The sequence below is a fragment of the Rhodanobacter hydrolyticus genome (assembly GCF_044904645.1).
On sequence record NZ_JADIKK010000008.1, the window covers coordinates 3,833,156 to 4,063,841 of the forward strand.

The following is a 230,686-nucleotide window of genomic DNA, read 5'->3' on the forward strand; positions in this document are numbered from 1 at the left end:
CAATCTGACTCCGTTTCAGAAGGCGAGGTGCTCGAAGCGCGCTTGCCGTGATCACCTAAGCGGCGGAAATCCGAGCAAGGCATAGATCACGTAAATCCATGACAGGAAGAAATCGATGATCGCCCAGAAGATCGAGTGGTTGTGCGACCAGCTGATCAGCACGGCCAGCAGGCTGCCCAGGGTGATGCCGGTGCCGCTGTAGCTGTAGCGATTCATGGTGATGTCCTGTTCCTTGAAGAGGAGGCACTTGGACGTTTACGAAGGAGCGCACTGGCCGATGCGGTGAGCGTCAGTTCCGCATCGACGTGATGCTGCCGAACGCCATGTTCGGGCGATCATGGCTGTACGTCCATAGCCCGCGGGTGGCCATGCATGCCGTAAAAAGGGAAGGTTCATTTTTCCACTCCGTCCGGTGGCAGGAAAATGAACCTGATCCCTTTCAAACCGGGGGCAGAGCGCATTTTTATCCTCAAAAAGCGCACTCTGCCGCCGGATTTTTCGGTCGCTCGACCGTGGGCGCCTACCGGGTCGCGGTAAAGAATTGCCGCCCGCCCGCCAGCTGCCGCAGCACGACATCTTGCCGATCGACTGCGGCATGGCTTTGGCTCAATACTCCTTTGGGGCTGTACTGCCGTTTCGTGACTACGGATCGTCGAAAGGATTCCCATGGCTTACTCAATGAATCAGGTTGCCCTGTATCTCAACCTTGCTGCCGCACGGGTCAAGGCGGATGGCGATCTCCGATATCTGATGGGGCCAGGGGCGCCAACGCTCAGTGGCGGGGGCAATCTGCAAGAGACGCAGATACTCTTCGTGCGCGACGCATTGTGGGTCGCCAACAACGACGATGCCGACACCGCGTTGCAGAAAGACATACTCGATAAGCTGAAGATCGGTACGCCCGAGGCACTGATTGAGCATGTCGAGGCTTTCCAGACACGCGTCTTCAAGCGCATGAAACTTAGTGCGAAGGAGATTTTCGTGCCGCCCGGTTCGCCCGCAGAAATCCTGCTTGCCGAACTCGCTGGCCTCGACGATGCCGGGGGCAAGCGTGACCTGACTTATCCACCCGCCCTCGGCGCCTTGCCCATCGCCGGCAAAAAGCCCGTCGGCTACGCGCTGAAGTCGCCGGGAACGGGTGAAGGGCCGGCGGTCTCGGGCATCGTTTTTGTCACCGGCAACTACGAAGGTGTGGCCGGCTCGGGGGACAATGAGCACGCCGAGCAGAAGCTGCTCGCGGCCTTGAGCCGGGTGCCCGACAATGTTCGCGGCACGCTGGCGCTGTATGGCTGCAAGCAGCAATGCAGCATTTGCAAAGGCGTGTTCGACAAGGCGATCCCGAAAGTGGCGTCGTCCTATCGCTACCTCAATTGCCGCGCCCACGACGATCCCGCGATCAAGAGTTACCAGGCGCAGGCGCATCCCTCGGGGATCAAGGCGCTGGATGTCGATCGGTACTTTCCGGTGTAGGTTTTCGAGCCCTGCATGCGCAGATCGTGTCGACGCTGGCGGAGGCCATCTTCAACGTGGCGCTCACCATGCGGAAGATCCTCGATCAGGTCGACGGGCAGAAGCTTTCGCCGAAAGCGGCGGCTGGCATCGGAGTCCGCATCGTCCCAGTGCCGGCAACGCACTCTGCGAGCGGGGCAGGTTTGCCTGTCGGACGCGAAAGTGGGCTGCGCGGGCTGGATGCCGGCAAAGCGTCTACCAGCTAGCGGAGAAGGCTCACCTGGCGCGCGGTGCTGGATGGAGTCATCGGCTGGCGTGCTCCATACATGCAGGTGCGCCATAACCACTCGACGGGTCCGAATCGGTATCGGCGGAGCCAGACGGCGCTGAGGCCGATTTGGCACATGTAGACGACCACGCCAAGGACGAGTGCTTCGACCAGCCCCATTCGCCCGAAATACCCCAGCCCATAGCCAAAAAATACCCAGGTAAAGATCACGGACTGCATCAGGTAGTTGGTGAAGGCCATGCGGCCAAGCGGCGCAAAGACCCTGAGCACGCGCGAAGCGCGGGTGAACTCAACGAGTACGATGACCGCCGCAGTGTATCCCAGGCCCATGAAGATGTTGGCTGCGTTTGCGAGACAGGCGCTTGCCGCGGCGGACGTGAGCCAGGGCGCCACTGTTCGCAGCACATCCGGCATGCCCATCAACGTGCCAAGTATCAGCCCGAAGCCCGCCACCGCCGACAACAATCGCCGGTGTCGTTGCGGATCGCGCAGCACACCGGTACGCCACGCCACCATGCCGAGCAGGAAAAGCCCCAAGGTGCGCGGAAACACGTATACGTGCAGCGACAGGATGTAGGGCAGCTCGGCCCAGCTGAAGCACACGATCCTTCCGTATGTGCCCGTCGCATAGACGTGGTTTGCCGCAACGACGTGATGCTGCAGCCACGCCACGGAAGGCCAGGCGATCGGTAGCGAAAGGGCTGGCATGGCCGCATAAAAAGTCAGCAGTCCGGCGGCGGCGAGCGCGGCGGCTCTCGCCGGAACCCACAAAAACGGCAGCACCACGAATCCCGCCAACGCGTACTCGGTGAGGATGTCGCCGTTCCAGAGCAGCAGCAGGTGCGCCAGGCCGATGGCCAGCAATATCAGCAGGCGACGGATGAGCAGACGCCGCCGCGGACCGCGACGAGCCAGACGCTCGAACTGGATCGCCAGGCCGACGCCGAACAGAATGGAAAAGAGTGCGAATGCCTTCATCTCGAGGAACATGGAGATGAAGCGTGCAATGGCACCTTCAAGCGGAAGCGGCGATGGTTGATAGGGCAGGAACTGCTGGAACAGTGATACCCGGAACTCATCGACCAGGTTGACTACGAGCACGCCGAACAAGGCGATGCCACGAAGTATGTCGATGGAGCGGATGCGGTTCTTGTCCGCGACGGGTTGTGCCGCTGCATCGATGGAGGAAGGCAACGCATCCGCTCTTCCACGTGTCATGAATGATCCTTGGGCAAGGTTCTCATTGTTGCTTTTGCATGCCGCATAAGTGCCCTGCGCGGATGGGCGGTCATACATGAGGTCGCCCACACGAACCCTCGTCGCTGACCAGTGCCGGCGGCAACCCGCTTCGGCCGCCACGCTTGAGTTGGTTTGAGCCGATCGGCGGAAGCAGGCGGCTGATCATACTGCCGGCAGGGTGACGGGCGACGGTCGACCGAACGGTGCATTCGCTGCGAGGTAGACGTTTATTCGCGCCGGAATACTCCGTGGTTGTTCCCCGCGAGCTGCAAATTTCCGACGATTCACCAACTGGGGCGCTTGCGTAACTTTGGGCAGTTTGACTACACGTGTAGCCATGGGTTAGCGTGACTACACGAGTAGTCAAGGAGTGCAAGATGCCAACCATCAGCAGGGCGTGTGCAGCGGTCATCCTGGGCATGGCCTTCATGCATACGGCTTCAGGGGCCACAGCTTGCTCGGCGGCCGCTTCGACCTTCCAGGCGGAAAGTGCCGGCCACCACCGACAATTTGTTTCAGTGACGGATGGCGTGCGGCTGGAAGTACTCGATTGGGGCGGGACCGGGCGACCTCTCGTGCTCTTGCCGGGCCTGGGCAACACGGCGCATGTGTTTGATTCGATCGCTCCGGCATTGGCGCGCCATTTTCACGTCTACGGCATTACCGGACGGGGCTTCGGCGCTTCGTCGATCCCCAAGAGCGGCTATGGCGCGGATCGGTTGGCCGACGACGTCATGGCCGTCGTCAAGGCGCTCGACATCCGCCGGCCCATCCTTGCCGGCCATTCGATCGCCGGCGAGGAGTTGAGCGCGATAGGAACCCGCTATCAAAGCAAGATCGCAGGCTTGATCTACCTCGATGCCGCACACGGTTATGCGATCTATGATCCGGGTCGCGGGGCTTATCTTCCGGACCTCGGTCACCTGGCTGCGCAGATATCGCGCATGCACGACGGCCCTTCGGACAAGTCACAGATGACTGCACTGTTGGACGAAGTCTCCGTGCTGCAACGCAGCCTTCGAGCCGAGCTCGCGGGGATCGCCGCCGATGACGCAAGCACGACCGGCGCCGCGCCTTCCGACCCAACGCCCGCGGATCTGGCCAGCTTCCCGGCGTTTCGCTGCTTCGTTTCCGCGCAACTCGGCGGAGTCATACCCGAAGACGAGATACGCCAGACGTTTGCGGCCGCCATCACGGGTGGCGTCGGGGAGCAGAAAGCGCCGGCGTTCGTCTACAACGCCATCCTTGAAGGCGAAGAGCGCTTCCACGCACCCGACGTGCCCATACTCACCATTGTCCCCGTCCCGCGCGCGTCGGATCTCCCTGTCGGCAGCGATAAGGCGAAACGCCAGGCGGCCGAAGAGCTGCACACCCGCATGCAGGAGGAGGAGATCGCCACGCTCCAGCGTCAGCGGCCGTTGGCAACGGTCGTGCGAATACCCTACGGCCGCCACTTCATCTTCCTGTCGAACCCTGCCGAGGTGGTGAGTGCCATGACCCAGTTCGGGGCGCAATTACCGTAGGCCTGCGCTTGGCCAAGGCCGGCCGGTCGGCTCCTGTTGCTGACTGAAGAACGGGGTCAGGAAGAACGAGGTCCGTCCCCCTTTGCTGCACCTTCAGCCATTCTCAGTGCTTGCATGACCACCTTGACCACCGCCCCCGGCTGATCGACCTGGATGTCATGCGAGGTATCCGCCACGTGCACCAGCGTGCCGCGGGGGGAGGTGGCGACGATCTGCGCCTGCGTGTGGGCGCGCGCTGCTTCCAGCCCTTGGCGGTCGCGCGGCAGCGCATCGGCATAGGTGTTGGCGGCGGACAGCACGATCAGGGGCGCCGCGCCGTGCGTCTACTGCATTGACACCGGCGGCTTGAACACCGCGGGGTTGTTCTGGAGCATCGACAGCACGGTGTGCCAGTACGCAGGCTTCGACATCAGGGCCACGTTCACCGCGTTGAGCTTGGCGCTGGCGTGCGGGTCGGGCTCGCCGAGGCACTGGCTCAGTTCAGGAGAAGCTGGGGGCGAGAAACCGGGGTCAGAGTGCATTTTTATCCTCAGCACCCGCCGTCTAGAAAAGTGTTCTGACCCATTTGCTTTGTTCTCGGCGTGTACCCTCAAAGCGGGTTGATGAGCTAATCAGGTCAATCTGAGTCCGCTGATCCCTGCGTTTGCTTGTACTCCGCCACGACCTCATGGAGCGTGGGATTGGACTTGCCCATGCCGTTGATGAAAACCGAAGGTGCTCCGCGGCTCATAACCAGGTTCGCGCGCTTGAACGAGTCCAACTGATCCATGCGAATCGCCGTAGGGACGGGGAGGTGATCGTCGCGCTTGGCGGGAATACCCATGCCACGGAGCCGTTCCACCATGTCATCACCGCGTTGGGAGGCATCTTTGGGGCAGTTGAGTGCGGCCAGGACGAGCACGACACCGTGCTCCACCCCGGTCGGCACGTCAGTTGGAATAAAGCCCTGTGCGTCAGCGTCGGCTTGAACTGGAGCGTCAATCCGGGCTTGAGCCTGCTCTATTTGCTCAAACGGGCTCAAAGGCCGTCGCGGGCCCCACATGTGATACGCAAATCCGACTGCGGCGAGCAGCAGTAATAACCGCAAAAGATTCATGGCGCCCCTCTGGCTTTGGTCCTTGTTGCTCGTCGATAAAATGAAACGGTACTGAAACAGTATCTAGCCGATGCCGTATCGGACGCCCACGAAGGCGATGACGCCAAGCACCAGCGGAACAGGCCAGGGCATCGATGCGAATAGCTCGAAGCCACCACTCGTGCGCTTTGCCATGCTTCTCTCCTTCCGTTGGAATGCTGAAGTCAAACGAGACCGTGTAGCGTCGGGTTCCTTGCTCTGAACTCCGATTGGCCGGGAAGTGAACCTGACCTCATTGGGCTGCCCTAATATAGCTACTCCTCACTTCGTACTTGATTGGCCAAGGCAGGGGGATGCGTGGACGTCTTGTCTGACACGGTGCATTCGCTGGAAAGCGTTCCGGCACGACTCGACCGGCTCTATCGCACGATGCCGGCGTCCTACTGGGACTGGAAACCGGCTTCGTGGGAGGCCTGCCCAGGGGAGGAATTTTCCTTTCGCGAACATGCTTGCCACATGCTCGACTTCGACACCTTGGTCTATCACGTTCGCATACAGCGAACACGCGACGAGAGTCACCCCAGGTTCGAGCGTGTCTTCGGCAACGAACTCGCTGCAAAGCGCCGCTACTCGGAAATCCATCCGCTCGAGGCCATCGCGGATTTCGTGGCCGCCCGCAAGGCGACGGTGGCCACGATCAAGGCGCTGGACGACCTGCAACTTCAGCGCAAGGCGGACTTGGCGCAATACGGCGAGATCACTCTCGCTGGCCTGGTTCACCTGCTGTGCGATCACGATTCGCGCCATTTGGCGTGCATGCATTGGTTGCTTGCCAAGCTGGCATGCAGCGGCCGTCCCATTTGATTTGCGAAGGTCAAGCCGATGGCTCCGACCATCGCGTCAGTTCAGGGGGCGGGTCATCGCCGTGCTATCGCCTGCATCTGCAACACCCACATTTGCTTCTGCGGATCACTGCCGAATCGCGCGACAAATTCACGGACAGTCTGGTCCAGGCCGTCGCGTGGCTGTTGCTTCTGGATATTGGCACGCAGGAACCAACCGCGCGGATCATCGGGTGTCAATTGCATCAGGCGGTTCGCGACGATCCAGCCTTTATCCCAATCATGGGTTACGTTGACATAGATGTCGCCAAGGGCGGAGAGCGTCCACGTGTCGGAAGGATTCAGCCGCAGAGCCTGTTCGAAGTCGTCCGCAGCGTGGGTGGCATCCCCCAGTGCGCGGTAAGCCTGGCCGCGCACGTCGTAAGCGGTTTCGTCTTGTGGCGCCTGTTTGATCAGGGCGTTGCCTTCGGCCAACCCCCAGCGCGGTTGACCTAGCTGGATCAGGTCGAACGCACGACTCTCGCGATGATCCTGGCTGCTGGGATTGAAGCGCAGCAACTCCGAACGGTAAACCACGGACAGTGCCAGGTTGTTGCGGTTACGCGCTGCCCAACCGGCGCTCATCAGCATGCGCACAGGAGCGGCCTCGGCAAAGAGGTGACGGTAAAGGTCCTCCTCGGCGGCGGGATCACAGGCGCAGTCTTCCACATACGCCTCGCCACCCGTGCGCTCAGAGAGCAACAGCCGCAATAGCGGATTCTGTCCAGCGTGTCGTTGGGCATCATCGATGATGCGTTGCATCCGGGCTACGTTACCGCCCCATTTCGGCTGACTCATCCATACCAGCCGCGCATAGATGGGATAGCTGGCCGGGTCCGCGGCCAGCCCGCGCTTGGCCGCGCTCAGTGCGTAGGCGTCATCACCCTCCAGCGCGGCCGCAAAGATCATGGCGTTGTAGGTCGGCGTCAGCTGCGGGTCCAGCACTGCGGCCCGATCGAGATCAGTACGCCCCAATTGCAGCAGGTGATGCATCGCATCGAACGCGTCACTGGATGTTTTCGAGACATATTCGCTACCGCGCTGATGTTGTGCCATTGCCACATAAGCCGCACCGCTGGCCGCTAGTGCGTAGGGGCTGTCGGGCGACTGCCTTTTCCAGGCGTCCATCAAAGCGCGTGTATCGTCGGAGCCTTCGGCAAAGACGATGTTATAGGTGCGATCCAACATGCTCTGCGCATCCGGCCGGGTAAGCTGAGCCTGCTTGGCCTCGGCCAAACGGCGTTCCAGCTCGGCTGCATGGCCGTTCTCGATCAGCTCGCGTGCTGCCGCTGCCGTGACGACGGGGTCCAGCATGTAATGGCAGTACGCCGTCGTCACGGTCTTCGACCATTGCACTCCGGGCGGCTCCGGATAGGCCAGGCAACGCTGCAAAGGGTCGTCGATCCCGTCTGCCCGACGCGCGTCACTGAGGAAGTGCTCGAACTGCGCCGTAGTGAAGGCCTGCACCGTAGTCAAGGCCGGTAGTATCGGTTGCGTCCTGATCAACCGCAGCGGGGGTGCTACTACCACTGTCGGCGTCAAACGCGCCAAGTACACAGACCATCCTAGTGCACCGCCGATCGCGACCAAGCCAGCCGCCAGCAACCAACGCATCCGTGACGTCATGTCTCTCCCCCTTTGTTGTTGGCCTAACGGCCATCCCAAAGGTGGAGCATAGCGCGACGACTTGACAGGAACGTACGCTCAAAATGGGTACAGGGCTAGGTACTTCCGCCACAGTGGTGCCGCTCTCGGCCTGGTGCAGGACGAACGCAATTTGCTCTCCGGTGAGTTGGCGCAATACGGCGAGATCACTTTCGGTGGCCTGGTTCACCTGCTGTGCGATCACGATTCGCGCCATTTGGCGTGCATGCATTGGTTGCTTGCCAAGCTGGCATGCAGCGGCCATCCCATTTGATTTGCGAAGATCAAAGCGAACCTGGCCCAGTTCGTGTGTTGCTGCCTGCAACGATCCCGACTAACGCTGCGAATCGGGCTTGCACCAACTCGAACTCTCGGCCAGTCCAGTGCGAAATCTGCGCTGTGTCACAGGGACGGGCTGTCCCGTCGAACCGGAGGCGAGCACTTCGTCTACGGCAAGGTAGCAACGCTGGATGCCGTCTTCCGTTACCGCGTGCGCAACGTAGCGTTTGCCGCGCTCCGGAATGAAGGTGCCGATGGCCGGGCAGGTGCCCCAGCTATTTCCGACGTCGACGGAAATGGTGATGGGTTGGCCGCCCTTCACGTTGATCCACTTCGGCGGGCCGGCCACCCCGCCGGAAACCCATTGCCGGCCCGCGCAGGTCTCCACATCACGATAGACGTGGGTGGCGAGTGTGTACTCCGGCTTTCCAATCATCAGCAGCTGGGCGGTGTCGCTGCTTGCGGGCGGCGATGCATATTGCGGCACGCAGGATGTCAGAAGCACGGTCGCACAAAGCATCCCAGCTATCGGCGTCAGTTTCATGAAGTACCCCCTGATATCGACGCTACATTAAGAGAGTCGGTGCGCTTTGGCCAAGCGGCGTTTCCGGCTGATCCCTGAGATATCTGGAGGCGTACCGGCTAGTTTCCGCGCGTTGGTCATTGACGATCGGTGCTATCGGTCATCGCGAAGCGGGGCAGGCCAAGGGCGCGGAGATGGATGCAGAGAACCATCTCTCGACGCCCTCTCTGAAGTGGTTTGCAGCTCATTCGCCTCCGCGGAAATGGAACGACACCACGTCCCAATGCTGCACGTCGCTGGATGCGAAGGTCATCTTGGCTACCGTCTGCGCCGCATTCGCGCTGAAAGCCGGGTATTTGCTGGGCTTGAGGCTATCGATTGCAACAATGCGCCCTGACGTATCCACCAAGACTTTCTCCCAGGCGTCAACAGTGACCGGCCTACCATTCGCGTCTGTAGGCCACGGCTGGTCGACTCCCGGTACCTCCCTTGCTTGCGTGGGTGAAATCGTGAACTGCTTGCCTGACACCAGCGCCAGCTCCGCAGGGGAAACGCCGGGTACCGGCTGTGGCTGGCACTCCCTGTGGGGCGGCACAGGCGGCAATGCCACTGATGGGGTTCCTTCTGGTACGAAATTCACGGGAACTCGAGCATAGGCGGAGGCAAAAAATCCATTCTTTATCTCCGGGTTGTACTGTGACGTAGTCGTACGCCTTAGCGCGGAAGCATCCAACGCATCGTTGCCGCTGCTTTTCTCGATGCAGGCTTCTACCGCGACTCCGTGATAATCGACGAGTATCAGCAATACGGTTTCCCCGGTAACGATGTTTCCATCGGCGTCCAGCGGCCATGGCGCACCATCAAGCATGGCCCGATGCCGTGACGGCGGAACACATCCCGCCAAGCCAGCCAAAAGCGCCAAAACGATCCATCCCTTGCGCATCACAGCGTCCCCTTTCTTTGTTGGATAACAGCGCGACAACGAGTGAGGCTAACCTATCAGGATGCTGCTTTGGTGGCTTCTGGGTAGCCATATGAGGCACCCCTCGATCAGGTCGACGAGGAGGCCTCACAACCATTGCGCTTGCTCTCGTCGATCGGTGGCTGCACGCCTGCCAGGGCCGAAGCGATAGCTATCACCAAAGAGTTCGCCGCCCATGACAGCGTGACTCAAACCCAATCGCCTGCGGCAACGCCAAGCCGGGCCGGTTCATAATGGGCCCAGCTCAATCAGGGCGGCGGCTCGTCGCATGAAACAGGATCTGCTTCCGAGTGAGGATCGAGGCGCACTCACTCCTGGCGCGTATCCGCGGAGCTATCGCACCCCAGTTTCTTTTCGCCTGTGGCGATTGGGCCTGGCGATGGCCTTTCTTTACATCCTCCACGTCATCACCCAGGTGGTGCTTCCTGTGCACCAGACCAGTGACCGTCTGGCATACGCATTGATCCTCTTGATCCTGATCGGTTGCGTGACGGCCTGCCTAAGGTCGGTCGTCGTCATGAAAAAGGTCGAGCTGACCGTTACGTCGCTTATCGTCACCCAGACGTTCTCCAGGACGGTACGCATGCTGCGCAAGGATATCGCTGCGTGCTATCTGACCCGTACGCGATGGATGTGCGTCGTCGTCAAGCACCGGAATCCAAGGGTGGCGTCCATCCGGCTGTTCTACCTGAATTACGATGACGCGTTCTGGGATTGGTTTGCCGACATTCCCGGCGAACGCGATGCACGCGGCCAGAGTTGGTGGTCCAGGCCGCAATGGTGGGCGCACGCCTGCGGCTTCAAACGAAGTAGCGATGACCGGCCAAATTCACTTGTCTGGTGCGCTCTGCTTGCGGATACACCGGTTGCTTCCCAATGCCCCCGTTTTCGATGGACGCCACGGCCACGGGAGCGGCCGTCATCGCCCTCACACCACGAACCGGAACGCTGCGCCATCGCGAACAACGTGGCCAGCAGTTGGTGCGGCAAAGTGGGTGCCGATGACCAGCAGGGGCTGGTCGGCCCATTCGGCAAAGAGGCGCGAACGGGTGAGCACGGCGGCTTCCGGGTCGTCGTCACCGAATACCCAGTCGGGGTGCGCCAGTTGGCAAGGGTGGTGGGTCATGTCGCCGGTGATCACCGCGCGCGCGCCCTCGGATTCGATCAGCACGCTGACGTGTCCCGGTGTGTGGCCGATGGAAGGCGTGAGCCGGACTTCCGGCGATATCACGTGGTCCAGCTCCACCAATTGCATGAGCCCGGCATCGAAGACCGGTTGGATGCTGTCGCCGAGCATCGCCTGTTGCTCGGCGTCGTCATGGTGGCGCCAGAAGTCGTATTCCTGCCGGCCGATGAGGTAGCGCGCCTTCGGGAAGGTCGGCACCCACTGACCGTTTTCGAGCATGGTGTTCCAGCCGACATGGTCGACATGCAGATGCGTGCATACCACGGCGTCGACACCCTCGCGCGACCAGCCGACTTCGCCCAGCTGCTCCAGAAACGGCGTCGACAAGGGTTGGTCGCCGGTGATCTCGCGTGGCCGGTCGTTGCCGATGCAGGTGTCGACGACCAGCTTCAACCCTGGCGCTTCGACCAGCAGCGCATGGATGCTGAGCTTCAGCGTGCTGTCGTCCTCGCTGACGAAGTGCGGATACAGCCATGGCGACTTGCGCAGCTCAGCCGTCGTGGCCTGTCGCAGGCAGGCAATCGGCACCGGCAAATCCATCTCGACAACGCGGGTGATCTTCACTCGACCGACTTGCCAGCTCAGCATTGCGTTCGCCTCATCGCAAGGGTCAACTCCAAAATGGAGTCAGGTTTATTTCTTGGCTGGGCACTCACGGCGGGGAGTGTCAGAGCTGAAGAAACTGGGGTTATTGAACCGGCGTTCTGGCGAACCACGCCTTCCGGGACTCGCAGGTCTCCATGGCGCGCTGGTAGCCTGCGCGTGCGCTGGTGCGGGCGAGATAGGCTTTCTCTGTTTCGCCGAGGGCGATGCCTGCGCCATGTTGCGCCAACTCCAGCGCGTACGTCACCGAGATGTCGGCGGCCGTGAACCTGTCACCGGCGAGGTAGGGCGTGCGCGCCAGCTGCCGCGTCACCAGACCCAGTCGTGTTTGGAAAACGTCCAGCGCCTGACCGGCGCTCCAGTTCTCCCGCTCGGACTCCGGCGCGAAACTGCGCGCGCCGACGACGAAGTAGACGGAGGCCGCGAGGCCGGCTTCGCCAAGGTGGAGGAACTGCTGGTAAGCAGGGAACGCCGGATCGTGCGGGGCGGGTGCCAGCGGCGTGGGCCCGTAGCGGGCCATCAGGTACTCCATGATCGCGATGGACTCGACCATGGTGACGTCGCCGTCCCGGATCGCCGGGATGAAGCCGGCGGGGTTGATGGCCAGGAACTCCGGGTCGTTCTCAACGCCGGCCAGAAGATCCACCGGTCGCAGCCGGTGCGCGAGTCCCATCTCTTCCAGCAGCCAGACGACCCGGAAGCCTCTTCCCTCGCCAAAGACCGTAATCATCGTTCGTCATCCTCCTGAGTTCGGCCTTGTCGGCCCTACGACAGGATGACGAACGGGGTCTCCAGAAATCGACATTGGCTACTCGCGGTCGCGTCGTCGAACGCCCAAGGGCCGACGGCTCTAGCTCGAAAGTCAGCGGGTCACCTTCGGGGAGGGGCGGGAGCACGTGAATTCCAAAACGGGGTCAGGTGCGTTTGTTGCTTCCGAATTGGGGGCGTTGGCGGCACACCAGTGGTTACGCCGATCGGTGGGCCATGAATGTCATCCGTCGACCGTTACAGGTGCTCGGCCCTGGAAACGGATCGGCGCTGGAACGCACTTGTGAGCGAATTTGCCCATTGTTAGATTGCCGCCTCCCCGTGTGGGGCGAGCCGAACGACAACAAGGATGCGGTGTATGAAGCCAGTGGTGCGCGTGTCGATTCTGCGGTGTGCTCCGGAGCACTTCGCCGAGCTCCGGCAAATGGCGGCGGAGGCCGATTCCGTCCTGCGTCCCGGCATAGAGGCCATGGACGGATTGCTGTCCTTCTATTTCGGGGCGGATGAGGCGACATCTTCGTTGACGAATGTCAGCCTTTGGACCAGCCTCGAAGCCGCCAAGCAGCTGGACACGTTCCAGCCGATGCTTGATCTGGGGAAACCCTTCATCGCAAAGGGGGCGACGTTCGAGCGCCCCATCATGAACTATGCGACGTTGTGGCAGCTGAAGGGCTCCGCCTCGTCCGGCGAAGCGGCGGCGTAACGATTCGTCACCATCGGGTTTACCGGGAGTCTCAGCGCTCAACCCGAACGGTCGAATCAGACGTCGCCGATCAGAATCCAGGCGGCCGCTCCCCGGCCACAGCCACCTTCGCCTCCAGCGCACGGCCGACGCGGCCCAGCGTGCCTTCCTCGAACAGCCGGCCGATCAGGGTGATGCCGTAGGGCACGCGGTGCGGCTTGGCCAGCTTCGGCAGCGGGTGGCTCGGGTCGGGCGCCCAGTCGCTGCGCACCTGGTCCACTTCGACGAAGCCGGTGCACAGGGTGAGCGAGGGCTGGCCGGTCATGTTGGAGATCACCATCATCTCGTCGCGCAGCGAAGGCACCAGTAGCAGGTCCACTTCGCCCATCACGCGTTCCATCTCCTTCGCCACTTTGCGGCGCAGGCGGTCGGCTTGCACGAAGTCTACGGCGGAGAGGAAGCGCGATTCGCGGAACAGGTTGGGCCAGCCGTCCGGGGTCTGCACGCGCATCTGGTCGGCGGCGCCGGAGAGCGTGAGTTCTTCGAAGGCGGCGGCGGCCTCGGCGAACAGCAGCACGTTGAGGTCGTCGTAGGGCCAGTCGGGCAGGGACACTTCGGTGGGCACCAGGCCAAGCGCGCGCAGTTGATCGAGTGCGGCGCGGTCCAGGTCGGTGGCCGGCGCTTCCTTCATCCAGCCAGGGAAGTAACCGACCTTGAGGCCCTTGATCGGGGTGGCCGCGTCGTAGTCCAGGTGCGCTGGCACGCTGGCGCTGTCGCCTGGGTCGGTGCCGCGGATGGCGTTGAGCACCAGCAGGGTGTCTTCCACCGAGCGGGCGATGGGGCCAAGCTTGTCCATCGTCCAGCACAGCGTCATGGCGCCGGTGCGCGGCACGCGGCCGTAGGTGGGGCGCAGGCCGGTGGTGCCGCAGCGCATGCATGGGCTGATGATGCTGCCCTGGGTTTCGCTGCCGATGGCGAACGCCACCAGGCCGGCCGCTGTGGCCGAGGCAGGGCCGGCGCTGGAGCCGGAGGCGCCTTCCTTGAGCAGCCACGGGTTCATGGTCTGGCCGCCGAACCAGATGTCGTTGAGCGCCAGTGCGCCCAGGCTGAGTTTGGCCACCAGCACTGCGCCTGCCTCGTTGAGCTTGCGGGTGACCGCGCCGTCGTCTTTCGGCATGCGGTGGCGGAACGGCTCGGCGCCGTAGGTGGTGGCGATGCCGGCGGTGTCGAGCAGGTCCTTCGCACCCCACGGGATGCCGTGCAGCGGGCCGCGGTAATGGCCGGCGGCGATCTCCTTGTCCGCCTGCGCGGCCTGCGCCAGCGCGTGGTCCTCGCACAGGGTGATGACGCAGCGCAGTTGCGGGTCGAAGTGCTTCAGGCGTGCGAGATAGATCTTGGTCAGCCGGGTGGAAGTGAGCTTGCGTGCGTGGATCCACGCGCCAAGCTGGGCGACGGAGGCGAAGGCGATGTCCTCGTCCTCCGCCGGCAGCGCCGAGGCCGCCACGGTGGACGGCGCGAAGCGGTCGTGCGCAGGTCCGACATGCGCACGGCCCATCGCAGGGAACCAGGTAGTGGCGGGGGCCAGCCCTTCTTCCAGCGCCACCTTGCGCGGGCCGGTGCGGCGCTCCAGCAGCGCGGCCATGGAGGTGGGCCAGTTGGCCACGGCCATCGCGCGCTGCGCTTCGGTCATGCTCACCTGCGCCAGCTTTTCCGCCTCGACGAAGGTAGCCGTGGTGAGCTTCGGCCCCGCCGGCGGCGCGGTGTTGAAGGCGCCGGGCGAGCCGGGCGGTGGCGTGCCCGGAGCGGGGTTCTCGCCGGTCTGCGCCAACGCGCCGCCAGCCACCATGGCACCCAGCAGGCCCAGCGGTGCCTGGGTGAGGAAATCGCGACGAGTTTTCATGGTTCTCCCCGATGCGCCACCAGCGGAAGCGCGTTGCAGTCGAATCCGGCGAGGATGCAGCTTGGAAAAGATGTCGGAGCCTCTTACTTCGCCGCCGGAAGAGGCTCTGGACCGTCTTGATCCTTTATGTCGCGGCCGGAGGCGTCGATGCCGACGTCGTCGCGGCCGGCGACGACGTGGTGGTCGCACCTGCGGGTTGCGTGGGCTGCGCGCCCCCAGCCTCGAATTGCCCGACCTGCAGGGCGAACGGCGCCCGTTGTCCAGCCGGCATCGCCGCCGGATCGGCATACACCTCAATCATGTAGGTCGTCGCCGTCGTCTTCGCCACTGAGTCGGACCAGGTATTCGTCGCGGTCGTGCTGGTGTCGGCCAGCTTTTGGTGGGTCTGGTCCTCCACCTTGAAATGCACCTGGGGATTGCTCGAGACGAGATTGACGGCGACCGTCATGCCTGCCGCGATGGAAACGGTGAAGTCGTGTGCGGTAGCGCCAGAAGCCAGGCTGCCGTCTTCTTCCGCCCAGGGCTTGTTGGGCTGGAACGTCACGGCGGTCGTCGGGGGACGCAGGTCTTCGGCACCGTATTGCCCGATCTGCAAGGCGTATTTCGCGGTTTCGTCGCGATCTACCGCGGCAGGGTCCATGTAGACCTGGATCGTGTACGTGGTGGCCGTCGCGTTTGGAGTCGACCAGGTGGAGACGCCCGTTTTATGGGAGTCGAGCACTTGTTGGTCGTGGCCCTGGTCGTTCACCTTGAAATACACGTTCGCATTGCTGCTGATGAGGTTGACCTGCAAGGTCTTGCCTGCCGCGACCGCTACCGTGTAGTCCTGCGAGCCGTCGGCATGGTCGAGATGACCGATTTCCTGCGCCCAGACACTGTTTGCCTCGAAGGTCACCGTGACCGGCGTGGCGGCAAAGGCGGGCAGCGCCATGCAGGCAGCGGCCACGCCGAGGCTCACTCCCATGGCGGTGCTGCGGAGAAAATGGAAACGTGGCATGTATGGAATCCTCGCGTTGTTTGGAATTCGGTTGTCAAAGAGGGGAGAAGGTATCAGGGATACCCTGACGATGGTTGCGGGCTTGGGATGAAGCTGCCAATGAGTCTGTATAGATGGTCGCGGCAAGGCCGGGAAGGGACGCTGCTAGGCGTAGCCCGGCTTCCGTGTTTCGAACGTTCCGACAATTAAGTTTCCCCGATACTTTTTTGCTTTGCCCGGGTGCCTGGAATTTCGCCAGGCCTCCTACGCCAGCGCCTTGCCGAGCAACATCTCATAAAGCTGCAACCGTAGCCTGACGTTGATCTGCAGCACGCTCAGACAGTAGCCAAAAACCAGCGCAAAGATCAGGACGATCTCCAGCCAGTTGGGATGAGGTGGCCATTGCATGTCCTTGAACTGCAGGTAGAGCGCGATGACGACGGGCAGGGCGCCAAGCTTCTCGATGCTGCCGGTGAGCATGGGAAGTTTCTCTTTCATGCGCGCGTGCCGGTAGACGACGAACTCGCTCAGCTCTTCGCGTTGGTCAAGCGGGAAGGTGCGTAGCCAGCCGACAAGCTCCAGATGACTGGGTAAATCGAAATCCAGTTGTGCTGCGAACTCGCGTCGTACGTTGGCGAATGCCGGCCACTTCTTGGGCATATCGGAGAGGAGGGCGATAACGACGCCCACGATCTCTACGGCTACGCCGATAGAGCCGAGGATGACCGTGTAGATTGCGTTACTCGGAAGCAGCTTGACGCTGAAGAGGCCAAGCAGCGCACCCGCAATGGCAGCTGCGAATCCCCACCTAGCTTTCAGCGGCAGTATCGTCGGAGCTTCAGGAAATTGGGGCAGTGCGTCGATCTTTGCGTTCAATGCAGCAAACGTGAGCCTGGGTGATTCCAACACGTCTGGTTGCATCTTCGCGGTCGCGTCGATGCTTCCTTCCATGTGCATAGCCATGTCTCCCCCCATGTCGATGCCGGACCGGCCGGTGTGACGAAGTCAGTTATTCCAGATAGCCCGCCCGTTTGCGAGCCACGGGATGCTGCGATAGGTGTCGGCGACCAGCCAGACGCCGGCGGTGATCAGGAAGGAAATGATGAGGGCGGTGGTTGCCGTACGACCGGTGTAAAGATCGGGCCCCCAATAGGTGACGGTAATGATGCCCAGCATGGCGGCTTCCGCCGTCGCCGCGAGCCGCGGCCAGACACCGAACAGCAAAGCCAGGCAGGTCGCGATGCTGCCGACACCGGTCAGGCAGGCCCAGGCCATGGGCCAGGGCAACCATTGCAGCCAGGGTTGCATGACGTGGTCGCCGAATTTCACCGCATCCACGATGACCTCGACGCCGATCATGGGCAATGCGACGACAAGCAGCCAGCGCGCCGCGCGAAGGCCACGGGGCCCGACAGCGAATCCAAGACGCCGCGCGTTGCCGACGCCGGCCTGCTCGACGAACAGGCACCACGCACCTGCCGTGATGATGGCGATCTCGCCGAAACTGCCCCAATTGCCGACTTCCTGCGGCGCCTGCACCACGCCGGGAATTTCCAGCAGCGCCAGCCACAGCATCATGTATGGAAACAGCGCTCTGCAGGTTGGCGGCAGCGTGCGTTTCAGCAGGAGACCGATGCCTAGCGCCAGTTCGACAAAGGCGCAGGCATAGGCGACGGCGGTGCGCGTCGGCGGGTGATGGATGGGAACCTGTTGCCACGCAAGGGCGAAGTCACCGTTGACGAGGCCCGTCACACCCAAGGCGATCATGGCGGCGGCGAACAATAGACGACTGTGTTGCAGCGTCGTGTTCATGTGGTCATCTTCCAGTCGATGGCTCGCGGCTGCGTGGCTAGCAGCCGCGATTCGGTACGGTATTGGCGTTCCCCCGGCAACTCCGGAATAGACGGAGCCACAACAGCATACGCTTCGGATCGGGGCCGGCGGGAATCAAATCTTTCCCGGCTGAATGTCGGATTGCGTCATGGCCCATCGCGCCAGCGCCATTGGCAGCGCCACAAAAAGCGACCCCGTTGTCCGACACACTTTTGATTGCGCCGATCGGATCAAACCGCACGAATCAGGACACCGCCGGACGCTCATCGGCTGCCGCTTCTTAGCCTTCCATGCTTGGCCGGCACGGCTCGACGTGCCTTCCTGGAACGGCCGGCCGAGCGGTCGCTGCGTACCGGGGTACTCCCACGAATCCGTTGCGCACGACCGGCGGTGATGCAGCACGAACCACGTTCGCAGCGTTCGCGTCGCGACGTGCAGCTTCACGCATCATCAGCTTCCGATTCACCGGGAGAGTTCCGCTAGCCAGATAGGTGGGGCCGAAGACGGCGCGGCCAACTTGGGAACGATCTCGATTCAAATCGTCCTGGCGCCTGTTGCACGCTACGGCGCCGGTATGGCGTGTTGTTGCCGGCTGTCGAACACGACGGATGTTTCCACGCGCAGCACGACGTCGTGACGATTGAAATGCTCGGAGATGATCGCTTTCAAATGCTGCATGTCGCGTACGGCAACGGCGACAATCAGATCGGAGCGACCCGACACCAGGAATACGCTGCGCACCTCTGGAAGGGTGGCGGTGGTACTGACGAAGTCGTCGACCACGCCGATTTCCAGTTTGCCGAGCTGCACGAACAGCACGGCCTCCAATGCGAGCCCGATCGCCTCGAGATTTACCTCGGCGTGAGCGCCCAGCAAGACTCCGCGCGCCCTGAGGGATTTGATCCGCTCATGGCAGCTTGACGCTGCCAGACCTACCGATGCCGCGATCTGCTTGTTGGATAGCCAGGCGTCCTTCGCCAAAAGGTGCAGGATGGCGAAATCTGTTCGGTCGAGGTCAGTCGCGGCGGCCATGGTTACGAAATCAATTCGATTGACGGTTTATTGATCCTAATGACATTCTGAAGTCATGACAAATATCCGAATATTTTTTGCCTTTGTGGCCATCATCTGCCTGCCATGGGCCGTCCACGCCACTCCGCTGGCCGTGTGCAGTGCTGCCTCCAACCCTCTTCCTGCCGCCGCAGCGACGAACGACGCCGTTGCCCAGCGCCTGATCGCGGAAGAACGGGCCAGCTGGAACTTGGCGATCCAGCGCAACGCCAGTGCTTACCAGGCCTTTCATGCCCCGGACTTCATCACGCTTACCGAGAGTGGCGTGGTGGGAAGGGGCGCCAGCGAGGAATCTGCCATGGATGCGCAGGTGCGCTTCGATCAATGTGCGCTCTCGGGATTCGAGGTTCGCTTCGTCGCGCAGAATGCCGCGCTCGTCACCTATCGCGTGGTGGCGGCGGGCCTCGATCACGGGAAAGCCTTCCGGCTCGACAGCTACGCCTCGTCTTTGTGGATGAAGCGGAAGGGTGCCTGGTTGAATGTGTTCTACCAGGCGACACCCGCGTCAAAGCAGTAAGCGCGCAATGCAATACGTACCACCCTGCGGTTCTGCAAGTCGACCTTGCCACTTGCTTCTCGATGCTCGGGGTGCCCGTAGCGACACTCAGAATGGATGCTGCCGGTAAAACTGCTCGAGTTGCCGATAGACGTCCGGCAGCTGCTGACGCAAGACTGCCGGGCTCTCGAAAAACTGCTCGCTAGCTACCGCAAAGAATTCGGCCGGGCTCTCCAGGGCATACGGGTCGAGCGGCAACTCGGTGCCGTTGCGTTGCTGCTCCTGCAGGTGATCCCACGCGCTGGAGAAAACCCGTGTCCACACGCGGCGGTCCATGCGACGGTGCAGGGGCGGAAAGCCGTTGGCGTCCCCGTTGAGCAGATCGAGCTTGTGCGCCATTTCGTGGATCACCACGTTGTGCCCCGGCTTCTTCCCGGCATTCAGCACATCCGCCCACGACAGGATCACCGGCCCGCGCCCCCACGCCTCGCCGGCCAGCGCGGTGGCGGTCTGGTGAACCACGCCTGCGGCATCGGTTTTTGTACGGTGCGGTACGAAGGCGTCCGGGTAGACGATGACGCTGTGCCAACCGTCGTACCAGTCCAGGCCCAGTTTCAGTATGGGTACGCAGGCGTGCGCCGCGAGCAGGACACGGTCGGCGTCGTCGAGCTGCAAGCCCTTGGTCGGTTCCAGCGACTTGCTGTCCAGGAACAGCGTTGCCAGCACGCGCAGCGCGGCCTGGTCGGAAGCCCCCAGCGCACGTGCCACGGCGCATCGTCGGAGCGCGTCCTGCCATAGCGGTTCGGCGATCGGGTGCCGGGCGACGAGGCGGCGTACGCGCCAGTTTCTGATTTTGTCGAGCATGGCCACGTGGACAGGGCAGATGGCCAAGAGCATCAGGGCGGAGTGCGCTTTCTCAAGGAAGAGGCAGGGCGGGGCGCGCTTCCTTCGGTACAGGTCCGGGTTCGCAAGATTTTGCATGCCGATCATTCCTGGTCGGTCCGTTGGTACGACGGGCCAGCTGCATCGGGCCGGCATAGCCAGGGCGATCGAAGAAAATGCGGCTCGGAGGGGCGCGTTTGGCCGGTACGCGGCTGGGAATGGGCCTGGCCCCGTTGGCCCGCTTCCGGGCCTGCATGATGCCGCGGCACGGTGCGGCACGAACCCGGGCGACCACGCTCCGCCACTCGGCGGCAGTTCTGGTATGTTGCCGCGATAGCCAGGCTTGCATGGCTACTGTTGCGGTGCGGCTTCGTCGCGTATCGCTGCCGGACTGTCCACGATCGCGCACGCGCGCGTTCGCGCCCGGTCCAACGAGGGGGAGCCATGGGCCACGAGAAGTCACGCTCTAGCGTTTCAATCGGCGCGGTCGACTGGAGCGATCCGCTTCTGAGTTCGCTGCTGGAGAAAGCCGACAGCTGGCGGCTGGAGAATCGCAGCAACCTGCCGCCGCAGGAAGTGCGGATCCACATCAACACGGACTGGGTGAAGGCCAGCACGATCAGCAAGCCAGCGCTGATGGTCGCCCGGAACGAGACCACCATGGTGCTGGTGACGCGCTTCCCCGTCCCGCTGGGAGAGCGCCTGAGGGTCGACAGCCAGCAGGACGATGGCGCCGCCCATATGGGTTGGGGACAGGTGGTCGAAGTGCGCGAGGGGTATCGGGCTGAAGACCATGAGCATGGCCTGTTCCTGAACTGGTTGCGCATCGATTGAAGTGTTGATGCGCGGCGTGGCCGTCATGGTGCGGCGTGCTCGCGGCGCCATCGCCCGCTGAGAGTTTGCCGCTACTTTGTCTGACTTGGAAAAGCGGACTGGGATCCACTTGCCGTAAGGACTCCGTCGGCATGACCGGTGCGACACGGCGGTCAGAGCGCGCTTATGGCGGCAGACGAGTCGGAACCCATCAATCTGAAAGGAAGGTGCCGGATGTGCAGGAGGCTCGTTGTCGCCGCGTTCCTTATGTTCAGCGGTGTGCTTTACGCCGCCGATTCCAGCAGTGGCAGCAACGCAAACGAACTCATGCCGCCGCATTGGCTGAGCATCGAGTATGGCGGCGATTACTACGCAAGCAAGCTGGGCGATTTTCCGTTTTCCGTGCAGGCTCCTTATCTGGACGAACCGGCAGCAGGTGTGCAACCCGATGATCTGCCGGACCACGGTGCGAAGTTGCGCAGCATCCGCCAGGCGTTCGCCGACGGTTTTCGCGAAGGTCTGGCGAAGGAGCAGGGAAGCACCGCATGCGGGAGGAACGGTCACTCGCGCCTGTTCTACTGGGTGTTGTTCAAAGACGGCACGTACATACAGGGAATAGCGAAAGACGTAGTCACCCTGAAACACGTTCCCGCCGCGTGGCACTGGGCGCCGACTTTCCCTGAAACGGGCACCACGGCCTACAACGTGGCAAACATGCGGATCGCCGGGCTGGTTCTCGGTTCGATGTATCGCCAACCTTGCGCCGACGATGCGCAATTTCTCGCCATGGGGCATGGCCAGTTGTATCTGGCGCATCACTCGCTCACAGGTGAGCCGCCGGCTCCACCCGCGCCGCCGCCACCGCCGCCATCGATGGTTCGTTAAGGGAAAAGGTGTCGGGACAATGCCTGGCGGGTGTCGGCCGGCGCGTACGACGTGCGGGTGCGGCGTGCAGTGACATCGAACAGTTGGAGGGCGATGCCATGGGGCATCGCCCTCGTTGTCCTTGTCGCTTTTTGTCGGATTGGCGTGGGCGATACGTGCGCGCTTCGATCTACGATTTTCGCCCTGTGACCTTGGCCTGCTTCTCGTAGGCCTGCAGCACTTCCGCTGCCAGCATCGGGGGCATGCACCCCTGGAGATTGGTCAGCACGATGGCCGTGAGATGGCTCCTGGGAATCGTGGTGATCCACACGGCAGCGCCACCGCCCGAGGACACGCTGGACTCTCCCGTCGCAGGCAGCGGATAGGGCATCAACTCCAAGCCGAAGTCGCCCGCAGACCCGTCGTGGAGTTTGTAGGGCGTGCCCATCATGGCCAGGGTTTCCGGCTTGATGACCTTTCCGCTCCAGAGCGCGGATTCCCATTTCGCTATCGCGCCGATGTTCGCGTTGAGCCCCGCTGCGGGCGACAGGAACTCGGGAATGCCTTTCGATCCGAAGGCGTGGATGCCGGACGTGGACTCCACGGGCCGGCCCTTGGCATCCAGTTGCAGCTTCGAGCGATCGGACGTCGGCTCCAGCGTGGTGTAGAGCGACGCGCGTCCCGGGATCACCTCCCAGGAATCGCCCCAGTGCATATCGGTGATGCCGAGAGGCTTGAGGAGACGATCATCGATGTAAGTCCTGAAGGGCTTGCCAGTGACGCGCTCGATCACTTCCGCCAACAGCATGTATTCGGTCTGGTTGTAGACCGTTTTTGCACCGGGTTCGCCCACCGGGCGGGTGACCAGCAGCTTCATCAACTCGGCCTGCGTGCCCGCCAGCGGCGTGACGTTGACGTCGTCGGCGGCAACCGCATCGGGCAGGCCTGATGTGTGCGAGAGGCAATGCCGCAGGGTCACCGCACCCCAGCTGGCCGGAAGCTCCGGCAAGTAGCTGCGGACGGGTTTGTCCAGCGACAGTTTGCCCTCTTGCACCAGGGTCATGATCGCGACCGCGGTGAACTCCTTGGTGGTGGAAGCGAGTGTGTACTGCGTGTCGTTGGTTACCGGCACGCCAAGCTCGACGCTGGCCAGGCCGTAGTTGGACTCCTTCACCACCTTGCCGTCTTCGATGATGGCAACGGAGGCGCCGGGGATCTTGTGAGCCTGCATGTACTGCTTGACGGCCTGATCGACTTCATCGCCGGACGTCATCGGAGTGGCGACAGCCGCATTTGCGTGGAGCGCCGCGATGGAGAGAACAATCGCCACAGCCAATGTGACTTTAGACATGGACTCAATTCCTTTGGGTTGGCCGAGCGCAGAGTCGCCGGCGGTGCCCATGGAAGTTCATCGGGGCGCGGGCGCACATGTGCCAGAAGGAGCCGTGCCAAAAGTCGTGTGCACTTGACTAGAGGGTCGTTCTTTTTCGTTCGAATCGTTTGGACGTCCATTTCAAGCGAAGAAGCTTGCGCAGCGGAAAGGCGCTGGAAGATCGTGTTTCTGCGTCCAGGGGCGAGGGAGAGTGTCGGACTCGACCAGGTGTGCATGGGGCGAAGAGGGGGGGCGAGTGGGTTCGCCGCGGCGTCCGCATGGTCCTCGCGATCTTTTGCCCGACGCCGCGGAAATCGGGAAGGTTTGCAGCCGGTGCCGCAGATACATGGTTGCTGCCCGCACACCCGATCTGTGGCTGCCCGGCTGCAAGCCTTCCCGATCTCACGCCACGGTCTATGACTGTCGTCGCGCGCGGTGGTTCCCGGAAGGAAAGCGCCGGGATTCGCGCATCAGTGCAAGCCCGTGCTCGCGGAAGCCGCCGGCGTGGACGACTCGGCGGCAGCACGCCTGGCCGTATCGGCCGGGCACCAGGTCTTGAGGCGCTTGCCTGCACGGAACAGATCGATGCACTCCCGCATCTCGGCCTTGAAGGCCAGGTCGGGCGTGTCTATCGGACAGCCGTCCGACAGCGGCTTGGTGTCGTTGTACTCGGCGATGCAGGTGGACAACGGCGGAAGCTTGGCTGGATGCGGATCGGCAGCCAGCGGTGGCGGCGGCAGATTGAGGCGCTCGTCGCCATCCTTGGGCGAGGGTGGCGGGGGCGACACGCCGCAAAGCAGGTTGGAAGCGGTGCTGCGCTTGCTGGGGTCGCACACGCTTTTGGCGATCGCCTGGATGGCATCGCCGATATGGCGACCTACCGCACCGCCGGCCGTCTCGTTAGGCGGCGGGAAGTATTTTTCGAAACGGGTTGCCTTGTAGTGCATGTGGTTGCTGTCGTGCTGCATGATCCGGCGATCGTCCGCCGGTTTGGCCGGCTTGGTCTCGGCGCTTGCTGCGGTCGAGGTGTCCGTCAGCGAGGACGGCAGCCGTATCGATCCGTCCTTGGCGAACAGGCTGCTGGTGTCCGGCGTAGCTGCGGAGGCCGCCGGCACAGGCGCCGCTGAATGATCCTGCACGACCATCGCGTCACGACGCGATTTCTCGTGCGACACGGGGCGAGCGGGTGGGGCTGCAATCTGTTGTTGCGGTACTGGCTTTGGCAGTGCGAGTGGCGCAGGCGCCGATACGGCGCGTGGCGTGCTGGAACGGTCCAGCAGGCGCACGATCAGCACTTGATCGCCATCGGCAGATACTGCCGCCGGATGTTGCGGCGCGAGCTGCATCGCGTACCACATCATCCATGCGAACACTGCGTGCAGTGCCAATACCGAGGCCAGCACGAGCACCCGCGTCTGACGCGTCAGCCCTGGTTGTCGCCAGCGCCGCTGACTCAAGTTCGCACGTGTTTCGCCGTCGAGCCAGGCCAGGCCGCGCGTACGATCCCCCTCGCGTTGATGTAGGCCCTGCCCGGAACGTTCGATGACAAAGCCTCATTCAAGCCGATTGCCCGCGCAAACTTACGCATGTCGTCAGCGCGTGTCGCGACCGACACCGGTAGACAAATTTTTTCACCAAGGGTTCCGTGCGGATTGGCGTGGTGCCTCGTTGGCGCTTTGTACATCTACGTGCCGGTCACCATGCTAGCCTTCTGACCACCTCACCCACTGTACCGGTGACGCGCCATGCTAACCGTCCACCACCTCAACAACTCGCGCTCCCAGCGCGTGCTCTGGCTGTTGCAGGAACTGGACGTCCCCTACGAGATCCGCAAGTACCAGCGCGATCCGAAGACGATGCTGGCGCCGTCGGAGCTGCGGGCGGTCCATCCGCTGGGCAAGTCACCGTTGATCGAGGATGGCGGCCAAGTGATCGCGGAGTCGGGAGCGATCGTCGACTACCTCGTCGACCGCTACGACACGGGCCGCCTGGCACCGCCGCGCGGCACGCCGGAAAGGCTGCGCTTCAACTATTGGCTGCATTACGCCGAGGGTTCGGCCATGCCGCCGCTGCTGCTCAAGCTGGTGGCGATGCGCATCGCCACGGCGCCCATGTCGTTCTTCGCCAGGCCGATCGCGCAGCGGATCGCCGGCAAGTTGCAGTCGGCCTTCGTCGATCCGCAACTGGCGTTGCACCTGGATTACGTCAACAACGAGCTGGCGCAGACTGGCTGGTTCGTGGGTGACGAATTCAGTGCGGCCGACATCCAGATGAGCTTTCCGATGGAAGTGGCCATGGCGCGCAGCGGATTGGGCGGCAGGCTGCCGCATGTCGCCGCTTTCGTGAACCGCGTGCAGCAACGGCCGGCCTATCGCCGCGCGCTGGAGCGCGGCGGCCCTTACGCGCTGAGCTGACTGCGTCGACCCGGATGTAATCGGACAGAGCCCTCTTGGGTTGCCGGGCGTACGTGTGCCGCGATCGAGCAGGGCCCGGTGCCCGGTATGTCGATTTCCTGCTTCCTCGTTCGTCATAGGCGAGGATCGCCCGCTGGTGCCAGCAGCCGTGGATGCCAGCGGGAAGCGATCCGGATCGAGCCAGTTCCGAATCCACCACACCTACGCGATCAGACGGGAGAACTGCAATGAAGCAAGTTACCGGCCGCTGGAAGATCGGCAAGACACTTGGCGTGTTCCTGGCCATGGTCGTGGCCGCTGCACAAGGTTCGCCAGCCCAGAATCCGCCGCATGCCTATCCGGTCATGGCACCGCTGTCGCAATACCTGATGGCAGATCGCGATGCGGAAATCGCCCTGGCACGCAGCGCGGCGCCCAAGTCCATTTCCGGGGACGCAACGGTCCTGGTGCTCGGGCCCCACGGTTACGTCACGGCGGTCAAGGGCAAGAACGGCTTTGTGTGCCTGGTCGACCGAGCCTGGACGGCGCAGTTCGATTTTCCGGAATTCTGGAATCCCAGATTGCGCGGACCGATGTGCCTGAATCCGCCGGCAGCGCGATCGATCCTGCCGATGACCTTCAAGCGGACGGAGCTGGCGCTCGCTGGACGATCCAAGGACCAGATCATGGGCGACATCAAGGCTGCGCTGGCGAGCAAGGCGTTCCCGCCGCTGGAACCCGGCGCGATGTGCTACATGATGTCGAAGCAGGGCTATCTGAACGACGAGGCGGGACACTGGGTCCCGCACCTGATGTTCTATACCCCGCTTGGCACGAATTGGGGCGCCGACTTGCCGGGTTCGCCGGTGATGCTGAACCCGCAGTTTCACGGTCTCCCCGAACCGATCGACGAGTTCATGATACCGACCGACAAATGGTCGGACGGAACGCCTGCGCCGTCGATGTAGGAGCGGTGAGGGCACGGCGTTGCCTGGCGATGATGCGCAGCGCTTTCCGGCTGTGCTTGCCGGTCGATGCGCGGTGACCGATGCTTCGTCTCGGCGTCGGCGCCACGCACCGACGTCTTTCCATTCACTGACGGAGTTCTCCCGCATGATCCACCGCATCGACGCCGGCCCGCGCATGTCCGAGGCCACGGTCCACAACGGCATCGCCTATCTCGCCGGCCAGGTCGCCGAGGACGACAGCGCGGATGTCGCGGGGCAGACGCGTCAGGTCTTGGCGGCCATCGATGCGCTGCTGGCGCAGGCGAGCAGCGATAAGACACGCATCCTCCGCGCACAGATCTTCCTTGCCGACATCGCCGACTTCGCCGACATGAACCGGGTGTGGGACGAATGGGTGGTGCCTGGCCAAGGGCCGGCGCGTGCCACGGTGGAGGCGAGGCTGGCCAGGCCGGAGTGGAAGGTGGAAATCGTGGTAACCGCGGCGATCTGAAGTCCAGGGGCGTGATCCGTCACGGCACGCCCCTTTCCGCCGCCGCCCTGGCTTGCGCGCGAATCAGGCGATCAGCGGCGGAGGCATGGCGATCGCCGTGTCGCCACCGCACACGTCGCGCCACAAGTGGTACATGACCCCGAACATTGCGCTGAACATAAACAACAGCAGCCCGACATACAGCGGGATCAGCACCACGAACGTCAGCCAGGGGCTGATCAGCCTCGCGACCAAGGCAAGCACCATCGCCACGATGACAAAGACGACGACCGCGGCGAGCCAGAGAAGAACGGAAACCAAGGCAAACACGAAGAGCGGCAATGCGTTCTTGAATGCGCCGATGGCGCCGTCGCCGATGGCGCCGAACACGCTGCGCTTGTTCAGGGCCACCTGGCCGAGGCTGATTGCGTAGTAGCCCATCATCCAGAGGCCAAACACCATGAACAAGGCGATGGCGCTCCAGAAGCCATCGGGGAGCGCCGGCGGCAACTGGTGGGCGGCCTGTCCCGCCAACACCTGCATGTACCAGCGGGCGATGCCGCCTCCGGTGGCCAGAACGATGATCGCGACCCCGGCGATGTAGACCACGAAATTCGCCACGCCGAGCCCGATCAACCGCCACGCCTCGCCTTGCCGGTAGGGATTGAAAATGCCGGATACGCGTGCTTCCCGCTCTCGTTCGGCTGCATCCACCAGCTGCAGGTAGCCCGCGTAGAGCGGAATGATCAGTAGCCCGAACAGCGCGGAGAGCGCCATGAGCATGAACGAAAGGGTTGCGCTCGGCGGCCGGCCGGCGCTCATTTCGTGGAATTGCACCGGCAGCGTGATCAGCGATGGCAGCAGGCACACCCCCACCAGTACCGCGGCGCCTCCGAACAATGGCTTCGGGTGACTGAAACCCACACGGATGCCGTCGGACAGCCAGCGAAAGCCGATCCCCGCTCCCATCGATCGCGTCGCCATGGCGCCCCTCTCCCCTGATGATCGGCGCCCCAGCGCCGTATCGGTGGAGCATAGCGTTTGGTGGTCGAAGTCATCCAGGATGCGCGGATTCCGCGGGTGGGCCCTCAACGGGCCGGAGAACCTGTTCAGGAACTCCAGGAACGTGGCTCCAGGCACGAAAATCTTGATCGGGCTCCTACGACGGGAGCGGGGAATACCGGCACAATGGCGCCGTGATTTTCCCTTGCGGCTGCAGCCGTAAGGAGTGGTGAAGCGACGCTTTCGCGATGAGGGGGGCTGCTGTGAGCATTTCGATTTCTGAAACAGGCGTCGCCCCCGACTCGATCGACAAGATCGCCGAATCGCTGGCGCATGCCGGCACGCTGGAAGAGCTGGTGCGACCCTTGCTGGAATTGCTGGAGAAGGTGACCGGGCTGGAGTCCACCTACCTCACCAGCATCGACATCGAAGCGGGTCTGCAGCATGTGCTGTATGCGCGCAATACGCGACGCCTGCAGATTGCCGAAGGCCTCGTCGTGCCGTGGGGCGACACGCTGTGCCGCCGTGCGCTGGACGAGCGGCAACCGTATGCCGACGACGTGGGCACGCGCTGGGGCGATTCCGGAGCGGCGCGCGAACTGGGCATCGCCACCTATGTGAGCACGCCGGTGCATACCGACGACGGCAAATTGTACGGCACGTTGTGCGCGGCCAGCGACGAGCGCAAGCCGCAGGTCGCGGGCGCGTCACAGGTGCTGGAAATGTTTTCCCGGTTGATTGCGCAGCAGATCGATCGCGAGCGCACGATTCGTTCGCTGCGCCAGGCCAACGATGCGTTGGCGGTGACCGCACACACCGATGCCACCACGCGGCTGCCCAATCGTCGAGCACTGCTGGACGAGATGCGCCGTCGACTCCTGGGCGTGCCGGACAACGAGGTGCTGCTGGTGGCTTTCATCGATCTCGACGGCTTCAAGGCGATCAACGACAACCATGGACACGATGCCGGCGACCGTTTCCTGATCGCCATCGGCAAGCGCTTGCACGCTGCCCTGCGCGATGGCGATTTCGTCGCGCGGGTAGGCGGCGACGAGTTCGTCGTGCTGTCCGCGGCGCGTCGCGACGTGGCTGCGGAGGTGTCCGACGCGGTCGGCGTGCAGCTGCGGGAAGCGACCAGCGGCCACTATGTGCTGGACGACGGCCTGGAGTTCGACTACGGCGGTCCCAGCATCGGCGTGGTGACGGCGGAGCGGCACGAATCCGACATCGACGCCGTGCTGGCTCGCGCCGACGTGGCGATGTACGCTGTGAAGCGCCAGCGCAAGGGCAAGCCCGGGCGCTGATCCATGCGTCCCTTCTGAGCACGAAGCGCTTAAGCCTTGGCGGGCGCTCCGATCGATGATGCCCCGGTTCCTTTCCGACGGCGGAGCACCTCGGAGCCTGGCCCGCAGGAACGTCCTTTTTCTTCCGCCTTAGCCATCGGTAATGCCAAGGGTCTGTTCCCGATCCGCGCGGCCCTCGTCGAGGCGAATTGGAAACCCGTCGGTTCCCGGATGCGGCGCGATGCGGGCTCGCCGCCCATCACCTAGGCGAGCAATGATTCGAACGCGGCCAGCGGCAGTGGCCGCGAGATCAGGAACCCCTGGAACGCATCGCAACCCTGGGCCAGCAGGAACTGTCGCTGCGCATCCGTTTCCACGCCCTCGGCGATCACTTCCATGCCCAGCCCGTGGCCCATTGCGATGATGGTCTGCGCCACCATTGCATCGTTGGGGTCGGCCGGCAGGCGCGCCACGAAGGACTGGTCGATCTTGAGCTGGTCCAGCGGCAGGCGCGACAGATAGGCCAGTGAGGAATAGCCGGTGCCGAAGTCGTCCAGCGCGGCATGGATTCCCAGCGCGCGCAACTGCGCAAGCTTGGCGGCGGAGTCGTCGAGGTCGTCCAGGATCGCCGTCTCGGTGACTTCCAGCTTGAGCCGCGTGGGGTCGGCGCCGGTGATGGCCAGCGCGGTGCGCACGTCGTCCACGAAATCGGCCTGGGCGAACTGGCGTGCGCTCACGTTGACGGCGAGCGACAGTCCGTTGCGGCGCGTATCGCCCGCCCAGGCGACCAGTTGCGCGCAGGCTTGCCGCAGCACCCAGCTTCCCAGGGGCAGGATCAGCCCGTTTTCCTCGGCGATGGGAATGAACACGGCGGGCGCGATGCGGGTGCCGTCGGGGCGCGTCCATCTCAGCAGCGCCTCGGCGCCCATGATGTCGCCGAGTCGGTTCACCTGCGGCTGGTAATGCAGCTCCAGCGCGCCGACGGCGACGGCCTGGCGCAGGTCCACGACCAGCGCCTCGTATTGCGCCAGTTCATCCTGCATTGCCGGTTCGTAGCAGCACACCTGGTCGCGGCCGGCTGCCTTGGCGTGGTACATCGCCAGCTCGGCCTCTTTCAGTACCGATTCGGAGGTGCCTTGATGCGGCACCAGCACGGTCCAGCCGATGCTGAGGGTGACCACTACCGGCGTGCCGTCGAGCAGGAACGGCTCATGCAGGGCTTGGCGCAGGTTCTCGGCGCATTCGGCGGCCCGCGCCGGCGACATCGCCGCGCCGTCCGCGCAGGTTTCCAGCAGCGCGAAGGTGCCGCCACTGAAACGGCTGAGTGCGCGGTGTTCGTCCAGTCCATGGCGCAGGCGCTGCGCAATCATGATCAGCAGGCGGTCGCCGGCGGCGTGGCCGCGCAGATCGTTGATCCGCTTGAAATGGTCGAGGTCGGCCAGCAAAAGCACGCCGCCGCTACCGGCGGACTCCAGCAGGTGCTGCAGGCGTGCGTGCAGGAAGTAGCGGTTGGGCAGGTCGGTCAGCGGATCGAAGTACGTCATGTGATCGACGCTGGCGTACGCCTCGCGCTCGCGCGTCAGGTCGACGATGGAGCAGACGTAATGGCTGACGTTGCCGTCGGTATCGATCACATGCGACACCGTCATGCGCGCGGCCTTGGGCTCGCCCTGCGCGGCTTGCAGCCACAGCTCGCCGTGCCAGGCGCCGCTATGCCCCACCTGCGCCCACAACTGGTCGTAGAACGCGGCGTCGTGATAGCGCGAGCGCAGCAGGTTCACCGGTCGGCCGATCAGCGCTTCGGGGGCATGGCCGGTGAGCGCGGTAAATGCGCGGTTGATGCGCTGGATGATGTGGTCGACGTCCATCACCAGCAGCGCGTCCTGGGACTCGAAGGCCACTGCGGCGAGCCGCAGCTCGGCCTCCGCGCGTTTGCGTTCGGTGACGTCGCGTGCCACGCCAAGCGTGGCGTAGGCGGTGCCGTCGGTGTCGCACAACGGGACGTTGATGACCTCGAGCTGCAGCCGCTCGCCGTCGCCGCCCTCGGTGGACAACACGTAGGTGTCCTGGGTGCCGCGACGTATCGCGCGAACGTCCATTTCGCGCACTTCGGCGGCCTTGGCCGGCGGGAACAGCCCGGCATCGGTGTGGCCGACCAGTTCCTTGCGTTCCATGTGCAGCAGCTCGAACACGCGGTCGTTGCACACGCGGTAGACGCCTTGCAGGTCCTTCATCCACATCGCGTCGGGATTGGCGTCGAACAGCGCGCGCAGCTTGGCTTCGCCCGCCTGCAGTTCGCGCGTGCGCGTGGCCACGCTGCGTCGCAATGCCCAGATCCACGCCAGCATCAACATGCCGAGAGTAAGCGCCACAGCCAACGCAACGGCCGCAATGCGCCCGTAGGGCGACAGCGGCGGCGACTTCTGCAGCCAGCGCTCGTCCAGTGCACTGTTCTCTGCGGGCGTGATGCTGGCCATGCCGCGTTCGATCACTTGCAGCATCGCGGTATTGCCCTTGCGCACCGCCACGTGGAAATGGCCGGTATCGAGCACGAATGCACGACTGAAGAACCTTTGCGCTCCAACCTTGCTGAGGTAGTAGTAGGCGCGGTATTCGTCCATGCAGAAGATGTGCGGTTCCGTGCGTATGGCCGCCGTCACCGCGTCCTGGTATTCATCGAACTGCCGCAGGTCGGCGAAGCCGAGTCCGGCCAGCGTCTTTGCGCAGGCGCTGCCGCGGCCCACGTTCACCGTGAGGCCGCGCAGCGAAGCCGTGTCGTGCAAAGTGGTATCGGACGAGCCTACGTAGATGCCCAGCGGCAGGGTGACGTAGGGTGCGGAAAAGTCGAACTGGGCCTCGCGCGCGTCGGTGTGGTAGATCATGTCGATCGCGTCGGCGCTTCCGGTCAGCACATCCTGCTTGGCGGCGTTCCAGTCGATCAGGTCGAGTTCGACGTGGATGCCGGTGTGCTTCTCGAACAGCCGCCAGCGATCCGCCACGTAGCCGCTCACCTGGCCGTCGGTGTTGCGGAACAGATAGGGCGAGTAGCTTCCCGGGGCGACCACGCGGATGCGCGTGGGTGAGACGGGCGTGGGCGCAGCCGCGAGCGGCGCCACGAGCGCAACGCAGCGCAGCCACGCGAAGCACACGAATCGACCTTTCACGGTTACCCCGGTATCCAGGCGGTCTCGGTCTGCCGACAACGTCGGCCCCATGCCGGTGAGCGCGCAAGCCACGTCCGTGGCGGTCGGTTCCACCGTCCGCCGCGGATATGGCCATGCACTCATCTGCGTATCGACCATGGTGGCCGCTTCTGAAGCTGGTGCTGCAGCCGGCCGGAGCCTGTCCGTCACTGTCACGGCGTGGCTTGTGTGACAGTCAGTGCTTTTTGTGCACGTGCCGAAATCCGGATCAGCGGTCGGCCGATCCGTCAGCCACCACCGGCAACAGCACGGCGCTGCGCCCGTCTGCGCCGTGCTCGATGGTCACCGTCGCTTTCCTGTAGTCGTCCGGCTTGGCGAACAGGATGTTGGGCACGAACGTCTGCGGGTTGCGGTCGTACAGCGGGAACAGGCTGGACTGGATCTGCACCATGATGCGGTGGCCGGGCTTGAACTCGTAGTTCACGGTGGGCAGGCGGAACTTGTATTCCTGCACCGTGTTCGCCGGGATGGCCTCCGGGTTCGCGAAGCTCTTGCGGTAGCGGCCGCGGAAGATGTCCAGCGACACCGGCAGCTCGTAGCCGCTCATGTCGGGGTCGGTGGCGTCGGTGCCCGGGTAGACGTCGATCAGCTTGACCACGAAGTCGCCGTCGGTGCCAGTGGTGCTGGCGAACAGGTCGGCGATCGGCGCACCCTGCACGGTCACGGTCTGGGTCAGCACGGGCGTGGTGTAGGAGAGCACGTCGGCGCGGTCCACCGCGAAGCGCTGGTCGTGCACCAGCCAGGTGCGCCAGCGGTCTTCGTTGTTGGCCTTGATCGGGCGGGGCAGGTAGGGCACGGGCTTGGCCGGGTCGGAAACGTAGCTGTCGCCGCCGCTTTCCGGCTGTCCGAAGCCCAGCCCCATGTTCGCCTGCAGGTAGATCGGGGTGAGTTGCTGGGCGCTGGCCGGCTTCCAGTGGGTGAAGCTGTCCCAGCGCTTCTCGACCGGGTTGTAGATCATCGCCTCGGGCAGTGGCGTGGCCAGCGGTGTGCCGCGCAGGTAGTGGTCGAACCACGGGATCATGACCTGCTGGCGGAACTGTGCGGTGGTGTCGCCGGGCCACTTGAGCGGCCCCAGGTTCCAGCCCGCGCGGTTGATCTGGCTGTGCCACCACGGGCCCATCACGAGATGGTTGTTGCCGCCGTGGCCGGCCTTGTCCAGCGCTTCCCAGGCATGCACGGCGCCATAGATGTCCTCCTGGTCCCACAGGCCCTGCAGCCACATCGTGGGTACGTCGGAGGGATGCGCGGGCAGCAGCTTGTCCAGCGCCTGCAGCTGCCAGAAGGTGTCGTAGGCGGGGTGGGCCGAGAAACGGTTCCACCACGGCAGCTGCTTGAAGCCGTTGGCGACGGCGTAGTCGCCGGCCGAACCGGCGGCGAGGAAGTTGGTGTAGTCGTCGCTGTTCTCGCGCGGCACCGGTTCGCCCGAGCCCTTGGCGCTCATCTGTTCGGTGAAGTAGTCGAGGTTGATCTGGCGCAAGGCGCCGTAGTGGTACCAGTCGTCGCCCATCCAGCCGTCGACCATCGGGCTTTCCGGCGCGGCGACCTTGAGTGCGGGATGCGGGTGGAGCAGGGCCATGGCGACGGTCCAACCGTCGTAGGACGAACCGATCATGCCGACCTTGCCGTCCGACTCCTTGATGTTCTTCACCAGCCAGTCGACAGTGTCCCACGCGTCGGTGGTGTCGTCGGTGGTAGTCGGGTTGAGCGGCCCGATCGGCGGCCGCGTCATGATGTATTTGCCCTCCGAGCCGTATTTGCCGCGCACGTCCTGCCACACCAGGATGTAGCCGGCGTTGGCCCAGTCCTTGTCGCCCGACCACACCGCGTCGGCCATGTGCAGGCTGTTGCCATCCAGGAAGCCGCTGGCGTTGTACGGCGTGCGCTCCAGCAGCATCGGCCGGTCGTGCGCGTTCTTCGGGATCACGATCACCGTGTGCAGCTTCACGCCGTCGCGCATCGGGATCATCACGTCGCGCTTGACGTAGTCGAAACCGCCCTGCGGTGTCTGCCAGCTGGCCGGGATGTCCGACGCGGTCTGGATCATGTCGGGCGTCACTTTCGACGAGTCCTGGCCTGTCGCGGGTGTCGTGAACGCGGCGGCTGACAGCAGGCAGGCGAGCGGAAGGAGCGCCGGGCGCAGGGCTGCAGTCTTCATGGGGGTGGGGTCCTCTTGGTCATGATCGCGTGGGGGAAGCTACCACGGTCGTGCATTGTGGTCTTGGGACGTCCAGTCTTGGAACTGGCTCACGATGTCCTGTCTCGCGCCCTTGCGTCTTGTGGGAGACGTTGATTTCGCTGTCGCAAGTTTCAACGCGGTTGCGGTCACCTGCCGGCGTCCGAGTCCCTTCTCTTTGCTGGCCCATGCCATCGCAGCTGCGGTGGCGAACCGCGAAGCCGGCCCGAAAGGCGAGAGGCCTAATGCTCGGAGTCAGAAATGGAACCCAGAGAAATGAGCTAGTTGGATTCGCCGGGACTACGAGCAGGCTGTGTCGAAGGGATTGGATCAACGCCCGGCGACACGACCTGCCATGAGGCCGCATCGCGCCGTATCTGGAAACTGAAGGCCTACACGAAACGGAGGGTCCTCACGTCCGTCATCCCAGCGAAGGCTGGGGTCCAGTGACTGCATGCCCGGGATGAGCGGTCATCGCTACAGAGTGACTTGCTGCGCTCACCCTTTGGGTGCGCCCTACGAGCGTTCTCTGCGCTGCGCAGTTCCCGGCACAGGGTAATGTTGAGATCGCAAGCAGGCGCTTAGTTCAGGCTGGTGAGCTGGTATCCCACGTACAGCACCAGGAACAGCGCCAGTCCGACCAGCAGCGCCGTCAGCCCGCGTTCGACCGTGGTGCCGTGGTACGGGGTTTCGGCTTCGGCCTGGATCAACCGGCAATTGCGGTAGAAGGTGCGGGTGGCCAGCAGGATCAGCACGGCGCCCAGCAAAATCATGCCCAGGCCCAGCCATTCGGAGGCGCGCATGTGCAGGCCATTGTTCAACACCGCGCCGCGTGTCGTGTAGACGAGGAACACGTCGAAGCGTTCGATCAGGAAACCGAAGCCCATCAGCGACACTGCAGTGCGGATCCAGGCCAGGTAGGTGCGTTCGTTGGCGGAGAGGTCGCTGAAGTAGGGGATCATGGACGCTGCCCTTGCAGGAGGTGGAGCCAGTCTAGCCCGCGGGGCCTCGGCGAAGTGCGCTTGCCGGATTGGTGCTTCAATGGCGTTTGCCAAGGCATGTTCAGTCGCCGGACGCGCCTCGCGCGTACGATGGAAAACCGTTAGGTCGTAAGGAGACCAGTCATGCGGAATTCGTTGAAGTGTTGCGCCTTGATCGCTGCGGCGTTTGCCGGCGCAGCACATGCCCAAGAGCTGCCCAAGACTGCCGCCTTCGAAGCGTTCGGCAAGGGCGTGCAGATCTATGCGTGCAAGGTTTCCGGCAACACCTATGCATGGGCGTTGAAGGCGCCTGACGCCACATTGTCGGATGCCAAGGGGAAGGTGATCGGTAGGCACTTCGCCGGGCCGAGCTGGCAGGCCAACGACGGCAGCACGGTGGTGGGTGCATCCTTGAACGCCTCGCCTTCGCCCGATGCCGGCGCCATACCGTGGCTGGTGCTGCGGGCCAAATCGCACAAGGGCAGCGGGGTGATGGCATCGGTGCAATACATCGTGCGCGCGCACACCGAAGGTGGCGCAGCGCCTGCTTCGGGTTGCGACGCGGGTCACGCGGGCGCCGAGGCGCGCGTGCCCTACAACGCGGTGTATCTGTTCTTCCGGGGATGATTCCTTGACGCCCGCAATGCCGACCGTCGTCGTGATGGGTGTTTCCGGCAGTGGCAAGAGTCACGTCGGTGCTGCCCTGGCGCGCGCCTGCGGCGTGGACTTCGTGGAAGGCGACGACCTGCACCCGCCCGCGAACATCGCCAAGATGAGCGCCGGTATTCCGCTGGACGACGCGGATCGCCGACCCTGGCTCGAGGCGATTGCCGCGGCGATCGCGGTGCATCGCGGGCAGGGCGTGGTGGTGGCCTGTTCGGCCCTGCGTCGTATCTATCGAGACCATTTGCGCCAGGCCGATCCGGCGCTGCGCCTGCTCTACCTGCGCGTGCCGCGCGACGAGCTTGCACGCCGCATGGGACGGCGCCGGCATTTCATGCCGCCTGCGTTGCTCGACAGCCAGCTGGCGACATTGGAAGAACCAGCGGCGGACGAGCGTGCCATCGTACTGGAGGCTGGCGCCGACCTGGCGGTTACGGTTGCATCAGCCACGCAGGCGCTGCGGTCGTCGCTGCGACCGGCCTGAGAGCCTGCTCACGATCATCCCGATGACTCGCGCGCTTCATCGTGGCTGTCAGTGGTGGTGCGTGGCGCAGTGCCTGCGTGGCTGACAGGTCAAGCCGCGCGTTGCCGCATGGTGACCATGACAACGCAGCCCACAGGGCCAGATCAGTTTGTCTGCATGCCTGCGTCATCACTCAGTCGTGTATGGACGTCCACCCCCTCGCTCTTCCTTCGCCTGCGCGCAAGCGTTCCAGGGGCGGGTCACGGGAGATCGCGCGCAGGCTCCGAGGGCATTTCCCTACCCGAAGCCGCGATCCGGATCGGGACGATTGCATGTGGACGCTCGCCACGGTCAGGCGTTCCAAGGCTTTCCGGTCATGTCGATTTCGGATCCCGTCGTTCGTCGGGATGATGAAGGCCGGCAAATTGGCTTGCCCGCCGATTGATCTGGCCCGTTCCGGATTCCCTGATGCTAGGAGCAAGCGATGAGAAAGTTGATCCTGACCATGGCCACGTCGCTCGACGGTTTTGTCAGCGGCCCCGAGGGCGAAGTCCAATGGATGCTCAACGGCGACCAGGAGGCCATAGCCTGGAAGGTGGAGAACCTGTGGAAGGCCGGACTGATCATCATGGGTAGCCATTCCTTCCGGGATATGGCGCCGTTCTGGCCGACTTCCACCCTGGTGTTCGCGCCGGCGATGAACCGGATCCCCAAGGCGGTCTTTTCGAAACAGGGCCCGGCGGTGTTGGAGCCGGCGATCAAGGCAATCAGGGATGCCCGGGCCCAAGTCGACGATGCCAGGCAACTTCAGCCCGGTGCTGAAAGCTGGACCGAGGCCTACGTGGCCAGCGGCGATCTTGCCCAGGAAGTCGCCAGGCTGAAGGCCCAGGATGGCAAACCGATCGTCGCCCTCGGAGGAGCCGCCTTCGCGCGCAGCCTTATCGCCCACAAGCTGGTCGACGAATTGGCCCTGATGGTTCATCCGATCGCATTGGGCAAAGGCAGGCCGATCTTCTCCGACTTGCCTGCGCCGCTGCCGCTTGGGCTGGTCAGCTCGAAGGCCTTTCCGCTCGGCGCGATGCTGCAGGTCTATCGGCCGGTCTGAATACGTCCCAGACATCAATCCGCCTGCATACGCCTTGGTGTCCGCACGGGGTCTCTCATGGCGAAGTTTGTAACCGAAATGAACCAGTCGCTGGATGGCTATATCGACCACCAAGCGTTCGGGCCGCCCGATGCGGCGCTCTTTCGCCACTTCACGGAACGAGTGCGCAACCTGACGGGCATGCTGTACGGCAGCAGGATGTACGAAGTCATGCGTTATTGGGACGAGGACTCGCCCGATTGGGACGCGGACGAACGCGACTATGCGGCGGCATGGCAGCGCAAGCCGAAATGGGTCGTGTCGCGCTCGTTGGAGTCGGTCGGATCCAATGCCTCCCTCATTTCCGCTGACGTCGAGACGGCGGTGCGGCGACTGAAGGCCGAGCTTGCCGGCGAAGTCGAGGTCGCCGGCTCGGAACTGGCGCGGAGCCTGGCCGAGCTTGGTCTCATCGATGAATATCGAATCTATCTGCACCCCATCGTGGTTGGCCATGGCAAGCCGTTCTTCGCCGGTCGGCGCTCGCGTTTGCGTCTGGTGGCCAGCGATTTGATCGTCGGTGACGTGATCCGGTTGACGTACGCTCCTGCCTGATCGCGCGCGGGCGAGGCCGGTGCAGCTGATCAGGATCGGGGCGAAGGCGAGGGTCGCCAGCGCCTCGGGTCATCTCGTGGCGCAGATTTAATAGTTGACTAAAAATAATTGTTGAAAAACAATAGTTGAATGAATACAACTATTGCTGCCGGCCATCGGGCCGAAACCCACCCGAACTTCATCCTCGGCATCTGCTGCCTGAGCCTTTTGATGGTGGCCATGGACGCCACCATCGTGAACGTCGCGCTGCCTTCGATCCGGCACGATCTGGCTGCCTCGATCTCCGGGCTGCAATGGGTGATCGATGCCTACACCCTGGTGGTAGCGAGCCTGCTCATGCTGGCCGGGTCGATGGCCGATCGCTTCGGGCGGCGCCGCGTGTTCCTCTCGGGCATGGCGCTGTTCATGCTCGGCTCGCTGCTGTGCAGCGTCGCACCGAACATCCACGGACTGGTCGCGTTCCGCATCGTCCAGGCACTGGGTGCCACGATGCTCAACCCGGTGGCCATGTCGATCATCGCCAACACGTTCCACGAGCCCAAGGCCAGGGCGCGCGCCATCGGCATCTGGGGCGCGGTGGCCGGCGTGTCGATGGCAATCGGTCCCGTGATCGGTGGCGCACTGACCGAAAGCGTCGGCTGGCGTTCGATTTTCTGCGTGAACCTGCCTGTGGGCGCCGCGGCGATGGTGCTGGCGATGCGCTACATCCCGGAATCGAAGGCGCCGCGTCCGCGCCGCGTCGATCCGGTCGGGCAACTGCTCGTGTTCGCTTTGCTGGCGAGCGTGACCTATGCGGTCATCGAAGGTCACCAGGCGGGGTGGGGCTCGACGACGATCATCGGCTTCTTCACCGCGGCCGCGCTTTCGCTGGTCGCCTTGCTCGTCTACGAGCCGCGCCGTCGCGAACCGCTGATCGATGTGCGCTTTTTCAGGAGCGCACCTTTCAGCGGCGCGACCCTGATCGCGGTGTGCAGCTTCTCCGCGTTCTCCGGCTTCCTCTTCCTCAACGCGCTTTATCTGCAGGAAGTGCGGGGGCTATCGGCCTTCCACACCGGCCTGTGCACGCTGCCGCTCGCCCTGGCAACCATTCTCTGCTCGCCATTTTCCGGGAGACTCATTGGCACGTACGGGACGCGACCGTCCTTGCTCGTTTCCGGCATGGCCACCATTGCCAGCGCGCTGCTGATGACACAGCTGACGGCAACGACGCCGTTGCCGCTGCTCTTGCTGACCTACGCTATCTTCGGCGTCGGCTTCGGCATGGTGAATGCACCCATCACCAATACGGCGGTATCCGGCATGCCCAAGGCGCAGGCCGGTCTCGCCGCGGCCGTGGCATCCACCAGCCGGCAGATCGGCGCGTCGCTCGGCGTGGCGCTCGCCGGCACCATCCTTGGCGCGCATATCCATGAAGGTTTCGCCGAGGCGTCGCATCCCTTCTGGTGGCTCATCACCGGCGGCGGGATCATCGTGTTGCTGCTCGGTTGGCTGTCCAGCACGCGCTGGGCGCACGAGACGACGCGCCACGCGGCACACTTGCTGGAAGAAACGCCGGCTGGAGCGACCGCATGATCCGACACACCAACGGTGGCAGCGAGGCCGATGCCCTCTGGCAGTTGATGGTCGATCTGGTGTGGGAAACGCGCCGTGAATGGCGGCGCAAAGTGGGCGAGGCCACCGGACTGCCTTTCAGCCGCGTGCGCATCCTGTGGCGGCTGGAAGAGGCGCCCATGACCCTTAAGCAGATCGCCGATGACACCGGCAGCGATGCGCCGGCCACCACGGTGGCGGTGAACGACCTGGAGGGCCGCGGCCTCGTCGAGCGGCAGCCGCACCCGGAAAGCCGGCGCGCGAAACTGGTGTCACTCACACGTACGGGACGACAGATCGTCGACCGGATCCACAGCACCGTGCGCGACGACGCTCCGGCGGCCTTCCAGGCGCTCTCCAAGACCGACCTCGCACATCTTCGCCGCATCCTGGAGCGGATTGATCGCAGCGAACGCTGAAGTCGGCGACACCGATTTCGAGAGATGACACGTGGTGAGTTGTTTCGCCACTCAAGCGTGGGCGCTGCATGCCCGGACGCAAACCGTCTTTCACCTGGCTTTATGTAGGCCCCGGGGCGACAGCGGATGTCTCAAGGGCTGCAGAAAGATCGCCAGTGCCTTCGATAGGGACTCGATGTGCTTACCTGACAGGCAAGAAACCTAATCCCAGCGATTGGCGTTCTTGGGAAATCCCGGGCGTTGCACACGCACCACGCAGAATCGTTGCCCGGTGGGAGCCTGCATCACCACCCAACGTTCAAGGCGACTGACGACCGTGGCGCCCAGCTTTTCCAGACGAAGCACCTCTGCAGGAATGTCATCCGTCTCAATGTCGACGTGCACCCTGCTCTCGTGGGTGACGCGTTGAATTTGCACGATGGGCTCGTCGGGTGGCGTCTCCAGCATGCGGTAGTTGCCGCGCGTACCCGGATGATCAGGATCCACGGCGCGTCCCAATGCCTCGGCCCAGAAACTCGCGGCCTTATCTACATCGGGAACATTGCAATCGATGAGCACGGCACAGAGTCTGGAATGGTGCATATGCTTGGTTGCCTCTTGGTGAGAAACACAATCCTTGCCATATCGATCATGTCTGGCTGTGGCGCTTCGAGCACATGCAATCCAAGTCTGGCCAATATCATCACTATCTCTGCCAGTCCCTGATTCACCCGATCAAGGGGCAAGCTATCGGTCTCCAAGAAATTCACGAAGCGACCGGCGACATTCCGCGGATTTTCCGGAGCGGAGGCGTCCTGTCGCCAACTCAATGATTCGAAGATGTACGTTAGTATTTTAGTAACGACGAGGCCGAGATAGCCCCATCGCAAACATGACCCACGCCAATATTCCACACACAAAAACGCCAAATATCATGCGCGCGACGCGTGGAGATGCGTCCTCCAGACTACGTTCTCCACTCATGTTCGCAAGTGCAAGTGTGATTGTTGATAAAAATATCCCTGCCAAAAACCACTGCCGCTATTCCTTGTCGTTAGACGAAACGTTTCCCAAGCTATACGCGATAACACCGGCGAGGTTTAAGAGAAAAGTCAACCGAAGCATTTTCGTAGATCGTGGCATCTTCAAACCTTCCGTTGTTGGGTGGAGCTATCCGAGTCGAGTCTTGGATTCAATCGGTTGACGCAGCAGCTCAAAGCGTAACCACTACCGCTGCATAGCGGCCAATCTGCCCTAAGCGTGGGCTTGATCTAAGGTAATCAACTTCATCGGTTCTCATACGCCACCCAGACCGGCTTCCCAGCACAGTCGCCTGGAAACGAGCAGCTTGTCGCCAAGAGCCTGCAGCGAGTGTCACTGCTGTGGCTTTGTAGGCTCCGATGAAACCAGTACTCGTCTGATTGCGTCAATCACTGCATCAGGTCTGTCATAGCTTACGAGATGGCTCGATTGCGGCACAAACTCATAGACGCCGCGGGTCGACATGGTTGCAAGCTCATGATGTAGCTCCTGCTTCATAGCGTTTCGTTTATCGAACTGCTCTTTGGTGAACTTCTTCCAGCGAGGGTAAGTGGTGCTGAGCACGATGATCGGCATGTCACCAAAGTGCCGCCGGGTTGCGCGGGTCTGGTCGGCGCTCGCACCACCGAAACTCTGCCTCTCCGACGCAACCGCCTCCTGATATTTGCGCTTGGCGGCATATACCAGCATCGCATCATTGATTGCCTGGCTGTAGCGGGGGTCAGGTTCGCCCACGCATTGCGTGTAGACGGGTGAGGTTTTAGGAATCTCATCTCCAACCAATGCATTCAGACAAGTCCGGTCAACCTGGCCATTGTGCTTCGGTGCCCGACCTTCGGTCGCCTTAATTGCATCTATGCGTTTCGTCTGGTCCTCGTGTGAGGGATCTACGAGAACCATGCCGACGACTTCATCGCGGTAACGATCCGCGAAAACACGTACTGCCATGCCACCAGCGGAATGCCCCACCAAAACGTAAGGTGGCCTTATGCCGATCACCTTGAGCGCCCGGTGAATGTCATCGACATCGTTGCTAGCAGTGCTTGGTCGTGTAGCGGCGTCACTGAACCCAAGGCCCGCACGATCGTATGAACAGGTCACGTTCTTCTTGCTGATTGCCGGTTGCACCAATGCCCACGCGATGCTTGTATCGCTCAAGCCGGAATCGAAAATGACGGCGGGAGAACCTGTGCCACGGCAGTAGATATTGAGGCGACGATCACCGCCGACGTCGACGAGCTGGACTGCTTTTGTATAGGCTGGGTTGGTAATGATCGGCTCTGCTGGGCTGGCTTGCGAGGTTGACAGCATGAAAAATGCTAGACAGCTGAATCCAGCCGTCACAGCTCCCGTCCTTACGCCCATCTGCTTTCCCCTGTGGTTGCAAATTCGGCATGACCGATACCGCCGACATTTTACCTCAGCAAAGCTTGGCAGCACGTTTCGATTCTTGCCGGCATGTGGGCGCTTATGCCTATGCCAGTAACAGTTTGACCCATCGGGTGTATCTGATCACGCTTTACCAGCCCAACGGAAAGACGTCCACCGTGATCACTGGCAGTGCCTTCACAGGATGGCGAGCGCCCTGCAGACGACATGGCGTCGCATCGCTCGCTCCGATCATGCTCAGTGCAATCTTGGCGGCGCCGGCGTTGGCACAGGCGACGGTGGCTCTTTGCCGCGGGGAATGATTCGCTCAAAGGTAGCCGTCTGCACGCTGTCCAGATCGAAGAAACGCAACGTGGCGCCACTCGGGCGGAGTGTCGCGAAGACGCGATCCTTGTCGGCGGCGGACCCCATGAACATGAGCGTGGCGCCTTTGGCCCAGTTTGGCGGTGCGTGCTTGAAGCTATTGATCATTGTGTCCGCGGTGACGCGTGAGCTTGGTCCGCCCAAGGCCAGGATGGCGCCAGGCTGCAGCCGTCGGCCGGCAATCCAGTCTTTGAAGACGTTGTTTGCGCGCTCGCGCAAACCCACACTCATTTCGCTGCGGCCGACCAGCACGGGCCACGCGCCCGGCCATGCCGTCGGCGATACGTGGCGCTGGAAAACCGCCCGGACGAAGTCGAACCATTGGTCGTCGGCGTCGTCGTTCGTCGGCCGCGACACTGTGATCAATAGCTTGTACGGAGCCTCATTCGTGTAAGTGACGTTAGGCCCTGGGTAATAGGTGTTCGCTACGCCATCTGTGCCTTGCGACGCGGCAGTCGACGCCAACAGGGCGCTCGCGACCACGACGCCCATCCATGCCCATTGCCGTCGCCGCGAATGCGTCAGCGTACCCACGTCCGTTCTTTTCATGAGGCGTTTCCCTTCGGTCGCGCATCGATGATGCGCCCAACGCTCATCAGCGACAGGCGCATCTCTGTTCCGAACTTTACTTTAACGTCCGACAGACAAAGTCCGCCTTGAACCATAGGCAGACCTGAGGAGCTCGCTAGCAACTTGAAAGTTGCCAGAAGCGTTGAAGATACGCGTCAGGGCGCGCCGCTTGCCACGCAAGGCTGCGCCGTCCCGGCCGGCGATGCATCCGCAGCCCAGCTCGCCGCTGGCAACGCCACCTTGCCATCGCCCTGGAACGACGTCGCCGAATGCCCCAGCTGCAGCTGGTAATCGCCTGCGGGCTGTTGCCAGTGCTGGCTCTTGCGGTCGAAGTCCACCAGCAGGCGCGGATCGGCGGTCACCGTCAGGTGTGCGGACTGGCCGGGTTTGAGGTCGACGCGGCACCAGCCGGCCAATCGACGCACTTCGTTCGGGCCGGGCAAGGTGACGTAGAGCTGCGGCACGTCCACGCCCGCGCGCTTGCCATGGTTGGTCACGGTGAACGAAGCGTTGACCTTGCCGTTCGCCACGCGCGGTGCGAAGCCGCTGTAATCGAAGTGCGTGTAGGCGAGGCCGTAGCCGAACGGGAACAGTGGCTCAAGATGCTTGCGCTGGTACCAGCGGTAGCCCACGTCGGCGCCTTCGACGTTGTAGTCCACGTCCTGTGCCGGTTGGCCTTGCGGCGGCTGGCCCATGGAGGTGAGCACGGCGCCGGGGATTTCCGGGCGTGGCAGTTGCGATTCGTCGCGCGGCCAGGTCAGCGGCAGACGACCGGACGGATCGACTTCGCCGTAGAGCAGGCGCGCGATGGCCTCGCCGCCGGCTGCGCCTGGGTACCACGCTTCCAGCACCGCGCCGACCTTGGCCAGCCAGGGCATGGCCACCGGGCCGTTGTTCTCCAGCACCACGATGGTGTGCGGGTTGGCCTTGGCCACGGCTTCGACCAGCGCGTCCTGGTTGCCGGGCAGGGTCAGGTGCGGCGTGTCGACACTTTCCGCCGCCCACTGCTCCACGAATACCACCGCGACCTTGGCTTGCGCAGCCAGCTTTGCGGCGGCGGCAATATCGTCGCCGCTGGCGTAGCTCACCGTGCCGCGTGCACGCTGCTTGATCGCCGCCAACGGCGCGGAGGGCTGGTAGATGCGCGGACCCGGCCAGTCGGCGGGCGCAAGGCCCGGCACCGCATTGCCCTGCGGCGATTGCACCGCCGAGGAACCGCCGCCGGTCAGCACGCCCTTGTCGGCGTGACCGCCGATCACCGCCACGGACTGCGTGGCGGACAGCGGCAGCAGTGCGTCCTGGTTGCGCAGCAGTACCGCGCCGGCTTCCTCGGCGCGTTGCGCCACCTTGCGGTCGGCGCCGAAATCGATGGCTGCCTGCTTGGCCGGATGGTCGATGGCGCCAGTCGCGAACAGGCTGCGCAGGATGCGCCGCGCCATGTCGTCGATGCGCGACTGCGGCACCTCGCCGGAAGTCACTGCGGCGCGCAGCGGTTTGTCGAAATACACCTCCTTGTCGAAGGTCTCGCCGGCCGATTCCTGGTCCAGGCCGGCCAGCGCGGATTTAGCGGCGCTGTGTACGGCGCCCCAGTCCGACATCACGAAGCCGGGGTAGTGCCAATCGCGCTTCAGCACGTCGTTGAGCAGCCAGTCGTTCTCGCAGGCGTAGACCGCATTGACGCGGTTGTAGGAGCACATCACCGAGCCCGGATGGCCGGCCGCAATGGCGATCTCGAAGGCGAGCAGGTCGGACTCGCGGGCGGAGGCCTTGTCGATGTTCGCGCTTACCGCGTTGCGGTTGGTCTCGAGGTCGTTGAACGCGTAGTGCTTGATGGTGGAAACGAGGTGCTGGCTCTGGATGCCGGCGATGGCATTGCCGGCGATCTGGCCAGCCAGCAGCGGATCCTCGCCCGCGTATTCGAAATTGCGGCCGTTGCGCGGATCGCGCACCAGGTCCACACCGCCTGCCAGCATGACGTTGAAGCCGCGGCGATGTGCCTCGCTGCCGATCATCGCGCCCCCGGCATAGGCCACGGTCGGGTCGAAGCTGGCGGCCGTCGCCAGGCCGGAAGGCAGCGCGGTGGCACCGAGCTTCAACGGCTTGGCCACGCCGAGTCCGGCATCGCTTTCCTGGATGTCGGGGAGGCCCAGACGCGCGATCGCCGGGCCGTAGCCGGCGGACCCCAATGCGCCCGGAGCCATGACGTGGCCGTTCTCGGTGTCGCCGAAATCGACGCGGATCAGGCGGAACTTCTCGTCCTGCGTCATCGCCTTCAGCACCAGCTCGACCCGCTGGTCGGGCGACAGGCGGGGATTCATCCACGGGCGCGCGTCGCTGCCTGCGGTCGCCGCCGTGCAGGTGCCGCCGAATGCCAGCAGCGCCATGCCGATGAAGGAGGCTATGCGAGTCTTGTGAAGTGCCATGACGTTCCCTTCGGGTTGCAAAAAAATCAGGTTGGAAGCATGCGCATCGCAGGTGCGGGACGACAGGCATGGTGCACGATTTCCGGCGCGCCCGCCCATGGACGGCAAGCTCATGGTTTTGGCAGATACGGATTGCGATTGGACGCGGCGATCACGGCCCATGCCGTCGCGGCGAGGCACGGCCGGTGGTAGTAGTAGGAATACAGCGCGGTGATGCGCGGCTTTGGCGTGGCGTACAAGAAGCCGCCCGATGAGGTTTGTCGCGCGACCAACGCAAGCAGCACGTCCGCCTTGGCTTCGTCGCCGGTCCAGCGGTAGGTGAGCGCGGCCTGCGCGGTGCCTTCCGTCCATATCCCGTCGCGGACGTCGGTGAAATCGAAGCCGCCTTCGACGGCATGCATGCGCTCGACCCAGGCCAGCGCGCGCCGCCACGTCTTCGGCGCTTCCGGCAGCAGTTGCGCCCAGAGTTGCACGTCGAGGGCGGAGGGTGAGCGCAGCGGCGTCGCGCCATCGCCCTCGGTGCCCGTCCAGAAATGTCCGCTCGCGGCATCCCACTGTGCAGCCACAAAATCGCGGGCGTTGCGTGCCTGCGCGTTCCAGTCGTTTCCCGGTGCGGAGATCCGCTGCAGCCATTCGAACATCGCGGCAAGATCGATGTTGTGCTCGGTCGATTTCCACGCCGCCTGCCGCGGCACCAGCAGGAAGGACTCGACGCCGCCATAGAATCCAGCCGCGCCGTGCGGGTCCGCAGCGTGGACGACAACCCAGTCGGCAAGATGCACGGCGGCATCGCGCCAGCGCACTTCGCCGGTGGCGTCATGCAGTGCCAGAAGTGCCAACGCAGTCCATGCGATGTTTCCGCACGATGTGCCATCCTGATACGCGCCGGCGTATTGGTGCGCAGCGTCGACCCAGTGCTTCTGCCGGGCGTCCCACCATCCATTCGGCAAGGGCTTGTCGCCTTCGACGGGACCGGCGCGATACGCATCGCGCAGGCGCGTGTCGTTCACTGCGGCGAGGCGCAATGCCTCGCCGATGCGTTCCGCCTCCGGCTGCCTGTGGCATGCGAGCAGGGCGACGACGGCAAGCGCGTTGTCATAGGTGAACGCCGCCGTGCGGATGGGCGAAAGGGCCGGGGCACCTTGCCCGCGCCGGCTGTCGTAACTGCGCAGCAGTACCGGGGTGTTGCCCGGCAGCGCATCCACGCGCGCAGCGATGGCATCGCAACCGGCGCGCGCGAGAGACTCGATCCGTGCGGCCGGAGAACCTGCGCCCGCGGCTGGCGTCGGCGCCGCAGCTTCCGCGCGGGCGGGCGATATCGAAGACATGGCAAGCGTCAGGCAGGCGGCGCTCCCGGCCAGCCAGCGTCGCCGTGCCTGGTCGGATCCGGTTGCAACGAATTCGATGATCGCCATGTTGACCCAAGCGGAGGGGCGCAGCCGCGCTGCTGTTTGATCCCGTCGTCATGGCGCATGCCTGGGCGTGCGCCATGACGGGGCTTGCCGGGCGCGCTTCGTCAGAAGCTTGCGCGCAAGCTGAGGTTGTAGCGGGTGTCGTCGCGGAAGAAGCCCTTGGGTACTTCCAGGCCGTCCGTATTTACGATTTCGCTGGTCTTGAACGTGGAGTTCAGGATGTTGGCCGCCTGCAGCGAGATCTTGACGTGGTCGTTGAGCGCATAGATCAGCGAAGCGTCCAGCTGGCCCTGCGAATCGGCCATCACCGGCAGGAACGGATAGTCCGCCTCCTGGCCCGTGATCAGGAAGGCCGAGCGCCAGTTGTAGGCGAGACGTGCGGACAGCGGGCCCTTCTCGTAATACACGGTGAAATTGTAGGTGTCGCGGGACAGTTCGGACGGCGGCAGCTTGAGCTGATTGACGCACTGCGTGGGTGCCACGTAGCCGGAGGGGCAGTAGTCGACCACGCCGAAACCCAGCCCGTGCGGCTTGATGTAGGTGTAGTTCATCTGCGTGCCGAAACCGGACAGCCAGCCGGGCAGGAAGTCATATTTCTGCTGGTAGGCCAGTTCCAGGCCGCCCACGCTGCCCTTCTGGTCGAGGTTGGCGAGGCCCGCCGTGTACTGCTCCGGGAAGCTCACGCCATTGTTCGTCACCGTGGTGTCGACCACGTTGGTGATGTACTGGATGGTGTTGTTCAACTGCTTCCAGAACAGCGTGCCGGACAGCGAGCCGACGTTGCCGAAATACCACTCCTGGGTCAGGTCGAAGTTGTGCGCCGTGATGGGCGTGAGGTAGGGGTTCGCGCCGGTATAGCCATTCGACAGGGTCGGTGCCGTGCTGCCGTTGGTGCCGTAGGGCAACAGCCCGCTGATCGTCTGCCCGGCCTGCAACTGGTTGAGCGTCGGCCGGTAGATCGACTCGGAGAACGCGAAGCGGGTGACGAGGTCACTGGTCCAGCCGATCGCCAGGTTGAAGCTGGGCAGCCAGTTGCCGTAGGAATGGCTGGCGGTGATCGGCGTGTACGCGCCGTTGGCGAAGCTCACGTACTGCTGTTGCTGCGCGGGTGTCAGCGCGCAGAACGTGCCCGGCTGCGGCGCCGGGCCGCTCGCGCTCTGCTGGCAATACTCCGCGATGGTCTTGCCATTGAGCGTCTGATTCATGTTCGGCAACAGCAGGAAGCCCGAGGCCTCGTCCTGCGTATGCACGTAGCGCAGGCCGATGTTGCCGCTGATCTGGATGCTGCTGAGGAAATCGGTGTTGTCGTTGCCGAAGTTCAGGCGCAGGTAGGCGGCGTTGGTCTTTTCCTCGTTGGAGGCGATTTCCTGCGGCAGGTAATACGTGCCCGGCACGAAGACGTCGCCTGCCACGTACTGCTCGCGCTGGAAGTTGGTGTAGTACGGGCCGCCGGCCATGCCGGGATTCATCGCGAACCATTGCTGGTTGATCTGCTGCATCACGCTGGCCGCTTGCTGGAACTGCGTGAGCGGATTCAGGTTGAAGTAGGGCGCGACGATGCCGAAGTTGCCGCCGCTGAAGGCCGGCAGGTTGACGTTGTATGGGGCGACGTCGCCGGGCGTGTTGGCCGCGGTCACCACACTGATCCCCGGGCTCGGCGAGCTGACGGCCTCGTAGTTGTAATCCGAGTTCTGCACCACCTCGCTCTGGTCGGAGTGGCGGACGCCGAACTGGAGGTTGTCCAGGAAACCCTTGTCGATGTCGAAGGTGCCGTCCAGGCGGAAGGTGCGCTGGTTGCCCCAGGAATGCTCCTCGTGGTCCTGCGCCGCCGCCCAGTAGGTGTTGTTGGGATTGCCGAAGTACTGCGCCGTCGTTTCGTTGGGGTCCGGCGAGAGAATGCTGATGCTGGGCACGTTGTTGCCGTGCAAGGCAATGTCCCAGTTCGCCATGGTCAACTGGCGGATGTAGTAATAGAAGTTGTCGTAGGTGGAATTGGTGTCCTGCGCATCGGCGCTCAGGTGCAACCGGTCGGTGACGTTCCACTTCAGGTTGAAGCTGTAGTCGTTGGTGACGTAGCGGTTGCGGTATGCCGTGCTGTCGAGCTGCGTCGGCAGGCCGCCGTACGTAGACGGGTAGTTGTACGCACTGGGCAACGCCGTGACGATGCCCGACTGGAACACGCCCTGCGAATTGAACGTGGGGTAGGTGCCTGCCAGCGGGATGTCGCACTGGTTGGGATCCGACCAGGCGCAACCGTCCGTGGAAGCCTGCAGGGTGTGCTCGTAGGCGGTTTCCGTGTCCGAAGCGCGATCCCATTCCAGCGTGGCCTGCAAGGCCTTGTCCGGGCTTTCCCACTGCGCCGCGAACACGCTGCCGAAGCGCGTGCTGGTTTCGTCCTGGGTACGCAGGTCGCCGCCGATCGGCACGTAGGCGTATTGGCCGGGCGCCAGGCCGGGGAAGTCGTCGTTGCGCGAGCCCGGCAGCGTGCAGCCGTTGCAGCGTCGCTGGAAATCGACCAGCGAGATCGCGTTGTCGGCCTGGTCGATGCGGTCGTAGGCGATGTTGCCCAGCACGCCGAAACGGCCGATGTCGGTGTCCCAGTTGTGGCTGAGCAGGCCGGAGATCTGCGGCGTGCCCTTCTTGTCGAGGCTGCCCCAGTAATTGCCGACCGTGATGGAGGCCTGCGTGTCCTTGCTGCTGTCGAAGGGTTTGCGCGTATTGAGATCGATCGAGCCGGCGATGCCGCCTTCGAGCATGTCCGCCGTCTGGTTCTTGCTCACCACCACCGAACCGATCAGCTCCGGCGACACCGTGGAGAAGTTCAGCCCCTGGCCGCCGCCGGCGGAAAACACCGAGCGGCCGTTGAACAGCGTGCTGGTGTAGGGCAGGCCTTGCAGGCTGATGTCGGAACCCTGGATGGAGAAGTGATCCGGGTCGGCCGCGACGCCGAAGGCGCTCACGGCCACGCCCGGTACGCGCTGCAACGCCTCGGTGACCGAGGTGTCGGGCAGGGAGCCGGCGTCCTGCGCCGAGATCGCATCGACCACCGTGTCGGCATAACGCTTAATTTCCTGTGCGCGGTTCAAGCTGCCCGAGTAACCGTTGACGGTCATGCCGGTGAGTTGCTTCGCTTCCTTTTCGCTGGCCGTCGTGGTGGCGTCCTTCTTCTTGTCCGCAGTCTTGGCGTCCTTCGCCGCGGCAGGGGCGGTGGGCGCGGTCTGGTCGGTGGTCTGCGGCGCGGGCTGTGTGGCTTGCGCGTGCGATGGGCCAGCCGCAAACAAGGTCGCCGCGATCGCGAAAGGCAGCAGGCGCAGTTGGTTGACGTTGCCTGCATGCGAATGCATGGACTGCTTCTTCACTTCGATATCTCCCCAATGTTCAGTGAATGTCCGGCCGGCGCGTGTTCGTCCCCTCGCTGCCCGGCGTGTTCCGCCTGCGGCCCGGAATTCAGGCCGCTTCGCCTTCGGCCGCTGGTCGGCAAACCGGATCAAGCCTGCATGCCACGGCGGCCGTTGCGGCCAAGCGGGGAGCGGTCGCATTCGCGAATGCGTGCGACAGCGCAATTGCTGCGGCACGTCGCGGCGATCGCCGGCTGAACACCTTCCCCTTTCCCTCTTGCACTTACGTTCCGTGGCGCACGGGCTCTAGCGCGTTTCGCAAGCTAGTCAAAAGTACCAGCGCTGTCAATAGAAAATACCAGCGCTGGTACTTTTGGACGAAATGGGCGGAATCCGGATGACTGCGGGCCGTCGGCTTGGGGTAGCATGGAGCGCTGCAAGCCACACAGGGGCGGTATCTGCACATGCCTGCGAGAATCGAAGACGTCGCTGCGCATGCCGGCGTATCCACCAAGACGGTATCCCGCGTGCTCAACGGCCAACCGAGCGTGCGTGCCACGCTGCGCACGCGGATCGAGGCTTCGATCCGCGCGCTCAACTACGTGCCCAACGCGTCCGCGCGCAGCCTTGCGGGGAATCGTTCGCATCTGGTCGCACTGCTGTACGACAACCCGATGGCCGGTTCCAGCTATACCATGGAATTGATCGTGGGCGTGCTGCAGGCGTGCAAGGGAACGCCGTACAACGCCGTGCTGCATCCCTTCGACGCGGGCGACGATCTGGCCGCACGGATCGACGGCTTCGTGGCGCAGCACCGGCCGGACGCGCTGGTGCTGGTGCCGCCGCATGCAAACAACGCCAAGCTGCTGCAGCGCCTCGACGAGCTGGACATTCCCTATTCGACGATTTCCTCCAAATTGCGCCAGTCGCGCATTGATGTCGGTTTCGACGAGCGCAGGGCGGCCGCCGAGATCGTCGAACACCTGATCTCGCTGGGGCACCGGCGGATAGGGCATATCGCCGGGCTGCCGGGGCACGGTGCGCGTACCTGGCGGCTTAGCGGCTATCGCGACGCGCTGCGCAAGGCCGGCATTGCGTACGACGAGTCGCTGGTGGCGGAAGGGGATTTCGCCTTCGCTTCGGGTGTGGCCGGCGCCAAATGGCTGCTCGACCGCCGGCGTCCGCCCACGGCGATCTTTGCGGCGAACGACGACATGGCCTGCGGCGTGATGCGCGAAGCCTACGATCGCGGACTGGCCATTCCCGCCGACCTGTCGGTCTGCGGATTCGACGGCACGCCGGTATCGCAGCTGATCTCGCCCAGCCTGACGACGGTGCACCAGCCGTGTCGCGAGCTTGGCTGCCTCGCTGTCGAGAGCGTATTGCAATCGATCCGCGACCCCGCTGCTCGCCAGCAGGCGCGCGTGCCCTACCAGATGGAATTGCGCGGATCCACCGCGTCGCCCGGGAAACCGTAGTATTCGTTCGTTGCCGGCGTCGGGTTCGACTACGCCTGGCACGCGGATCCATGGGGCGACGAAGGTGACCGACGACAAGGCTGAAGCCGCAATGCGTTGGCTTCCCCCGCAAGCGCGCGCGCATGCGGTTGCGGCGCCGTACGCACGCCGTGCCGGCTGGCCGTTCATCCTGATCTATGGCCTGGCGTACATGGGGCTGTGGATGGCCCTGCTTCCGCCCATCCTGGTGGGTCTGGCGATGCGCGTGCGCGAGATCGCGCCAGCGCACGCGACCGGCAGCCTGTCGCTGGTGGTGGGCGTGGGCGCCTTGATGGCGCTGTTCGGCAATCCGTTTTTCGGCCGCCTGTCGGATCGCACGACCTCGCGCTTCGGCATGCGCCGGCCGTGGCTGGTTGCCGGCGCGCTGGGGGGAATGGCGGGATTGGCGATCATCGCGACGGCCGCGTCGGTCCCGCAGCTGCTGCTGGGCTGGTGCGTCGCGCAGCTCGCTTACAACGCGCAGCTGGCCGCGCTGGCGGCGATCCTTTCGGACCAGATCCCGGCGTCGCAGCGGGGCACGGTGTCGGGCATCGTGAACATCAGCTTGCCGCTGGGCATGGCGGGCGGCACCTTCCTGGTCGAGGCGCTCGCCGATTCCACGCTCGCGACTTTCCTGGTGCCGGCTGCGGTCGCCCTGGCCGGCGCGCTCATCCTGGCTTGGGCATTGCCTGACCACCGCTTGGCCGAGGCGCAACGGCCACGCTACGGATGGCGCGAATTCCTCGGCAGCTTCTGGATCAATCCGCTGCGCTTCCCCGATTTCGCCTGGACCTGGAACAGCCGCTTCCTGCTCTACGCCGGGGTCGCACTGTTGATGACCTACCAGGAGTTCTACCTGATCCGTCAACTGGGTTGCGCGCCGGCCGATGTGCCGCGCTGGATCTTCCTGTCCACCCTGGTGCAGTCCTGCACGGTTGCTGTCTTCAGCATTCTGGGAGGCGGCCTGTCCGACGCCCTCGGGCGGCGCAAGGTTTTCGTGTGCGGCGGGGCGCTCGCCTATGCGCTGGCTCTGTTGGTGATCGCCTTCGCCGCGTCGTATCCCTGGTTCCTTGCGGGCATGGCCGTGGCCGGCATCGCGCAGGGCGTATATCTGGCCGCCGATCTCGCGCTGGTGAACGATGTGTTGCCGGAGCGCGAAACCCATGCGGCCAGGAATCTGGGCATCTTCAACATCGCCAGTGTCCTGCCGCAGTCGCTGATGCCGGCAATTGCCCCGGGCATCTTGTCCCTGAGCGGCGGGAGCTATGCGACGCTGTTCGTCGCGGCGGCGGTCTTCGTGGCGCTGGGTGCGTGGGCCATCCTGCCGGTACGCGGAGTACGTTAAGCGAGAGCCAGATCCAGGTCCCTCGCTTGTCCATGACCGGGTTGGCGTTGAAAAGCCGGGTCGATCGCCTCAATGGCGATACGTGGTTTCCGCGGCCGCATCGCGGGTGCGATGGGCGTCGGGACGGGCGACAACAAGCTGGCGTGGACTTTGGAGTTCCCGCATCCGGATATCAGAAGAACGTCGGCATTGCTTCCAGCACGCGCAGTTCGTCGTCGACACGCAGGATCTGCCGCCACTTGTCGAACGTCAGACAGGGATGCGAGGCGCCGAACGAGACGACGTCGCCGATACGCAGGTCGGACTGGGCCGGGATCGCCAGCATGGTGTGCTGGTCCATCACCTTGCGGGTCGCGCAATCCTGCAGCGGGCGCGCTGGTTCGCCAGGGCGGTGGCGTTGCAGCGGGATCGGCAGATCGGGGTCGCAGGAGATGTCGCGCTTGCCCATGGCGATCACCGCCAGGCCGGGTTCGGGCAGCGACTGCACGTGGGCGAACACGGCCAGGGCCGGCTGCAGTCCGCCTTCGAGTTCAGGATGGCGTTCCTTCACTTCGGCCAGTGCGTCGCGGTACGAGCGATGGTCGTGGACGACATAACAGCCCGGCCGCAGGATGCTCGTGCAGTGCTCGCGCAGATCCGCCTGGTCGAACGCTTCGGCGATCAGGTCGAACCACTGCGAACCGGCCGCGGTGACGATCGGCTTGCGGCCGCCAAACGCACCCGCATCCATGAGTCCGCGCAAGGTGGCGACGAGCTGACCGGCGTAGGTGCGGACGCGTTCCACGGCATGCTCGCCGCCGATCAGTCCCTCGTAGCCTTCGATGCCGCAGAGCGTGATTGCCGGCGCGGCCGCGATGGCATCGACCAGCGCCGCCAGTGCGGATGCGTCGCGTACCCCGCAACGGCCGCCGGGTACGCCGAGTTCGACCAACACCTGCAGGGTCAGGCCGCGTTCCGCGAAAAAGCGGTTCAAGGCTTCGACATTCGCCGCGCTGTCGACCAGGCAGCAGTAGTCCGCGCCGCGTTCGACAAGGCTGGCGATGATTGCCATGTTGGGCGAGCCAACCAGCTGGTTGGCCATCAGCAGGCGCGTGATGCCATGTTCAAAGGCCGCTGCGCACTGCACGGCGTTGGCCAGCGTGATACCCCAGGCGCCGGCATCGAGCTGGCGTCGGAACAGCGCCGGCGTCATCGTGGTCTTGCCGTGCGGCGCGAGTTGCGCGCCATGGTCGTCGGCGAAGCGCTGCATCCACGCGATGTTGTTGGCCAGCGCCGATTCGAGGATGGCCGCAGCCGGCAGGCTTGTGTCTTCAAGCAACGACTGGCCGGTGATGGGGCTGCCTTTCTCGAGTTGCGACATATAGGGAGCCATGGAGTCGTTCTGGTCATCTCTGGGAGTGCGCCAGTTTTGCCGCATGCGGAATGGCGCGCAATGGCTGTGCCTGGCCCTGCCCAAGGGTTTTTGTCCGGAGATCTTTCTTCGGTCGCCGCCGATGGCAAGCAGTGCTGCCCGTGGGCGTCGTTGCTTTCGCGGGCTTTCAGACAACGGTGTCACGAAAGTCCTTTTATGGACCGCATGGACGTCCATACGTCTAAATCGATCTAGTTGCATCGCACCATCGATGCCGCACGCGAATAGCTATATCGGCGTCATCTTTGGCGCTGCATTGCGATAATTAACTGGCTTTTTTTGAAAGCGGCAATGTTCATTGCCTGCGTTGCGTTTCCACGATTGCCGTCACGGTTTGCGTCACCTGATTTAGACAACGTTGTCATTACAAGACATCCAGGCGCCACCGTTTCGGTCTTGGCAGGCCGTGGTGGGCCGGATGTCCAAACAGGGGAACACCGCCAAGGATCGCAAGCCGTTCGCCACGGAGAAGACCTTCCGCCTCTAGATAACGCAACTCAACCAGGGAGACGCTTTCATGCATATGAAGAAGTCGGTTGTTTGGCTACACACGGCACTCAACGCAGTCGGCACCACCGCAGGTGGCGCGATGGCGATGAGCTTGATGACGGTGGCACCGGTGCAGGTGGTACACGCGCAAACCGCAACGGCCTGCGCGGCGGCGTGGAATTCGGGCACGGCCTACAGCGGGGGGGCCGTCGCCAGCGAGAACGGCACCAACTACGTCGCCAACTGGTGGACGCAAGGCAACGATCCGGCCACCAGCAGCGGCGCAAGCGGTTCGGGCGAGCCCTGGACTTCGCAAGGGGCGTGCGGTGGTTCGGGTTCCGGTTCGAGTGGAAGTGGCGGTTCCAGCGGCAGTGGCGGCTCCACTGGCTCCAGCGGCAGCAGCGGCTCGGGGAATGCCTGCGCGGCGGCGTGGAGCGCGACCACGGCTTATAACGGCGGCGCCGTTGCTAGCGAGAACAGCATCAATTACGTCGCCAACTGGTGGACGCAGGGCAACGACCCGGCCACGAACAGCGGCGCGACCGGTTCGGGCGAACCCTGGACCTCGCAAGGCGCGTGCAGCGGCAGCGGTTCCTCCGGTGGCGGAACGAGTGGCGGGGGCAGCAGCGGCGGTGGCTCCAGTGGCGGCGGTAGCGGTCCGGCGAATCCGCCGGGCACCGGTGCCAAACTGCTGTTCAGTCCGTACAAGGACGTGACGATCAACATGAACTGGAACACCGACACCATGCAGACCGCCGCGGCGACGGGTTCGGCGATTCCGGTGGTCGGCACGGGCAGCCTCTATTCGAACTACGTATCCGATCTCAGTGCGATCACGCTGGCGTTCGCCACCGGCGAATGCGGCAGCGAGAACTGGGGCGGCGTGCCGGGCGCAAGCTTCGCCACGGCCAATATCCCGGCGCTGTCCAGCGCGGGCCTGCCCTATGTGGTTTCCACCGGTGGCCAGGCGGGCACCTTCACCTGCGGCAGCACGGCGAACTTCGCCGCTTTCCTGTCACGCTACATGTCGCCGCAGATGGTGGGCGTGGACTTCGACATCGAAGGCGGCCAGTCTCAGGCCGACATCAACAATCTGGTGGCTGCCGCGGTGTACGGCCAGTCGCTGTATCCCAATCTGCGCTTCTCGTTCACGGTGGCCACGCTGGGCGCGTCGGATGGGAGCTACGGTGGCGTCAACAGCCTGGGCGACATGGTGGTACGGGCCGTGCAGGCCTCCACGCTCAGCAACTACACCATCAACCTGATGACGATGGATTACGGCGCCGCCAGCTCCAGCGTCTGCGTGGTGTCGAATGGTTCGTGCGACATGGCGCAGACGGCGATCCAGGCCGCGGTGAACCTAGAACACACCTATGGCATCTCGCCTAACAGGATCGAGCTGACTCCGATGATCGGCGTCAACGACGTGTCCAGCGAGAACTTCACCATCGCCAACGCCAGCACGTTGACGAGCTATGCCGTTTCCAATGGCCTGGCGGGCATCCACTTCTGGTCGCTCGATCGCGACACCCCGTGCAGCCAGAGCACCGCTTCGCCCACCTGCAACTCGGTGTCCACCAGCACGCCGCTGCAGTACACCAAGAGCTTCCTGAGCGATCTGGGAAGGTAGGCGGTTTCGCCTCCGGTCAACGCCGGAGCGAGCGCTTCACGGCAAGCGCCGCAGCGACGCGGCGCTTGCTTTCATGATCAGATTTGCGCGGACGGCAAGGGATGGCCTGATTAACTGCCATCGGTGATGGCAGCATGTATCCGTCGGTTTGCCATGCGCCCATTGCATGATGCCTGCCGCCTGCATCACGACGGATCGGTGCGCAATTTTTCGGCCGGCCTTGAACAACGTGGGGTGAGGGCAGCGAGCCGCCCATCGCGTGGCCTCGTGGTCGTGAGGATGATTGTGGCCAGGGATATCGGATCGTGCTGTCCGGATCAGCGCGGTGGCACTAACTTGACCTGACCCGTTCCCGCTCGGCCCGATGAAGGTGCCGTTTATCCCGTGATGCATCGCTCTTGTCCCAGTCCTCTGGGTTCGGGCCAATGGTTTGATTCAATGTGCCCGGCTCCGGATCATGGGTGAAGCATGAATACTGTGACTCGCACTTTGTTCGCATGCTGTCTATTCGCATGCTGCCTGGTGATTACATGCGTTGCCAGGGAAGCGCGGCCGCAGGCTCCCGGATCCCTGGAGCTGCGTGTGCTAGACGTGCCGCAGGCGGTGAGCACGAGTGCTGGCATGCAGGTATTCCAGGAGCTGCACCTGACCAATTTCTCGGCGACGCCACTGCGTCTGTCCCGTGTCATGGTGGTGGACGCGCAGGATGGACACCTGCTGGCGGCTTGGATCGGCGACGCGCTGCGGCAGCGGTTTGCGCTGATCGGCGCAGCTGCCACGACGCCAGATCTTCTCGTTCCGCCGGGACGGCGCGGCGTGGTCTACATCGAATGGCCCACACACGGTCAAGCGCCGCGGGCGGTCGAGCATGTGGTGGAGTACACGGCGCAGCCGGATGCGTCAACGGTTGTCGTGCGTGGTGCACGCGCCACGGTGTCGTATCCCACAGGAGCGGCGCTTGGGCCGCCGTTGCGCGGCGGCCCTTGGGTTGCGATCCACGGCGCCGGATGGGCAACTGGCCATCGCCGTGTCTTCAATGTGGTCGACGGGACGGCCCGCATTCCGGGGCGCTTTGCCATCGATTGGGTGCGCGTCGATGCTGCCGGACACCTGGCGCGGGGAGACCGGGATGTGCCGAGCAACTGGCTGGGGTACGGTGTCGACGTGCTGGCTGTCGCGGATGCCACCGTGGTGGCTGTGCGCGACAGCATGGCCGAGTCCTCCAGCGTATCCGGCAATCCGAAGCATGTGCTGGCTGAGGACGCAGGCAATTTCGTGACGATCCGCCTCGGTGATGGCCGGTACGCGTTCTACGAGCACCTGCGTCCCGGCAGCATCGTGGTCGGTCCCGGCCAACGCGTGCATCGTGGCGATGTGTTGGGCGGGCTCGGTTTTACCGGTGCATCCACTGGGCCGCACCTGCATTTCCACGTGGCCGACGGGCCGTCCCCGATCGGCGCTGAAGGGCGGCCTTTCGCGCTGGACGCGTTCGACCTGCTGGGCAGTTACGACGATCTGGGCCAACTTGGCAAAGCGGCCTGGAAACCGCGTCGCGAGGACGAAGCCGAACAGCGGCGTGGCGAGTGGCCGGCAGAGAATGCGGTCGTGCGTTTTCCGGATTGAGGTCGCGCGTGCGCTAGGCGGCGATCGACCAGGCCACGGACTGCCCCGCGCGGAACGGCACGCACTGACTTTCGCCGAAGGGTATCGCGTCGGGCACCGTCCAGGGCTTGCGCTCCAGCACGATGGTGTCGGCGTTGCGCGGTAGGCCATAGAAGTCCGGGCCATGGAAGCTGGCGAAGGCTTCGAGCCTGTCCAGCTTGCCGCCCTGCTCGAAGGCTTCGGCATACAGCTCGATGGCTGCGTGTGCGGTGTAGATGCCCGCGCAGCCGCAGGCCGCTTCCTTGGCTTCCTGTGCGTGCGGCGCGCTGTCGGTGCCGAGGAAGAAGTGCGTGTCGCCGCTGGTGGCGGCCTCCACCAGAGCGGTGCGATGCGTTTCGCGCTTCAGCACCGGCAGGCAGTAATGGTGCGGGCGGATGCCGCCTTCGAAGATCGCGTTGCGGTTGAGCAACAGGTGGTGCGCGGTGATGGTGGCGCCCACGTGCGCGGGCGCTTCACGCACAAATTCCACCGCGGCGCGCGTGGTGATGTGTTCCAGCACCATGCGCAGCTCGGGAAAGCGTTCGCGCAGCGGAATCAGGTGGCGTTCGATGAACACCTGCTCGCGGTCGAAGATGTCCACGCTCGAGTCGGTGACTTCGCCGTGCATCAGCAGCGGCAGGCCGTACTGCTCCATGGCCTCGAGCGCGGCCTGCACGTTCGCCAGGTCGCGCACGCCGGCCTGCGAGTTAGTGGTGGCGCCGGCCGGGTAGTACTTCACGGCATGCACGATGCCGCTGGCCTTGGCGCGCGCGATTTCGTCCGGCGTGGTGGCCTCGGTGAGGTACAGCGTCATCAGCGGCTGGAAGCGCGTGTCCGCCGGCAGGCATGCGATGATGCGGCGACGGTAGTCCTCGGCTTGGGCCACCGTGGTCACCGGCGGCTTGAGGTTGGGCATCACGATGGCGCGCCCGAACTGCCGCGCAGTGTCGGCCACCACCGAGCCGAGAGCGGCGCCGTCGCGCAGGTGCAAATGCCAGTCGTCGGGACGGGTGATTTCGAGGCGCGCGGACGACATGGCGATAAAGCTCCGGGGACGGGAGAGGGCAGGCGGCAGCCTCGAGACGTGTTAGTGGGCGCGCACCGCCGGGCGGTTGCATATGGTATCGGAACGACACCATGGCGTCGCCGCCGGCCGTGTTGCGTCACGGCGCGTGCCAATGCGAAAGCAGCCCATGGACGATCTCTTTTCCGCATCGCCGGGGCCGGACTCCGACGGTTTCGACGCCCTTCCTCACCTGGTGCCGGTGTTCTTCGCGATCTGTCCCGCTGCGGAAGACTTGCAACGAGTCGCCGCCTGGCGCCAGCGCATCTGCGGACGGATCGATGTCGTGCCCCGGCCGCAGTGGGTTGCTGCATGCCAGCGTCGTGCTCTGCGGTACCCCGCGCCGACGGTGGCAACCTCTCCGTGAGGTTTTGCGCGTCGCCGCCGAACAGTTCACCTAATCAGCCTTCGAGCTCACGCTGGATGCGATGACGGGCGGTTTCGGTGCGGATGGGCGCACCTTCGTCGCGCTGGCGGATGCGGTCGGCACGCGCGCCGTGCAAGGCTTGCGCGTGGCCTTGGCCGAAGTGCAGCAGCACGTCGGGCTCGTGGCGACGCGCGGCATGAGCGAGGCGCTCCTCACGCTGGGCTATCGTGACGGTTTGCCGGTCGAGCGCCGGTCGGTCGAACCGCTGAGCTTCCGTGTCGAGGCGGTCGATCTGGTGGCCAGCCTCGTGGGCCATTCGGAACACAGACACCTCGAACGCTGGCCGTTGAAGTGAGGCGCGTCCGCCACCCCGCATCTGTGGCGCGCTCCTTGTCGCTTGAGGGTCGTCGACCGAAGTGGGACGATTCCAGCGATGAGCGACAAGCCTGCTCCGTCCCAACATCTGCGTGACCTTGCCCGATTGCGCCGCGTGCGCGACCGCATCGATCGCGAATACGCCCAGCCGCTGGACGTCGAGTCCCTGGCGAACACCATCGGCATGTCGGCCGGGCATCTCAGCCGCCAGTTCAAGCTCGCCTTCGGCGAATCGCCCTACAGCTATCTGATGACGCGGCGCATCGAGCGCGCGATGGCCTTGCTGCGGCGCGGCGACCTCAGCGTCACCGAGGTCTGCTTCACCGTGGGCTGCGCCTCGCTGGGCACCTTCAGCACCCGCTTCAACGAACTGGTCGGGATGTCGCCCGGCGTGTACCGGCGCGAAGCGGCGCTCGCGACGGCAGGGCTGCCGTCCTGCATCGCGCGACAGGTGACGCGACCGATCAGGAATCGGACGCGACCGATCAGGAATCGAGAAGCGCCGGCCACCGAGCCGGACCTAGCATGACGGCTCCTTCCACACCCGACAGGACATTCATGGACATCAGCATCCACGCCAGCTTCCTCCCGCACAGCGACCCGGATGCCTCGCTGGCGTTCTATCGCGACACCCTCGGCTTCGAGGTACGCAACGACGTCGGCTACAACGGCATGCGTTGGATCACGGTCGGTCCGGCCGGCCAGCCGGGCACCGCCATCGTGCTGTATCCGCCGGTCGCCAGCTCTGGCGTCACCGACGACGAGAAGCGCACCATCGCCGAGATGATGGCCAAGGGCACCTTCGCAACCATGCTGCTGGCCACCAAGGATCTCGACGCGGCGTTCGAGAAAATCCAGGCCAGCGGTACCGAGATCGTCGAAGAGCCGACCATGCAGCCCTACGGCGTACGCGACTGCGCCATCCGCGACCCCGCCGGCAACCTGCTGCGCGTGCAGGAACGGTGCTGAGCCTCTCGATATCGACCATTGCAAGGAGTTTCCGATGAGTCCCGCTGCAAAGAAAGTTGCGCAGAAAGCGCCATCCAAGACCGGCGCGGCGCCTGGCAAGAAGGCCGCCTTCAGCGTCGAGGAGAAGGCCGCGATGAAGGCCTATGCCCAAGAACAGAAAGCGCAGGCACGCGCCGACAGGAGTCGGGAGGACGGCGAACGCGAGGTGCTGGCGGCGATCGCCAAGATGGCGGAAGCCGACCGCGCCCTGGCCTCGCGGGTCCATGCCCTCGTCAAGGCGCATGCCCCGACGCTGGTGCCGAAGACCTGGTACGGCATGCCGGCGTATGCCCTGGACGACAAGGTTGTCTGTTTCTTCAAGGACGCGCAGAAGTTCAAGGACAGATACGCCACCCTCGGTTTCAACGACAAGGCCAAGCTCGACGACGGCGCCATGTGGCCGACCACCTTCGCACTCAAGGCCATGAACGCCGAGGTGGAGAAGCGCATCGCTACGCTGTTGAAGAAGGCGCTGGGCTGAGCGGTTCGTTCCCGGCCGACGTGCGGGCGGCGGGATGTTTTCCCGTTCGCCCGCCGATCTAAGATGGAACTTTGCCCACCGATCAAGGCAGCTCACCATGCGCAAGGCTCTTCCGTGTTCGTGCCGCGTCCTGCTGGGGCTGGTGCTCGCATCGCCCGCCCCTTGGGCCATGGCCGCCGATGCGGCGCCCATGGCGCATGTCGACTCCGGCAGCCTGTCGGGCCTTCACGATGCCGGGAAAGGGCTGGACGAGTTCAAGGGCATTCCCTATGCCGCGCCGCCGATGGGGGCGCTGCGCTGGAAGCCGCCGCAAGCGGTGGTTGCTTGGAGCGGCGTGCGCGCTGCCGATCGCTTCGGGCCGCGCTGCATGCAGCGGCCGCTTTACGGCGACATGGTGTTTCGCTCCAACGGCATGAGCGAGGACTGTCTCTACCTCAATGTATGGACGCCCGCGCAGCGGGAGAAAGGCAAGCTGCCGGTGCTGGTGTATTTCTACGGCGGTAGCCTGCTCGCGGGCGATGGTTCGGAGCTGCGCTACGACGGCGCGAGCCTCGCGCAGCGCGGCATCGTGACCGTCACGGTGAACTACCGGCTGGACGTGTTCGGACTGCTCGCCTTGCCTGCGCTGACCGCCGAGTCGCCGCAGCATGCCGCCGGCAACTACAGCCTGATGGACATGACGGCGGCATTGCATTGGGTGCATGACAACATCGCCGCGTTCGGCGGCGACCCGGCACAGATCACCATCGGCGGCGAGTCGTCGGGTTCGATGGCGGTGTCGGCGCTGATGGCCTCGCCGCTGTCGAAAGAGCTGATGCAGCGCGCGATCGGCGAGAGCGGCGCGGTGCTCGGCAACCTCAAGCCGATGCCCTTCGCCGAAGCCGAGCAGAAAGGCACGGACTTCATGCGCAAGGTCGGCGCCCGTTCGCTGGCGGAATTGCGCGCGATGCCGGCGGACACGCTGATGAAGGCGCTCGGCACCTCGGACAGCGGCGGCTTCGACATGACCATCGATGGAGCCGTGCTGCCGCGTTCGCCCGAGGCTATCTATGCCGCCGGCGAGCAGGCGCACATTCCGCTGCTGGTCGGTTCGAACTCGCAGGAAGGCTATTACGCGGGCTTGCTCGACCAGAGGGCGCCCACGCCGGGCAATTACCGCGACGCGGTGCAAAAGCTGCTGGGCGAGGCGCATGTGGACGAAGCGCTCAGGCTTTACCCAGGCAACAACGAGGCCCAGGTGAAAGCCTCCGGCACGGCGCTTTCGGCGGACCAGTTCATCGCGTTCTCCACCTGGCGCTGGATGGATGCGCAGTACCGTACCGGCAACGCGCCGGTCTATTACTACTACTTTGAGCAGCCACGACCGGCGAAACGGGACGGCAGCGCCGGTGCGGGCACCGGCGCGGTGCACAGCGGCGAGATCGAATACGCACTGGGCAACCTGGACGGCAATGCCGTCTACGCGTGGACGCCGACCGACCGCCGCGTCTCGGCCACGATGGAAGGCTACTGGGCCAACTTCATCAAGACCGGCAACCCCAACGGCGCAGGATTGCCGCATTGGCCTGCGGTGGCCGAAAAGGATGGGGGCCTGCTGCGCCAGGCGATAGGCGCGGATACGCACGGCTTCGTCGATCGGAACGCATCGCGCTACGAATTCCTGCAACGTGTGGAACCCGACGCGCATCTCTGAGGAGAGCGTGCAGCCGACATCGGCTTCGTTCCGCCATGCGGCCGCGCCGGAGCAAGCGATCCGGTGTGCTCGCCCGGCCGGTTCCGTCGTGAAGTCGGATCTGTCGCGTCACGATCGCGTGGGTTCGTTCGAATCGATCGTCCCGCCGTCGTCAGTACGGCCGCGAGCGCTTGTTGCCAGTACTGGCGGCCTGCATCTCGACGCTCAGGGCAAAGGTGCGTTCTTCGTCCGGCTGCATCGCGCCGACGCCCACCAACTTGCGCGCGATCTCTTCGCCGCGCTCGTTGCGAATGGTCAGCACCATCGCATACTCCCACGCGCCGCTGTCGGGGTTGCGGAAGCTGCCTTCCACGCGCAGCGGCACGGACACTGGCGCAGACGCTGCTGTGCCCGGCTCGCTGAAACGCAGCTTGTGGCGGCAGGCGGGGCACACGCTCGCGCTTTCGAGGATGGTCTCCCGGCAGTGAGGGCAGATGCGTGTTGCCCCGGGCGTGCCCGAGGGTGCGGCGGTCACGAAGTCGCGCCGCCGCGGCCGCCGTCCGTACGTGTGCCGTTGTCGTCCCAGCCGAACTCGACCTGGCCACGCATGCGCGAGCCGGCCGCCACGCTGAGCGATCCGGCCTTCAGGTCGCCGCTGAGCGCGCCGCTCTGCAGCAGGTCCACGTGCATGGCGGATTCAATATTGCCCACCAGTTCGCCTGCGATGGTGACCTTCTCGGCACGCACGCTGCCGGTCACCTTGGCACCGGTTTCGATGGTGAGATCCCCGCGCACGTTGACGTCGCCCTTGAAGCTGCCGGCGATGCGCACGTGACCCGCGCCTTCGATCTTTCCCTCGATGGTGATGTCGGGCGCGATCAACGATTCGGCCTTGGGCTTGCCTGGCGCAGCCGCGGCCATGGGGGTTGAACGCGGTGCCAGTTGCACCGGCGGTGCCGCTTCAGGCCTGGTTTCCGGGATGTCGAGACGCGCCTGGTCCGTGGCTTCGGGTGCCGCGTTGGAGGGGGACTTCACGGGCTCTTTCCACAAGGCCATGACGGGACTCCGGTTCACTTGGGGAAATCGAGCGTACCCCCGAAACGGCGATGATGGAAACCTCGGCAGGCTGCCTGGTTGACGAGATGAGAGCCGACGAGCCGCCCATGGGCGCGATGGCACAGTTCGTTGAGGCTGGTCTCAGCGCCGTGTCGCCAGCACGCCATCCAGCATCAGTTGGGCCTGGAAACCGGCCTCCTGCAGCCGCTGCGCCACTTCGCGCGGCACGTCGCGGCCGCTGGTGAGTTTGTTCGGGCTGCCGGTGTAGTGGAACAGGCGGCCGCCCTTGCGCAGCACGCGGGCGAGTTGCCGGTAGAACGCAAGCGAGTACAGCTCGCCTGCGATGCCGAAACGCGGCGGGTCGTGCAACAAGGCATCCACCGAGGCATCGGCGAGACCTGCGATGGCCTGCGACACGTCGGCGTGGACAAGCTGCAGGCGGCCGCCGGCTGCAGGCGCATCCGGGTCGGGCGACCAGGGGTTCAGCGTGCGCAGCCACAGCACGTCGGGGTTCTTCTCGAACGAGTGGATGCGCGACGCACCTGCCGCCAAGCAGCAGGCGGCGAAATAACCCATGCCGCCACAGGTATCCAGCACGATCTTGCCGTGCGGCTCGACCAGCGCCACCTTGCGGCGGGCGTCTTCCAGCGGCGATTCCTTCGAGGTGGGCAGCATCTTGATGCCGTCGATCTCGAAGGTGGGTACGTTCCACTCGGTGGGCACCAGCTTGATGAGCGAGCCGGAGAAACGCGCTGCCGCATCGAATGCTTCGCCGTCCCAGTAATGGATGGTGCGATCCTTCAGCGCGGAAGGCCAAGGGTAGCTTTCGCCGCGCCATTGCCAACGGTCCGCCTGCAGCGATGCGACGCCGGTGCTGCGCCCCAGGTCCAGCGAGCCGTGCCACTCGACCTCGCCGGCATCCCGTGCGGCAAGCAGCAGGTCGGCAGCGGCGCGGGTCAGCAAGGGGCCGGTGTAATGCGGCACGACGGGCAATCCAGGGTGGATGGTCGCGCATCGTAACGCAGGCAGGGTGCCTATCGGCGCCTGGCTTTTTCCGCTTTCCTCACAATGGCCGCGCCATAGTGGTCAGACTGCGGCCGCCTGCCGCCACGTTCAGGAGTCGTGCCATGACGAAATGTTTCAAGCATGCGTTGCCAGTCCTGCTGCTGGCGCTGGCCCTGCCGATCGCTGTGCAGGCGGCCGATGCGAACGGTGCGGAGTCGAAACAGGTTGCGACGGCCACCGCCCATGCCGGTATGGCGATGGGGGCGGCGGATCTGGCGACGGCGCATGCGCATCTGCATCACGTGGTGAATTGCCTGGTTGGCACGTCGGGCAAGGGGTTCGATGCCAAGGCGGAAGATCCCTGCAAAGGCATGGGCAACGGAGCCATCCCGGATGCCAAGGGCGACGTCGCGGCCGTGGACCGTCTGAATGCGGCGCTGGGCCAGGCCGAGCATGGCCTCAAGGCGGGCACGCTGGATGCCGCGCATGCCGACGCGAAGCAGGTCATGGAGACCTTGCAGGCGAAGTAACCGGCCCTGCGGAGGTCGCGCGTGCATTGATCCGCGCATCGTGCAGACTTGATCGCGCCATGCGCCATGGCCCCGATGCGCCGCGCACCAACGTACTTTCCCGATGGAGTAGTCGAGCATGAGCACGATCAAGGTGGCGGTGCTGGTGGGAAGCCTGCGCAGGGCGTCGATCAACCTGCGGCTGGCGAAGGCGGTGGGGCGGTTGGCGCCGAAGGAATTCGTCTTCGAGCACATCCGCATCGACAACCTGCCGTTGTACAACCAGGATTTCGATGCCGACTACCCGGCCGAGGCCAGGCGCCTGAAGCAGGAGATCGAAGGTGCCGACGCCCTGTTGTTCGTCACGCCTGAATACAACCGCGGCATCCCCGGCGTGCTGAAGAACGCACTCGATATCGCCTCGCGCCCCTGGGGTACGAACTCCTTCGCCGGCAAGCCGGGGGCGGTGATCGGTGCCTCGATCGGCTCCACCGGAAGTGCGCTGGCGCAGCAGCACCTGCGCAACGTGCTCGCCTATCTCGACGTGGCGATGCTGGCGCAGCCGGAGGTGTACGTGCAATTCAAGGACGACGGCCTGATCGACGCCGAAGGCCATGTCGCGAACGAGGGCACGCAGAAATTCCTGCAAACGTTCATGGATCGCTACGTGGCATGGGTGAAGCGGCACACCTGAGCGAGTTTCTTCGGGGCGCTCCCGGCGCAGGCGACCGTGAGCCGGAAGCGACCGAATGGGCCGCGCGCGTCGTCAGGCCTTGCCGTGGAACAGCTCGCGGCCGATCAGCATGCGGCGGATCTCGTTGGTGCCGGCGCCGATCTCGTACAGCTTGGCATCGCGCAGCAGGCGCCCGGCGGGGAACTCGTTGATGTAGCCGTTGCCGCCCAGCGACTGGATCGCCTCCAGCGCCACTTTCACCGCATTGGTCGAGGCATTGAGCAGGCAGGCAGCAGGGTCGACGCGCGACTTCACGCCGGTGTCGAACTGCTGCGCCACCATGTAGGCGAAGCCGCGCGAGGACTGCAGCGCGGTGTACATGTCGGCCACCTTGGCCTGCATCATGCCGAAGGTGCCGATCGGCGCATTGAACTGCTTGCGTTCCCGCACGTAGGGCAGGGTGAGGTCCAGCGCCGCCTGCATCAGGCCGATCGGGCCGCCGGAGAGCACCAGGCGTTCGGTGTCTAGGCCGCTCATCAGCACGCGCACGCCTTCGTTCACCTCGCCCACGATGTTCTCTACGGGGATCGCGCAATCCTCGAACACGAGTTCGCAGGTGTTGGAGCCGCGCATGCCGAGCTTGTCCAGCTTTTGCGCGGTGCTGAAACCCTTCATGCCCTTCTCGACGATGAAGGCGGTCATGCAACGGCTGCCGGCCGCACGCGGCGCGGTGCGCATGTAGACCAGCAACACGTCGGCGTCGGGGCCGTTGGTGATCCACATCTTCGAACCGTTGGCGACCCACACGCCGTCCTTCAGTTCGGCCTTGCAGCTCATCGAGCCCACCACGTCGGAGCCGGCGCCCGGTTCGCTCATTGCCAGCGCGCCCACGTACTCGCCCGAGCACAGCTTGGGGATGTACTTCCTGCGCTGCGCCTCGTTGCCGTTGTGGAAGATGTTGTTGACGCACAGGTTCGAGTGCGCGCCGTAGGACAAACCCACCGAGCCCGACGCGCGAGAGATCTCCTCCATCGCCACCATGTGCGCGAGGTAGCCCATGCCGGTGCCGCCGTACTCGGTCGGGATGGTCACGCCGAGCAGGCCCAGCTCGCCGAACTTGCGCCACAGGTCGGCGGGGAACAGGTTGTCGTGGTCGATCTGCGTGGCGCGCGGCGCGATTTCCTTCTCCGCGAAGGCGTGCACGGTGTCGCGCAGCAGATCGATTTCTTCACCGAGCGGGAAGGGGCGCATGGACGGCATTCCAGGGGGATCGGGATGTGAATGATAACGTGGCGGCGACGCTGCAGGCTTGGTGGCGAAGACAGCCGGGGCGCGAAACGGAAACGCCGGCGCATGGCCGGCGTTTCCGTTCATCGGGTTTTGGGCAGCGCGACGCTCAGGGCAGCTTGACGAGCTTGGCTTTCAGCGCGACGCCGGACATCAGGAAGCCCCGGTGGCATTCATAGTTCTGGCCGTCGCGGTATTCGGTGTCGTTGTAGTTGCTGACGATGTCCGTCACGGCATTGGCGCCCGCCTGCTTGGCCAGGTTGTGCAGGTAGATGAGGTCGGTGGCGAGCACGTGGTTGCAGGTTTCCTCGTCGCTCTTGCCGAAGGCATTGGTCTTGCGGTTGATCGTGACATTGTCGTTGACCACGGTGCCATGCGGGCCGGTGCCGGCCAGGTAGAACTTCACGCTGTCGTCGATCAGGCCGGCCTTCTGGGCTGCCGCGACGCCGCTTTCGAACGACAGGTGGACCACCTTGTCGCTGGCCATGGCGGCAGCCGGAGCGGCCAGGAGCAATGCGGCAAGACCGAGGGTGAGTGCTTTCATGCGTTTCTGTCTCCTTGGGATGGACGGGCTGGATGGACTCGCTGGATCAATCCGGGTGGACAACGGCCATGCCGGGGCTTTGAACAATGCACGGGCCCGGCATGCAGCCATGGGCCGCCGCGTCAGCACAGGCCGCCATTGACGGCGAGTACCTGACGGGTGATGTAGCCGGCTTCCGGACTCACCAGGAAGGCCACCGCGGCGGCGACCTCCTCCGGCGTGCCGGCGCGTTGCGCTGGGATGGCCTTGAGGATTTCCTCCACCGGCACGTCGGCGTCGAGCATGTCGGTGTCGATCAGGCCCGGCGCCACGCAATTCACGGTGATCTTCCGCTTGGCCAGTTCCACGGCCAGCGCCTTGGCTGCGCCGATCACGCCGGCCTTGGACGCGCTGTAGTTGACCTGGCCACGGTTGCCGATCAGGCCAGACACCGAGGTGATACAGACGATGCGGCCCGGCGCGCGGCGGCGGATCATCGGCATCACCAGCGGGTGCAATACGTTGTAGAAGCCGTCGAGGTTGGTGCGCAGCACGCGGTCCCAGTCTTCGTCGGTGAGCGCGGGGAACGCGCCGTCGCGGGTGAGTCCGGCGTTGCACACCACGCCGTAGGGCGCCCCGTGCCGTTCCGCGTCCGCTTCCAGGGCGGCACGGCAGCCCGCGCGATCAGCGATGTCGAACTGCAGCACGCGCGCGGAGCGCCCCATGCGTTCGATTTCCGCGCGCACCGCTTCTGCCTCGTCGCGCTTTGCGCGGCAATGCAGGACGAGGTCGTGGCCGGCCTGCGCCAGCCGCAGCGCGATCGCACGGCCGATGCCGCGGCTGGAGCCGGTGACCAGGATGCTGTCAGCCATGGCTTGGTTCCGATGCAGGGGATGGGGACTTGCCGTCTTGAAATGTGCCGTCCTGGAACAGGGCGCTGGCGTCGGGCGGGCTGAACACGGTGAGCCGTGCCTCGGCCAGCACGCCGGGCGCTTCGATGCGGCAGGCGAACACGCCCATGCCGCCGTCGTCATGGAAGTCGCGGCGCGCCTCGATGCGCAGCTCGCTGTCCGGCTCGAACGCGACGACGTTGCAGGTGTAGTGGCGGGTCCCGAGCAGGAAGCCCAGGCGCACCGGTTCGCCCGCTGCCTTGGCCTGGCAGCCGGCCCAGGCGGCGATGGCCTGCGCCATCAGCTCCACGCCCATCCACGCCGGCAGCTTGCCGTCGGCGTCGTGGAACAGGCCGCCCGTGGGCACCCGGCGGATGCACAGCGCGTGCTCGGGGCCATGCTCCAGCACCGCGTCGAGCAGGATCATCTCGCCCGCGTGCGGCAGCAGTTCGGCGATGGGCCACGCTGTCATGCGGCGTCTCCCAGGATCAGGCAGGCATTATTGCCGCCGAAGGCGAAGGAGCTGCTCATCAGGCGGCGAGGCTTGTCGTCCGGCAGTCGCGCTCCGGTCTCGACGAAGCGCAGCGCGGGCAGCGCGGGATCGGACATGCCGTCCCACAACTGCGGCGGCAACCGGCCGTCGCGCAGGCTGAGCCAGCAGAACGCGGCTTCCAGCGCACCGGCGGCGGCCAGCGTGTGGCCGGTGAGCGGCTTGGTCGACGAGCAGGGCACGCCGTGCGGAAACAGTGCAGCTACCGCCTGCGCCTCCATCGCGTCGTTATGCATGGTAGCGGTGCCGTGCAGGTTGAGGTAATCGATGTGCGCCGGTTCCAGCCCGGCCTGCGCCAATGCAGCGCCCATCGCCTGTCGGGCGCCCAGGCCATCGGGGTCGGGTGAGGACATGTGGTACGCATCCGAGCTCGCCCCCGCACCGAGCAACTGCACGGGGCCATGTTCGCGCGTCATCAGGAACAGCGCCGCGCCCTCGCCGATATGGATGCCGCGACGCTCGCGCGAGAACGGATTGCAGCGCGCGGAATCCATCGCGCCCAGCGCATGGAAGCCGTTCAAGGGCAGCCGCGCCAGGGTGTCCACGCCGCCGCAGATCACCGCATCGCAGAGATCGGCCCGCAGCAGCCGCTGCGCACTGATGAGGGCACGTGCCCCGGCGGTGCAGGCGGTGGAGATCGCATAGCAGGGGCCGGCCAGATCCAGCCATTCGGCGAGGAACTCGGCGGGGCCGGCCAGCTCCTGGTGCGCGTAGCGGTAGTCCGCTGGCCACGTGCCGTGCTGCCGACACGCGGCCAGGCCGTGCGTGGCTTCCTCGATGCCGCCGGTGCTGGTGCCCAGCACCACGCCGACGCGCGCGCTGCCGTGGGCCGCGACAGCCGCGCGGATCTCCGTTTCGATTTCCCGGGCCGCGGCCAGCAGCAGGCGATTGCAGCGATTGTCGCGCGTGGCCGTCAGCGGTTCGGGGATGGCGGGCAACGGTGCGCGCACCGCACCCAGCGGCGGCACATGGCCGGGAATCCAGCCGTCCTCCCTGTGCAGGCCGTGCTCCGCGCCGGCGAACAGCGCCTCGGCCACCGCAGGCTTGCCCGTGCCCAGGGAGCAGACCACGCCCAGCGCGTTCAGGAAGCTCGCGTTCATGCCTGCGCCGGCTTGCGGGCAGCCACGTTCACCAGGGTTTCCTCGCGCTGGCCCGGCGGTGGCGGGGCGCGCAGGCCCCAGCGTTCGAGCAGGCCGAAGTCCTTGGCGCGGCTCCACCACAGGTAGGGCAGGGAGACGTTTGCGTCGTCGAACACGAAGCCCTGCGCGCGCAGCATCGCAAGGTAGCCGTCCGCGCTCTTCTGCACGTGCATCGGGTGGCGGAAGAACCAGCGGATCACCCAGCTGTCGATGTAGGCCTTGGTGGACTCGGCGAATAACAACCAGCCGCCGGGTTTCAGCACGCGCCAGAATTCGCCTAGGGCGCATTCCTGCTCGACCAGGTGGTGGAAGGTCTGGTGGCAGAAGAGCACGTCCACACTGGCGTCCGGCAGGTCGATGCGCGCGCAGTCGGAGGCGATCAGCTCCGCGGCTATGTCTTCGCGCTCCGCCTCGGCGCGCGACAGCGTGAGGCTGTGCGGATCGGCATCCAGTCCGATCATCCGGTCCGGCGCGAAGGCCGCCTGCAGCAGCCGGAACGACTTGCCTTGGCCGCAGCCGGCGTCGAGCAGCACGCCGCCGCGCGGCAGCGGCTCGCCGAGCAGGCGTTTCAGGTCGTTGATCGCCACGCGCAGCACGTGGTGCTGCCAGGTATGGGTGGCGAGAAAGCGGAAACCCAGGCGGGTCTCTTCGACGTAGGTAGGACTGGCGTAGGTCATAAGCTTCATTGATCTTCGCGATCACGGATGATCGATGGAATTGGAACAGTGCAGCCCACGATGGCCGTCCGTTTGATCCCTGCGATCATGGAACACCCGAAATACACTGCTCGACTGCGTCGACGAAGACGGACGGCGAGACCAACTGCATCGCGCCGTCGGCAAGCCGCACCGCCACCTGCACGGTGCTGGCGCGGGTGAGGCACTCGCCGCTGGCGGCGTCGCTGAGTAGGTAATGGATCTTCAGGCGGTTCTGCCATTCGACCAGGTCGGCGCGCAGCACGAGGCGCTGACCGAAGCGCGCGGCGCGGGCGTAGCGCAGCTGCAGGTCGATCACCGGCCACACATAGCCGGATGCCTTCATCTGCGCGTAGTTGTGGCCGATGCGGTCGAGCAGGGCGCAGCGGGCGACTTCCAGGTATTTCACGTAGTGGCCGTGCCACACCACGTCCATCGAGTCGACGTCGAAGAACGGCACGGTGATCTCGGTGTCCACATGCAGCGCGCCGCGGCTACGCATCGGTACTTTCCCAGTACGGATAAAAATTGAACCACTGCTGCGGCGCCAGCAGGCACCACTGTGCGAGGCGGTCGGCGTAGCGCTGTGCCCAGCCGGCGATGGTGGCGTCGCGCTGGCCGCGCTGCCAGGCCGGTGTGTCGAGGAAGCGCTCCAGCCGGATCTCGTAGCGGCCGTCGATCTTCAGGCAGCACATCAGGTTCACCGGGCAGCCGAGCAGGCCGGCCAGCAGCCACGGTCCCTGTGCGAACGCAGCGGATCGGCCGAGGAAGTCCACCGTGACGCGGCGGCCGTCGTGCAGCGGCACGCGGTCGCCGGCCATCGCCAGCCACTCGCCGCGTTCGAGGCGCTGCGACAGGTCGAGCATCAGCGCAGCGTCCAGCTCGCTCACCTGGATCAGCCGCATGCGCTGCTCGCCCGCCTCGCCGAGCAGGCGATTGAGGTGCGCCACATGGTGCGTGTGCACCAGCACGTTCAGCGGCACCTGTTCGCCGAGTTCGGCCAGTGCGCGGCAAACGTCGAGGTTGCCCAGGTGCGTGCCGACCAGCAACTGGCCGCGGCCGCCGTGGCGGGTCGCCAGCAGCTGCGCGCGCAGTCCGTCGGAATCGAGCAGGCGCACCTGCTCCAGCCGCAGCGCGCCGCGCCACACGTCGAGGCGGTCCAGCAGGCAGTCGGCGAAGGCCATGAACTGTGCGAACACGCGGCGCGGGGTGGGTTGCAGATCGGAGCGGCCGCTCCACGCGGCGAGTCGCTCCAGGTACTCGCGGATGCTGTGCCGTGCGCGGCGTCCGGTGAGGAAGAAGTACAGCACGATCAGGTGCAGCAGCGGCGACAGCAGGCGCCGGCCGCAGTTGCGGGCCACGAAGGCGGTGAAGCGCATCAGCAGCAGGTTGCCGCGCTCGCGCTGGGCGGACCAGTGTCGCCGCGTGGCCAGTTGCGCCTCGCTCATACGCGCGGTTCCAGCACGAGGCGGCCGGAGGAGTATGTCACTTCGCCCTCGCGGTAGGCGAAGTGCAGCTTGCCGCGTACGCGGTCGTGGCGCAGCGTGAGCGTCGCCCGGTCGCCCGGCCGCAGCAGGCGCTGGAACTTCAGCGCTTCCATCTCGCGGCATTGCGGCGAGGTGCCCAGATGCGACGCGGCCAGCTGCAGCGCCCAAGCGACTTGCGCTGCACCGGGCAGCACCGGCGCCTGCGGGAAGTGGCCGGGGAAGTAATCGAGATCCACGGGTACCACGAGCTGGAGCGTGCATCCGTCGTCGTCGCGACGCTCGTCGAGGATCATCGGGGCGGTGCGTGTGTTCACGCGTTCACCCGCAGCCGTTTGCGCAACAACCATTCGCCCACGAACAATGGACCCATGATGAAGTACACCAGCAGACCGTTGTACAGCGTCCACCACTTCAGCGGTGCCCACAACGTGAGCGCGGCCGACACCGCGGCGTTGAACACGAAGAAACCCACCCACACCCAGGTGACCTTGCGCGTGTAGGGAATCGCCGCGTCAGGCAGCTCCGGTTCGCGCACGCGGGCGATGCGCTCCACCACCGGCGGCCCATAGACCAGGCTCAAGCCGAAGGTGAGCAGCAGGAACAGGCTGATGAGCGTGGGATACCAGCGCAGCAGCGAGGATTCGCCGCTGACGCCCAGCAGGGCGCAATAGGCCAGCGCCACGATCAGCATCCAGCGGCCGCCGGGCTCGCGCAGCAGGAACGGTGCGCGCAGCAGCCACGCCGCCGCCAGCACCAGCGCGAACACGTGAGGCGGTATCGTTTCCATGCCGAAGTAGACAAGAAACGGATACAGCACGCCGATCAGCGGCAGCAGGATCTTGATCAGTCTGCGCATACGGCCCGCTGGCTGGCGACGAAGGCGGCAAGGCTGGCCACGCTGGCGAAGTGGTGGCGGGCGTCCTTGTCGTCCGAGGCGATGCGGATGTCGTAGTGCTTCTGCAGCGCCAGCGCCAGTTCCAGTGCGTCCACCGAATCCAGCCCCAGCCCGTCGCCGAACAACGGCTGCGACGGCGGGATGTCCGCGGCGGCGAGGTCTTCCAGATTCAATGTGTCGATGACGAGCTGGGCGATCTCCAGCTCCAGTGCGCTGTGGGCAGGTGCATTCACGAGGCGGCGAGCTCCCTGAGGAAGAGGTGGTGCAGATGGTCGTTGAGCTGGCGTGAGGCGATGGGTGCGGGGGCGTCGGTGCCGAACAGGGCAGGGTCGATGTCGGCGCCCACGCGCAGGCGCGCGCGGAAGCGGCAAACCGGGATGTGGTACCAGGGCGTGCCCTTGGTCAGCGTGGGCGGGTCAACCGTGATGAATACCGGCGTCACCGTGCGTGCGCCGCGCAGTGCGATGGCCGCCGCGCCGCGGTGGAACCGTGGTGGCCGCCCCGGCACGGTGCGTGTGCCTTCGGGAAACACGATCAGGCACTGTCCCTCGCGCAGTACGTCGGCGGCGCGCTCGAGCATGTCCATGCTGCCGTCGTTGCCGATGTACTGCGCGGTACGCACCGGGCCGCGCGTGCAGGGGTTGCCGAACAGGCTCTGCTTCACCACGCAGTTCGCGTCGCGGATCTGCGAGACCAGGAACACCACGTCGATCAGCGAGGGATGGTTCGCCACCACCAATTGGCCGGGGCGGCCCAGCCGTTCGGCGCCCTCGATCTCGAAATCCAGCACGCGGGTGCGGTACATGAACTGCACATGCAGGTGGAAGGCACGGCTGATCGCAGCCCGTGCACGCCGCCGCCGCGTGATGACGTCGCCGGGCAGGCAGGCCAGCAGCGGCAGGATCAGCACGCGCAGCAGCAGACCGCCGAGGCCGAACAGCACGAAGCTGGCCCCGGTGGCGACCAGACGCCAGGCCCAGGCGTCGCGGCGTTGGTTCAGCGGATACGTTGCCAGTTCCATCGGCGTGTCTTCCAGGTGTGTTGAAACGTGTTTTCGCCAGCAAGCAGAGCGCGCACGAAATCCAGCGCATGCGGCCAGGCGCAGGGTGTCGCGCCGTCGCCGCGTGCCTGTTCCAGCCGCCAGTCGCTGCCTGCGGATGTTGTCGCGTCGGTTTTCCCCAGTCGCAGTGCCACAGCATAGGAGAACGGCACATCCGCAATCCACTGCGCGTAGGCAGGCGGCGGCAGCTCCTCGGCCACCACCACCAGTGCCGACGGCGCGCCGGCGGCCAGCTGCAGCACACCTTCCAGCAGCGCGTGTTCGAAGGTGTCGGCCTCGCCGGCGATCGCCGCGGACTCGCCGCGCTGGCCGCGCAGGATCGACCACTGGCCCGCGATCGCGTTGTGTACCGAGAGGCCGAACTGGGTGGGTGAGAGCGGCTGCCCGTCGACGATGTCGGAGAGCAGGGTCAGCGTCTGTGGTGTTTCGCCGTGGCGCGAGCCGAACACGAAGGGCAACTGTTCGCCCTCGCCACAGAGCGGCCACGCGGTCTCCAGCGTCATCCGCGCCAGCCGGCCCAGCCGGCGTCGCTGCAGGGCGGGCAGGAAGCCGCAGGCCGGCTGCGCCTGTGCATCGTCGGGCATGGCGTGCGGCGCACGCGCCCAGTCCTGCCAGTCCGCCGTGCTTTCCAGCCCCGGCGCCCAGGCACGCCAGTCTTCGACTCGAAAAGCGATCATGCGGCGACCTCCGCGTGGCGGCGGAACAATAGCGTCGCGCAACTGCCGCCGAAGCCGAAGTTGTTGCTGAGCGCAGCATTGATGCGCTGCACGCGGTTCGCGGCGAGCAGCGGCGCGTCGGCGAAGACAGGATCAGGATCGTCCAGTGGCGCGCCGGCGGCGAGGAAGTCGTGCTCCAGCATCAGCAGGCAGGCGATGGCGTCCAGCGCACCCGCGGCGCTGGGCGCGTGGCCGAGCAGACCCTTGATCGAGGAGAGCGGCGGCACCGCCGCACCGCGTTCGGCGAACACGCCGGCAATGGCCTGCCATTCGGCAAGGTCGCCCTGCGTGCCGCAGGCGTGCGCATTGATGTAGTCGGGCAGTGTGCCGGCCCGCTCCAGCGCCTGGCGCAGCGCGCGGGCGATGCCGTCGGCGCCGGTGACGACCATGTTGGCTGCATCGGTGCTGCTGCCGTAGCCGGCCAGTTCCGCGAGCACGCGTGCGCCGCGTGCGTGCGCATGCTCCAGCGATTCCAGCACCAGCAGGCCGGCCCCTGCTGCGAGCGCGAAGCCGTCGCGCCCGCGATGGAACGGGCGCAGGGCGCGCATCGGCTCGGCCTGTGGCGACAGCGCGCCCATCGCATCGAACCACATCGCGGTGCTGGGGTGCAGTTCCTCGGCGCCGCCGGCGATCACCACGCTCTGGCGCCCGAGCTGGATCAACTCCATCGCATGGCCAATCGCATGGGCCGAACTGGTGCAGGCCGAGCTGATCGTGTAACTGCTGCCGCCGACGCCGAAGGCCTGGGCGAGGCCGGCCGACAACGCGCTGCTCATACCGCGGGGCACGAGGAAGGGCGACAGTTTCGCGATGCCATGGACGCGATGGTTCTGCAGCGCCTCCTCATGTTCGCTGAGCGCCGCACCGCCGCCCAGCACCAGGCCGCAATCGGCCTCGGCGAGGCGCGCGACTGGCAGGCGGGCCTGCGCCAGCGCTTCGTTCGCCGCGTGCCAGGCATACAGCGCCGGGGATGGAAGGAAGCGGCGCAGCTTGCGCGGCGGCTCCGGTGGTAGTGCCGCCTCGTCCACCGGGCCGCCCACGCTGCCGCGCATGCCGAGCGCGGTGAAGGTTTCCATGCGACGCAGGCCGTGGCGGCGCGTGCGCAGCGCATCGAGCAGGGCGGAAGTGCCGGCACCCACGCAGCTCACCGCACCCATGCCGGTGACCGCCACGCGTGGCAGGCCATTGGCGTCGCGCCACCGCATCAAGCAACCGCCTTGAAGATCAGCGAGGTGTTGATGCCGCCGAAGGCGAAGTTGTTGTTCATCACCACGTCGGTGGCGATGCTGCGGCCGGTGCCGGTGAGATAGTCCAGCTCGGCGCAGTCGGATGCGCGTTCATCGAGGTTGAGCGTGGGCGCGAACCAGCCATCGCGCATCATCGCGATCGCCCACCACGATTCCAGCGCCCCGCAGGCGCCCAGGGTATGACCCACGTAGCTTTTCATCGCACCGACCGGTACGCGCGTGCCCAGTACCTCGGCGGTGGCGTGGCTTTCGGCGACGTCGCCGCGATCGGTGGCGGTGCCGTGGGCGCTGACGTAGCCGATGGCGCCGGCCGGCAGCTGCGCGTCGTCCAGCGCCAGGCGCATCGCCACCGCCATCGTTTCGGTGGTGGGCTGGGTGATGTGGGCACCGTCGGAGTTGCAGCCGAAGCCGACCACCTCCGCGTAGATCGTGGCGCCGCGCGCCTTGGCGTGTTCGTATTCCTCCAGCACCAGGGTGGTGGCGCCTTCGCCGACGACGAGGCCGTCGCGCTTCGCGTCGAACGGGCGCGGCGTGAGCTGCGGCTCGTCGTTGCGCGTGCTGGTGGCGAACAGCGTGTCGAACACCGCAGCGCCGGGGCCGGAGAGTTCCTCGGCGCCGCCGCACAGCATCAGCTGCTGCTTGCCGTAGCGGATCGCCTCGTAGCCGTAGCCGATCGCCTGGCTGCCCGAGGTGCAGGCGCTGGATGTGGGAATGACGCGGCCCCGCAGGCCGAAGAACACGCCCACGTTCACCGCCGTGGTATGCGCCATGGTCTGGATGTAGCTGGTAGCGGTGATGCCCTGCATCGAGCCGGTCTCCAGCATGCGTCCCACCACGCGCACCGGTTCCACGCTGCCGCCGGAGGAGCCGTAGGCCACGCCCATGCGGCCGTCCCGGACCGACGCGTCGTCGAGCAGGCCGGCGTCACGCAGTGCGTGTTCGCTGGCGGCCACCGCGAGCTGCGAGACGCGGCCCATCGAACGGGTCTTCTGACGCGGCCACGGCGGCGGCACGAAATCGTCCACCGGGCAGCCGAGGCGGCCGTTCAGCGCATCGAAATAATCCCATTCGTGCATGCGCCGCACCGCGTTGCGGCGTTGGCGCAGGCGTTCTGAAATCGTGGTCCAGTCGTGGCCCAGCGGCGTGATGCCGCCCATGCCGGTGACGACGACGCGTTTCATGCGTGCGACATCCTTGTGGTGGAACGTGTGGTCGTGGCGGCTGCCCGGCTCGCCGGCACCAGCAGCGCGGTGAAGCCGATGCCCAGGAGCAGGGTGAGACCGAAGTCGCGCAGCGCGGGCAACGAGCTCAACGACAGCAAGCCGAAGGAGAGCAGGGCGGTGAGCGCGGAAAGCAGCACGCTGGCGTACATCGCGCCGGGCCGGTCGGCGCTGTGCGGTTCGCCCTCGTGCAGGAACACTGCATAGTTCGCGCCCACGCCCAGCACCAGCATCAATGCCATCCAGTGGAACAAGGTCAGCGGCTGCCCGAGGTAGCCGAGCGCGGCCAGCGTGAGTGCGATGCCCAGCACCGGTGGCGCCAGCACGCGCGGCGCGCGCGTCCAGCCGTAGCGCCAGCCGAACACCGGCACGATCAGCAGCACTGCTGCGAGCAGCCACACGCTGGCATAGCCGCGATAGCGGCCGAACAGGGCGGATACGCTGGCCGGCTTGTCCACCAGTTGCACGCCGGGCAGGCCGTCGGCGACATGCGCGAGCAACGCATCGTTGTCGCTGCCCTGCGGCAGCACGAGCGAGGCGCAGCCCTGCGGGTTGCAGCCCATCCACAACTGGCGGAACGGGCTGGACAATGGGGTCTGCATCCACTTGTCCAATTGCAGCGGCGCACCGGGCCACGCGGCGAGATAGGCATCGATGGCGGCCGGGCGGAAGCCGGCATCGGCCAGGGCGTGACGCAGGCGTGCGGGATCGTCGAACAGGCGGCCGAGCAGGGCGTGATCCCGCGCCTGCCGTGCCTGCGAAGGCACCATGCCGGCCAGTCCCAGCCAGCCTTCCAGCTTGCCGTCGTCGACCAGTTTCTGCAGGCGCGTCTCCAGCGCTTCCTCGCGCTGCAGGGTCTGCTCGCCGTCCTTGCCCTGCACCAGATAGAACTGGCTGCCGTTGCCCAGCCCGGTGATCTCGCGGATCTGCGTTTCCTGTGCGATGAGCGCGGGCGGCTGGGCGATCAGGCGATGCACGTCGTCGTCGTGGCGCAGCCGCATCCAGCCGGGCAGCGCGACCAGCAGCAACAGCAGCGCCATCAATGCGCCCCGCCAGCCGTGCGACGGTTTGGCCAGCATTTGTTGCAAGGCCCGTGCGCCACGCACCAGCACGCCCGTCATCGGTTTCGAGGGACGTTGCAGCAGGGCAGGCAGCAGCCAGAACACGCTCAGGCAGGCGGCGCTCATGCCGCTGATCGCGAATACCGCCATCTGCCGCAGCGCGGGGAACGGCACCAGCCCCAGCAGCGCATAGCCCAGCAGCGAGGTGGCCAGTGCCAGCAGCAGGGCAGGGCGTACCTGGCGCAGGCCGGTGCCGGCCTGCCAACGCGTGCCGGCGTTGGCCCGCGCACTCAGGTACTGGATCGAATAGTCCACCGCTTCGCCCAGCAGCGCTGCGCCGAACACCAGGGTGAGCAGGTAGATCTTGCCGAACACCAGCAACGCGACGGTGGTGGCAGCCGTCACGCCCACCGCGGTGGAAAGGAAGGCGAGCAGCAGCGGCCCGGGCGAACGGAACACGCCGAGCAGGAGCAGGGCGATGCCTAGCGAGGAGATCCAGCCCACCATGTGCACGTCGTGTTCGGCGCCGCTGCGTGCGGCGGCGGCGTAGAACACCGCGCCGGTATGCAGCATCCGGGTGCCGGGATAGTCGCGTTCGATCTGCGTTTCCGCCTGATGCAAGGCGCCCAAGGCGCGGTGCTGCACGCCGTCGTCGTAGGACGAACCGTCCAGCGTGGCGGTGACCAGCACATACGTGGCCTTGTCGCGATGGGCCACCAGCAGGTCGTCTTCCGGCAGCAATGGCGAGCGGCTCCACGGCTGCTGCGCCAGCCAGTGCTGCAGCCAGCCGAAGGGATCGTCGGCGAGCGGCACGCCCACGCCGGTGAGGAAGGGCTCGTTGAGCCGTTGTGCCAGCGCCTGGTCGGGGGCGTATCCCGGCTGCGCGAGTGCGTCGCGGTCGGCGTCAGCGAGCAGCCACGCGCGATGCGCCAGGTAAGGCGCGAGCATCTGCTGCAGATCGAACGGCGGCAGTTCGGTGGTCACCGAGCCGAACACCTTGTGCGCGGCCAACGCCTTGCCCAGCGCACGGGCGGCATCCTTGGCACGTACGTCGTCGTCGTTTTCGAGCAGCAGCACCATGCGATCGCCGTTGGCGTGGGCCAGACGCTCCACCGCGGCCTCGGCCAGCGGGTTCTGCTCGGTGGTCGGCAGCATCGCCAGCAGGTCGGTCTGGATCGGCAGCGGACCACGACCGAACAGCAGGTAGGCCCCCAGTGCGGCGAACAGCAGGGTGGCGACGGCGAACAGGCCGGCGCGCAGCTTGAGCGTTCGCGGCGTCATGGCAGGCCAAGCGCGCGCTTTTCCAGCGCGTCGGTCGCGCCGGCATCGCGGGTATGGGCGAAACGGATCTCGGTGCGGGAGCCGTCCTGCATGGCGATGGTGATGCCTTGCAGATAGTCGTTGCCTTCCAGACTGATGCTGTCCAGCACGTGCGCCACGCGCTCCTGTTTGGGCACGAAGCGCAATGTCCACTGCGCGGGCGTGCCGTTGGCCTCGACGCGGAACTGGCGCAGCGCTTCGTCCATCTTGCCGCCCAGCATGCCTTGCAGCATCTGCGAGACCTGGCTGACGCCGCGTTCGCTGCGCATGGGTTGGGCCGTGCCGTCCGCGTCGATGCGCGCCGTGCGGCTGCCGGTGAGCGCCAGGGTTTCCTGGTAGGGCGAAACGGTCTGCCACAGCATGCCGTGGCCCAGCACGAACAGCAGGCGCCCTTCGCTCACCTGCGGCTTGTCCAGCGCGGGATTGCTGCGAGTCTGGGTGAAATCGGCGCGTACCGCGGCGTGCCGGCCCAGCTCGGTCAGCACGTCCTGCAGCAGAGGGGCGTCCGCCTGGGCATGGGCGAACGGTGCGAGGCAGCAAAGCAGCAACAGGGCGATCAGTCGACGCATGCGTTTTCTCTGCGGAAACGGCGCCACAACAATTGCGGTGCCCGGGGTAGCATGCCAAGCAAGAGCCGGGTATGCATCGCCGAGATGCGCAGGTTGTCGCGAAACATCCGGAAGTGGGACAACCCGTTGGTCGGATAGATCACCCGGGTCGGCACGTTGACGACCGGCATGCCGCGCCAGACCAGACGCACCGCGGTCTCGGTGTCGAAATCCATGCGTGCGGGCAGCGGCTTGCGCGCTATCTCGGCGCAGGTGGCTGCGAGCGGGTACAGGCGGTAGCCGCACATCGAATCGCGGATCGCCAGCGACAGGGTTTCCAGCCACACGCAAACATGGGTGACATAACGTCCGTACAGCCGTGCCCGCGGCACGCTGGCGTCATAGACCGGCGCGCCGCAGACCAGGGCCCGCGGTCGGGCACGGCCGGCGTCGAGGAAGCGCGGCACGTCGGCGGTGTCGTGCTGGCCGTCGGCGTCGATCTGCAGCGCGTGGGTATGACCGGCCTCGCGCGCGGCGAGCAGCCCCGTGCTGAGCGCGCGACCTTTGCCCTGGTTGTGCGGCAGCCGCAGCAGGCGCACGCCGTCGGTGTCCTGCGCCAGCGCATCGAGCGCCCTGCGCGTGGCGTCGTCGCTGCCGTCGTCGACGATCAGCACGGGCAGGCCGTGCGCGCGCAACGCCTGCACGGTACCCGCGATGGTGCTGCCGTGGTTGTAGATGGGGATCAGCGCACAGGGGGCGAAGCGGTCGTGGGCGTTGTCCGGCATGGCCGGACTCAGCGTTCGAGCAGGCAGCGCACGGTACCTACCACGTCGCCCACGGTACGCACGCTCTTGAAATCCTCCGGCTTGATGCGCATGCCGGTCATTTCCTGCACCTGGATCGCCAGATCCACCGCGTCGATGCTGTCCAGGCCGAGGTCGGTGAACAGGTGGGCGGACGGCGTGACGCGCGCCGGATCGATCTCGAAGGTGCCGTGCAGCACGTCGCGCAGACGCTCGAGGATGTCCGTATCGCTAATGTCGGCTGCCAGGATGGTGCTCATATCGCGTTCTGCTCTTGTTGTTCCGTATGTGTCGTGACGCCTTCCGGGGCGGTCGTTCCGCGTGAGATGGTCGTGCGTCGGTGCAATGCTCGGCTGGCCGGCATCGTAGATGCCAGTCTTCCCTACGAGGCGGTTCCCCTGTTGCGCATGCCGCAGGACCGGCACGCCACTGTCGCAAGATAGTGTAGCAAACCCCTGCGGCGGGCCGGATATGAAGGAAGGCAGGGCGGCAGCAAAGAGGCCGCCTTTCGGCGGCCTCTCGCGGGAACCGGAACCGGCCCGGAATCCGTGCAGGTTTACTGGCCGCGCATGCGACCCTGGAAGCGGGTGCCGCCGTTGCCCATGTGCGGCAGCTTGATCTTGCCGATCGAGTTGATGCGCTCCTCGGCGAGACGATCGGCAGCCTTGTAGGTGGGCACGCCCTGGGTCTTGCTGATCTCGAAGATGCGGCCCAGGTTGTAGTAGATCGTGCGCATCATGCGCATGGCGCGCTCGCGGTTGTAGCCGTCGATTTCCAGCGACACGTTCATCACGCCGCCGGCGTTGACCGCGTAATCCGGCGCATACAGCACGCCGCGGCGCTGCAGCTCGTCGCCGATGGCGTCGGTGGCCAGCTGGTTGTTGGCCGCGCCGCAGATGATCTTGGCCTTGATGCGGTCGATGGTCTGCTCGTTGACGGTGCCGCCCAGCGCGCAGGGCGAGTAGACGTCGGCGTCCACGTCGTAGATCTCGTCCAGGCCCACGGCCTCGCAGCCCAATTCGTCGACGCAGCGCTGTACGGCTTCCTTGTTGATGTCGGTGACGAACACCTTGGCGCCCTGCTCGCGCAGCAGCTTGATGAACTCGCTGCCGACGTGGCCGCAGCCCTGCACGGCGAAGCTGTACTTGCCCACGTCCTCGTTGCCGTGCTTGAAGTTCAGCGCGGCCATCAGGCCCTGCAGCGTGCCGAAGGCGGTGAACGGCGACGGGTCACCCGAGCCGCCGTGCACCTGATGCACGCCGGTCACGTATTCGGTCTCGCGGAAAACGTATTCCATGTCGTTGACGTCGATGCCCACGTCCTCGGCCGTGATGTAGCGGCCGTTGAGCGAGTTGACGAAGCGGCCGAACGCGCGGAACAGCGCCTCGGACTTGTCCTTGCTGGGATCGCCGATGATGACGGCCTTGCCGCCGCCCAGGTTCAGGCCAGCCACGGCGTTCTTGAAGGTCATGCCGCGCGACAGGCGCAGCACGTCATTCACCGCTTCCTGCTCGGTCTTGTACGGCCACATGCGCAGGCCGCCGAGCGCGGGGCCCAGCACCGTGTTGTGGATCGCGATGATGGCCTTCAGGCCGGCGTCCTTGTTGTGGCAGAAGACGACTTCTTCGTGACCCGTGTTGGCGATGGTTTCGAAAATCATTGGTACGGCGACTCCATGGAGAGGTGCCCGGAGGCATCCAGGAATGGCGGCATCTGGCGATGGCCGCCGGGGGACTGCAACGACACGGCCTCATCGCCCCGAACGAATCGGCGCGACGAACCAAGTCGAACATTCTAATACGCCGATCCGCACGCGCCGTGCGGCGACGCAGCACGACAGGTCTGCAGCTGCGCGCAAATTCTGAATGCCAAATGAATGATTCCGGTCGGGATGAATGTCTTTCAGGCGCGGTTGCGCATTGGACCAGTGAGGGGAATTCCCGGCGGCGCCATTCCGGCCGCGCAGGGGGCCAGGCTCGACCGGAATCCGGGTGCATGCGAGGCCATCGCGCGCGTCCGTCTTCCCGCGGCAATCGCGTGCAGGGAAAGCCGACACCTCAGCATCCAGGCAGTACCTACGGTCCCGGGAGACTACGCATGGCCAAGCAGAGCAGTCAGAAGTTCATTGCGCGCAACCGCGCGCCGCGTGTGCAGATCGAGTACGACGTCGAGGTTTACGGTGCGCAGAAGAAGGTGCAGGTGCCGTTCGTGATGGGCGTGATGTCCGACCTGTCCGGGACGAACAACGCGGAGTTGCCGCCGATCGAAGATCGCAAGGCGCTTGAGATCGATGTGGACAACTTCGACAACCGCCTGCAGTCGATGAAGCCGCGCGTTTCCTTCGCCGTGCCGAACACGCTCACCGGCGAAGGCAACCTCAACGTCGACATCAGCTTCGAAAGCATGGACGACTTTTCGCCCGCCGCGGTGGCCCGCAAGGTGGGCGCGGTAGCCAAGCTGCTGGAAGCGCGTACCCAGCTCGCCAACCTTGGCACCTACATGGACGGTAAGGCCGGCGCGGAGAAGCTGATCGCGCAGGCCATCAACGACCCGGCGCTGCTGCAGTCGCTGGTGTCCGCAGCCAAACCCGGCGACGCCGGCAAGGACGGGGAATAAACCATGGCAACCGAGAAACTGGCCGAACAGGGCGGCGAAGTCCAGACCCTGGTACCCGACGATTTTGCAGCGCTGCTCAGCAAGGAATTCAAGCCGAAAAGCGATCGCGCCAAGGAAGAGGTGGAGTCGGCCGTCCGCACGCTTGCGGAGCAGGTGCTGAACAAGGCTGACATCGTCTCCGACGACGTCACCCAGACCATCAACGCCTATGTGGCCGAGCTGGATCGCAAGATCAGCGAGCAGCTGAACCTCATCATGCACCATGCGGATTTCCAGAAGCTGGAAAGCGCCTGGCGTGGCCTGCACTACCTGGTCAATAACACCGAGACCGATACGCAGCTCAAGATCCGCGTGATGAACATCTCCAAGAAGGAGCTGGGCAAGACGCTGAAGCGCTACAAGGGCACGGCGTGGGACCAGAGCCCGATCTTCAAGAAGATGTACGAGGAAGAGTACGGCCAGCTCGGCGGCGAGCCCTATGGCTGCCTGATCGGCGACTACTACTTCGACCACAGCCCGCCGGACGTGGAGCTGCTGGGCGGTATCGCGCAGGTGGCAGCGGCCGCGCACGCGCCCTTTATCGCCTCGGCCAACCACACCCTGATGGGCATGGACAGCTGGAGCGAGCTGGCGAACCCGCGTGACCTGGCCAAGATCTTCTCCACGCCCGAGTACGCCGCGTGGCGCTCGCTGCGTGAATCGGACGACGCCAAGTACCTTGGGCTGGCCATGCCGCGCACGCTGGCGCGCCTGCCCTATGGCGCCGCCACCGACCCGGTGGAGGAATTCGATTTCGAGGAAGACACTTCGGGTGCCGACTCGTCCAAGTACACTTGGCAGAACGCCGCCTATGCGATGGCGGTGAACATCAACCGCTCGTTCAAGGAATACGGCTGGTGCTCGCGCATCCGCGGTATCGAATCGGGCGGCGCGGTGGAAGGCCTGCCGGTGCATACCTTCCCCAGCGACGACGGCGGCGTGGACATGAAGTGCCCCACCGAGATCGCCATCACCGACCGTCGTTCGGCCGAGCTGGACAAGATGGGCATGATGCCGCTGGTGCATCGCAAGAACTCGGACATGGCTGCCTTCATCAGCGCGCAGTCGCTGGCCAAGCCGGAGGAGTACGACGATCCGGATGCCACCGCCAATGCGGCGTTGAGCTGCCGTCTGCCGTACATGTTCGCTTGCTGCCGCTTCGCGCATTACCTGAAGTGCATCGTGCGCGACAAGATCGGTTCGTTTGCCAGCCGCGAGTCGATGCAGAGCTGGCTGACCAACTGGGTCATGCAGTACGTCGACGGCGATCCGACCAACTCCAGCGAAGAAACCAAGGCGCGCAAGCCTTTGTCGGCGGCTGAAGTGGTGGTGGAGGAAGTGGAGGGTGCTCCGGGTTACTACACCTCGAAGTTCTTCCTCAAGCCGCATTACCAGTTGGAAGGCCTCACTGTGTCGTTGCGGCTGGTGTCGCGCCTGCCGTCGGCGGCTAAGGCCTGACGGCCCTCCGCATGGCGCGACCGTTCATGCGGTCGCGCCCATCGGGTTCGAGAGGGGGAAGGCCGATGCCACCGGGTATCGGCAACGCACTGTGCATCGTCTGCGCGACATCGCGATGAAGACGGCGACGGGCGTGTGGTAACCGGCGGGACTGGCCCGGCCGGTCGGATCAATTCATCAACAGGCGATCGAGGAGAAGGTTCATGGCATTCGACATGCATATTAAGTTCGAAGGCGGCAGCGTCGCCGTCAAGGGCGCGTCCAACCACAAGAAGCACAAGGGCGAAGTGCCGATCCTGGCTTGGTCGTGGGGCGTGAGCAACAGCGGCGACCTGCATTCCGGCGCAGGTTCGGCCAGCGGCGGCAAGGCCCACGTGCAGGATATTTCCATCACCAAGTATGTGGACGGCTGCTCCAACGCGCTGTTGCAGTGCTGCGCCACCGGCGCGCGCGTTGAAAAGGCCACGCTGTACGTGACCAACGCCACCGGCGAGCAGACCGACTTCCTCACCATCGAGCTGAGCGAAGGTGTGCTGGTGACCTCCGTGTCCACCGGCGGCAGCGGCGGCGAAGACCGCCTCACCGAGAACGTCACACTGCACTTCGGCAAGTTCAAGTACTCGTTCCAGCCGCAGGACGACAAGGGCGGCAAGGACGGCGGCACGAAGGACTTCACCTACGACATGCAGCAGGTCGCGAAGGGCTGAGCCTGAAGCGGTCCCTTGCAGTGCCTTCGTTCCTTCCATCCCCTACAGGCTTCGGTGTGCAGATGATTCCGGAAAACATGCTGAAAGAAGGCCGGTTGGACGAGGCGCTGCAAGGCTTGACCGCGCAGGTGCGTGGCAACCCCGCGGACGCGAAGGCGCGGGTGTTCCTGTTTCAACTGCTGGCCCTGCTGGGCCAGTGGGAGCGGGCGCAGAACCAGTTGAAGGTGAGTGGCGAGCTCGATCCGCTCAACACCATCATGGTGGAAGCCTACGGACGTGCGCTGGCTGGCGAGCTGGATCGTCAGCAGGTGATCGCCGGTACGCGTTCGCCCGTGGTGATCGGCGAACCCGCGCAATGGCTGGCGCTGTTGCTGCAGTCGCTGAAGCTGCAGGCCGAAGGTCGGCACATGCAGGCGCAACCCTTGCGCGAACAGGCTTTTGAACAGGCCGAGGCCGTAGGCGGTGAGATCGACGGCGCGCCGTTCGAGTGGATCGCGGACGCCGACTCGCGCTTCGGGCCATGCCTGGAAATGATCGTCAACGGCGGCTATGCCTGGGTGCCGTTCACGCGCCTCAAAAAGCTGGAATTCGAGGCCCCCACCGACTTGCGCGACAAGGTGTGGGCGCCGGTACAGATAACCTGGAGCAACGGCGGCCAGGCGATTGGCTTCGTGCCGAGCCGTTACCCCGGCACCGAGCGCGCGCAAGACAGCGAGCTGGTGTTGGCACGCCGCACCGACTGGGCCGACCTCGGCGACGAATGCTTCGCCGGCTCGGGTCAGCGCATGCTGGCCACCGATGCCGGCGATTATCCGCTGTTGGACATCCGTCGCATCACGTTCAACGCGGCCTGAAGCCATGGCCGAGCTCACCACGCAGGAACGTCTGCAGCCGTCGCTGCTCGACCGGCTCACCGACGACGAGCCGGGCAAGGCCGACGAGAGCCGCGAGAAGCGGGTGATTTCGGCCACGCGCCTGCGCGACTGTGTCACGCGCGACATGTCCTGGTTGCTCAACTGCGTGAACCTGCGTGCCGACGCCGAGCTGGCGGACTACCCGGAAGTGGCGAGTTCGGTGCTCAATTTCGGCATTCCGGACCTTACGGGTGCAGCGCTGTCCGGCATCAAGGCCGAAGTGCTGCAGCGCCAGGTGCGCGAAGCCATCCTCGCGTTTGAGCCGCGACTGACGCCCAGCACGCTGCACGTCACCGTGCAGTCGGACGACAAACATATGGATCGCCAATCGCTGGTGTTCAACATCGCCTCGGAGATGTGGGCGCAGCCGATTCCGCTGAATCTCTATCTCAAGACCGCAGTGGATCTGGAGACGGGCCGCTTCAACGTGTCGGAGAGCTTCGGCTAAGAGCCTGCCCATGGATCCGCGCCTGCTCCGCTATTACAACCGCGAGTTGCAGCACGTCCGCGAGATGGGCGGCGAGTTCGCGCGCGAATACCCGAAGATCGCCGGCCGCCTCGGCCTGGAGGGCTTCGAATGCGCGGATCCCTACGTCGAGCGGCTGCTGGAAGGTTTTGCCTTCCTCGCGGCCCGCATCCAGCTCAAGCTTGACGCACAGCATCCGGTGTTCACCCAGCACTTGCTGGAGATGATCTATCCGCATTACCTCGCGCCGGTGCCTTCGATGGCGGTGGTGCAGCTGAATCCGGACACCAAGGAGAGCGCGCTGGCGGCTGGTCCGGTGGTGGCGCGGCAGACCGCCTTGCGTGGACTCACTGGCCACGACGAGCGCACCGCTTGCGAATACCGCACCGCGCATGACGTCACGCTCTGGCCGCTGGAACTGGCGGAAGCCAAGTATTTCGAAACGCCTGCGGCGCTGGCCGCTGCCGGCATACCGCTGCCGTCGGATCGCGTCGTGCGCGCCGGCTTGCGCCTGAAGTTCACCGTCACCGCCGGCGCGCAAGCGAACATGCTGGCGTTGGACGAATTGCCGCTGTTCATCGCCGGTACCGACGAATTGCCCAAACGCCTGTACGAGCAACTGCTTGGCAACGGGGTGGGCTACCTGGTGCGTACGCCGGGTGCCAGCGGTCTGGTCAGCGAGTTTTTCGACGCCCGCGGCATCCGCGACAAGGGATTCGCCGACGACGAGGCCCTGCTGCCGTATACCGACCGCTCGTTCAGCGGCTATCGCCTGCTGCAGGAATACTTCGCCTGCCCGGAGCGCTTCCTGTTCGCAGTGTTCACCGGGTTGCGCTCGGTGCTGGCGCGTTCGCAAGCCTGCGAATTCGAGATCATCACACTGTTCGACCGCAGCGTGAGCCGGCTGCACAACGCGGTGGACGCGAGCAACTTCCGGCTGTTCTGCACGCCGGCGATCAACCTGTTCCCGCGCCGGGCCGATCGCATCCACTTGCAGCAGGGCAAGACCGAGTACCACATCGTCGCCGACCGCACCCGGCCGATGGATTTCGAGATCCACAGCGTCGCCGACGTCGAGGGCTTCGGTGACAGCCAGGAGCCGGAACAACGTTTCCAGCCGTTCTACGGCAGCGACGAGCGCACCTGGCACAACCGCACGGCGGCGTTCTACACCACCCGGCGCGAGCCGCGCCTGCTGTCCGCCCGCCAGCGCCTGCGCGGTGCGCGCTCGAGCTACGTGGGCAACGAGGTTTTCATCTCGCTGGTCGACGCCAACGACGCGCCGTATGCGTCGCAGCTGCGACAGCTCGGCATGCGCCTGCTGTGCACCAACCGCGATCTGCCGCTGCAGATGCCGGTGGGCAAGTCGCACACCGATTTCACGCTGGATACCGGCGCACCGGTGGCGTCGGTTCGCTGCGTGGCGGGCCCCACCAAGCCTCGCGCGTCGACCGCCACCGGCGAAACCGCATGGCGGCTGATCAGCCACCTGCAGTTGAATTACGTTTCGCTGCTCGGCGACAGCGGCGAGGACGGTGCGGCGGCACTGCGCGAAATGCTCACGCTGTACTGCGACGAGTTCGACGCCGGAGCGCGCCGGCAGATCGAGGGCGTCAAGGCCGTGGCTGCGCAACCGGTGGTGCGGCGCATACCGATACCGGGGCCGATCAGCTTCGGTCGCGGACTGGAAATCACGCTGACCTGCGACGACGGCGCCTTCGAAGGCACTGGCGCCTTCCTGCTTGGCGCCGTGATGCAGCATTTCTTCGCGCGGCACGTTTCGGTGAATTCCTTCACCGAGACCGTGCTGCGCACCCTGGAACGCAACGAGGTGGCCCGATGGCCGGCACGGCTCGGCAAGCGCCAGATCCTGTAGCGCTGGAGCGCGCGCTGCGGGAACAGCCGGAGGGCTTCGAATTCTTCGAGGCGCTGCGCCGGCTCGAATGCGCGCATCCCGACAGGCCGCGGCTGGGCGAGTCGGCCAAGCCGTCGGAAGACGCCGTGCGCCTGTGCCACACGCCTTCGCTGGAGTTTTCGCCGCGCGCGGTGGATCGCTACGAACCCGCGGCCGGCGGTCGGCCGCCCCGCCTGCACGGCCTGTTCCTCGGCTTGTTCGGGCCGAACGGGCCGTTGCCGCTGCACCTCACCGAATATGCGATCGATCGCCGGCGCAATGCGAAGGATCCGACCCTCGTTGCGTTCGCCGACATCTTCCATCACCGCATGCTCAGCTTGTTCTACCGCGCCTGGGCCAGCGCGCAGCCCACCGTGCAGCTCGATCGCCCGGGCGAGGACCGCTTCAGCCTGTACATGGGCGCGCTGGTGGGGCTTTCCACGCGCGGGCTGGAAGGGCGCGACGCGATGCCCGACCAGTACAAGCGCTTCTTCGCGGGCCGCCTGCAGGCGCAGGCGCGCAATGCCGAGGGACTGGGCAGCCTGCTGGTGCATTTTTTCGGCATCCCGGTGCGCGTGGTCGAGTTTGTGGCGAGCTGGATGCGCCTGCCGCGCGAAGCCCACCTGCGGCTGGGGAGCTCACCCGAAGTGGCCGGCCTGGGCCGCACCGCGGTGATCGGCGAATACGTGTGGGGGTCGCAGCAACGCTTCCGTCTGCGCCTTGGGCCGCTCACCCGCGCGCAGTTCAACAACTTCCTGCCTGGCGGTGAAGCGTTGCGTCAGTTGGTGGCAGCGGTGAAGACCTACGTGGGCGAGGAAAAGGCCTGGGACGTGCAGCTGGTGCTCAAACGTGCCGAGGTGCCGAGCACCAAGTTGGGGCTGGGTGGACGCATGGGGCTTACCACCTGGATCGGCGAGCCGCGCAGAGATGCGGATGCGGACCATGTGATTTTGCGGCCGGTCGGGTAGGGCGGCCATCGATGTCGTTTTCTTGAAATTCCATTACCCCGACGTCGCCGCAGCGCGTCCATCGGGACCACCATAGGGGCAGGTTCATGGCAGAAATCAGTCGCAGCGCGCTGTTCGGCAAGCTCAACAAGCTGGCGTACCGGGGTATCGAGAGCGCCACCGTGTTCTGCAAGTTGCGCGGCAACCCGTATGTGGAGCTGGTGCACTGGATCCACCAGATCCTGCAATTGCAGGACTCGGATCTGCACCGCATCGTCAAGCAGTTCAACCTCAACCCGTCGAACCTGGCGCGCGACGTCACCGACGCGCTGGATCGCCTGCCGCGCGGTTCCACCACCATCTCCGACCTCTCCGGCGACGTGGAGGAAGCGGTCGAGCGCGGCTGGGTGTTCGCCACCCTGATGTTCGGCGAGGCGCAGGTGCGCACCGGTTACCTGATGGTGGGCGTGCTGCGCATGCGCCACCTGCGCAATGCGCTGCTCAACGTCTCCAAGGAATTCGAAAAGATCAAGCCCGAAACCTTGATGGAGAAGTTTGCCGAGGTGGTGGCCGGCTCGCCCGAGGACGGCCAGAACGCCAGTGACGGCTTCAGGCTGGGCGGGGCCGGTGCTCCGGGCGAAGCCAGCGGTGCGATGAGCCCGGCGCAGATGGGCAAGCAGGAGGCGCTCAGGCAGTTCACGGTCGACCTCACCGAGCAGGCGCGCAGCGGCAAGCTCGATCCCATCGTCGGCCGCGACGACGAGATCCGCCAGGTGGTGGACATCCTGATGCGGCGCCGGCAGAACAACCCGATCCTGGTCGGCGAGGCCGGCGTGGGCAAGACCGCGGTGGTGGAAGGCTTCGCCCAGCGCATCGTGCGCGGCGACGTGCCGCCATCGCTCAAGGACGTCGAACTGCGCGTGCTGGACGTGGGCCTGCTGCAGGCCGGCGCCAGCATGAAGGGCGAGTTCGAGCAACGGCTGCGTTCGGTGATCGAGGAAGTGCAGGCCAGCCCGAAGCCGATCATCCTGTTCGTGGACGAAACCCATACCCTTGTCGGCGCCGGCGGCGCGGCCGGTACCGGCGACGCGGCCAACCTGCTCAAGCCCGCGCTGGCGCGCGGCACCCTGCGCACCATTGGTGCCACCACATTCGCCGAATACAAGAAGCATATCGAGAAGGATCCGGCGCTCACCCGTCGCTTCCAGACCATACAGGTCGACGAGCCCAGCGAGGAAAAGGGCATCCTGATGATGCGCGGCGTCGCCAGCACGATGGAAAAGCACCATCGCGTGCAGATCCTCGACGAGGCGCTGGAGGCGGCGGTGAAGCTGTCGCACCGCTACATCCCCGCACGCCAACTGCCCGACAAGGCGGTGAGCCTGCTCGACACCGCCTGCGCTCGCGTGGCGGTGAGCCAGCACGCGGTGCCGCCGGAAGTGGACGACACGCGCAAGCGCATCGAGGCGCTGGAAACCGAGTTGGCGATCATCCACCGCGAGAAGACCGTGGGCGTGAACGTGGCCGAGCGCGAGGCCTCCGCCAACGAGAAGCTGGCCACGCAGAAGGTTCGCTTGGAGAAGCTGGAAGCCGACTGGCAGGCCGAGAAGGTGCTGGTCGAGCAGATCCTTGCCCTGCGCGCCAAGCTGCGCGGCGACGTCGCGCCGGTGGAAGGCACCGGCAGCAAGTTGGAAGAAGCCGCCAATGCCAAGGCCGAAGCCGAGGTCGCTCCTGAGGTACCCGCAGGCCTCAGCGACGACGAGCGTGCCAGCGCGCTGGAGCAGCTCAAGGGCCTGCAGACGCAACTGGCCGAACTGCAGGGCGAGAGCCCGCTGATCCTGCCCACCGTGGACTACGTGGCGGTGGGAGCGGTGGTATCCGACTGGACCGGTATCCCGGTCGGCCGCATGGTCAAGAGCGAGCTTGAGACCGTCATGAACCTGGCCAGGCTGATGGGGCAGCGCGTGATCGGCCAGGACCACGCGATGGAGATGATCGCCAAGCGCATCCAGACCAGCCGTGCTGGGCTGGACAACCCCAACAAGCCGATCGGCGTGTTCATGCTGGCCGGCACCTCCGGCGTGGGCAAGACCGAAACCGCGCTGGCGCTGGCCGAGGCGCTGTACGGCGGCGAGCAGAACGTGATCACCATCAACATGAGCGAGTTCCAGGAGGCGCACACCGTCTCCACGCTCAAGGGCGCGCCTCCCGGTTACGTGGGTTACGGCGAAGGCGGCGTGCTCACGGAGGCGGTGCGCCGCAAGCCGTATTCGGTGGTGCTGCTGGACGAGGTGGAGAAGGCCCATCCCGACGTGCACGAGATATTCTTCCAGGTGTTCGACAAGGGCGTGATGGAAGACGGCGAGGGCCGCCGGATCGACTTCAAGAACACCCTGATCCTGCTCACCACCAACGCCGGCACCGACATGATCGCCGGCCTGTGCAAGGACCCGGAGCTGATGCCCGAGCCTGAGGGCATCGCCAAAGCGCTGCGCGAACCCCTGCTCAAGGTGTTCCCGCCGGCGCTGCTCGGCCGTCTGGTCACCATCCCGTACTACCCGCTCAGCGAAACAATGCTGGGCGAGATCGTGAAGCTGCAGCTCAATCGCATCAAGAAGCGCATCGAAGCCCGCTACAAGATCCCGTTCGAGTACGGCGAGGACGTGGTGAAGCTGGTGGTCAGCCGCTGCACGGAGAGCGAGTCGGGCGGTCGCATGATCGACGCCATTCTCACCAACTCCATGTTGCCGGACATCAGCCGCGAGTTCCTCAACCGGATGATCGAGGGCAGGGCCATCACGGGCGTGCGCGTTGGCATGGAGGAAGGGGACTTCCATTACGCCTTCGCCTGAGCCTGACGCAGGCCGCAACCAGAGAATCTCAGTCAGCTTTCCTTGAGGCACCAAACCATGGCAACCAGAAATTTCCTGCAGGATTATCAAAACGTTCTGCTGCGCCACGTCATCATGCCGGGCAGCCACGATGCCGGCCTGGCCAGGGAGTCCTATGGCTCTCTGGGCATGATAGGAAGCGGAGAGAGCATGACGGTGACGCAGACCGTCGGCGTTGGCGACCAGGCGATTCGCGGATCGCGCTTCTTCGATGTACGCATCATTTCGTCAGGCGGCCAGTTGAAGGCCTATCACAGCCCCAAGGACACGCGCCTCGTCGGTGGCGTCGGTCAGGCCTTCGAAACCATTCTGGATGAATTGCAGGGTTTCGTCCGCTCGAACCCCTCCGAATTCGTGATCATCCGACTCTCGCACATCAAGAACTCGACTGAAGTCTTCGCTGCCTTGATGGGCTGGATGGAGAAATCGGCGCTGTACGGGAAGAAGAACGGCGACTACGTCTACAAGGGAGCCGGCAACCTGGCGCAGAAGTTCGTGCATGAGCTGGCCGGGAAAATGATCTTCGTGGTCGACGGCGCCAAGCTGACTTCGGCCAAGTTCCCCGGTCGTGTGGCCCCTCCGGGGCAGGCCGACGGTTTTCACAAGCTGTACCAGAACAAGAAGTCGAAACCGCTGCCGACAGTGAACGACGGCCTGTGCATGTGCGGCGAATTCGCCAACTCCAACAAGCTGGAGAAAATCGTGGCTGGCCAGACGGCGAGCTACACCCAGCACGCCAAGCACCGGACGCACGGCGACGACAAGTCGCACCTGTACTGCCTGTACTGGACATCGACGGGTGGCAATATCGAGAAAAACACCCGCGAGCAATTGTCGAAGAATTTCCAGATAGTGCGGAACATGGTGGCCGAGAGCAACGCCAACACCGCCAAGTATTGCCTGGACAACAACGTACCTCTGGTCAACACCAAGGCCTGGTCGAACGCAATTGCCATCGAGGACCGGGCTCGTCAGCGGTACGCGGTGTATTCGTGCTCGCTGCCGAACATCATCCTCTACGATTTCGTCAATACGGAGACGAGCGAGGAAATCATCGGGTTGAACGGTCTGGTGCTTTGCCAAACCTGATCGCAGCTGCGGTTTAAGAGCATGCGGTCTTTAAAGTTGCCACACATGCGCCATCGTGAAAACAGGGGTAGTTGAAAACAGGGGTCAGAATACACTTTCATTGTTGTTTGCCATGACTTTGATCGAAAGTTTGCTCTGACCCCATTTTCGCGCCTAATGATGGCTAACAAGAATATGTCAGGCCATCTGCCGATCATGGTGGTGTTGCCTTAGGGGTGGGAGTACTCAGGCGAAGGAGTGTTTCATCATGCCCAATGCATATACGGTTGTATGGTGTAGCGCGGCGGGGAACCGTCATGTTCTTTTGGCGACAAAGAGGTTCCTTGGACAACGTTTCGGTGGAGGTCCGTCACCGGTAACCCTGCTTAATGGAGCAGGACAGGCGTGTTTCCCGGGAGGGGGAATAAATGTGGGGGAGAGTGGCCGTCAGGCTGCACGCCGAGAGTTTTTGGAGGAGACTGGCGTTGACATTCTGTCACCTCCGTCAATCGCCTTGTATAACGTGACGGACAATAACGTGGCAAATATTGGCGGAGCGTTACATCAATATTCCACGCTGTACGTCAAAGTTGCGACGTTGCTTGATCTGCAAAATCTTTCCAATGCAATCAATGTAAATATTTTGGCCAATACACCATTGGATGATGAGCTGCAGACGACTCAAGTGGTAGCCGAGGCTGCCGTGGCGGGGATGCTGGGTCCTGTTCCTGGAGCTGCTGCGTGGTACGGGCCGCCTCGAATGGCAGCATTGGCGGGCGCCTTTCGTGTTAGAAATGCAGGAGCTTGGCATCAGATTCCAGCGGGCTTCGTGTTGCCCATTCGTCGCCCATTTGTCACAGCAAAATTGAATTCGCCCCACGGTTGGTTTCAGGACATGGTGAACAGGTTGGCAGGCGTAGCTGCTGCCGTTGCAGTGGCGCATGCGCCGTTGCCCCTCGGACCGGTCATGGGACTAGCCCCCGTCATGCCTCCGCCAGTGGGGGGAGGGCCTCCCCCAGTAGCCCCACCCGGCGGATTGGGTACGGCACTTAAGAGGGCCTGCGTGCTTGCTACCGTCGCGGCCGTCGGAGTGGCAGTCGCATTGAATTACGTCATTCCGTACCTGTATCCGTCTGACAAGCCTTCTTGATGTGACGTTGGCCTGCCGGTTTGGATGGACCGGGCGGAGGCGATGAAGAAGAAGCAGATGGACCCACTGCTCAAGATCGCCAGCAAGAACATCAACAGCTCGCGGTTGCAGTTGGAAGGGCTGGCGTCCGACAAGGGCACGCACGTCAAGAAGGGTTTCTTTGCCGGCGTCAAAAGCAAGGCGATCAAGCAGTTGGGCCTGTCCTGAGGGCCGCTTCCACCGGCTGGCCCCACCGGCAACGCAGGGCCGTGACACGAATCGCCGCGCGATTGCGCATTGGCCTTGTGGAGAGGAGGAATCCCCGATGCCACCAGCCGCCCGTCTTACCGACATGCATGTGTGCCCCATGACCACCGGTCCCGTACCGCACGTTGGTGGCCCGATTTCCGGCCCTGGCGCGCCCACGGTGCTGATCGGCGGCCTGCCGGCGGCGCGGATGGGTGACATGGCCGTCTGCGTGGGGCCACCGGACAGCATCATCGTGGGCTCGCCCACGGTGTTGATCGGTGGCCAGCCGGCTGCGCGGCTGGGCGACTCCTGTGCGCATGGCGGCACCATCGTGCTGGGGTGCTTCACGGTATTGATTTCGTGAACAGACGGGCGAGCAGGAAGCCGACCAATGGCTTCGTCCGTCCTTCCGTCGCGACGGCGGCGGTGCCGGCTTGGCGCACCGCATTGCAGCAGGCGATGAAGGCGCACCAGGCCGACGATCTCGCCACGGCCGAGCGGCTGTACCGCGAGGTGCTGGAACTGCGCGTGGCGCAGCCCGACGCGCTGCATTACCTCGGCGTGCTGTGCCACCAAAACGGACGCAGCGACGAGGGCGTGGAGTTGATCCGCACGGCGCTGCAGGTGACACCCAGACATCCGGACGCGCACAACAACCTCGGCAACATCCACAAGGAATGCGGTCGCCTGCGCGAGGCGGAGGCCTGCTACCGCAAGTCGCTGGAGTGCAGCCCGCAGCACCACCATGCCCTGAGCAACCTGGCCGTGGTGCTGGAAGCGCAGCAGCGGCCGCTGGAGGCCTTCGACGCCTTCGAGAAATTGTTGAAGGCGGCGCCGCGCTTCGCGCAGGGCTACTACCTGCTGGGCCTGTTCCTGCGCAACAACGCGCAGGGCATCGAGCACATCGAACAGTCGGTGGGCTGTTTCCGCGAGGCCTATGCGCTGGAGCCCCGCTTCGTGCAGGCGCTGGAGGCGCTGAGCGTGTCGCTCTACACCCTGGATCGCCGTGATGAAGCCGCGCAGGTATACCGCGACTGGCTGGAACGCGATCCCGACAACCCGGTGCCTCGCCACATGCTGGCGGCCTGCGGCGGCACCGATGCCCCCGAGCGCGCGCCCGACGACTATGTGCGCGACACGTTCGACAATTTCGCCGAGAGTTTCGACGAGCAGCTGCTGAAGAACCTGGATTACCGCGCGCCGGAGGTGCTCGCTGCCGCGCTGGCCACGGTGTTGCCCGTGCCAGGGGCGTCGCTGGATATCCTCGATGCCGGTTGCGGCACCGGTCTGTGCGCACCCTTGTTGCGCCCGCACGCACGGCGGCTGGTCGGGGTGGATCTGTCGGGCGGCATGGTGAAGAAGGCGCGCCTGCGCGGCGGCTACGATGACCTGGAAGTGGCCGAACTCACCGCCTACCTGCAACAGCATCGGCAGGCATGGGATGTGGTGCTGTCGGCCGACACTCTGGTGTATTTCGGCGACCTGGGTCCGATGGCCGCGGCGGCGCATGATGCCCTGCGACCAGACGGCTGGCTGGCTTTCTCGCTGGAAGTGGAAGAGGGCGATGGCGACCAAGCCGTGCTCTCCTCCAGCGGACGCTATCGCCATACGCGAGGCCATGCGTTGCATGCGCTTCAGCGAGCCGGCTTCGGCGACATCCGCATCAGCGAAGACAGCTTGCGCAAGGAATTCGGCCAACCAGTACGCAGCTGGGTGGTGCTGGCGCGGCGCGGCGGTACGGAAGCGCCATGAAGCCTGCGCCCGAATCCGCCGTCGAAACGGCATCGAAGAAGGAGTGGCCCCGCTGGAAAAACGACTGCAGCGGATTTGCCCATGCGGTGGCCGACGATCTCGGCCTTGAACTGTCGGGCACCGCCAACGCGATGGTCGACACGATGGGAGTCAAGGCCAATGGCTGGGTCGATCTCGGGAGCGATCCCAAGCTGGCGATCAGCTACGCCAATCGAGGCTTCTTCGTGGTGGCAGGTCTCAAGGCAGCAGGGCACGGGCACGTCGCGGTGATCATCCCGACCGATCCGGGCAGCCCCTATCCCGTGGGCTATTGGGGGCGTTTCGGTGGTGTGGGGAAGGAGAAGACCGGCATAAACTGGTCATGGAACCACCGCGATCTGCCCAAGGTCGTCTACTACGCGAAACCCGTGCCCGAGAGCCACTGATGCGAGCTTCCCGCTGCCTGCTGGCCACTGTCCTGGCTTGGCTCCCGGTCGTTGCCTGGGCTTGCGACCTGGCGCCCCTGCCCATCGTCGGCGGCATCGGCAAGCTGCACGGCGTATCGGTGTCGTTCGGCGAGGCCGATGATACCTTGCATCCAACGGCATGGCAGGGTCCCTTGCGGATTGCACAAGGGAGCGCGCCGGCCTGCGTGGTCGACGACGAGGTGGCCATCGTCGAGCAGCCCGTGATGCTCGGCGACGGCATCCTGTACGTGCCCACTTATTCGGGCAGCAACAACCGCCTGTATGCCGTGGATACGGGGACCTGCCGCGTGCTGTGGCACAGCGGCGACTTCAACGGACCGACCCGCTTCGTGCATGGCCGCTTCGTGATCGGCCGCGAGCAGGTGCAACTGGATCGGCGGTGCCGTCCAGTGGGTATGGCGAAAGGCATGGATTGAGAGCGGGGCTGCCTGGGGGCGCATGCGCCGCCACCACGCCGGAAGTCAAAGAAAATCAAATGCATGGATCGAGTCGCAAGGAATGGTCGCGACGCATGACCTGAAATGTCGCCTGATTGCGCATTACAGGGGAAGGAGAGCCCATGCCACCCGTAGCCCGTTCAGCCATCCACCTGCTTGCCTGCGACTCGCCGCACCGAGCCGGTAGCGCGATTTCGCCGCCTGGCGTCCGGGCGATGCCTGATCCGTGGGCGAAGCGTGCGCGATGCAGGCTGGGTCGACCATCACCATCCTGCGGGAGCGCAGTCGCATGACCGAGCCCATCACACTCACTTCCAGCAAGTGCCAGGACCTGCAGTTCGTCGGCATGAGCGCAAACGAGGAACTGGGTGAGCTGTTCCGGTTCGATGTGCAGTTCGAGAGCCAGGACACCGGCATCGACCTGACCGCGCTGCTGGGCTCGCCGATGACCGTGACGCTGGCGTTGGGCAACGGCTTCAAACGCTATTTCAACGGCATCGTCTGCGAGGCGTCGCAGATAGGCGTCGCCAAGGTGCAGTCGCTGGTGTACGCGCAGTACGCAGTGACCCTGGTGCCCACGCCCTGGCTGCTGGGGCAGATCGTGGATTGCCGCATCTTCACCGACATGGCCGTGCCGGACATCGTGAAGCAGCTGGCGCAGGAGTCCGGCTACTCCGACATCAAGCTCAGCCTCACCGGCAACTACGCCAAGCGCGACTATTGCGTGCAGTACCGCGAGGATTGCCTGAGCTTCATCCAGCGCCTGATGGAGCAAGAGGGCATCTACTATTACTTCACCCACGAGGAGGACAAGCACACCATGGTGCTTGCCGACGGCGTGGGCGCGCATTCCGCAGCGAGCACCTTCAAGAAGGTGCCGTTTGCCCCCGGTGCCGACGACGTATTGAGCAGCGAGGCGACCATCACCGAGTTCGGCGCCGTGCGCGGCGTGGACTCCGCCACCGTCAAGCTGACCGACTACAATCCGTTGACGCCCAAGGCTTCGCTGCTCTCCACGCAGACCAGCTCGGGCAACAACCCCTCGCCCACCCACAGTGCGTTCGACTTTCCCGGTACACACGGGGATGCAAGCCTGGGCCAGCATTACGCCAGCATGCGTGCCGAGGCGCTCACCGCCGCGCGCTCGCGCTATCACGGTTCGACCTCGTCCTGCGCCGCGTGCATCGGCAACCTGTTCACGCTGAGCGGCAATCCGCGCAACGACTTCGACCAGGAATACCTGCTGGTAAGCACGCACAGCTATTTGCGCGGCGGTGGGTATGCCTCGGGCAGCGGAAGCCACCTCGAATTCAGCTGCCAGTTCCAGGCGCTGCCGAGCAGCGTGCCGTTTCGCACGGAGCACCGCACGCCCAAGCCGAGGATCGACGGCCTGCAAACCGCGATTGTCGCCGGCAGCGACACGGACGAGGACATCGCCGTCGACAAATACGGGCGCGTGCAGGTGAATTTCCACTGGAACATGCCGGACAAGCCGAAAGCGCAGGTTTCGTGCCCGGTACGCGTGGCGTCTCCCTGGGCCGGCAAGGGCTGGGGAGCAGTGAGCCTGCCGCGCGTGGGCCAGGAAGTGGTGGTGAGCTTCCTGGAAGGCGATCCGGATCGCCCGCTGATCATCGGCAGCGTCTACAACGCTGCCAACACCGTGCCTTACGGCCTGCCTGACAACAAGACCCAGAGCGGCATCAAGAGCCGCAGCCTGCTCGGCGGCGCCGACGACGCCAACGAACTGCGCTTCGAGGACAAGAAGGGCAGCGAAGACTTCTTCATGCATGCGCAGAAGGACATGCACGAAGAGGTGGAGAACGACCACGTGGTCACCATCGACCACGACGAGACGATCACCATCAAGAACGACCAGACCACCGAGGTCAAGAACAACCAGACGCTCACGGTCGACAACGACCAGACCGAGACGGTCAAGCACAACCGCAGCGTCACGGTGCAGAACGACGACAGCCTTAGCGTCACCGGCAACGGTACCTCCAACATCGGCAAGAAGTTCTCGCTCACCGCGGGTACCGAGATCGACCTCGTCTGCGGCGCTTCCAGCATCACGTTGAAAAGCTCGGGCGACGTCGAGATCAAGGGCGTCAACATCACGATCACCGGCAATGCCACGGTGAAGATGGCGGGACAGGCCTCGGTGGACATCGGCTCCGGCGCCAGCGTGAAGGTGCACTCGGACGCGATGATGGACGTGGAGGGAAGTGCGATGACCACGGTGAAGGGGGCGATGCTGCAGCTGACCGCCGATGCCATGGCGAAGCTGGGTGGTGCCATCACGATGATCGGCTAAGGGGGAGCCATGTCAGCGATCATGCAAGCGTCGATGCAGATGGGTCTGTCGCCTGAGGCCATGGTGCATTTGCGCCCGGAAATGACGCCGCAGGCGGCGGTGCAGTCCCTGTTGGACGTTGGTGCGATGCCGGATGCGCTGAAGCTGCTGGCGCGGCTGCTGCCCAAGCGCTATGCGGTGGCGTGGCTGTGCCAGTGCGCACGCGACCAGCCGCTGGAACTGGAGGACAAGGCGGGCGCCTCGCTGGCGGAAAAATGGGTGCGCGAGCCCACCGAAAGCAACCGCCGCGCCGCGTTCGAGTTCGCCAACTCCGGCGGCTACAAGTCGCTGGGCGCATGGCTGGCCGCGGCCGCCGGCTGGTCGGGCGGCAGCCTCGCGCCGGCGGCGCAGGAAACGCCGGTGCCGCCCCCGGAACACATCACCGCCTGCGCCACGGTGGCCGCGATCAATCTGATGGCAGCGTTGGTGGTCGAACATTTCGCGGCCCGTCGCACGGAATTCATCGCACGCGCCCTCGGCCTGCTCGGCACCGGCGAAGCGGCCGGTGCGAATACCAAGGGAGCTTGAGTTGTCGATGCAGACATTGACCTTGACGGTACTCGGCAAGCACGCCGCTCAGTTCGGCAGCCGCAGCCAGAAATCCTTCCAGGGCAGCGGCGGCAGCGTCGGCCGTTCCGAGGATTGCGACTGGGTGCTTGGCGCGCCCGGCGTGTCACGCATCCACGCGATGGTGCGTTGCTTGAACGGCGTCTACTTCATCGAGGACCGCAGCACCAACGGCATGTTGCTCAACGGTGCGCCGCTGCCCAAGGGCGAACCGGCCGCGCTGAAGGAAGGCGACCGCCTGCAGATCGACACCTTCGAGATTTCGGTGCAGATGCAGGCACCCGCTGCGCCTGCGCCGGAGCCGGCTGCCGCGCCGGTGGCTGCGCCCATGTCCGGCGATCCGCTGCTGGATTTCGGTTTGTCCGATCTGCTCGCGCCCGCCAGTGCGCCGGTGGCCGCTGCAGGCCCCAGCCTGATACCCAATGCTGCCGGCGCGATCAGCGGCGACCTCGACCCGTTGAGCTTCCTCGACGCGCCGTATGCGTCACCGGTCGCGGAACCTGCGCCGCCGCAGCCCGAACCCGTGCCCAGTTGGAATCACACCGCGGGCATGGCCGACCACTTCCGGCCGCCGATCACCGACGTGCAGCGCCAGGCGCAGATGCTGCCGGAAGACTGGGACGCGATCATGGGCGACTTCGAGCCCATGTCGGAGCCGGCGGCTCCCGTCGCACCGCCGATCCCGACACCTGTCGCGCCAACGCCGGCAGCACCGCCGGCAGCATCGTTCGCCGCACCTGCTGCCGTGCCCATGGCGGCCACCGGGCTGCCGCCCGAGCTGGAGCAGATCCTGCACATCGTCGCCGACGGCGTGATGGACGTGCTGCGCGCGCGCGCCGAGATCAAGAACACCTTCCGCTTGCCGGTGACCATCATTCAGCGTTCGGAAAACAACCCGCTGAAATTCGCGCCCACGCCGGATGAGGCGGTACAGCGCATCCTCGCACCCACCGGACCGGCCTTCCTTTCAGGCGGCGCCGCGTTCCAGGACGCGTTCGAAGACATCCGCTGCCACCAGATGGCGATGCTGGCCGGCGTACGCGCGGCGTTCGAATCGCTGCTGGTGCACTTCAACCCGGATCGCTTCGAGCACGAAGCCGACGGCGGCGCCAAGCGCGCGGCCTTCGGCGGCAAGGGCCGCTACTGGGACCGTTATCGGGAACATTTCGAGGAACTGATGGGCAACCCTGACGAATGCTTTCGCCGGTTGTTCGGCGACGAATTCGCACGCGCCTACGAGGAGCAACTGGCGCGGTTGAAATCGGCGCTGCGGACAGGACAGGCGCGGCGCCCGTAGCCCGGGCCGACGAGAACCACGAGAAGCGAGCGAACGCATGACGCAGAACAACAAGGTGGTATGGAGCGAAGGCCTTTTCCTCCGGCCGCAGCACCTGCAGCAGCAGGAGCGCTACCTGGAGCGCTTCGTGGAGTTGCGCGCCGGCAACTTGCGCCCGCATGCCTGGGGTTTCCACGAGCTGGAACTGGAATTCGACCTGCTGGCCATCGGCAAGCTCGGCATCAAGCAGGCGCGCGGCGTGTTCCCCGACGGCACGCCGTTCGCGATGCCCGGCGACGACCCGCTGCCGCCGCCGCTGGACGTGGACGCAAACTGGCGCGACCAGACCGTATACCTCACCCTGCCGTTGCGCTCGCCCACCCAGCCCGACAGCGGGCGGCCGGAAGCGCCGGCGGAGAAGCTCTTCCGCTTCCGCGTGCGCGAGGCCGAGGTGCGCGACGCCTCCGGCAGCACCGATGGCACCACGCCGCTGGAAGTGGGCGGCATGAGCGGCCGCCTGCTGCCGCAGTCGCAACCCATGGAGGGACTCACCCGCATGCCGCTGGCGCGCATCGTGGAATGCCGCACCGACCGCCGCGTGATGCTGGACGACGCCTTCATGCCCACCGGCCTTTCCACACAGGCGGTGCCGCGGCTGGTGACCTTCCTCACCGAACTGCTCGGCCTGTTGCACCAGCGTGGCGAGGCGCTGGCCAGCCGCGTCGCGCTGACCGATCGCGGCGGAGCGGCGGAGATCGCCGACTTTCTGCTGCTGCAGGTGGTGAACCGCTGCCAGCCGTTGATTGCGCACCTGGCCGAAGCGCCGCTGCTGCATCCCGAAGAGCTTTACCGCACGCTGGTGACGATGGCCGGCGAACTGGCCACGTTCACCGCTCCAGGGAAGCGCCCTGGCGCGTTGCCGCCGTATCGCCACGAAGCGTTGCGCGAGAGTTTCGAGCCGCTGATCGCCGCGCTGCGCGCCAGCCTCAGCGCGGTGATGGAGCAGACCGCCATGCCGATCCCGCTGCAGGAGCGCAAGTTCGGCGTGTGGGTGGCGGTGGTGCCCGACCTCACCCTGCTGGACAACGCCGCCTTCGTGCTGGCGGCAAAGGCCGACGTGAAGTCGGAGGAACTGCGCCGGCAGCTACCCGCGCAATCGAAGATCGGCCCGGTGGAAAAGATCCGCGATCTGGTGAACCTGCAATTGCCGGGCATTCCGGTCTCGCCGATGCCGGTGGCGCCGCGCCAGATCCCGTACAACGCCGGCTACCTGTATTTCGAATTCGACCGCCACGCGGCGATGTGGCGCGAGCTGAAGACATCCGGCGGCATCGCGTTCCATTTCGGCAGCGGCTTCGCCGGGCTGGACCTGCAGCTCTGGGCGATCAGGGGAGGTTGAGCGTGCTCATGGTCTCGAAACACACCGCGTCCGCAGGTCCGGGTCTGCTTGCCTGCATTCCTGCGTCATCACTCAGTCGTGGACGGATGTCCACTCCTTCGTTCTTCCTAGGACTGCGCGCAAACGGTTCCCGGCGCGGGGTGCTTGAAGACCATAAGCAGGCCCAGAGATGAATACTCCGAAAGGCCCATTCGACGACGACGCGATGCGCGACGCCACCGTGGTGCGTCCGCGCGGCGCGGCGCCCGCGGCAACGCCTGCGCCGGTACCGTACGCTGCGCCACCGGCGGCACCCGCTTACGCGTCGGCTCCGGCACCTGCGCCTGCATCGCGCGCGGCGCAAGCCACACCCGCCGAGATCAGCGCCTTCCTCGGCGGCGGCATGAACCCGCTGGTGCAGGCGGCCAGTCCCCTGTTGCTGCTCTCGGTGCAGTTGCGCCACAGCGCCACGCCGCCTGACTCGGTGCATCTGCGCGAGCAGACGATGGCGCAGGTGCGCAAGTTCGAAGCGCATACGCAGCAGGCGAACATCCCGCAGCAGACCGCGCTGGCCGCGCGCTACGTGCTGTGCGCCATGCTGGATGAGGCGGTGCTCAACGCGCCCTGGGGCGAGCAGAGCGGCTGGTCGCAGCAGACACTGCTGGTGACCTTCCACGGCGAATCTTACGGCGGTGCGAAGTTCTTCCAGATCCTCGAGCGACTGTGCGGAGATTTCTCGCGCCACCTCGACCTGATCGAGCTGATGTACATCTGCCTTGCGCTGGGCTTCGGCGGGCGCTACCTGATCGAATCGGGCGGCCGCGCCAAGCTGGCCGACATACAGGAAGACCTGTACCGGCGCATCCGCGAACAGCGCGCGCCGGCCGCGCAGGAGCTGGCGCCGCACTGGCGCGGCATCCAGGACAAGCGCAACCCGCTGATCCGCTATGTGCCGTTGTGGGTGATCGTGGCCGCAGCGGCGTGCGTGCTGCTTGGCGCCTTCCTGTATTTCCATTCGCGCTTGAATACCTTGTCCTCGCCGGTCAGCGCGCAACTGGCGCAGATCGGCCTGGAAAGCGCCACGCCGCCAGCCATGGTGCAATTGAACAAGACCAATCCGCCGCCGGCGCATCCCACGCTGAAGCAGTTGCTGGCGTCGGAGGAGCAGGCTGGTCAGCTCGCCATCATCGAGCAGGGCAACGGCCATGAACTGGTGCGCCTTTCCGCCACCGGCATGTTCACCTCCGGCGGCGTGGACGTCGCCGATGCGGCGCTGCCGCTGCTGCACAAGATCACTGCCGCGCTGAACCAGGTGCCGGGGCGGGTGATCGTGGTGGGGCACACCGATGACCAGCCGATCCGCTCGCTGAAATTCAAGGACAACTTCGCGCTCTCCGCGGCACGCGCAAACGCGGTGCTCAAGGTGCTGAGCGATGGCCTGGACAACTCCGGGCGGCTCGAAGCCAGCGGTGCGGGCGACTCCAAGCCGATCGCGCTGCCGCCAAACCTGCCGGCCAACCGCGCGCGCAACCGGCGCGTGGAACTGATGTACATCCCCGAGGGTTGAGTCCGTGGCCAAGTTCCTTAGCGTGTTGAAAAGCGGCTGGTTCATCACCCTCGTCGGCATCCTGTTGCTAGCCGTGCTGATCTGGGTGGGCGGTCCGTACCTGGGCATCGGTTCCTCGCAGCCGCTGGCCGGCGTGGCCGCGCGCCTGCTGCTGATCGTGTTGATCGTGGTGGTGTGGCTGGCGATCCTGCAGATTCGCGCATGGCGCGCGCGCGGCAAGGCCCAGCAGATGTCAGGCGAGCTGGCCGGGCAGGGTGCGCAGGCCGACGACCGCAGCGCCGCCGAGCGCAACCAGTTGCAGGCGCGTTTCCAGGAAGCGGTGGACACCCTGCGCAAGACGCGGCGCGGCAGCAATCTCTATGCCTTGCCGTGGTACGTGGTGATCGGGCCGCCGGGTTCGGGCAAGAGCACCCTGCTGCAGAATTCCGGACTCAATTTCCCGTTGTCCGAACGTTTCGGCAAGGAAGCGCTGCGCGGCGTGGGTGGCACGCGCAACTGCGACTGGTGGTTCACCGACGAAGCGGTGTTCCTCGACACGGCCGGCCGCTACACCATGCAGGATTCCGACCGCGACGCCGACGCCTCGGCCTGGGCGGAATTCCTCAAGCTGCTGCGCAAGTACCGCAAGCGCCGGCCGATCAACGGCGTGGTGATCGCGATGAGCATGTCCGACCTGCTCACGCTGGACGAGGCGGGGCTGGCCGGACACATCCAGGCGATCCGCCGCCGCCTGGAAGAACTGGGCACGCATCTGCGCATCGGCGTGCCGGTGTACCTGAGCTTCACCAAGTGCGACCTGGTCGCGGGCTTCGGCGAGTTCTTCGACGATCTCAACCCGGAACTGCGCAGCCAGGTCTGGGGCTTCTCCTTCCCCATCGAAGCCACCATGGACGGCAGCGCCGCCAAGCGCTTCAGCGACGAGTTCGACCTGCTGCTGCGCCAGCTAGACACGCGCATCCTCGACCGCCTGCATGCCGAACGCGATCGCAACCGGCGCGCAGCCATCCTCTCGTTCCCGCAACAGTTGTCCGCGCTGCGCGACATTGCGAAGCGCTTCGTGGAAGGCGTCTTCACCGGACATACCTATGCCGCGCCGCCGCTGCTGCGTGGCGTCTACCTCACTTCCGGCACGCAAGAGGGCACACCCATCGACCGCATGATGGGTGCGGTGGCACGTACCTTCGGTGTGGATGCTGCGCAACTCCACGTGCCGGGCGCGCAGCGGCGCACCTTCTTCGTCGAGCGTCTGCTGAAGGATGTGCTGTTCGGCGAGTCCGGCTTTGCCGGCACCAACCCGGCGCTGGAACGGCAGAAGGTGCTGTTGCAGGTGGCTTCCTATGTGGGTGTGCTGCTGCTGACGGCACTGCTGGTGGTGGGTTTCTTCACCAGCTTCGGCCACAACCGCGATTACCTCGCACAGGTGCAGACGGCGCTGCAGGCCTATCCGGCGCAAAGCGACGTGGATGCGGCGACCACGCAGAAGGAATATTTCGCACGCGTGCTCGCGCGGCTGGAAGGCCTGTCCGCCGTGCAGGATGCAGCAAACAAATACAAGGGCGACGTGCCGATGGGCATGCGCTTCGGCCTCTACCAGGGCAACGAGGTGGGCGACGAGGTGCATGACGCCTATCTGCGGGAACTCAACGGTCTGCTGCTGCCGGGCGTGGCCGCGCAGTTCCGCAGCGGGCTCACCGGGAATGCCGGCGATCCGCAGGCGTTGTACTACTACCTCAAGGGTTACCTGATGCTGGGTGAGCCCGCGCACCAGAACGCCGACGAGCTGGTGGCGCTCACCGACATCGAGTGGCGCAAGGTGTTCCCGGGCGACCCAGTGCTGCAGCAGGCGCTGGCGAAGCATTTCCATGCCCTTGTGGACGAACCGGGGCGGCTGCGTGCGCTGGAGCTGGATCCCACCCTGGTGGAGCAGGCGCAAAACACCCTGCGCACCGCCGACCTGCCCACCCTCATCTACGGCAACCTCAAGCTGAGCGCCGGCAACACGGACTATCCACCGCTGCAACTGGACAAGTCGCTGGGCTTGCTCGGCAGCGTGTTCCTGCGCAAGAGCGGTGCGGCGCTGTCCGAGCCGATCCCGGCGCTGTACACGCAGCCGATGTTCCAGTACGAGGCGAGCAAGGGCGTGGCACAGGCGGTGGACCAGTTCGCCAAGGACGACTGGGTGTTCGGCGCCACCAAGATCGACTCGCTGCAGAAGGCGCGCTTCACGCAGCAGGTGATCGCGCTGTACGAGCAGGACTACATCAAGGCCTGGGACGCATTGCTCGCCGACCTCGAGCTGCAACCGGTCGCCAGCATCCAGGACGCCAGCGCGATCGCCGCCAAGCTGTCCGGCCCCAGCTCGCCGCTGAAGGCACTGCTGAACGTGGTGCGCGACAACACCAGCGACATGTTGAAGGCGCCGCCGCAGGATGCGGAGGACAAGGCTCTGGCTGGCGCGCAGCAGGCAGCTGAGAAGAAGGCGGAGCAGAAGCTCACCCAGAACGCGCTGGCCCGTGCGCTGGCTTCTTCGGGCGGTGGCGCGGCGGCGGCGCCGGTGGCGCAGCCGGGCGCGGCGATCACCGCGCACTTCGCCACGCTCGACCAGCTCAGCGCGGGTGCGCCCGGTACTGCGCCGATCGACCAGACGCTGGCTGCGCTCGACCAGCTGGGCAAGACCCTGCTGACCATGACCGATTTCAGCAACGCCGCCGGCCAGCCCAATCCGCAACTGCTGTTGGCGCAGCAGCAGGCTGCGCAATTGCCGGCGCCGGTGTCCGGCTGGGTAGCCTCGCTCACCGGCAAGAGCGAATCGCTGGTGGCCAGCGGCACCAAGGGCGCACTGGGCGACCAGTTCCAGCAGGCGGTGGGCAAGGATTGCGCGAGTTTCGTGCGCGGCCGCTATCCGTTCTCGCTGGACAGCCGCACGGAGATCCCGCTGCAGAACTTCGGCGAGCTGTTCGGCAACGGCGGCAGCTTCGACACGTTCAACAAGCAGACCCTGGCCAAGCTGGTCGATGCCAGCGGCAGCAACTGGCAGTGGAAGACCGGCCCCGGCGCGGTGGCCGGCCCGCCCGGCTTGCTGGCGCAGGCGCAGATGGCCGACGACATCCGTCAGATGTATTTCCGCGCCGGCAACGTGCCGGAGGTGGATTTCACCGTGACCGCGCCGCAGCTCGACACCGGCATCGCCAAGCTGGAGTTCGACGTGGACGGCCAGAAGTTCACATACCAGCCCGGCGCCGCCAGCAGCATGGCGATGAAATGGCCGGGACCGCAGCCGGGCCACGTCACGGTGTCCGCATGGGATGCCTCGGGCACCCTGCTCAGCACCTTCGACTACCAGGGCGATTGGGCGTTCTTCCGCGCGTTGCAGGCGGCGAATCTGCAGAAGCAGTCGGACCTGCGCTTCCTCGCCAGCTTCAACTTCGGCGGCCACGTGGCGAAGCTGGTGATCCAGGCCGGCAACCTCAAGAACCCCTTCCTCAACACCGAAGTGCAGCGTTTCCGGTGCGGGGGGTAGGCGCATGCCGAATCCGACAGGGGCAGGATTCTTCGGCAAGCTTCCCGGTACCGGGGATTTCGTGCAGCGGCGGCTGCCTGCGTCTTTCGTGGACGTGTGGGATCGCCATTTCGAACAGGCCGTAAGCGCCAGTCGCGCGCGGTTGGGGGATGACTGGGCGCAAGCCTGGCGCGATGCTGCGGCATGGCGCTTCGTCCTGACACCGGGCATCTGCGGCGAACAGGCCTGGGCCGGCGTGGTTGGCACCGCGACGGACAGGGTGGGGCGCTGCTTCCCGATGGCCATCGTCGCGCCACTGGCGGATGCCGCGGCCATCGCCACGGCATTGCGCAACGACGCCTGGTTCGCCGCCGTCGAGCGCGCGCACCACGAATCACAGGCAAGTGGCGAATCTGTCGAGACATTCGATGCGCGTATCGCCGCGCTGCCGGATCCGCTTGTCCCGTCCGCCGTCGAACATGCCGCCGTGCCGGCGCTGGACTGGCACGGCGCGAGCCATTGGCGCCTGCCGCTGCCGCTGCTGGTCGATAGCGATTGGCTGCGCGCATTGTCGGCACAGCTGCCGTCTGGCTATGGACTCTGGTGGACATTGGGCGCACAGCGCATGCCGGCCAGCGTGCTGGTGACCCGCGGCCTGCCCGATCCCTCTTCCTATGCCGGCATGCTTGATGCGGCGCATGCCGATGCGCCCCGCCAGGCGGCGAGCGCAGCTGCGGATTCGCGCGCGTCGGCAACCCACGCGGTGGCGCCGGTGCGTCTGCCCGATGATCTTTCCGAACTGTTCGCCGACCTGGTGCCGCGCCTCGACGACATCGCGCAAAGCTCCAGCGAGCCCGACGGTGCGGAAATCACCCAGCGCGCCGCGTGCGTCGGCGGCGCGCGGGTACTGCAGCGCTACGACTGCGCCCTGACCCTGGTGGTTGCCGACGACGGCGCCCCCGATCCGCGGCGGCAGGCCGCCGCCGCGGTCAGCGAATTGATCGGCCGCTTCGTGCCCAGCGATTTCGTGGCCGGCATGCAGGCCTTGCGCACGCGCTTGCTGGTGCTGCACACGCGCCTGCGCCAGATGGCCGTGGAGCATGCCACGCCCGTGCAGGAGGATGGCGCGGTGATCGCCGTGCGGGTCACCGGACGCTGGGCGGACCTGCTGCGCATCGGCACCGCCAGCGCATGGCATTGGCGCGCAGGGCAGTTGCATCCGCTGTTCGCCGGCGGCGAGCGCCCGGCCGGCGATGCCGAGCTTGGCGGCGAGCTGGACGACTTGCTGTTCAGCCGTACCTCGCCGGTGGCGCCCGGACTGGGGGCGTCCTCGCAACCGATCTGCGACGAGGTCGTCTGTGAGATCGACACCGGCGACCGCCTGCTGCTGCTGGCCACTCGGCTGCTCGCGGAACTGCCTGCGCACGTGCTGTCCGAGGCATTGGCCCTGCCGTCGCCGGACGCCGCGTGCGCGCGCATCGCCGCCGCCGCGGGGCTGGATTCCCACGCGGCCAGGTGGCCGTTGGCCGTGATCGAGGTGCAGCCATGACCCTGCATTACCAGTCCGTCGGTCGCACCGAAACCGGCAAGGTGCGCAAGCACAACGAGGATTCGATCCTGGTGCGCGACGACGTCGGCCTGTGGGCGGTCGCCGATGGCCTGGGCGGCCATGCCGCCGGCGACTACGCCAGCCAGATGATTGTCGAGCGGCTCGGCGCCTTGCCGCGTACGGGCAGCGTGTTCGACTTCATCGAGTCCATCGAGGACAGCCTGCAGCAGACCAACTCCGACCTGGTCGCCACCGCGCTGGAACGCGGCAGCGACATCATCGGTTCCACCGTGGTGGTGCTGGTGCACGACAAAGACTTCATGCTCTGCGGCTGGGTTGGCGACAGCCGCGCCTACTGCAACGAAGGCGGCCCGTTGCGCCAGATCACTCGCGACCATGTGCACGGCGCCAAGGACGACGTCACCCAGTTCGGTGGCGGCGCGTCGTCGCCGCAGGCCGGCGCCGGTGTGCTCAGCCGCGCGGTGGGGGCCGAGGATCGCCTGTACATGGATTGGGTGGTGGCGAGCAACCGCCCCGGCACGCAGTTCCTGCTCTGCTCCGACGGCATCAACAAAGAGCTTGGCGACGACGAGCTCGACATCGAATGCGTCCGCCACCCCGAGCCGGGGGCGTTGTTGGCGCGCCTGTTCGACCTGTCGCTGCAGCGTGCCGCGCGCGACAACATTTCCGCCGTGATCGTGCGTCTCCAGGACTGACCAGACATCCCATGACTTCCATTGCCGACCTGATTGCCGACTACGAGGCCAAGCGGATCACGCTGCCGGGGCTGTTCGAGGCCCTTGCCGCGCGCGGCGAACTTCCGGACGACGTCGTGCGCGGCGAGCATGCGCTGCTGGAGGCGATGACGACGGACGGTCGCCTCGAGCCTTCGCTGTCCCGCGCACTTGCTGCCAAGCTGCGCAGCCTGCATCCCTCCGCATCGGCGCCTGCGCCGGCACCCGTCCCGGCCGACGCGGACGCGACCCGGGTGAGCGTGTCGAACTCCCCGGTGGCGCCGTCGGGGGACGCAGACATGACCATGGTGCAGCCTGCCTCGCGGCCGCCGGCTCCCACGGGCGATTCCGACGCCACCATGGTCGCGCCTGCCTCGCAGCATCCCGCGCCCGATGCGCCCCCGCTCACCGCCGTCACCGGCACGCAGGGCACGGCGTCCAGCAGCAGCTTCAACCGCTCCAGCTGGGAACAGGTGGCCGGCGCCGAAAGCGCCGAGTTCGCCAGCGTGGGCATGCTGCTCAAGGGCCGCTTCCTACTCGAGCGCGAGATCGGCCGCGGCGGCATGGGCGTGGTCTTCCTCGCCCGCGACGAACGCAAGGTGGAGGCGCGCGACCGCGATCCCTACGTCGCGGTGAAAGTGCTGAACGACGAGTTCCGCCGCCATCCCGACTCGCTGATCGCGCTGCAGCGCGAATCGCGCCGCGCGCAATTGCTGGCGCACGACAACATCGTGCGCGTCTACGACTTCGACAAGGACCGCACCATCGTCTACATGACGATGGAGTACATCGACGGCACCGACCTGCGCACGCTGATCCGCGAACGCGCCTTCAACGGCATGCCGCTGGCACAGGCGCGACCGCTGATCGAAGGCATGGGCTGGGCGCTGAAGCGCGCGCACGCGGCCGGCATCGTGCACTCCGATTTCAAGCCTGGCAACGTAATGGTCACGCGCAACGGCGTGCCCAAGGTGTTCGACTTCGGCATCGCGCGCGCCGGCAAGCACCTCAACGAAGCCACCGGCGAGGAAACGGTGTTCGACGCCGGCACGCTGGGCGCGCTCACGCCTGCCTATGCCAGCCTGGAGATGATCCAGGGCAAGGAGCCCACGCCCTCCGACGACATCTATGCGCTGGGCTGCGTCACGTTCGAACTGCTCACCGGCAAGCATCCGTTCGACAAGCAGAGCGCCGAGGTGGCGCTGAAGGAAGGCCGCAAGCCGCCGCCTGTGCCAGGCCTGACCAGGCGCCAATACAAGACGCTGTGCGACGCCGTGGCCTTCCATACCGAGGACCGCCTGCAGACTGCGGGTGCGATGATCGAAGGCATGCGCGACATCGGTATGCGCGAGCGGGTGGTGCCGTGGCTGGGTTACGGGGCGGCAGCCGTCGTCGCGATCGCGGGCGGCACATGGGGCACCATCAGCTACCTGCACCAGCACCACATCACGCGCGTGATCGCGCGTTTCGCGCCCACCGATTCGCAGCGCTACGCGAACGAGAACGAAGCAATGGCGGCGCTGGGCAGCCTCGGCGACGACGACCGCAAGCGGCTGGTGCTGGACCAGGGCGACACGATCCAGAACTACCTGCTCGCGCGCATCGATACCTATTGGAACCCGGCGCAAGGGCGTTACAACTTCCCGGGTGCGCAGCACGTGTTCGACCTGCGCGATCAACTCAAACTGTATTCGCCCAAGCTCGACGCACGGCGCACCGAAGTCGCCCAGCAGAAGAACGACCTGCTCAACACGCTGGACACCGAGCTGTCGCAGCGCATCGCCGCCGGCGCGATCTTCGAAAGCCAGCCCGACAATGCGGTGGCCACGCTGGATCGTATCCGTGCCATCGATCCGCGCAGCGCCCTGCTGCACAACGCCGAGCTGGAGCTCAAGTACGACATCGCCATCGGTCAGTCGCTCAGCGCCAGCCATGCGGACGTGGCGCGCCAGCAGCTGGCGTTGGCGACCCGGCTGTTCCCGGACTCGGCACGCCTGAAGCAGCGCGAGGCGCAACTGGCCGCGCTGGCCGCCGCCACCGCTCCAGTCGTGGCGGCACCGGGTGCGGCCGTGCAGAGTATTCCGCAAGCACGCAGCGCGCTGGCCGCGCTGGTGGCTGCGCCGTCGACCAGCGTGCAATGGCAACAATCGGTGGCCGCCGCCATGGTCCCGTTGCGCAACGACTCTTCGCCGGAAACCCGCAAGCTGGTGGATGCACTGGGCAGCGCCATCGCGGGGATCGCCGGCCAACAAGCCGATACCACGCACCTGCCGCAGGACCTGGCGCTGGTGAACTTCGGCCTGCAATACGCGCCGCAGTCGGCACCGCTGCTCGCCCAGCGCGACAAGCTGGCAACCCTGCAGGCGCAGGCGCAGGCCCAGCTCGACCAGGAGGCCGCCACCGCCGAAGTGGCTTCGCGCATCGAGTCCGTGCGACGTGCGGCGGCTGCCGACGACACCGCCAAGGCGCTGGAGTCCCTGACCCGCATCCGCAGCCTCCAGCCGGACAATCCCTTCCTCGCCAAGGAAGGCCCGCAACTGGTGGCGCAGGCTTACCTGGGCCAGGCCGACGATCAGTTCCAGCACGGCAAGTACACGGCCGCGGCCAACCTGCTGACACAGGGCCAGCAGGCGCTGGGCAACCGCAGCGACCTGCGCGACGCACAGGCACGCTACGAAATGGCCGCGACCTTGCTCAAGGCCAACGGCCAGCCCTTGGCCGATGCCGACTACCAGCGCCTGCGCAACCAGCTGGCTGCCGCCCGCAAGGCCGATGCACAGGGCCTGGCCGCGCTGGAGTCGTCACTCAAGCAACAAGGGCATCTGCCGCAAGGCAGTTTCGCGGCGTTGTTGGACAGCCTCAAACCCAGCGCGACACCCGCATCTCCTGCAGCCGCGGCTCCGGTGCCGACCACGCCTGCGCCAGCAACGCCGGGACAGGCACCAGCCGCCACGGCCAAACCCACACCGGGCAACCCGAGCAAGCCCGCGACGGAAACCGCCGGCGCAACAGCCCCCACTGCGAACCCGGCCGCCAACGCCGCGGCAGGCAACGATCCTTGCGCGCGTCCGGAACTGGTCGGAAAGGGCCGTACGTGCATGGACGCATTGGGCAGCAATGGACGCGGTCCGGCCCTGGTGGTGGTGCCGGGCATTGGCGGCGGCAAGCCTTACGCGATGTCGCGCACCGAGGTCACCGTCGGCGAGTTCAACCGCTATTGCCGCGCCACCCATGCGTGCAGTGAAACCTCGCCGGGCGACCACGATGCCGCCAGCTTGCCGATCAGCAACATCAGCCTCGCGCAGGCCAAGGGCTACCTGCAGTGGTTGAGCAGCGCCAGCGGCTATACCTACCGCCTGCCCAGCGATGACGAATGGACGAACGCGGCGCATGCGGGCAGCGGCTGGAAGCAGGCGCAGGACAGCAACTGCATTCCGCCGGGTGGTGGGGACGACAGCGGCAGCGGCCCGATCTCCGCACTGGGCCGCGAAGCCAATCCGTGGGGTCTGGTGAACATGTCCGGCAACGTCTGGGAGTGGACGACCAGCGGCGGCGGGGTGGTGGCGCGCGGCGGCAGCTTCAACAGCTATTGGTCCGACTGCACGGTGGACAACCACCGCAGCGACAGCGGCAGTGCGCAGAAAGACGTCGGGTTCCGGGTGTTGCGGGAGCTGAAATGAGCGATCGGGAGCAACGCGTCAATCAAGGGCTGCGTATCCTCGACGAAGCCCACTACACCGGGCGCATCACCCGCGAGGAATACCGCAAGCGACGGCGCCAGTTGCTCGGCTCGCTGTGCGACAGCCATGGCATCACCGCCCGCAACACCTTGCGTACCCGCATCACCCAACAGGGAGTGCGCAATACCGCGGTTGCCACCGCCGCCGGGTCTGCGCCGGCCAACCACATCGAACGCCGCGTGGTGGCATGGAAACCACTGCTGGCCTTCGCTTGTGGGCTGCTGGTGTGCGCGTTGCTGCTCTACTGGTTGATGCGGGCGGATTGAGCTGCGTCATGTTCGCCCGCCCTTATGCAGGCAAATCCGGAAACGAGCGCTGATTCACCCTGCCGGGCCGCAGCCCTTGAAACGCATCACATCAGCTGCAGGCAGCGGATTGGCGCATCCTCTTGTGGCGTTGCAGCGCAGTGCGAGGAATATGCCGAGGCGCGGATCAGGCAAGGCGCACGCCGCGTAGGTCGAACCTGGGCTTGCGCCGGAACGCGTCCGAATGGTTGAGAGGGGCGTTGCGGCACGCAGGGGAGGTGCGTTGCACGCGATGGCTTTGCACAGCTCCTCCGGGGCGCGGCCCCCGGTCCGCATGTTTCATGCCATTTCCGCAATGACCGGAAAGCCCGCCACTTTGCGCATTGGGTACCAGGGAAGGTCTGGTTTGACGTATCGCAAGCGGGGCGCCGACCGGCTGTCCGGTGTGCGCCGTCGGCCGTCGTGACCGAGCCGGGGGATGGCAGGGGCACATGGGGCCCATGCCTGTGGGTCATCGATCATCAAGGGGATTGCCGTGCGCAGGGTCTGTCTGGCAACAGCGTTGGCGCTGGTCTTGGGAACCGGAGAGGCATGGGCGCAGGCGACCGGCGGGAGTCCGCCGCAGATCCTGGTCAGCGGCGTGCCTGCGGGAAGTGATGCGCAGCCTGCCGTGCAGGCGATCATCGATCGCGAATACCAGCAGGCGGCAGGGCATGGCGCTTCTCTGGGCGCGACGCAACTGCAGGAACTGGCCGCGCATATCACCGAGGCGCTGCACAAGGCCGGCTACCCGGACGCGCACGCCTACCTGCCTGGGCAGGTAGTTGCCTACACCGCGCATGCGCCGGGGGCCGCCATCGCGTCGGCGGCTCCGGCAACCCCTGCCATACCGCAAGCGGCGACGAGCTCCGCCGCGCCGACGGCAGCGCCCGACAACGTGGTGCCACCGCTGAAGGAGCGCGACGTGGGCAACGCGCAAACCCAGCAGATCGCCGTCAGCGGCTTCCGCGTCGAAGGCGTGGACGACCACAAGGATGCCGGCATCACCCTGGCAAGCATCCAGGCGCTGGCCGATGCGCAGTTCCACAAGCTGGGCGGCGGCGGGGCGCAGCCGGTTCAGCTCGGTTTCGACCAGTTGCAGGGCGTGGCCGATGCGATCACCAACCGCTACCGCAATGCCGGGTTCATCCTGGCTACCGCTTTCCTGCCGGCGCAGACGGTGGGCGGCGACCATGTGGTGTACATCCAGGTGCTGGAAGGCAAGATCGGCCGCATCATCGTTAAGGGCAACAAGCGTTACCGCGCCGGGGTGATCGCGGCGCCGGCGGAGAAGCTGCGCGGGCAGGCCCTGCAGAACCAGGCGGTGGTTACCGCGTTGCTGTACGACCGCGATTTGCCGGGCGTATCGGTGACTTCCACCTTCCAGCCCGGCGAGCAGACCGGCGACACCGACCTGATCATGGTGGCGCGCGAGGCGCCGCGGCCGTACACCATCACGTTGGGCATGAACAATTACGGCACGGCGGAAACGGGGCGCTACCGTGCGGAAGCGGGCATCACCTGGAACAGTCCGCTGGGCATCGGCGACAGCCTGGATGCCAAGGTCGACTACGCGATGGACCCCAGCCAGAACGTCTACGGTTCGCTGACCTACACCATCCCGACGGTGGTGGAACCGGGCCTGGGCGCAGTATTCGGCGCCACCCGCAGCGAGTTGCAGATCAACTCCGGCGCGTTTGCCAAGCTCAACGTGAAGGGCCCGAGCTCCTCGTATTTCGGTGGCGCGGACTGGAAGTTCGTCAACACCGACGACCTGAAGATGATCGGCTCGCTGCACCTGATTCGCGAGGAATCGAAGCTGGAGATGGGCGGCTTCAACTTCGCACTGTCCGACGAGCGCTTCGAGCTGGCCGAACTGGGCTTTGGCCTGCAGCACATCGACAAGCGCTTCAACGGCGTGGATGTGCTGCAGGTATCGGTGCGCAAGTCGATCAACGACGACTCGGCCGTGCCGGACCTGGTCAGCCCGGATCACTCGCGCAATTTCCATTCCGAACGCATCGCATACACCCGCATGCAGTTCCTCACCAAGACGCAGCGGCTGTACTTCAAGTTCAACGGCCAGTACACCAACGACGTGCTGGTGCCGTTGGAGCAGTTTGCCATCGGCGGTCCGGACAGCGTGCGCGCCTATCCGATCGCCGACGCACTCAGCGCGCGCGGCTACTACGCATCGCTGGAATACCACGTGGACGCGCCGGGCTTCAGTTCCGCGGTGTCGCCGTTCCACGGCCGGCCATGGCGCGAGCTGCTGGAGATGGAAACCTTCCTGGACTACGCGCGCGGCTACCCGGTCGCCGCGGAGCGCGCCACCGGACTCACCCCGGTGACCTACAGCGGCGCCGGCGCGGGCTTCATCTTTCGCCTGCCGTTCTGGCACCACCTCGAGTTCCATCTCGACGGCGCGGTGCCGCTGGGCAGCCAGGATGCCTCGGACAAGCACGGTTACCACGTCTATGCGCGGTTCGGCCTCACGTTCTGACGGACAACGACCATGAACACGACTCCCCTCGCGACCCAGCGCACGTCCAACCACCGCACGGCGACGGCCCTGTCGCGGCTGCGCCAGCAACGCCTGGCGCTGAGCATGGCGCTTGCCCTCGGTTCGATGTCGCTGTGCGGCGGTGCGCTGGCGGCCTCCGGCGGCGTTGCGGCTACCACCACGCCGGTGGGCGGGGTGGTGGTGGGAGGCGTGGGTTCGATCACGCAGAGCGGCGTCAACACCGTGGTCAACCAGCAATCCGCGTTGCTGGCCCTGAACTGGCAGAGCTTCAACCTGGGGCAGGACGCCTCGGTGCTGTTCAACCAGCCATCGCACAGCGCGATAGCGCTCAACCGCATCTTCGACCAGAACCCCAGCCAGATCTTCGGCCACATCAATTCCAACGGCCAGGTGTTCCTGATCAACACCCACGGCATCATCTTCGGCAGCAGCGCGCAGCTGAACGTGGGCGGCCTGATGGCGAGCACGCTGGACCTCACGCCCACCGATTTCCTTGCCAGCCATTTCAACCTCGACGCCCATGGCGGCAGCGCCGGCGTCGTCAACCACGGCACGATCCAGGCCGCCAGCGGCGGTTCGGTGAGCCTGATCGGCGGCCAGGTGGAGAACGACGGACTGATCGTCGCCAATTACGGCCACATCAACCTGGACGGTGCCGACAAGGCCGTGCTGGACTTCGACGGCGACGGCCTGGTCAGCGTGCAGATCACCGGCGCATTGCAACAGCGGTTGAACGCCGACGAAGCCGCGGTGACGAACAACGGCACCGTGCAGGCCGACGGCGGCACCGTGGTGCTGCAGGCCTCGGCTGCGAAGAACCTGTTCACCAACCTGGTCAACAACACCGGCGTGATCGATGCGCACGGCATCAGCACCGCCGGCGGCGTGGTGCGGCTGGTCGGCACGGGCGGCAACGTCATCAGCAGCGGCAACATCGACGCCAGTGGCGTGCATGGTGGCAGTGTGCAGTTGCTTTCCGACCAGGACGTGGGCGTCATGGGCGGCAAGATCGACGCATCCGGCACCCAGGGTGGCGGCAGCATCCGTGTGGGCGGCGGCTGGCAGGGCGGCGAAGGCCTGCAGACCGCGTCGGCCGCTTATATCGCGCCGGGTGCCACGCTCGATGCCGATGCCACGCAATCCGGCAACGGCGGATCGGTGGTGGTATGGGGCAACAACGTCAACAATTTCTACGGCAGCATCAGCGCGCGCGGTGGCGCGGATGGCGGCAACGGCGGCCAGATCGAAACCTCCTCGCACTACGGCCTGAATGTGCAAGGCCAGGCCAATGCCTCGGCGGCGCATGGTCAGGCGGGCCTGTGGCTGATGGATCCTTACGATGTCGACATCGTCACCGGCGGTACCGGGACGCTCACCGGCGGCGTTTTTTCCAGCAGCTCAAGCGTTTCGAGCATCGATCCCAGCGTCATCGACGCAGCGCTGACCGGCGGCAGCAATGTCTCGATTTTCACCGGCGCCGGCGGTAGCGCGAGCAAGGGCGACATAACCGTCGACAACGCCATCGTCGCCACCGGCGGGGGAACTCTCTCCCTGCAAGCCGCTGGCAGCATCTTCCTGAACGCCAACATTTCGAGCGACGGCACGGACAAGCTCAATGTGAACCTGTGGGCGAACTACGGCGGCTCGGCCGGCGGAACGTCCTACGTCAGCAACGCGTCGTGCGCGTCGAGCACCAACTGCGTAGTGAATATCGGCAACACGCAGAGTGCCGCCATCACCACCAGTGGTGGAGCACTCGACATCGAAACCGGCACGGGCGGTGGCGCGCTCAACATCGGAAGCGGCACCAGCACCGGTAGCATCAATACGGGCAGTGGCGCGCTGACGGTGAATGCCACCGGGATCGCCGAGCTCACCGCGGCCGGCAACACGATCACGTCGGGAGCTGCGTCGCTCAATGCAGGAGCGGCGGCCATCAGTCTTGGCAACACGGGCAACGACTTTGGCGGCGCGGTGGGGCTGAGCAACAGCGGTGCACATGCGGTGACGCTGAACAACGGAGGCAACGCGCTGACGTTGGGGACGGTGACTGTCGGAAGTGGCGCCCTGACGTTGAGCAACTACGGCAGCAACCCGTTGGTTTTGACCGGAAACATCACGACCAGCGGAAGCGCGGTCGATTTTGGCGGAGCAATCACGCTGGACGCGCCGTCGATCAGTATCGACACCACGGCAGGCGGATCGGTGGCGGCGGGGGCCAATGTCACGTTTGGTGGCACGGTGGACAACGCCAGCGCGACAGCCGAGGTGCTGGGGGTGAATGCCGGTACGCATGCGGTGACGTTTGGCGGCGCGGTGGGTGGTGGCACCAACGGTGCGCTGGCTAGCCTGTCCGCAACCGGAGGCAGCCTCACGCTCGACGGCAACATCACCACCACGGGCAACCAGACCTACACCGGCGCGGTGCTGCTGGGTGGCAACGCGACGCTGGACAGCAGCGCGAGCAACGGTGCGGTGGACTTCACCAGCACGGTGGACAACGCCAGTGCGACGGCCGAAGCGCTGACGGTGAAAGCAGGCACGGGCGCGGTGACGTTCGGTGGTGCGGTGGGCGCTGGCACCCACGGTGCATTGGCGAGCCTGTCCGCAAAGGGGGGCAGCCTCACGCTCGACGACAATATCACCACCACGGGCAACCAGACCTACACCGGTGCAGTGCTGCTGGGCGGCAACGCGACGCTGGACAGCAGCGCGAGCAACGGTGCAGTGGACTTCACCAGCACGGTGGACAACGCCAGTGCGACGGCCGAAGCGCTGACGGTGAAAGCCGGCACGGGTGCGGTGACGTTTGGCGGCGCAGTGGGCAGTGGCACCAACGGTGCGCTGGCTAGCCTGTCCGCAACCGGAGGCAGCCTCACGCTCGACGGCAACATCACCACTACAGGCAACCAGACCTACACCGGCGCGGTGCTGCTGGGTGGCAACGTGACGCTGGACAGCAGCGCAAGCAACGGTGCGGTGGATTTCAGCAGCACGGTGGATAACGCCAGTGCGACGGCCAAAGCGCTGACAGTGAATGCCGGTACGGGTGCGGTGACGTTTGGCGGTGCGTTGGGCGGTGGCGCCCATGGTGCGTTGACGAGTTTGTCTGCGACAGGAGGCAGCCTCACGCTCGACGGCAACGTCACCACCACAGGTGCGCAGACTTACAACGACGCAGTGACCCTGGGCGGCAACGTGACGTTGACGACCACCAACAATGCGGTGGACTTTGCCAGCACGGTGGACAACGCGAGCACGACGGCCGAAAACCTGACGGTGAGCGCGGGCAGCGGCGCCGTGACGTTCGGCGGAGCGGTGGGCGGCAGCGCGACCAACGGTGCGTTAGGTGCGTTGATCGTGAACGGCACGGGAGCGACGAGTTTTGACGCGGTGAACGCGGCGAGCCTGGCGACCAACAACGGCGCTGCCACGCTCAATGGCGACATCACCACCAGCGGAACGCAGACTTACAACGGTGCTGTGGAACTGGCTGGCGGCGTGATGCTGACCACCACCAACCACGCGGTGGACTTCACCAGCACGGTGGATAATGCGAGCACGACGGCCGAAAACCTGACGGTGAGCGCGGGCAACGGCGCGGTGACGTTCGGCGGAACGGTGGGCGGCAATGCGACCAACGGTGCGCTGGGCGCGCTGATCGTGAACGGGACGGGCGCGACGAGCTTCGGCACGGTGAACGCGGCGAGCCTGGCGACCAACACCGGCATCGCCACGCTCAACGGCGACGTCACCACCAGCGGGGCACAGACCTACAACGGTGCCGTGAAGCTGGGCGGCGACGTGACGCTGGCGAGCACGGGCAGTGGAAACATCGATTTCGCCTCGACGGTGAATGGCGCACATGCGTTGACGGTAAACACCGCCGGTGCCACCACCTTCGGCGGCGTGGTGGGCGGCACGACGGCGTTGACCAGCCTCACCACGGACGCGCCCGGCAGCACCACGCTGGGCGGCGCGGTGACGACGACAGGTGCGCAAACCTACAACGACGCAGTGACCTTGTCCGGCAACGTGACGCTGACGACCACCAACAGTGCGGTGGACTTTGCCAGCACGGTGGACAACGCGAGCACGACGGCCGAAAACCTGACGGTGAGCGCGGGCAGTGGCGCGGTGACGTTCGGCGGAACGGCGGGCGGCAATGCGACCAACGGTGCGCTGGGCGCGCTGACCGTGAATGGGACGGGCGCGACGAGCTTCGGCACGGTGAACGCGGCGAGCCTGGCGACCAACACCGGCATCGCCACGCTCAACGGCAACATCACCACCAGCGGGGCACAGACCTACAACGGTGCCGTGGAACTGGCTGGCGGCGTGACGCTGACGACCACGAACCACGCGGTGGACTTCACCAGCACGGTGGACAACGCGAGCACGACGGCCGAAAACCTGACGGTGAGCGCGGGCAACGGCGCCGTGACGTTCGGCGGAACGGTGGGCGGCAATGCGACCAACGGTGCGCTGGGCGCGCTGACCGTGAACGGGACGGGCGCGACGAGCTTCGGCACGGTGAACGCGGCGAGCCTGGCGACCAACACCGGCACCAGCACGCTCGATGGCGATGTCACCACCAGCGGAGCGCAGACCTACAACGGTGCCGTGAAGCTGGGCGGCGACGTGACGCTGGCGAGCACGGGCAGTGGAAACATCGATTTCGCCTCGACGGTGAATGGCGCGCATGCGTTGACGGTGAACACCGCCGGTGCCACCACCTTCGGTGGCGTGGTGGGCGGTACGACGGCGTTGACCAGCCTCACCACGGATGCGCCCGGCAGCACCACGCTGGGCGGCGCGGTGACGACGACAGGTGCGCAAACCTACAACGACGCGGTGACCTTGTCCGGCAACGTGACGCTGACGACCACCAACGGTGCGGTGGACTTTGCCAGCACGGTGGACAACGCGAGCACGACGGCCGAAAGCCTGACGGTGAGCGCGGGCAGTGGCGCCGTGACGTTCGGCGGAGCGGTAGGCGGCAATGTCACCAACGGTGCATTGGACGCGCTGACCACCAGCAGCGGCACCTTCAGCGCAGGTGCGCTCAACATCGGCACGGGCGGTTTGTCGATCACCACCTCGACGGGCAACATCGCCCAGGGTGGCGCCTGGTTGGTTGCCGGCACATCGAAATTCGATGCCGGTGCGCATGCCATCACGTTGAACAACACCGGCAACGACTTTACGGGGGCGGTGAGCCTGACGAACAGCGGTAGCAATGCCGTGTACCTCGACAACGGCGGCAACGCGTTGACGCTGGGTACGCTGAGCCTGGGCAGCGGTGCGCTGACCTTGACCGACTACGGCGCGACGCCACTGCTGTTGACCAACGACATCACCACCGACGGCGGTGCGGTGTCATTCGGTGGCGCGGTCACGCTGGGCAGTTCGAGCGTCACCATCGACACCACCGGAGGCGGCGCGACGGTGGCTGGCGCGAACATCAGTTTCGGCGGCGACGTCAGTGGCACCACGGCAGGCGGCAGCAGCCTGACTTTGATGGCGGGAACGGCGGGCACAGTGTCGCTCGATACGGTGGGCGGCGCCTTTGCGCTCAACAACCTGACGGTCAGCGGCGACTCGCTCGTGGCGCCCTCGACGCTGACCGTCGACGGCGATCTTTCGGTCCACACCACCGCGGCATTGACGACGGGCGCTGGTGGCTGGAGCGGCTCCAGCGTCGTCCTCTCGGGCGATGCCGGCCTGATCCTCGGCGGAAACGTGACCGCCACAGGCGCCAGCGGGACGGTGCAACTGACGAGTTCCGCAGGAGCCATCAGCCAGTCCGGCGGCATAATCAAGGCCAGCACGCTGATCGGCAGTTCCAGGAACGGTACGACACTGGGTGCTGCGAACCTGATCACTACGCTGGGCAGCTTCACCGCGAATGGTTTCAGCCTGACGAATGCGCAAGCGTTGACGGTGGGGGTGGGAGACACGGTGAGCGGCGGTGCCGGCGGCACGACACTGACAGTCGGATCGGGCAACCTCACCATCAATGGAATCGCGGGCAGCACGAGCGGTACGACCACGCTCAAGGTGAGCAGCGGTTCGATCAGCGAAGGCACGAACGGCAGGGTGTATGCGTCGACGCTGACCGGCAGCTCAAGCGGCAACACCGCGCTGGGCGGCGCGAACAACCAGATCGCCGCGCTGGGCAACTTCGGCGCCGCGAACTTCAGCCTGGTCGATGCACATGCCCTGGCGACAAGTGGTGCGCTGACCACGACGGGCGGAACAGGTGTCATCAGTCTGACGACCACAGGCAGTGGCAATACGCTGACCGTGAACCAGTCCTTGACGGGTGGCAGTGTCACGTTGGACTCGGCGGGTACTCTGGCGATCAACGCCTCGGTGAGCAGCGGCAGTGGCACCACCACGCTGACCAGCGGTGGCTCGATTACCGAGGGTGCAGGCGGCGCCATCATCGCGGGCACATTGACGGGCAGCTCTGCCTCCAGCACAGCGTTGAACGGTGCGAACCGGATCGGCACGCTCGGCAGCTTCACCGCGAACGGTTTCGGCCTGACCAACGCCCAGGCGTTGACCGTGGCCGGCACGATCAACGGCAGCGGCGGGGCCACCAGCATTGTCACCACGGCTGGTACGCTCACGGTGAACAACAGTGTTTCCGGGGGCTCGGTCACGCTGGGAGGGCAGGGAGGCCTCGGCATCAACGGCAACGTTGATAGCGGCACCGGCACCACCACCCTCAATTCCGGGGGCAGCATCGTCGAGGGAAGCAGCGACGTGATCACGGCCGGCACGTTGACCGGCAGCTCCAGCGGTGCGACTTCGCTTGGGAGCGCCAACAAGATCGCGAACCTGGGCAACTTCACGGCGACCGGTTTCAGCCTGAACAATGCGCAAGCATTGACTGTAAGCGGCGCGGTGAGCGGCGGCAGCGGCACGACCAGCGTTGCCACCACCACGGGCACGTTGACCGTTGCAGGCAGCGTCGCTGGCGGCGCGGTAGCCCTGAGCGGCGCGGGCATCGCGATCAATGGCGGCGTGAACAGCGGTGCAGGCACGACCACGCTGGCCTCGACCGGCGGTATCAGCGAAGGCAGCGGCGGCGTCGTCACCGCCGGCACGCTCACCGGCAGCTCGAGCAGCAGTACCGCGCTGAATGGCGCGAATGCCGTCGGCACGTTGGGTACTTTCAGCGCAGCCGGCTTCAGTCTGAAGAACGCACAGGCACTGACCGTAGCTGGCACAGTGAACGCTGGCGGTGGTGCGGCCAGCCTTGCCACCACGGCAGGGACGCTCACCATCAACAGTACGGTGAGCGGCAGCGCAGTGAGCCTAGGCGGCGGCAGTGCCCTGGTCATCGATGCGGGCGTGAACAGCGGCGGCGGCACGACCACACTGACGTCTGGTGGAGCGATCAGCGAAGGAGCGGGCGGCTTCGTCGCCGCGGGCACGCTGACCGGCAGTTCGTCCGGCGGCGCAACGCTGGGTGGCGCGAATCAAATCGATACGCTTAGCAACTTCACCGCGAGTGGATTCAGCCTTACGGATGCACGTGCTTTGACGGTATCCGGTGCAGTGAATGGCGGTGCCAGCGCCGCGCTGACGACGACCAGCGGCGACCTGACGATCGACGGTGCGCTGTCCGGTTCGCTCACCACGCTGCATTCCGCCGGCGCCATCAATGGCGGAGCCAACGGAGTGATCAATGCCGGCACGCTTACCGGCAGCGCGGGCGGCTTGACCACGCTGGGTTCGGCCTCGCAGTTCATGGGCAACCATGTCGGTACGCTGGGCGGCTTCGCGTCGACGGCAGGATTCAGCTTCACCGACGCGCAGACGCTGACGCTGGCTTCGGTCAGTGGCAGCGCGTACACCGTGAACGCCGGCACCTCGGCGTTGTATCTCAGCGTAAAGGGCGGCGACCTGCTGCAGCAGGGCACCACCTGGGCATACGACGGCAGTGGCACCTGGTTGTCGACAGGGAGCATGGGCACTCCTGTCGCACCGATCTACGTCACCGGTGTAAGCACCCAGTTGGTGTCGCTGGTGGGCTCGCCGCCGGCTTATTTCTATGCCGTGGATGCCCAGGGTGGCCTGCTTGGCGTGGCCGGTGCGCCTAGCGTCAATGTGCCGACCTCCGCATTGACCAGCCGGGCGCAGAACGGCAACCACGGCGACACCTACATCGACTCCAGCGTGATCTCAGCCAACTACCGTTCGTTCGGCATCGTGCCGTCCGGCATCCTGCTGCCGGCCGACCAACAGAATTGCCAGCCCGGCCAGCCGTCCTCGGCGGATTGCTCGGACAATGAGTGAGCCGCGGCGGATGGAGGAGAGACGGCGGCTGCGGGCGAAAGTCGCAGCCCTGGCTTTGCTGTTCGTTGTAGGTGGTTGGAGCGGGCGGGTCGCGGCGCAGGACGCGGCCCGGCCCACCGGCGACTACGTGCTCGCGCAACTCGACGCGGCAAGACAGGCCCTCGCGCAGCGAACGCAGGCGCATCCGGATACAGCGTTGACCGCTGTCGGGCAGCAGCTTGCGCAGATCGGCGATGCGTTGCGCCAGCAATTGGGCAGCTCGACGGCACAGCCCATCGAAATCCTTGGCGACAAGATCAAGGGCGCGGCCTTGCGTGCGAACGCCGCAGCGCAGCGCACGCAAGCCTACCTGAAGGCTTCGGCCGCCTGTCGCGGTAGCGATGCGCAAGCGCTGGCGACATCGCTCGCGCTGGCAGTCGATCAACTCGCCAAGGCGGCGCCTACCGACAAGCCGGTGCCACCGGTGATCGATGCGGTGGAGACGCCAGACCAGCAGCCCTTGTTCGTGATCCATCCTTCCAGCCAGCCATTGGCCTTCGTCGTACTCGGTGCGAACCTGCTGGATGCGCAGTGCGCCAACCCGCAGTTGAGCCTGACCGACGTGCAGGGCAAGCCCACCGATGTGCAGCCTGCCATTACCAGCATCACGCCGCAGCGCATCGCGCTCACGCTGGCCAGCACCGCCAGCTTGAAACCAGGTGGCTACGTGCTGCATGTGGTGCCCCAGCGCAAGGCGTTCCTCGTGGGTTGCACCAGGCAACCTGAAGCGGTGGCGACGCTGCAGGCGGCGTCGCCCTTGCAGGTGAATATCGAATACACGCTCGCGGCGACTTGCCGCGGGCAGGGCCTGCTCACGCTGGGGCACGGCAGCTTGCCGACCATCACGCGTCGCGACGCAACCGTGTCGCAAGCGGTCAATGTGGCGTCCTGTGCGAATCCGGACAGCTATACGGTCAGCGCGACCGTGCATTTCGGCGACGGCGACCAAACCGCGGTAGGGCCGATCACGCAGTCGGCCGACGCGAGCATTACGGCGGGCTTGCCGGGAGGCATGACGCTCAGCTGGGATCCGAACGTCCACATGCTGTTCGTGCGCAGCGGCGCGCCGGTTTGCCTCGGCGTGGATTGATCGTCCTTCGCTTGGTCGACGCCGGACCCAGGCGTTGTGGAGCGTGCGGCCTTCCAGCGCGTTATGTGGCGATGGACCAGCGCGAGTTCGCTCCCTTTGCCCTTGCCTTCGCCCCGCATGACCATGCAGTTTGATACGCATTGCCGAGTGGCGTTCGCTGCCACGGTTGGCATCGCCAGAGACACGTGCGGCATGAAGCAGCCGCACCACATCGGACAGGCGACGCCGCAGTCGGCTTAGCGGGGAGAATGCTCGGTAAGCCGCAGTGCCTCCGTCCCGCCCGGCAGCGTTATTCCTCGCTGGCGCCGGAGATGACCTGGAATTCCGACAGGCCGCCGGGCGCCAGATCCTTCATCAGTTCGACGAAGTCCATGCCGACCAGCCGCTGCGCGCGGCGCAGGATGAGCGGGATCGGGCTGGAGGGTTCGCGGCGCGCGTAGTACTCGCAGATCTCGTCCAGCTTCTTGATGACGTCCTGCGGCGTCTCGATGCGGCCGCCACCGCCGCCGCCACCTGCAGAGGTCGAAGCGCCGGTCGAGGCGCCGTCGCCATCCCCGTCGCCCGCTGCCTCGGACTCGCCGGACGGCGCGCGCTTGGCCATTTCGGCGTCGAGGAATTTCTTGAGTTCGAAGATCTCGCTGAGCAGCGGCTTGAGATCCGGGCCGGCGGTACCGATCCGTTCGTTGAATGCGTTGTCGATGGCGCGCGCGTGTTCCATCGCCGCCACCGTCGCCTGGGCGGCGCCGCTCAGTTGTTCCTCGGCGCAGTCGAGGCAACAGGCCTCGATGTCCGTCATGCTCGGCAGACTGGACTCGTCTTCCGCCGAGGTTTTCAGCGTGCCGTTGGCGATGCGCAAGTCGCGCAGCGAGAATCGCCCCAGTCGCGGAGACTGCACAAACGGAGTGCCGCGGAAATAGCCGAGCACGCCTTGCATGTCAGCGAGCGGAACCACCGCATTGACGCGTGCAGTCGGGTCGTTGTCGTCCTCGGCATCCAGCTGCGGATGCACGGTGTCCCACTGGTTTTCCAGCAGGCCACGAATCAGTGCCAACCCGTCGGCCCAGCCCGCGAGGCCATGCATGCGAGTCCAAGCTGCGGTGAGGTGCATGGCGACGCGCAGGTCTTTGCTGCGGCCAAACAGGGCTTCGCCCATGCTCGACACCTTCTCCCAGTCGGGTTCCTCGGCGGTTTTCACGCTGTCGCCGACGGCGCGTTCGGCCTTGGGCGTGGCCGTGCGCTCCAGGGTCTGGAATTCCGGGTCGTACTCCAGGTCGGGTCCGCTGGGTGCCTCGTCATCGAGCGGCGCAAGCAACGATTCCAGATCGCGGTATGCCATCGGTTTTCCCCCTGAGAACGGACCTCAGATGGTACATCAGGCGGCCTTTGATGCGGATCGCACGCGCGTATGCTCCCGAACCGAAAGCACGCTGCTCGCCAGCGTTCATTACCGCGGAGCAGGTGCTTGCGCGGTCAATGTACGCATACGTCAATGCCTGGAGTCCTCAGCAGAAGCGGACATACATGAAGACCTCTTCATCAGTTCTGCGAATGGGTCATTCTTGTTCCCGCAAATCGGGCAAGGCACGTGACGCCTTGCGTATGTTCAGTTGACCTGTGGCGGCAAGCGCGCGCTATTAGCAAGATCGATATTGAAAGTCGACTACGCCCAATATTGCCGAGTGGAAATGGCTGGGTCCCGTCTATTGAAATCAGCAGGCAGATCCGCCTGCGATTCGCAATATATTTCGAAGCAAAATATTGCGCCGCCGAGTGTTTCGGGTTGATGCTTAAATCATTGATTTGTAATCATATATTTGCACGGATGAACGGTGTGCCATGCGTTGCGCATGGCCTAATGGCATGTCTATACTCTGTGCCACTTAAGGGGGGGGGACGCGGTGACGGATTGTTGGTTCTATCCATGGTTCTTTCCGGCATTGATACCGCAAAGGTGATTCAGCAGCTGGCTTTCTGATCTGGATGCCTACGGACCGGAAGTGGGGAAGTTTGAATTCCAAATGCCTGATTGCTTGCGCCATTCACATGGACCCGTCAGTCGTATGAATCATCAAACAAGGAGGTTTGCACATCGCGAGCCACGCATTGACGGCAAGACACCGCAAAAGCAGTGACGCAGCGGCTTATGGTGCATCCTGGCACCATTTCAATTTTTCACGCTCCATACGTCTGGGGAGATGCCTACACTTTTCTGGAGTGTCGGGGCATGGGTTCAACCGGACTTTTCAAACACGCTAGGGGAAATGCTTGATATGAAGCGACACTTGGTTTTGAGTGCATCGATCGCGGCCACACTGGCCTGCATGTCCGGCTATTTGCATGCCGGAGAAATCTCGGATGCCGTTTTGGCGAACTTCAATACCGCGGAAGCGCCTCGGATTACACGTGTCATCGACAACCGGGTGGCGACAGCCATTCCTGGTAGTCGCGCGACGGTGCTGCAGCAAGCTCAACTTATTGGGCAGTTGGCTGATTCGGAAAGCAGAAATCACATGCAGCTCATCCTCAAGCGTAGCCCCCAGCGTGAGGCGGCGCTGAACCAGCTGCTGCAAGGTCAACAGGATCGCAAAAATACCAGTCTGTTCCATCAGTGGATTACGGCTGAGCAGTACGGCAACGAGTTTGGTGTGAACGATGCGGACATTAGCGCGGTGACTAGCTGGCTCACGTCCCAGGGCTTCACCGTCAATGGGGTCTACCCGAACAAGATGCAGATCGATTTCAGTGGCAATGTCGGGCAGATCCGCAATGCATTCCGCACGCAGGAGGCGCGCTATGCGATCAACGGCGAAACGGTTGTAGCCAACTCGGGCCCAGCCAGTGTGCCGGTGGCGTTGACGGATGTGGTGGCTGGCGTGGCCGGCCTGACCGATATCCACCCGAAGCCCGAGCATGTGCCGATGCAGGTTGCGAAATGGAACGCGGCAACGCAGTCGTACAAGACAGTGCCAACCTCTGGAGCGAGCAACGGTATGGCTAGCGCTGAGGCGATTCCCGCCAGCGGCGGCTCGAGATTCTTATCGCCGAACGACATGGGCACGATGTACAACATCGCGCCTCTGCTTAATGCGGGAATCACCGGCAAAGGCGTTTACGTGGCTGTGGTCGAAGATCACGACATGGTGCCCCAGGACTGGCTGGATTTTGTGCATGAGTTCGGTTTGACCAGTTACGGACCTACCTTTGGACAGATCCATCCGGCGGCACCGAGTGCCAGCTTTACCAATTGCATCGACCCGGATCTGTCTTCAGGTACTACGGAGGATGACGGCGAAACTCTGCTGGATGCCGAGTGGGTGACGGCGATGGCCCCTGGTGCGCATGTGTGGGTGGCGACCTGCGATGATTCCGGTACGAGCAATGCTTTCGGTGGTGTGTTCACCGCTGCAGACAATCTCATTAACAGCAAGGCACCGCCGCCGATCATCAGTGCCAGCTATGGCTTCGATGAGGCCGAAGTGGATAGCGCGAGCAAGACGGCTATCGATGCGATGTGGCAGCAAGCCGCTGCCGAAGGCATTTCGGTATTCGTGTCCGCTGGTGATTCCGGTGTGAACGCTGGCTATAACGGCTCGTCGTACATCATGACAGCAATCAGCCCCAACGCAGTGGCTACCTCGCCATACGTAACGGCAGTGGGTGGTACCGATACGGCTGACGTACTGGACGGCACCACCAGCACCTACTTCAACTCCACCCCGAACCGCTGGGGTGGTTCGGCCAAGGGATATGTGCCGGAAATTCCATGGAACGAATCTTGCGGCAACGACGTTGCGGCAATCGATCTGGACAACGGCGCGACTGGTCTTAAATTCTGTCAGGATGAGTACACGGCACAAGGACGCTTTGGGAACCTGACCGCCGAAGGTTCCAGTGGCGGCCCGTCTGCGATCGACGCCAAGCCCTCGTGGCAGTCATTGGTCTATGGCGCGTCGAGTGATGGCATGCGTGATATCCCGGACGTAGCCCTGTTCGGCGGCAGTTATGGTGGCGTCACTTGGGCGGCTGTCTGTCAGAGCGGCCAGTACAGTTGTGCCAACGGTTACATTGGCGGATCGGCTGGTACTTCCCTGTCTTCACCGATGTTCGCCGCGCTTCAAGCATTGGTCGATCAAGCCTCGGGTACGGCGCAGCATCCGGTGCAGCCGCAGGGTGTGGCCGCCGCCACGCTATATGCGTTGGCGGCGCAGGAATACGGCTCGCCCACCAGCGAAAATACCGCCAGTGTGACGTCCTGCAATGCTGACCACGGATCGAACAACGATGGTTGCGTGTTCCACAACGTCACGCGAGGCGGCATTGCCACCAACTGCACTTACGGTGCGGGTACCTGCTACGCGTACGACGGTACGTTCGGTCTGGAGTCATTGAATGCCACGACTTACCAGGAGGCCTATCCGGCGCAGCCAGGCTGGAGCTTCGCTTCGGGTCTGGGCTCGGTGAATGCGACGAACCTGGTCAATGCGTGGAAGGCCTTCTACCAGTGAAGCAAATCACCTGATTTTCCAGTCCAAGGACATCCCGGTTGCCGGGATGTCCGATTGTCCTCGAAAAGATCCACCGTCCGTAGCCTTGTTTACTTGGAGGCATGTTCCAAAAGCCAGCGAATCCGCCCGAACTTGATCCGGGCCCAGGTTACTTGGATAGTGTCTTTGCGCCCGCCTTTTGTCACTTTGGGAAGAGCGCGAGCAGGCTCTCAGAAACAAAAAGGCCACGCTGTTTGCAGCGTGGCCTTTTTGTTTCTGACGCCCCCGGCCTTATGCCAGGTCGCTAATTAGTGGTGGGCGGTACAAGGATCGAACTTGTGACACCTGCCGTGTGAAGGCAGTGCTCTACCGCTGAGCTAACCGCCCGCCGTAAGCGCGCAAATATACGGGGTGAGGGGTGCAAGGTCAACCATTGCGAAGCTGTCGCGTAAAATGCCGGACCTCCCCGCCGACCGGATCAGCGCCATGCCACACGACCTTTCCCACGCCCTGCAGGCGCTGCAGCAGTTCCAGCTGACGCCGTGGAAGGTAGTCGGCCTGCTGGGCTCAGTGATGTTTACCAGCCGCTGGTTCGTGCAGCTCTACTACACGCGCAAGCTGAAGCGGGTGGTGATGCCGTTGTCGTTCTGGTGGCTGTCGGTGCTGGGGAGCGCCTTGCTGCTGGCTTACTTCACCATCGGCAAGAACGACTCGGTGGGCATCATCTCGAATTTCTTCCCCGCCTTCGTCTCGGTCTACAACCTCGCGGTGCACCTGCGCCACCACAAGAACAATCTGACCGGCGACGCCACCCCCTGAAGCCGGGTCATTCCGGGTCGTAGTCGAGGTTGGGCGCAAGCCAGCGCTCGGCCTCCTCGCGCGTCCAGCCCTTGCGCTTCGCGTAATCCTCCACCTGTTCGCGGGTGAGGCGACCGACCACGAAGTACTGGCTGTCCGGGTGCGAGAAGTACCAGCCGGAGACGGCGGCAGCCGGGTACATCGAGAAGCCTTCGGTGAGCTCGATGCCGGCGTTGCTGGTGGCGTCGAGCAGTTGGAACAGGATGGTTTTCTCGGTGTGGTCGGGGCAGGCGGGGTAGCCGGGGGCAGGGCGGATGCCTTTGTACTGCTCGGCGATCAGGGCGTCGTTGTCGAGATGCTCGTCGGCGGCGTAGCCCCAGAACTCGCGGCGCACGCGCTCGTGCATGCGCTCGGCGAAGGCCTCGGCGAGGCGGTCGGCGAGCGCCTTGAGGGTGATCGCGGAGTAGTCGTCGTGTTCGGCATGGAAACGCGCGAGGTGCGGCTCGATGCCTAGGCCGGCGGTGACGGCGAAGCCGCCGATCCAGTCGGACTTGCCGTATTCCTTCGGCGCGATGAAATCGGACAGGCAGAAGTCGGGGCGCTCGACGGGCTTGTCGGCTTGCTGGCGAAGGTGGTGGAGAGCGACGGCGGGCTCCATATCGACCAGTTCGATGTCGTCGCCCACGGCGGCGGCCGGCCAGAAGCCGATCACGCCACGGGCAGTGAGCCACTTCTCGGCGATCAGCTTGTCCAGCATCGCCTGTGCATCGCGGAACAGTTCGCTGGCCTGCTGGCCGACGACCTCGTCGGTGAGGATGGCGGGATAGTGGCCGGCCAGTTCCCATGCGTTGAAGAACGGGCTCCAGTCGATGTACTTGCGCAGTTCGGCGAGGTCGTAGTCGTCGAACACGGTGAGGCCGGGTTGCTTCGGCTGCGGCGGCGTGTAGTTCGCCCAATCGCAGGCGAAGCGCTGCGCGCGCGCCTTGTCCAGCGGCACCAGTTGCTTGCCGGGACCGCGGTTGCGGTGGCGTTCGCGCACTTCGGCGTATTCGGCGCGGATTTTCGCCATGAAGTCGCCGACGAGGTCCTTGCTGACCAGCGACTGCGCCACGCCCACCGCGCGCGAGGCGTCCTTCACCCATACGCAGGGCGACTTGTAGTGCGGTTCGATCTTCAGCGCGGTGTGCGCGCGCGAGGTGGTGGCGCCACCGATCAGCAGCGGGATATGGAAGTCCTGCCGCTGCATCTCGCGCGCCACGTGGCTCATCTCTTCCAGCGAAGGCGTGATGAGGCCGGACAGGCCGATCATGTCGGCGTTCTCGGCGATGGCGGTGTCGAGGATCTTCTGAGTGGGCACCATCACGCCCAGGTCGATCACGTCGAAGTTGTTGCAGCGGAGCACCACGCCGACGATGTTCTTGCCGATGTCGTGCACGTCGCCCTTGACCGTGGCCATCACGATCTTGCCGTTGCTCTTGCCGACGTCGCCGGTGCGCGCCTTTTCCTCCTCGATGTAGGGCAGCAGGTAGGCAACCGCCTTCTTCATCACGCGAGCGGACTTCACCACCTGCGGCAGGAACATCTTGCCGGCGCCGAACAGGTCGCCGACCACGTTCATGCCGTCCATCAGCGGGCCTTCGATCACGTCGAGCGGACGTGTGACTTGCTGGCGCGCCTCTTCGGTGTCCTCGACCACGTACTGGTCGATACCATGCACCAGCGCGTGGCTGAGGCGGGCGCGTACGTCCTTCTCGCGCCAAGCCAGCGTCTCGACGGCGGCTTCGCCCTTCTTTTTCTTGTAGTTGTCGGCGATCTCCAGCAGCCGCTCGGTGGCGTCGGCGCGGCGATTCAGCACCACGTCCTCGACGCGTTCGCGCAGCACCGGGTCGAGGTCGTCGTAGATCGCCAGCGCGCCGGCGTTGACGATGCCCATGTCCATGCCGGCCTTGATGGCGTGGTACAGGAACACCGAATGGATCGCTTCGCGCACGGTATCGTTGCCGCGGAACGAAAACGACACGTTGGAGACACCGCCGGAGATGTGGCAGTCGGGGAAGCGCCGCTTCAGTTCGCGGGTGGCCTCGATGAAATCCACCGCGTAGTTGTCGTGCTCTTCGATGCCGGTGGCGATCGCGAAGATGTTGGGGTCGAAGATGATGTCTTCGGGCGGGAAGTCGAGTTCTCGCGTCAGCAGTTCGTGGGCGCGCGAACAGATTTCCACCTTGCGCGCGCAGGTATCGGCCTGGCCTTGCTCGTCGAATGCCATCACCACCGCGGCGGCGCCGTATTGCTGCACCTTGCGAGCGTGTTCGAGGAAGGCCGATTCGCCTTCCTTCATCGAGATCGAGTTGACGATACCCTTGCCCTGCAGGCAACGCAGGCCGGCTTCGATCACGCTCCACTTCGAGGAGTCCACCATCACCGGGACGCGGGCGATATCCGGTTCGGCGGCGATCAGGTTGAGGAAGCGCACCATTGCCGCCTCGGAATCGATCAGGCCCTCGTCCATGTTGACGTCGACGATCTGCGCGCCGTTCGCCACCTGCTGGCGCGCCACATCGACGGCTTCTTCGTAACGGTCCTCCTTGATCAGCTTGCGGAACTGCGCGGAACCGGTGACGTTGGTGCGCTCGCCCACATTGACGAAGAGCAGGTCCGGGGTGATGACCAGCGGTTCGAGGCCGGAGAGTCGGGTATGGCGGGGCATCAGGCGGCTTCCTGCTTTTCGCTGGGCAGCGCGCGCGGCGCATATTCGCGCACGGCTTCCGCGATGGCCTTGATGTGCGCCGGCGTGGTGCCGCAGCAGCCGCCGACGAGGTTGAGCAGCCCGTCGCGGGCGAAGCTGCGGATCACACTGGCCATCTGTTCGGGCGTTTCGTCGTATTCGGCGAAGGCGTTCGGCAGGCCGGCATTGGGATGCGTGCTGACGCAACATTCGGCAATGTCGGCCAGCGTCTGGATATGCGGGCGCAGGTCGGCGGCGCCGAGCGCGCAGTTCAGGCCGACGGACAACGGCCGCGCATGGCTCACGGAATACCAGAACGCCTCGGCGGTCTGTCCGGAGAGCGTGCGTCCGGAGCGGTCGGTGATGGTGCCGGAGATCATCAGCGGCACGCGCGCGCCGTGCTCGCGGAACAGTTCGGAGAGCGCGTACAGCGCGGCCTTGGCGTTCAAGGTGTCGAAGATGGTTTCCACCATCACGATGTCGGCGCCGCCGTCGATCAGGCCGGCGGCGGACTCGCGGTAGTTGGCTGCCAGTTCCTCGAAGGTGACATTGCGGAAGCCGGGGTCGTTGACGTCGGGCGACAGCGAGGCGGTGCGGCTGGTGGGGCCGAGCACGCCGATCACGAAACGCGGCTTGCCCGGCGTCAGCGCAGTGAATTTGTCGCAGGCAGCCCGCGCGAGCTTCGCGCCCGCCAGGTTCAGCTCGTGCGCGAGGTGTTCCAGGTGGTAGTCGGCCTGGCTGATGCGGGTGGAATTGAAGGTATTGGTTTCCACCAGGTCCGCGCCGGCTTCGAGGTAGGCCTCGTGCACGCCGCGGATGATGTCCGGCTGGGTCAGCGTGAGCAGGTCGTTGTTGCCCTTGAGATCGCAGCCCGGATGGTCGTGGTGATGTTCGTGCGCACTGTCGTGGCCGTGTTCGAAGCGCTCGCCGCGGAATCCGGCTTCGTCCAGCCGGTGGCCTTGCAGCATGGTGCCCATGCCGCCGTCGAGGATCAGGATCCGTTCGGCGAGCGCGGCTTCGAGCAGTGCGACGCGTTCGGGGTGCAACCAGGGCAGGGCGCTCATGGGGTGCTTCTCACTTTTTCTGCTTCTGCGCGAGCAGGCTGATGACTTCGAAATGCGGCGCCTTGCGTTCGCGGCTGATGCGGTTACAGCTGAGGACCTGCAGGCCGGCGGTGCTGGCGTGGTCGCGCAACTCCGCCTCGGTGAAACCGAGATTGCGGTGATCGAACGGTTCCACCGCGGCACGGTGGTCGTGCTTGCCCAGCGTCACCGCGAGCAGGCGTCCGCCGGGGCGCAGCAGGCGCGCGGCTTCGGCCACGGCCTGTGCCGGATGCTCGGCGTAGGTGAGCGCGTGCAGCATCAACACGAGGTCGAAGCGGCGTTCGCCCAGATCGAGCGCATGCATGTCGCCCTGATGCACTTCGACGTTGCTGTACGCATGCAGACGCTTCCGCGCCGCGTCGGCCACGCGCTCACTGAAATCCACACAGACGATGGAGTGAGCGTGCGGTGCCAGCAGCTCGGCAGTAATGCCATCGCCGGAGGCGATGTCCAGCACGTCGCCGGTGCCCAGCAACTGCAGCAGCGCGCGCGCCAGCGTTTCCCAGGTGCGGCCGGGCGAGTAATGGCGCTCCATGTCGCCGGCCACGGTGTCGGCCCAGCCTTCGGCACGGGCACGGTTGGCGAGCACTGCCGGCAGGCGGGCGGCATCCTCACGCAGCAGGGCGTCATCGATGTTTTCGCGCAGCGAGGCGATCAGCGCATGCTGATGCTCGTCGCCCTCGCCGTTGGCGCGGTAATAGGCGGAGACACCGGCGCGGCGGTCGCGCACCAGCCCGGCCTCTTTCAGTTTGGCGAGGTGGGTGGAGACGCGCGGCTGCGCCAGGTGCAGCACCGCAGCCAGTTCGGCCACGGTGAGTTCCTCGCCTTCCAGCAGGGCCAGCAGGCGCACACGGGTGGGGTCGGCCAGCAGGCGCAAGATGCTGGACGCAGTGGCCAGATCCATGCGTTATCCCTATATCGCGATAAAGAGATGCGAAGTCTGGGCCGCAGTCTGGCGTGCGTCAAGTGTGGCGGGGCGCTGTTGCCATTGTTGCGTCCGCACAAGGTTCTTCGGCCAGCCTCGCTAAAATGGCGGGCTTTCTTTCCCCATCGGAGCCCACCCATGGATTTCAGCTTCACCGAAGACCAGTTGTCGATCCAGGCCGTTGCCCGCGACTTCGCGCAGAAGCGCATCGCGCCGGTGGCGGCGGAGCTGGACGAAAAAGGGGAATTCCCGCTCGACAACATCCGCGAGATGGGCCAGCTCGGCCTGATGGGCATCGAAGTGCCGCACGAGTACGGCGGCGCAGGCATGGATCCCATTGCCTACTCGCTGGCGATGATCGAGATCGCCGCGGCCGACGCCGCCACTGCGACCATCATGTCGGTCAACAATTCGCTGTTCTGCAACGGCATCCTCAAGCATGGCACCGAGGAGCAGAAGCAGAAGTACGTGCGCGCCATCGCGCAGGGCGACGCCATCGGCGCCTACGCGCTGACCGAGCCGCAGTCCGGCTCCGACGCTTCGGCCATGCATACCCGCGCGACGAAGAACGCCGACGGCGACTGGGTGATCAACGGCAAGAAGAGCTGGATCACCTCCGGCATGGTGGCCCGCTACATCATCCTGTTCGCCATCACCACGCCGGGCATTGGTGCCAAGGGTGTATCGGCCTTCGTCATCGACACGCAACTGCCGGGTTTCCACGCGGGCAAGAGCGAGCCCAAGCTGGGCATCCGCGCCTCGGCCACCTGCGAGATCGAGTTCACCGACTACGTGTGCCCGAAGGCGAACCTGCTGGGCCAGGAGGGCAAGGGCTTCGCCATGGGCATGAGCCTGCTGGACGCCGGCCGCATCGGCATCGCCTCGCAGGCAGTGGGCATCGCCCGCGCGGCCTACGAGGCGGCGCTGCAGTGGTCGCGCGACCGCAAGGCCTTCGGTCACCCGATCGGCACGTTCCAGATGACCCAGGCGAAGATCGCCGACATGAAGTGCAAGCTCGACGCCGCCACGTTGCTGACGCTGCGTGCGGCATGGGCGAAAGCCGAGGCGGACAAGAACGGCGGCCGCTTCGGCACCGAGGCTTCGATCGCCAAGCTCACCGCCTCGGAGGCGGCAATGTGGATCGCCCACCAGGCGGTGCAGATCCACGGCGGCATGGGGTACTCGCGCGAGATGCCGCTGGAGCGCTACTTCCGCGACGCCAAGATCACCGAGATCTACGAAGGCACCAGCGAGATCCAGCGCATCGTGATCGCGCGCAATGAGACCGGCCTGCGGTAAGGGTGCGGATTCGGGATGACAAAAAGCCCCGGCTCGCGCCGGGGCTTTTTGTTGGGTGCCGTCCGTGGCGGGGTGTCGTCAGTGTCCGTGGCCGGGGTCGGAGTCGAACGACTGCATGCCCGTGCCGGTGGCGGGTTTCGGCTTGCCGTCGCCATCCATCTTGTCGCCCAGCAGGCGCCGCACCACGACGTAGAACACCGGGATCAGCAGCACGCCGAGGAAGGTGGCGAACAGCATGCCGCCGATCACGCCAGTGCCGATGGCGTGGCGCGCGTTGGCGCCGGCGCCGCTGGAGACGAACAACGGGAACACGCCGAGGATGAAGGCCAGCGAGGTCATCAGGATCGGGCGCAGTCGCAGACGGGCCGCGTCGACGGTGGCTTCGCGCAGCGTGCGGCCGGCCTTCTGCTCGGCCACTGCGAATTCCACGATCAGGATCGCGTTCTTCGCCGCCAGGCCGATCACCGTGACCAGGCCGATCTTGAAGTAGATGTCGTCGGGCAGACTGCGCAACATGGTGAACACCACCACGCCCAGCAGACCCAGCGGCACCACCAGCAGCACGGCGACCGGGATCGACCAGCTCTCGTACAGCGCGGCCAGTGCCAGGAACACGATGAAGATGGACAGCACCATCAACAGCGTGGCGGCGTTGCCGGAGAGGATTTCCTGGTAGGACTGGCCGGTCCAGTCGTTGCCGAAGCCCTTCGGCAGGTCCTGGCTGACGATCTTCTGCATCTCGTTCATCGCCTCGCCCGAGGCGTGCCCCGGCGCAGGCGAGCCGACGATTTCCACAGCGGAATAGCCGTTGTAGCGGGTCAGCGCGGGCGAACCCATGCCCCACTTCGCCTGCACCACATTGGAGAGCGGGATCATCGCCGGCGTGCCATTGGCGTTGGTCTGCGTGCTGCTGGGGATGTAGAAGTGCTGCAGCGCATCCGGACTCATGCGGTAACCCGAGTCGGCCTGCAGCATCACGCGCTTCACGCGGCCGCCGTAGGTGAAGTCGTTCACGTACACAGGCGCCAGCATCATGCTGACCGCGTTGTAGACGTCGCTGACCGACAGGCCCATCGACTGCGCCTGCACGCGGTCCACGCTCAGGTTGAGCTGTGGCGAATCCTCCAGCGAGTTCGGATGCACGCCGGTGAGCAGCGGATCCTGCGCGGCCTTGCCGAGCAGGATGTTGCGCGCCTGAGTGAGCGCGTCGCGGCCGACCCCGGCACGATCCTGCAGGAACATGTCGAAGCCGCCGAACTGGCCCAGACCCTGGATCGTGGGCAGGTTGACCACGAAGATGCGCGCGTCGCGGATTCCGAACAGCGCACGGTTGGCGCGTTGGATGAAGTCCATCGCGGTGCCCTGGCGCTGCGACCAGTCCTTCAGCTTGATGAAGGCCATGCCGGCGTTTTCGCCCGAGCCCATGAAGCTGAAGCCGGTCACCTGCAGCACGCCTTCCACCGCCGGATCCTTGTTCAGGATCGCGCGCATCTGTGCCATCACTTCGCTGGTGCGCTGCTTGGTGGCGCCCGGCGGCAACTGGATGATGGACATCGCGTAACCCTGGTCCTCTTCGGGCAGGAAGCTGCCGGGCAGGCGGGTGTACAGGAAGCCGGCGAGTACCGCGACCAGCGCGAACACCACCATCCAACGCGGGGCGTGCTTGATCGCGCCGCCGACGTGGCCGGTGTAGGTGTGCGTGGTCCAGTCGAAGAAATCGTTGAACTTGCGGAAGACGATGTTCTTCTTCTTGTGGTGCTCGGGCTGCAGGAAGCTGGCGCACAGCGCCGGCGTGAACGACAGCGCGAGGAAGGCGGAGAAGCCCATCGACACCGCGATGGTCAGCGCGAACTGCTTGTAGATGACGCCGGAGGCGCCTGGCTGCAGCGCCGAAGGCACGAACACCGCCGCCAGCACCACGGTAATCGCCACCACCGCGCCGGTGATCTGGCCCATCGCCTTGCGCGTGGCTTCCTTCGGCGGCAGGTTCTCCTCGGTCATGATGCGTTCGACGTTCTCGATCACCACGATCGCGTCGTCCACCACGATGCCGATGGCCAGCACCATGCCGAACAGGGTCAGCTGGTTGATGGTGAAGCCCAGCACCAGCATGCCGAGGAAGGTGCCCAGCAGGGCCACCGGGATCACCAGGGTGGGGATGATGGTGGCGCGCACGTTCTGCAGGAACAGCAGCATCACCAGGAACACCAGGATGATCGCCTCGACCAGCGTGTGCACCACCTCGTCGATGGAGATGTGCACGAAGGCGGTGCTGTCGTAGGGACTGAACCAGCTCACGCCCTGCGGGAAGCTCGGGGCCAGCTCGTCCATCTTTGCGCGCACCGCGGTAGCCACGTCCAGTGCGTTGGCGCCGGGCAGCAGCATGATCGCGAACGCGGCGATGGGCTTGCCGTCCCAGGTGGTGTCGAAGCCGTAGCTGCTGGGACCGAAGCTGGTCTTCGCCACGTCGCCCAGCTTGACCACGGTGCCGTCGGCGTTCGCGCGCAGGATGATGTCCGCGAACTGCTCGGGCGTGGTGAAGCGGCCCTCGGCGGACACGGTGGCGGTGAGGCCCTGGCCAGGCAGGGCCGGGTCGGCGCCGATCGAGCCGGCGGCGAACTGCACGTTCTGCGCGGAAATCGCGCTGTATACCTGCGCGGCGGACAGGTTGTAGCCCTGCAGCTTGTCCGGATTCAGCCAGATCCGCATCGCGTATTCGGAGCCGAACTGGGTCGTGCTGCCCACGCCGGGCACGCGCGAGACCTGGTCCAGCACCTGCGAGGCCACGATGTCGCTGAGGTGGTCGCGGTTGATGTTCGGGTTGTCCGACTTCAGCGCCACCACCATCAGGAAGCCGGCATTGGCCTTGGCCACCACCACGCCTTCCTGGGTCACTTCGCTGGGCAGGCGCGCCGTGGCCAGCGACACCTTGTTTTGCACCTGCACCTGGGCGATGTCCGGGTTGGTGCCCGTCTCGAAGGTGAGCGTGATCTGCGAGCTGCCGGTGGCGCTGGAGGAGGAGTTGAAGTACAGCAGGTGGTCGATGCCGGTGAGCTGCTGCTCGATCACCTGGGTGACGGTTTTCTCGGTGGTGTCCGCACTGGCGCCGGGGTAGGTGGCATTCACCACGACCTGCGGCGGCGCGATGTTCGGGTACGACTCCACGCCCAGGTTGAGGATGGCCAGCACCCCGCCCAGGGAGATCAGGATGGCCACCACCCAGGCGAAGATCGGGCGGTCGATGAAGAAACTCGGCATGGTCCTACTCCATCACTTGCCGGCTGCCGGGGCGGAACCGCCCGTTGCCGGTTGCGGCTGCCACGGCGAAGCCTTGGCCGGCGCACCGTCGTGCACGTTCTGCACGCCGGACACCACCACCTGGTCGCCGGCCGCGAGGCCGCTGGTGACCACCCAGTTGCTGCCGCTCATGCCGCTGGTGGCGACGTCGTGACGCTTGACGTTGCCGTCGCTGCCCACCACGAACACGTAGGCACCGGCGGTATCGCGCAGCACGGCGGTCTGCGGCACCAGGAACACCTGATGCTGCACGCCCAGCTTCGCCTTCAGCGTCACGTACATGCCGGGCAGCAGGTTGTGCTTGGGATTGGGGATCTGCGCGCGCAGGTTCATCGCGCCGGTGGACGGATCCACCGTGGCCGCGGTGAAGTCCAGCACGCCCGGCTCGGCATAGGTGCTGCCGTCCGGCAGGGTCACCTGCACGGTGGCCTGGTTCTGCTGGGCGAGGGTGACGCCACCGCCGGTCTGCGCCTGGCGCAGCTGCTCCATCTCGGCCACGCTCATGGTGAAGTTCACATACAGCGGATCGACCTGGTCCACCGTGGTGAGCAAGGTCGCGCTGGCGCCGGTGTCGGCGGTGCCGTTGCCTACGATGGCGCCCTCGGTGACCTGCTGCTGGCCGGAGCGGCCATCGATGGGCGACACCACCTTGGTGTAGCCGAGGTTGATGCGGGCGGTTTCCACGGCGGCCTGCGCCTGCTGCACGGCGGCGGCGGCGCTGCGCTCGCTGGCTTCGTCGGCGTCCAGCTGGGCGCGCGCGATGTAGCCCTGCGGAATGAGCTGGCGGTCGCGGTCAGCCACCACGTGCGCATTGGTGTAGGTGGCCTTGGCCGACGCGAGGTTGGCGATGCTGGAATTCAGCGCCGCCTGGTAGGGCGCAGGGTCGATCTGGAACATCAGGTCGCCCTTCTTCACGTCGGAACCTTCGACGTAGACGCGCTTCAGCAGCACGCCGGACACGCGCGCACGCACGTCAGCACTGCGGAAAGACGACAGTCGGCCAACCAGATCCTTGGTCAACGGCTCGTTCTGCGGTTGCGCGGTAATCACGCCTACCTGCGGCGGCGGCATTTGCGGCGGGCCTTGTTCCTTCTTGCCGCAGGCGGTCAGGGCCAGCAGGCCGAGGCACAACGCGGGGGCGCGCAGGGACGGGGATTTCATGGGGACTCCGAAGCGTGCTGATCGTTATCGAATGACGAGCGCTTCACGCGCTCCGAAGGGGACGGGCGCGGGTTCGCGGGTCGCTACTATACCGCACGGTTCACAATTTATTGAAGGGTTTGTGAAACGTTTTCAGACCGCCGCTTCGAACGAGGGCGGGGATGCGAAGCCGCGTCTTCGTCATGCGCTGCAACGGTGCACCTGCCGGGGGTGCCCGAGCCCGTCGCGTACGCCTGCATCGCGGTTTCGACGATGCGTCTGCGTATAGACATCCGACATGAACGAAGCACCATCAATGACGCTATGCACAAGGCATAACGATGGATTGAAGCGTATCCTTTTGGGGCTTTATCGCGTCACTTTCGTCCCCACTACACAGTAGATGCCATGAATGCCATTCGTGCCGACCATGCAGTGCCGTTTCAGTCCGCCGTGCTCGAGGCGCTGAAGCAAACCGGATTCCCCGCCCAGCGCCTTGATGAGGCGCAATTTTTTATCGGAGCCTTCTTCGCGCGGATCAGCGAGGGTGATTGCGGACTGCATACGCCGGCACAGTGGGCCGCCGTGGTGAGCGGCCTGCTGGACTTCATGCAACAGCGCGCGCCTGGCCGCGCCGCCGTGCGCGTGGTGAACCCCGAGGCCGGTCACGGCCAGTTGCAGATCGTGACCAACGACATGCCGTTCCTGATCGACACCGTGAGCATGGTGGTGTCGACGCGTTCGCAGATCCACGCCGTGGTCCACCCGGTGCTGCAGGTGCGGCGCGATGACAGCGGCAGACTGCAGGAGCTGGGCGGCGAGCACGGCGTCGCCGAGTCGGTGATGCATTTCGAGATCGACCGCGTGGCCGATGCCGCCGAACAGGCACAGCTGGTCGCACAGGTCGAATCTGCACTGGACGACGTGCGCGCGGCCGTGGGCGACTGGGCGGCGATGCGCGACAAGGCGCTGGCCATCGCCGATGAACTGCCGCAGCGCAAGCCCGCGCTCGATGCGGCCTCGGCACGCGAGGCCGGTGAGTTCCTGCGCTGGATTGCCGCCGACAACTTCACGTTCTTCGGCTACCGAGAGTACGAAGTGACCGACGCCGACGGCGACCGCGTGCTGCGTGCCATCGAAGGTTCGGGGCTGGGCATCCTGCGCAAGAGCGAGCAGTCGCTGGCGCCGCGTTCGCTCAAGACGCTGGCGGCCAGCGAGTTGCCGCAATCCGGCTCAATGGATGCGATCATCCTCACCAAGACCAACGCGCGCTCGCGCATGCACCGTCCCGGCTACATGGACTACATCGGCGTGTTGCGTTTCGGCGCCGACGGCCGCGCGGTGGTGGAGCAGCGTTTCCTTGGTCTGTTCACCTCCAGTGCCGGCATGGCGCGCCCGCAGGATGTGCCGCTGGTGCGGCACAAGGTGGAAGCGGTGCTGGCGCGCTCGGGTCTGAAGCGCGATTCCTATTCCGGCAAGTCGTTGCGCCACACGCTGGAGACATTGCCGCGCGAAGAGCTCCTGCAGAGCAGCGAGGACGAACTGTTCGCCATCGCCACCGGTATCCTCGAACTGCGGCAACGTGCGCATACGCGTCTGTTCATGCGCCGCGACCGCTACGGCCGTTTCTTCGCCTGCCAGGTGTTCGTGCCGCGCGAGCGCTTCAACACTTCGGTGCGCGAGCGCATCGAAGCGCTGCTGGGCAAAGCCCTGCACGCCGAGCAGGTCGACTCCTCGGTGCTGATGGGCGAGGACGCGCTGGCGCGCCTCTACATCGTGCTGCGCCCCAGGATCGGCGACCAGCCCGCATACGACCTGGCCGCGCTGGAACAGGGCGTGGCGGCCATCGCGCGCAACTGGCATGACGGTGTGCGCGACGCGCTGGTGAAGCAGCGCGGCGAGCACGAGGGCGTGGTGCTGGCGAACCGCTACGCACGTGCGATGCCGCCCGGTTACATCGATGACGTGAGCCCGGCGGTGGCCGCCGAGGACGTGTACCAGCTGTCGCTGCTGCAGGGTGACAACGCGCTGCGCATGTCCTTCTACCATCCGCCGAAGGCGCCGGAGGCGCTGCGCTTCAAGGTCTATCGGTCCGGCGGCGACATCGCGCTTTCCGAAGTGCTGCCGCAGCTGGAAAACCTTGGCCTGCGCGTGCTCACCGAGCACGTCTACGAGATCCAGGGCGACGGCGTACCGCTGTCGATCCAGGACTTCGAGGTGCAGCCGGTGGGCAAGCTCACCTTCAGCGTGGAGCAGGTGGGCTCGCTGTTCGAGCACGCGTTCGAGCAGATCTGGCGCGGCAACGCCGAGAACGACGGCTTCAACCGCCTCGTGCTGGGCGCCCAGCTCAGCTGGCGCCAGATCGCGATGCTGCGCGGCTACTGCAAGTACCTGCTGCAGGCCGGCAGCCCGTTCTCGCAGCCGTACATGGAAGACACGCTCAACAACTATCCGGCCATTGCCGGCCTCCTGGTGGAGCTGTTCCTCGCCAAGTTCGATCCGCGCCGCGAATCGCTGTCGGACGACGAGCGCAAGGTCGCCGCCAAGTTGCTGCACGGCGAGATGTCCGTGCTGATCCCGGCCAGTGTGCAGACCGCGAATCCTGCGCTGGTCGACGGCCTCGCCGCCGCGATGGCGCAGCCGCGCGCCGAGCAGGTCAGGACCATCGAGGCCGCGATCAACCTGCTGCTGGAGAACGTGGCCAGCCTCGACGAGGATCGCATCCTGCGCAGCTTCGTCGCGGTGATCCACGCCACGCTGCGCACCAGCTTCTTCCAGCAGTGGAACGGTGCCTACCGCGACTACATCAGCTTCAAGCTGGACTCGCACGCTGTGCCCGAGCTGCCCAAGCCGGTGCCGTACCGCGAGATCTGGGTGTGCGCGCCGCGCGTGGAAGGCATCCACCTGCGCTTCGGCCCGGTGGCGCGCGGTGGCCTGCGCTGGTCGGACCGCCGCGAGGACTTCCGCACCGAGGTGCTAGGCCTGGTGAAGGCGCAGATGGTGAAGAACACCGTGATCGTGCCGGTGGGCTCGAAGGGCGGTTTCTTCGTCAAGAAGCCGCCGGTGGGGGGCGACCGCGACGCGCAGCTGGCCGAGGGCATCGCCTGCTACAAGCTGTTCATCAACGGCCTGCTCGACATCACCGACAACCTGGTCGAAGGCAAGGTGGCGAATCCGCACGACGTGGTGCGCCACGATGCGGACGATCCGTACCTGGTGGTCGCCGCCGACAAGGGCACGGCCACGTTCTCCGACATCGCCAACGCGATCTCGATCGAGCACGGCTACTGGCTGGGCGACGCGTTCGCCTCCGGCGGTTCCAACGGCTACGACCACAAGGGCATGGGCATCACCGCCAAGGGCGCGTGGGAATCGGTGAAGCGCCACTTCCGCGCGCTGGGCCGCGACAGCCAGAGCGAAGACTTCACCTGCGTGGGCATCGGCGACATGTCCGGCGACGTATTCGGCAACGGCATGCTGCTGTCGCGCCACATCAAGCTGTTGGCCGCGTTCGACCACCGCCATGTGTTCCTCGACCCGAACCCGGATGTGGAGCGTTCCTTCGTCGAGCGCGAGCGCATGTTCAAGCTGCCGCGCTCGAGCTGGGACGATTACGACAAGTCGCTGATCTCCGCCGGGGGCGGCGTGTGGCCGCGCACGGCCAAGGCCATCCCGGTGTCGCCGGAAGTGCGCGCGGCGCTGGGCCTCAAGGCCGACGTCACGCAGATGGCGCCGAACGATCTGCTCAACGCCATCCTCAAGGCGCCGGTGGACCTGCTGTGGAACGGCGGCATCGGTACCTACGTCAAGGCCAGCAGCGAAACGCACGCCGATGCCCGCGACCGCGCCAACAACGGCCTGCGCGTGGACGGCAGCGAGCTGCGCTGCAAGATCGTGGGCGAGGGCGGCAACCTCGGCATGACCCAGAAGGGCCGCATCGAGGCGGCGCAGAAGGGCGTGCTGCTCAACACCGACTTCATCGACAACTCCGCTGGCGTGGACACCTCCGACCACGAGGTGAACATCAAGATCCTGCTCAACGACGCCGTGCAGCGCGGCGAGCTTACCGAGGCCGCGCGCAATACCCAGCTTGCCGCGATGACCGACGAAGTGGGCCAGCTGGTGCTGTGGGACAACTACCGCCAGAACCAGGCGATCACCCTGATGGAGCACCAGTCGGCCAAGCGTCTCGGTTCGATGGCGCACTTCATCCGCACGTTGGAAGCCGAGGGCTCGCTGGATCGCCAGGTGGAGAACCTGCCCGGCGAGGCCGAGCTGACCGAGCGCAAGACGCGCGGCCAGGGCATGACGCGTCCGGAACTGTCGGTGCTGCTTTCCTACGACAAGATCCGCCTGTACCAGCAGCTGCTCGACTCCGACGTGCCGGAGGACCCTTACCTCTCCAAGGAACTGGTGCGCTATTTCCCCGCGCCGCTGCACGAGAAGTATGCCGCGCACATGCAGCGCCATCGCCTGAAGCGCGAGATCATCGCCACCGCGGTGACCAACTCCACGATCAACCGCATGGGCGCCACCTTCATGATGCGCATGCAGGAAGACACCGGCAAAGGCCCGGCGGCGATCGCCAAGGCCTACACCGCCGCGCGCGAGATCCTGGATGCGCGCGAGCTGTGGGCCGAGATCGAGGCGCTGGACAGCAAGGTGGCCGAGGGCACCCAGGTCGACGCGGTGATGCAGATCTGGTCGCTGCTGCGCCACATGACGCGCTGGCTGCTCAACCGTCCCGGCGGCACGCTGGAAATCGCCGCCAACGTCGAACGCTACCAGGCTGGCGTGAGCGCTTTGCGCAAGGCCTTGCCCGCGGCGCTGACGCCGACCGGCAAGGGCGACTTCTCCTGCAGCCAGGAAAAGTGGGAAGGCCTTGGCCTGCCCGCCGAATTGGCTGTGCGCCTGGCGCGCCTGTCCGAACTGCGTGCCGCGCTGGACATGGTCGAGGTGGCGCAGCAGACCGGCCAGCCGGTCGAGAAGGTGGCCGGCGTGTTCTACGAACTGGGCGAGGCGCTCGATCTCGAGTGGCTGCGTGGCCAGATCGAGGCGCTGCCGGTGGAAGGTCACTGGCACGCGCAGGCGCGCGGTTCGCTGCTGGACGAGCTCAACCACCAGCATCGCGCGTTGGCGCAACAGGTGTTGAAGCTGGGCGGCGGCGGCAAGGATGTCTCGCCGGTGCAGGCATGGCTGCAGCGCGACGATGCCACCTTGCAGCACACCCGCGGCATGCTGGCCGAGATCCTTACCCAGAACGCCGACTATCCGATCGCCTCGGTAGCGGTACGTCGCCTGGCGCAGTTGGCGCAAGTTCCGGTGTGATGCGCTTCCTCCCTCTCCCTTTTGGGGAGAGGGTTGGGGTGAGGGGACGCTCTTGCGAAAACCTTCATGCGGCATACGAAGCCCCGCCTCGTGCGGGGCTTCGCTTTTTTCATCGTGCCATCGCGCCCATGCGTTAAGCTCCGGCGCATTCCCATGGAGCCCTTGCACCCATGCGTTTCGCCTTCGTCGCCAGTGACACCAGCGTTGCCCAGCAGGCGCGGCGCAAACTCGTGGAGCGTTATGGCGACGTGCCCGTCGAGGCAGCCGAGTTGATCGTGGCGCTGGGCGGCGACGGTTTCATGCTGCGCACCCTGCACGCCCATCTCGTGCTGGGCGTGCCGGTGTACGGCATGAAGCTCGGCCGCGTCGGCTTCCTGATGAACAAGCATCGCCTCGACGAACTGCCCGAGCGCGTGGCGCGCGCGCATGCCGCGGAATTGTTCCCGCTGGAAATGCAGGCGGTCGACGCCGCCGGCCAGGAGCACTTGGCATTGGCCTTCAACGAGGTCTCGCTGTTGCGCCAGAGCAACCAGGCCGCACACCTGGAAGTGAAGCTCAATGACACGGTGAAGCTGCCCAACCTGATCTGCGACGGCGTGATGGTCGCCACGCCGGCCGGCTCCACCGCTTACAACCTCTCCGCGCATGGGCCGATCCTGCCGCTGGATGCCAACGTGCTGGCGCTGACTCCGATCAGTCCGTTCCGCCCGCGCCGCTGGCGTGGTGCCATCCTGCCGCATCGCACCGGGGTCAGCCTGCGCGTGCTCGATCCCGGCAAACGCCCGGTCAGCGCCACGGCCGACTTCCACGAAGTGCGCGACGTACGTCAGGTATCGGTGCGCCAGGCCGGAGGGCAGGGCGTGCGCCTGCTGTTCGATCCCGAGCACAACCTGGAGCAGCGCATCCTCGACGAGCAGTTCGCCGCGGATTGATCCGCTTTTCTCTTTGCTTCCCATGCGAGCAAGGTCGGACGAGAAGCGGCTTTTCGTAGGAGCGCACCCTGTGCGCGATTGCCTTGTGCTCCGATCGGAACAGCTCGCAATCGCGCACAGGGTGCGCTCCTACGGCAAAGCGAGTCTCACGCTGTGCGCTTGGCATGCGCTAGATTGACCACATGCCGATCCACGACTCTTCCGCCGTTACCGACAATCGCCTTGTGGTGGCGATCTCCTCGCGCGCCTTGTTCGACCTTGGCAATAGCCACGAGCTGTTCGAGCGCGAGGGGCTGGACGCTTACCGCAACTTCCAGATCGAGCACGAGGACGAGATCCTGCAGCCCGGCGTGGCCTTCCCACTGGTGCAGAAGCTGCTCGACCTCAACAAGCTGGCGGGTGACGTGCCGCCGGTGGAAGTGATCCTGCTCTCGCGCAACTCCGGCGACACCGGCCTGCGCATCTTCAACGCGATCCAGCATCACGGCCTGGAAATCAGCCGCGCTGCCTTCACCAGCGGCGCGCCCACCTCCGATTACATCGCACCGTTCAAGGCCGACCTGTTCCTCTCGGCCAATGCCGAGGACGTGGGCCGCGCGCTCAAGGCCGGCGTTGCGGCGGCTACCATCCTGCCCAGCGTCGCGCCGCCGCGTGCCAGCGAGCAGCTGCGCATCGCCTTCGACGGCGACGCGGTGATTTTCGGCGACGAGGGCGAGCGCGTTTCGCGCGAGGAAGGGCTGGAAGCCTTCCACCGCAGCGAGCGCGAACATGCGGAAGAGCCCTTGTCGGTGGGGCCGTTTCGCGGCTTCCTTACTGCGCTGCACCGCCTGCAGGCCGCATTTCCCGCGGAAAACTCGCCGATCCGCACCGCATTGGTCACCGCGCGCTCCGCACCCGCGCACAAGCGCGTCATCCTCACCCTGCGCCGCTGGGGTGTGCGCATCGATGAGGCGTTGTTCCTCGGTGGCAGGGACAAGGGCCCGTTCCTCGATGCCTTTGGCGCCGACATCTTCTTCGACGACTCGCCGGCCAATGTGGAGTCCGCACGCAAGCACGTAGCCACGGGGCATGTGCCGCACGGAGTGAGCAACCGCTGAAGGTGTCACCACACCTGGCAAACCTGACCTTGGAAGGACAGCGATGAAGGATCGATTCGAATGGGGGTTCGTCCCTGCCATGTTTTTTCGCCCACGCAAGACGATGGCAAAGATCATTGATGGCAGGCACCGCGAATGGGTGCTGGCGATCGCGGCGGTGATAGGTGCTGGCTCCGCCTTGCTTCAGGCGAGCGAGTGGCGCGTCGGACAGCAATACGGCTTCTGGCCGGTGCTGCTCGCGGCGTTGGTCGCCGGCGCATTGTATGGAGTGCTGTCGCTGTATCTGAGTGGCTGGCTGCTCACTGTGTCCGGGCGCTGGGTGGGGGCGAAAGGCGACTTCGGCATGGTCAGGGCGGCGCTTGCATGGGGGCGTACTCCGATGCTGGCCGCATGCCTTGTATTCCTGATGCAGCTGCTCGTGTTTGGCGATCAGGTTTTTGGGGTGAGCAGCCGTTCATTGGGTGATAGTTACGCGTTGCGTGAGATTTACGTGCTTTCGAACCTCGCCATCGTGGTGTTCAGCGTTTGGTCGCTTCTGACAACCGTGGCGGCGCTGAGCGAAGTTCAACGCCTCTCCATTGCCAAGACATTCGGCAACCTTCTCATCGCGGGGCTGATGCTGCTACCGCTGTTGATCTTGGTCGTCATGTTTTTCAGCGTGTTCAACCACTGAAAGGCCGCAGCAGGTCACGTGTAAATCAGGGGACTCCGTGTCCCTTGCTCGCCGTCCAGATCGCATACCAATCCTCGGCATCCAGCGAAACATCCAGCGCGGCCACCGCTTCGCGCAATCCTTCGACGCGGCGCGTGCCCGTGATCGGATAGGGTCGCGAAGGGTGTCGCAGGACCCAGGCGAAGGCCAGGGTGGTGAGGCTGATGCCGAGACGCGCGGCAACGGTTTCCATTTCGGCGCGCACGCGCACGGCCTGCTCGTCCTCATCGCTGAACAGGCGGCCGCCGGCCAGCGGCGACCAGATCATCGGACGCAGGCCGAGCTGTTGCGCCTGGTCCAGCGTGCCGTCATCCAGCGCGTCCATCTGCAGGGGCGAGAGTTCGAGCTGGTTGGTCGCAAGGGCGTGGTGCTGGTGCAGCAGGGCGAACTGGCTGGTCGAATGGTTGGACACGCCCCAATGCGCCACCTTGCCTTCGCGGGTGAGCGTCGCGAACGTCTCGGCCAACGCAGCGGCATCCATCAGGTAATCGGGCCGGTGGATCAACACCAGCTCCAGTTGTTCGGTATGCAGGTTGCGCAGTGACTGCTCGACCTGCGTGCGCACGTAGGTTGCCGCGGTGTCGTAGTGGTTCACCCGGTAAGTACGTTGCGTCGAACGCAGGCGGATGCCGCACTTGCTTACCAGCTGCATGCGTCCACGCAGACCCGGTGCCGCATGCAGTGCCTCGCCGAAGAGGGCTTCGGCGCTGTAGTCGCCGTAGATGTCCGCGTGATCGAAGCTGGTGATGCCCAGTTCCAGCGCTTGTTCGATCCAGCGCACGCGTTCCTGCACGGAGAGGTTCCATTCGGTGATGCGCCACAGGCCGGCGACGATGGGGGAAAGTTCCAGTTCGGATGCGGCGCGGGCAGTCGTCATGCTTGGCTCGTTCGGGGCTATGGCCCGGCCATCATGCAGCATCGGGACAGGAGGCGGAATGGGGATGCCCGGCATGCTACGAGGGAAATTTGTTCAGTCGTTTCGGATGACGCCTGTCACTGGCTGCGCCATGGGGTGCGCTTTACCGTAACGCCATCTTGGGGAGGCAACGACGATGACGGACAACGAAGCGAACACCGGAACGAACCCTGTTGCATGGCACAGTGGTCGCATCATTCCGGCCCTGATGGTGGTCGGAGTGGGCCTGATCTTTTTGGGCGCCAACCTGGGCGTGCAAATCCCCTTCCTCAACTGGGCGAACTGGTGGGCATGGTTCATCCTGCTGGGTGCGGCGTGGCCGCTTTCCGAGGCCTGGCAGCGCTACCGCACCACGGGCACGTTTGACGGAACGGTGGCGCATTCGCTGTTGAGTGCCCTCTCCATCGGGATGGTGGCAACGATCTTCATCCTCGACTTGTCCTGGGGGAAATGGTGGCCGCTGTTCGTGATCTACGGCGGCTTGTGCATGCTGGTGCGTGAGCCGCGGCGCCGGCGCAGGGACGAGGTGCGGTAATCTCGCAGATTCCTCGTTTCTTGCCATTGGGTTGCCGGTGCTGATTGCCATCCTGACGATACTGTTCGTCGCAAGCTTCATCCGTTCGGCTTTCGGTTTCGGCGAGGCCCTGATCGCGGTGCCGCTGCTGGCTTTTGCGATGCCGGTGGGCACCGCGGCGCCGATTGCCGCGCTGGTTTCGATCACGGTGGCGCTCGTGGCCATCGCACAGGACTGGCGGCACATCCATTTCCGCAGCGCGGGCCGCTTGTTCCTGGCTACCGCGGCGGGCGTGCCGTTTGGTCTGTGGTCGTTGCACGTGTTGGACGAGCACGTGGTGAAGATGGTGCTGGGCGCCGTGGTGATGGCGTTCGCGGTATTCGCCCTGATGCGCCATCGGCAGGCGACGCTGCATGACGATAGGCATGCCTGGGTCTTCGGTTTCGGTGCAGGCGTGCTGGGCGGCGCGTACGGCATGAACGGACCGCCGCTGGTGGTGTACGGCGCGTTGCGCGGCTGGTCGCCCCGGCACTTCCGCGCGACGCTGCAAGGCTATTTCCTGCCGGCCAGCCTGATGACCATGGCCGGCTATAGCCTCACGGGCATGTGGACGTCCACGGTGACTCGCGATTACCTGCTGGCCTTGCCACTGGTGCTGGTCGCTACCTTGCTGGGCCGTACGCTCAACCGGCGCCTGAGCGGTCAAGTCTTCGTGCGATCTCTTTACGTCTGCCTGGTATTGATCGGCGCCATGCTGTTGCTGCAGTCGAGAGGCTGGCTGGGCGGTTAGCGCTTGGTTTCGGCCCGTGGCGCCGAACTCAGCTGGTCTGCCGACCAGCCGCCACCCAGGTCGCCGATCAGCGATACGGTGTCGAGCAGGCGCTGTTCGTGCACGTCCAGTGCGCTTTGCCTGCTGCTGAACTCGGTGGCCTGGGCGGTGGCGACGGTGGTGTAGTCCACCGTGCCGGCCTGGTATTCGTTGCGGGCAATCTCGGCGCCGCGGGTGGCGTCGCGGGCCGCGGTGTCTTGCACGTCGGACTGTTGCGCGAGGATGCTGAGGCCGGAGAGGTCGTTCTCCACGTTCTGCAACGCGCCCAGCACGGTGCCGCGATAGTTGGCGACAGCGGCTTCGTAATTGGCCCTGGCGACGGCGACTTCGCCGCTGCGTTCGCCGCCGTCGAACAGGGTGGCACCGACGTCGGCGCCCAGCGACCAGACGTGATTGGCGACGTGCAGCAGGCCGGCTAGCGGCGACTGCGAGAAGCCGTCCGCACCCGACAGCGACAAGGTCGGGTAATACGCTGCCTCGGCAACGCCGATCGCGGCGTTCTGCGCGGCCATCTGGCGTTCGGCGACGGCGATGTCGGGGCGCCGCTGCAGCAGCGTCGATGGCACGCCGGCTGGCATGGTGGGCAGGCTGGGCAAGGTGGTGTTGCGCGGAAGATCGAGGTCTTCCGGATTCTTGCCGACCAGCACGGCGATGGCGTGCGCGTACTGCGCGCGGGCGATGCCAAGCGACAGCAGGCTGGACTGGGCATTCTCCAGCTGCGTGCGCGCGCTGATTTCGTCGGACGGTGGCGCCGTGCCGGCGGCGACCTGGTTCTGCACCACGCGCAACGATTCCCGATAGGCCGCGACGGCTTGCTGTTCCAGGTCGATGCTGGCGTCGGTGGTCCGCAACTCGATTACAGCGCTAGCCAGAGCGGCCTGCTCGGACAGCGTGGCGTTGGCAAGCGTGGCTTCGCTGGCCTGTGCGGTGGCCTTGCTCTGTTCGAGGCTGCGGCGCACCTTGCCCCACAGGTCCGGCGCCCAGCTCGCGGTGCCTTCCAGCGAGCCGCTGGTGCTGATCGGGCGCGACGTTCCGAAGGTCTTGCTGGCGGTGCCGCCGCTGGCGCTGCGGTCCTTGTCGGCGGAGCCGCTGATGCCGATGGTGGGGAACAGCGCGCTGCGCGCTTCCTTCACTTCGGCCAACGCGGCCTGATAGTTCGCATAGCTCTGCGCCACGGTCTGGTTGGAGACCGCCACTTGCGGTTCCAGCTCGTCGAGCAACGGATCGTGGAAAGGCACCCACCAGTTGCCCTTCGGCATGTCGGCATCGCCCGGCGCGGCGGCAGACCAGCCGGGCAGCGGCTTGAATTGCGCGGGCATCTGCACCTGCGGGCGGTGGTAGTCGGGGCCGACCATGCAGCCGGCCAGCAACGAGGCCAGCGTGGCGGCCAGGGCGGTTCGGGAAAGTTTCATGTTCATGCGTTCGCCTCCGAGCGGTTCCACGGCAACGTGGCATTCCACCGGACAAGCCTGACGTTCAGGCGGTCGAAGTAGAGGTAGATCACGGGAGTGGTGTACAGGGTGAAGACCTGGCTGAGGATCAAGCCGCCCGCCACGGTGATGCCCAGTGGCTGGCGCAGCGAGGCGCCCTGGCCAATGCCGATGGCCAGCGGAATGGCGCCCAGTACGGCGGCGGCGGTGGTCATCATGATCGGGCGCAGACGCACCACGGCGGCGTCGTGGATCGCCTTGCGCGCGTCGTAGCCTTCATCGCGCTGCAGGTGGATGGCCACGTCGATCATCATGATCGCGTTCTTCTTGACGATGCCGATCAGCAGGATGATGCCGATCATCGCGATCACCGAGAACGGCGTGCCGAAGATCAGCAGCGCCAGCGTGGCGCCGATGCCCGCAGAGGGCAGCGTGGAAAGGATGGTGACGGGGTGCACCGTGTTCTCGTAGAGCATGCCCAGCACGATGTACACGGCCAGCAGTGCGGCGAGGATCAGCAGCGGCATGGTGGACATCGACTGCGAATACACCTGCGCCGCGCCGGCGGTGGCACCGCGGATGGAGGCCGGCATGTGGATTTCCTGCTCGGCCTGGTCGATCGCCAGCAGCGCCTTGCTCAGCGAGCCGCCGGGCGGCAGGTTGAACGAGATCGTCGCGGCGACCAGCCCGCTCTGATGGCTGACCTGGGTGGGCGTGTGGTCGCTGATGTAACTGGCCAGCGCCGGAAACGGCACCATGGTCTCGCTGGACGTGCTGTCCGCGCTGCCGCTTGAAGCGCCGCCGCGCGCGTTGGCGATGGCATTGGTGAGCAGGTTGGCTTCGGCGTTGGCATTGTTCGCGTTGGTGGTGGACGACGTGGCCGATGCGGAAGTCGGCGCCTTCACCAGACTGCCTGAGTACTGCGTCTGCTCGGTGCCGCTGGCGACGCCGGCCGCGCCGCTGAAGCGCATGCGGTCGAGCATCTGCGGGTACTGCCAGTACGGCGGCGCCACTTCCATCACCACGTAGTACTGGTTGAGCTCGTTGTACACGGTGGAGACCGTGCGCTGGCCGAAGGCGTCGTACAGCACGCTGTCGAGCTGGGTCGGTGTGAAGCCGTAGCGCATCATGGTGGCGCGGTCGAAGTTGATGTCGATCTGCAGTCCGTGCTGCTGCAGATCCGAGTTCACGCTGGTCAGTTCGCTGCGGTACTTGCCCAGTGCGGTCACCAGCTTGGGTACCCACTGATACAGCTGGTCGGCGTCGTCGCCGGTCAGCGTGTACTGGTATTCCGCGGCGGATTGCCGGCCGCCAATGTGCAGGTCCTGCGCGGCCTGCAGGAACAAGCGTGCACCGGTGATCCTGTTGAGCTTGGGGCGCAGGCGTTCGACCACTTGCGCGGCAGAGAGCTTGCGTTCCGCCAGCGGCTTCAGCTCCACGAACACGTTGGCGGTGTTGAGCGTGCGGCCGCCGGTGAAGCCGGCGACCGAGGCCACCGCGGGATCCTTCTGCACGATGGCCTGCAGTTGCGCCAGCTTCTGCTCCATCGCCTGGAAGGAAATGCTCTGGTCGGCGATGACCTGGCCCATCAGGATGCCGTTGTCCTGTTCCGGGAAGAAGGTGGACGGCACCAGCTTGAACAGCACGATGTTCAGCGCGATCAGGCCGATCAGGGTCAGGCCGACCAGCAGCGCATGGTCGAGCACGGCGTCGAGCGAACGCGAATAGGCCTGCTTGAAGCGTTCGAACTGCCGTTCGTACCACAGCGCCCAGCGCGCCTTGGAATGCAGCGCCTCGCGCTTCAGCACGTAGGCGGCCAGCGTCGGCGTGACGGTGAGCGAGATCACCAGCGAGAGCAGGATGGCGATCGACAGCGTCACCGCGAACTCGTGGAACAGCAGGCCGATGATGCCGGGCATCAGCAGGATGGGCAGGAACACCGCGATCAGCGACACGCTCATCGAGATCACCGTGAAGCTGACCTCCGCGCTGCCGCGCATGGCCGCCTCGTGCACGTCCATGCCCGCTTCCACGTGGCGCACGATGTTCTCCAGCACTACCACCGCGTCGTCCACCACGAAGCCGGTGCCGATGGTCAGCGCCATCAGCGACAGGTTGTCGATGCTGTAGCCCATCAGGTACATCGGCCCGAACGTGCCGATGATGGACAGCGGCAGCGCCACCGCCGGGATCAGGATCGCCCGCGGCGACTGCAGGAACACGAACACCACGCCGATCACCAGCAGCACCGCGATGAACAGGGTGCGTTCGGTATCGCTCACCGCGCCCCGCACCGAGACCGAGCGGTCCAGTGCGACGCTCGCATGGATGCCTGCCGGCAGCGCCGCCTCGATGGAGGGCAGCACGTTGCGGATTTCACCCACCGTCTTGACGATGTTGCCGCCAGGGCGCGGGAAGACAATGACGAGCACGGCCGGCTTGCCGTCGTACAGGCCCATGTTGCGGATGTTTTCCGCCGAGTCCTGCACGTCGGCGACGTCGCGCAGCAGCACCGGCGCGCCATTGCGGTAGGCCACCACCAGGTCGCGGTAGGGCGCGGCCTTGCTGATCTGGTCGTTGGAGGTGACCTCGTAGCGCAGTCCGCTCTGGTCGATGTGGCCCTTGGCGCTGTTCGCGTTGGCCGCGCTGATCGCCGCGCGCACGTCTTCCAGGCCGATGCCGTAGCTGCTGAGCTTGTCCGGCTGCAGCTCCACGCGCACCGAGGGCAGGGCGCTGCCGCCCAGGGTGATCTGGCCTACCCCGTCGATCTGCGACAGTTGCTGCTGGATCACCGAATCGGCCGAATCGTAGAGCTGGGCGCGGGTCAGCGTGTCCGAGGTCAGCGCCAGGATCATGATCGGCGAGTCGGCCGGGTTGTATTCGCGGTAGGTGGGGTTGCCGCGCAGCGTCGAGGGCAGGTCGGCGCGCGCGGCCTGGATCGCCGCCTGCACGTCGCGGGCGGCGCCGTTGATGTCGCGATCCAGCCCGAACTGGATGACCACGCTGGCCGTGCCCACCGAGCTGGTCGAGGTCATCTCGTTGACGTCGGCGATGGTGCCCAGTCGGCGCTCCAGCGGCGCGGTCACGGTGGACGCCATGATGTCCGGGCTGGCGCCCGCCATGCTGGCCTGCACCACCACCACCGGATAGGTCACGTTCGGCAGCGGCGCCACCGGCAGGTGGAAGTACGCCAGCAGGCCGGACAGCAGGATCGCCACCGCCAGCAGGGTGGTCGCCACCGGTCGCCGGATGAACAGGCCTGGGATGCTCATGCGCGATCACCCTGCTTTCTCCCTCTCCCCTTTGGGGACAGGGTCGGGCTGAGGGGACAATCTTGCGTGGATGCCTGTTCGGCGCGCAGGTACATTGATTGCGTGCATGGGGTAAGGCCATGGAGTACGAGGCCAGCCTGACCCCTCACCCCGACCCTGTCCCCAAAGGGGAGAGGGAGAAAAGCGCAATGCGCGGTCACGCTTCACCGCCTTCCGCTTCCAATGCGGGTGCAGGACGCAGGCGCCGCGCCAGCCGGTCGAAGAACAGGTAGATCACCGGCGTGGTGAACAGGGTCAGCAACTGGCTGAGCGCGAGGCCGCCGATGATGGACAGGCCCAGCGGCCGGCGCAGTTCCGAACCGATGCCGCTGCCCAGCAACATCGGCAGCGCGCCGAGCATCGCCGCCAGCGTGGTCATCAGGATCGGCCGGAAGCGCAGCAATGAGGCTTCGAAGATCGCCTCGGCCGGCGGCTTGCCGTGTACGCGCTCGGCTTCGAGCGCGAAGTCCACGATCATGATCGCGTTCTTCTTCACGATGCCGATCAGCAGCACGATGCCGATGATGCCGATCACGTCCAGGTCGGCACCGGCGACCATCAGCGCCAGCAGCGCGCCGATGCCGGCCGAGGGCAGGGTGGAAAGGATCGTCACCGGGTGGATGAAGCTCTCGTAGAGCACGCCGAGCACGATGTACACGGCTACCAGCGCGGCGATCAGCAGGTAGACCTCGCTGGAGAGCGAATCCTGGAAGGCAGCCGCGGCGCCCTGGAACGAGGACTCGATCGAGGACGGCAAGTGCGCCGCCTGTTCGGCCTGCGCGATCTCCTCCACCGCGGTACTCAGCGACGCGCCCTGTGCGAGGTTGAACGAGATGGTGGTGGACGGGAATTGCGCTAAGTGGCTGACCACCAGCGGCGACTTGGCCACCTCGATCTTCGCGATGGCGCTCAGCGGTACCTGTCCGATGCTGCTGGTCTGGCTGGGCAGGTACAGATTGCCCAGTGACTGCAGCGTGGGCAGGCTTTCGGGCTTGGCGACCAGGATCACGCGGTATTGGCTGGACTGGTCGAAGATCGTCGAGACGATGCGCTGGCCGAGCGCGTCGTACAGCGCGTTGTCGATGGTGGCGGCGGTGATGCCGAAGCGCGCGGCCAGCTGGCGGTTCACTTCCACATTCACGCTGAGGCCATCGTTGTCGAGATCGCTGGTGACGTCGGCGATGGACTGGATGCCCTTCATGCGCGCGAGCAGCGCTGGCACGTACTGCTGCAATTCGGCCTGGCTGGGGCCGCGCAGCACGAACTGGTACTGGTTCGGCGATACCGTGGTGTCCAGCGTCAGGTTCTGCTCCGGCTGCAGGAACAGCTTGATGCCAGGTACGTCGGCGGTCTCTTTCTGGATGCGGCGGGCGATCTGCCGGGCGGTGCCGGAGCGTTCGTCGCGCGGCTTCAGGTTGATCAGGAAGCGGCCGTTGTTGAGCGTGATGTTGGTGCCGTCGATGCCGACGTAGGAGGTGAGGCTGGCGACGTCGGGGTCTTTCAGGACCGCCTCCGCCAGCGCCTGCTGGCGATCGATCATGGTGTCGTAGGAGACGGAATTGTCGGCGGTGCTGATGCCTTGCAGCACGCCCACGTCCTGCACCGGGAACAGGCCCTTGGGGATCACCACGTAGAGCACGATGGTCAGCGCCACCGTGGCGAGGAACACCAGCAGCGTCGCGGTCTGGTGTTTCATCACCACGAGGAGGCCGCGGCGGTAGGCATCGAGCAGCTTGTCGAACAGCCCTTCGCTGATCCGTTCGAAGCGGCTTGGGTGACGTTCCTTCTGCGCGCGCAGGATGCGCGCGCACATCATCGGCACCAGGGTCAGCGACACCACGGCGGACAAGACGATGGTCACGGCCAGCGTGACCGCGAATTCGCTGAACAGGCGCCCGATCACACCGCCCATGAACAGCAGCGGGATCAGCACCGCGATCAGCGAGACGGTCAGCGACAGGATGGTGAAGCCGATCTGGCCGGCACCCTCCAGCGCGGCTTCCAGCGGCGTCCTGCCTTCCTCCAGGTAGCGCACGATGTTCTCGATCATCACGATCGAATCGTCCACCACGAAGCCGGTGGCGATGATCAGCGCCATCAGCGAAAGGTTGTCGATGGAGTAGCCGAGCTTGTACATCACCGCCAGCGTGCCGATCAGCGACACCGGCACCGAGATGCTGGGGATGATGGTGGCGGGCAGGTTGCGCAGGAACACGAAGATCACCAGCACCACCAGCACGATCGCCAGCACCAGCTCGAACGTGGCGTCTGACACCGAGGAGCGGATCACGCCGGTGCTGTCGTTGACGATGCTGATCTTCATGCCGGCGGGGAGGGCGGCCTCCAGCGCGGGAAGTTGCTGCTTGATGTGATCAACCGTGGCGATGACGTTGGCGCCAGGCTGGCGCTGCACATTGAGCACGATGGCCTGCGTCTTGTTGTACCAGGCGCCCAGTTCGTTGTTCTGCGCGGCCTGCGCTACATGGGCCACGTCGCGCACGAACACCGGCGCGCCGTTCTGGTACGCCAGCACGGTGTCGAGGTAGCCCTGGGGATTCTTGATCTGGTCGTTGCCATTGATCGTGTAGTCCAGTTTGGGGCCGTCGAAATTGCCCTTGGGCTGGCTGACGTTGACGTTGGCGATCAGCGAACGCAGGTCGTCGATGTTGAGGCCGTAGGCGGCCAGCTTGTGCGGGTCGGCCTCGACGCGGATCGCCGGCACGTTGCCGCCGGCGGCGGTGACCAGTCCCACGCCGGGCACTTCGGAGATCTTGGTGGCGAGACGGTTGTTGGTGGCGTCCTGCAACTGGGTCAGCGACATCGAATTGGAGGTCACCGCCAGGGTCAGGATGGGCTGGTCCGCGGGGTTCACCTTGGCGTAGGTAGGCGGTGCCGGCAGGCCGCTGGGCAGCAGGCTGTTGGCGGCGCTGATCGCCTCCTGCACGTTCTGCTGGGCCACGTCGAGATTGAGCGACAGGTCGAACTGCAGCGTGATCACCGAAGCGCCAGCGGAGCTGGTCGAGGTCATCTGCTGCAGGCCGGGGATCTCGCCCAGCTGCACTTCCAGCGGAGCGGTCACCGTGGTCGCCATCACCGTGGGGCTGGCGCCGGGGTAGAAGGTCTGCACCTGGATCGTCGGGTAATCGACGTCCGGCAGCGAGGACACCGGCAGGAAGCGCACGGCGACCAGGCCCACCAGCACCATGGCGATCATCAGCAGCGCCGTCGCCACCGGACGGAGCACGAACGGTCGTGAGATATTCATCGCTTGCGCGCCCGCTGCTTTACGAAGCCGAACTGTCGGCGGACGCGTGCTTCTTCTTCCAGCCGGAATGCTTGCCGCCGGCCTTGGCGGCCGGTGCTGCCGCGGTGCTGGCCGAGGCGGCCGGCTCGGCGCCGGCGAGCTTGATCGGTGCACCGTCGCTCAGCCGGTCCGTGCCGTCGGTGACCACGGTCTGGCCGGCATCGAGACCGGACAGGATCACGGTGTTCTTGCCGTCGCTGGGACCGAGGGTGACCTTGTGCACGGAAACGGTGTCGTCGGCATTGACCAGATAGACGAAATCGCCCGGCGCGCCGTTCTGCACGGCAGGGGTGGGCACCAGCACCGCGTTCTTCTGCGTGTCCACCAGCAGCCGCACGTTGACGAACTCGTTGGGGAACAGCGCCTCGTCGTCGTTGGGTACCGTCGCGCGCAGCGGCACCGTGCCGGTGCCGGTGGCCATCTGGTTGCCGATTGCATAGACCGTACCGGTGGCGATCTGCTTGCTGTTCTCGCTGTCATAGATCGCCACCGGCAGCTTGGCGCCGGCGCCGAAGCGCTGCAGCACGCGTGACAGTGCGTTCTGCGGCACCGAGAACTGCACCGTGGTCGGCTTCATCGTGGTGATGGTGACGATGCCCGTGGTGCTGGACGCGGTGACGTAGTTGCCGGGGTCGACCAGCCGCAGACCGACGCGGCCGGCGATCGGCGCGGTGATGTGGCAATAGGCAAGATCCAGCTCGTCCTGCGCCACGGCGGCCTGGTCGGCCTTCACCGCCGCCTCGTCCTGCTGCACGGTGAACTGCTGATCGGTGAAGGTTTGCTCGGCGATCGACTTCTGCGCGTGCAGTTGCGCGTAGCGGGTCAGGTCGGTGCGCGCCTGGCCAAGGCTGGCCTGGTCCTTGGCGAGCTGCGCCTCGGCCTGCTGCTTGTTGATCTCGTACTGGCGCGGATCGATCTGGGCGAGGAACTGGCCCTTGGTCACGTCCTGGCCTTCGGTGTAGGCGACCTGGGTGAGGTAGCCACTCAATTGCGGCAACACGGTGACCGTGGCCGTGGGCGTCACCGTCCCCAGTTCGCTGAGGTTTTCCGGCATGTCGCCGAGGGCGGCGGTGGCCGTGCCTACCACTTGCGCCGGTTGCCCGCCGCGGGTTTTCTTGCCGCCAAGCAGGTGCACCACGATCAGGGCGATCACCGCGATTGCCACGATGCCGACGATCAGCGGCCAGCGTTTGCTGCGAACCGGTTCTCTGGCCTTGGCCGCTACATTGCTCATCATTTGGTCTCCAGCGCTTGTTCCATCGCGTGCGTGACGGAGGCCTGCCTTCCGCTTCCGATGCTCGGAGTGTTCCGGACGACGCGGCCGCCATCGCGAAGGCGGTCGTTCCACACACAACGGATGGTTACGCAAAAAGTTGACGCCGTATGTCGCAAGTCATGGCTGCAACGCTGTTACGAAACGTAAAGTGCTGCGGGATCACTGCATCATTCTGTGCGTTCGTCCATGAACGCGAAGATCAAACGGGCGGTCATCCTTGGTCGCACTCTTCACAACAGCCGTGCGCGCTTCCACCAACCCGTCATCTTCTCTTCGCGCACCAGGGTGAACAGGCCCGCGCCGAGGATCATCACGATGCCGGCCAGCATGGGCCAGTCGAGATGGTCGCCGAAAAACCAGTAGCCGAACGCGATGGCCCACAGCATCTGGCTGTATTGGGTGGGGGCGACGCGGTTGGCGGGCGCGAGCAGGGTGGCATGCATCAACAGCACGCCGGCCAGCGCGGCGAGCAGGCCATAGCCGGCGAGCAGCAGGGACTGCTGCAGGCCGGGCCAGACGAAGTGCGGCACCATCAGCACGCCACCAGCCACCAGCGGGCCGATGGTGCCGGCGCCGTACAGACTCACACGCTTTTCCTCGCTGCCTGCCATCCGCAGCGCCACCACCGACAAGGCGGCGGCGATGCCGCAGACGATGGCGGCCAGATGCCCCAGCCCCAGCACGCGAAAGCCCGGGCGCAGCACCACCAGCACGCCGGCGAAGCCCACGAACACCGCCGTCCAGCGCCGCCAGCCCACGTGCTCCTTCAGGAGCAGCACCGAGAGGATGGTCACGAAGATCGGCATCAGGAAGATCATCGAGAACACCTCGGCCATCGGCAGCAAGGTGAACGCGGTGACCGAGGCGATATTGCTCACCGCACCAGCCAAGGCGCGCACCCACCACAGCACGGGGCGGCGCGCGGCGAACACATCGTGCCAGCGGTCGCCCTTGTCCATCACGAAAGGCAGCGCGGCCAGGCCCAGCAGGCCGCCGAAGAACACCGATTCGTAGGGTGGCACGGCGCCATGCACGGCCTTCACGAAGGCATCGCTGATGGCATAGGCGGCGAAACAGGCGAAGCCCAGCAGCACACCCTTGAGCATGGCGTTTCCGGAGGGAGGGGGGAGAGGATTGCAGATGATCGCATGCCGCCTCCTGCGGCGCCCCACCGTGACCGGCATGGCTGCCCCCGGTAGAATCGGCGGTTTCCCCCACCCGTCACTGGAACGCCCATGGCCGCTGTCCGCCTGAATCCGCTCGACCTGTACGACGTCCGCTCGCTGCTCTCCGACGAGGAGCGCATGGTGCAGGACACCGTCGGCCGTTTCGTCGACGAAAAGGTGCTGCCCATCATCGGCGACGCCTTCGACCAGGCGCGCTTCCCCAGCGAGCTGATTCCGGAGATCGCCAGCCTGGGCCTGCTTGGCGCGACCATCCCCGAAAAATACGGTTGCGCCGGCATGAGCGGCGTGAGCTACGGCCTGATCTGCCAGGAGTTGGAGCGCGGCGATTCGGGCCTGCGCAGCTTCGCCTCGGTGCAGAGCTCGCTGGTGATGTACCCGATCTACGCCTACGGCAGCGAAGAGCAGAGGATGGAATACCTGCCGAAGATGGCGGCGGGCGAGATCATCGGCTGCTTCGGCCTCACCGAGCCGCACGGCGGTTCCGATCCGGCCAACATGAAGACCCACGCGAAGAAGGACGGCGGCGACTGGGTCATCAACGGCGCCAAGATGTGGATCACCAACGGCAACCTCGCGCAGATCGCCGTGGTATGGGCGCAGACCGAGGACGGCATCCAGGGCTTCATCGTGCCGACCGACACGAAGGGCTTCACCGCCCAGCAGATCCACAAGAAGATGAGCCTGCGCGCCTCGGTCACCAGCGCGCTGTTCCTCGACAATGTGCGCGTGCCGGACGCCAATCGCCTGCCCAACGTGAAGGGCCTGAAAGGTCCGCTGGGTTGCCTCACGCAGGCGCGCTACGGCATCACCTGGGGCCCGATCGGTGCCGCGCAGGCCTGCCTGAAGGAAGTCATCGACTACACCGCCGAACGCATGCTGTTCGGTCGCCCGCTGGCCGCCAACCAGGCGATCCAGCTCAAGCTTGCCGACATGGCCCGCCGCATCACCACCGCGCAGCTGCTCTCGCTGCAGCTGGGTCGCCTGAAGGACGCGGGCGCCATGCAGCCCACCCAGGTCTCGCTGGCCAAGTGGAACAACTGCCGCATGGCCATCGACATCGCGCGCCAGTGTCGCGACATCCTCGGCGGCGCGGGCATCACCACCGAGCACGGCGCGATCCGCCACGCGCTGAACCTGGAGTCGGTCATCACCTACGAGGGTACCGAGACGGTGCACGAGTTGGTGGTGGGGCGCGAGCTGACGGGCATCAACGCGTTCTGAGGATCAGCCTCGCGGCATCCCACACGTTCGTCATCCCGGCGAAGGCCGGGATCCGGTGGCTTCAATCCAGTCATGAGGCGCTGGATTCTGGCCTTCGCTGGAAGGACGCCAAAGCAGCCCGAACCCAGTTGGCGGGAATCGCATGAACTGGCAAGACATTCGCATCGAAACCGAACGACTGATCCTGCGTCCCACCCAGCCTGAGGATTTCGAAGGCTGGGCCGTGCTGATGGGCGACGAAGAGAATTCCCGCCACATCGGCGGTCCGCAGCCGCGCGCCGTGGCCTGGCGCGGTTTTCTTTCGATGGCCGGTGCGTGGGCGATGCAGGGGTATGGCATGTTCTCGGTGATCGAGAAGGCGAGCGGCCACTGGATCGGCCGGCTGGGGCCATGGTGTCCCGAGGGTTGGCCGGGCACCGAAGTGGGCTGGGGTCTGCTGCGCGAGGCCTGGGGCAAAGGCTATGCGACCGAAGGCGCGACCGTCGCGATCGACTGGGCCTTCGCGCAACTGGGCTGGAGCGAAGTGATCCACACCATCGTGCCGGGCAACACCGCTTCGCAGCATGTCGCCGGGCGGTTGGGTTCGAGCCTGCTCAGGCCGGGACATTTGCCCGAGCCATTCCACGAGTTGTCGGTCGAGATATGGGGCCAGAGCCGCGAAGCCTGGTTGCGTCGCCGCGCATGAGCCACATCCCGCCCGCATTGTTCGTCGCACTCACCGAACTGCTGCCCGACCTGCACGTGCATTGCGCCGAGCCGTGGTGCCTGATCGGCAGTGCGGCAGCGCGCCTGGTGGGCGCCGACGTAAGCGTGGCCGACATCGACGTGCTGGTCGCGCGCGCCGATGCCGACATGCTGGCGACGCTGTGGACCGATCGCCGCGACGCCACGCATGCACCGGCCGACGACGGTCGTTTCCGCTCGCAGTTCGCCCGCTTCGACTTTCCCGGCATGCCGGTGGAAGTCATGGGTGGCCTCGAACTGAACCAGGGCGAAGGCTGGCAGCCGGTGTCGCCCGGCCGGCTGATCCTGGTGGGACTCAATGGCCTTGCCGTGCCGGTACCTTCAGTCGCGGATCAGATTCGCCTGTTCGAAAGTTTTGGTCGCGAGAAAGACGTGCTGCGAGCGAAACTGTTGCGGGCTTTTGCCTCCTCTCCCCATCGGGGAGAGGATTGAGGTGAGGGGCGGGTGCTCGCGATGACGTTGCCACGAAGCATGCACGGCGCTGACCGTGTCGCAAGATTGACCCCTCACCCCAGCCCTCTCCCCGGAGGGGAAAGGGGTATTGCCATGTTTACCTGTCTGCCGCGCATGCGGCCATCCGTTGACGAGACGCCATGACCACCACGCCCACTCCCATCGCCGCCCGCCACAAGGGCTTCAACCGTGCCGAGATCGTCGACCAGAATTTCACCGAGTTCGTCAACGAATGGCGAGGCGAGGTACGTGCCGCGCCGCACGACGACGCACCGGTGTTGCCGGGCAGTGCGCTCGACGCGCGCGGTTTCCGCGAGCTGCTGGAGTCGCAGCTGATCTCGCGCCATCTCGACCTGATGGCGCGCGTGCTGCGCGTGCAGAACAAGGTGTTCTACACCATCGGTTCGAGCGGGCACGAAGGCAACGCGATGGTGGCGCGGCTGACGCGCCACACCGATCCGGCCTTCCTGCACTACCGCAGCGGCGGCTTTATGGCCGAGCGCTTCCGCAAGCTGCCCGGCATGGATCCGGTGGTGGACTCGGCGCTGTCGTTTGCGGCCAGCAAGGACGATCCGGCCTCCGGCGGTCGCCACAAGGTGTGGGGCAGCAAGCCGTTGTGGGTGTTGCCGCAAACCTCCACCATCGCCTCGCACCTGCCGAAGGCGCTGGGTACCGCGGTCGCCATCGACCACGCGAAGCGCATTGGCCACACGCTGCCGATTCCGGACGATTCCATCGCCATCTGCTCGTTCGGCGACGCCTCCAGCAACCACGCCACCGCGCAGACCGCATTCAACGCCGCAGCGTGGACGGCCTACCAGAAGCTGCCCGCGCCGGTGCTGTTCGTCTGCGAGGACAACGGTATCGGTATCTCGGTGAAGACGCCGACCGGCTGGGTGGCGAACAACTTCCAGCGTCGTGCCGACCTCGATTATTTCTTCGCCGACGGCCTGGATCTCGCCGAAGGCTACGCGCAGGTGCAGCGCGCGGTGGAGCATTGCCGCAGCACGCGCCGGCCCACCTTCCTGCACGTCAGGACCACCCGCATCATGGGCCACGCGGGCACCGACTTCGAGATCGAGTGGCGCAGCATCGAGGAACTGGTGGCGCTGGAAGCCACCGATCCGTTGCTGCGTTCGGCGGCCATCGCGCTGGAGTCGGGCCTGTACACCAAGGACTCGCTGCTCGAACTCAACGAGACCATCCGCAAGCGCTGTTTCGCCGCGGCGGAGGAAGCCGACCGCCGCCCGAAGCTGGAGCGCCTGGACGACGTGATGAAGCCGCTCGCACCATACACGCCGGCTGCGGTGAAGGCCGAAGCCGTGCGCGCCGATTACAGCGAAGCGCGCCTCAAGGCCTTCGGCGGCGAGGCGAAGCTGCCGGAAAACCAGCCGCCGCGTCATCTGGCCATCCAGATCGGCCAGGCGCTGCACGACGTCATGGCGAAATATCCCGAGTCGCTGCTGTTCGGCGAGGACGTGGCGCAGAAAGGCGGCGTGTACACGGTGACCAAGGGTCTGCACAAGGCATTCAAGAACACGCGCGTGTTCAACACGCTGCTGGACGAGACGGTCATCCTCGGTCTTGCCCAGGGTTACGCCAACATGGGTATGCTGCCGATCCCGGAGATCCAGTACCTCGCCTATTTCCACAACGCGGGCGACCAGATCCGCGGCGAGGCGGCCAGCCTGCAGTTCTTCTCCAACGACCAGTACCGCAACCCGCTGGTGATGCGCGTGGCTTCGCTGGGCTACCAGCGCGGCTTCGGCGGCCACTTCCACAACGACAACTCGATCGCCGCGCTGCGTGACATCCCGGGCCTCGTGGTCGGTTGTGCTTCGCGTGGCGACGACGCGGCGACCATGTTGCGTACGCTCACCGCGCTGGCCAAGGTGGACGGCCGCGTCTGCGCCTTCCTCGAACCCATCGCGCTGTACATGACCAAGGACCTGTACGAAGCCGGCGACGGCCAGTGGCAGTTCGCCTATCCCGCGCCGGGCGAAGCGATGACGCTGGGCGAGGGCCGCGTCTACGGCGAGGGGGCGAACGATCTGGTGGTGTTCACCTTCGGCAACGGCGTGCCGATGGCGTTGCGTGCTGCGCGCACCATCGAGCAGGAACTGAAGTGGAAGGTACGCGTGGTCGACCTGCGCTGGTTGGCACCGCTCAACGACACCTTCATCGCGGCGCAGGCGAAGGGCGCCAAACGCATCATCGTGCTGGACGAGGGCCGCAAGAGCGCAGGCGTGGGCGAGGGCGTCATCACCGCCATCGTCGAATCTGGCTGCGGCGCCACGCCGCTGGAGCGCGTGGTGGGCGCCGACACCTTCACGCCTTTGGCCGGCGCGGCCTTCCTGGTGCTCCCGGGCGATGCGGACGTGGTGGCGGCAGCGCGCAAGCTGGCCTGACGCCCACTGTAGAGCGCACCCCTGCGCGAATGCCTTATGCGCTGATCGAAGCCGGGGCATTCACGCGCAGGGCGCGCTCCTGCTCAACCGGCGAAGCCGCCTGCATCGAGGAACGCTTGTTCCTCGTTCGTGGTTTCGCGGCCGAGCGCCGCATTGCGATGCGGGAAGCGGCCGAACCGGGCGATCACGTCGCGATGAATGGCTGCATACCTGGCGTAATCGCCCAGTCCTTTGCACAACGTCATTGCGCACTCCTGGTCGGCCAGCACTTCGCTGTGCTCGAACGGCAGGTAGAAGAACACGCGCAGCGCGGCATCCACCGTGCGGTCGTCGCCGCGCGCCACCGCCTGCCGCGCGAAGGCCAGCGCCAGCGGATCGGTGGCGAACATGTGCGCTGTGCCGCGGAAGGCATTGCGCGGAAACTGGTCGAGCAGGATCAGCAGCGCCAGCGCGCCATCGCCATGGTCCATCCAGCCATCCAGCTCGCGCCGTGCGGCAGCCATGTGCGTGGCCTGGAAACGCTCGATGAAGGCGCGGTCGAAGGCGTCGTCCCTGGCAAACCATTTGTCCGGTCCGGCCTCACGCCAGAAATGGACGACGTCCTGCGGTTGGATGGCGATGCTCATGCTGGGATTCCTGGTTGAGAGCCGTCCGACAGGCTCCGGAGTGATGCATGTCATCGTGGCACAGGCGTCACCCGTGCCGCTTGGCACCCTCGCGGGACTCGGTGGTGGTGATAAGTTTGGAAATCACCTTTGCCGCAGGTATCTGCCATGTCCTTCGCCATGCCCGCAAAACCGCATGCCGCCGCACGCCTCGCCCTCGCCGTATCGCTGGCGCTTGCTGCCAGCGCGGCTTCCGCGCAGGTGTCGTCCAGCACGCAGGTGCCGGTGCCGCAGGACACGCCGTACCCCGGCACCATCGCCATCCATGTCGATGCCAGTGACACGCGGCAGGGCATCTTCCGCGTGCATGAGACGATACCGGTGCAGGCCGGCAAGCTCACCTTGCTGTACCCGGAGTGGATCCCCGGCAACCATTCGCCCAGCGGTCCCGTCGCGATGCTGGCGGGGCTGAAGCTCAGCGCCAATGGCAAGCCGGTGGCGTGGACGCGCGACAAGTACGACGTCTTTGCCTTCCATCTCGATGTGCCCGCCGGCGCCAGCAGCCTGGATGCGGACTTCCAGTACCTCTCGCCGCGCGACGACGGCAGCTACGAGATGACCGGCAGCATGCTGATGCTGGAGTGGGACAAGATGTCCCTGTATCCGGCCGGTTACTACACCCGTGACATCCATGTCGAACCCAGCGTGAGCCTGCCGCAGGGCTGGCAGTTCGGCAGCGCGCTGGAGACGGCTGCGCAGTCGGGCGACGACACCACGTTCAAGCCGATCACTTACAACACGCTGGTCGATTCGCCGATCTATGCGGGGCGCTATTTCAAGCGCGTGGACCTGAACCCGGGCGACAAGGCGTCGGTGCACCTGGACATCGTGGCCGATGCACCGAAGTACCTGGAGATGACCCCCGGGCAGGTCGCGCAGCACCGCGCCTTGGTAACGCAGGCGGTCAAGCTGTTCGGCTCGCACCATTACGACCACTACGACTTCCTGTTCTCGCTGTCCGACGTGATGTCCGGCAACGGCCTCGAACACCATCAATCCAGCGAGAACGGCCTGGGTGCGGACTACTTCACTGCATGGTCCGACGACGCGCCGGGTCGCGATCTGCTGGCGCATGAGTACACGCATTCGTGGAACGGCAAGTTCCGCCGCCCGGCCGACCTGTGGACGCCGAACTTCAACGTGCCGATGGGTGACTCGCTGCTGTGGGTGTACGAGGGGCAGACGCAGTACTGGGGTTTCGTGCTCACCGCACGTTCCGGGCTGTGGACGCCCGAACAGTTCCGCGATGCGCTGGCGATGGACGCCGCCAACTACGAGCGCAATCGTCCCGGTTTCCAGTGGCGCACGCTGGAGGACACCACCAACGACGCCACCGCCGCGCATCGTTCCGCGTTGCCGTACCGCAGCTGGCAGATGAGCGAGGATTACTACAGCGGCGGTCAGATGATGTGGCTGGCGGTGGACGCCAAGCTGCGCGAGCTCACGGGCGGGAAGAAATCGCTGGACGATTTCGCGCAGGCCTTCTTCGGCGTGGACAACGGCAGTTTCGTCACGAAGACCTATACCTTCGACGACGTGGCCGCGACCTTGGGCGGCGTGGCGAAGTACGACTGGGCGAGTTTTCTGCGCGCGCGCGTCGCCGTGGTGAATCCGCCACTGGTGGACGGCCTTGCCGGCGCCGGCTGGAAGCTGGTCTATACCGACAAGCCCAGCGAATTCGAAAAGCAGTACGACAGCCGCCCGGAATCGCCGCGTCACATCTACAACTTCGCGTGGTCGATCGGCATGACGCTCACCGACGATGGCGCGATCAACGACGTGCGCTGGGGCGGCCCTGCGTTCAAGGCTGGCGTGAGCACCGGCGCCGCCGTGGTGGCGGTGAACGGTAAGGCCTATTCGCGCGAAGTGCTGAAGGAGGCGATTGCCGCCGCCAAGACCGGCCAGGCGCCGATCGAGCTGCTGCTGAAATTCCAGGGCAGCCTGCAAACCGTGCCCGTGAACTATCACGGCGGCCTGCAATATCCTCATCTTGAGCGCATCGCCGGTGCGCCGGACTACCTCGACCAGATCATCGCCGCGCGGAAATAGAGCCTCGTGTTTGCGACTTCCGCCGCTTCGCCGGCACCACTGGGCCAGCTCCTGCGCGAGTGGCGCGCATTGCGCAAGCAGAGCCAGCTCGACCTGGCGCTGGCGGCGGAGATGTCCACGCGCCACCTCAGTTGCATCGAGACCGGCAAGGCCAAGCCCAGCCGCGAAGCGCTGGGTCGCATCGCGGCCACGCTGGACATGCCGCTGCGTGCGCGTAACGCGATGTTGCTTGCCGCTGGCTACGCACCGGAATATCCGGAGCGGGAATGGGCGGCGCCTGCCCTTGAACGCATGCGGCATGCGGTGGAGCTGATCCTTGCGCAGCAGGAACCGTATCCCGCCTTCGTGCTCGACCGGCAATGGAACGTGTTGATGGCCAATGGCGCCGCGATGCGCGTGAACCGGCTGCTGATGGACGGGCGCGAAAGCCGCCACGCCAATCTGCTGCACCAGGTGTTCGACCCCGAGGACTTCCGCCCGGTGATCGTCAACTGGCCCGCGGTGGCGGAGAAGTTCCTGCACCACCTGCATGCGCAGATCGCGGCTGCGCCCACCGACCCCGTGCCGCGTCGGCTGCTGGGCGAGATCGCGCGCTACCCGGACGTGCCTGCGCTGGGCGCGCTGCACGACGGCGAGTTGCCCGCGCCGGTACTCACGCTGGAATTCCGCAGTCGCGCGGGCGAGCTGCGCTTTTTCGAAACCATCACCACCTTCTCGATGCCGCATGACGTGACGTTGCAGGAACTGCGCATCGAAAGTGCGTTCCCGGCGGACGCGCATACCGCGGCGGTATGCGCCCGGTTGGCGCGAGAGGAAATCGCCGTGACTTGACCTGCGAGGTCATGGACGCAGCCGGTAGGTACGCGCACGCTGGCGCCACCTTCATCGCAGGATTCCCCAATGCGTCAGCGCAGTCTCTTCCGCTCTTTGTCCGCCTTCATCGCAGTGGTTGCGATCACCGGCGCGGCGCCATTTGCAGCGGTTGCGCAGCAGCCTGCGCCAGCTGCCCACGGCCTGAATTGGCTGGTGGGAAACTGGAACGTGCGCCAATCCTTCTGGAGCGACGCGGCAAAGGCGCCGGCCATCGATACCGGTTCGGCCGTTTTCACGTCCGTGCTTGAAGGTCGCCATCTGCGGCAGGATCTGGCCATCGCCTCGACCAAGCCTTTCCACGGTTTGGGCTATCTCGGCTACGACGATGCGGCCAGCCGTTACGACAGCCTGTGGATGGACGTGAACTTCGGCGGCGTGGTGATCGCGCACGGCGATTGCAGCGCCGACGGCCGCAACTGCACGTTCCGCGGAGCGATGTCAGGCGCGCACGGCGGCGCGCCGGTGCCCGTGCGCGAAGTGCTCGAAGCCAGCGATGCCGATCATTTCAGCTATGCCTACTACGAGCGCCACGACGGCAAGGAGATGCTCACGGTCAGGCTGGAATACAGCCGTACGAAGTGATCGCTCACGTCGCGTCGCCGGTTTCGGCCGCGCCGCCCGGGTTCCAGTGGAACACCTCGTCCAGCCGCTTGCCGAATACGTCGGCGATGCGGAACGCCACTTCCAGCGAAGGCGAGTAGCGGCCCTGCTCGATGGCGGCAATGGTCTGCCGCGTGAGGCCTACGCGTTTGCCCAACTCGGCTTGCGTCATGTCCTGCGCAAGGAAGCGCAACAGGCGCACCTCGTTGGTGAGCGATTCAGTGGGCAAGGCGCGGCCTCCGGCGGTAGCCCGTCGCGATCAGCGCATAGCGCACCGTCTCGGCCAGCACGATGGCGAACAGCGCGGTATTAGTGATCTTCCAGCCCGTGTCGCTGAAGGGCATCACCACGCCGACGACGATCATGCCGGTCAGCATCACGAAGTAGGCGATGCGGGTGGCGTGCCCGTCGATGGCGCGATCGCGTTCGTCCAGTAGCAGCGGCTCGCCGCGCTCCTGCCACTTCATCACCAGCAGACCGGTTACATAGGCGATGGCATGCACGCTGGCGACGACGGCAAGGCAGGCGATGCGCTCAAGAAACGTCGTCAGCCAGTTCGGCCAGACGCCCTGGATCACGAAATAGACGAGGTAAGGCGGGCACTGGCTCCACAGGGCCAGCCAGGCGCGCTTTTCGAACGATGACATAAATCCCCCTTTGGGTTCGTTTTTGTAGACTCAATGTTCAATATTTTTTACATGATGTCAAGTAGAAAAGCCCTGGCGCATGCTGGCCAGGGCGATCCAGGGCTTGATCGAGGAGTGGCCTAGTTGCCGGCGGGTTTGCCGCCGCGTCGCGCCGGCAGCAATGCGTACAGCACATCACTGGCGTTGGCGTGCGAAGCCGCCGCGATGGCGGCCACCGAATCGCTGGTCGAGCCCGCCTTGTAGCCCTGCTGCTGCAGATGGCGCAGCAGTTCGTCCGGCGTCGCCTGCAGCACCGGGGCAAGGTCGGCCACGCTGGCTTGTGTCATCAGGGTCACGGTCTGGGTGGCGGGATTGGCAGGGCGGCCCTTGCCCGCGGTCAATGCGAATGGCACCGCTGCGACCAGCGACAACGCCAGCGGAACCAGCAGGGTCTTGCGCTTGGCATAGGCCAGCAGCGGCTTCCAGTTCTTCGTCAGATGCAAAGCGAACGGTGCCAGCAGCACCACGCTCAGCCATTCGTGCATCGCATGGAAGCTGCGCGGTGCCCAGTGGAAGAACAAGGCCACGCCCGAGACGGCGGAAACGGTGAACAGGCCTGCGGTGAGCGGCGTGCCGTAGCGGTGCATGAAGTCGTTGAAGCGCATTCCGATTTGCCCGGGGAAGTACCATTGAATAATGATATTTATTCTCATTTGAGGCAAGCGGTTGGCGCGATCTCCCGTGCGCTTGTCGAACCGTCGCCACGTTATTCGTCGCATCTGCGAACACCGTTCTGGTGCGGTGTCGAAACCCACATGGAGAAGACAAGATGCGATTCCTTTCGATGGTGCGAATCAACGAGCGTGCCGGTCAGCGACCCAGTGCGCAGCTGATGGAAGACATGGGCAAGCTGATGACCGAACTGAGCGCGGCTGGCTCGCTGCTGGACACTGCCGGCCTGCAACCCACGGCCGAAGGCAAGCGCGTGCGCCTGTCGCGCGGCCGGCAGACCGTGATGGATGGCCCCTTCACCGAGGCGAAGGAAGTGGTTGCCGGCTACGCCATGCTGCAGGCCGCCTCGATGGACGAGGCACTGGAAATCACCCGCCGTTTCCTCGCGGTGCACGGCGACGATTGGGACCTCGAATGCGAGGTGCGGCAGGTGATGGAGCATTGCCCCGAGGCGGCGTGATTCGAAGCCCAGGAGCCTGTTCGCGATCTCCCATGATCCGTGTTGCCTTGCCGTGGCCGCCAGGTGGCCGCGCGTGCGCAGCGCCTGTCTGGTTGGCAGGTCAAGCCATGTGCCGCCGCATGGTGGCCATGGCGAGGCAACTCACCGGGCCAGATCTGTTTGCCCGCATTCCTGCGTCATTGCTCGGCCGCGGGTGGGCGTTCGCTTCTTAAGCTCCGCAAAGCCGAGTCCATCCGTGGACTCTCTCCTGTGTTGCCTGCCTGCATTCTTCCTTAGATCTGCGCGCAAACAGCTTCGGCGTGGGCCATAGGAAGATCAAGAACGGGCTCTAGCGTTCGACAAAATGTTTCAGGCGCGCAAGCGCCTGATCCCATTGCGCAGCGATCGCATCCAGCGAGCGGCGCGCTTCGTCCAGTCGTGACGGTTCCAGTTCCCACAGTCGCTCGCGTCCCTGCCAGCTGTCGTGCACCAGCCCGGCGTCGGCCAGCACCAGCAAGTGCTTGGTGACGGCCTGGCGGGTGATCGCTGTGCCCGTGGTGAGCTGCGCGATGGACAGCGCGCCGCCGGCGCACAGCGCGGCAAGCAGTTTCAGCCGGGTGGCATCGCCCAACGCAGCGAACACCGGCGCGCTGTCCTGCCAGGGGTTTTTCTTTGCCACGTTGCTCAGCGCCCGTCCAGATAGCGCTGGATGTTCTGCATCTGCGCGTCCCAGCCGCCGCTGTTCATGCGATAGGCCTCGCTGCGGCGTGACAGCGGGATATGGTCGAAACCGGATTCGACCAGACGCAGCAGGGTGCCATCGGCGTGGTCCTCGAGCACGAATTCCACCAGCGTGGTCGGTTCGTGCGCATAGTTGCCGTTGGGGTCGATGGCATAGGGATGCCAGCGGTACGAGAACAGGTGCTTGGGCTCGACGCGTTCCACCTGCAATTCGCACAGCAGGTGTTCGTAGCCGGGATAGGTGAGGTGACCGCTGGTGGTCTCGCCGGCGACGAAGCGCTGGCCTTTCAGCTTCATGCCGAACCAGTCGCCAAAGCTTTCGGCATCGACCAGCGCATGCCAGACCTTGTCGCGCGTAGCCTGCAGCAGGATCTGTCGTTCGATGCGGTCGGTGATCGCGTTCATACAGATTCTCCGAAGTGGATAAATGCAACTTTGTAGTTGCATATTGCGGCCACGTTCGAAGAAATGCAACTTTTAGGTTGCCTTATGCGTAACTGGGGATCAGGCTTCCGCCAGCCGTCCCCGCGGGCCAGCCATGTAGCGCAGCGCCACCAGCATCGCGGCAAGGCCTGATGCCGCACCAACGCCGAGTGCCCAACGTGGGCCGAAGTGGTCGGCGATCCAGCCGACGATGGGCGCGCCGATCGGTGTGCCGCCCATGGCGACGGCGATGCGCAGGGCCATCACGCGGCCGCGCATGGCCGCTGCCGTGGTGAGCTGCATCAGGCTGTTGGTGCCGGTGGCGAACATCAATGCGGAGAGGCCGGTCAGCACCAAGGCCGCCGCGAACAGTCCTTCGTTCGGCGCCAGCGCCGCTAGCATGCAGCCCACGCCGAACACAGCCGCGGCCGCGCAGAGCACGGACATGCCCGGTTGGCTGCGATAGGCGGAATACAGCGCACCCACTACCGATCCGACTGCGAATGCCGAGGTGAGCAGGCCGTATTGTCCGGCGCCGCCGTGGAAGGCGGTGAGCGACATGGTCGAGATGAAGATCGGGAAGTTGAGGCCGAACGTGCCGATCAGGAACAGCATGACCAGCACAGCCATCAGGTCGGGCCGCTGCCACACGTAACGGAAGCCTTCCGCGATACCGCCGACCTTGCGTGACCTTCGTTCGCTGCCGTGCAACTGGTCCACGCGCAGCAGCATCAGCGAAGCCAGCACGCCGGCGAACGAAACGGAGTTAATAAGGAACACCCAGCCGCAACCCACGGCGGCGATCAGCAGGCCGGCAACGGCCGGCCCGATCATGCGCGCGGCATTGAACGAAGTGGAGTTGAGCGATACGGCGTTGGCAAGGTATTCGTCGCCCACCAGCTCGTTGACGAAGACTTGCCGCACCGGCGCATCGAATGCGGAGACGCAGCCGAGCAAAAAGGCGAACACATAGACCTGCCACAACGTGACCACGCCGGTGACCGTCACCAGGCCTAGGCCCAAAGCCAGCAGGCCAAGTGCGGCCTGCGTGCCGATCAGCAGCTTGCGGCGGTCGAGCCGGTCGGCAGCGTAGCCGCTCCACGGCAACAGCAGCAGCTGCGGACCGAACTGCAGGGCCATGACCACGCCCACCGCGCTGGCATTGCGGTGGGTAAGGATGGTGAGCACCAGCCAGTCCTGTGCCACGCGCTGCATCCATGTACCGACGTTGGACACCAGCGCGCCGCCGGCCCACATGCGGTAGTTCCAGATGCGCAGCGAGCCGAACATGCCGAAACCGTTCGCGCTCACCGGCGCTCCGGTGCATTGCCGCCATGGAAGCGGCCGAAGTGGCGTGCCATCAACACGCTCAACAGCAACGCGCCCGCAAACGCCGTGCCCACGCAAGGGATGCTCTGCACGTCGAAGTGGCCGACGTGCGCCAGCAGCAGATAGCCCAGCGCGAGATTCAGATAGCCCCAGCACACGTTCGTGGTCGAGGACGAGAGTCCTTCGCCAGGGGGCTTGGCGAAGGGACTCTGGAACGCGCGCCCCATCAGGCCGCTGACCACGTGAGGCACGGCGTTGGCGAGCAATGCGCCGCCGAAGAACCACGACAAGAAAGGGAGCCAGGGCATGGAACGATCCTCGGTTCAGCCGTGCGTGCTGGCGAGCAGGGCGATGATCTCGGCCGTGCTGCCGGTTTCGCCCAGCCGCGTGAAGATGCGCGTCACGCTGTTCGTATGCGCCTCGGCATTGAGGTCGTTCATCGCGTCGATGGCGAGCGTGACGTTGTAGCCGAGTTCGGAAGCCTGGCGTGCCGTGGATTCCACGCCGATGCTGGTGGCCACGCCCACGATCACCACCTGCGTCACACCGTGCTCCTGCAGGTGTTCGTGCAGGTTAGTGTGCGTGAACGCGCCCCAGGTGCGCTTGGTGACCCGATGGTCGCTTGCCTGCACCTCCAGCTCGGGCACCAGCTCGGCCCAATCCGCCGGCAGGTCGCCCATCCGCTTCGGCTGTTCGTTGCGGCCTGGTGCGACACCGGCCACGTTCACCAGCACCACGGGGGCGTTGTGCTTGCGGAAGGCTTGCGTGATCTCAACCACACGGTCGATCACCTCGGCCATGGGATAGGCGCAAGGCAATTGCACGATGCCTTTCTGGATGTCGATGACGATCAGTGCGGTCTTGGGATCGAGCGTGGTCAATGCCATGGGGGGAACCTTGTCGTGTGGAAAGAGGAATGGGGCTCAGCCTTCGGCCAACCGCTTGAGCAGCTCGACGCCGCGCGCGAGGGCGTCCTGTTCGTTGGCGTTGAAGCGCTCGCGGATGGCATGGAACAGCCAGTCCTCGCGGGCTGTCCGGATGGCGCGGATCTTTTCGTGCGCCAGCTTGGTCAGCGAGAGCAGGGTGCGCCGTCCGTCGCCCGGGTCTGCCGCACCCTCGAGCAGGGCCAGCGCCTGCAAGCCGGCCACTGTGGCGCCCATCGATTGCGGCCGGACGTTTTCGGTGCGCGCCAGCTCGCTGACCGTGGCGCTGCCCTTGCGTTCCAGGTGGATCAATACGGTGACCTGCGAAAGCGTGAGCCCCTCGATGCCCACCTTTTCGCGCAGCTGGCGCTTCAGCTTGCCGACCAGTGCGCGCAGTTCGCGCGCGGTGGCCTGGGCCTGGGCAATGCGCGGGTCGTGGCGGACGATCTTCATGTCGCGCATGGTAGGGCATAGGCAGGAAAACTGCAAAGTTAAACTTCATATTTATGAAAGCGCTCGCAGTTGCGCGACATCAATCGGTTGATTTCAGAACTTATTGGTTTAGTATTTCAGGCCCTTGGCTGCCATTGGCGGTCAGCGAACACAGGAGACGTGCATGAATGCAGTGGCACGAACGGCGGACGACGACATCCTTGTCGTGCGCGGGGTGGACAAGGTCTATCCGGGCGGTTTCCAGGCGCTGAAACGCATCGATCTCGAGATCCGCCGCGGCGAAATCTTCGCCCTGCTGGGCCCCAATGGCGCCGGCAAGACCACGTTGATCAGCATCATCTGCGGCATCGTCAACCTGGGCGCCGGCAGCATCACCGTGGACGGCCATGACGTGGTGCGCGACTGGCGCGCCACCCGCTCGCTGATCGGTCTGGTGCCGCAGGAGCTGAAGACCGATGCGTTCGAGACAGTGTGGAACACGGTGCGCTTCAGCCGTGGTCTGTTCGGCAAGGCACCGGACGACGCCTACATCGAGCGGCTGCTGAAAGAGCTGTCGTTGTGGGACAAGCGCGACAACAAGATGCTGATGCTCTCCGGCGGCATGAAGCGGCGCGTGATGATCGCCAAGGCCTTGTCGCACGAGCCGCAGCTGCTGTTCCTCGACGAACCTACCGCTGGCGTGGACGTGGAGCTGCGTCGCGACATGTGGGCGATGGTGCGGCGGCTGCGCGAGAGCGGCGTCACCATCGTGCTGACCACGCACTACATCGAGGAGGCCGAGGAGATGGCCCATCGCGTGGGCGTGATCAACAAGGGCGAGCTGGTGCTGGTGGAGGAGAAGGCCGCGTTGATGCACAAGCTGGGTCGCAAGCAGCTGCGCTTGCAACTGCATGACCCGCTGGATGCGGTGCCGGCTGCGCTGGCGTCCCACCATCTGGAACTGGCTGCCGGCGGCAACGAGCTGGTCTACAACTACGACACACAGGGCGAACGCACCGGCATCACCGGGTTGCTGGCCGACTTGGCCGCGGCCGGCATCCGCTTCCGCGACCTCAGCACGCGGCAGGACACGCTGGAGCAGATCTTCCTGCAGCTGGTGAAGGAGGGCGCATGAACTGGTACGGCATCCGCGCGATCTACCGTTTCGAAATGGCCCGAACTGCGCGCACCTTGATGCAGAGCGTCGCTTCGCCGGTGGTATCCACTTCGCTGTATTTCGTGGTGTTCGGCTCGGCGATCGGCTCGCGCATCACCAGCGTGGAAGGCGTCAGCTACGCGGCCTTCATCATCCCCGGCCTGGTGATGCTGTCGCTGCTGATGCAGAGCGTGTCCAATGCTTCCTTCGGCATCTACTTCCCCAAGTTCGTGGGCACCATCTATGAGGTGCATTCCGCGCCGTTGTCCTTCCTGGAGATCGTGCTGGGTTACGTGGGGGCAGCGGCTACCAAGGCGATCATGGTGGGCCTGATCATCCTTGCCACGGCGCGCATCTTCGTGGACTACTCCATCGCGCATCCGCTGGTGATGGTGGCCTTCCTGCTGCTCACCACGGTCACCTTCAGCCTGCTCGGCTTCATCATCGGCATCTGGGCGGACAACTTCGAGAAGCTGCAGGTGGTGCCGCTGATGGTGATCACTCCGCTGACTTTCTTGGGCGGCAGCTTCTATTCCATCCACATGTTGCCGCCGTTCTGGCAGAAGGTGACGCTGTTCAACCCCGTGGTGTACCTGATCTCGGGTTTCCGCTGGAGCTTTTACAATCTGGCCGACGTGGGCGTAGGGATCAGCCTCGCTGCTACGCTGGGTTTTCTCGCGTTGTGCCTGGTCGTGGTGTGGTGGATTTTCAGGACAGGCTATCGCCTGAAAGTCTGAGCCGGGCCACTGAACGATTTGCCAGTGCGCGAGTCGAACCCCTGTTGAGGCGAAGCGTGGAGGTGAATGGTGGCGTACAAGCGCAGATCGGGTGGGCGCCGCTGGGTGCCGGCAGTGACAGTGGCGGCGTGCGTCGTTGCTGTGGCTGCCTACGTCACGTGGCGAGCGACGCGCCCGGATACGGTTCCCGCTCCGGCATCCACCGCGGCTGCGCCTGCGGGTACGGCATCGCCGGCCGTGGCCGCCAGCACCCATCATCCGATTGCGCAAGCCTCGGTGCCTGCCTCCACCTCCACCGCGCCGTTGCCTGCGCTGGACGACAGCGACGCAAACGTGGCTTCGGCGTTACGGACACTCGGAGGCGACCGGCTGAAGGACCTGTTGCTGCCGCAGCAGATCGTGAACCATATCGTGGCCACGGTGGACGCGTTGCCGCGCCACGAACTGGGCAGCGCATCCATCCTGCCGCTGCGCACACCGCAGGGCGCGTTCATGACCGGAAAAACGCAAGGAATCCTTGCCGCCGACGCGCGCAACACCGGGCGCTATGCGCCTTACATGGCGGTCGTACGGCGCGCCGATTCACAGGCACTCGTTACGTGGTATGCGCATAGCTACCCGCTGTTCCAGCAGGCGTACCGGGAACTGGGCTATCCCAAGGCTTATTTCAACGACCGCCTGATCGCAGCCATAGACGACATGCTGGCCGCGCCTTCGCTGGCGCAGCCGCCTGCACTGCAGCTTGCGAACGGGCGCTACACCTACGTCGATCCCGCCCTGGAATCGTTGTCGGTAGGGCAGAAGCTGATGCTGCGGCTGGGCCCGGTCAACGAGGCCGAGCTCAAGGCGAAGCTGCGAGTGATCCGCAACCTGCTGACAGCGCGACAGCTATCCACCACCGCGCGGACGCAGTGACGAGCCTTAGCGTCAGCCGGTTTCGCAGAGCAACGCGCGTCGTGCCTCTTCGTCGGCACGGCGCGAGTGCGTTTCAGAGCACCACGACACCAAGGCAGGTATTGATACGGGTGAACGTTGCGGCGCCTGTAACGCTGGCGTCTTCTTCCCGACAAGCATCCCTGTAACCCTTCGTACTTCGCGTTCCACTGCGAAGCGGGTCAGTGGCATGTACATGTTTTTCCTCGGCGCCCCCTGTTTGGCCGTCGTCTGCACTTTACCTTTATTCACACTGTGTACACAATTGCCTGGAGCCGCCTTGCGCCATTAGTCATGGCGCGCCGCGCGTGGCGATCAGCGCACAATGAGCCTTCCTTTCGCCAAAAGCGGAGTTTAGCCATGCGCCCGACCATCCTTGCCTCTCTGCTTGCGTTCGCCCTTCCGGCTGCAGCATTGGCCATGCCAGGCGCGCCGCCTGGCCAGACCGCGCCTGCTTACGTCATCACCGCGATGAACGATCCAGCGCGGGGAAGTGACCGCGACGACGACGCGCGCCGCCAGATGGCCGCGGTCATGGCGTTTGCCGAGGTGAAGCCCGGTCAAAAAGTGCTGGAACTCGCCCCCGGTAGCGGTTATTGGACACGCGTGTTCAGTGCCATCGTGGGGCCGGCGGGGCGGGTCTATACCGTGTGGCCGGACGAGATGTGGAAGCACTCGGCCAAGAGCTACGCGAGCTGGCAGAAGCTGGTCGCCACTGCGCATTACGGCAACGTGAGCCTGCTCAAACAACCTGCGGCCGAACTCAGTGCGCCAGCCAAGGTGGATCTGGTGTTCACCGTGCAGAACTACCATGACTACCACGACGCGTTCATGGGTCCGGTGGACATGGCGAAGTTCGACAAGCTGGTCTACGACGCGCTCAAGCCCGGTGGCGTGTTCGTGGTGATCGACCACGTTGCGCCGGCCGGCTCCGGCCTGGCCGATACCGATACCCTGCATCGCATCGATCCGGCCGTGGTGAAGAAGGAAGTCGAGTCGGCCGGCTTCGTATTCGATGGCGAGAGCGATGCCCTGCGCAATCCGGCCGATTCGCACACTGCGAAGGTGTTTGATCCGTCGATACGTGGCCATACCGACCAGTTCATCTACCGCTTCCGCAAGCCGGCGAAGTAGGTGGCCGTGGCGCGGACGTCAGGGTCAGGCCTTGCGTCCGCGCACGACCCACACCCACGGGAACATCAGGAACTGCGGCCACGAGCGCCGCGTGTCCAAGCCCGCTTCACGCAGCGCCTGCACATAGTGGGCGGTGTGGCGAAAGTCGAGCAGGGCGAGTTGGCCACCGGGTTTGAGCAAGCGGGCGATTTCGTGCACTGCCTGTTCGCGGTCGGTTTCGGTGGGCAGGTTGTGGATGGCAAGGCTTGAGACGATCACGTCGAAGCTCGCGTCGGCATAGGGCAGGTGGCGCATGTCGCCGGTGTCGATCTGCACGCGCTCGCGCAGACCGGCCAGTTCGGCATTGCGCGCGGTGGCTTCGGCGGCATTGCCACTCTGGTCGCGCGTGCTCCACAGATCCAGCCCGGTGACCCGACCGCGTGGCAGGCGGCTGGCGGTCTCAAGCAGCAGCATGCCGCGTCCGCAACCCACGTCCAGCGCTTTTTCGTCGCCGTGCAGGCCGAGCGCATCGACCATCCGCCGCAGCAGGATGCGTTTGCCGTACAGGCTGCTCAAAGTCATCAGTACTGCTTCGGTGGCCATCACGGCGCCGGTGCCGATCATCGTCCCCGCCAGCGCAGACGGCAGCACGCGATTGCCGACGCAACCCAGCACGAGCAGCAAAGGGCCGCCAATGGCGAAGCCGAGCACCAGGGTAGGTGCGTCGATGCCGAACCGCGGTTTCCCCTGCATGGCTTGTGCTCCCGGCGAGATGGGCCATTGTTTGATGGACGCGAGGGTCGCGCCACTGACAGCTGTCACGCGGATCGCGTGATGTGCCCGACGCGCGCTCAACCCGGGCGCCGTGCTCCCAGCAATATCAGGACTTCCTGCGCGCTGCGGATGCGTTCGCTGGCACCGGGGAGGTCGAGGGTGACGCGCAGCTTGTCCTGACCGTCCAGCTTGTACACGCGCGGCAGGCTCTGGATCAGCTTGATGATCGCCATCGGATCGACCTCGGGCTTGTCGCGGAACACGATGCGGCCGCCGTTCGGGCCGAAATCGAGCTTGCGTATGCCCAATGGCGTCGCCATCAGCTTGAGGCTGGACAGCGCGAACAGGGTCTTGCTCGGTTCGGGCAGCAGGCCGAAGCGGTCGATCATCTCCACCTGCAGGTCGCGCAGCGCGTCCTCGTTGCGCGCGCTAGCGATGCGCTTGTACAGCGTCAGACGCGTGTGCACGTCGGGCAGGTAGTCGTCGGGGATCAGCGCAGGCAGGTGCAGCTCGACCTCGGTCTCGTGTTCGCTGGACAGGTCGAAGTCGGGCACTTTGCCGCTCTTTAGCGCGCGCACGGCGCGGTCGAGCAGCTCGGTGTAGAGGCCGAAGCCGATTTCCTGGATCTGGCCGGACTGCTCGTCGCCCAGCAGCTCGCCCGCGCCGCGGATCTCCAGGTCGTGCGTGGCGAGGGTGAAGCCGGCGCCGAGTTCTTCCAGCGAAGCCAGCGCCTCCAGCCGTTTCTCCGCGTCGGTGGTGATCGACTTGCGGTCGGGCACGATCAGGTAGGCGTAGGCGCGGTGGTGCGAACGGCCCACCCGGCCGCGCAGCTGGTGCAGCTGCGCGAGGCCGAAACGGTCGGCGCGGTCGATGATGATGGTGTTGGCGGTGGGGATGTCGATGCCGGTCTCGATGATGGTGGTGCACACCAGCACGTTGAAGCGCTGGCGGTGGAAGTCCGCCATCACGCGTTCCAGTTCGCGCTCGGCCATCTGGCCGTGTGCCACGCCGATGCGCGCGTCGGGGATCAGCTCCTCCAGCTCGCGCGCGGTGCGCTCGATGCTCTCCACTTCGTTGTGCAGGAAATACACCTGGCCGCCGCGCTGCAGCTCGCGCTGGAACGCCTCGCGGATGGTGGCGGGGTCCCACGCCGAGATGAAGGTGCGCACGGCCATGCGGTGCGCGGGCGGCGTGGTGATCAGCGAGAGGTCGCGCAGCCCGCTCATCGCCATGTTCAGCGTGCGCGGGATCGGCGTGGCGGTCATGGTGAGCAGGTCGACTTCCGCGCGCAGCTTCTTCAGCTGTTCCTTCTGGCGCACGCCGAAGCGCTGCTCTTCGTCCACCACGACGAGCCCGAGGTTTTTGAACTTGATGTCGGGCTGCAGCAGCTTGTGCGTGCCCACGATCACGTCGATCTGGCCGTCGGCGAGGCGCTTGAGTGCGTCGTTCACTTCCTTGGTGGATTTGAAGCGCGAGAGCACGTCCACCTTCACCGGCCAGTCGGCGAAACGGTCGGCGAAGTTGCGGTAGTGCTGCTGGGCGAGCAGGGTGGTGGGCACCAGCACCGCTACCTGCTTGCCCGCGGTGGCGGCGGCGAAGGCGGCGCGCAGCGCCACTTCGGTCTTGCCGAAGCCGACATCGCCGCAGATCACGCGATCCATCGCGCGTGGCGCGGCGAGGTCGCCGAGCACGGCGGCGATCGCCTGTTCCTGATCGGGCGTTTCCTCGAACGGGAAGCTGGCGCCGAACTCCTCGACCAGCAGGCGGTCGATGGGCAGCGACACGCCGCCGCGCGCTTCGCGCTGCGCGTAGATGGCCAGCAGTTCCGCAGCCACGTCGCGCACCTTCTCGGCGGCTTTCTTGCGCGCGCGTTCCCACGCGTCGCCGCCCAGCGAGTGCATAGGCGCCAGCTCCGGCGCGGTGCCGCTGTAGCGGCTGACCAGGCCGAGCTGGGCCACCGGCACGTAGAGCTTGTCGCCCTTGGCGTACTCGATGACCAGGAACTCGCCCTCCATGCCGCCCAGCTCCATCGACAGCAGGCCCTGGTAGCGGCCCACGCCGTGGTCCACGTGCACGATGGGCGAGCCGATGGAAAGCTCGGTGAGGTCGCGGATGATGGTGTCGGGATCGCGCGCCGCACCGCGCCGCCGGCGCCGCTCGCTGCGCACGCGCTCACCGAACAGTTCGCGCTCGGTGAGCACGGTGAGGATGGGTTGTTTGAGCGCGAAACCCTGTTCCAGCGGGGCGATGGTGATGGCGAACTTTTCTTCCGGACTACCTGGCTGTGGCGAGATGAAGCGCTGCCAGTTTTCAGTCTGCGCCGGCTTGAGTCCTGCGCCCGCCAAGGTTTCCAGCAACGCCTCGCGCCGGCCCGCCGAATCTGCAGCTACCAGTACTCGACCGCGATAGCTTTCGAGGAAATGCCGCAGCGAAGTGCCAGGCTCCTCGCCCTTGCGGCTCAACGGCAGCTCCGGCGCGGGTTGCGTGCCGGCATCCACCGCGTGTGCATGGCCGCTGTCCACCATCTCCACACGCAGGCGCTTGTTGAGCTGCTCGCGCAATTGCTCGGGCGAGAGGTAAAGCTCACCCGGTGGCAACACGGGGCGCTCGATGTCGTGGGCGCGCTGGTCGTAGCGCTCGCCGGTTTGCGTCCAGAACCCTTTGCTGGCTTCGCCCGAACCTTCGCCCAATACGATGAGGGCGTCGTCGGCGAGGTAGTCGAAAAGCGTAGCGGTACCCGTAAGCGGACCTTCCGCAACACCCCGCACATCCGTGCGCGGACTCTTCATCGGGAAGAACAGCGGCAGGTAGTACTCGATGCCGCCTGGCGTCACGCCTTCCTTCATGTCCTGGTACAGCGGGCAACGGCGCACGTCGATGGGAAAGCGCTCGCGCAAGGCGCTGCGGAAATCCTTGGCGGCCTGCTCGGTGAGCGGGAACTCGCGTGCCGGCAACAGCTCCACCTTCTCTACCGGCTGTGCGGAGCGTTGGGTTTCCGGGTCGAAGCTGCGGATCGACTCCACCTCGTCGTCGAACAGCTCGACGCGATAAGGCTCGGCCGCTCCCATCGGAAAGATATCGATCAAGGCACCGCGCACGGCGAAATCGCCGGGTTCAGCTACCTGCGGCACGTTGCGATAACCGACAGCTTCCAGCCGGCGCTGTTCGGCGGCGAGATCGAACTTCTGTCCCTTCGCCACCGCCAGGCCGGAGCCGGTGATGTGCGAGCGTGGCGCGATGCGTTGCATCAGCGTGGCCACCGGCACCACCAGTACGCCGCGCTTCACGCCGGGCAGGCGGTACAGCGTGGCGATGCGCTGCGAGACGATCTCCGGGTGTGGGCTGAAGGCGTCGTAGGGCAGGGTTTCCCAGTCCGGGAAATGCAGCACCGGCAGGTCGCCGGCGAAGATGCGCAACTCGTCCTCGAGTGCCGAGGCGCGCTGGGTGTCGCGCGTCACCGCCACCAACAGGCCCTCGTGCGAACGTGCGGCTTCCGCCAGCAACAGGGCGCGCGACGAACCGTGCGGTGGCGTCCAGTAGCGGCGTTGCTTCGGTGAGGAGGGGAGCGGGGGATGCGGGATCGGAGCGGACATGGGCACGCAGGCGCTGGGGGCGTGGACGTGGAGCCGCGCCGGGAAAGCGTTCAAGTGTAGCGCGATGCGCAAGCTTAGCCTTTCTTCCTCTCCGCGCCAGGGAGAGGATCGAGGTGAGGGGGAGGGTGTTCGCGGGAATGTTGCCGACGGAACAGCTCCTGCTCTGCGGCAACGCAAGCAGGGTCCTCACCTCAGCGAGTTGCCAGACTCGTTCCTGCTGGTAACTCCAGCGGACCTCGCGTCAGCGCTCGGATCAAGCCATGTGCAAGCCAGCGGCTCGCAAACGACATGGTTTTGCCCATCGGGGACAGGGAGCCAGGCGAATTACAGCGTCAATCTAATCTGCGCCGTGCCCGGTTCGTCCGGCAGCAGCCTGCGGGTGAAGCCCAGCTCGCGGCACAGCTCAAGCATGGGACGATTCTCTAGCAGCACATAACCCCAGATTTCGGCGAGGCCACGGTGGCGGCAATCATCCACCAGCCGCTGCATCAGCAGCGCGCCGAGGCCGATGCGGCTCCAGTCCCGCTCCACGATCACCGAGAACTCGGCGCTGTCGGCAGCCTCGTCCACATAGATTCGGCCCACGCCGCGGATCTCGGCAGGGCGTACGGATTCGTCCACCAGCACCAGCGCGGTTTCTAGTGCCGGATCGGTATTGCACAGGCGTTGCGCCATCGGCAGGGGCAACTCGGACATGGCATGCAGGAAGCGGCGGCGGATGTCCTCCGGAGACAGGCGCGTAAAGCAACGCTGCAGCGCCGCCACGTCACCTGACTCGATCCCGCGCAGCCACAGTTCGCGACTGTCGCGGCTGCGCACGCGCTCGCCTTGCGCGGTATGCACGCTGAGCGTGGGGGCATGGCGCGCGTGGCTGCGCGAAGACAGGGAAGGGTGCGAAGCCATCGAGCGCAAGCTGGCAGTACTCATTTCAATACTCTTGCGTATTGTGTGCAATGCAGCATGATATGGTTACAGCCTGGATGCAAGCTCTTGCGCCAATTTGGCGCAGTCGCACATATCCTTCGGTTCAGCCTGGGGACTTGCCCGGAGGCCGTCGTGGCCGCTTCGGTCCGGGGGCGGAATGGAGGCCTTGTGCCATGTCGACGGCGTCGATCCAGCCTGCTCGCGAAGCGGGGAACGCGTCGGCGTAAGGCACATAGGGCTTGATGTCGAGAATCGGCGTGCCGTCCAGCAGGTCTACGCCGCGCACGCGCAACGCCCGCTCCTCGACGCCTATCAGTTCAACGGCCGACAAGCCGATCGCATTGGGCCGATGTGGCGAGCGTGTGGCCAGCACGCTGCGTTTGCCACCGCCGCGCGGCGGCCGCACCTGCGGTTTCCAGCCCTCGCTGCGATGGAACACGAACAGCAGCCAGATCCGTTCGAACCCGGCGAGATCGGCAAACGCCTCAGCCGGCACGGTTTCGACGAACTCGATGCGTGCTTCCGCCTCGACCCCTGTCTCGGTGCCGGCCACCACTACCGATTGATGCGGGGCATCGATGCGCCGTGCGTAGGGCGAGCGCATGTGGGCGATGGGGTGAGCGATGAAAGGCGCGGCGTGCGACGTCGGCATGGTCGGTCATGCGGGCCATGATCTGGGGCGGCCATTGTAGTGGCGTGCGTTCGTCGCCGAAGTCTTCCCCGGGACCTTACTTCGCTTGTGTCTTGCGCGCGCGGCGTGCGGTCGAGGCCTTTGTTGCCGCTCCGCTGCCTGCCGGTCCCGAGCCCATCGTCACCGTTCCCGGTATGTATTGCTTGCCCCAGCGTACGAACGCGAGCAGCACGTCGCCCAGGGCCCTGCCTTTCGGGGTGAGCGTGTAGGCATAGCGCACCGGGCGCTCCTGGTAGGGCGTGCCGATGATGATGCCGGCGGCCTCCAGGCGTCTGAGGCGCTCCGCGAGGATGTTGGTCGGGATGTGTTCCGGGGAGTCCGCGATTTCGCCGTAGGTGCTCTTGCCGTGCAGCAGGTCGCGCACCACCAGCAACGACCATTTGTCGCCGACGATGTCGAGCGAATTGGCGACCGCGCAAGCGGAACGTGCGAAAGACCTGGCGGTGCTCATTCTGGCGGCTCTCCATGACAGCAAGATTTGTTGCTTGCATTATGAAAGCTAGTCGGGTACTTTCGCCACAAACTTGCAAAATGCAAGTTACTTGAGGAGGCGCTCATGTCAGCCACAGTTCTTCCGCGCCCCGCCACGCAGGGGCCTCACGGAACTAGCAACATTCGTCAGGGAATCGTCCTGGTCTTGGCCGCATGGTTCGGGCTTGTCGTGTCGCTCGGTATATCCGGCGCCTTCGTCGGGCGTCCCGGGCAGCCACCGGTCGCCATAGCCATCGGGGTTGGTGCGCCTCTGTTGATGTTTTTTGCGTGGCTACGGTTCTCGCCGTCGTTCCGCGCATTCGTTCTCTCGCTCGACCTGCGTCTGATCACGGCCATGCAGGCCTGGCGATGGGCCGGCCTGGGTTTTCTGTCGCTGTACGCACACAATGTGCTGCCGGCCATGTTTGCGTTGCCGGCGGGTCTTGGCGACATGGCAGTCGGCTTCGCTGCCCCATGGATGATCCTGGCTCTCGTGCGTCGCAGTGACTTTGCCGGCAGCCGGGCATTCGTCCGATGGAACCTGTTCGGCATGCTCGATCTTGCCGTGGCCATCGTCCTTGGAACCCTGAGTGCCACTTTGTCCAGTGGAGCCGCGGGCGAGATCACGACTGCGCCGATGGCAACGCTGCCACTGCTGGTGATCCCGGCGTTTCTGGTCCCGCTGTTTCTGATGTTGCACACAGCGGCCTTGATGCAAAGCCGGCTCATCGCCCGCGGTTCGCGCGTGTAGGAAGCGCAGGACTGACTGCAGTCGTCAGCTGTTGCGGTGCGTCGGCCAGTCCTGCTTTCTATTGCTCCGTCGTGCGGTGCTGATGTACAGCAGACGGCGGGGAAGGCGTGCCAAGCCTCGCCACGCTTGATCCGACAGTTCATCAGCTTGATCGCTGACTGCGCTGGCGGCAGGAGAACAGAGCCGCCATGAGCCCGGCAGCCGCTTCGTTGCCTTCGCGTAGTCGTGGTGACGAAGGTTCAGCGGATGCCGACGCCCACGCCCACACCGAAGCTGACATTCGGGTGCCCGCTGCGCATTTCGTCGGGTGTCCACACATGCGATTGCGCGATCTTCACCAGCGGGAACACGTAGTCCGCTTGCCCGACCTTGCCGACGCGGGTGCCGCCGAGTTGGCCGTCCACCGTGATGGGCGCGCCGCCCGGATAGTTCATCGGCTCGGCGTAGCCGGGCACGATGGCGATGAAGCGGCCGCTGGCGCCCGCGCCGAAGCGGGGACGCTGCGAGGAGTCGATCGGGTAGGCAAGCACCTCGATTTCACTGTGGTCCGGTAGGTTGCGCACACCCACCACGCGGCCTCCCCAGATCACCTGGCCTTGTGCGAACTGCTCCGGTGTATGGGCCACCTGGGCCGGCGTGGCGGCAAGCGTGCCGGGAGCGATTTTGTAGATCGGCGGGGGGGCGCAGGCGGCCAGGCCGAGCAGCACGGAAGACAGGAGGAGGGTGCGGGTGACGGGACGCATGGCGGACTCCAGGATCGAAGATCGCAACAACGACGCAGTGAGCTTAGCGACGGCGTGGCGAAGGAGGTAGTTTCGCGGTTCTAGCCGGTGGCGCAGGCGCAGCCTCATCCACCAGCCAGTCCAGCTTCCATTCGGCGGGGTGTCCCTGGGCAAGCAGGCGGGCCATCGCGCGCAGCGGTTCACGCAGGGTTTCGTCCAACTGCCAAGGGGCATTGATGATGGCCATGCCCGAGCCGTTGAGGCGCAGCGGCGAGTCGCCGCCGTGCACCAGCAGCTCCGCGCGCAGCACGCGCTTGGCGCCGCAGTGCGTGAGCCATCGCAGGAACGGTTGCACCTGGCTGCGTCGCTTGATCGGGTACCAGATGGCGTAGATTCCGCCGGGCCAGCGTTGCAGCGCCTCCTTCAAGGTCTGCTCGATCAGCCGGTACTCGGCTTCCTGCGCCTCGTAGGGCGGATCGATCAAGACCAGGCCGCGTTTTTCCTTCGGTGGCAGCAGCGCTTTCAGCGCCTCGTAGCCGTTGCGTTCATGCACGTGCACACGCGGATCGCGGTGGAACAGCTCGCGCAAGCGTGCGGCTTCCTCGGGGTGCAGTTCGCACAGTTGCGCGCCGTCGATGTCGCGCATGGCTTGTGCGGCCTGCAGAGGCGAGCCGGGGTAGAGTTTCACGCCGTGTTCGTTCCCGGGCAGCGCGAGGATGGAATCCAGCCATCGGCGCAGCAGTGGCGGCAGCGGCTCGTGGCTGGCGCCGGCGAGATCGGGAAACAGCAGGCGGTTGATGCCGTCCTTGTATTCGCCGGTCTTGTCGGCTTCGACGCTGTCCAGCGCATAGCAGCCGCTGCCGGCGTGGGTATCGATCACGCAGAACGGTGCAGGCTTGTGCTTGAGCGCCTCGATCAGCGCCAGCAGCAAGGCGTGCTTCAGGACGTCGGCGAAATTGCCCGCATGGTAGGCGTGGCGATAGTTCATAGGGGCGTTCGTGGGCAGGGTGCGCCAGTATAGGCCGCATAGAGCCTCCTCCAGAGTTGAGTGCTTTCGGCATGCATGGCTATGCTCGCTGCATGCGCCAATCCTTCCTCTGCCGTCTGCGTCGCTGCCGCGTGTTGTTCGCGCTGGCCTTGTGCGCATGGTTGGGCGTGGCCTTCACGGCGTTTGCAAAGGCCGATTGCTGTGCAGGCATGGATGGGACCAAGGTGATGACGCAACACCATGGCGCGCCCGCGCCGGTGCACGCGGATGGCGTGCATGCCGATTGCGCCTGTGCGCACGTGACGGCGACGCTGCCTGTTTTTGCCGTGCCGGTCGGCCTTGCGCGTTTCGCAGCAGTGACTTGGCAGGCATGGCCTGCCGAGGCTCCCGATCTGGCCCACGCGCCACCCTTGCGGCCACCGTTGGCCTGACCCCCTCCGTTCGCGCCGACTCGTTCGGTTGATTGCCTGCGCCTGCAGGCTCGTGGCCGCGTGCGTGGCCATGCATCGGGAGTGAAGAATGAATACGCTGGATTCGCGCGACCCGCGATTGTCGCGCCGACGTTTCGTGCAGGGTTTGATGCTGGGCGGCGTGGCCGCCGGTCTGGGAATGCGCGCCGGGCCGTCCGCCGCGCAGGCGGCGCGTGTCGGGCCGTGCGAGCTGCGCGGGACGCAGTTCGACTTGTCCATCGACGAGCTGCCAGTGGATTTCACGGGATGCAAGCGTGTCGCCACCGTGGTGAATGGGCAGTTGCCCGCGCCGTTGTTGCGCTGGCGCCAGGGCGACACGGTGACATTGCGCGTGACCAACCGGCTGCGCGTGCCCAGTTCCATCCATTGGCACGGCATCCTGCTGCCCTCCGGCATGGACGGCGTGCCAGGCATCAGTTTCGCCGGCATCGCGCCAGGCGAGACATTCACGTATCGCTTCCCGGTGCGGCAAAGCGGCACGTATTGGTATCACGGCCATTCCGGCTTTCAGGAGCAGACCGGTCTGTACGGTCCCATCGTGATCGAGCCCGCGGGTGGCGAGCGCTTCCCCGCAGACCGCGATTACGTGGTGATGCTCAGCGACTGGACGGACGAGGATCCGCTGGCGATCTACGCGCACCTCAAGAAGCAGGGCGATTACTACAACCACGCCGAGCCCACGGTATCGGATTTCCTGCGAGATGCGCGCGTGCAGGGTTTGTACAAGGCGCTCGTCGAGCGGCGCATGTGGCAGCAGATGCGCATGAGTCCCAACGACCTCGCCGACGTAGGCGGCGCTACCTATACCTACCTGATGAATGGCCATGCGCCGGCGGCCAACTGGGAGGGCTTGTTCAAGCGCGGCGAAAAAGTGCGGCTGCGCTTCATCAACGGCTCGGCGATGACGATCTTCGACGTGCGCATCCCCGGCCTGAAGATGACCGTGGTGGCCGCCGACGGGCAGGACGTGGAGCCGGTGAGCGTGGATGAGTTCCGTATCGCCGTGGCCGAGACGTACGACGTGATTGTGGAACCTTCGGACGACCGCGCCTGGACCGTATTCGCGCAATCCATCGATCGCAGCGGCTACGCCCGCGGCACGCTGACGCCGCGCGAAGGCATGGGGGCGCCGGTTCCGGCGATGGATGCGCGCGCGCCGTTGGCGATGATGGACATGATGGGGGCCGTGGATGGCGGCACCATGGCGAAGCACGCCCGCACGGAATACCGCAATCCCGGCGTGGACATGCGCGTGGACATGCCGCGCACCAATCTCGACGACCCGGGCGCCGGCCTGCGCGGCAACGGTCGCCGCGTGCTCACCTACGACGACCTGCATACCGTCGGCGGTTCGCTGGACACGCGCGAGCCGGGCCGCGAGATCGAGCTGCACCTCACCGGCAACATGCAGCGCTACATGTGGTCGTTCGATGGCGTGAAGTTCTCGGACGCCAGGCCCCTGCATTTCCGCGCCGGCGAGCGGCTGCGGCTGGTGCTGGTCAACGACACCATGATGGACCACCCCGTGCACCTGCACGGCATGTGGAGCGAGCTGGAAAGCCCTGACGGCGGCTTCCAGGTGCGCAAGCACACCCTCAATGTGCAGCCTGCCCAGCGCATCGCCTATGGCGTCACCGCCGACGCGCTGGGTCGCTGGGCCTACCACTGCCACATGCTCTACCACATGGAGGCAGGGATGATGCGCGAGGTGGTGGTGTCATGAGCGCATTCATCCGCAACACCTTGGCTTGCATTGCGCTCTCGTTGTCGCCGTTGGCGTGGGCGCAACAGACCGCTCCCGCGCCGGCAAGCAGCACGAGCATGGACATGGGTGGCATGGACATGCCGGGCATGCCGCAGGGCTCTCCCAAATCAGCGAAGCCAGCGCCGCAGGCGAAGCAGCTCGAGCCTGCATCGGCGGGCAGCACCGCTGCGGACATGGGAGATATGGACATGCCCTCGATGCCAGGCATGGATCGCTCCAGGCATGCCGGGGGCACGGTGGCGGCGAAGGATCACGGTCAACCGCATGACATGGGCGCCATGCCCGACATGCGCATGCAAGGTGGTGTGGCGCCACGGGCTGCGCGCAGCGCCGACTACTCGGACGGCAACGGCTATGGCGTCATGCCCGGCATGGACATGCTCGACGCCGGGCCGTTGGGCATGCTGCGTTTCGACCAGCTCGAAGCCTTCGACGGCCTGCATGGCAGCGGCCAGTCGTGGGAGATGGAGGGCTGGTATGGCACCGACATCGACAAGCTGTGGCTACGCAGCGAGGGCCAGCACGAAGACGGTCGGTTCGACGACAGCGATGTCGAGGCGTTATGGAGCCATGCCGTCGCGACGTACTGGAACACCCAGCTCGGCGTGCGCAACGACTTCGGCGAAGGTCCCGCGCGCCAGTGGCTAGCGCTCGGCGTGCAGGGGCTGGCGCCGTACTGGTTCGAGCTGGCAGCCACCGCCTATGCGAGTTCGGGTGGCCGCACGGCGGCGCGCCTGCGGGCCGATTACGAGCTCCTCATCACCCAGCGCCTGGTCCTGCAGCCGGAGCTGGAAGCGAATTTCCAAGGCAAGGACGACCCGCAGCGGCGCCTCGGCAGCGGTCTGTCCGACGCCAGCTTCGGCTTGCGCCTGCGCTACGAGATACGGCGGCAGTTCGCCCCTTACCTGGGCGTGGTGTGGACGCGGCGCTTCGGCGGCACGGCGGCATTCGCACGCGATGAGGGCCGCCCGGTCTTCGACCGCCAGCTCGTCGCTGGCCTGCGCATCTGGTTCTGAGGATCACGTCATGAAGAAAGGCGTCGAACGCACGCTTGTTGTCGCTGCCACGCTCGCGGTGCTTGTCGCCGGTGCGGGTGCCTATGCCTGGTCGGGGCTGTACGACATCGGTGCCGATACGCCGCACTGGAAGCCGACCTATGCCTTGCTCGAAACCCTGCGCGACCGTTCCGTCCATGCCCGTACCGCAAATCTCGCCATGCCCGATCTTGACGACCCGCAACGGATTCTCAAGGGCGCTGGCCAGTACGCGGCCATGTGCACCGGCTGCCATCTCGCGCCGGGCATGCGCGATTCCGAAATCCGCCCCGGTCTGTATCCGCAGCCGCCGGACCTCACACGGCAGCGGGTCGATCCCAGGGCCGCGTTCTGGGTCATCAAGCACGGCATCAAGATGAGCGCTATGCCTGCCTGGGGCAGCAGCCACGACGACGCCACCGTTTGGAGCATGGTGGCCTTCCTGCGCAAGCTGCCGGGCATGACGCCGGAGCAGTACAAGGCCATCGTGGCCAAGGCGCCGCCGGACGACGACATGGATGCCGGCGACGCCCGCCCCGCCATCGGCCATCCGGGCATGGGCGACATGTCCGGAATGGACGGTGCTTCTTCTGCTCAGTAGGCCACGGTGATGCGGCGTCGCGTCGCGTCGCCTTTCTCGACACGGTCGAGCAGGGCGGCCGCATAGTCGGCCACGCTGATGCGGCTGACGCCGCTGGCGTCGGCCAGCAACTGGTCGCCACCGATGCGGTAGTGACCGGTACGCGCGCCGTCCTCGATCAGCGCAGCAGGGCTGATGTAGGTCCAGGCCAGGGGCGACGCGCTGGCGCGGAAGGTTTCCAGCGCACGGCCCTGGGCTTCGGCCTCGGGCTTCCATGCTGCCGGGAAGTTCGGGTCGTCGAGCACGCGCACGCCCGGCGAGGTTTCCAAGCTGCCGGCGCCGCCCACCCAGACGAGGCGCGGCACGCCGGCCGCGGGCAGCTGGTCGAGCAGGATGCGCGCGTTGCCGGGCAAGCTGTCCGGGTTGCCGTCGCGGCGGGCGGACAGGCTGGCCACCACCGCGTCGCTGCCGCGCACGGCAGCCAGCCAGGTCTGCGGGTCCGCCACGTCGCCGGTGACAACGCGGAGCTTGTCCTGGCGCGTGTCGAGGCGGCCCGGCTCGCGCACGATGGCAGTCACGTCGTGGCCGCGCGCCAGCGCTTCGGCGAGGATGGCGTGGCCGATGTGGCCGGTGGCGCCGAACAGTGCGATGTGCATGGAAGGTTTCCAGTGGAGGGGAGACGAAGCGCAGCATGCACCCTCCCATTTGCTGGATAAACCGTCGCAGAAGTAATTCACTGTAAAGTAAAAGTTGACAATGGAGAACAGCCATGGGCGAGGTCAATCTCAATCGTTGGGCGGTATTCGTGGCGCTGGTGCGCGCCGGCTCGTTCACCGCGGCGGCGGAACAGCTGGGCCTGACCAAGGCGATGGTGAGCCAGCACTTGGTGCGGCTGGAGCGCGAACTGGGCGTAACGCTGCTGGTGCGCAGCACGCGGAGGATGACGCTGACCGAGGCTGGCATGGACTTCCATGCCGATTGCGTGCGCATTCTGGGCGAAGCCGAGGCGGCGATCGCTCGCATGGGCGAAAACCGCGAAATCCCGCGCGGCACGCTGCGCCTCACGGCGCCGGTGAACTATGGCGCCATGGTGGTGGCGCCCGCGCTGGCCAGCTTCCTGCGGGCCTGTCCGGAGGTGAGTACCGAGCTGGTGCTGGACGATGGCATCAGCGACCTGATCGGCGGCCGCTTCGACCTGGCAATCCGCGGCGGCCCGCTGCGCGATTCCGGCTTGCATGCGGTGCGTCTGGCCGGCTTCCGCCAGCTGCTGGTGGCGGCGCCGGCCTATCTCGACGCGCGCGGACGGCCGCGCCGGCCGCAAGACCTCGCGGACCACGATGCGATCCTGCTTTCGGTGCTCAGCTCACCCGCGAACTGGACCTTCACCGCGCGCAACGGTAGCCACACCCGTGTACGCCTGACCCGCCGCGCCGTGGCCGACAGCGCCGCGGCGGTGCACGCGATGGCGCTGGCCGGCGCTGGCGTGGCGGTGCTGCCCGACTTCATGGTGCAGGCCGAGCTCGCGACAGGCCGCCTCGAACACCTGCTGCGTACCCAGCGCTTGCCTGAAGGAAGCTTCCACGCGGTCTACGCCGGGCTTCATGCGCCAGCGAAGGTGCGGGCTTTCATCGACCACCTGCGGGCGCGTCTTGCGGGCGGCGCGGAATGAAAGGCCTCCGACGAGGGTGATCCCGCAGCCGGGGCAGTTGCTACTCGACGATGTTGTGGCTCTCCGCGACGGCCAGCAGCTCCGGCTGCTCCGGTTCACCGCGTTTGCGGTGCAGCAGCGGGTGGGCGAACACGGCGGCAAGGATCACTGCCACGCCGGCGTAGAACCAGCCGTCCAGCTGGCGCTGCTCGTCGAGCAGCAGCACCGCCAGCACGATGGCGTAGACCGGTTCCAGGTTGGTCACCATCTGCACGCCGAAGGCGCTCAGGTGGCGCAACGCCACCAGCGCCAGCGCGAACGGCAGCAGGGTGCAGCCGAAGGACAGCGCGAGCAGCAGCAGCGCGTCGTGCATATCCGGCAGCACGAAGGCAGGGCCGGCGTGCGGGAGCAGGGGAGCCAGCAGGCCGAGGAAGACGGTGCCGGCGCCCAGCTCGATGCAGGTGATGGTGAGGGGGTCGCCGTGTTCCACCATGCGCTTGTTGAACGCGCTGAACAGCGCCACCAGCAATGCGCATACCACGCCCACCGCGATGCCCATGCGCATGCCCGGGGGCACCCCGCCCACCACCATCACCACGCCGGGCACCACCGCAACGCCGATCAGCATTTCGCGCGGGTCGAACTTGCGCCTGGCGATCCAGGGTTCCACGAAGGCGAGGAACACCGGCCCCAGGGCCATGCAGGTGGCACCCACGGAAGCATTGGCGAGCTTGATCGCGGCGTAGAAGGTCAGCCAGTGCAGCGACACCAGCACGCCGATGCCGGCGTAGGCCCAGCGCAAGCGCGCAGGCATCGCGCGCAGGCCACGCCACACCCGCGGCATCAGCAGCAGGGCAACCGTCACCAGCAGCACGCGCCACCACACCAATGGCAGCGCCGGCAGGCTGATCAGCTTGCCGAGGATCGCGGTGAAGCCCCACAGCAGGACGCAAAAGTGGATCTGCAGACGGGCCTTGCTGACGGCTTGCATGGAATACGCGCTATCCAGAAGAAGCGCGCATTGTAAATCAGCGCTGTGCCTTGGCCGCTGGCGCTCGCAACTGCTGCAGCACCGCGGTGCAGGTATGGGTGTTGCCGGTGTCGTGACTGGGGGCGACCAACGCCAGCAACGCGGCGGCCGGGGCGGCGACTACGCCCAGCGCCAATGCGCCGGCGCCGCGCGCCAGCAGCGGGCCGGCGTGCACGCCCACGTCGGGCTGCTTCAGCGTACCGTGCACGTACAGCGGCGAGCGCAGCGTGAACAATCGGAAGCCCTTGGTGTGCGGCACGACATCCAGGTCGAGCTTCTCGTTGGCGAAGTTCACCGTGCCTTTCACATCGATCAGCGCGTCCTGCGTGTCGACCACAAACAGACGTGTGCTGAACAGGCCATCCTCTGCCACGAAGTCACTGGCGGCACAGTCGATCTTCACCGTCTTGTCGCCGAAAAGCTTGCCGAGCACGATGTTGCCCACGTTGAGGCCGGCCATTTCCAGCAGGTTGCGGCTGATCGCGCCGTTGTCCATCAGCAGCTTCAGCTCGCCGCTGGCGGTGCCGAGCAGGGTGGCGACGGAGTTGCCGCGCGCATCGAGCTCGGCATCGCCGTTGATCTCGCCCAGGCTGGTGTGCATGGAGGCGAAACCTTGCGACAACTGCTCGATGCGCAAGCCGCGCACGCCCAGCTTGAGCCTGCCGCGCATCGGCGCGGTACTGCCGTCGAGACGCACCATGCCGTTCACCTGTCCGCCGGCCACGCCGAAGTGCAGCGGGTCCAGGGTCAGCGTGCCGCCGTCCATCACGAGGTGCGTCGACAGCGACTGGATCGGCAGCGACGGGCCGTGTTCGATGCGCGCGGCGGCAAAGGTGACGTCGGCATCCATCGCCTTCCAGCGATCGGTGCGGAAGGACTGCGTGGGCAAAACGCGATCGGAAGCGGCAGCGGGCGGCATCGTGGTGCTGGAGCCGCCACCGCCGACCAGCGGCGCAAGGTCGGCGAAGCGCAATTGCGCGGCTTGCAGCTTGCCGCTGAGCTTGGGGCGCACGCCGCCGGTGACGTAGTCGACGTCGCCGGCGATGTCGCTGGCGCCCACGTGCGCGCGGAAGTCGTGGTAACCGAAGCGGTTGCCGCTACGCGCCAGCGTGGCGGTGAGCCGGCCACGGGTGGCGTACGGCGGAGTGTCGGGCAGCGTCACGCCGAGGATGGGGTAGAGCTTGGCCATGCTGGAGCCGGCGAGCCACAGGCGCAGGTCCAGCGCGCCGAGATGCAGGGGGTCGGTCAGTGTGCCGACCAAGGCGATGTGCGTGTCGCCGATGCGCAGTTTCGCCTGCAGTGGAAACGGCTGGCCGGATTGCTGCAGGGCCAGCACGGCGCCGGTTTTCCCGCTGCCCTCCAGCGGCGCACCCTGGTAGCTGCCTTGAGCGCTCCAGGCGAACTGGTAACTGGACTTCCGCGCGGCCGCATCGCCGGGTTTGTCCTGATCGTTGTCCTTGTCCATGGTCTTGCCGGCACCGCGGCCGGCGCTGCTCACCGCCTGCGTACGCGCATCCGCCGTTGCCTGCGCCACGATCTGGTCATAGGGAACCGCCTGCTGCAGCGGCTGGATGTGCGCGGTGATTTGCACATGGCCGGCGGCATCGTCGAATACGACCTGGCCGGCACCGAAGCCGATGGCACCGAGATCCACCGTCCACGCGGAAGGTGTCTGGCTTTGCGGCAGGTTGAACGTCCAGTTGGCTCGACCCTGGGCATCGCGTTCCAGGTCCACGCTGGGGTTCACCAGTTGCAGGCTGGGAATGCGCACGTGGTGCCACAGCAGGTCCAGCGGCGACAGACTGAAGCGCACGGCGTCCAGGTGCGCGAACTGCGGCTGCTTCGTCCATGCCGGGTTGGCGACCGAGATGTCGTGCGCCACGATGTGCGGCCACGGCACCCATGCATGCCAGCCCTGCGACTGCGGGTCGCGCTTCCACTCCATGCCAAGGTCGCCGTTTATCGCGAACGGGCGGCCAATCGCCGTGCTGGCCTTTTCGTCGATGGTCGGCTTCAGCCTGTTCCAGTCGAACAGGGAGAGCGTTATCACCAGTGCCGAAACCAGCACGATGAGCAAGGTCACCGGCAAGCCGATGACCCATGCCAGCAGTTTGTATCTGCGTCTCATGATCGTCTCCCTGCGGCTGCAAGGCGGCACGCCGTGGCGATGGGGTGTGCCAAGGCTTAACCGATGAGGTGGCAAGGTTTTGTAGTGGACGCCTGGTTCAACTCATTCTGCGTTCAGATGGGGGTCAATCCCCGTCGTCGTCCGCATGGGCTTTCCAGTAGCCCGTGGCCTTGATCCAGTCCTTCGGTATGCCGCGTTGCTCCAGCGATTGGCGCATCGTGCGGGCGCGGTCCGATTCGGTGGCGATCCACCAGAAGCGATCGCCTTCGATGGCGGGCAATTCGTGCAACGCCTGCTCCAGCGATCCGCCCTCCGCGGCGTCGCGTCCGAACCACTGGATGTCGACACGTGCCTGCGAGAAGAGTGTCTGCCTGTCGGCGATTTCCGGTACTTCGATCAAGGCCGTGGCGTGCATGCCTGGGGGCATTTCTTCCAGCCAGCGGCTGATCGCGGGCAGGGCGGTTTCGTCGCCGACCAGCACGTAATGGTCGAAATCGTTGGCGATCACGTGCGAGCCGCGCGGACCGCCGGCTGCGATCCACTGCCCAGGCGCCGCCTGCTCGGCCCAGCGCGCAGCGGGGCCGTCGCCGTGCAGCACGAAATCGATCACCAGCTCGCCGCGTGCGGCGTCGTGATGGCGTGGCGTGTAGTCGCGCATAGGCGAGGGCTCGCGACCCGAGGGGAATTCCAGGCCCTGGGCGCCCAGCGAGGGCGGCACGAGTTCACCGTGGCGGTTGGGGAAGAACAGCTTCACATGGTCGTCGGGCGCGGCGCTATGGAAGCCGCGCAGTTCGGCGCCGCCGAACGTCACGCGCTGCATGTGCGGCGTAATGCGCTCGACGCGCGCTACGGCCAGCGTGCGCAGCACGACGTCATGGCGCAGGCGCTGGTGGGCATGCCGTACGAAGGGTAGCTGCATCAGTCGTTCGTCCCGCCGGTGGCGATTTCATGGGCGGCACGTTCGAGGATCGCGGCGACGCGCTCGGCTTCCGCCTTGTCCCAGCTGATGCGCATCAGCATCGCGTGCTTGAGCGCGTGCATCGCCTTGCGCACGCGCATCGGGGCGGCCATCTTCGCCGCCAGCTTGGCGCTATGCTCGGTGCGTGCATTGGCCGCGTCCACCGCGGCACGGTTCTCGTCAAGGAAGACGCGACCTTCGGCGGTGATCGCGTACAGCTTGCGATTGCCCGCTTCGTTCTCCACCGACGCATAGCCCATGTCCTCGAGCATCGCGAGGGTGGGATAGATCGCACCGGGGCTGGGCGTGTACTGGCCGTGGAACATCTCCTCGATCATGCGGATCAGCTCGTAGCCGTGGCGCGGCTGCTGCTCGATCAGCGCAAGCAGCAGCAGCTTGAGGTCGCCATGGCCGAACATGCGGCCGCCGCCGCCTCGGCGGCCGCCGCGCAGGCCGTCCCAGCCGCCGAAGGCGTCGCCGCCGCGGCTGTCGTCGAAGGGACCATGGCGGCCGGCATGGAAGCCGCGGCCGTCACCTTCCATGTCGAAGGGGTTGAAGTCGTGGGAGTGGTGGTGGTGGCGGATGTGTTGAAAGAAGTGGTGCATGCGCATGGCGTGTTCCGATATATCGAATTGGTGAATTCAAGATATATCGTAGATATGTCTTTTGCAAGGCCGTGGCCGGGACCGGATTTGGGGTATGGCGAGGACAGAGCGCTTTCGTGCGGCTGCCGCAGCCCCAGCTACTTCGCTTTTGCGTGCCCATGCGCGCGCAGGAGCGCGTGCGAACGGCAAAGGCGCTCCAGAGGGCGCAGAACTGTCTGCTCGTCATTCCGGCGCAGGCCGGAATCCAGGAGCGATCATGCTTGTTCGAGCATCACGGTCACTGGATGACCAGCTTCGCTGTTGTGAAGCTCCTCCAGCCTGCGCCGGAATGACGAGCCAGAAGCAGGGCGGCCGCTGCAAGATGCTTCCCTCGGTAACCAGATACGGCGCGGTGTGGCCGTGCTGTCTATCGCATAGGAGGGAGTGGTTCCAATGTCCCGGACATGGGTTGTTCGTAGTTCCGGCGGATTGAATCAGTCCGTTTCTCTGGGTTATCTCTCTTGGCTCCGGACATTCCCGGATCGAGTCCGGGACAGGCGCTGCCCTTCGCCCTTCGGGCCAGCTTCGTTGTTCGCCACCGCTCCTGCGGCAGCGTGGGCCAGCAAAGAGACGCGACTCGGGCGCCGGCGGGCGTCCGAAACCGCTCTGTTACTTGCGAAACGCGCCTATAAGGCGTCTTGCCGCCGTGAAGCCCCGGGGTCACAAACCCTGCCGGCTTCAGAGCACGAAAAACCCTCAGCCCACCCGCCGAATACGCCAAACCCACGCTGGCGGCAAATTGAGCCACGCCCCTCCGACGCGCTCGGCCTGCAATCCAAGCCGCTGCCGCAACGCCCGCGGCACCGGACAGCGCAGCCCATAGGTGAACTGGTAAAGCGCCCCTCCGGACTGCAATTGGCGCTCGAACACGCCTTCGACGATGGCCGCGACCTTGTCGGAAGGAATGGACAGCAGGGGCAGGCCGCTGATAACGGCGCTCGCGCGCTCGTCCCCGAACAAGGACGAAGAGCGGCCAAGTTGTGCGGCATCCATGCGCAGCACGCGCGCGTGCGGGTAGCGTTGCTCTAGTGTGGAAGCCAGCACGGGATCGGTTTCCACTAGCACTAGCCGATGGCCGGGCAAACCACGTTCCAGCAGCGCCCGCGTGAAAACGCCGGTGCCGGGACCGAGTTCGATCACCGGGCCATGCGCGTGGTCGACATGCGCCGTCATCAGTCGCGCCAAGGCGGGGCCGGAGGGCGCCAATGCGCCTACGCTGCGCGGATCGCGCATCCAGGCCCGCAGAAAATGCATGGTGTCGTTCAATGACATGGGCGATGGGATGATCGGTTGCCTGGGTTCACCATAACCGGAATGGGCCGCATGGGTGTTCGGATACGGTTATGGCATCACCGGCTTGCCGCCATCCCGCACCGGAACGTCGATGTTGCACAGTTCGAGCTTGCCCGCAGGCAAGGTGTAGAAGCTGTCGCGGCGGTTGCGCTTGGCTTCGATCAGCGCGGTGAAAGTGGTGCTGTCGGTGCGCAGCACCTGGATGTTCGCGCGCTGCGCGGGCGGCAGATCCGAAGCCAGCCGCACCGAGAGGATGGGCAGGCGCTGCTTGGCGTCGGTATAGAAGCCCATTGGGGCGGGGCCGCGCGGCAAGGCGGAGAGCAGTGGCATGCCTTCCAGCACGCGGCCGGCGATGGCGAGATTGCGGTCCAGTGTGCGCGGCGACTGACCGATGATCGCGTACAGCGAGCTGCCGTTGCCACTGTCGGGCGAGATGTCGCGTGCCACGCCCACCGCACCATAGCAATGCGTGAGCCACATCCGGCTGGTAGCCGGATCCCGCGCGGCGGCGAAGCCTTCGCTGAAGCCCACTTCCGGAGCGTATACGTCGCCGTCGGGCAGTTCTGTCCACGGCAGTTTGGCGTCGATGGCGCGGGTGTATTCCGGCGGCAGGGTTTTCTTCGCCTTGCCCAGCGATTTCAGCTTGGCCGGATCGGGATGGTCGTCGTCGCTGGCGGGGTCATCCCACTGCGCCACGAAATTGTCCTGCACGCGGTTGACCGAGGTGCCGTCGAAGTAGTGCTCGCGCACCAAGGTGCGGATGTTGGCTGCATGCAGTGGCGTGAAATCGGGTGCCAGCTCGATCACCACGCGGCCCGTGGGCAACTGCATGTACAGCAGGTTGTCCGGATCGGGCGTGCGCCATTCGGAAGGCTTGGACGCATCCAGCAGTTCCTTCGCGCTGGGCGTGGGCTTGTCCTGCGCGGCGAAGGTCGGTGCCGTGGCGAGGGCGAGCGTGGTCGCGATGGCGGCGGCAAGGTGGCGGCGCATGGTGGTCTCCCCGGTTGGCTGGCGAAACGGCAAGTTAGCAGGTGCCGGTTCGCATGTGCGCTATGCGCGGAAGCGCACGAAGGTGCGCTCGCTCAGATGAGTCAGGCTGAAATTGCGGTGTTCAATTCCCGGCAGGTGCGGGTTTGCCGGCGCGCCGGCCCTTCCAGGCATAGCCGATCCCCAGCAGCACGAACCAGACCGGGCTGGCCAGCAGCGCCGCACGGGTGTCCGACTGCAGGCAGAGCAGTACCAGCACGAAGGCGAAGAACACCAGGCACACCCAGCACATGAAGACGCCGCCGGGCATCTTGTAGGCCGAGCTCGCGTGCTGCTGCGGACGTTTGCGCCGGTAGGCCATGTACGCGCACAGGATCAGCGACCACACGAACATGAAGAGCACGGCGGATAGCGTGGTGACGAGGGTGAACGCGGTGACCAGGTTGGGCACGAGGTAGATCAGCGCCGCACCCAGCAGCAGGCAGAAGCAGGAGAACAGCAGGCCCAGCGAGGGCACCGCCGCCTTCGACAGGTGTGCGAATGCCTTTGGTGCATGGCTTTCGTCGGCCAGGCCGTACAGCATGCGGCTGGTGGAGAACATGCCGCTGTTGGCCGAGGAGGTGGCCGAGGTCAGCACCACGAAGTTGATCAGGCTCGCCGCCGCCGGTATGCCGGCCAGCACGAACAGCTCCACGAACGGGCTTTTGTCGGCCTCGACCAGCCGCCATGGCGTCACCGCCATGATCGCCGCCAGCGCCAGCACGTAGAAGATGATGATGCGTATCGGGATCGAGTTGATCGCCTTCGGCAGGTTGCGCCGCGGATCCGCGGTCTCGGCGGCGGTGGTGCCGACCAGCTCGATGCCGACGAAGGCGAACACCGCGATCTGGAAACCGGCGAAGAAACCCGATAGTCCATGCGGGAAGAGGCCGCCGTCGTTCCACAGGTTGGCCAGCGAAGCCTTGCTCCCCGCCGGCGAGCGGAAACCCCATGTCACCAGCGCGAAGCCGACCACCACCAGCGCGACGATGGCGACGATCTTGATCAGCGCGAACCAGAACTCCAGCTCGCCGAACATTTTCACCGTCGTCAGGTTCAGGGCAAGCAGCAGCAGCACGCAAAGCAACGCCGGTATCCACGACGCGAGATGCGGCAGCCAGAACTGCGTGTAGGAGGCGATCGCGATCACCTCAGCGATCGCGGTGACGATCCAGCAGAACCAGTACGTCCAGCCGCAGAAGAAACCGGCCCATGGCCCGAGCAGGTCGGTGGAGAAATCGATGAACGATTTGTACTCCAGGTTCGAAAGCAGCAGCTCGCCCATCGCGCGCATCACGAAGAACAGCATCACGCCGATGATCAGGTAGACCAGCAGGATCGACGGCCCGGCCAGGCTGATCGTCTTGCCCGAGCCCATGAACAGGCCGGTGCCGATGGCTCCGCCGAGGGCGATCAATTGCAGGTGGCGATTGGAGAGGCTGCGCCTCAGGTGGTCCGGCTGTTGCGTGGATGCGGACATGTGGGCGCCATGGTCGTGAGTGAGCCGCAACCATAGAAGGAACCCCTGGTCCATGGGAATAGAGCCAACGTATCTGCCGTTCCGAATACCCAAAATCCATCTGCGTTGCGCCCAAGGCTGCCGGTGGCTGGGCCGGCATGGATGGGGCCAGATATTCGGCGCCGACATTCGTTCCGAAATCGCGGGCAGATCGAAGGCATTCAGGCCGAAAATGTCCTCGATCATCGTACCAAGTGCATGCGCCAACCCGAGCGCCCCGGGTGCCCGGGGCTATGGCCGCTGGGTTGGCTTGTGTACTTAGTACTCGTTTGTGTACATTGTACGCATGACCAAGGGCCGCATACTCTCGTCCGCGAAGGCGGTGCTCGAATCCGCAGGCTTCGAGGGGCTGACCATCCGCAAGGTCGCCCAGCGAGCGGGCCTCTCGCCGATGGCGCTCTACCGCCATTTCAAGAACAAGGACGAGCTGCTCAACGCCCTCATGCAGGACGGCATTTCCGCGTGGGAGACGATCGTTCGCGGCATCCGCGCCCGAGATCCGGTGAAGTGGCTGGAGGCGCTCATGGAGGCGTACCTCGATTTCGCGCTCACGCAGCCGCACCGGTTCGACGCGGCGTTCTTCCTGCCTGCGCCCGCGGCGCGCCAGTTTCCCGATGATTTCGCCGCGGGCCGCTCGCCGGCGCTCGCGCTCGCGATGGCTCGCATCGATCAGGCGAAGGCCGAGGGCCGGTTCCGCGATGAGCCTACGCTCGGGATCGCGATGGCGCTCGCGGCCTACGGGCAGGGATTCGTGTCGATGCAGCGCGCGAGGCGTTTCGCGAGCGACAAACAGTTCAAGGAGCTATACCGCGCTGCAAAGCGCCAGTTCCTCGATTCCCTCAAACCGTCCGGGAAAAGCGAATGATCACTCTGTTGGCCGCTGTGCTGAGTGGCATCATGTTTTATCTCTCACAGGGATACGACCACGTCTGGGTCCTGGTCTGGTTCGCGCCCGTGCCGTTGTTGTGGCTTGCCTACGGCAATACCCGCATCTGGCAGGTAATCGGAGCGAGCGCCATCGCGCTCCTCGGCGGCACCGGCTATATCCTGCAGTCCCCCTACCTCCATCTCATACCGCCGCTCGTCTTCGCGTCGGTTCTGGCGGTCGATACCGGGCTGTTTTGCGTCGCGGTAGGGTTTGCGCGCTTCGTGCAGCGCCGGTCGTCACCGCTTCTCACGTTGTTTGCGTTTCCGGCGTGCTGGACAGTCTTCGAGTTCCTGATCGAGCTGCAGTCCCCGAACGGCACCTACGGTTCGCTCGCCTACAGCACGATGTCGGCGCCCGTCCTGATCCAGGGCGCATCGCTCTTCGGGATGTACGCGGTTACGTTCCTGATCTGCCTCTTTGCGAATACCCTCGCCATGGCGCTGCGGTTCAAACGGAACACGGCCGCAGTCGGCCTCGGGCTGACGATCTGTGCAGTCAATCTGGTGTTCGGTATCGTGCGGCTCGCGCACCCGCAGCCCGACGTGCTGCGGGTGGCGGGTATCGTCGATGAGACGGCCGTAGCGGATGCGTGGCGGGCGAAGACCGTGTCCGCCGATCTTGCAGTGGCCGAAACCTACGCGCGCGAGGTCCGCGCAGCTGCCCGGGAAGGCGCCAGGTTCGTGGTTACGCCGGAAGGCGGCATGGTATCGACCCCTGCAGGACAGAGCACGACCGTTGCACCGCTTGTTGCCGCCGCCAGGGATACGGGTGTGCAGATCATTGCCGGTTTCCATTCCGAGGCGCCGGCCGCCGACTTCGCGCTTGCGATCACGCCCGATGGCAGGACTCAGCGCTACGACAAGCGTCATCCTGTGCCAGGCCTCGAACACGACCTCACGCCGGGTCATGCCTCGGGCTGGCTGGGCGATGGCCGTGCCGAGGAGATCTGCAAGGACATGGATTTCCCCGACACCATTCGTTCCGATGCCGCCAAGGGCGCCCACCTGATGGGTGTGCCTGCAGGCGACATGGGCATCGATGGCTGGCAACACGGGATCATGTCCGTGATGCGCGGCGTCGAAGGCGGGTTTTCGATCGTGCGGGCTGCCAATGACGGCCTGGTGTTCGCGAGCGATGCGCAAGGGCGTCTGCTCGCCCTCAAGCAGGATGCGCCTGCGGGCCTGACCATGATCGTCGCCGACCTGCCGCTGGGACCCGGGCCAACGCTCTATACGCGGATCGGCAACGTCTTCCCGTGGCTCTGCGGGATCTTCGCTCTCGCCCTCGCGCTTGGCACGGGGCTGTTGGCCTGGCGGCGGCGAAGCGCCGGCCTGTTGCGGAGCCTTGAAAATTGACCAGGAAGGCGCGGTGCTGTTCACCGAAGATTGACCGGGGAGTTCCAGCCTGATCTGCGGGATTTATGGGGCACCAAGTACTCGCTGGGTGATCGGTCTTCGATGCATTAGGGTCGTCCGTTTTCAGCGGGCGCCAGCACCAGAAAGCGCATAAACATGGGTGTCATATCCACACGTGGGCATGGTGGCGAAGTCTGTGCAGTTTCGAACATCAGAGTCTGTACGGCCAGGGCGGCAGAAGACTATGGTGAAGGACGAGACTGGCTTCTTCGAGGCATACGACAAAGTAGTCGCTTTTGCTCGCGAGCATGGTGAATACCCGCGCCTTCGATTGGGTGTGACTGATGACTCGTGAACATCCGCTTCGGGTCGGAAGCGACTCTACAAAGGAACAGCTAGGGCGCCCAGCCGCTTCAGGCTAGGCACCCTTGGGCAGCAACAGCTGAGGTGTTGCTATCCCAGATTACTTCTTTGCGGCTTTCTTGGCCGGAGTGCTCTTCGCAGCCTTCTTGACCAGTGCGGTTTTCTTGGCTGGCGTCGCTTTCGCGGGTGCGCTAGCAATCAGCAGGCTTTCCGCTGTCACGCCCTTTTTCTTCAAGGCCTCGTTGAACCAGAGGGGCCGCTTGCCGCGTCCAGACCACGTCTGAGACGCGTTGTCGGGGTTGCGATATTTTGGTGCAACGGCGGTTTTCGGTCCCTTCGCAGACTTACCCCCACGGGTCGGATACACCTCCCCAATGGTCAGCCCGGCGCCAGCAAGGATGCTATCAATCTTGGCCCGCACTTCCTTGACGTGATTTTTCCGCGCAGATTCCATCTGCGCTTCTGCGCTCTTGATAAGCGCTTGGAGTTCAGCCGGGGAGAGCGAATCAATATTTATAGCCATGGTGGTTCTTTGGTTGGATTGGAGGCCTTAGCCTACGAGAAAATGAAGCCTCCAGGTGGACTTCGGGCGATGCGCGTACGAGTGTCGGATTCAGGCGACTGAGGATCCAAACACCAAAGTTTGTGGGCTGCCGGTTCCCCAAAGTTTGCGTTTGATCCACAAACATTGGAGTTCTGTCCATCCCTGCCAGTGGCGCTGACTATGACTTCCGGCGCATGTACTAGTACGAAGTCAACACTATGCTTCCCTTCAAGCTATGCAGCAGGGCGGGCAAGCACGTGGACGAGATCGACGGCCAACTGAAGAAGTTCCAGAAGGAGCTTTCCGCCGGCACGGTGTCGCTGGTGTTGCTGGCCGTGCTGGGACAGTCGCGCCAGCCGCTGTACGGCTATCAGATCGCCAAGCGGCTGGAGCAGGCGGGCGAGGGTGTGTTGGCCGGCAAGCAGAGCGCGCTGTACCCGGTGCTGCGCAACCTGGAGGGCGCGGGCCTGCTGGACAGCGAGGTGGAGCCCTCGGTAAGCGGGCCGCCGCGCCGCTATTACCGCATCACGAAATTCGGCCGCGAGGTGTTGCGCGCGTGGATTGCCGCGTGGAACGCCAGCCGCGACTCCGTCGACAAGGTTCTGCAAGGGGAAGTGTGATGACCAAGCCACGCACCATCAACGAATACCTCGAACAACTGCGCGTCGCCTTGCGCGGTGCCGATCCCGCGCTGGTCCAGGATGCGCTGTACGACGCCGAGGAGCACCTGCGTGCCGAACTCTACGAGCGCCCCGGCCGGGACGAGGCCGCCATGCTCGAGCACGTGGTGGAGAGCTATGGCGCGCCGGAGGAAGTGGCCGAGATCTACCGCGACCAGGAAATCAAGATCCAGCGCGCGATCCGCCCGCCGCCGCCGCCCAAGCGGCGCTCGGTTGCCGGCCGCTTCTTCGGCGTGATTGCCGACCCGCGCGCGTGGGGCGCCTTGTTCTACCTGCTGTTCGGACTGGTCACCGGCATCGCGTACTTCACCTGGGTGGTCGCCGGTCTTTCGATGTCGGCAGGCTTCTCGGTGCTCATCATCGGCCTGCCGTTCATCGTGCTGTTCTTCGGCAGCGTGCGCGGGCTGGCATTGCTGGAAGGGCGCCTAGTGGAAACCATGCTGGGCGTGCGCATGCCGCGCCGGCCGCCGTATCCGCCGAAGGACATGACGCTGTTCCAGCGCATCGGCGCGATGTTCACCGACCCGCGCAGCTGGAGCTCGATGCTGTACGCGCTGCTGCTGCTGCCGCTGGGCATCTTCTACTTCACGCTGATCGTGACCTGGCTCGCCGTCTCGCTGGCTTTCGCTACCGCACCCGTGCTGAAGCTGATCGCCGTGCACGAGCAATGGGACATGGGTACCTGCAGCGGCCTGGCGGAATCGACTTGCCGCGGCATCGATTGGTTGAGCGGTTGGGGCGGCGCGGGCGTGCTGTGCGTGCTGGGCGTCTTGCTGTTCTTCACGCTGCTGCATGTGGTGCGCGGGCTTGGCCACCTGCATGGCGCCTTGGCCAAGGGGCTTCTGGTGCGCGGTGTGGAGCGCGGTTGACCCCGCACGGCGGTGTTCCTACGCTGGGCCGGCGCAGCTGTGCGCGGTCAATGGGGAGAAACCATGCGCTTCCGTCGAACCGGGCTTGCGGCCCTCTTGCTGGCCTCGCTCGCGGCTGCCGCGGCGGATGCGCCGATCAAGGGCTTTCCGCCCGTGCTGCCCGCTGCCGACCTCGTGCTGCGCGACGCCAGCATAGCCACGCTCGATCCGCTGCAGCCCACCGCACAGGCCTTGGCGGTGAAGGACGGCAAGATCGCCGCGCTGGGCAGCGACGCCGACATCGCGCGCTACATCGGCCCGAACACCAAGGTGTTTGACCTGCATGGCGCCTTCGTCGCGCCCGGCTTCATCGAGGGCCACGGTCATCTGCTGGACACCGGCGATTCGCTGACGCAGCTCAATGCTGGCACCGCGCCGAACTGGGATGCCGTCGTGGCAATGGTGAAGGCCGCGGTGGCCAAGGCCAAGCCGGGCGAATGGATCGTCGGCCAGGGCTGGCAGCAAAGCAAATGGGACAAGGTGCCGCAGCCCAACATCGATGGTCTGCCGTTGCCGGCCAGCCTCGACGCGGTCTCGCCGAACAACCCCGTGCTGCTCGCACACACCAGTGGCCATGCGATCTACGCCAACGCCATGGCGCTGAAGCTCGCCGGCATCGGCCACGACACGCCCGACCCCGTCGGCGGCAGCATCGTGCGCGACGCCCAGAGCAACGCCATCGGCGCGCTGCGCGACACCGCGGGCGACGCGGTGTACGCCGCCTACAACCGTTACCTTGCCGGCCTGCCGCCGCAGGAGCTGGCCGCGCGCAAGGAGCAGTCGCTGAAGCTCGCCATGCAGAACGAGGTGAGCAAGGGCATCACCGGCTTCGTCGACATGGGCGAGGACTTCCAGACGATAGACTGGCTCAAGCAGGAGGCGGCCAAGGGCTTCCCGCTGCGGCTGTACGTCAACGTCGGCGTGCTGGACGTCGCCAGCCTCGACAAAAACCTCGCCAAGTACCGCACGATAGGTTTCGCGGACGACCACTTCACCGTGCGCGGCGTGGGCGAGGACGTTTCCGACGGCGCGCTGGGCACGCACAGCGCCTGGTTCCTGCAGCCGTACGACGATGCGCCGGGCGTTACCGGCAAGAACGTCACGCCAATGGCCACGCTCGAACAGATCGCAAGGATCGCCGCGCGCGACGGTTTTCAGGTGTCGATCCACGCGATCGGCGACCGCGCCAACCGCGAGCTGCTCGACATGTACCAGAAAATCTTCAGCGAAGACCCGGCTGCGCACGCGCTGCGCTGGCGTATCGAACACGCGCAGCATCTGGCGCCGTCCGACATCCCGCGCTTCGCGCAGCTCGGTGTGATCGCCTCGATGCAGTCCATCCATGCGTGTTCGGATGCGCCCTACGTGGTGCCGCACTTGGGCGAGCAGCGCGCGAAGGAGGGCGCCTACGTATGGCATACGCTGATCGAGAGCGGCGCGATGGTGCTGGACGGCAGCGACACGCCGGTGGAGGACACCAATCCCATCGCTGGCTTCTACTGTGCGGTGACGCGCGACAACGGCCGCGGCCAGCGCTTCTTTCCCGCCCAGGCCAAGACCCGGCTGGAGGCACTGCGCTCCTACACGTTCAACAACGCTTATGCCAACTTCGAGGACCAGCACCTTGGCACGCTGAGCCCCGGCAAGCTCGCCGACATGGTGGTTATCTCGGGCAATCTGCTGACCGTGCCCGACAACCAGATCCTGCGCACGCGAGTGCTCTACACCATCGTCGGCGGCAAGCTGGTTTACCAGCGGAAGGACGCGGAGGCGTGGCGCAGCGGCCAGTTGTTCGAGCCGATGCCGGAGTTTGACCACGTGAATTGAGGAGACCGGGCCTGACGAATTTTGACCGGTTTCCGGGAAATTTCTGTTGGAACGGCTTCATGCTCGTCATTCCGGCTTTCGCCGGGATGACAAGCAAAATCAGAGTTTCCTTTAATGAGTGCAAAGCCACTGGATTCCCGCTTGGCCAGCCTTCGGCTATTGAAAAGTGCTTCGCGGGAATGACGGAAAAATCGGAAGCTCCTGCGATCGAGAGTCAGGGGTTGGTGTTGCGCGACAGAGAATCCGATTTCCACAATCCGAATCGCTGCAGGCCGTAGTAATCCGCAAGATTGGTATGAACCAGGTTGAGGCCAGCCGAACAACCGGGCTGTCCGAACTCGTGGTACGAAAGGCAAGGCACGATGGAGTAGGTCGCGAACCTTCCGCGCGGAAACTGCAAGCTGAGCAATCCACCCGAGTGATGCCAGGTGCCTGACAACACTTTCCGTTGCTTCGGAGCTGAACCGTCGGCTTCCCAGCCGACAAATTCATATCGGGCCTTACCGGTGGAATCCAGCGTGAGCGTGATGCTGTATTCCGTTTCGGTAACCGCCTGGTATCGACCGGCAGGATTGCCGGAGCTTGCAGCTTGAAGCGGTGTGGCAAGGGATAGGAGCAAGAGGACGGCCATCCCGCTCCTGACTAAATGGCTGCATCTGTGCGGATGATGCGAGGCGGCCCCCATCTCCGAACCTCCGTCCGACGTGCCGTTGTACCTGCTTCCTCAACGGTAATTGAAATCCGGCGAAGCCAGCAGGAAAGTATTCCACTCCTGCTGCGAATTCGCCTTGGCCAAGGCGTCGCGCGTGACGGCGGAAAGGTGCGGCTCGATGGCGTCGTAGTACAGCCGCGTGGTCAGCATGGGAAAGCCGGCCTGCCGCGTCTTGCTGCCGGGCGGCGTGAACAGCTGGGTGTTGCCGTTGCCGATCGCGGCGGCGATGTCGAAGCGGGTGGAGAGCTGGCCCGAACCGGTCCAGCTGGCGCCATCCAGCGGCCAGCCATCCGGCGTGATGCGGCCGTACAACGGTTCTCCCAGCTGGTCCAGCCAGTACACCAGCGGCAGGGCGTTGGCGATGGGTTTGCCGTCGTAGGCCAGGCGCACCGAGGACATCACGAAGCGCGTGGGGTCCATGAATTGCCTGCCGCTGGTCAACAGTTCGCGCGAGTCGAGCAGTGTGTGCAGCACGGCGGCGATGTCACCGCCAGTCTGGCGGAAGGTTTGTGCCATGCGGGCCACCAGCGCGGGCGGCGGATTGTCGGCCACGAAGTACTGCGCCAGCTGGCGCGAAATGAACTGTGCGCAGGCCGGCTGGCGCACGATGATGTCCACCGCCTGCCTCACCTCGTCGAAGCCGCGCCCCTTGATGCGCTGGCCGAGGAAGACCTTGTCGCTGAAGTCGTGCCGGTTCGGGTTGAACTGGAACAGGCCGTGTTGCACCACCAGCGGCGCTGCCTTCGCGTCGAAGTGTTGCGGTTTGCCGTCCATCGGCGCGATGCCCACGCCGGTGAGGATCAACGCCAGCTGCTGCACGTCCTGCTGGGTGTAGCCCGAGCCCACGCCCAGCGTGTGCAGTTCCATCAGTTCGCGCGCGTAGTTCTCGTTGACGTGGCCCTTGGCGTTCTGTGCGTTGTCGAGGAACTCCAGCATTGCCGGGCTTTCCAGCGTGGCCATCACCAGATCCCTGAACTTGCCCAGCGCGTGCGTGCGGATCACTTCCTGCTGGTAATCGGCCAACTCCCAGCGGATGCGGCCCTTGGGCGCATACACGCTGAAGTGGTTGAGCCAGAACCACACCAGTTGTTCCTTGAGCTGGTTCGGCCCGTATACCGCCTGCAGCAGCTCGGCCTGCCGCGCCTGCTGCATCAGCTCGTTGCCGTGTTGTTGCCACGCCTTGTTTGCGGCGTCTTTCTCCGGTCCCGCGGGCAGTGCCTTGGCCTGCTGCTGTGCGTTGTACAGGTCGCCTAGCAATTGCGGCATCGATGTGTTCGTTGCCTCGAAGCCGTGGATCGCCTCCGCGATCTGCGGTGGCAGCGAGCCCGGCACGCCGTCGGCCAGCTGTGCATTGAGCAGGCCTTCGCGGCCAAGCTTCCGATAGCGCGTCACGTCCGCGCTGTCCACGCCGAAGCCGTCGCGGCGCAGCCAGGTGAGGTCGTTGCCGTTGAATACGCCATGCGCTGTCGGCGCTCCGGCCTGCGTAGGCTGGCTGGCGCATGCGGCGAGCAGCAGGGTCGCGGTCGTGAGCAGGGAGACAAGTGCGCGGCAATGCATGGCGGCTATCCGTGCGGTGGTGTAGGAGCGCACCTTGTGCGCGATTGCTTTTGCCTTGACCGAAGCTTAAGGCAATGGCGCACAGAGGGCGCCCCTACACAAGCCGCAGATCTTTCGGTCTGGCCTGCGGAAACACCGCCTGCAGCTGGTTGCCGTTCAAACCCCACAGCCGCGCGAACATGCCGCCCAGCACGTCGCGGTAATCGTTGAGCACCTGGTAGTCGCGGTTCTGCAGCAGGTTGGTCTGGGTTACCGCGAGCTGTTCGCCGGCGATGCGACCGCCGGCCACCTTGCCGCCCAGCACCCAGTGCACGGTGCCGTGGCCGTGGTCGGTGCCATGGTCGCCGTTCTCGCGGAAGGTGCGGCCAAATTCGGAGAGCACCACCACGGTGGTGTCGTTCCATGCATCGCCCATCGCATCGGCGTAGGCGGCGAGGCCTTCGCCAAGGTTCTTCAGATTGTTGGCGAGGCCGCCCTTGGTATTGCCCTGGTTGACGTGGGTGTCCCAGCCGCCGATATCGACGAAGCCGAGACGGTACTGGTCGCGCATCAGGGTGGCGATGCGGCGCGTCTCCGCAGCGAAGTTGTGCGCGCTGGGTGCGCCGCGGCTGGCCGCCACCATCTCGTTGCGCAGGTCGTCGGACACGGTCTTGGGCAGGGCGAGGCCGTCGGCGCTGGCCTGCGCCAGCGCGGTGCCCTTGTACATGCCGGCCAGGATGGCCGATTGTCGATCGTCGAAATGCGCCTTGGGATCGCCCTTCAACGAGATGTTGGGAATGTCGCGGCCTGCGCCCTGGAAGCTCAGCGGCAGGTTGTTGGTGAAGGCGATGGCCGGGGTGTCGTTGTTGAGCACGCCGGAGAGCCGCGCGAGAAAGCCGGAGCGGTAGTTGGCCACCGGGCCGAGTGGTTCGCCGCGTTCGATATGGTCCTGTGTCTCGAAGTGGCTGCGCGAGAGGTCGTTGGTGCCGGCGAAGGGGATGAAGGCGAGCTGCTTCTTCTGCCACAGCGGGTAAAGCGAATCGCGCACCACCGGGCTCAACGCCCAGTTGGCGTCCAGCGGCAGTGCGCTGTCCGGGTTGTTCGTGTCGGGCCTGGCGATGGCCAGCGTGGGGCGCGATTCGTAGTAGAAGTCGCTGCCGCAGGGCACCAGCAGGTTGTTGCAGTCGTAGCCACCGCGCAGGAACACCAGCAGGAAGCGTGGCGTGCCTGCCGGAGCCGCGAACAGCCGGCTGGAGAACGACAGCGTGGACGCGGCGGCGGCGCCGGCGGCGGCAAGCAGGAATTCGCGGCGGTTCATGGCAGATACCTCGACGGTGGCGTGGCACGATTCGTCATTCCGGCGAAGGCTGGAATCCAGCGCCTTGCGACTTGGCCTGAAGTCGCTGGGTCCCGGCTTTCGCCGGGATGACGGTCAAAAATCAGGACATCAGCGATAGTTGAAGTCGGGTGAGGACAGCAGGAAGGTGTTCCATTCTGTGGGCGACTTCGCCTTGGCGAGCGCGTCGCGGGTGGCGTCGGAAAGCGTGGGCGCGATGGCGTCACGATACAGCGCCGAGCCTTGCAGATCGGGAGCGTCGTGTGCCGCGGGTTTGGCGTCGCCATCGACAAACAGCCGGTTGCGTCCGCTGCCGATCACCCGCGCGAAGTCGAAGCGCTTGCTCAACTGGCCCGAACCGGTCCAGCTTGCCGAATCCAGCGGCCAGCCATCCGGCGTGATGCGGCCGTACAGCGGCTCGTCCATCTGCCGCAGCCAGTTTTGCAGCGGCGCGGCGTTGGGAATGGGTTGGCCGTCGTAGGCCAGCCGCATCGACGAAACGACAAAGCGCATCGGATCCTTGAACTTGCGGCCGTCCACGGCGGCGGCCTCCTTCGACAGCATCATGGTGCGCATCACCGCGGCGATGTCGCCATCGGTGTTCCGGAACGTGCGTGCCATCGCGTCCACCAGCGCGGCCGGAGGCTCGTCGGCGATGAAGTACTCGGCGAGCTGGCGCGAGACGAATTGCGCGCAGGCGGGCTGGCGCACGATCAGGTCCACCGCCTGTGCGATCTCGGCGTAGCCGCTACCGGGGATGGTCTGGCCGAGGAAGGTCTTGTCGCCGTCGTCGTGCTTGGCCGGGTTGAACAGGAACAGGCCATCGCGCACGACGCCGGGGCGCGCCAGCCCGAAGCGGCCGAGGCGTTGCGCCACCTTCGGCGGAGCGATGCCGGCGCCGGTAAGCACGCGCATCAGCTGCTGCACGTCGGCCTGCGTATAACCTGAGCCTACGCCCAGCGTATGCAGCTCCATCAGCTCGCGGGCGTAGTTCTCGTTGGTCTTGCCCTTGACGTTCTGCGCATTGTCGAGGAACACCAGCATGGCCGGGCTGGTCAGCGTGGCCATCACCAGGTCCTTGAACTTGCCCAATGCGTGCGGGCGGATCGCCTGTTCCTCGTAGTTCGCGGCGAACACGCGCACCGCACCCTTGTTCGCGTACACGCTGAAGTGGTTGAGCCAGAACCACACCAGCTGTTCCTTGAGCTGGTCGCCGCCATACACCGCATGCAGCAGCTCGGCTTGCGCGGCCTGTTGCTCGAGGTCGCGGCGATACTGTTGCAGCGCTTTCTTAGCCGCGTCTTTTCCGGGGCCGGCGGGCATGTCCTTGAAACGTCGCTGGCTGTCGCGGAAATCCGCCAGCAGGTCGGGCAGCGGCGTACTCACCACCGACAAGGCGTTGATCTGCGCGGCGACCTGCGGCGGCAGCGTGTCGTCGGTGCCGGCCAGCTGTTCATCGAGGAAACGCGTGCGGCCGAGCTGTCGGTAGCTCGCCAGGGTGGCGCTGTCCAGGCCGAAACCATCGCGACGCAGCCAGGCGATGTCGGCGAGCGAAAGCCCATCCACCTGGGCCGTCACCGTGGCGGGGGCCATGCGTTGAGGCGCGGCCTGGCCTGCGCAGACCAGCACGGGCAGGCAACCGAGCAGCAGGCCAAGTGCATGGCGGCGACGTATCGGTGCGGCGGGCATGCGTCCATTCTCCGGCGAAGGGGTCGGACGGGTTCAACGTCGAAGGGGCCCCGGAAGATGACCGCCGTGTCGCGATGCACGGCACGGATTCGCTGGCGATTCATGTTTCGCATCAACTTGCGTCCGGGTGGTGGCGGTTACCATGCACCGTCCTGCCGGAGCCATGCGATGCCCAAGACCTACGACCGCGCCTATTTCGACAAGTGGTACCGCGATCCCGCGCACGCGGTGGGCTCGGCCGCCGAACTCAGGCGCAAGGTGGCGATGGTGGTGGCGCAGGCGGAGTACTACCTCGGCCGGCCGCTGCGCAACGTGCTGGACGTGGGTTGCGGCGAGGGCACCTGGCGTGCGCCGTTGCGCGCCTTGCGACCAGGCATCGACTATCGCGGACTCGACGCCAGCGATTACGTGGTGGCGCGCTACGGACGCAGCCGCAACATCGGCCTGGCGCGTTTCGGCCAGCTCGAACACCTGCGCTTCGACACCCGCTTCGACTTGATCGTGTGCACCGACGTGCTGCATTACCTCAAGCCTGCGGAAATCCGCGCCGGTCTCGCCGGCATCGTCGAGATGCTGGAAGGCATCGCCTTCCTCGAACTGTTCACTAGCCGCGACGATGTGGATGGTGACCATCACGGTTTCGTATCGCGGGCGCCGGGCTGGTATCTGCGCGCATTCGGCAATGCCGGATTGTTGCCGTGCGGCTCGCATTGCTACCTGGGGCCGCGATTGGAACGGCGCATCGCGGCGTTGGAGCGGGCGCAGATGCCGGCGTAGTTGCATTACGATCCGCGCACGATCCGGCGCGGCTCGGTCGAACCACAAGGGGGGAACATGCTTCGGAAAGCGCACGTTCTGTTTTTCGGCATTGCCATGCTGCTGCAAGGCCGTGCGTTTGCGGGTACTTGCCAAGTGGCCGACTACGGCGCGTTGCCGGTGGAGATGGTGGGGAATCGGGCTACCACCGAGGTGTCGATCAACGGCCAGAACACGCGCCTGTTCCTCGATACCGGCGCGTGGTTCAACACCATGTCGCGGGCCAACGCGGCTGACCTGAAGTTGCGCACGTCGATGCTGCCCTTCGGCATGCGCGGCTCAGGCATCGGCGGCACCTTCAGCGAGGAACTGGCGCGTATCAAGGACTTCAGCATGCTTGGTGCCACGCTGCACAACGTCGAGTTTCTGGTCGGCGGCTCGGACACCGGTTCGGGCCTCATCGGCGCCAATTTCCTCGACGTGGTCGATCTCGACATCGACCTTGCGCACGGCAAATTGCATTTGATGAAGCCCAACGGCTGCGGCGCGATGGCAATGGCCTACTGGGTCACGGACGGCAACTTCCGCATGGCGGATTTGCTGCCCTCCAGAAACGAGCGTGATCGCCGCAGCTTCGTCAATGTTGTCATCAACGGCAAGAAGATTCGTGCCTTGCTCGACAGTGGTGCCGAGACGACGATGATGACGCGTGAAGCAGCGGAGCGCGTGGGCATCGACCTGTCCGCACCCGACGTGAAAGCTTCCGGGCACATGAGTGGCTTGGGCGCGAAAACCTTCCAGAGCTGGCTGGTACCCATCGACAGCTATTCCATCGGCACCGAAACCATCAGCCACAGCAAGGTGCTGGTGATGGATGGCAACATCGGCTTTGGCAACGATGCGCCCGACATGCTGCTTGGCGTGGATTTTTTCCTCGCGCATCACATCTACGTCGCCAACAGCCAGGGCCGGATTTACTTCACCTACAACGGCGGGCGCGTGTTCTCGCTGGGGCAGGCCCCCAGCGGCACGGATACCATAGCGGCGAGTGCCGCGGACGCGCCCAAGACAGCGGACGATTACGCGCTGCGTGGGCAAGCCTATCTCTCACGCGGTGAAACGGCAGCGGCGCTGGATGATTTGAACAAGGCCATCAGCATGGGGCCGGCCAAGGCGGACTGGTATGCCACGCGTGGGCGCGTGCATCTGGCGATGAAGCAGTCGGATGCTGCGATGGACGACCTCGATCAAGCCATCAGGCTCGATCCGAATGACGTCGGAAATCTTCTGCAGCGTGCGAGGCTGAAACTGGCCCGCAAGGACAAGGCTGGTGCGGAGAGCGACGTGGCGGCAGCGCAGAATCTGGCACAGCCGGGGTCGCAGCAGTCCCGCGTGATCGCGCAGTTCTACTACACGACCGGCCAGCCCGCCGAGGCGTTGCCTCTGCTCGATGAATGGATTCGCCTGCACGGCAACGATCACGGCCTGGGTGTTGCGCTCAACGAACGCTGCCGTGCGCGCGCCTTGGCCAATGTGCTGCCCGACAAGGCGCTGAAGGATTGCCGCAAGGCGATCAGTCTCGACGGCGCCACTCCGGCCTATCTCGAAAGCGAGGGGTTGGCGCAGTTGCGGATGCAGGACTATGCCGATGCCATCACCAGTTTCCAGCAGGTGGTGTCGCAACAGCCACATTGGGCATGGGCGCGCTATGGCCTTGGTCTGGCGCGGATACGCAGCGGGCAGCCCGATGCGGGCAATGCCGATCTTGCCGCGGCCAAGGCGATCAACCCGCAGATTGCCGCGAAGTTCGAGAAGTACGGCATTTGAGCGTACGGACCGCTTTTCTCTGTCATGTCATGGATGTGCTGGCGCGCACAAGCGTGCGTCCAGCATGCGGCTGACGGAGAGCTTGCCGCAGCCGGACGCATCGGCGACGCAGCTCATCGCCGCTCTTTGCGCACGACGAGCTTGAGCCCGGACCATGTCTCCGTGACCGCGCAAACCTTGACGTCGACAAGGTCGAGCGGGAAGGCCAGTTCACGGATCGTGTCTTCGGTCACCGTGGTGGGAACCTTGGAGGCCTTCTTGGGCCAGGACACCCAGATCGTTGCGTGGGGAGCGAGCTTTTGGCGCAGGGCGACCAACTGCCTTGCAAGGTCGGCTTTTTGCGTTGCGAAGACGTGTGCCACTTGGGTCAGCGGACCAGGGCGATGTTCGAATTCGACGCCATTGGGCAAGGGCGCGAGTAGCTCGATGTAATTGTCTGGCGCACCGATCGCACAGACGCGGCTTCCGGGCTTTATGCCTAGTTTCTGCGCCAATGGTGTCCCGGAGTAGCCAGGGCTGGATGGCATGGGAGCGGCTTGGCCGTCGATCGAGCCCCGGTTCGGGCGGTACGCGGCATGCTGGGCGTACCGGTCTACCTGGTCAAGCGGTTTGCCGGTATGTGTTTTCGGAGCATCGAGGGCGACGAGGAACGGCCTCGGCGCAACTCAAAACTCTACATGCGCCCGCACCCCGGCAAAAGCGGCCGGCCCGCGGTCCCGGTTGTAACCCGGGTTGCGGATCCACTGGAAATCCGGGCTGAGCGTGAGGTGCGCGAAGGGCACGTAGCTGTAGTACAGCTCGGTGATTTCCTCGTGCGCGTAATTCAGCGCGCCGTCGCCGAGCACGAAACCGCTGCCACCCATTTCAAGGTATTCGCGGTGCAGGGGTGACAGCGCATTGAGCGCGAAGCCGATGCCGATGTGATCGTCGCCGCGGCCCCAGTGCACGCCGGAAAGCTGGAAGCCGCCGTTGACCGTGCGATCCACTTCGGTGAACACGAAGGATTCGGTGTGGCCGTCGTTCCAGCCGGCGCGCATGAACAGGCCCGTCTCTCCGCCATCTGCCAGCGGCAGCTCACCGTTGGCGACGAAGCCGAATTTGTGCCGGCCAGGGGCGTCGGTGGCTTGCACGTCCGGCACTTCACCGGTGGCGATAGCCTGCGCAATGGCTTCGCTGTAGCTCCCCATGCGCGCGATATTGCGGAAAGCCAGCAGGCGCAGCACCCAGCCACCCGGTTGCGGATGAAGACTCAGTTGCAACTGTTCGCCGCGTGCGTGGGAGAGATCGCTCTCCAGCCGCGGGCCGTTGGCCTGGTACGGCATGCGATAGACACCGTAGCGCAAGGTCCACGCCGGATTGACCCAGGCCAGCATCAGGCCTTCGGTGTAGCCGCGCGTGTCGGCGGCGAAATCCCACGGCGTGGCGTTGAACAGATCCCAGTTCATGAACTGGGTGCGCGTGCCGTTGGCGTAGCGGTTGGTGTCGAAGTCGTCGTTCACCGCCATCTTGCCTAGCTTGGCCACCAGGCGCTGCGTGGTTTGCGTGCTGGGCAGGTGATCCTGGCTGCGCTCCACGGGTTCGCTCTCGCCGCCCAGCGGCAGCGACCACTGCAGGTAACGGCGCGCCACGTAGGCATGGTTGCTCAGTCCGGCCACGCCGGCGCGTATCACGTCGCCGTTGGTCAGGCCGCCCAGTCCGGTTGCACCGCTGACGCCGCCGCCGCGAAACATTTCCACGTCGAAGTAGAAAGCCAGATGCCAGGGCAGCGCCACGCCGAAATAGGCGCCGAAGGTATCCGAGCGCCTGGTATCGCCTTGCGGTCGCAGGCTCAGCGGACCGGAGTAGGGCGAATGCACGCGACCCTGGTGCTGGTCGACGAAGGTGTATTGCGCGCCCAGCCACTGCGGCACGAACAACGGTGCGGAGGATGGCGCGTCGTCGGCGCACGCATTGCCCGCCAGCGCGAGGGCGCCGGCGAGCAGGATGCAAGGTGTTCGTCGCTTGCGAGAGCCTCGCAAAGCTTTCGTCCCCCCAGCGAAAGCCGGGGTCCGGTGACTTTGACTCCTTGAGTACGACGGCGCTGGATGACTCGCTGCGCCCGCCTCGCCGGGATCAGCCTTCGGCTGTTCAACGCGCGCACAACGCGCCTTTGTCAGGCTTTTGCTGGAACGACGGGCTGAGAAGCAGCTGCGTGGAGAAATCATTTGGCGCCGGCTTCCTCGTCGTGCTGGTCTTGCCACCAGCCGCCGCCCAAGGCCTGGAACAACGCAGCAGTGTCGCTGTAGCGCGCAACCCGTGCCTGCACGAGCGCGACCTCGGCCTGCTGCCACGTCTGTTCGGCCTGCAGCACAGCGAGACGATTCACGTCACCCAGGTCGAACTGGCGGCGGTTGATGTCGAGGCTGTGCCTGGCGGCCTGTTCGGCGACCTGGGCGGCTTGCAGCGCATCGGCATCGGCCTTCAGTGCATACAGCGTGTCCGCCACGTTCTGCATGGCGGCGACCACCGCGCCGCGATACTGCGCCTTGGCCTCGTCCAGCGCGGCTTCGGCGGCGCGCTGCTGGTGCTTCAGCGTACCGGCGTTGAAAACCGGTTCGCTGACGTCCGCGGCGAGGTTCCAGAATGCCGAGCCGTCCTTGAACAAATCGTCGATGTTCATGGGCGAGCTGCCGGCATTCGCGCTGAGCGTGAGTTTCGGCAGGCGGTTGGCCACGGCTATGCCCACCTGTGCACTGGCCGCATGCAACTGCGCTTCCGCGGCACGCACGTCCGGGCGCTGTGCCACCAGTTGCGCAGGCAGGCTGAGCGGCAGTGTATCGGGCAGATGCAGATCGGTGAGGTTGAAGCTGGTTACCGACGCATCGGCGGCCGACTGGCCGAGGAGCGCGGCGATGGCGTCGTTCTGCTGGTTGAGTTGCTTCTGCAGCGGTGGCAGCGTGGCCTGCGTCTGCGCCAGCGTGGCCGTTTGCGCGGTCACGTCCGATGGCGCGAGCTGTCCCAGCTTGAGCTGGCGCTGGAAGGAATCCAGCGTTTCCTGCTGCATGGCGATGATCTTCTGCGTGGCTTCGACCTGCGCACGCAATCCGGCCTGTTGGATCGCGGCAACCACCACGTTGGAGGTCAGGCTGAGCCGCGCCGCTTCCAACTGGAAGCGCTGCACGTCGGTCTGCGCGCGCAATGCTTCCAGCTGGCGGCGATTGCCGCCGAACAGGTCCGGTGCCCACGATACTTCGAGCTGCGCGGTATGCAGCGTGTAGTAGTAGGCGTTGGACGCGGCGGGGCTGGCCAGCGTGCTGGCCACGCGCTGACGGTTCACGTTGTAATCGGCCGTGACCTGCGGAAACAGGGCGCCCTTGCCGGCAGCCTGTGCCTCCTGTGCCTGGCGCAGAGCAGCTTGCGCGGCGTCCAGCCCGGGGTTGGCCTTGAGCGATTGCCTGATGAGTGCGTCGAGTTGCGGCGACCGGAACAGCGTCCACCACTGCGCCGGTACGTCCATGCCGGCGACGAGGTGCTGCGCGTCACCGCTCTGGCCGATGGTGGCCGGTATCGGTTGTGCGGTGTAGCGGTCGTCCTTCGGTGCGTCGGGGCGGTGATAGTCGGGCCCGACCATGCAGCCGGCGAGCAAGGCGGCGCCGGCCAGCAGAGGCAGCGTGCGGAATGTGCAGAGAATGAGTGTCTTCATGCGAACACCTGTGGCGGCGCGCTGTACACGAGCGCGACGCATGTACGGGATTTTTGTTTTTGTTCGTCAATCCGGCGAAAGCCGGAATCCAGTGTCTTTGCATTCAAGAGATCGCAGGCGCTGGATCCCAGCTTTCGCTGGGATGACGAGCAAAAAAAAGCGAGTTGATCTAGCCCCTCATGAGTCAGTGGACGATGCCTTGCGCGGGAACCGGGCTGGGGGTGCGCGGCGGATGCCGGCGTTCAACCCGGCTTTCCATCGCGAAGTACAGCGCGGGCAGCAGGTACAGGGTGAGCAGGGTGGCGATCGCAAGGCCGCCCACCACCACGGTGGCGAGGCCGCGCTGCACGTCGGTGCCGATGCCGGTGGCGAGTGCCGCGGGCAGCATGCCCATGGTGGCCACGGTGGCGGTCATCAGCACCGGGCGGAAGCGCTCCGAGGCGCCTTCCACCACGGCCTGCGCCAGCGCGGTGCCCTGCGTGCGCAGGCGGTTGATGTTGGCCACCATGATGATGCCGTTCTGCACCGCCACGCCGAACAGCGCGATGAAGCCCACCGCAGTGGCGATGTTCAAGGTCTCTCCGCGCAGGTGCAACGCGATCAGGCCGCCCAGCGTCGCCAGCGGCACCACGCCGAGGACCAGCAGCGCCTGGCGCAGCTTGCCGAATTCGCCGAACAGCAGCACGGCCATCAGCGCCATCACCATGCCGAGCACCACGATCAGCCGCGCCTGTGCACGTTCGGCCTCCTGGAAGGTGCCGGCCCATTCGAGCCGGTACGCCAGCGGGTCGTAATGCACCTTCTGCGCGATCAGCGCCTGTGCCTGCGATACCAGCTTGGACAGCGCGAGCCGGTCGTTGTCGACGGTGATCGACAGCTCGCGCTTGCCGCTCTCGTGGGCGATGGTGCCTTCGCCGGTCTTATAGGCGATGTGTGCCACCAGCGACAGCGGAATCTGCCCGCCGCTGGCCGTGGTGAGCGGCAGTCTGCCGATGGCTTCCGCATTGTTCGCCACCGTATCAGAGACGCGTGCGGTGACGTTGTAGATGCGGTCGGCCACGTACACCTGCGTGATCGGTGCGCCGCCGATGGCGGTCTGGATCAGGTTGCTGATGTCGGACACATTGACGCCGTAGCGCGCGGCGGCATCGCGGTCCGCCGCGATCACCAGTTGCGGGATCGGCGGGTCCTGGAAGATCGACGCCTCGGTACCGGGAATGGACTTCAGCGTATCCACGATCTGGCCGCCGAGCTGGCGCATCTGCTTGAAGTCGTCGCCGTACACGTACAGCACCAGTGCGCTGTGCGCACCGCTGACCATGTCGTCCTCGCCGTCGCTGATCGGCTGGCTGACGCCGACGGTCATGCCGGGCAGTTCGTGCGCCAGTTTCGCCTGGAACTTCTCCACAAAGGCAGCCTTGCTCTCGCCACCGGGCCAGCTGTCGTAGGGCTTGAGCCCCACCGCCACTTCGATGTGCGAGGGCGTCCACGGATCGGTGCCGGTGTCGTTGCGGCCCATCTGGGTGACCACGTAGGACGCCTCGGGGAAGCTGCGCACCACGCGGCGCAGGTCGCCGGCCATCGCGCTGGCCTTGTCCATCGACAGGCCGCTGGGCATCTGCACCTGCAGCCACAGCGAACCCTCGTCCAGCGTGGGCAGGAAGGCGCGGCCCAGCGTGGCACCCAGCACGATCACCGCCAGCAGCGCCACGCCCGCGGCGATGTAGGCGACGCGCAGGTGCTGCAGCAGTCGGCCAAGGCTGGACTTGAAGCCGGCATGCAGCCGCTCCAGCGGCTTGTTGTGGAACGGCTTGCGCGGCTTGCGCAGGGCGAGCCACGCCAGGCTGGGGATCAGCGTGATCGTGCACAGCAAGGCGGCCAGCAGCGCGTAGCCCACGGTGAATGCCATCGGCCGGAACAGCTTGCCTTCCGCATGCTCGAAGGCGAACAGCGGCAGGTAGGCGGTAACGATGATCAGCGTGGCGAAGAAGATCGGCTTGCCCACCTGTGCGGTGGCGGCCATCACGTCGGCGCTGGCCAGCTCCTCGTCCGGCTTGGCTTCGCGGCGCAGCAGGATCGCCTCGGTCACCACGATGGCGCCGTCCACGATCACGCCGAAGTCGATCGCGCCGATGGAAAACAGGTTCACGCTCATGCCGGTGAGGTGCATCAGGATGAACACTGTCACCAGCGACAGCGGGATCACCGTGGCCGTGACCAGCGCCGCGCGCGGGCTGCCGAGGAACAGGATCAGCACCAGGCATACCAGGCCTACGCCTTCCATCACGGTGTGGAACACCTTGTCGGTGGTGGCGTGCACCAGGTCGTCGCGGTCGAGGTAGGGCACGATCTTCACGCCTTTCAGCGCGAGCTGCTTGTTGAGCTCGCCGACCTTGGCGTGCAGGTCCACCAGCACCTCGGACGGGTTCTGGTACTTCAGCAGGTCGACGATGCCCTCGACGGTGTCGGGGTTGCTGTCCTTGCCGAGGATGCCTTCGCGCACCTGGTGGCCGTAGCGCAGCTGGCCGAGGTCGCGCACCTTCACCGGCTGGCCGTTCGACTGGCTGACCAGGATGTCGCCCATGTCCTTCAGCGAGTGCACCATGCCGATGCCGCGCACGATGTAGCTCTGCTCGCCGCGCGTGATGCGTCCGCCGCCGGCGTTGGCGGTGTTGGCGGTGATCGCCTGCATCACCTGGCTCACGCTCACGCCGTAGCGCAGCAGGCTGGCCGGGTCGAGCACCAGCTGGAATTCCTTGGTGTAGCCGCCGAAGTTGTCCACGTTGGCCACGCCGGGCACGCTTTCCAGCGCAGGGATCACCACCCAGTCGTTGAGCTCGGACAACTGCATCAGGTTCTGCGTGTCCGATTCCAGCGTGTAGCGGTAGATCTCGCCGGCCGGTCCGGAAACGGGGTCGAGGCTGGGCGTGATGCCGGTCGGCAGCTGTGCCTGCCCGATGCGTTCGGTCACGCGCTGGCGCTCCCAGTAATCCTCGCTGCCGTCCTTGAACACCAGGGTGATCAGCGACAGGCCGAAGGTGCTGCTGGAGCGCATGTGCACCAGCCCCGGCGTGCCGGCCAGCGCACGTTCCAGCGGCGTGGTGATCTGCTGCTCGATCTCCTCGGCGGCGAGGCCGGGCACCTGCGTGGTGACCTGTGCGGTGACGGCACTGAGTTCGGGATAGGCCTCGATGGAAAGCTGCGTCCACGAGTACCAGCCGAAGATCGCGACGAGGATGGCGACCACGAAGCACAACGAGCGCTTGTGGAAGCAGAATTCGATAATGCGGTTAATCATTGAGGAGCACTCCGCCGGCGACGACCACGCGGTCGCCAGCCTTGAGGCCCTTCAGCACGCGGGCGCCATCGTTCTCGTCGTAGCTCAGTTCCACCGCGCGGCGCTCGAACGTCCACGGCGCCACTTCCACGAACACGGTGGTGCTATCGTTGTTCATCAGCAGTGCGGACTCCGGCACAAACACCTGCGCCGGTTGCGCCGCGGCGAGGCTGGCGGTGGCGTACATGCCGGGCTTCAGCGCGTGGTCGGCGTTGTCGATCGCGATGCGCACCGGGTCGCGGCGGCTGGCAGGATCGAGCACGGCACCCACGGAATACACGGTGCCGTGGAATACGCGGCCCGGATACGCCGGCACGCTGGCCGTGGCGGGCTGGCCCTGTTTCACCAGACCCAGCGCATCTTCCGGCACCTCGGCGGTGATCCACAGCTTGTCGATGTTGGCGATGGTCATCATCGATGCGGTGGCATCGTTGACGAAGGCGCCGGGGGCGATGGACAGCACGGTGATCGTGCCGTCGATTGGGGCGCGCACCTGCATCGGGCGCGATGCACCCTTGGCGTCGGCGTTGCCGCCCAGTGCGTCGAGGCGTGTCTGCGCGCGCCGGTATTCCGCCTCGGCCTGCACGTAGCCGCTCTGCGCGGCTTCCAGATCCTTCACCGCTGCGCCGCCGGCCTGCTGCACGCCGTGCGCACGGTCCAGCGCTTTCTTCGCGAGGTTCAGGGCGTCGCGCGCCTTGTCCACGTCGGCGTAGGCCTGCGCGAGATCGCCGGAGTCGATCACCGCCAGCAGTTGGCCGCGTTGCACGTGATCGCCTAGGTTCACGTCCAGCGAGACCACGCGGCCGGTGAGCGCGGGCAGCACGTTGGCCATGTGCGCGGGGTCGGCTTCGACGTTGGCGGGGAAGGCGAGTTCGTGCGGCGCCTGGTGCATGTCCACCGGCGCGATCTTCAGGCGCTTGCGCAATGGCGAATCGGCGGGTACTTCGAGTTGCTGGCCGTGGACGACGAAGGCGGGCGCCGCTTCCTGCGCCGATTCGTCGTGCGAGCAACCGCCAAGCAGGCAGGCGAGGGTGAAAGCGAGTGTGCAGGCGGCAGCGCGCGGACGGGAGAACGTGTTGAACATGACTGGCATCCGATGCAGCCCGGTCGGGCGAGGGCGGATGCAAGCAGGCATCAGCCCTGCATCGCGCCGGACGCTTCGATCCGGTGTGGTGTGGAATCGTTTGAGACGGAACCGCTCTGAACGGAACCGTTTTGAACCGCGCCGGCATGGGGCGCAGAGGGAGGTCTACTGTCGTCAGGCATGGTGGCCTCCATGATCCATCACGAAGCAGGCCGGAGCTTGAGCGTTCGTGTGCGATCCCCAAATACCCCGCGTTGTCATCGAGTGGCCGTCAGGTGGTGGCGCGTGGCGCAGCGCCTGCCTGGCTGGCAGGTGAAGCCACGCGCTGCCGCGTGGTGGCCACTCGATGGCAACCCTTCGGGCCAGGTCTGTTTGCCCGCATGCCTGCGTCATCACTCGGTCGTGGACGGACGACCACTCCTTCGCTCTTCCTTGGCCTGCGCGCAAACAGCTTCCCGGCGTGGGGTGCTTGGGGATCGCACACGGACTCTGAAGTGCCCGCATGTCGAAACGATGACAGGCGCGCTCAAACACCCGGCGCGGATGCGTCGGGCACGATGTTCTTGAAGTGAAGCGGTGAAACATGGGCTCGCCTCTGCATGCGCACGCGGCGCACGGCGGCGGCCCGTCTCTCAGTCGAGAAAGACGAAAGCCGACCGCAGGCGGTCGCGTACGCTCATCGGGTTGTTGAACGCCAGCGTCCGCAAATGCTTGCGGTTGCCGGCGCGTCGACTGGGATAACTGTCCATTTCTCGCTGGGAGTGGCCAAAGGAGCCATCAGTCGGACTGAGGGCGGGCGCACTGTAGTTGCGGGCTGCAGGGCTGTCAACGCATCTGGACGGCTGGGTTTGCGGGTTCAGCCAGACTGCGCAAGGCGCTTTGCACAGCAGCAGGCTTACGCGCCTGAATCACTGCTGATGCGAAGCGGTCGAGTCGGGACCATGACGCATGAAGGCCGCCTCGCGGCGGCCTTCGATCGAGGCGACAGAACGGCGTGGCGTGATCGTCGCGTCGCTATTTCGTGCGGTCTTCCGCGGCAAAGCCCTGCGTGCCCTCGGTGCAGCCCTAGTTGTTGTCGCCGCCCAGCATCGAACCGATGACTCCGCCAAGCAGGCCGGCACCGATGCCGGTCGATGCCGCGCGATTGCCTTCGCCC

192 protein-coding genes, 1 tRNA gene and 1 pseudogene (1 of these 194 only partly in view) are annotated in these 230,686 nt (G+C 65.4%); 92 read left to right on the top strand and 102 right to left on the bottom strand.

Annotation, left to right across the window (positions count from 1 at the left end; translation table 11 throughout):
* Nucleotides 1-51: 51 nt before the first annotated feature.
* The gene (locus ISP25_RS19730) at nucleotides 52-216 is read right to left on the bottom strand and encodes a hypothetical protein (protein WP_192156321.1); all 165 of its coding nucleotides are present in this window, start codon (nucleotides 214-216) and stop codon (nucleotides 52-54) included.
* A gap of 462 nt (nucleotides 217-678) precedes the next feature.
* On the opposite strand from ISP25_RS19730, the gene ISP25_RS19735 reads away from it, so the two are divergent.
* Nucleotides 679-1,470 carry a hypothetical protein gene (locus tag ISP25_RS19735; protein WP_404616105.1) on the top strand — a complete coding sequence of 264 codons (792 nt, stop codon included), beginning with the start codon at nucleotides 679-681 and terminating at the stop codon, nucleotides 1,468-1,470.
* 241 nt (nucleotides 1,471-1,711) lie between these two features.
* On the opposite strand, the gene ISP25_RS19740 is transcribed toward ISP25_RS19735, so the two are convergent.
* The gene (locus tag ISP25_RS19740; RefSeq protein ID WP_404616106.1) at nucleotides 1,712-2,956 is read right to left on the bottom strand and encodes a DUF418 domain-containing protein; all 1,245 of its coding nucleotides are present in this window, start codon (nucleotides 2,954-2,956) and stop codon (nucleotides 1,712-1,714) included.
* Between the two features lie 398 nt (nucleotides 2,957-3,354).
* Between ISP25_RS19740 and ISP25_RS19745 the strand changes: the two genes are divergently transcribed.
* Complete coding sequence (locus ISP25_RS19745; protein WP_404616107.1) at nucleotides 3,355-4,500, top strand: alpha/beta fold hydrolase; 1,146 nt, start codon at nucleotides 3,355-3,357, stop codon at nucleotides 4,498-4,500.
* A 56-nt stretch (nucleotides 4,501-4,556) separates the two neighbouring features.
* On the opposite strand, the gene ISP25_RS19750 is transcribed toward ISP25_RS19745, so the two are convergent.
* The 3 genes from ISP25_RS19750 to ISP25_RS19760 form a co-directional block, all read right to left on the bottom strand.
* The gene (locus ISP25_RS19750; protein WP_404616108.1) at nucleotides 4,557-4,799 is read right to left on the bottom strand and encodes a hypothetical protein; all 243 of its coding nucleotides are present in this window, start codon (nucleotides 4,797-4,799) and stop codon (nucleotides 4,557-4,559) included.
* Nucleotides 4,800-4,823: 24 nt separating this feature from the next.
* A complete protein-coding gene (locus tag ISP25_RS19755) occupies nucleotides 4,824-5,021 on the bottom strand; it encodes a hypothetical protein (protein WP_404616109.1) in 198 nt (65 codons plus the stop codon).
* A gap of 95 nt (nucleotides 5,022-5,116) precedes the next feature.
* Nucleotides 5,117-5,596 (bottom strand): hypothetical protein, encoded by a 480-nt coding sequence (locus tag ISP25_RS19760; RefSeq protein ID WP_404616110.1) that lies wholly within the window; start codon nucleotides 5,594-5,596, stop codon nucleotides 5,117-5,119.
* A gap of 336 nt (nucleotides 5,597-5,932) precedes the next feature.
* On the opposite strand from ISP25_RS19760, the gene ISP25_RS19765 reads away from it, so the two are divergent.
* The gene (locus ISP25_RS19765) at nucleotides 5,933-6,439 is read left to right on the top strand and encodes a DinB family protein (RefSeq protein WP_404616111.1); all 507 of its coding nucleotides are present in this window, start codon (nucleotides 5,933-5,935) and stop codon (nucleotides 6,437-6,439) included.
* Nucleotides 6,440-6,492: 53 nt separating this feature from the next.
* Here the strand turns inward: ISP25_RS19765 and ISP25_RS19770 are convergent, their stop codons facing one another.
* From ISP25_RS19770 to ISP25_RS19790, 5 genes are all read right to left on the bottom strand, one after another.
* On the bottom strand, nucleotides 6,493-7,932 hold the full coding sequence (locus ISP25_RS19770; protein ID WP_404616112.1) for a tetratricopeptide repeat protein: 1,440 nt from the start codon (nucleotides 7,930-7,932) through the stop codon (nucleotides 6,493-6,495).
* A gap of 502 nt (nucleotides 7,933-8,434) precedes the next feature.
* On the bottom strand, nucleotides 8,435-8,923 hold the full coding sequence (locus tag ISP25_RS19775; RefSeq protein ID WP_404616113.1) for a hypothetical protein: 489 nt from the start codon (nucleotides 8,921-8,923) through the stop codon (nucleotides 8,435-8,437).
* A 223-nt stretch (nucleotides 8,924-9,146) separates the two neighbouring features.
* Nucleotides 9,147-9,845 carry an energy transducer TonB family protein gene (locus ISP25_RS19780; protein WP_404616114.1) on the bottom strand — a complete coding sequence of 233 codons (699 nt, stop codon included), beginning with the start codon at nucleotides 9,843-9,845 and terminating at the stop codon, nucleotides 9,147-9,149.
* A gap of 967 nt (nucleotides 9,846-10,812) precedes the next feature.
* Nucleotides 10,813-11,658: an MBL fold metallo-hydrolase gene (locus ISP25_RS19785; RefSeq protein ID WP_404616115.1), complete on the bottom strand. Its 846-nt coding sequence runs from the start codon at nucleotides 11,656-11,658 to the stop codon at nucleotides 10,813-10,815.
* 100 nt (nucleotides 11,659-11,758) lie between these two features.
* Nucleotides 11,759-12,403 (bottom strand): glutathione S-transferase family protein, encoded by a 645-nt coding sequence (locus tag ISP25_RS19790; RefSeq protein WP_404616116.1) that lies wholly within the window; start codon nucleotides 12,401-12,403, stop codon nucleotides 11,759-11,761.
* 396 nt (nucleotides 12,404-12,799) lie between these two features.
* Between ISP25_RS19790 and ISP25_RS19795 the strand changes: the two genes are divergently transcribed.
* Complete coding sequence (locus ISP25_RS19795) at nucleotides 12,800-13,144, top strand: hypothetical protein (RefSeq protein WP_192156301.1); 345 nt, start codon at nucleotides 12,800-12,802, stop codon at nucleotides 13,142-13,144.
* A gap of 70 nt (nucleotides 13,145-13,214) precedes the next feature.
* Here the strand turns inward: ISP25_RS19795 and ISP25_RS19800 are convergent, their stop codons facing one another.
* From ISP25_RS19800 to ISP25_RS19820, 5 genes are all read right to left on the bottom strand, one after another.
* A complete protein-coding gene (locus ISP25_RS19800) occupies nucleotides 13,215-15,023 on the bottom strand; it encodes an amidase (protein WP_404616117.1) in 1,809 nt (602 codons plus the stop codon).
* A gap of 124 nt (nucleotides 15,024-15,147) precedes the next feature.
* Nucleotides 15,148-16,020: a hypothetical protein gene (locus ISP25_RS19805; protein WP_404616118.1), complete on the bottom strand. Its 873-nt coding sequence runs from the start codon at nucleotides 16,018-16,020 to the stop codon at nucleotides 15,148-15,150.
* Nucleotides 16,021-16,263: 243 nt separating this feature from the next.
* The gene (locus ISP25_RS19810; protein WP_404616119.1) at nucleotides 16,264-16,950 is read right to left on the bottom strand and encodes a hypothetical protein; all 687 of its coding nucleotides are present in this window, start codon (nucleotides 16,948-16,950) and stop codon (nucleotides 16,264-16,266) included.
* A gap of 54 nt (nucleotides 16,951-17,004) precedes the next feature.
* Nucleotides 17,005-17,811 (bottom strand): hypothetical protein, encoded by an 807-nt coding sequence (locus ISP25_RS19815; protein ID WP_404616120.1) that lies wholly within the window; start codon nucleotides 17,809-17,811, stop codon nucleotides 17,005-17,007.
* Nucleotides 17,812-18,393: 582 nt separating this feature from the next.
* The gene (locus tag ISP25_RS19820; protein WP_192156286.1) at nucleotides 18,394-18,864 is read right to left on the bottom strand and encodes an Lrp/AsnC family transcriptional regulator; all 471 of its coding nucleotides are present in this window, start codon (nucleotides 18,862-18,864) and stop codon (nucleotides 18,394-18,396) included.
* 55 nt (nucleotides 18,865-18,919) lie between these two features.
* On the opposite strand from ISP25_RS19820, the gene ISP25_RS19825 reads away from it, so the two are divergent.
* Nucleotides 18,920-19,420 (top strand): DUF4440 domain-containing protein, encoded by a 501-nt coding sequence (locus ISP25_RS19825; RefSeq protein ID WP_404616121.1) that lies wholly within the window; start codon nucleotides 18,920-18,922, stop codon nucleotides 19,418-19,420.
* A gap of 87 nt (nucleotides 19,421-19,507) precedes the next feature.
* On the opposite strand, the gene ISP25_RS19830 is transcribed toward ISP25_RS19825, so the two are convergent.
* On the bottom strand, nucleotides 19,508-20,296 hold the full coding sequence (locus tag ISP25_RS19830; RefSeq protein ID WP_404616349.1) for a M90 family metallopeptidase: 789 nt from the start codon (nucleotides 20,294-20,296) through the stop codon (nucleotides 19,508-19,510).
* Between the two features lie 429 nt (nucleotides 20,297-20,725).
* Between ISP25_RS19830 and ISP25_RS19835 the strand changes: the two genes are divergently transcribed.
* Together ISP25_RS19835 and ISP25_RS19840 are read left to right on the top strand one after the other, a co-directional pair.
* Complete coding sequence (locus ISP25_RS19835; protein ID WP_192156279.1) at nucleotides 20,726-21,115, top strand: hypothetical protein; 390 nt, start codon at nucleotides 20,726-20,728, stop codon at nucleotides 21,113-21,115.
* A 165-nt stretch (nucleotides 21,116-21,280) separates the two neighbouring features.
* Entirely contained in the window at nucleotides 21,281-21,979 is a 699-nt protein-coding gene (locus tag ISP25_RS19840; protein ID WP_404616122.1) for a hypothetical protein, read from the top strand.
* Nucleotides 21,980-22,148: 169 nt separating this feature from the next.
* Here ISP25_RS19840 and ISP25_RS19845 read toward each other — a convergent pair whose 3' ends face one another.
* Both ISP25_RS19845 and ISP25_RS19850 read right to left on the bottom strand, forming a co-directional pair.
* Entirely contained in the window at nucleotides 22,149-23,360 is a 1,212-nt protein-coding gene (locus ISP25_RS19845; protein WP_404616123.1) for a serine hydrolase domain-containing protein, read from the bottom strand.
* A 440-nt stretch (nucleotides 23,361-23,800) separates the two neighbouring features.
* Nucleotides 23,801-24,733, bottom strand: a complete 933-nt coding sequence (locus ISP25_RS19850) for a hypothetical protein (RefSeq protein WP_404616124.1) — start codon at nucleotides 24,731-24,733, stop codon at nucleotides 23,801-23,803.
* Between the two features lie 342 nt (nucleotides 24,734-25,075).
* On the opposite strand from ISP25_RS19850, the gene ISP25_RS19855 reads away from it, so the two are divergent.
* The 3 genes from ISP25_RS19855 (at nucleotide 25,076) to ISP25_RS19865 (ending at nucleotide 27,181) form a co-directional block, all read left to right on the top strand.
* Nucleotides 25,076-25,744, top strand: a complete 669-nt coding sequence (locus ISP25_RS19855) for a glutathione S-transferase (RefSeq protein WP_404616125.1) — start codon at nucleotides 25,076-25,078, stop codon at nucleotides 25,742-25,744.
* A 272-nt stretch (nucleotides 25,745-26,016) separates the two neighbouring features.
* Nucleotides 26,017-26,691: a hypothetical protein gene (locus tag ISP25_RS19860; protein WP_404616126.1), complete on the top strand. Its 675-nt coding sequence runs from the start codon at nucleotides 26,017-26,019 to the stop codon at nucleotides 26,689-26,691.
* Nucleotides 26,692-26,836: 145 nt separating this feature from the next.
* Nucleotides 26,837-27,181 (top strand): RidA family protein, encoded by a 345-nt coding sequence (locus tag ISP25_RS19865; RefSeq protein WP_192156271.1) that lies wholly within the window; start codon nucleotides 26,837-26,839, stop codon nucleotides 27,179-27,181.
* Between the two features lie 63 nt (nucleotides 27,182-27,244).
* Here ISP25_RS19865 and ISP25_RS19870 read toward each other — a convergent pair whose 3' ends face one another.
* On the bottom strand, nucleotides 27,245-28,144 hold the full coding sequence (locus ISP25_RS19870; protein WP_404616127.1) for a hypothetical protein: 900 nt from the start codon (nucleotides 28,142-28,144) through the stop codon (nucleotides 27,245-27,247).
* Between the two features lie 281 nt (nucleotides 28,145-28,425).
* Between ISP25_RS19870 and ISP25_RS19875 the strand changes: the two genes are divergently transcribed.
* Nucleotides 28,426-29,466 carry a sensor domain-containing diguanylate cyclase gene (locus tag ISP25_RS19875; protein WP_404616128.1) on the top strand — a complete coding sequence of 347 codons (1,041 nt, stop codon included), beginning with the start codon at nucleotides 28,426-28,428 and terminating at the stop codon, nucleotides 29,464-29,466.
* A gap of 242 nt (nucleotides 29,467-29,708) precedes the next feature.
* Here ISP25_RS19875 and ISP25_RS19880 read toward each other — a convergent pair whose 3' ends face one another.
* The 3 genes from ISP25_RS19880 to ISP25_RS19890 all read right to left on the bottom strand — a co-directional run bounded on the left by ISP25_RS19880 (nucleotide 29,709) and on the right by ISP25_RS19890 (nucleotide 35,783).
* Nucleotides 29,709-32,732, bottom strand: a complete 3,024-nt coding sequence (locus ISP25_RS19880; RefSeq protein WP_404616129.1) for an EAL domain-containing protein — start codon at nucleotides 32,730-32,732, stop codon at nucleotides 29,709-29,711.
* Nucleotides 32,733-32,856: 124 nt separating this feature from the next.
* Nucleotides 32,857-34,803 (bottom strand): CocE/NonD family hydrolase, encoded by a 1,947-nt coding sequence (locus ISP25_RS19885; RefSeq protein ID WP_404616130.1) that lies wholly within the window; start codon nucleotides 34,801-34,803, stop codon nucleotides 32,857-32,859.
* A 599-nt stretch (nucleotides 34,804-35,402) separates the two neighbouring features.
* Nucleotides 35,403-35,783 carry a YidH family protein gene (locus ISP25_RS19890; RefSeq protein WP_404616131.1) on the bottom strand — a complete coding sequence of 127 codons (381 nt, stop codon included), beginning with the start codon at nucleotides 35,781-35,783 and terminating at the stop codon, nucleotides 35,403-35,405.
* Nucleotides 35,784-35,945: 162 nt separating this feature from the next.
* Here ISP25_RS19890 and ISP25_RS19895 point away from each other — a divergent pair, with 162 nt between their 5' ends.
* The 6 genes from ISP25_RS19895 to ISP25_RS19920 all read left to right on the top strand — a co-directional run bounded on the left by ISP25_RS19895 (nucleotide 35,946) and on the right by ISP25_RS19920 (nucleotide 40,632).
* On the top strand, nucleotides 35,946-36,428 hold the full coding sequence (locus ISP25_RS19895) for a DUF3455 domain-containing protein (protein WP_404616132.1): 483 nt from the start codon (nucleotides 35,946-35,948) through the stop codon (nucleotides 36,426-36,428).
* Between the two features lie 16 nt (nucleotides 36,429-36,444).
* A complete protein-coding gene (locus ISP25_RS19900; protein WP_225578257.1) occupies nucleotides 36,445-36,948 on the top strand; it encodes a gluconokinase in 504 nt (167 codons plus the stop codon).
* 463 nt (nucleotides 36,949-37,411) lie between these two features.
* Nucleotides 37,412-38,032 (top strand): dihydrofolate reductase family protein, encoded by a 621-nt coding sequence (locus ISP25_RS19905; protein ID WP_404616133.1) that lies wholly within the window; start codon nucleotides 37,412-37,414, stop codon nucleotides 38,030-38,032.
* A gap of 57 nt (nucleotides 38,033-38,089) precedes the next feature.
* The gene (locus tag ISP25_RS19910) at nucleotides 38,090-38,623 is read left to right on the top strand and encodes a dihydrofolate reductase family protein (protein ID WP_192156257.1); all 534 of its coding nucleotides are present in this window, start codon (nucleotides 38,090-38,092) and stop codon (nucleotides 38,621-38,623) included.
* 129 nt (nucleotides 38,624-38,752) lie between these two features.
* Entirely contained in the window at nucleotides 38,753-40,195 is a 1,443-nt protein-coding gene (locus ISP25_RS19915) for an MFS transporter (RefSeq protein ID WP_404616134.1), read from the top strand.
* Nucleotides 40,192-40,632 (top strand): MarR family winged helix-turn-helix transcriptional regulator, encoded by a 441-nt coding sequence (locus tag ISP25_RS19920; protein WP_404616135.1) that lies wholly within the window; start codon nucleotides 40,192-40,194, stop codon nucleotides 40,630-40,632. The genes ISP25_RS19915 and ISP25_RS19920 overlap by 4 nt, the downstream gene beginning before the upstream one ends.
* A gap of 201 nt (nucleotides 40,633-40,833) precedes the next feature.
* Here ISP25_RS19920 and ISP25_RS19925 read toward each other — a convergent pair whose 3' ends face one another.
* The 6 genes from ISP25_RS19925 to ISP25_RS19950 form a co-directional block, all read right to left on the bottom strand.
* Complete coding sequence (locus ISP25_RS19925; RefSeq protein WP_404616136.1) at nucleotides 40,834-41,214, bottom strand: VOC family protein; 381 nt, start codon at nucleotides 41,212-41,214, stop codon at nucleotides 40,834-40,836.
* A gap of 771 nt (nucleotides 41,215-41,985) precedes the next feature.
* Nucleotides 41,986-42,963: an alpha/beta fold hydrolase gene (locus ISP25_RS19930; RefSeq protein ID WP_404616137.1), complete on the bottom strand. Its 978-nt coding sequence runs from the start codon at nucleotides 42,961-42,963 to the stop codon at nucleotides 41,986-41,988.
* Between the two features lie 315 nt (nucleotides 42,964-43,278).
* Nucleotides 43,279-43,953, bottom strand: a complete 675-nt coding sequence (locus tag ISP25_RS19935) for a hypothetical protein (RefSeq protein WP_404616138.1) — start codon at nucleotides 43,951-43,953, stop codon at nucleotides 43,279-43,281.
* A 176-nt stretch (nucleotides 43,954-44,129) separates the two neighbouring features.
* The gene (locus ISP25_RS19940) at nucleotides 44,130-46,397 is read right to left on the bottom strand and encodes a beta-glucosidase (RefSeq protein WP_404616139.1); all 2,268 of its coding nucleotides are present in this window, start codon (nucleotides 46,395-46,397) and stop codon (nucleotides 44,130-44,132) included.
* 110 nt (nucleotides 46,398-46,507) lie between these two features.
* On the bottom strand, nucleotides 46,508-47,725 hold the full coding sequence (locus ISP25_RS19945) for a hypothetical protein (RefSeq protein WP_404616140.1): 1,218 nt from the start codon (nucleotides 47,723-47,725) through the stop codon (nucleotides 46,508-46,510).
* A 188-nt stretch (nucleotides 47,726-47,913) separates the two neighbouring features.
* Nucleotides 47,914-51,168 (bottom strand): TonB-dependent receptor, encoded by a 3,255-nt coding sequence (locus ISP25_RS19950; protein ID WP_404616141.1) that lies wholly within the window; start codon nucleotides 51,166-51,168, stop codon nucleotides 47,914-47,916.
* Between the two features lie 443 nt (nucleotides 51,169-51,611).
* Here ISP25_RS19950 and ISP25_RS19955 point away from each other — a divergent pair, with 443 nt between their 5' ends.
* On the top strand, nucleotides 51,612-52,625 hold the full coding sequence (locus ISP25_RS19955; protein ID WP_192156238.1) for a LacI family DNA-binding transcriptional regulator: 1,014 nt from the start codon (nucleotides 51,612-51,614) through the stop codon (nucleotides 52,623-52,625).
* Between the two features lie 91 nt (nucleotides 52,626-52,716).
* Nucleotides 52,717-53,988 carry an MFS transporter gene (locus tag ISP25_RS19960; protein WP_404616350.1) on the top strand — a complete coding sequence of 424 codons (1,272 nt, stop codon included), beginning with the start codon at nucleotides 52,717-52,719 and terminating at the stop codon, nucleotides 53,986-53,988.
* 172 nt (nucleotides 53,989-54,160) lie between these two features.
* Here the strand turns inward: ISP25_RS19960 and ISP25_RS19965 are convergent, their stop codons facing one another.
* The gene (locus ISP25_RS19965; protein WP_404616142.1) at nucleotides 54,161-55,360 is read right to left on the bottom strand and encodes an amino acid deaminase; all 1,200 of its coding nucleotides are present in this window, start codon (nucleotides 55,358-55,360) and stop codon (nucleotides 54,161-54,163) included.
* 556 nt (nucleotides 55,361-55,916) lie between these two features.
* Here ISP25_RS19965 and ISP25_RS19970 point away from each other — a divergent pair.
* Nucleotides 55,917-57,518 carry a carbohydrate-binding protein gene (locus tag ISP25_RS19970; protein WP_404616143.1) on the top strand — a complete coding sequence of 534 codons (1,602 nt, stop codon included), beginning with the start codon at nucleotides 55,917-55,919 and terminating at the stop codon, nucleotides 57,516-57,518.
* A 621-nt stretch (nucleotides 57,519-58,139) separates the two neighbouring features.
* On the top strand, nucleotides 58,140-59,141 hold the full coding sequence (locus ISP25_RS19975; protein WP_404616144.1) for a M23 family metallopeptidase: 1,002 nt from the start codon (nucleotides 58,140-58,142) through the stop codon (nucleotides 59,139-59,141).
* A gap of 13 nt (nucleotides 59,142-59,154) precedes the next feature.
* On the opposite strand, the gene pyrC is transcribed toward ISP25_RS19975, so the two are convergent.
* Entirely contained in the window at nucleotides 59,155-60,195 is a 1,041-nt protein-coding gene (gene pyrC / locus ISP25_RS19980; protein ID WP_404616145.1) for a dihydroorotase, read from the bottom strand.
* 157 nt (nucleotides 60,196-60,352) lie between these two features.
* Here pyrC and ISP25_RS19985 point away from each other — a divergent pair, with 157 nt between their 5' ends.
* The 6 genes from ISP25_RS19985 to ISP25_RS20010 all read left to right on the top strand — a co-directional run bounded on the left by ISP25_RS19985 (nucleotide 60,353) and on the right by ISP25_RS20010 (nucleotide 64,146).
* On the top strand, nucleotides 60,353-60,589 hold the full coding sequence (locus tag ISP25_RS19985; RefSeq protein WP_404616146.1) for a hypothetical protein: 237 nt from the start codon (nucleotides 60,353-60,355) through the stop codon (nucleotides 60,587-60,589).
* A gap of 61 nt (nucleotides 60,590-60,650) precedes the next feature.
* Complete coding sequence (locus tag ISP25_RS19990) at nucleotides 60,651-60,944, top strand: hypothetical protein (protein ID WP_404616147.1); 294 nt, start codon at nucleotides 60,651-60,653, stop codon at nucleotides 60,942-60,944.
* Between the two features lie 78 nt (nucleotides 60,945-61,022).
* A complete protein-coding gene (locus ISP25_RS19995) occupies nucleotides 61,023-61,493 on the top strand; it encodes a helix-turn-helix transcriptional regulator (protein ID WP_404616148.1) in 471 nt (156 codons plus the stop codon).
* Nucleotides 61,490-61,933: a VOC family protein gene (locus ISP25_RS20000; RefSeq protein WP_225578255.1), complete on the top strand. Its 444-nt coding sequence runs from the start codon at nucleotides 61,490-61,492 to the stop codon at nucleotides 61,931-61,933. The genes ISP25_RS19995 and ISP25_RS20000 overlap by 4 nt, the downstream gene beginning before the upstream one ends.
* Nucleotides 61,934-61,967: 34 nt before the next feature.
* Nucleotides 61,968-62,453, top strand: coding sequence for an iron chaperone (locus ISP25_RS20005; RefSeq protein WP_404616149.1), 486 nt, complete (start codon nucleotides 61,968-61,970; stop codon nucleotides 62,451-62,453).
* A gap of 97 nt (nucleotides 62,454-62,550) precedes the next feature.
* A complete protein-coding gene (locus tag ISP25_RS20010) occupies nucleotides 62,551-64,146 on the top strand; it encodes a carboxylesterase/lipase family protein (RefSeq protein WP_404616150.1) in 1,596 nt (531 codons plus the stop codon).
* A 151-nt stretch (nucleotides 64,147-64,297) separates the two neighbouring features.
* On the opposite strand, the gene ISP25_RS20015 is transcribed toward ISP25_RS20010, so the two are convergent.
* The 3 genes from ISP25_RS20015 to ISP25_RS20025 form a co-directional block, all read right to left on the bottom strand.
* Nucleotides 64,298-64,660: a hypothetical protein gene (locus ISP25_RS20015; protein WP_404616151.1), complete on the bottom strand. Its 363-nt coding sequence runs from the start codon at nucleotides 64,658-64,660 to the stop codon at nucleotides 64,298-64,300.
* Complete coding sequence (locus tag ISP25_RS20020) at nucleotides 64,657-65,181, bottom strand: bactofilin family protein (protein WP_404616152.1); 525 nt, start codon at nucleotides 65,179-65,181, stop codon at nucleotides 64,657-64,659. The genes ISP25_RS20015 and ISP25_RS20020 overlap by 4 nt, the downstream gene beginning before the upstream one ends.
* Nucleotides 65,182-65,322: 141 nt before the next feature.
* Nucleotides 65,323-66,165: an SAM-dependent methyltransferase gene (locus ISP25_RS20025; protein WP_192156218.1), complete on the bottom strand. Its 843-nt coding sequence runs from the start codon at nucleotides 66,163-66,165 to the stop codon at nucleotides 65,323-65,325.
* Between the two features lie 143 nt (nucleotides 66,166-66,308).
* Between ISP25_RS20025 and ISP25_RS20030 the strand changes: the two genes are divergently transcribed.
* Nucleotides 66,309-66,716 (top strand): hypothetical protein, encoded by a 408-nt coding sequence (locus ISP25_RS20030; RefSeq protein ID WP_192156216.1) that lies wholly within the window; start codon nucleotides 66,309-66,311, stop codon nucleotides 66,714-66,716.
* Between the two features lie 118 nt (nucleotides 66,717-66,834).
* Entirely contained in the window at nucleotides 66,835-67,389 is a 555-nt protein-coding gene (locus ISP25_RS20035; RefSeq protein ID WP_404616153.1) for an NADPH-dependent FMN reductase, read from the top strand.
* Between the two features lie 72 nt (nucleotides 67,390-67,461).
* Here ISP25_RS20035 and ISP25_RS20040 read toward each other — a convergent pair whose 3' ends face one another.
* The 20 genes from ISP25_RS20040 to ISP25_RS20135 all read right to left on the bottom strand — a co-directional run bounded on the left by ISP25_RS20040 (nucleotide 67,462) and on the right by ISP25_RS20135 (nucleotide 84,469).
* Nucleotides 67,462-68,619, bottom strand: a complete 1,158-nt coding sequence (locus tag ISP25_RS20040; RefSeq protein WP_192156212.1) for an isovaleryl-CoA dehydrogenase — start codon at nucleotides 68,617-68,619, stop codon at nucleotides 67,462-67,464.
* Nucleotides 68,620-68,764: 145 nt separating this feature from the next.
* Complete coding sequence (locus tag ISP25_RS20045; protein ID WP_192156210.1) at nucleotides 68,765-69,199, bottom strand: excinuclease; 435 nt, start codon at nucleotides 69,197-69,199, stop codon at nucleotides 68,765-68,767.
* Between the two features lie 122 nt (nucleotides 69,200-69,321).
* Nucleotides 69,322-70,050: a 3-oxoacyl-ACP reductase FabG gene (gene fabG / locus ISP25_RS20050; RefSeq protein ID WP_404616154.1), complete on the bottom strand. Its 729-nt coding sequence runs from the start codon at nucleotides 70,048-70,050 to the stop codon at nucleotides 69,322-69,324.
* Nucleotides 70,043-70,540 carry an ApeP family dehydratase gene (locus ISP25_RS20055; protein WP_404616155.1) on the bottom strand — a complete coding sequence of 166 codons (498 nt, stop codon included), beginning with the start codon at nucleotides 70,538-70,540 and terminating at the stop codon, nucleotides 70,043-70,045. The genes fabG and ISP25_RS20055 overlap by 8 nt, the downstream gene beginning before the upstream one ends.
* A complete protein-coding gene (locus tag ISP25_RS20060) occupies nucleotides 70,537-71,718 on the bottom strand; it encodes a beta-ketoacyl-ACP synthase (RefSeq protein WP_404616156.1) in 1,182 nt (393 codons plus the stop codon). The genes ISP25_RS20055 and ISP25_RS20060 overlap by 4 nt, the downstream gene beginning before the upstream one ends.
* A complete protein-coding gene (locus ISP25_RS20065) occupies nucleotides 71,715-72,443 on the bottom strand; it encodes a class I SAM-dependent methyltransferase (protein ID WP_404616157.1) in 729 nt (242 codons plus the stop codon). Before ISP25_RS20065 ends, ISP25_RS20060 begins: the two co-directional genes overlap by 4 nt.
* Before the next feature lie 76 nt (nucleotides 72,444-72,519).
* The gene (locus tag ISP25_RS20070; RefSeq protein ID WP_404616158.1) at nucleotides 72,520-72,954 is read right to left on the bottom strand and encodes an acyl-CoA thioesterase; all 435 of its coding nucleotides are present in this window, start codon (nucleotides 72,952-72,954) and stop codon (nucleotides 72,520-72,522) included.
* Complete coding sequence (locus ISP25_RS20075) at nucleotides 72,947-73,900, bottom strand: LpxL/LpxP family acyltransferase (protein ID WP_404616159.1); 954 nt, start codon at nucleotides 73,898-73,900, stop codon at nucleotides 72,947-72,949. The genes ISP25_RS20070 and ISP25_RS20075 overlap by 8 nt, the downstream gene beginning before the upstream one ends.
* Nucleotides 73,897-74,253 (bottom strand): 3-hydroxyacyl-ACP dehydratase FabZ family protein, encoded by a 357-nt coding sequence (locus tag ISP25_RS20080; protein WP_404616160.1) that lies wholly within the window; start codon nucleotides 74,251-74,253, stop codon nucleotides 73,897-73,899. Before ISP25_RS20080 ends, ISP25_RS20075 begins: the two co-directional genes overlap by 4 nt.
* Nucleotides 74,250-74,795: a COG4648 family protein gene (locus ISP25_RS20085; protein WP_192156198.1), complete on the bottom strand. Its 546-nt coding sequence runs from the start codon at nucleotides 74,793-74,795 to the stop codon at nucleotides 74,250-74,252. Before ISP25_RS20085 ends, ISP25_RS20080 begins: the two co-directional genes overlap by 4 nt.
* Entirely contained in the window at nucleotides 74,783-75,067 is a 285-nt protein-coding gene (locus ISP25_RS20090; RefSeq protein WP_192156196.1) for a phosphopantetheine-binding protein, read from the bottom strand. The genes ISP25_RS20085 and ISP25_RS20090 overlap by 13 nt, the downstream gene beginning before the upstream one ends.
* Entirely contained in the window at nucleotides 75,064-75,855 is a 792-nt protein-coding gene (locus tag ISP25_RS20095; RefSeq protein ID WP_404616161.1) for a lysophospholipid acyltransferase family protein, read from the bottom strand. The genes ISP25_RS20090 and ISP25_RS20095 overlap by 4 nt, the downstream gene beginning before the upstream one ends.
* Entirely contained in the window at nucleotides 75,831-76,571 is a 741-nt protein-coding gene (locus ISP25_RS20100) for a beta-ketoacyl synthase chain length factor (RefSeq protein ID WP_404616162.1), read from the bottom strand. The genes ISP25_RS20095 and ISP25_RS20100 overlap by 25 nt, the downstream gene beginning before the upstream one ends.
* Nucleotides 76,568-77,815, bottom strand: coding sequence for a beta-ketoacyl-[acyl-carrier-protein] synthase family protein (locus tag ISP25_RS20105; protein ID WP_404616163.1), 1,248 nt, complete (start codon nucleotides 77,813-77,815; stop codon nucleotides 76,568-76,570). Before ISP25_RS20105 ends, ISP25_RS20100 begins: the two co-directional genes overlap by 4 nt.
* Nucleotides 77,815-79,038, bottom strand: a complete 1,224-nt coding sequence (locus ISP25_RS20110) for a beta-ketoacyl-ACP synthase (RefSeq protein WP_192156188.1) — start codon at nucleotides 79,036-79,038, stop codon at nucleotides 77,815-77,817. Before ISP25_RS20110 ends, ISP25_RS20105 begins: the two co-directional genes overlap by 1 nt.
* Entirely contained in the window at nucleotides 79,035-81,419 is a 2,385-nt protein-coding gene (locus ISP25_RS20115) for an MMPL family transporter (protein ID WP_404616164.1), read from the bottom strand. The genes ISP25_RS20110 and ISP25_RS20115 overlap by 4 nt, the downstream gene beginning before the upstream one ends.
* Complete coding sequence (locus ISP25_RS20120; RefSeq protein WP_404616165.1) at nucleotides 81,416-82,027, bottom strand: LolA family protein; 612 nt, start codon at nucleotides 82,025-82,027, stop codon at nucleotides 81,416-81,418. Before ISP25_RS20120 ends, ISP25_RS20115 begins: the two co-directional genes overlap by 4 nt.
* Nucleotides 82,015-82,791 (bottom strand): glycosyltransferase family 2 protein, encoded by a 777-nt coding sequence (locus ISP25_RS20125; RefSeq protein WP_404616166.1) that lies wholly within the window; start codon nucleotides 82,789-82,791, stop codon nucleotides 82,015-82,017. Before ISP25_RS20125 ends, ISP25_RS20120 begins: the two co-directional genes overlap by 13 nt.
* 8 nt (nucleotides 82,792-82,799) lie before the next feature.
* Complete coding sequence (locus ISP25_RS20130; protein WP_404616167.1) at nucleotides 82,800-83,069, bottom strand: acyl carrier protein; 270 nt, start codon at nucleotides 83,067-83,069, stop codon at nucleotides 82,800-82,802.
* Between the two features lie 296 nt (nucleotides 83,070-83,365).
* Nucleotides 83,366-84,469 (bottom strand): Glu/Leu/Phe/Val dehydrogenase, encoded by a 1,104-nt coding sequence (locus tag ISP25_RS20135; protein ID WP_192156180.1) that lies wholly within the window; start codon nucleotides 84,467-84,469, stop codon nucleotides 83,366-83,368.
* A 437-nt stretch (nucleotides 84,470-84,906) separates the two neighbouring features.
* Between ISP25_RS20135 and tssB the strand changes: the two genes are divergently transcribed.
* From tssB to ISP25_RS20280, 29 genes and pseudogenes are all read left to right on the top strand, one after another.
* Nucleotides 84,907-85,425 (top strand): type VI secretion system contractile sheath small subunit, encoded by a 519-nt coding sequence (tssB, locus tag ISP25_RS20140; RefSeq protein ID WP_192156178.1) that lies wholly within the window; start codon nucleotides 84,907-84,909, stop codon nucleotides 85,423-85,425.
* A 3-nt stretch (nucleotides 85,426-85,428) separates the two neighbouring features.
* Entirely contained in the window at nucleotides 85,429-86,922 is a 1,494-nt protein-coding gene (tssC, locus tag ISP25_RS20145) for a type VI secretion system contractile sheath large subunit (protein WP_192156175.1), read from the top strand.
* Nucleotides 86,923-87,125: 203 nt separating this feature from the next.
* Entirely contained in the window at nucleotides 87,126-87,629 is a 504-nt protein-coding gene (locus ISP25_RS20150) for an Hcp family type VI secretion system effector (protein ID WP_192156174.1), read from the top strand.
* A gap of 62 nt (nucleotides 87,630-87,691) precedes the next feature.
* Complete coding sequence (locus ISP25_RS20155) at nucleotides 87,692-88,483, top strand: type VI secretion system accessory protein TagJ (protein WP_404616168.1); 792 nt, start codon at nucleotides 87,692-87,694, stop codon at nucleotides 88,481-88,483.
* 4 nt (nucleotides 88,484-88,487) lie between these two features.
* Nucleotides 88,488-88,991 carry a type VI secretion system baseplate subunit TssE gene (gene tssE / locus ISP25_RS20160; RefSeq protein WP_192156170.1) on the top strand — a complete coding sequence of 168 codons (504 nt, stop codon included), beginning with the start codon at nucleotides 88,488-88,490 and terminating at the stop codon, nucleotides 88,989-88,991.
* A 10-nt stretch (nucleotides 88,992-89,001) separates the two neighbouring features.
* Complete coding sequence (tssF, locus tag ISP25_RS20165; RefSeq protein WP_404616169.1) at nucleotides 89,002-90,885, top strand: type VI secretion system baseplate subunit TssF; 1,884 nt, start codon at nucleotides 89,002-89,004, stop codon at nucleotides 90,883-90,885.
* On the top strand, nucleotides 90,849-91,871 hold the full coding sequence (tssG, locus tag ISP25_RS20170) for a type VI secretion system baseplate subunit TssG (protein WP_192156162.1): 1,023 nt from the start codon (nucleotides 90,849-90,851) through the stop codon (nucleotides 91,869-91,871). Before tssF ends, tssG begins: the two co-directional genes overlap by 37 nt.
* 86 nt (nucleotides 91,872-91,957) lie before the next feature.
* Nucleotides 91,958-94,702, top strand: coding sequence for a type VI secretion system ATPase TssH (gene tssH, locus ISP25_RS20175; protein WP_404616170.1), 2,745 nt, complete (start codon nucleotides 91,958-91,960; stop codon nucleotides 94,700-94,702).
* A gap of 57 nt (nucleotides 94,703-94,759) precedes the next feature.
* Nucleotides 94,760-95,830, top strand: a complete 1,071-nt coding sequence (locus ISP25_RS20180) for a PI-PLC domain-containing protein (protein WP_192156158.1) — start codon at nucleotides 94,760-94,762, stop codon at nucleotides 95,828-95,830.
* A gap of 247 nt (nucleotides 95,831-96,077) precedes the next feature.
* A pseudogene (locus tag ISP25_RS20185) lies at nucleotides 96,078-96,320 on the top strand (NUDIX hydrolase); the annotation flags it as partial.
* Nucleotides 96,321-96,347: 27 nt separating this feature from the next.
* Nucleotides 96,348-96,959, top strand: coding sequence for a hypothetical protein (locus tag ISP25_RS20190; RefSeq protein WP_404616356.1), 612 nt, complete (start codon nucleotides 96,348-96,350; stop codon nucleotides 96,957-96,959).
* A 42-nt stretch (nucleotides 96,960-97,001) separates the two neighbouring features.
* The gene (locus ISP25_RS20195) at nucleotides 97,002-97,166 is read left to right on the top strand and encodes a hypothetical protein (RefSeq protein ID WP_404616171.1); all 165 of its coding nucleotides are present in this window, start codon (nucleotides 97,002-97,004) and stop codon (nucleotides 97,164-97,166) included.
* 97 nt (nucleotides 97,167-97,263) lie between these two features.
* Nucleotides 97,264-97,551 carry a PAAR domain-containing protein gene (locus ISP25_RS20200; protein WP_192156146.1) on the top strand — a complete coding sequence of 96 codons (288 nt, stop codon included), beginning with the start codon at nucleotides 97,264-97,266 and terminating at the stop codon, nucleotides 97,549-97,551.
* Between the two features lie 95 nt (nucleotides 97,552-97,646).
* Complete coding sequence (locus ISP25_RS20205) at nucleotides 97,647-98,939, top strand: tetratricopeptide repeat protein (RefSeq protein WP_404616351.1); 1,293 nt, start codon at nucleotides 97,647-97,649, stop codon at nucleotides 98,937-98,939.
* Nucleotides 98,936-99,364 (top strand): hypothetical protein, encoded by a 429-nt coding sequence (locus ISP25_RS20210; protein ID WP_404616172.1) that lies wholly within the window; start codon nucleotides 98,936-98,938, stop codon nucleotides 99,362-99,364. The genes ISP25_RS20205 and ISP25_RS20210 overlap by 4 nt, the downstream gene beginning before the upstream one ends.
* On the top strand, nucleotides 99,364-99,822 hold the full coding sequence (locus tag ISP25_RS20215; protein WP_404616173.1) for a PQQ-binding-like beta-propeller repeat protein: 459 nt from the start codon (nucleotides 99,364-99,366) through the stop codon (nucleotides 99,820-99,822). The genes ISP25_RS20210 and ISP25_RS20215 overlap by 1 nt, the downstream gene beginning before the upstream one ends.
* 310 nt (nucleotides 99,823-100,132) lie before the next feature.
* Nucleotides 100,133-102,157, top strand: a complete 2,025-nt coding sequence (locus ISP25_RS20220; RefSeq protein ID WP_192156140.1) for a type VI secretion system Vgr family protein — start codon at nucleotides 100,133-100,135, stop codon at nucleotides 102,155-102,157.
* Nucleotides 102,158-102,166: 9 nt separating this feature from the next.
* Entirely contained in the window at nucleotides 102,167-102,724 is a 558-nt protein-coding gene (locus ISP25_RS20225) for a DUF6931 family protein (RefSeq protein ID WP_404616174.1), read from the top strand.
* A 1-nt stretch (nucleotide 102,725) separates the two neighbouring features.
* Entirely contained in the window at nucleotides 102,726-104,060 is a 1,335-nt protein-coding gene (tagH, locus tag ISP25_RS20230; RefSeq protein ID WP_404616175.1) for a type VI secretion system-associated FHA domain protein TagH, read from the top strand.
* A gap of 37 nt (nucleotides 104,061-104,097) precedes the next feature.
* The gene (tssK, locus tag ISP25_RS20235) at nucleotides 104,098-105,438 is read left to right on the top strand and encodes a type VI secretion system baseplate subunit TssK (protein WP_192156131.1); all 1,341 of its coding nucleotides are present in this window, start codon (nucleotides 104,098-104,100) and stop codon (nucleotides 105,436-105,438) included.
* Nucleotides 105,439-105,607: 169 nt separating this feature from the next.
* Complete coding sequence (icmH, locus tag ISP25_RS20240; RefSeq protein ID WP_404616176.1) at nucleotides 105,608-106,984, top strand: type IVB secretion system protein IcmH/DotU; 1,377 nt, start codon at nucleotides 105,608-105,610, stop codon at nucleotides 106,982-106,984.
* Nucleotides 106,985-106,988: 4 nt separating this feature from the next.
* Entirely contained in the window at nucleotides 106,989-110,504 is a 3,516-nt protein-coding gene (tssM, locus tag ISP25_RS20245) for a type VI secretion system membrane subunit TssM (RefSeq protein WP_192156125.1), read from the top strand.
* A gap of 4 nt (nucleotides 110,505-110,508) precedes the next feature.
* Nucleotides 110,509-112,032 (top strand): type VI secretion system-associated protein TagF, encoded by a 1,524-nt coding sequence (gene tagF / locus ISP25_RS20250; RefSeq protein ID WP_404616177.1) that lies wholly within the window; start codon nucleotides 110,509-110,511, stop codon nucleotides 112,030-112,032.
* Nucleotides 112,029-112,748, top strand: a complete 720-nt coding sequence (locus ISP25_RS20255; protein ID WP_404616178.1) for a PP2C family protein-serine/threonine phosphatase — start codon at nucleotides 112,029-112,031, stop codon at nucleotides 112,746-112,748. The genes tagF and ISP25_RS20255 overlap by 4 nt, the downstream gene beginning before the upstream one ends.
* Before the next feature lie 11 nt (nucleotides 112,749-112,759).
* On the top strand, nucleotides 112,760-116,446 hold the full coding sequence (locus ISP25_RS20260; RefSeq protein ID WP_404616179.1) for a bifunctional serine/threonine-protein kinase/formylglycine-generating enzyme family protein: 3,687 nt from the start codon (nucleotides 112,760-112,762) through the stop codon (nucleotides 116,444-116,446).
* A complete protein-coding gene (locus ISP25_RS20265; protein WP_192156114.1) occupies nucleotides 116,443-116,772 on the top strand; it encodes a hypothetical protein in 330 nt (109 codons plus the stop codon). The genes ISP25_RS20260 and ISP25_RS20265 overlap by 4 nt, the downstream gene beginning before the upstream one ends.
* Before the next feature lie 787 nt (nucleotides 116,773-117,559).
* Nucleotides 117,560-119,293 carry a ShlB/FhaC/HecB family hemolysin secretion/activation protein gene (locus ISP25_RS20270; protein ID WP_404616352.1) on the top strand — a complete coding sequence of 578 codons (1,734 nt, stop codon included), beginning with the start codon at nucleotides 117,560-117,562 and terminating at the stop codon, nucleotides 119,291-119,293.
* A 12-nt stretch (nucleotides 119,294-119,305) separates the two neighbouring features.
* Nucleotides 119,306-127,624 (top strand): beta strand repeat-containing protein, encoded by an 8,319-nt coding sequence (locus ISP25_RS20275; RefSeq protein WP_404616180.1) that lies wholly within the window; start codon nucleotides 119,306-119,308, stop codon nucleotides 127,622-127,624.
* 55 nt (nucleotides 127,625-127,679) lie between these two features.
* On the top strand, nucleotides 127,680-128,753 hold the full coding sequence (locus ISP25_RS20280) for a hypothetical protein (RefSeq protein ID WP_404616181.1): 1,074 nt from the start codon (nucleotides 127,680-127,682) through the stop codon (nucleotides 128,751-128,753).
* Nucleotides 128,754-129,042: 289 nt separating this feature from the next.
* Here ISP25_RS20280 and tssA read toward each other — a convergent pair whose 3' ends face one another.
* The gene (gene tssA / locus ISP25_RS20285) at nucleotides 129,043-130,089 is read right to left on the bottom strand and encodes a type VI secretion system protein TssA (RefSeq protein ID WP_404616182.1); all 1,047 of its coding nucleotides are present in this window, start codon (nucleotides 130,087-130,089) and stop codon (nucleotides 129,043-129,045) included.
* A gap of 934 nt (nucleotides 130,090-131,023) precedes the next feature.
* Here tssA and ISP25_RS20290 point away from each other — a divergent pair.
* Nucleotides 131,024-133,258, top strand: coding sequence for a S53 family peptidase (locus tag ISP25_RS20290; protein ID WP_404616183.1), 2,235 nt, complete (start codon nucleotides 131,024-131,026; stop codon nucleotides 133,256-133,258).
* A gap of 291 nt (nucleotides 133,259-133,549) precedes the next feature.
* On the opposite strand, the gene ISP25_RS20295 is transcribed toward ISP25_RS20290, so the two are convergent.
* Nucleotides 133,550-133,624, bottom strand: a tRNA-Val gene (locus tag ISP25_RS20295).
* A 99-nt stretch (nucleotides 133,625-133,723) separates the two neighbouring features.
* On the opposite strand from ISP25_RS20295, the gene ISP25_RS20300 reads away from it, so the two are divergent.
* Nucleotides 133,724-134,056 carry a lipid-A-disaccharide synthase N-terminal domain-containing protein gene (locus ISP25_RS20300; RefSeq protein ID WP_404616184.1) on the top strand — a complete coding sequence of 111 codons (333 nt, stop codon included), beginning with the start codon at nucleotides 133,724-133,726 and terminating at the stop codon, nucleotides 134,054-134,056.
* 7 nt (nucleotides 134,057-134,063) lie between these two features.
* On the opposite strand, the gene metH is transcribed toward ISP25_RS20300, so the two are convergent.
* The 3 genes from metH to ISP25_RS20315 are packed head-to-tail and all read right to left on the bottom strand — an operon-like array spanning nucleotide 134,064 to nucleotide 138,767.
* Nucleotides 134,064-136,742, bottom strand: a complete 2,679-nt coding sequence (gene metH / locus ISP25_RS20305; protein WP_404616185.1) for a methionine synthase — start codon at nucleotides 136,740-136,742, stop codon at nucleotides 134,064-134,066.
* Nucleotides 136,742-137,824: a homocysteine S-methyltransferase family protein gene (locus ISP25_RS20310; RefSeq protein ID WP_404616186.1), complete on the bottom strand. Its 1,083-nt coding sequence runs from the start codon at nucleotides 137,822-137,824 to the stop codon at nucleotides 136,742-136,744. Before ISP25_RS20310 ends, metH begins: the two co-directional genes overlap by 1 nt.
* A 10-nt stretch (nucleotides 137,825-137,834) precedes the next feature.
* Nucleotides 137,835-138,767 (bottom strand): ArsR/SmtB family transcription factor, encoded by a 933-nt coding sequence (locus ISP25_RS20315; RefSeq protein WP_404616187.1) that lies wholly within the window; start codon nucleotides 138,765-138,767, stop codon nucleotides 137,835-137,837.
* A 159-nt stretch (nucleotides 138,768-138,926) separates the two neighbouring features.
* Here ISP25_RS20315 and ISP25_RS20320 point away from each other — a divergent pair, with 159 nt between their 5' ends.
* Nucleotides 138,927-140,087, top strand: a complete 1,161-nt coding sequence (locus ISP25_RS20320; RefSeq protein WP_192160008.1) for an acyl-CoA dehydrogenase family protein — start codon at nucleotides 138,927-138,929, stop codon at nucleotides 140,085-140,087.
* Between the two features lie 78 nt (nucleotides 140,088-140,165).
* Here the strand turns inward: ISP25_RS20320 and ISP25_RS20325 are convergent, their stop codons facing one another.
* Together ISP25_RS20325 and ISP25_RS20330 are read right to left on the bottom strand one after the other, a co-directional pair.
* Nucleotides 140,166-143,345 (bottom strand): efflux RND transporter permease subunit, encoded by a 3,180-nt coding sequence (locus tag ISP25_RS20325; RefSeq protein WP_404616188.1) that lies wholly within the window; start codon nucleotides 143,343-143,345, stop codon nucleotides 140,166-140,168.
* Nucleotides 143,346-143,357: 12 nt separating this feature from the next.
* The gene (locus tag ISP25_RS20330) at nucleotides 143,358-144,545 is read right to left on the bottom strand and encodes an efflux RND transporter periplasmic adaptor subunit (protein ID WP_404616189.1); all 1,188 of its coding nucleotides are present in this window, start codon (nucleotides 144,543-144,545) and stop codon (nucleotides 143,358-143,360) included.
* A 387-nt stretch (nucleotides 144,546-144,932) separates the two neighbouring features.
* Here ISP25_RS20330 and ISP25_RS20335 point away from each other — a divergent pair, with 387 nt between their 5' ends.
* From ISP25_RS20335 to ISP25_RS20350, 4 genes are all read left to right on the top strand, one after another.
* On the top strand, nucleotides 144,933-149,852 hold the full coding sequence (locus ISP25_RS20335; RefSeq protein WP_404616190.1) for an NAD-glutamate dehydrogenase: 4,920 nt from the start codon (nucleotides 144,933-144,935) through the stop codon (nucleotides 149,850-149,852).
* Between the two features lie 170 nt (nucleotides 149,853-150,022).
* The gene (locus tag ISP25_RS20340) at nucleotides 150,023-150,784 is read left to right on the top strand and encodes an NAD kinase (protein ID WP_192159999.1); all 762 of its coding nucleotides are present in this window, start codon (nucleotides 150,023-150,025) and stop codon (nucleotides 150,782-150,784) included.
* A 182-nt stretch (nucleotides 150,785-150,966) separates the two neighbouring features.
* Entirely contained in the window at nucleotides 150,967-151,881 is a 915-nt protein-coding gene (locus ISP25_RS20345) for a 5'-nucleotidase (protein WP_404616191.1), read from the top strand.
* Between the two features lie 43 nt (nucleotides 151,882-151,924).
* A complete protein-coding gene (locus tag ISP25_RS20350; RefSeq protein ID WP_404616192.1) occupies nucleotides 151,925-152,554 on the top strand; it encodes a YIP1 family protein in 630 nt (209 codons plus the stop codon).
* A 25-nt stretch (nucleotides 152,555-152,579) separates the two neighbouring features.
* Here the strand turns inward: ISP25_RS20350 and ISP25_RS20355 are convergent, their stop codons facing one another.
* Nucleotides 152,580-153,470, bottom strand: coding sequence for an aldo/keto reductase (locus ISP25_RS20355; protein ID WP_404616193.1), 891 nt, complete (start codon nucleotides 153,468-153,470; stop codon nucleotides 152,580-152,582).
* Between the two features lie 175 nt (nucleotides 153,471-153,645).
* Between ISP25_RS20355 and ISP25_RS20360 the strand changes: the two genes are divergently transcribed.
* Together ISP25_RS20360 and ISP25_RS20365 are read left to right on the top strand one after the other, a co-directional pair.
* Nucleotides 153,646-154,044: a LiaF transmembrane domain-containing protein gene (locus tag ISP25_RS20360; RefSeq protein WP_404616194.1), complete on the top strand. Its 399-nt coding sequence runs from the start codon at nucleotides 153,646-153,648 to the stop codon at nucleotides 154,042-154,044.
* A gap of 37 nt (nucleotides 154,045-154,081) precedes the next feature.
* Nucleotides 154,082-154,813: a sulfite exporter TauE/SafE family protein gene (locus ISP25_RS20365; RefSeq protein ID WP_404616195.1), complete on the top strand. Its 732-nt coding sequence runs from the start codon at nucleotides 154,082-154,084 to the stop codon at nucleotides 154,811-154,813.
* On the opposite strand, the gene ISP25_RS20370 is transcribed toward ISP25_RS20365, so the two are convergent.
* The 5 genes from ISP25_RS20370 to ISP25_RS20390 all read right to left on the bottom strand — a co-directional run bounded on the left by ISP25_RS20370 (nucleotide 154,810) and on the right by ISP25_RS20390 (nucleotide 165,279).
* The gene (locus tag ISP25_RS20370; protein WP_192159989.1) at nucleotides 154,810-156,264 is read right to left on the bottom strand and encodes an efflux transporter outer membrane subunit; all 1,455 of its coding nucleotides are present in this window, start codon (nucleotides 156,262-156,264) and stop codon (nucleotides 154,810-154,812) included. The two genes, ISP25_RS20365 and ISP25_RS20370, sit on opposite strands and share 4 nt — an antisense overlap.
* Before the next feature lie 2 nt (nucleotides 156,265-156,266).
* A complete protein-coding gene (locus ISP25_RS20375; RefSeq protein ID WP_404616196.1) occupies nucleotides 156,267-159,554 on the bottom strand; it encodes an efflux RND transporter permease subunit in 3,288 nt (1,095 codons plus the stop codon).
* Nucleotides 159,555-159,750: 196 nt separating this feature from the next.
* Nucleotides 159,751-162,858 (bottom strand): efflux RND transporter permease subunit, encoded by a 3,108-nt coding sequence (locus ISP25_RS20380; RefSeq protein ID WP_192159985.1) that lies wholly within the window; start codon nucleotides 162,856-162,858, stop codon nucleotides 159,751-159,753.
* A gap of 19 nt (nucleotides 162,859-162,877) precedes the next feature.
* A complete protein-coding gene (locus ISP25_RS20385; RefSeq protein WP_192159983.1) occupies nucleotides 162,878-164,131 on the bottom strand; it encodes an efflux RND transporter periplasmic adaptor subunit in 1,254 nt (417 codons plus the stop codon).
* Nucleotides 164,132-164,403: 272 nt separating this feature from the next.
* Nucleotides 164,404-165,279, bottom strand: coding sequence for a DMT family transporter (locus ISP25_RS20390; RefSeq protein WP_192159981.1), 876 nt, complete (start codon nucleotides 165,277-165,279; stop codon nucleotides 164,404-164,406).
* A 129-nt stretch (nucleotides 165,280-165,408) separates the two neighbouring features.
* Between ISP25_RS20390 and ISP25_RS20395 the strand changes: the two genes are divergently transcribed.
* From ISP25_RS20395 to ISP25_RS20410, 4 genes are all read left to right on the top strand, one after another.
* Nucleotides 165,409-166,581 carry an acyl-CoA dehydrogenase family protein gene (locus tag ISP25_RS20395; protein WP_404616197.1) on the top strand — a complete coding sequence of 391 codons (1,173 nt, stop codon included), beginning with the start codon at nucleotides 165,409-165,411 and terminating at the stop codon, nucleotides 166,579-166,581.
* 142 nt (nucleotides 166,582-166,723) lie between these two features.
* Nucleotides 166,724-167,266 (top strand): GNAT family N-acetyltransferase, encoded by a 543-nt coding sequence (locus tag ISP25_RS20400; RefSeq protein WP_404616198.1) that lies wholly within the window; start codon nucleotides 166,724-166,726, stop codon nucleotides 167,264-167,266.
* The gene (locus tag ISP25_RS20405; RefSeq protein ID WP_404616199.1) at nucleotides 167,263-167,757 is read left to right on the top strand and encodes a nucleotidyltransferase family protein; all 495 of its coding nucleotides are present in this window, start codon (nucleotides 167,263-167,265) and stop codon (nucleotides 167,755-167,757) included. Before ISP25_RS20400 ends, ISP25_RS20405 begins: the two co-directional genes overlap by 4 nt.
* A gap of 161 nt (nucleotides 167,758-167,918) precedes the next feature.
* On the top strand, nucleotides 167,919-170,186 hold the full coding sequence (locus tag ISP25_RS20410; protein WP_404616200.1) for a thiamine pyrophosphate-dependent enzyme: 2,268 nt from the start codon (nucleotides 167,919-167,921) through the stop codon (nucleotides 170,184-170,186).
* 83 nt (nucleotides 170,187-170,269) lie between these two features.
* Here ISP25_RS20410 and ISP25_RS20415 read toward each other — a convergent pair whose 3' ends face one another.
* On the bottom strand, nucleotides 170,270-170,812 hold the full coding sequence (locus ISP25_RS20415) for a DUF924 family protein (protein ID WP_404616201.1): 543 nt from the start codon (nucleotides 170,810-170,812) through the stop codon (nucleotides 170,270-170,272).
* A 147-nt stretch (nucleotides 170,813-170,959) separates the two neighbouring features.
* On the opposite strand from ISP25_RS20415, the gene ISP25_RS20420 reads away from it, so the two are divergent.
* The 3 genes from ISP25_RS20420 to ISP25_RS20430 all read left to right on the top strand — a co-directional run bounded on the left by ISP25_RS20420 (nucleotide 170,960) and on the right by ISP25_RS20430 (nucleotide 174,355).
* Nucleotides 170,960-172,900 (top strand): M61 family metallopeptidase, encoded by a 1,941-nt coding sequence (locus tag ISP25_RS20420; protein WP_404616202.1) that lies wholly within the window; start codon nucleotides 170,960-170,962, stop codon nucleotides 172,898-172,900.
* 6 nt (nucleotides 172,901-172,906) lie between these two features.
* Nucleotides 172,907-173,731, top strand: a complete 825-nt coding sequence (locus tag ISP25_RS20425) for a helix-turn-helix domain-containing protein (protein ID WP_343227595.1) — start codon at nucleotides 172,907-172,909, stop codon at nucleotides 173,729-173,731.
* Nucleotides 173,732-173,800: 69 nt separating this feature from the next.
* Nucleotides 173,801-174,355 (top strand): DUF1579 family protein, encoded by a 555-nt coding sequence (locus ISP25_RS20430; RefSeq protein WP_192159970.1) that lies wholly within the window; start codon nucleotides 173,801-173,803, stop codon nucleotides 174,353-174,355.
* 4 nt (nucleotides 174,356-174,359) lie between these two features.
* On the opposite strand, the gene ISP25_RS20435 is transcribed toward ISP25_RS20430, so the two are convergent.
* The 3 genes from ISP25_RS20435 to ISP25_RS20445 form a co-directional block, all read right to left on the bottom strand.
* Nucleotides 174,360-174,602 (bottom strand): helix-turn-helix transcriptional regulator, encoded by a 243-nt coding sequence (locus ISP25_RS20435; protein WP_404616203.1) that lies wholly within the window; start codon nucleotides 174,600-174,602, stop codon nucleotides 174,360-174,362.
* Nucleotides 174,592-175,020 carry a hypothetical protein gene (locus ISP25_RS20440; protein ID WP_404616204.1) on the bottom strand — a complete coding sequence of 143 codons (429 nt, stop codon included), beginning with the start codon at nucleotides 175,018-175,020 and terminating at the stop codon, nucleotides 174,592-174,594. The genes ISP25_RS20435 and ISP25_RS20440 overlap by 11 nt, the downstream gene beginning before the upstream one ends.
* Before the next feature lie 119 nt (nucleotides 175,021-175,139).
* Complete coding sequence (locus tag ISP25_RS20445) at nucleotides 175,140-175,664, bottom strand: DUF4405 domain-containing protein (protein ID WP_404616205.1); 525 nt, start codon at nucleotides 175,662-175,664, stop codon at nucleotides 175,140-175,142.
* A gap of 164 nt (nucleotides 175,665-175,828) precedes the next feature.
* On the opposite strand from ISP25_RS20445, the gene ISP25_RS20450 reads away from it, so the two are divergent.
* Complete coding sequence (locus ISP25_RS20450; RefSeq protein ID WP_404616206.1) at nucleotides 175,829-176,191, top strand: YciI family protein; 363 nt, start codon at nucleotides 175,829-175,831, stop codon at nucleotides 176,189-176,191.
* A gap of 328 nt (nucleotides 176,192-176,519) precedes the next feature.
* On the opposite strand, the gene ISP25_RS20455 is transcribed toward ISP25_RS20450, so the two are convergent.
* The 6 genes from ISP25_RS20455 to ISP25_RS20480 all read right to left on the bottom strand — a co-directional run bounded on the left by ISP25_RS20455 (nucleotide 176,520) and on the right by ISP25_RS20480 (nucleotide 180,039).
* Entirely contained in the window at nucleotides 176,520-176,849 is a 330-nt protein-coding gene (locus tag ISP25_RS20455; RefSeq protein ID WP_404616207.1) for an ArsR/SmtB family transcription factor, read from the bottom strand.
* Between the two features lie 5 nt (nucleotides 176,850-176,854).
* On the bottom strand, nucleotides 176,855-177,316 hold the full coding sequence (locus ISP25_RS20460; RefSeq protein WP_404616208.1) for an SRPBCC family protein: 462 nt from the start codon (nucleotides 177,314-177,316) through the stop codon (nucleotides 176,855-176,857).
* 99 nt (nucleotides 177,317-177,415) lie between these two features.
* A complete protein-coding gene (locus ISP25_RS20465) occupies nucleotides 177,416-178,645 on the bottom strand; it encodes an MFS transporter (protein WP_404616209.1) in 1,230 nt (409 codons plus the stop codon).
* Nucleotides 178,642-178,971 carry a hypothetical protein gene (locus tag ISP25_RS20470; protein WP_404616210.1) on the bottom strand — a complete coding sequence of 110 codons (330 nt, stop codon included), beginning with the start codon at nucleotides 178,969-178,971 and terminating at the stop codon, nucleotides 178,642-178,644. The genes ISP25_RS20465 and ISP25_RS20470 overlap by 4 nt, the downstream gene beginning before the upstream one ends.
* 15 nt (nucleotides 178,972-178,986) lie before the next feature.
* A complete protein-coding gene (locus ISP25_RS20475) occupies nucleotides 178,987-179,550 on the bottom strand; it encodes an isochorismatase family protein (RefSeq protein WP_404616211.1) in 564 nt (187 codons plus the stop codon).
* Nucleotides 179,551-179,586: 36 nt separating this feature from the next.
* Complete coding sequence (locus ISP25_RS20480) at nucleotides 179,587-180,039, bottom strand: MarR family winged helix-turn-helix transcriptional regulator (protein ID WP_404616212.1); 453 nt, start codon at nucleotides 180,037-180,039, stop codon at nucleotides 179,587-179,589.
* Nucleotides 180,040-180,202: 163 nt separating this feature from the next.
* On the opposite strand from ISP25_RS20480, the gene ISP25_RS20485 reads away from it, so the two are divergent.
* From ISP25_RS20485 to ISP25_RS20500, 4 genes are all read left to right on the top strand, one after another.
* Nucleotides 180,203-181,153 (top strand): ABC transporter ATP-binding protein, encoded by a 951-nt coding sequence (locus ISP25_RS20485; RefSeq protein ID WP_404616213.1) that lies wholly within the window; start codon nucleotides 180,203-180,205, stop codon nucleotides 181,151-181,153.
* The gene (locus tag ISP25_RS20490; RefSeq protein ID WP_404616214.1) at nucleotides 181,150-181,911 is read left to right on the top strand and encodes an ABC transporter permease; all 762 of its coding nucleotides are present in this window, start codon (nucleotides 181,150-181,152) and stop codon (nucleotides 181,909-181,911) included. Before ISP25_RS20485 ends, ISP25_RS20490 begins: the two co-directional genes overlap by 4 nt.
* A gap of 237 nt (nucleotides 181,912-182,148) precedes the next feature.
* Entirely contained in the window at nucleotides 182,149-182,826 is a 678-nt protein-coding gene (locus ISP25_RS20495; protein WP_404616215.1) for a DUF3014 domain-containing protein, read from the top strand.
* A gap of 378 nt (nucleotides 182,827-183,204) precedes the next feature.
* On the top strand, nucleotides 183,205-183,978 hold the full coding sequence (locus tag ISP25_RS20500) for a class I SAM-dependent methyltransferase (protein WP_404616216.1): 774 nt from the start codon (nucleotides 183,205-183,207) through the stop codon (nucleotides 183,976-183,978).
* A gap of 24 nt (nucleotides 183,979-184,002) precedes the next feature.
* Here ISP25_RS20500 and ISP25_RS20505 read toward each other — a convergent pair whose 3' ends face one another.
* The 5 genes from ISP25_RS20505 to ISP25_RS20525 all read right to left on the bottom strand — a co-directional run bounded on the left by ISP25_RS20505 (nucleotide 184,003) and on the right by ISP25_RS20525 (nucleotide 190,390).
* Nucleotides 184,003-184,710, bottom strand: coding sequence for a class I SAM-dependent methyltransferase (locus ISP25_RS20505; RefSeq protein WP_404616217.1), 708 nt, complete (start codon nucleotides 184,708-184,710; stop codon nucleotides 184,003-184,005).
* Nucleotides 184,711-184,808: 98 nt separating this feature from the next.
* Nucleotides 184,809-188,324, bottom strand: coding sequence for a transcription-repair coupling factor (gene mfd, locus ISP25_RS20510; protein ID WP_404616218.1), 3,516 nt, complete (start codon nucleotides 188,322-188,324; stop codon nucleotides 184,809-184,811).
* 324 nt (nucleotides 188,325-188,648) lie between these two features.
* A complete protein-coding gene (locus tag ISP25_RS20515; RefSeq protein ID WP_404616219.1) occupies nucleotides 188,649-189,251 on the bottom strand; it encodes a GNAT family N-acetyltransferase in 603 nt (200 codons plus the stop codon).
* Between the two features lie 100 nt (nucleotides 189,252-189,351).
* Complete coding sequence (gene tsaA, locus ISP25_RS20520; RefSeq protein WP_404616220.1) at nucleotides 189,352-189,900, bottom strand: tRNA (N6-threonylcarbamoyladenosine(37)-N6)-methyltransferase TrmO; 549 nt, start codon at nucleotides 189,898-189,900, stop codon at nucleotides 189,352-189,354.
* A gap of 76 nt (nucleotides 189,901-189,976) precedes the next feature.
* Nucleotides 189,977-190,390: a winged helix-turn-helix transcriptional regulator gene (locus ISP25_RS20525; protein WP_404616221.1), complete on the bottom strand. Its 414-nt coding sequence runs from the start codon at nucleotides 190,388-190,390 to the stop codon at nucleotides 189,977-189,979.
* Between the two features lie 105 nt (nucleotides 190,391-190,495).
* Here ISP25_RS20525 and ISP25_RS20530 point away from each other — a divergent pair, with 105 nt between their 5' ends.
* Entirely contained in the window at nucleotides 190,496-191,161 is a 666-nt protein-coding gene (locus ISP25_RS20530; protein WP_404616222.1) for a hypothetical protein, read from the top strand.
* 239 nt (nucleotides 191,162-191,400) lie between these two features.
* On the opposite strand, the gene ISP25_RS20535 is transcribed toward ISP25_RS20530, so the two are convergent.
* Both ISP25_RS20535 and ISP25_RS20540 read right to left on the bottom strand, forming a co-directional pair.
* A complete protein-coding gene (locus tag ISP25_RS20535) occupies nucleotides 191,401-191,904 on the bottom strand; it encodes a Slp family lipoprotein (RefSeq protein ID WP_404616223.1) in 504 nt (167 codons plus the stop codon).
* Between the two features lie 43 nt (nucleotides 191,905-191,947).
* Nucleotides 191,948-192,871: a 23S rRNA (adenine(2030)-N(6))-methyltransferase RlmJ gene (locus ISP25_RS20540; RefSeq protein ID WP_404616224.1), complete on the bottom strand. Its 924-nt coding sequence runs from the start codon at nucleotides 192,869-192,871 to the stop codon at nucleotides 191,948-191,950.
* A gap of 92 nt (nucleotides 192,872-192,963) precedes the next feature.
* Between ISP25_RS20540 and ISP25_RS20545 the strand changes: the two genes are divergently transcribed.
* The 4 genes from ISP25_RS20545 to ISP25_RS20560 all read left to right on the top strand — a co-directional run bounded on the left by ISP25_RS20545 (nucleotide 192,964) and on the right by ISP25_RS20560 (nucleotide 196,741).
* A complete protein-coding gene (locus tag ISP25_RS20545) occupies nucleotides 192,964-193,302 on the top strand; it encodes a hypothetical protein (RefSeq protein WP_404616225.1) in 339 nt (112 codons plus the stop codon).
* Between the two features lie 88 nt (nucleotides 193,303-193,390).
* The gene (locus ISP25_RS20550) at nucleotides 193,391-195,064 is read left to right on the top strand and encodes a copper resistance system multicopper oxidase (RefSeq protein ID WP_404616226.1); all 1,674 of its coding nucleotides are present in this window, start codon (nucleotides 193,391-193,393) and stop codon (nucleotides 195,062-195,064) included.
* Nucleotides 195,061-196,122, top strand: coding sequence for a copper resistance protein B (locus tag ISP25_RS20555; RefSeq protein WP_404616227.1), 1,062 nt, complete (start codon nucleotides 195,061-195,063; stop codon nucleotides 196,120-196,122). The genes ISP25_RS20550 and ISP25_RS20555 overlap by 4 nt, the downstream gene beginning before the upstream one ends.
* A 10-nt stretch (nucleotides 196,123-196,132) precedes the next feature.
* Complete coding sequence (locus ISP25_RS20560) at nucleotides 196,133-196,741, top strand: c-type cytochrome (protein WP_192159923.1); 609 nt, start codon at nucleotides 196,133-196,135, stop codon at nucleotides 196,739-196,741.
* Here the strand turns inward: ISP25_RS20560 and ISP25_RS20565 are convergent.
* On the bottom strand, nucleotides 196,735-197,376 hold the full coding sequence (locus ISP25_RS20565) for an NAD(P)-dependent oxidoreductase (RefSeq protein WP_404616228.1): 642 nt from the start codon (nucleotides 197,374-197,376) through the stop codon (nucleotides 196,735-196,737). The genes ISP25_RS20560 and ISP25_RS20565 overlap by 7 nt on opposite strands.
* A gap of 113 nt (nucleotides 197,377-197,489) precedes the next feature.
* Between ISP25_RS20565 and ISP25_RS20570 the strand changes: the two genes are divergently transcribed.
* A complete protein-coding gene (locus tag ISP25_RS20570; protein ID WP_404616229.1) occupies nucleotides 197,490-198,389 on the top strand; it encodes a LysR family transcriptional regulator in 900 nt (299 codons plus the stop codon).
* Nucleotides 198,390-198,429: 40 nt separating this feature from the next.
* Here ISP25_RS20570 and ISP25_RS20575 read toward each other — a convergent pair whose 3' ends face one another.
* The 7 genes from ISP25_RS20575 to cycA all read right to left on the bottom strand — a co-directional run bounded on the left by ISP25_RS20575 (nucleotide 198,430) and on the right by cycA (nucleotide 206,927).
* Nucleotides 198,430-199,359: a DMT family transporter gene (locus ISP25_RS20575; RefSeq protein WP_404616230.1), complete on the bottom strand. Its 930-nt coding sequence runs from the start codon at nucleotides 199,357-199,359 to the stop codon at nucleotides 198,430-198,432.
* Nucleotides 199,360-199,396: 37 nt separating this feature from the next.
* Nucleotides 199,397-201,526, bottom strand: a complete 2,130-nt coding sequence (locus ISP25_RS20580; RefSeq protein ID WP_404616231.1) for an AsmA family protein — start codon at nucleotides 201,524-201,526, stop codon at nucleotides 199,397-199,399.
* Nucleotides 201,527-201,650: 124 nt separating this feature from the next.
* Nucleotides 201,651-202,445, bottom strand: a complete 795-nt coding sequence (locus ISP25_RS20585; protein WP_404616232.1) for a siderophore-interacting protein — start codon at nucleotides 202,443-202,445, stop codon at nucleotides 201,651-201,653.
* Nucleotides 202,445-203,095, bottom strand: coding sequence for a PadR family transcriptional regulator (locus tag ISP25_RS20590; RefSeq protein ID WP_404616233.1), 651 nt, complete (start codon nucleotides 203,093-203,095; stop codon nucleotides 202,445-202,447). The genes ISP25_RS20585 and ISP25_RS20590 overlap by 1 nt, the downstream gene beginning before the upstream one ends.
* 729 nt (nucleotides 203,096-203,824) lie before the next feature.
* Nucleotides 203,825-204,301: a class I SAM-dependent methyltransferase gene (locus ISP25_RS20595; RefSeq protein WP_404616234.1), complete on the bottom strand. Its 477-nt coding sequence runs from the start codon at nucleotides 204,299-204,301 to the stop codon at nucleotides 203,825-203,827.
* A 168-nt stretch (nucleotides 204,302-204,469) separates the two neighbouring features.
* Nucleotides 204,470-205,411 carry a peptidylprolyl isomerase gene (locus ISP25_RS20600; protein WP_404616235.1) on the bottom strand — a complete coding sequence of 314 codons (942 nt, stop codon included), beginning with the start codon at nucleotides 205,409-205,411 and terminating at the stop codon, nucleotides 204,470-204,472.
* A 121-nt stretch (nucleotides 205,412-205,532) separates the two neighbouring features.
* Nucleotides 205,533-206,927 (bottom strand): D-serine/D-alanine/glycine transporter, encoded by a 1,395-nt coding sequence (gene cycA / locus ISP25_RS20605; protein WP_404616236.1) that lies wholly within the window; start codon nucleotides 206,925-206,927, stop codon nucleotides 205,533-205,535.
* Nucleotides 206,928-207,252: 325 nt separating this feature from the next.
* On the opposite strand from cycA, the gene ISP25_RS20610 reads away from it, so the two are divergent.
* Nucleotides 207,253-207,831 (top strand): TetR/AcrR family transcriptional regulator, encoded by a 579-nt coding sequence (locus ISP25_RS20610; protein WP_404616237.1) that lies wholly within the window; start codon nucleotides 207,253-207,255, stop codon nucleotides 207,829-207,831.
* A complete protein-coding gene (locus ISP25_RS20615; protein WP_404616238.1) occupies nucleotides 207,828-209,249 on the top strand; it encodes a nitrilase-related carbon-nitrogen hydrolase in 1,422 nt (473 codons plus the stop codon). Before ISP25_RS20610 ends, ISP25_RS20615 begins: the two co-directional genes overlap by 4 nt.
* Before the next feature lie 463 nt (nucleotides 209,250-209,712).
* On the opposite strand, the gene ISP25_RS20620 is transcribed toward ISP25_RS20615, so the two are convergent.
* Nucleotides 209,713-210,135, bottom strand: a complete 423-nt coding sequence (locus ISP25_RS20620; RefSeq protein WP_404616239.1) for an H-NS histone family protein — start codon at nucleotides 210,133-210,135, stop codon at nucleotides 209,713-209,715.
* 239 nt (nucleotides 210,136-210,374) lie between these two features.
* On the opposite strand from ISP25_RS20620, the gene ISP25_RS20625 reads away from it, so the two are divergent.
* The 3 genes from ISP25_RS20625 to ISP25_RS20635 all read left to right on the top strand — a co-directional run bounded on the left by ISP25_RS20625 (nucleotide 210,375) and on the right by ISP25_RS20635 (nucleotide 213,571).
* Complete coding sequence (locus ISP25_RS20625; RefSeq protein WP_225578551.1) at nucleotides 210,375-210,776, top strand: PadR family transcriptional regulator; 402 nt, start codon at nucleotides 210,375-210,377, stop codon at nucleotides 210,774-210,776.
* The gene (locus ISP25_RS20630; RefSeq protein WP_404616240.1) at nucleotides 210,776-211,705 is read left to right on the top strand and encodes a sensor domain-containing protein; all 930 of its coding nucleotides are present in this window, start codon (nucleotides 210,776-210,778) and stop codon (nucleotides 211,703-211,705) included. Before ISP25_RS20625 ends, ISP25_RS20630 begins: the two co-directional genes overlap by 1 nt.
* 63 nt (nucleotides 211,706-211,768) lie before the next feature.
* On the top strand, nucleotides 211,769-213,571 hold the full coding sequence (locus ISP25_RS20635) for an amidohydrolase (RefSeq protein ID WP_404616241.1): 1,803 nt from the start codon (nucleotides 211,769-211,771) through the stop codon (nucleotides 213,569-213,571).
* Between the two features lie 214 nt (nucleotides 213,572-213,785).
* Here ISP25_RS20635 and ISP25_RS20640 read toward each other — a convergent pair whose 3' ends face one another.
* The 4 genes from ISP25_RS20640 to ISP25_RS20655 form a co-directional block, all read right to left on the bottom strand.
* The gene (locus tag ISP25_RS20640) at nucleotides 213,786-214,202 is read right to left on the bottom strand and encodes a hypothetical protein (RefSeq protein ID WP_404616242.1); all 417 of its coding nucleotides are present in this window, start codon (nucleotides 214,200-214,202) and stop codon (nucleotides 213,786-213,788) included.
* Between the two features lie 93 nt (nucleotides 214,203-214,295).
* Entirely contained in the window at nucleotides 214,296-215,840 is a 1,545-nt protein-coding gene (locus tag ISP25_RS20645; protein ID WP_404616243.1) for a DUF1800 domain-containing protein, read from the bottom strand.
* 94 nt (nucleotides 215,841-215,934) lie between these two features.
* Nucleotides 215,935-217,137, bottom strand: a complete 1,203-nt coding sequence (locus tag ISP25_RS20650) for a DUF1501 domain-containing protein (RefSeq protein WP_404616244.1) — start codon at nucleotides 217,135-217,137, stop codon at nucleotides 215,935-215,937.
* A 129-nt stretch (nucleotides 217,138-217,266) separates the two neighbouring features.
* Nucleotides 217,267-218,844 (bottom strand): DUF1800 domain-containing protein, encoded by a 1,578-nt coding sequence (locus ISP25_RS20655; RefSeq protein ID WP_404616245.1) that lies wholly within the window; start codon nucleotides 218,842-218,844, stop codon nucleotides 217,267-217,269.
* A gap of 168 nt (nucleotides 218,845-219,012) precedes the next feature.
* Here ISP25_RS20655 and ISP25_RS20660 point away from each other — a divergent pair, with 168 nt between their 5' ends.
* Nucleotides 219,013-219,621 carry a class I SAM-dependent DNA methyltransferase gene (locus ISP25_RS20660; RefSeq protein WP_404616246.1) on the top strand — a complete coding sequence of 203 codons (609 nt, stop codon included), beginning with the start codon at nucleotides 219,013-219,015 and terminating at the stop codon, nucleotides 219,619-219,621.
* 96 nt (nucleotides 219,622-219,717) lie between these two features.
* Nucleotides 219,718-221,427, top strand: coding sequence for an aspartyl protease family protein (locus ISP25_RS20665; RefSeq protein ID WP_404616247.1), 1,710 nt, complete (start codon nucleotides 219,718-219,720; stop codon nucleotides 221,425-221,427).
* Nucleotides 221,428-221,540: 113 nt separating this feature from the next.
* On the opposite strand, the gene ISP25_RS20670 is transcribed toward ISP25_RS20665, so the two are convergent.
* From ISP25_RS20670 to ISP25_RS20695, 6 genes are all read right to left on the bottom strand, one after another.
* Entirely contained in the window at nucleotides 221,541-221,921 is a 381-nt protein-coding gene (locus ISP25_RS20670) for a DUF3052 family protein (RefSeq protein ID WP_404616248.1), read from the bottom strand.
* A gap of 171 nt (nucleotides 221,922-222,092) precedes the next feature.
* On the bottom strand, nucleotides 222,093-223,445 hold the full coding sequence (locus tag ISP25_RS20675; RefSeq protein ID WP_404616249.1) for a carbohydrate porin: 1,353 nt from the start codon (nucleotides 223,443-223,445) through the stop codon (nucleotides 222,093-222,095).
* Nucleotides 223,446-223,627: 182 nt separating this feature from the next.
* A complete protein-coding gene (locus ISP25_RS20680) occupies nucleotides 223,628-225,109 on the bottom strand; it encodes an efflux transporter outer membrane subunit (protein WP_404616250.1) in 1,482 nt (493 codons plus the stop codon).
* Nucleotides 225,110-225,293: 184 nt separating this feature from the next.
* Nucleotides 225,294-228,407 carry an efflux RND transporter permease subunit gene (locus ISP25_RS20685; protein ID WP_404616251.1) on the bottom strand — a complete coding sequence of 1,038 codons (3,114 nt, stop codon included), beginning with the start codon at nucleotides 228,405-228,407 and terminating at the stop codon, nucleotides 225,294-225,296.
* Nucleotides 228,400-229,530 (bottom strand): efflux RND transporter periplasmic adaptor subunit, encoded by a 1,131-nt coding sequence (locus ISP25_RS20690; protein ID WP_404616252.1) that lies wholly within the window; start codon nucleotides 229,528-229,530, stop codon nucleotides 228,400-228,402. Before ISP25_RS20690 ends, ISP25_RS20685 begins: the two co-directional genes overlap by 8 nt.
* A 1,065-nt stretch (nucleotides 229,531-230,595) precedes the next feature.
* Nucleotides 230,596-230,686: the 3' end of a TIGR00266 family protein gene (locus ISP25_RS20695; RefSeq protein ID WP_404616253.1), read on the bottom strand. It continues 680 nt past the right edge of the window; the window shows 91 of its 771 coding nt (coding positions 681-771); its start codon lies beyond the right edge, outside the window — the gene reads right to left on this strand; the stop codon is at nucleotides 230,596-230,598.

Coding starts and splice junctions, on each gene's coding strand:
- ISP25_RS19730 (WP_192156321.1), bottom strand. CDS start 216: ATGAATCGCTACAGCTACAGCGGCACCGGCATCACCCTGGGCAGCCTG.
- ISP25_RS19735 (WP_404616105.1), top strand. CDS start 679: ATGAATCAGGTTGCCCTGTATCTCAACCTTGCTGCCGCACGGGTCAAG.
- ISP25_RS19740 (WP_404616106.1), bottom strand. CDS start 2,956: ATGACACGTGGAAGAGCGGATGCGTTGCCTTCCTCCATCGATGCAGCG.
- ISP25_RS19745 (WP_404616107.1), top strand. CDS start 3,355: ATGCCAACCATCAGCAGGGCGTGTGCAGCGGTCATCCTGGGCATGGCC.
- ISP25_RS19755 (WP_404616109.1), bottom strand. CDS start 5,021: ATGCACTCTGACCCCGGTTTCTCGCCCCCAGCTTCTCCTGAACTGAGC.
- ISP25_RS19760 (WP_404616110.1), bottom strand. CDS start 5,596: ATGAATCTTTTGCGGTTATTACTGCTGCTCGCCGCAGTCGGATTTGCG.
- ISP25_RS19775 (WP_404616113.1), bottom strand. CDS start 8,923: ATGAAACTGACGCCGATAGCTGGGATGCTTTGTGCGACCGTGCTTCTG.
- ISP25_RS19780 (WP_404616114.1), bottom strand. CDS start 9,845: ATGCGCAAGGGATGGATCGTTTTGGCGCTTTTGGCTGGCTTGGCGGGA.
- ISP25_RS19785 (WP_404616115.1), bottom strand. CDS start 11,658: ATGCTGAGCTGGCAAGTCGGTCGAGTGAAGATCACCCGCGTTGTCGAG.
- ISP25_RS19790 (WP_404616116.1), bottom strand. CDS start 12,403: ATGATTACGGTCTTTGGCGAGGGAAGAGGCTTCCGGGTCGTCTGGCTG.
- ISP25_RS19795 (WP_192156301.1), top strand. CDS start 12,800: ATGAAGCCAGTGGTGCGCGTGTCGATTCTGCGGTGTGCTCCGGAGCAC.
- ISP25_RS19800 (WP_404616117.1), bottom strand. CDS start 15,023: ATGAAAACTCGTCGCGATTTCCTCACCCAGGCACCGCTGGGCCTGCTG.
- ISP25_RS19805 (WP_404616118.1), bottom strand. CDS start 16,020: ATGCCACGTTTCCATTTTCTCCGCAGCACCGCCATGGGAGTGAGCCTC.
- ISP25_RS19810 (WP_404616119.1), bottom strand. CDS start 16,950: ATGGAAGGAAGCATCGACGCGACCGCGAAGATGCAACCAGACGTGTTG.
- ISP25_RS19815 (WP_404616120.1), bottom strand. CDS start 17,811: ATGAACACGACGCTGCAACACAGTCGTCTATTGTTCGCCGCCGCCATG.
- ISP25_RS19820 (WP_192156286.1), bottom strand. CDS start 18,864: ATGGCCGCCGCGACTGACCTCGACCGAACAGATTTCGCCATCCTGCAC.
- ISP25_RS19825 (WP_404616121.1), top strand. CDS start 18,920: ATGACAAATATCCGAATATTTTTTGCCTTTGTGGCCATCATCTGCCTG.
- ISP25_RS19830 (WP_404616349.1), bottom strand. CDS start 20,296: ATGCTCTTGGCCATCTGCCCTGTCCACGTGGCCATGCTCGACAAAATC.
- ISP25_RS19835 (WP_192156279.1), top strand. CDS start 20,726: ATGGGCCACGAGAAGTCACGCTCTAGCGTTTCAATCGGCGCGGTCGAC.
- ISP25_RS19840 (WP_404616122.1), top strand. CDS start 21,281: ATGGCGGCAGACGAGTCGGAACCCATCAATCTGAAAGGAAGGTGCCGG.
- ISP25_RS19845 (WP_404616123.1), bottom strand. CDS start 23,360: ATGGGCACCGCCGGCGACTCTGCGCTCGGCCAACCCAAAGGAATTGAG.
- ISP25_RS19855 (WP_404616125.1), top strand. CDS start 25,076: ATGCTAACCGTCCACCACCTCAACAACTCGCGCTCCCAGCGCGTGCTC.
- ISP25_RS19865 (WP_192156271.1), top strand. CDS start 26,837: ATGATCCACCGCATCGACGCCGGCCCGCGCATGTCCGAGGCCACGGTC.
- ISP25_RS19870 (WP_404616127.1), bottom strand. CDS start 28,144: ATGGCGACGCGATCGATGGGAGCGGGGATCGGCTTTCGCTGGCTGTCC.
- ISP25_RS19880 (WP_404616129.1), bottom strand. CDS start 32,732: ATGAGTGCATGGCCATATCCGCGGCGGACGGTGGAACCGACCGCCACG.
- ISP25_RS19885 (WP_404616130.1), bottom strand. CDS start 34,803: ATGAAGACTGCAGCCCTGCGCCCGGCGCTCCTTCCGCTCGCCTGCCTG.
- ISP25_RS19890 (WP_404616131.1), bottom strand. CDS start 35,783: ATGATCCCCTACTTCAGCGACCTCTCCGCCAACGAACGCACCTACCTG.
- ISP25_RS19895 (WP_404616132.1), top strand. CDS start 35,946: ATGCGGAATTCGTTGAAGTGTTGCGCCTTGATCGCTGCGGCGTTTGCC.
- ISP25_RS19900 (WP_225578257.1), top strand. CDS start 36,445: ATGCCGACCGTCGTCGTGATGGGTGTTTCCGGCAGTGGCAAGAGTCAC.
- ISP25_RS19905 (WP_404616133.1), top strand. CDS start 37,412: ATGAGAAAGTTGATCCTGACCATGGCCACGTCGCTCGACGGTTTTGTC.
- ISP25_RS19910 (WP_192156257.1), top strand. CDS start 38,090: ATGGCGAAGTTTGTAACCGAAATGAACCAGTCGCTGGATGGCTATATC.
- ISP25_RS19915 (WP_404616134.1), top strand. CDS start 38,753: ATGAATACAACTATTGCTGCCGGCCATCGGGCCGAAACCCACCCGAAC.
- ISP25_RS19920 (WP_404616135.1), top strand. CDS start 40,192: ATGATCCGACACACCAACGGTGGCAGCGAGGCCGATGCCCTCTGGCAG.
- ISP25_RS19925 (WP_404616136.1), bottom strand. CDS start 41,214: ATGCACCATTCCAGACTCTGTGCCGTGCTCATCGATTGCAATGTTCCC.
- ISP25_RS19930 (WP_404616137.1), bottom strand. CDS start 42,963: ATGCTGTCAACCTCGCAAGCCAGCCCAGCAGAGCCGATCATTACCAAC.
- ISP25_RS19935 (WP_404616138.1), bottom strand. CDS start 43,953: ATGAAAAGAACGGACGTGGGTACGCTGACGCATTCGCGGCGACGGCAA.
- ISP25_RS19940 (WP_404616139.1), bottom strand. CDS start 46,397: ATGGCACTTCACAAGACTCGCATAGCCTCCTTCATCGGCATGGCGCTG.
- ISP25_RS19945 (WP_404616140.1), bottom strand. CDS start 47,725: ATGTCTTCGATATCGCCCGCCCGCGCGGAAGCTGCGGCGCCGACGCCA.
- ISP25_RS19955 (WP_192156238.1), top strand. CDS start 51,612: ATGCCTGCGAGAATCGAAGACGTCGCTGCGCATGCCGGCGTATCCACC.
- ISP25_RS19960 (WP_404616350.1), top strand. CDS start 52,717: ATGCGTTGGCTTCCCCCGCAAGCGCGCGCGCATGCGGTTGCGGCGCCG.
- ISP25_RS19965 (WP_404616142.1), bottom strand. CDS start 55,360: ATGGCTCCCTATATGTCGCAACTCGAGAAAGGCAGCCCCATCACCGGC.
- ISP25_RS19970 (WP_404616143.1), top strand. CDS start 55,917: ATGCATATGAAGAAGTCGGTTGTTTGGCTACACACGGCACTCAACGCA.
- ISP25_RS19975 (WP_404616144.1), top strand. CDS start 58,140: ATGCAGGTATTCCAGGAGCTGCACCTGACCAATTTCTCGGCGACGCCA.
- pyrC (WP_404616145.1), bottom strand. CDS start 60,195: ATGTCGTCCGCGCGCCTCGAAATCACCCGTCCCGACGACTGGCATTTG.
- ISP25_RS19985 (WP_404616146.1), top strand. CDS start 60,353: ATGGACGATCTCTTTTCCGCATCGCCGGGGCCGGACTCCGACGGTTTC.
- ISP25_RS19990 (WP_404616147.1), top strand. CDS start 60,651: ATGACGGGCGGTTTCGGTGCGGATGGGCGCACCTTCGTCGCGCTGGCG.
- ISP25_RS19995 (WP_404616148.1), top strand. CDS start 61,023: ATGAGCGACAAGCCTGCTCCGTCCCAACATCTGCGTGACCTTGCCCGA.
- ISP25_RS20000 (WP_225578255.1), top strand. CDS start 61,490: ATGACGGCTCCTTCCACACCCGACAGGACATTCATGGACATCAGCATC.
- ISP25_RS20005 (WP_404616149.1), top strand. CDS start 61,968: ATGAGTCCCGCTGCAAAGAAAGTTGCGCAGAAAGCGCCATCCAAGACC.
- ISP25_RS20010 (WP_404616150.1), top strand. CDS start 62,551: ATGCGCAAGGCTCTTCCGTGTTCGTGCCGCGTCCTGCTGGGGCTGGTG.
- ISP25_RS20020 (WP_404616152.1), bottom strand. CDS start 65,181: ATGGCCTTGTGGAAAGAGCCCGTGAAGTCCCCCTCCAACGCGGCACCC.
- ISP25_RS20030 (WP_192156216.1), top strand. CDS start 66,309: ATGACGAAATGTTTCAAGCATGCGTTGCCAGTCCTGCTGCTGGCGCTG.
- ISP25_RS20035 (WP_404616153.1), top strand. CDS start 66,835: ATGAGCACGATCAAGGTGGCGGTGCTGGTGGGAAGCCTGCGCAGGGCG.
- ISP25_RS20040 (WP_192156212.1), bottom strand. CDS start 68,619: ATGCGCCCCTTCCCGCTCGGTGAAGAAATCGATCTGCTGCGCGACACC.
- ISP25_RS20045 (WP_192156210.1), bottom strand. CDS start 69,199: ATGAAAGCACTCACCCTCGGTCTTGCCGCATTGCTCCTGGCCGCTCCG.
- fabG (WP_404616154.1), bottom strand. CDS start 70,050: ATGGCTGACAGCATCCTGGTCACCGGCTCCAGCCGCGGCATCGGCCGT.
- ISP25_RS20055 (WP_404616155.1), bottom strand. CDS start 70,540: ATGACAGCGTGGCCCATCGCCGAACTGCTGCCGCACGCGGGCGAGATG.
- ISP25_RS20060 (WP_404616156.1), bottom strand. CDS start 71,718: ATGAACGCGAGCTTCCTGAACGCGCTGGGCGTGGTCTGCTCCCTGGGC.
- ISP25_RS20065 (WP_404616157.1), bottom strand. CDS start 72,443: ATGAAGCTTATGACCTACGCCAGTCCTACCTACGTCGAAGAGACCCGC.
- ISP25_RS20070 (WP_404616158.1), bottom strand. CDS start 72,954: ATGCGTAGCCGCGGCGCGCTGCATGTGGACACCGAGATCACCGTGCCG.
- ISP25_RS20075 (WP_404616159.1), bottom strand. CDS start 73,900: ATGAGCGAGGCGCAACTGGCCACGCGGCGACACTGGTCCGCCCAGCGC.
- ISP25_RS20085 (WP_192156198.1), bottom strand. CDS start 74,795: ATGCGCAGACTGATCAAGATCCTGCTGCCGCTGATCGGCGTGCTGTAT.
- ISP25_RS20095 (WP_404616161.1), bottom strand. CDS start 75,855: ATGGAACTGGCAACGTATCCGCTGAACCAACGCCGCGACGCCTGGGCC.
- ISP25_RS20100 (WP_404616162.1), bottom strand. CDS start 76,571: ATGATCGCTTTTCGAGTCGAAGACTGGCGTGCCTGGGCGCCGGGGCTG.
- ISP25_RS20105 (WP_404616163.1), bottom strand. CDS start 77,815: ATGCGGTGGCGCGACGCCAATGGCCTGCCACGCGTGGCGGTCACCGGC.
- ISP25_RS20110 (WP_192156188.1), bottom strand. CDS start 79,038: ATGAAACGCGTCGTCGTCACCGGCATGGGCGGCATCACGCCGCTGGGC.
- ISP25_RS20115 (WP_404616164.1), bottom strand. CDS start 81,419: ATGACGCCGCGAACGCTCAAGCTGCGCGCCGGCCTGTTCGCCGTCGCC.
- ISP25_RS20120 (WP_404616165.1), bottom strand. CDS start 82,027: ATGCGTCGACTGATCGCCCTGTTGCTGCTTTGCTGCCTCGCACCGTTC.
- ISP25_RS20125 (WP_404616166.1), bottom strand. CDS start 82,791: ATGCCGGACAACGCCCACGACCGCTTCGCCCCCTGTGCGCTGATCCCC.
- ISP25_RS20130 (WP_404616167.1), bottom strand. CDS start 83,069: ATGAGCACCATCCTGGCAGCCGACATTAGCGATACGGACATCCTCGAG.
- ISP25_RS20135 (WP_192156180.1), bottom strand. CDS start 84,469: ATGATTTTCGAAACCATCGCCAACACGGGTCACGAAGAAGTCGTCTTC.
- tssB (WP_192156178.1), top strand. CDS start 84,907: ATGGCCAAGCAGAGCAGTCAGAAGTTCATTGCGCGCAACCGCGCGCCG.
- tssC (WP_192156175.1), top strand. CDS start 85,429: ATGGCAACCGAGAAACTGGCCGAACAGGGCGGCGAAGTCCAGACCCTG.
- ISP25_RS20150 (WP_192156174.1), top strand. CDS start 87,126: ATGGCATTCGACATGCATATTAAGTTCGAAGGCGGCAGCGTCGCCGTC.
- ISP25_RS20155 (WP_404616168.1), top strand. CDS start 87,692: ATGATTCCGGAAAACATGCTGAAAGAAGGCCGGTTGGACGAGGCGCTG.
- tssE (WP_192156170.1), top strand. CDS start 88,488: ATGGCCGAGCTCACCACGCAGGAACGTCTGCAGCCGTCGCTGCTCGAC.
- tssF (WP_404616169.1), top strand. CDS start 89,002: ATGGATCCGCGCCTGCTCCGCTATTACAACCGCGAGTTGCAGCACGTC.
- tssG (WP_192156162.1), top strand. CDS start 90,849: ATGGCCGGCACGGCTCGGCAAGCGCCAGATCCTGTAGCGCTGGAGCGC.
- tssH (WP_404616170.1), top strand. CDS start 91,958: ATGGCAGAAATCAGTCGCAGCGCGCTGTTCGGCAAGCTCAACAAGCTG.
- ISP25_RS20180 (WP_192156158.1), top strand. CDS start 94,760: ATGGCAACCAGAAATTTCCTGCAGGATTATCAAAACGTTCTGCTGCGC.
- ISP25_RS20195 (WP_404616171.1), top strand. CDS start 97,002: ATGAAGAAGAAGCAGATGGACCCACTGCTCAAGATCGCCAGCAAGAAC.
- ISP25_RS20200 (WP_192156146.1), top strand. CDS start 97,264: ATGCCACCAGCCGCCCGTCTTACCGACATGCATGTGTGCCCCATGACC.
- ISP25_RS20205 (WP_404616351.1), top strand. CDS start 97,647: ATGAAGGCGCACCAGGCCGACGATCTCGCCACGGCCGAGCGGCTGTAC.
- ISP25_RS20210 (WP_404616172.1), top strand. CDS start 98,936: ATGAAGCCTGCGCCCGAATCCGCCGTCGAAACGGCATCGAAGAAGGAG.
- ISP25_RS20215 (WP_404616173.1), top strand. CDS start 99,364: ATGCGAGCTTCCCGCTGCCTGCTGGCCACTGTCCTGGCTTGGCTCCCG.
- ISP25_RS20220 (WP_192156140.1), top strand. CDS start 100,133: ATGACCGAGCCCATCACACTCACTTCCAGCAAGTGCCAGGACCTGCAG.
- ISP25_RS20225 (WP_404616174.1), top strand. CDS start 102,167: ATGTCAGCGATCATGCAAGCGTCGATGCAGATGGGTCTGTCGCCTGAG.
- tssK (WP_192156131.1), top strand. CDS start 104,098: ATGACGCAGAACAACAAGGTGGTATGGAGCGAAGGCCTTTTCCTCCGG.
- icmH (WP_404616176.1), top strand. CDS start 105,608: ATGAATACTCCGAAAGGCCCATTCGACGACGACGCGATGCGCGACGCC.
- tagF (WP_404616177.1), top strand. CDS start 110,509: ATGCCGAATCCGACAGGGGCAGGATTCTTCGGCAAGCTTCCCGGTACC.
- ISP25_RS20255 (WP_404616178.1), top strand. CDS start 112,029: ATGACCCTGCATTACCAGTCCGTCGGTCGCACCGAAACCGGCAAGGTG.
- ISP25_RS20260 (WP_404616179.1), top strand. CDS start 112,760: ATGACTTCCATTGCCGACCTGATTGCCGACTACGAGGCCAAGCGGATC.
- ISP25_RS20265 (WP_192156114.1), top strand. CDS start 116,443: ATGAGCGATCGGGAGCAACGCGTCAATCAAGGGCTGCGTATCCTCGAC.
- ISP25_RS20275 (WP_404616180.1), top strand. CDS start 119,306: ATGAACACGACTCCCCTCGCGACCCAGCGCACGTCCAACCACCGCACG.
- tssA (WP_404616182.1), bottom strand. CDS start 130,089: ATGGCATACCGCGATCTGGAATCGTTGCTTGCGCCGCTCGATGACGAG.
- ISP25_RS20290 (WP_404616183.1), top strand. CDS start 131,024: ATGAAGCGACACTTGGTTTTGAGTGCATCGATCGCGGCCACACTGGCC.
- ISP25_RS20300 (WP_404616184.1), top strand. CDS start 133,724: ATGCCACACGACCTTTCCCACGCCCTGCAGGCGCTGCAGCAGTTCCAG.
- metH (WP_404616185.1), bottom strand. CDS start 136,742: ATGCCCCGCCATACCCGACTCTCCGGCCTCGAACCGCTGGTCATCACC.
- ISP25_RS20310 (WP_404616186.1), bottom strand. CDS start 137,824: ATGAGCGCCCTGCCCTGGTTGCACCCCGAACGCGTCGCACTGCTCGAA.
- ISP25_RS20315 (WP_404616187.1), bottom strand. CDS start 138,767: ATGGATCTGGCCACTGCGTCCAGCATCTTGCGCCTGCTGGCCGACCCC.
- ISP25_RS20320 (WP_192160008.1), top strand. CDS start 138,927: ATGGATTTCAGCTTCACCGAAGACCAGTTGTCGATCCAGGCCGTTGCC.
- ISP25_RS20325 (WP_404616188.1), bottom strand. CDS start 143,345: ATGCCGAGTTTCTTCATCGACCGCCCGATCTTCGCCTGGGTGGTGGCC.
- ISP25_RS20330 (WP_404616189.1), bottom strand. CDS start 144,545: ATGAAATCCCCGTCCCTGCGCGCCCCCGCGTTGTGCCTCGGCCTGCTG.
- ISP25_RS20335 (WP_404616190.1), top strand. CDS start 144,933: ATGAATGCCATTCGTGCCGACCATGCAGTGCCGTTTCAGTCCGCCGTG.
- ISP25_RS20340 (WP_192159999.1), top strand. CDS start 150,023: ATGCGTTTCGCCTTCGTCGCCAGTGACACCAGCGTTGCCCAGCAGGCG.
- ISP25_RS20345 (WP_404616191.1), top strand. CDS start 150,967: ATGCCGATCCACGACTCTTCCGCCGTTACCGACAATCGCCTTGTGGTG.
- ISP25_RS20350 (WP_404616192.1), top strand. CDS start 151,925: ATGAAGGATCGATTCGAATGGGGGTTCGTCCCTGCCATGTTTTTTCGC.
- ISP25_RS20355 (WP_404616193.1), bottom strand. CDS start 153,470: ATGACGACTGCCCGCGCCGCATCCGAACTGGAACTTTCCCCCATCGTC.
- ISP25_RS20360 (WP_404616194.1), top strand. CDS start 153,646: ATGACGGACAACGAAGCGAACACCGGAACGAACCCTGTTGCATGGCAC.
- ISP25_RS20370 (WP_192159989.1), bottom strand. CDS start 156,264: ATGAAACTTTCCCGAACCGCCCTGGCCGCCACGCTGGCCTCGTTGCTG.
- ISP25_RS20375 (WP_404616196.1), bottom strand. CDS start 159,554: ATGAGCATCCCAGGCCTGTTCATCCGGCGACCGGTGGCGACCACCCTG.
- ISP25_RS20380 (WP_192159985.1), bottom strand. CDS start 162,858: ATGAATATCTCACGACCGTTCGTGCTCCGTCCGGTGGCGACGGCGCTG.
- ISP25_RS20385 (WP_192159983.1), bottom strand. CDS start 164,131: ATGAGCAATGTAGCGGCCAAGGCCAGAGAACCGGTTCGCAGCAAACGC.
- ISP25_RS20390 (WP_192159981.1), bottom strand. CDS start 165,279: ATGCTCAAGGGTGTGCTGCTGGGCTTCGCCTGTTTCGCCGCCTATGCC.
- ISP25_RS20395 (WP_404616197.1), top strand. CDS start 165,409: ATGGCCGCTGTCCGCCTGAATCCGCTCGACCTGTACGACGTCCGCTCG.
- ISP25_RS20400 (WP_404616198.1), top strand. CDS start 166,724: ATGAACTGGCAAGACATTCGCATCGAAACCGAACGACTGATCCTGCGT.
- ISP25_RS20405 (WP_404616199.1), top strand. CDS start 167,263: ATGAGCCACATCCCGCCCGCATTGTTCGTCGCACTCACCGAACTGCTG.
- ISP25_RS20410 (WP_404616200.1), top strand. CDS start 167,919: ATGACCACCACGCCCACTCCCATCGCCGCCCGCCACAAGGGCTTCAAC.
- ISP25_RS20415 (WP_404616201.1), bottom strand. CDS start 170,812: ATGAGCATCGCCATCCAACCGCAGGACGTCGTCCATTTCTGGCGTGAG.
- ISP25_RS20420 (WP_404616202.1), top strand. CDS start 170,960: ATGTCCTTCGCCATGCCCGCAAAACCGCATGCCGCCGCACGCCTCGCC.
- ISP25_RS20430 (WP_192159970.1), top strand. CDS start 173,801: ATGCGTCAGCGCAGTCTCTTCCGCTCTTTGTCCGCCTTCATCGCAGTG.
- ISP25_RS20440 (WP_404616204.1), bottom strand. CDS start 175,020: ATGTCATCGTTCGAAAAGCGCGCCTGGCTGGCCCTGTGGAGCCAGTGC.
- ISP25_RS20445 (WP_404616205.1), bottom strand. CDS start 175,664: ATGCGCTTCAACGACTTCATGCACCGCTACGGCACGCCGCTCACCGCA.
- ISP25_RS20450 (WP_404616206.1), top strand. CDS start 175,829: ATGCGATTCCTTTCGATGGTGCGAATCAACGAGCGTGCCGGTCAGCGA.
- ISP25_RS20460 (WP_404616208.1), bottom strand. CDS start 177,316: ATGAACGCGATCACCGACCGCATCGAACGACAGATCCTGCTGCAGGCT.
- ISP25_RS20470 (WP_404616210.1), bottom strand. CDS start 178,971: ATGCCCTGGCTCCCTTTCTTGTCGTGGTTCTTCGGCGGCGCATTGCTC.
- ISP25_RS20475 (WP_404616211.1), bottom strand. CDS start 179,550: ATGGCATTGACCACGCTCGATCCCAAGACCGCACTGATCGTCATCGAC.
- ISP25_RS20480 (WP_404616212.1), bottom strand. CDS start 180,039: ATGAAGATCGTCCGCCACGACCCGCGCATTGCCCAGGCCCAGGCCACC.
- ISP25_RS20485 (WP_404616213.1), top strand. CDS start 180,203: ATGAATGCAGTGGCACGAACGGCGGACGACGACATCCTTGTCGTGCGC.
- ISP25_RS20490 (WP_404616214.1), top strand. CDS start 181,150: ATGAACTGGTACGGCATCCGCGCGATCTACCGTTTCGAAATGGCCCGA.
- ISP25_RS20500 (WP_404616216.1), top strand. CDS start 183,205: ATGCGCCCGACCATCCTTGCCTCTCTGCTTGCGTTCGCCCTTCCGGCT.
- ISP25_RS20505 (WP_404616217.1), bottom strand. CDS start 184,710: ATGCAGGGGAAACCGCGGTTCGGCATCGACGCACCTACCCTGGTGCTC.
- mfd (WP_404616218.1), bottom strand. CDS start 188,324: ATGTCCGCTCCGATCCCGCATCCCCCGCTCCCCTCCTCACCGAAGCAA.
- ISP25_RS20515 (WP_404616219.1), bottom strand. CDS start 189,251: ATGAGTACTGCCAGCTTGCGCTCGATGGCTTCGCACCCTTCCCTGTCT.
- tsaA (WP_404616220.1), bottom strand. CDS start 189,900: ATGCCGACGTCGCACGCCGCGCCTTTCATCGCTCACCCCATCGCCCAC.
- ISP25_RS20525 (WP_404616221.1), bottom strand. CDS start 190,390: ATGAGCACCGCCAGGTCTTTCGCACGTTCCGCTTGCGCGGTCGCCAAT.
- ISP25_RS20530 (WP_404616222.1), top strand. CDS start 190,496: ATGTCAGCCACAGTTCTTCCGCGCCCCGCCACGCAGGGGCCTCACGGA.
- ISP25_RS20535 (WP_404616223.1), bottom strand. CDS start 191,904: ATGCGTCCCGTCACCCGCACCCTCCTCCTGTCTTCCGTGCTGCTCGGC.
- ISP25_RS20540 (WP_404616224.1), bottom strand. CDS start 192,871: ATGAACTATCGCCACGCCTACCATGCGGGCAATTTCGCCGACGTCCTG.
- ISP25_RS20545 (WP_404616225.1), top strand. CDS start 192,964: ATGCGCCAATCCTTCCTCTGCCGTCTGCGTCGCTGCCGCGTGTTGTTC.
- ISP25_RS20550 (WP_404616226.1), top strand. CDS start 193,391: ATGAATACGCTGGATTCGCGCGACCCGCGATTGTCGCGCCGACGTTTC.
- ISP25_RS20555 (WP_404616227.1), top strand. CDS start 195,061: ATGAGCGCATTCATCCGCAACACCTTGGCTTGCATTGCGCTCTCGTTG.
- ISP25_RS20560 (WP_192159923.1), top strand. CDS start 196,133: ATGAAGAAAGGCGTCGAACGCACGCTTGTTGTCGCTGCCACGCTCGCG.
- ISP25_RS20565 (WP_404616228.1), bottom strand. CDS start 197,376: ATGCACATCGCACTGTTCGGCGCCACCGGCCACATCGGCCACGCCATC.
- ISP25_RS20570 (WP_404616229.1), top strand. CDS start 197,490: ATGGGCGAGGTCAATCTCAATCGTTGGGCGGTATTCGTGGCGCTGGTG.
- ISP25_RS20575 (WP_404616230.1), bottom strand. CDS start 199,359: ATGCAAGCCGTCAGCAAGGCCCGTCTGCAGATCCACTTTTGCGTCCTG.
- ISP25_RS20580 (WP_404616231.1), bottom strand. CDS start 201,526: ATGAGACGCAGATACAAACTGCTGGCATGGGTCATCGGCTTGCCGGTG.
- ISP25_RS20585 (WP_404616232.1), bottom strand. CDS start 202,445: ATGCAGCTACCCTTCGTACGGCATGCCCACCAGCGCCTGCGCCATGAC.
- ISP25_RS20590 (WP_404616233.1), bottom strand. CDS start 203,095: ATGCGCATGCACCACTTCTTTCAACACATCCGCCACCACCACCACTCC.
- ISP25_RS20595 (WP_404616234.1), bottom strand. CDS start 204,301: ATGACGGCGCATGTCGACCACGCGCATGGCCCGGTGATCGAACTCGGT.
- ISP25_RS20600 (WP_404616235.1), bottom strand. CDS start 205,411: ATGCGCCGCCACCTTGCCGCCGCCATCGCGACCACGCTCGCCCTCGCC.
- cycA (WP_404616236.1), bottom strand. CDS start 206,927: ATGTCCGCATCCACGCAACAGCCGGACCACCTGAGGCGCAGCCTCTCC.
- ISP25_RS20610 (WP_404616237.1), top strand. CDS start 207,253: ATGACCAAGGGCCGCATACTCTCGTCCGCGAAGGCGGTGCTCGAATCC.
- ISP25_RS20615 (WP_404616238.1), top strand. CDS start 207,828: ATGATCACTCTGTTGGCCGCTGTGCTGAGTGGCATCATGTTTTATCTC.
- ISP25_RS20620 (WP_404616239.1), bottom strand. CDS start 210,135: ATGGCTATAAATATTGATTCGCTCTCCCCGGCTGAACTCCAAGCGCTT.
- ISP25_RS20625 (WP_225578551.1), top strand. CDS start 210,375: ATGCTTCCCTTCAAGCTATGCAGCAGGGCGGGCAAGCACGTGGACGAG.
- ISP25_RS20630 (WP_404616240.1), top strand. CDS start 210,776: ATGACCAAGCCACGCACCATCAACGAATACCTCGAACAACTGCGCGTC.
- ISP25_RS20635 (WP_404616241.1), top strand. CDS start 211,769: ATGCGCTTCCGTCGAACCGGGCTTGCGGCCCTCTTGCTGGCCTCGCTC.
- ISP25_RS20640 (WP_404616242.1), bottom strand. CDS start 214,202: ATGGCCGTCCTCTTGCTCCTATCCCTTGCCACACCGCTTCAAGCTGCA.
- ISP25_RS20645 (WP_404616243.1), bottom strand. CDS start 215,840: ATGCATTGCCGCGCACTTGTCTCCCTGCTCACGACCGCGACCCTGCTG.
- ISP25_RS20650 (WP_404616244.1), bottom strand. CDS start 217,137: ATGAACCGCCGCGAATTCCTGCTTGCCGCCGCCGGCGCCGCCGCCGCG.
- ISP25_RS20655 (WP_404616245.1), bottom strand. CDS start 218,844: ATGCCCGCCGCACCGATACGTCGCCGCCATGCACTTGGCCTGCTGCTC.
- ISP25_RS20660 (WP_404616246.1), top strand. CDS start 219,013: ATGCCCAAGACCTACGACCGCGCCTATTTCGACAAGTGGTACCGCGAT.
- ISP25_RS20665 (WP_404616247.1), top strand. CDS start 219,718: ATGCTGCTGCAAGGCCGTGCGTTTGCGGGTACTTGCCAAGTGGCCGAC.
- ISP25_RS20680 (WP_404616250.1), bottom strand. CDS start 225,109: ATGAAGACACTCATTCTCTGCACATTCCGCACGCTGCCTCTGCTGGCC.
- ISP25_RS20685 (WP_404616251.1), bottom strand. CDS start 228,407: ATGATTAACCGCATTATCGAATTCTGCTTCCACAAGCGCTCGTTGTGC.
- ISP25_RS20690 (WP_404616252.1), bottom strand. CDS start 229,530: ATGTTCAACACGTTCTCCCGTCCGCGCGCTGCCGCCTGCACACTCGCT.